The sequence below is a fragment of the Acidovorax delafieldii genome (assembly GCF_007993815.1).
Classification (GTDB): domain Bacteria; phylum Pseudomonadota; class Gammaproteobacteria; order Burkholderiales; family Burkholderiaceae_C; genus Acidovorax; species Acidovorax delafieldii.
Map to the genome: position 1 here is coordinate 55,970 of NZ_VJWE01000019.1, position 184,510 is coordinate 240,479.

155 protein-coding genes, 2 tRNA genes, 1 other RNA gene and 1 pseudogene (1 of these 159 only partly in view) are annotated in these 184,510 nt (G+C 64.8%); 85 read left to right on the forward strand and 74 right to left on the reverse strand.

What is annotated here, in order from left to right; genetic code table 11:
- Both ATF69_RS22280 and ATF69_RS22285 read right to left on the reverse strand, forming a co-directional pair.
- Positions 1 to 1,179, reverse strand: the 5' portion of a protein-coding gene (locus tag ATF69_RS22280; RefSeq protein WP_146872331.1) for an FAD-dependent oxidoreductase. Its footprint begins 54 nt before the window's first position; only the first 1,179 of its 1,233 coding nucleotides appear in the window; it begins with the start codon at positions 1,177 to 1,179; the stop codon falls past the left edge of the window.
- Positions 1,180 to 1,231: 52 nt separating this feature from the next.
- Complete coding sequence (locus tag ATF69_RS22285; protein WP_146872332.1) at positions 1,232 to 2,587, reverse strand: amidase; 1,356 nt, start codon at positions 2,585 to 2,587, stop codon at positions 1,232 to 1,234.
- Between the two features lie 187 nt (positions 2,588 to 2,774).
- On the opposite strand from ATF69_RS22285, the gene rpsB reads away from it, so the two are divergent.
- From rpsB to ATF69_RS22385, 20 genes are all read left to right on the forward strand, one after another.
- Positions 2,775 to 3,527: a 30S ribosomal protein S2 gene (gene rpsB / locus ATF69_RS22290; protein WP_056067188.1), complete on the forward strand. Its 753-nt coding sequence runs from the start codon at positions 2,775 to 2,777 to the stop codon at positions 3,525 to 3,527.
- A gap of 106 nt (positions 3,528 to 3,633) precedes the next feature.
- Complete coding sequence (tsf, locus tag ATF69_RS22295; protein ID WP_015013552.1) at positions 3,634 to 4,560, forward strand: translation elongation factor Ts; 927 nt, start codon at positions 3,634 to 3,636, stop codon at positions 4,558 to 4,560.
- A gap of 56 nt (positions 4,561 to 4,616) precedes the next feature.
- Positions 4,617 to 5,339 carry a UMP kinase gene (gene pyrH, locus ATF69_RS22300; protein WP_008906712.1) on the forward strand — a complete coding sequence of 241 codons (723 nt, stop codon included), beginning with the start codon at positions 4,617 to 4,619 and terminating at the stop codon, positions 5,337 to 5,339.
- Positions 5,340 to 5,388: 49 nt separating this feature from the next.
- Entirely contained in the window at positions 5,389 to 5,949 is a 561-nt protein-coding gene (gene frr / locus ATF69_RS22305) for a ribosome recycling factor (RefSeq protein WP_056067192.1), read from the forward strand.
- A 23-nt stretch (positions 5,950 to 5,972) separates the two neighbouring features.
- A complete protein-coding gene (gene uppS / locus ATF69_RS22310) occupies positions 5,973 to 6,704 on the forward strand; it encodes a polyprenyl diphosphate synthase (protein WP_056067194.1) in 732 nt (243 codons plus the stop codon).
- 27 nt (positions 6,705 to 6,731) lie between these two features.
- Complete coding sequence (locus ATF69_RS22315) at positions 6,732 to 7,586, forward strand: phosphatidate cytidylyltransferase (RefSeq protein ID WP_146872333.1); 855 nt, start codon at positions 6,732 to 6,734, stop codon at positions 7,584 to 7,586.
- A complete protein-coding gene (ispC, locus tag ATF69_RS22320) occupies positions 7,583 to 8,764 on the forward strand; it encodes a 1-deoxy-D-xylulose-5-phosphate reductoisomerase (RefSeq protein ID WP_146872334.1) in 1,182 nt (393 codons plus the stop codon). Before ATF69_RS22315 ends, ispC begins: the two co-directional genes overlap by 4 nt.
- A gap of 29 nt (positions 8,765 to 8,793) precedes the next feature.
- Positions 8,794 to 10,158, forward strand: coding sequence for an RIP metalloprotease RseP (gene rseP / locus ATF69_RS22325; protein ID WP_146872335.1), 1,365 nt, complete (start codon positions 8,794 to 8,796; stop codon positions 10,156 to 10,158).
- Positions 10,159 to 10,203: 45 nt separating this feature from the next.
- A complete protein-coding gene (gene bamA / locus ATF69_RS22330) occupies positions 10,204 to 12,501 on the forward strand; it encodes an outer membrane protein assembly factor BamA (RefSeq protein WP_146872336.1) in 2,298 nt (765 codons plus the stop codon).
- Positions 12,501 to 13,022 (forward strand): OmpH/Skp family outer membrane protein, encoded by a 522-nt coding sequence (locus ATF69_RS22335; RefSeq protein WP_056067203.1) that lies wholly within the window; start codon positions 12,501 to 12,503, stop codon positions 13,020 to 13,022. Before bamA ends, ATF69_RS22335 begins: the two co-directional genes overlap by 1 nt.
- Positions 13,023 to 13,046: 24 nt before the next feature.
- A complete protein-coding gene (gene lpxD / locus ATF69_RS22340) occupies positions 13,047 to 14,030 on the forward strand; it encodes a UDP-3-O-(3-hydroxymyristoyl)glucosamine N-acyltransferase (RefSeq protein WP_146872337.1) in 984 nt (327 codons plus the stop codon).
- A gap of 16 nt (positions 14,031 to 14,046) precedes the next feature.
- Complete coding sequence (gene fabZ, locus ATF69_RS22345; RefSeq protein ID WP_056067207.1) at positions 14,047 to 14,487, forward strand: 3-hydroxyacyl-ACP dehydratase FabZ; 441 nt, start codon at positions 14,047 to 14,049, stop codon at positions 14,485 to 14,487.
- 21 nt (positions 14,488 to 14,508) lie between these two features.
- Positions 14,509 to 15,297, forward strand: a complete 789-nt coding sequence (lpxA, locus tag ATF69_RS22350; protein WP_146872338.1) for an acyl-ACP--UDP-N-acetylglucosamine O-acyltransferase — start codon at positions 14,509 to 14,511, stop codon at positions 15,295 to 15,297.
- 10 nt (positions 15,298 to 15,307) lie between these two features.
- The gene (lpxB, locus tag ATF69_RS22355) at positions 15,308 to 16,471 is read left to right on the forward strand and encodes a lipid-A-disaccharide synthase (protein WP_146872339.1); all 1,164 of its coding nucleotides are present in this window, start codon (positions 15,308 to 15,310) and stop codon (positions 16,469 to 16,471) included.
- Entirely contained in the window at positions 16,437 to 17,069 is a 633-nt protein-coding gene (gene rnhB / locus ATF69_RS22360; RefSeq protein ID WP_108498900.1) for a ribonuclease HII, read from the forward strand. The genes lpxB and rnhB overlap by 35 nt, the downstream gene beginning before the upstream one ends.
- Positions 17,070 to 17,089: 20 nt before the next feature.
- Positions 17,090 to 17,863, forward strand: coding sequence for a TrmH family RNA methyltransferase (locus ATF69_RS22365; RefSeq protein ID WP_056743611.1), 774 nt, complete (start codon positions 17,090 to 17,092; stop codon positions 17,861 to 17,863).
- Positions 17,864 to 18,128: 265 nt separating this feature from the next.
- Positions 18,129 to 19,292: a glutamine-hydrolyzing carbamoyl-phosphate synthase small subunit gene (gene carA, locus ATF69_RS22370; RefSeq protein WP_056743608.1), complete on the forward strand. Its 1,164-nt coding sequence runs from the start codon at positions 18,129 to 18,131 to the stop codon at positions 19,290 to 19,292.
- Positions 19,292 to 22,537 (forward strand): carbamoyl-phosphate synthase large subunit, encoded by a 3,246-nt coding sequence (carB, locus tag ATF69_RS22375; protein ID WP_116749504.1) that lies wholly within the window; start codon positions 19,292 to 19,294, stop codon positions 22,535 to 22,537. Before carA ends, carB begins: the two co-directional genes overlap by 1 nt.
- 201 nt (positions 22,538 to 22,738) lie before the next feature.
- Positions 22,739 to 23,215 carry a transcription elongation factor GreA gene (gene greA, locus ATF69_RS22380; protein ID WP_056067220.1) on the forward strand — a complete coding sequence of 159 codons (477 nt, stop codon included), beginning with the start codon at positions 22,739 to 22,741 and terminating at the stop codon, positions 23,213 to 23,215.
- A 28-nt stretch (positions 23,216 to 23,243) separates the two neighbouring features.
- Entirely contained in the window at positions 23,244 to 23,690 is a 447-nt protein-coding gene (locus tag ATF69_RS22385) for a DUF4149 domain-containing protein (protein ID WP_146872415.1), read from the forward strand.
- Between the two features lie 79 nt (positions 23,691 to 23,769).
- On the opposite strand, the gene ATF69_RS22390 is transcribed toward ATF69_RS22385, so the two are convergent.
- Both ATF69_RS22390 and ATF69_RS22395 read right to left on the reverse strand, forming a co-directional pair.
- The gene (locus ATF69_RS22390) at positions 23,770 to 24,501 is read right to left on the reverse strand and encodes a glycosyltransferase (RefSeq protein WP_369882150.1); all 732 of its coding nucleotides are present in this window, start codon (positions 24,499 to 24,501) and stop codon (positions 23,770 to 23,772) included.
- Positions 24,502 to 24,545: 44 nt separating this feature from the next.
- Positions 24,546 to 25,019 (reverse strand): YhbY family RNA-binding protein, encoded by a 474-nt coding sequence (locus ATF69_RS22395; RefSeq protein ID WP_056067223.1) that lies wholly within the window; start codon positions 25,017 to 25,019, stop codon positions 24,546 to 24,548.
- A gap of 105 nt (positions 25,020 to 25,124) precedes the next feature.
- Between ATF69_RS22395 and ATF69_RS22400 the strand changes: the two genes are divergently transcribed.
- From ATF69_RS22400 to glmM, 4 genes are all read left to right on the forward strand, one after another.
- A complete protein-coding gene (locus ATF69_RS22400; RefSeq protein WP_146872340.1) occupies positions 25,125 to 25,790 on the forward strand; it encodes an RlmE family RNA methyltransferase in 666 nt (221 codons plus the stop codon).
- A 171-nt stretch (positions 25,791 to 25,961) separates the two neighbouring features.
- A complete protein-coding gene (gene ftsH / locus ATF69_RS22405; protein WP_056067227.1) occupies positions 25,962 to 27,881 on the forward strand; it encodes an ATP-dependent zinc metalloprotease FtsH in 1,920 nt (639 codons plus the stop codon).
- A 125-nt stretch (positions 27,882 to 28,006) separates the two neighbouring features.
- Positions 28,007 to 28,837 carry a dihydropteroate synthase gene (gene folP, locus ATF69_RS22410; RefSeq protein WP_146872341.1) on the forward strand — a complete coding sequence of 277 codons (831 nt, stop codon included), beginning with the start codon at positions 28,007 to 28,009 and terminating at the stop codon, positions 28,835 to 28,837.
- A gap of 90 nt (positions 28,838 to 28,927) precedes the next feature.
- Positions 28,928 to 30,262, forward strand: a complete 1,335-nt coding sequence (gene glmM, locus ATF69_RS22415) for a phosphoglucosamine mutase (RefSeq protein ID WP_146872342.1) — start codon at positions 28,928 to 28,930, stop codon at positions 30,260 to 30,262.
- A gap of 62 nt (positions 30,263 to 30,324) precedes the next feature.
- On the opposite strand, the gene ATF69_RS22420 is transcribed toward glmM, so the two are convergent.
- The 3 genes from ATF69_RS22420 to ATF69_RS22430 form a co-directional block, all read right to left on the reverse strand.
- Entirely contained in the window at positions 30,325 to 32,556 is a 2,232-nt protein-coding gene (locus ATF69_RS22420; RefSeq protein WP_146872343.1) for an EAL domain-containing protein, read from the reverse strand.
- Positions 32,557 to 32,744: 188 nt separating this feature from the next.
- Entirely contained in the window at positions 32,745 to 35,696 is a 2,952-nt protein-coding gene (locus ATF69_RS22425; RefSeq protein WP_146872344.1) for a bifunctional diguanylate cyclase/phosphodiesterase, read from the reverse strand.
- Positions 35,697 to 35,711: 15 nt separating this feature from the next.
- The gene (locus ATF69_RS22430; RefSeq protein WP_143227256.1) at positions 35,712 to 35,894 is read right to left on the reverse strand and encodes a hypothetical protein; all 183 of its coding nucleotides are present in this window, start codon (positions 35,892 to 35,894) and stop codon (positions 35,712 to 35,714) included.
- Between ATF69_RS22430 and ATF69_RS22435 the strand changes: the two genes are divergently transcribed.
- From ATF69_RS22435 to sixA, 5 genes are all read left to right on the forward strand, one after another.
- On the forward strand, positions 35,893 to 36,732 hold the full coding sequence (locus tag ATF69_RS22435) for a GNAT family N-acetyltransferase (protein ID WP_146872345.1): 840 nt from the start codon (positions 35,893 to 35,895) through the stop codon (positions 36,730 to 36,732). The genes ATF69_RS22430 and ATF69_RS22435 overlap by 2 nt on opposite strands.
- A 3-nt stretch (positions 36,733 to 36,735) precedes the next feature.
- A complete protein-coding gene (locus ATF69_RS22440) occupies positions 36,736 to 37,605 on the forward strand; it encodes a UDP-2,3-diacylglucosamine diphosphatase (RefSeq protein ID WP_146872346.1) in 870 nt (289 codons plus the stop codon).
- Positions 37,602 to 38,693: a glycosyltransferase family 4 protein gene (locus ATF69_RS22445; RefSeq protein WP_146872347.1), complete on the forward strand. Its 1,092-nt coding sequence runs from the start codon at positions 37,602 to 37,604 to the stop codon at positions 38,691 to 38,693. The genes ATF69_RS22440 and ATF69_RS22445 overlap by 4 nt, the downstream gene beginning before the upstream one ends.
- Positions 38,694 to 38,867: 174 nt before the next feature.
- Complete coding sequence (gene ppk1, locus ATF69_RS22450; RefSeq protein ID WP_099732066.1) at positions 38,868 to 40,928, forward strand: polyphosphate kinase 1; 2,061 nt, start codon at positions 38,868 to 38,870, stop codon at positions 40,926 to 40,928.
- A complete protein-coding gene (gene sixA, locus ATF69_RS22455; protein ID WP_056067241.1) occupies positions 40,925 to 41,389 on the forward strand; it encodes a phosphohistidine phosphatase SixA in 465 nt (154 codons plus the stop codon). The genes ppk1 and sixA overlap by 4 nt, the downstream gene beginning before the upstream one ends.
- Before the next feature lie 64 nt (positions 41,390 to 41,453).
- On the opposite strand, the gene ATF69_RS22460 is transcribed toward sixA, so the two are convergent.
- Both ATF69_RS22460 and ATF69_RS22465 read right to left on the reverse strand, forming a co-directional pair.
- Complete coding sequence (locus ATF69_RS22460) at positions 41,454 to 41,984, reverse strand: hypothetical protein (protein WP_146872348.1); 531 nt, start codon at positions 41,982 to 41,984, stop codon at positions 41,454 to 41,456.
- A gap of 52 nt (positions 41,985 to 42,036) precedes the next feature.
- Positions 42,037 to 43,515, reverse strand: coding sequence for a Ppx/GppA phosphatase family protein (locus ATF69_RS22465; protein ID WP_146872349.1), 1,479 nt, complete (start codon positions 43,513 to 43,515; stop codon positions 42,037 to 42,039).
- Between the two features lie 261 nt (positions 43,516 to 43,776).
- Between ATF69_RS22465 and pstS the strand changes: the two genes are divergently transcribed.
- From pstS to phoR, 7 genes are all read left to right on the forward strand, one after another.
- Entirely contained in the window at positions 43,777 to 44,799 is a 1,023-nt protein-coding gene (pstS, locus tag ATF69_RS22470; protein ID WP_108499680.1) for a phosphate ABC transporter substrate-binding protein PstS, read from the forward strand.
- 79 nt (positions 44,800 to 44,878) lie between these two features.
- On the forward strand, positions 44,879 to 45,898 hold the full coding sequence (pstC, locus tag ATF69_RS22475; protein ID WP_056067251.1) for a phosphate ABC transporter permease subunit PstC: 1,020 nt from the start codon (positions 44,879 to 44,881) through the stop codon (positions 45,896 to 45,898).
- A gap of 41 nt (positions 45,899 to 45,939) precedes the next feature.
- Positions 45,940 to 46,794 carry a phosphate ABC transporter permease PstA gene (gene pstA / locus ATF69_RS22480; RefSeq protein WP_056067253.1) on the forward strand — a complete coding sequence of 285 codons (855 nt, stop codon included), beginning with the start codon at positions 45,940 to 45,942 and terminating at the stop codon, positions 46,792 to 46,794.
- 73 nt (positions 46,795 to 46,867) lie between these two features.
- Positions 46,868 to 47,650 carry a phosphate ABC transporter ATP-binding protein PstB gene (pstB, locus tag ATF69_RS22485; protein ID WP_056067255.1) on the forward strand — a complete coding sequence of 261 codons (783 nt, stop codon included), beginning with the start codon at positions 46,868 to 46,870 and terminating at the stop codon, positions 47,648 to 47,650.
- A gap of 11 nt (positions 47,651 to 47,661) precedes the next feature.
- Positions 47,662 to 48,363 (forward strand): phosphate signaling complex protein PhoU, encoded by a 702-nt coding sequence (gene phoU / locus ATF69_RS22490; RefSeq protein WP_010457902.1) that lies wholly within the window; start codon positions 47,662 to 47,664, stop codon positions 48,361 to 48,363.
- 21 nt (positions 48,364 to 48,384) lie between these two features.
- Positions 48,385 to 49,092: a phosphate regulon transcriptional regulator PhoB gene (gene phoB / locus ATF69_RS22495; RefSeq protein WP_015013590.1), complete on the forward strand. Its 708-nt coding sequence runs from the start codon at positions 48,385 to 48,387 to the stop codon at positions 49,090 to 49,092.
- Between the two features lie 165 nt (positions 49,093 to 49,257).
- Positions 49,258 to 50,601, forward strand: coding sequence for a phosphate regulon sensor histidine kinase PhoR (gene phoR, locus ATF69_RS22500; protein ID WP_146872350.1), 1,344 nt, complete (start codon positions 49,258 to 49,260; stop codon positions 50,599 to 50,601).
- Here the strand turns inward: phoR and ATF69_RS22505 are convergent.
- From ATF69_RS22505 to trxA, 5 genes are all read right to left on the reverse strand, one after another.
- The gene (locus ATF69_RS22505) at positions 50,555 to 51,922 is read right to left on the reverse strand and encodes an MATE family efflux transporter (RefSeq protein WP_146872351.1); all 1,368 of its coding nucleotides are present in this window, start codon (positions 51,920 to 51,922) and stop codon (positions 50,555 to 50,557) included. The genes phoR and ATF69_RS22505 overlap by 47 nt on opposite strands.
- The gene (locus ATF69_RS22510; RefSeq protein ID WP_146872352.1) at positions 51,922 to 53,622 is read right to left on the reverse strand and encodes a hypothetical protein; all 1,701 of its coding nucleotides are present in this window, start codon (positions 53,620 to 53,622) and stop codon (positions 51,922 to 51,924) included. Before ATF69_RS22510 ends, ATF69_RS22505 begins: the two co-directional genes overlap by 1 nt.
- A 109-nt stretch (positions 53,623 to 53,731) precedes the next feature.
- Positions 53,732 to 53,986, reverse strand: a complete 255-nt coding sequence (locus ATF69_RS22515) for a type B 50S ribosomal protein L31 (protein WP_015013594.1) — start codon at positions 53,984 to 53,986, stop codon at positions 53,732 to 53,734.
- Positions 53,987 to 54,078: 92 nt separating this feature from the next.
- Positions 54,079 to 55,341 (reverse strand): transcription termination factor Rho, encoded by a 1,263-nt coding sequence (gene rho / locus ATF69_RS22520; RefSeq protein WP_056067265.1) that lies wholly within the window; start codon positions 55,339 to 55,341, stop codon positions 54,079 to 54,081.
- 277 nt (positions 55,342 to 55,618) lie between these two features.
- Entirely contained in the window at positions 55,619 to 55,951 is a 333-nt protein-coding gene (gene trxA, locus ATF69_RS22525; RefSeq protein ID WP_008906761.1) for a thioredoxin TrxA, read from the reverse strand.
- A 110-nt stretch (positions 55,952 to 56,061) separates the two neighbouring features.
- Between trxA and ATF69_RS22530 the strand changes: the two genes are divergently transcribed.
- The 3 genes from ATF69_RS22530 (at position 56,062) to ATF69_RS22540 (ending at position 63,608) form a co-directional block, all read left to right on the forward strand.
- Positions 56,062 to 58,680, forward strand: a complete 2,619-nt coding sequence (locus tag ATF69_RS22530; RefSeq protein ID WP_146872353.1) for a PD-(D/E)XK nuclease family protein — start codon at positions 56,062 to 56,064, stop codon at positions 58,678 to 58,680.
- Positions 58,677 to 62,186: a UvrD-helicase domain-containing protein gene (locus ATF69_RS22535; RefSeq protein WP_146872354.1), complete on the forward strand. Its 3,510-nt coding sequence runs from the start codon at positions 58,677 to 58,679 to the stop codon at positions 62,184 to 62,186. Before ATF69_RS22530 ends, ATF69_RS22535 begins: the two co-directional genes overlap by 4 nt.
- Before the next feature lie 105 nt (positions 62,187 to 62,291).
- Positions 62,292 to 63,608 (forward strand): TIGR03862 family flavoprotein, encoded by a 1,317-nt coding sequence (locus ATF69_RS22540; RefSeq protein ID WP_146872416.1) that lies wholly within the window; start codon positions 62,292 to 62,294, stop codon positions 63,606 to 63,608.
- A gap of 82 nt (positions 63,609 to 63,690) precedes the next feature.
- Here the strand turns inward: ATF69_RS22540 and ffs are convergent.
- Positions 63,691 to 63,787: signal recognition particle sRNA small type (ffs, locus tag ATF69_RS22545), an RNA gene on the reverse strand.
- A gap of 102 nt (positions 63,788 to 63,889) precedes the next feature.
- On the opposite strand from ffs, the gene dnaX reads away from it, so the two are divergent.
- The 6 genes from dnaX (at position 63,890) to ATF69_RS22575 (ending at position 69,270) form a co-directional block, all read left to right on the forward strand.
- Complete coding sequence (gene dnaX, locus ATF69_RS22550; protein ID WP_146872355.1) at positions 63,890 to 65,938, forward strand: DNA polymerase III subunit gamma/tau; 2,049 nt, start codon at positions 63,890 to 63,892, stop codon at positions 65,936 to 65,938.
- Positions 65,939 to 65,989: 51 nt separating this feature from the next.
- Positions 65,990 to 66,322 carry a YbaB/EbfC family nucleoid-associated protein gene (locus tag ATF69_RS22555; protein WP_055398201.1) on the forward strand — a complete coding sequence of 111 codons (333 nt, stop codon included), beginning with the start codon at positions 65,990 to 65,992 and terminating at the stop codon, positions 66,320 to 66,322.
- Between the two features lie 243 nt (positions 66,323 to 66,565).
- Positions 66,566 to 67,156, forward strand: a complete 591-nt coding sequence (recR, locus tag ATF69_RS22560; protein WP_121943243.1) for a recombination mediator RecR — start codon at positions 66,566 to 66,568, stop codon at positions 67,154 to 67,156.
- Between the two features lie 114 nt (positions 67,157 to 67,270).
- Positions 67,271 to 67,696, forward strand: a complete 426-nt coding sequence (locus ATF69_RS22565; protein WP_056743563.1) for an MAPEG family protein — start codon at positions 67,271 to 67,273, stop codon at positions 67,694 to 67,696.
- Between the two features lie 154 nt (positions 67,697 to 67,850).
- On the forward strand, positions 67,851 to 68,906 hold the full coding sequence (locus ATF69_RS22570; protein WP_121943242.1) for an ABC transporter substrate-binding protein: 1,056 nt from the start codon (positions 67,851 to 67,853) through the stop codon (positions 68,904 to 68,906).
- 211 nt (positions 68,907 to 69,117) lie between these two features.
- A complete protein-coding gene (locus ATF69_RS22575) occupies positions 69,118 to 69,270 on the forward strand; it encodes a DUF3096 domain-containing protein (protein WP_015013605.1) in 153 nt (50 codons plus the stop codon).
- A gap of 75 nt (positions 69,271 to 69,345) precedes the next feature.
- On the opposite strand, the gene ATF69_RS22580 is transcribed toward ATF69_RS22575, so the two are convergent.
- Positions 69,346 to 70,875: a transglycosylase SLT domain-containing protein gene (locus ATF69_RS22580; protein ID WP_146872356.1), complete on the reverse strand. Its 1,530-nt coding sequence runs from the start codon at positions 70,873 to 70,875 to the stop codon at positions 69,346 to 69,348.
- Entirely contained in the window at positions 70,872 to 71,648 is a 777-nt protein-coding gene (gene gloB / locus ATF69_RS22585) for a hydroxyacylglutathione hydrolase (RefSeq protein ID WP_056743557.1), read from the reverse strand. The genes ATF69_RS22580 and gloB overlap by 4 nt, the downstream gene beginning before the upstream one ends.
- On the opposite strand from gloB, the gene ATF69_RS22590 reads away from it, so the two are divergent.
- The 4 genes from ATF69_RS22590 (at position 71,647) to ATF69_RS22605 (ending at position 77,834) form a co-directional block, all read left to right on the forward strand.
- Entirely contained in the window at positions 71,647 to 72,501 is an 855-nt protein-coding gene (locus ATF69_RS22590; protein WP_235511540.1) for a class I SAM-dependent methyltransferase, read from the forward strand. The genes gloB and ATF69_RS22590 overlap by 2 nt on opposite strands.
- Positions 72,502 to 72,577: 76 nt before the next feature.
- Positions 72,578 to 73,027 (forward strand): ribonuclease HI, encoded by a 450-nt coding sequence (gene rnhA / locus ATF69_RS22595; RefSeq protein WP_015013609.1) that lies wholly within the window; start codon positions 72,578 to 72,580, stop codon positions 73,025 to 73,027.
- 192 nt (positions 73,028 to 73,219) lie between these two features.
- Positions 73,220 to 74,638, forward strand: coding sequence for an efflux RND transporter periplasmic adaptor subunit (locus tag ATF69_RS22600; RefSeq protein WP_056743553.1), 1,419 nt, complete (start codon positions 73,220 to 73,222; stop codon positions 74,636 to 74,638).
- A 40-nt stretch (positions 74,639 to 74,678) separates the two neighbouring features.
- Positions 74,679 to 77,834 carry an efflux RND transporter permease subunit gene (locus ATF69_RS22605; RefSeq protein ID WP_146872357.1) on the forward strand — a complete coding sequence of 1,052 codons (3,156 nt, stop codon included), beginning with the start codon at positions 74,679 to 74,681 and terminating at the stop codon, positions 77,832 to 77,834.
- A gap of 144 nt (positions 77,835 to 77,978) precedes the next feature.
- On the opposite strand, the gene ATF69_RS22610 is transcribed toward ATF69_RS22605, so the two are convergent.
- The 6 genes from ATF69_RS22610 to ATF69_RS22635 all read right to left on the reverse strand — a co-directional run bounded on the left by ATF69_RS22610 (position 77,979) and on the right by ATF69_RS22635 (position 82,683).
- Positions 77,979 to 78,305, reverse strand: coding sequence for a thioredoxin family protein (locus ATF69_RS22610; RefSeq protein ID WP_146872358.1), 327 nt, complete (start codon positions 78,303 to 78,305; stop codon positions 77,979 to 77,981).
- Between the two features lie 93 nt (positions 78,306 to 78,398).
- Positions 78,399 to 79,754 (reverse strand): molybdopterin molybdotransferase MoeA, encoded by a 1,356-nt coding sequence (gene moeA, locus ATF69_RS22615; protein ID WP_146872359.1) that lies wholly within the window; start codon positions 79,752 to 79,754, stop codon positions 78,399 to 78,401.
- Between the two features lie 19 nt (positions 79,755 to 79,773).
- Positions 79,774 to 80,346 carry a GNAT family N-acetyltransferase gene (locus tag ATF69_RS22620; protein WP_208758764.1) on the reverse strand — a complete coding sequence of 191 codons (573 nt, stop codon included), beginning with the start codon at positions 80,344 to 80,346 and terminating at the stop codon, positions 79,774 to 79,776.
- Between the two features lie 16 nt (positions 80,347 to 80,362).
- On the reverse strand, positions 80,363 to 81,001 hold the full coding sequence (mobA, locus tag ATF69_RS22625; protein WP_146872360.1) for a molybdenum cofactor guanylyltransferase MobA: 639 nt from the start codon (positions 80,999 to 81,001) through the stop codon (positions 80,363 to 80,365).
- Between the two features lie 78 nt (positions 81,002 to 81,079).
- Positions 81,080 to 82,216: a GTP 3',8-cyclase MoaA gene (gene moaA, locus ATF69_RS22630; protein WP_146872361.1), complete on the reverse strand. Its 1,137-nt coding sequence runs from the start codon at positions 82,214 to 82,216 to the stop codon at positions 81,080 to 81,082.
- Between the two features lie 47 nt (positions 82,217 to 82,263).
- Positions 82,264 to 82,683, reverse strand: a complete 420-nt coding sequence (locus ATF69_RS22635; RefSeq protein ID WP_015013617.1) for a BLUF domain-containing protein — start codon at positions 82,681 to 82,683, stop codon at positions 82,264 to 82,266.
- Positions 82,684 to 82,873: 190 nt separating this feature from the next.
- Here ATF69_RS22635 and ATF69_RS22640 point away from each other — a divergent pair, with 190 nt between their 5' ends.
- Complete coding sequence (locus tag ATF69_RS22640; RefSeq protein WP_244303794.1) at positions 82,874 to 83,737, forward strand: type IV pili methyl-accepting chemotaxis transducer N-terminal domain-containing protein; 864 nt, start codon at positions 82,874 to 82,876, stop codon at positions 83,735 to 83,737.
- Between the two features lie 28 nt (positions 83,738 to 83,765).
- Here ATF69_RS22640 and ATF69_RS22645 read toward each other — a convergent pair whose 3' ends face one another.
- The 6 genes and pseudogenes from ATF69_RS22645 to ATF69_RS22670 form a co-directional block, all read right to left on the reverse strand.
- Positions 83,766 to 84,449, reverse strand: coding sequence for a hypothetical protein (locus ATF69_RS22645; RefSeq protein WP_146872362.1), 684 nt, complete (start codon positions 84,447 to 84,449; stop codon positions 83,766 to 83,768).
- Positions 84,446 to 85,447, reverse strand: a complete 1,002-nt coding sequence (locus ATF69_RS22650) for a bactofilin family protein (protein WP_146872363.1) — start codon at positions 85,445 to 85,447, stop codon at positions 84,446 to 84,448. The genes ATF69_RS22645 and ATF69_RS22650 overlap by 4 nt, the downstream gene beginning before the upstream one ends.
- Positions 85,448 to 85,821: 374 nt before the next feature.
- The gene (locus ATF69_RS22655; protein WP_146872364.1) at positions 85,822 to 86,583 is read right to left on the reverse strand and encodes an SDR family oxidoreductase; all 762 of its coding nucleotides are present in this window, start codon (positions 86,581 to 86,583) and stop codon (positions 85,822 to 85,824) included.
- Positions 86,584 to 86,639: 56 nt separating this feature from the next.
- Positions 86,640 to 87,276, reverse strand: a pseudogene (locus tag ATF69_RS22660) (DUF2889 domain-containing protein).
- A 90-nt stretch (positions 87,277 to 87,366) separates the two neighbouring features.
- Positions 87,367 to 88,800 (reverse strand): aldehyde dehydrogenase family protein, encoded by a 1,434-nt coding sequence (locus ATF69_RS22665; RefSeq protein ID WP_056067777.1) that lies wholly within the window; start codon positions 88,798 to 88,800, stop codon positions 87,367 to 87,369.
- A 103-nt stretch (positions 88,801 to 88,903) separates the two neighbouring features.
- Positions 88,904 to 89,608 (reverse strand): Crp/Fnr family transcriptional regulator, encoded by a 705-nt coding sequence (locus ATF69_RS22670; protein WP_146872366.1) that lies wholly within the window; start codon positions 89,606 to 89,608, stop codon positions 88,904 to 88,906.
- 116 nt (positions 89,609 to 89,724) lie between these two features.
- Here ATF69_RS22670 and ATF69_RS22675 point away from each other — a divergent pair, with 116 nt between their 5' ends.
- Positions 89,725 to 90,261: an Mpo1 family 2-hydroxy fatty acid dioxygenase gene (locus ATF69_RS22675; protein ID WP_146872367.1), complete on the forward strand. Its 537-nt coding sequence runs from the start codon at positions 89,725 to 89,727 to the stop codon at positions 90,259 to 90,261.
- On the opposite strand, the gene ATF69_RS22680 is transcribed toward ATF69_RS22675, so the two are convergent.
- From ATF69_RS22680 to ATF69_RS22700, 5 genes are all read right to left on the reverse strand, one after another.
- On the reverse strand, positions 90,255 to 91,463 hold the full coding sequence (locus tag ATF69_RS22680) for an ABC transporter permease (protein WP_208758766.1): 1,209 nt from the start codon (positions 91,461 to 91,463) through the stop codon (positions 90,255 to 90,257). The genes ATF69_RS22675 and ATF69_RS22680 overlap by 7 nt on opposite strands.
- Entirely contained in the window at positions 91,463 to 92,635 is a 1,173-nt protein-coding gene (locus ATF69_RS22685; RefSeq protein ID WP_146872368.1) for an ABC transporter permease, read from the reverse strand. The genes ATF69_RS22680 and ATF69_RS22685 overlap by 1 nt, the downstream gene beginning before the upstream one ends.
- Before the next feature lie 216 nt (positions 92,636 to 92,851).
- A complete protein-coding gene (locus tag ATF69_RS22690) occupies positions 92,852 to 93,838 on the reverse strand; it encodes an HlyD family secretion protein (protein WP_146872369.1) in 987 nt (328 codons plus the stop codon).
- A gap of 17 nt (positions 93,839 to 93,855) precedes the next feature.
- Positions 93,856 to 95,289, reverse strand: coding sequence for a TolC family protein (locus ATF69_RS22695; protein ID WP_244303795.1), 1,434 nt, complete (start codon positions 95,287 to 95,289; stop codon positions 93,856 to 93,858).
- Between the two features lie 18 nt (positions 95,290 to 95,307).
- Entirely contained in the window at positions 95,308 to 96,129 is an 822-nt protein-coding gene (locus tag ATF69_RS22700; RefSeq protein ID WP_056743529.1) for a metal-dependent hydrolase, read from the reverse strand.
- 140 nt (positions 96,130 to 96,269) lie between these two features.
- Between ATF69_RS22700 and ATF69_RS22705 the strand changes: the two genes are divergently transcribed.
- Positions 96,270 to 96,893: a TetR/AcrR family transcriptional regulator gene (locus ATF69_RS22705; RefSeq protein ID WP_146872370.1), complete on the forward strand. Its 624-nt coding sequence runs from the start codon at positions 96,270 to 96,272 to the stop codon at positions 96,891 to 96,893.
- 43 nt (positions 96,894 to 96,936) lie between these two features.
- On the opposite strand, the gene ATF69_RS22710 is transcribed toward ATF69_RS22705, so the two are convergent.
- The 6 genes from ATF69_RS22710 to ATF69_RS22735 all read right to left on the reverse strand — a co-directional run bounded on the left by ATF69_RS22710 (position 96,937) and on the right by ATF69_RS22735 (position 101,927).
- Entirely contained in the window at positions 96,937 to 97,323 is a 387-nt protein-coding gene (locus tag ATF69_RS22710) for a VOC family protein (RefSeq protein ID WP_146872371.1), read from the reverse strand.
- A 53-nt stretch (positions 97,324 to 97,376) separates the two neighbouring features.
- The gene (locus ATF69_RS22715) at positions 97,377 to 99,872 is read right to left on the reverse strand and encodes a cation-translocating P-type ATPase (RefSeq protein ID WP_146872421.1); all 2,496 of its coding nucleotides are present in this window, start codon (positions 99,870 to 99,872) and stop codon (positions 97,377 to 97,379) included.
- A 109-nt stretch (positions 99,873 to 99,981) separates the two neighbouring features.
- Positions 99,982 to 100,149: a rubredoxin gene (locus ATF69_RS22720; RefSeq protein WP_099729927.1), complete on the reverse strand. Its 168-nt coding sequence runs from the start codon at positions 100,147 to 100,149 to the stop codon at positions 99,982 to 99,984.
- 30 nt (positions 100,150 to 100,179) lie between these two features.
- Positions 100,180 to 100,947 carry a cytochrome b/b6 domain-containing protein gene (locus ATF69_RS22725; protein ID WP_146872372.1) on the reverse strand — a complete coding sequence of 256 codons (768 nt, stop codon included), beginning with the start codon at positions 100,945 to 100,947 and terminating at the stop codon, positions 100,180 to 100,182.
- A 40-nt stretch (positions 100,948 to 100,987) separates the two neighbouring features.
- Positions 100,988 to 101,512: a diheme cytochrome c gene (locus tag ATF69_RS22730; RefSeq protein WP_146872373.1), complete on the reverse strand. Its 525-nt coding sequence runs from the start codon at positions 101,510 to 101,512 to the stop codon at positions 100,988 to 100,990.
- A gap of 10 nt (positions 101,513 to 101,522) precedes the next feature.
- A complete protein-coding gene (locus tag ATF69_RS22735) occupies positions 101,523 to 101,927 on the reverse strand; it encodes a DUF1924 domain-containing protein (RefSeq protein WP_056067786.1) in 405 nt (134 codons plus the stop codon).
- Positions 101,928 to 102,042: 115 nt separating this feature from the next.
- On the opposite strand from ATF69_RS22735, the gene ATF69_RS22740 reads away from it, so the two are divergent.
- The 3 genes from ATF69_RS22740 to ATF69_RS22750 are packed head-to-tail and all read left to right on the forward strand — an operon-like array spanning position 102,043 to position 104,585.
- The gene (locus ATF69_RS22740; protein ID WP_146872374.1) at positions 102,043 to 102,429 is read left to right on the forward strand and encodes a PepSY domain-containing protein; all 387 of its coding nucleotides are present in this window, start codon (positions 102,043 to 102,045) and stop codon (positions 102,427 to 102,429) included.
- A gap of 24 nt (positions 102,430 to 102,453) precedes the next feature.
- The gene (locus tag ATF69_RS22745) at positions 102,454 to 103,146 is read left to right on the forward strand and encodes a response regulator (RefSeq protein WP_099729929.1); all 693 of its coding nucleotides are present in this window, start codon (positions 102,454 to 102,456) and stop codon (positions 103,144 to 103,146) included.
- The gene (locus tag ATF69_RS22750; protein ID WP_146872375.1) at positions 103,143 to 104,585 is read left to right on the forward strand and encodes a sensor histidine kinase; all 1,443 of its coding nucleotides are present in this window, start codon (positions 103,143 to 103,145) and stop codon (positions 104,583 to 104,585) included. The genes ATF69_RS22745 and ATF69_RS22750 overlap by 4 nt, the downstream gene beginning before the upstream one ends.
- A gap of 212 nt (positions 104,586 to 104,797) precedes the next feature.
- Here ATF69_RS22750 and ATF69_RS22755 read toward each other — a convergent pair whose 3' ends face one another.
- Together ATF69_RS22755 and ATF69_RS22760 are read right to left on the reverse strand one after the other, a co-directional pair.
- A complete protein-coding gene (locus tag ATF69_RS22755; RefSeq protein ID WP_146872376.1) occupies positions 104,798 to 107,167 on the reverse strand; it encodes a DUF1631 family protein in 2,370 nt (789 codons plus the stop codon).
- Between the two features lie 97 nt (positions 107,168 to 107,264).
- Complete coding sequence (locus ATF69_RS22760; protein ID WP_146872377.1) at positions 107,265 to 109,346, reverse strand: sodium-translocating pyrophosphatase; 2,082 nt, start codon at positions 109,344 to 109,346, stop codon at positions 107,265 to 107,267.
- 256 nt (positions 109,347 to 109,602) lie between these two features.
- Between ATF69_RS22760 and ppa the strand changes: the two genes are divergently transcribed.
- Positions 109,603 to 110,139, forward strand: a complete 537-nt coding sequence (gene ppa, locus ATF69_RS22765; protein WP_056067328.1) for an inorganic diphosphatase — start codon at positions 109,603 to 109,605, stop codon at positions 110,137 to 110,139.
- A gap of 213 nt (positions 110,140 to 110,352) precedes the next feature.
- Positions 110,353 to 112,188, forward strand: a complete 1,836-nt coding sequence (locus ATF69_RS22770) for a methyl-accepting chemotaxis protein (protein ID WP_146872378.1) — start codon at positions 110,353 to 110,355, stop codon at positions 112,186 to 112,188.
- A 189-nt stretch (positions 112,189 to 112,377) separates the two neighbouring features.
- On the opposite strand, the gene ATF69_RS22775 is transcribed toward ATF69_RS22770, so the two are convergent.
- The gene (locus tag ATF69_RS22775) at positions 112,378 to 113,187 is read right to left on the reverse strand and encodes an esterase/lipase family protein (RefSeq protein WP_146872379.1); all 810 of its coding nucleotides are present in this window, start codon (positions 113,185 to 113,187) and stop codon (positions 112,378 to 112,380) included.
- Between the two features lie 274 nt (positions 113,188 to 113,461).
- Here ATF69_RS22775 and ATF69_RS22780 point away from each other — a divergent pair, with 274 nt between their 5' ends.
- From ATF69_RS22780 to ATF69_RS22795, 4 genes are all read left to right on the forward strand, one after another.
- Positions 113,462 to 114,001 (forward strand): chemotaxis protein CheW, encoded by a 540-nt coding sequence (locus ATF69_RS22780; RefSeq protein WP_244303797.1) that lies wholly within the window; start codon positions 113,462 to 113,464, stop codon positions 113,999 to 114,001.
- A gap of 43 nt (positions 114,002 to 114,044) precedes the next feature.
- Entirely contained in the window at positions 114,045 to 115,844 is a 1,800-nt protein-coding gene (locus tag ATF69_RS22785) for a methyl-accepting chemotaxis protein (protein ID WP_146872380.1), read from the forward strand.
- 601 nt (positions 115,845 to 116,445) lie between these two features.
- Positions 116,446 to 118,239 (forward strand): methyl-accepting chemotaxis protein, encoded by a 1,794-nt coding sequence (locus ATF69_RS22790; RefSeq protein WP_146872381.1) that lies wholly within the window; start codon positions 116,446 to 116,448, stop codon positions 118,237 to 118,239.
- 400 nt (positions 118,240 to 118,639) lie between these two features.
- A complete protein-coding gene (locus tag ATF69_RS22795) occupies positions 118,640 to 120,391 on the forward strand; it encodes a methyl-accepting chemotaxis protein (RefSeq protein WP_146872382.1) in 1,752 nt (583 codons plus the stop codon).
- Between the two features lie 105 nt (positions 120,392 to 120,496).
- Here ATF69_RS22795 and ATF69_RS22800 read toward each other — a convergent pair whose 3' ends face one another.
- Positions 120,497 to 121,756 (reverse strand): GNAT family N-acetyltransferase, encoded by a 1,260-nt coding sequence (locus ATF69_RS22800; protein ID WP_146872383.1) that lies wholly within the window; start codon positions 121,754 to 121,756, stop codon positions 120,497 to 120,499.
- A gap of 80 nt (positions 121,757 to 121,836) precedes the next feature.
- On the opposite strand from ATF69_RS22800, the gene ATF69_RS22805 reads away from it, so the two are divergent.
- Positions 121,837 to 123,495, forward strand: a complete 1,659-nt coding sequence (locus ATF69_RS22805) for an NAD+ synthase (RefSeq protein ID WP_146872384.1) — start codon at positions 121,837 to 121,839, stop codon at positions 123,493 to 123,495.
- Positions 123,496 to 123,549: 54 nt separating this feature from the next.
- A complete protein-coding gene (locus tag ATF69_RS22810) occupies positions 123,550 to 123,888 on the forward strand; it encodes a P-II family nitrogen regulator (protein ID WP_015013651.1) in 339 nt (112 codons plus the stop codon).
- Positions 123,889 to 124,062: 174 nt separating this feature from the next.
- On the opposite strand, the gene ATF69_RS22815 is transcribed toward ATF69_RS22810, so the two are convergent.
- Genes ATF69_RS22815 through ATF69_RS22840 form a run of 6 tightly spaced genes read right to left on the reverse strand, consistent with a single transcriptional unit; the run spans position 124,063 to position 127,594 of the window.
- Positions 124,063 to 124,656, reverse strand: a complete 594-nt coding sequence (locus ATF69_RS22815) for an LOG family protein (RefSeq protein WP_146872385.1) — start codon at positions 124,654 to 124,656, stop codon at positions 124,063 to 124,065.
- Positions 124,649 to 125,059: a diacylglycerol kinase gene (locus tag ATF69_RS22820; protein WP_056744177.1), complete on the reverse strand. Its 411-nt coding sequence runs from the start codon at positions 125,057 to 125,059 to the stop codon at positions 124,649 to 124,651. Before ATF69_RS22820 ends, ATF69_RS22815 begins: the two co-directional genes overlap by 8 nt.
- Positions 125,060 to 125,063: 4 nt before the next feature.
- Positions 125,064 to 125,615 carry an RDD family protein gene (locus ATF69_RS22825; protein WP_082522553.1) on the reverse strand — a complete coding sequence of 184 codons (552 nt, stop codon included), beginning with the start codon at positions 125,613 to 125,615 and terminating at the stop codon, positions 125,064 to 125,066.
- A 37-nt stretch (positions 125,616 to 125,652) separates the two neighbouring features.
- Positions 125,653 to 126,552, reverse strand: a complete 900-nt coding sequence (locus ATF69_RS22830; protein ID WP_146872386.1) for a DUF3106 domain-containing protein — start codon at positions 126,550 to 126,552, stop codon at positions 125,653 to 125,655.
- 20 nt (positions 126,553 to 126,572) lie between these two features.
- The gene (locus tag ATF69_RS22835) at positions 126,573 to 127,028 is read right to left on the reverse strand and encodes a DUF3619 family protein (RefSeq protein WP_056067352.1); all 456 of its coding nucleotides are present in this window, start codon (positions 127,026 to 127,028) and stop codon (positions 126,573 to 126,575) included.
- Positions 127,025 to 127,594 carry an RNA polymerase sigma factor gene (locus ATF69_RS22840; protein WP_146872387.1) on the reverse strand — a complete coding sequence of 190 codons (570 nt, stop codon included), beginning with the start codon at positions 127,592 to 127,594 and terminating at the stop codon, positions 127,025 to 127,027. Before ATF69_RS22840 ends, ATF69_RS22835 begins: the two co-directional genes overlap by 4 nt.
- A 292-nt stretch (positions 127,595 to 127,886) precedes the next feature.
- Here ATF69_RS22840 and ATF69_RS22845 point away from each other — a divergent pair, with 292 nt between their 5' ends.
- From ATF69_RS22845 to ATF69_RS22870, 6 genes are all read left to right on the forward strand, one after another.
- Positions 127,887 to 129,680 (forward strand): acetolactate synthase 3 catalytic subunit, encoded by a 1,794-nt coding sequence (locus ATF69_RS22845; RefSeq protein WP_146872388.1) that lies wholly within the window; start codon positions 127,887 to 127,889, stop codon positions 129,678 to 129,680.
- Positions 129,681 to 129,824: 144 nt separating this feature from the next.
- Complete coding sequence (ilvN, locus tag ATF69_RS22850) at positions 129,825 to 130,316, forward strand: acetolactate synthase small subunit (RefSeq protein WP_015013659.1); 492 nt, start codon at positions 129,825 to 129,827, stop codon at positions 130,314 to 130,316.
- Between the two features lie 63 nt (positions 130,317 to 130,379).
- Positions 130,380 to 131,396 (forward strand): ketol-acid reductoisomerase, encoded by a 1,017-nt coding sequence (gene ilvC / locus ATF69_RS22855; protein WP_056067358.1) that lies wholly within the window; start codon positions 130,380 to 130,382, stop codon positions 131,394 to 131,396.
- Between the two features lie 192 nt (positions 131,397 to 131,588).
- Entirely contained in the window at positions 131,589 to 132,422 is an 834-nt protein-coding gene (gene pssA / locus ATF69_RS22860; protein WP_056067359.1) for a CDP-diacylglycerol--serine O-phosphatidyltransferase, read from the forward strand.
- Positions 132,423 to 132,627: 205 nt separating this feature from the next.
- Entirely contained in the window at positions 132,628 to 134,166 is a 1,539-nt protein-coding gene (locus ATF69_RS22865) for a 2-isopropylmalate synthase (protein WP_121943206.1), read from the forward strand.
- Between the two features lie 115 nt (positions 134,167 to 134,281).
- Positions 134,282 to 135,358 carry a serine hydrolase gene (locus ATF69_RS22870; RefSeq protein ID WP_146872389.1) on the forward strand — a complete coding sequence of 359 codons (1,077 nt, stop codon included), beginning with the start codon at positions 134,282 to 134,284 and terminating at the stop codon, positions 135,356 to 135,358.
- A 275-nt stretch (positions 135,359 to 135,633) separates the two neighbouring features.
- Here the strand turns inward: ATF69_RS22870 and ATF69_RS22875 are convergent, their stop codons facing one another.
- The 5 genes from ATF69_RS22875 to ATF69_RS22895 form a co-directional block, all read right to left on the reverse strand.
- On the reverse strand, positions 135,634 to 136,461 hold the full coding sequence (locus tag ATF69_RS22875; protein ID WP_116749561.1) for an IclR family transcriptional regulator: 828 nt from the start codon (positions 136,459 to 136,461) through the stop codon (positions 135,634 to 135,636).
- 56 nt (positions 136,462 to 136,517) lie between these two features.
- Positions 136,518 to 137,276: an arginyltransferase gene (locus ATF69_RS22880; protein ID WP_056744184.1), complete on the reverse strand. Its 759-nt coding sequence runs from the start codon at positions 137,274 to 137,276 to the stop codon at positions 136,518 to 136,520.
- Positions 137,273 to 138,028, reverse strand: coding sequence for a leucyl/phenylalanyl-tRNA--protein transferase (gene aat, locus ATF69_RS22885; protein WP_146872390.1), 756 nt, complete (start codon positions 138,026 to 138,028; stop codon positions 137,273 to 137,275). The genes ATF69_RS22880 and aat overlap by 4 nt, the downstream gene beginning before the upstream one ends.
- 112 nt (positions 138,029 to 138,140) lie before the next feature.
- Positions 138,141 to 138,216, reverse strand: a tRNA-Asn gene (locus ATF69_RS22890).
- Positions 138,217 to 138,283: 67 nt separating this feature from the next.
- Positions 138,284 to 138,359: transfer RNA gene (locus ATF69_RS22895), tRNA-Asn, on the reverse strand.
- A gap of 164 nt (positions 138,360 to 138,523) precedes the next feature.
- Here ATF69_RS22895 and def point away from each other — a divergent pair.
- Complete coding sequence (def, locus tag ATF69_RS22900; RefSeq protein WP_056067371.1) at positions 138,524 to 139,063, forward strand: peptide deformylase; 540 nt, start codon at positions 138,524 to 138,526, stop codon at positions 139,061 to 139,063.
- 33 nt (positions 139,064 to 139,096) lie between these two features.
- Here the strand turns inward: def and ATF69_RS22905 are convergent, their stop codons facing one another.
- Both ATF69_RS22905 and map read right to left on the reverse strand, forming a co-directional pair.
- The gene (locus ATF69_RS22905; RefSeq protein ID WP_146872391.1) at positions 139,097 to 141,697 is read right to left on the reverse strand and encodes a [protein-PII] uridylyltransferase; all 2,601 of its coding nucleotides are present in this window, start codon (positions 141,695 to 141,697) and stop codon (positions 139,097 to 139,099) included.
- Between the two features lie 95 nt (positions 141,698 to 141,792).
- Positions 141,793 to 142,608, reverse strand: coding sequence for a type I methionyl aminopeptidase (gene map, locus ATF69_RS22910; RefSeq protein ID WP_146872392.1), 816 nt, complete (start codon positions 142,606 to 142,608; stop codon positions 141,793 to 141,795).
- A gap of 137 nt (positions 142,609 to 142,745) precedes the next feature.
- On the opposite strand from map, the gene purL reads away from it, so the two are divergent.
- A complete protein-coding gene (gene purL / locus ATF69_RS22915) occupies positions 142,746 to 146,765 on the forward strand; it encodes a phosphoribosylformylglycinamidine synthase (RefSeq protein ID WP_146872423.1) in 4,020 nt (1,339 codons plus the stop codon).
- Positions 146,766 to 146,951: 186 nt separating this feature from the next.
- On the opposite strand, the gene ATF69_RS22920 is transcribed toward purL, so the two are convergent.
- Positions 146,952 to 147,641 carry a class I SAM-dependent methyltransferase gene (locus tag ATF69_RS22920; RefSeq protein WP_108499953.1) on the reverse strand — a complete coding sequence of 230 codons (690 nt, stop codon included), beginning with the start codon at positions 147,639 to 147,641 and terminating at the stop codon, positions 146,952 to 146,954.
- Positions 147,642 to 147,875: 234 nt separating this feature from the next.
- On the opposite strand from ATF69_RS22920, the gene ATF69_RS22925 reads away from it, so the two are divergent.
- The 4 genes from ATF69_RS22925 to egtB all read left to right on the forward strand — a co-directional run bounded on the left by ATF69_RS22925 (position 147,876) and on the right by egtB (position 151,958).
- A complete protein-coding gene (locus ATF69_RS22925) occupies positions 147,876 to 148,865 on the forward strand; it encodes a DUF808 domain-containing protein (protein WP_146872393.1) in 990 nt (329 codons plus the stop codon).
- 126 nt (positions 148,866 to 148,991) lie between these two features.
- Positions 148,992 to 149,582 (forward strand): OmpW/AlkL family protein, encoded by a 591-nt coding sequence (locus ATF69_RS22930; protein ID WP_015013729.1) that lies wholly within the window; start codon positions 148,992 to 148,994, stop codon positions 149,580 to 149,582.
- 240 nt (positions 149,583 to 149,822) lie between these two features.
- Entirely contained in the window at positions 149,823 to 150,740 is a 918-nt protein-coding gene (gene egtD, locus ATF69_RS22935; RefSeq protein WP_146872394.1) for an L-histidine N(alpha)-methyltransferase, read from the forward strand.
- 12 nt (positions 150,741 to 150,752) lie between these two features.
- Positions 150,753 to 151,958, forward strand: a complete 1,206-nt coding sequence (gene egtB, locus ATF69_RS22940; RefSeq protein WP_146872395.1) for an ergothioneine biosynthesis protein EgtB — start codon at positions 150,753 to 150,755, stop codon at positions 151,956 to 151,958.
- Between the two features lie 204 nt (positions 151,959 to 152,162).
- On the opposite strand, the gene ATF69_RS22945 is transcribed toward egtB, so the two are convergent.
- The 3 genes from ATF69_RS22945 to ATF69_RS22955 form a co-directional block, all read right to left on the reverse strand.
- Positions 152,163 to 153,446, reverse strand: coding sequence for an O-acetylhomoserine aminocarboxypropyltransferase/cysteine synthase family protein (locus tag ATF69_RS22945; RefSeq protein WP_146872396.1), 1,284 nt, complete (start codon positions 153,444 to 153,446; stop codon positions 152,163 to 152,165).
- 169 nt (positions 153,447 to 153,615) lie between these two features.
- The gene (locus tag ATF69_RS22950) at positions 153,616 to 156,309 is read right to left on the reverse strand and encodes a cation-translocating P-type ATPase (protein WP_146872397.1); all 2,694 of its coding nucleotides are present in this window, start codon (positions 156,307 to 156,309) and stop codon (positions 153,616 to 153,618) included.
- Between the two features lie 55 nt (positions 156,310 to 156,364).
- Complete coding sequence (locus ATF69_RS22955; RefSeq protein WP_146872398.1) at positions 156,365 to 158,368, reverse strand: peptidase U32 family protein; 2,004 nt, start codon at positions 158,366 to 158,368, stop codon at positions 156,365 to 156,367.
- Positions 158,369 to 158,564: 196 nt separating this feature from the next.
- Between ATF69_RS22955 and ATF69_RS22960 the strand changes: the two genes are divergently transcribed.
- From ATF69_RS22960 to ATF69_RS22975, 4 genes are all read left to right on the forward strand, one after another.
- Complete coding sequence (locus ATF69_RS22960; protein ID WP_146872399.1) at positions 158,565 to 159,719, forward strand: branched-chain amino acid ABC transporter substrate-binding protein; 1,155 nt, start codon at positions 158,565 to 158,567, stop codon at positions 159,717 to 159,719.
- A gap of 141 nt (positions 159,720 to 159,860) precedes the next feature.
- A complete protein-coding gene (locus ATF69_RS22965) occupies positions 159,861 to 160,112 on the forward strand; it encodes a hypothetical protein (RefSeq protein WP_146872400.1) in 252 nt (83 codons plus the stop codon).
- A 58-nt stretch (positions 160,113 to 160,170) separates the two neighbouring features.
- The gene (gene tadA / locus ATF69_RS22970; protein WP_146872401.1) at positions 160,171 to 161,562 is read left to right on the forward strand and encodes a tRNA adenosine(34) deaminase TadA; all 1,392 of its coding nucleotides are present in this window, start codon (positions 160,171 to 160,173) and stop codon (positions 161,560 to 161,562) included.
- Positions 161,563 to 161,646: 84 nt separating this feature from the next.
- Positions 161,647 to 162,630, forward strand: a complete 984-nt coding sequence (locus tag ATF69_RS22975) for an LD-carboxypeptidase (RefSeq protein ID WP_056067397.1) — start codon at positions 161,647 to 161,649, stop codon at positions 162,628 to 162,630.
- Between the two features lie 91 nt (positions 162,631 to 162,721).
- Here ATF69_RS22975 and ATF69_RS22980 read toward each other — a convergent pair whose 3' ends face one another.
- On the reverse strand, positions 162,722 to 163,081 hold the full coding sequence (locus ATF69_RS22980) for a hypothetical protein (RefSeq protein ID WP_108498163.1): 360 nt from the start codon (positions 163,079 to 163,081) through the stop codon (positions 162,722 to 162,724).
- A 400-nt stretch (positions 163,082 to 163,481) separates the two neighbouring features.
- On the opposite strand from ATF69_RS22980, the gene ATF69_RS22985 reads away from it, so the two are divergent.
- The 3 genes from ATF69_RS22985 to ATF69_RS22995 all read left to right on the forward strand — a co-directional run bounded on the left by ATF69_RS22985 (position 163,482) and on the right by ATF69_RS22995 (position 168,108).
- On the forward strand, positions 163,482 to 164,411 hold the full coding sequence (locus ATF69_RS22985; RefSeq protein ID WP_208758767.1) for an adenylate/guanylate cyclase domain-containing protein: 930 nt from the start codon (positions 163,482 to 163,484) through the stop codon (positions 164,409 to 164,411).
- Positions 164,412 to 164,524: 113 nt separating this feature from the next.
- On the forward strand, positions 164,525 to 167,077 hold the full coding sequence (locus ATF69_RS22990) for a penicillin acylase family protein (protein WP_146872402.1): 2,553 nt from the start codon (positions 164,525 to 164,527) through the stop codon (positions 167,075 to 167,077).
- A 17-nt stretch (positions 167,078 to 167,094) separates the two neighbouring features.
- The gene (locus tag ATF69_RS22995; RefSeq protein ID WP_146872403.1) at positions 167,095 to 168,108 is read left to right on the forward strand and encodes an asparaginase; all 1,014 of its coding nucleotides are present in this window, start codon (positions 167,095 to 167,097) and stop codon (positions 168,106 to 168,108) included.
- Between the two features lie 97 nt (positions 168,109 to 168,205).
- On the opposite strand, the gene ATF69_RS23000 is transcribed toward ATF69_RS22995, so the two are convergent.
- The gene (locus ATF69_RS23000) at positions 168,206 to 168,823 is read right to left on the reverse strand and encodes a hypothetical protein (RefSeq protein WP_146872404.1); all 618 of its coding nucleotides are present in this window, start codon (positions 168,821 to 168,823) and stop codon (positions 168,206 to 168,208) included.
- 233 nt (positions 168,824 to 169,056) lie between these two features.
- On the opposite strand from ATF69_RS23000, the gene ATF69_RS23450 reads away from it, so the two are divergent.
- Positions 169,057 to 169,785: a hypothetical protein gene (locus tag ATF69_RS23450; RefSeq protein WP_116749577.1), complete on the forward strand. Its 729-nt coding sequence runs from the start codon at positions 169,057 to 169,059 to the stop codon at positions 169,783 to 169,785.
- Positions 169,786 to 169,821: 36 nt separating this feature from the next.
- Here ATF69_RS23450 and ATF69_RS23010 read toward each other — a convergent pair whose 3' ends face one another.
- The 5 genes from ATF69_RS23010 to ATF69_RS23030 form a co-directional block, all read right to left on the reverse strand.
- Complete coding sequence (locus tag ATF69_RS23010) at positions 169,822 to 171,096, reverse strand: acyl-CoA dehydrogenase family protein (RefSeq protein WP_056067410.1); 1,275 nt, start codon at positions 171,094 to 171,096, stop codon at positions 169,822 to 169,824.
- Between the two features lie 52 nt (positions 171,097 to 171,148).
- Positions 171,149 to 172,234, reverse strand: coding sequence for a phosphotransferase (locus ATF69_RS23015; RefSeq protein ID WP_116749578.1), 1,086 nt, complete (start codon positions 172,232 to 172,234; stop codon positions 171,149 to 171,151).
- 44 nt (positions 172,235 to 172,278) lie between these two features.
- A complete protein-coding gene (locus ATF69_RS23020) occupies positions 172,279 to 172,998 on the reverse strand; it encodes a Crp/Fnr family transcriptional regulator (protein WP_015013747.1) in 720 nt (239 codons plus the stop codon).
- Between the two features lie 183 nt (positions 172,999 to 173,181).
- Positions 173,182 to 173,961, reverse strand: coding sequence for an oxepin-CoA hydrolase, alternative type (locus tag ATF69_RS23025; RefSeq protein ID WP_146872405.1), 780 nt, complete (start codon positions 173,959 to 173,961; stop codon positions 173,182 to 173,184).
- A 36-nt stretch (positions 173,962 to 173,997) separates the two neighbouring features.
- On the reverse strand, positions 173,998 to 175,521 hold the full coding sequence (locus ATF69_RS23030) for a 3-hydroxyacyl-CoA dehydrogenase (protein ID WP_146872406.1): 1,524 nt from the start codon (positions 175,519 to 175,521) through the stop codon (positions 173,998 to 174,000).
- Between the two features lie 166 nt (positions 175,522 to 175,687).
- On the opposite strand from ATF69_RS23030, the gene ATF69_RS23035 reads away from it, so the two are divergent.
- A complete protein-coding gene (locus tag ATF69_RS23035; RefSeq protein ID WP_244303798.1) occupies positions 175,688 to 177,805 on the forward strand; it encodes a hypothetical protein in 2,118 nt (705 codons plus the stop codon).
- A 102-nt stretch (positions 177,806 to 177,907) separates the two neighbouring features.
- On the opposite strand, the gene ATF69_RS23040 is transcribed toward ATF69_RS23035, so the two are convergent.
- The 4 genes from ATF69_RS23040 to thiO all read right to left on the reverse strand — a co-directional run bounded on the left by ATF69_RS23040 (position 177,908) and on the right by thiO (position 181,012).
- Positions 177,908 to 178,804, reverse strand: a complete 897-nt coding sequence (locus tag ATF69_RS23040) for a thiamine phosphate synthase (RefSeq protein ID WP_146872408.1) — start codon at positions 178,802 to 178,804, stop codon at positions 177,908 to 177,910.
- Positions 178,797 to 179,606, reverse strand: coding sequence for a thiazole synthase (locus ATF69_RS23045; RefSeq protein ID WP_146872409.1), 810 nt, complete (start codon positions 179,604 to 179,606; stop codon positions 178,797 to 178,799). The genes ATF69_RS23040 and ATF69_RS23045 overlap by 8 nt, the downstream gene beginning before the upstream one ends.
- A 78-nt stretch (positions 179,607 to 179,684) precedes the next feature.
- Positions 179,685 to 179,882, reverse strand: coding sequence for a sulfur carrier protein ThiS (gene thiS / locus ATF69_RS23050; RefSeq protein ID WP_056067422.1), 198 nt, complete (start codon positions 179,880 to 179,882; stop codon positions 179,685 to 179,687).
- Positions 179,879 to 181,012, reverse strand: a complete 1,134-nt coding sequence (gene thiO / locus ATF69_RS23055) for a glycine oxidase ThiO (RefSeq protein WP_146872410.1) — start codon at positions 181,010 to 181,012, stop codon at positions 179,879 to 179,881. Before thiO ends, thiS begins: the two co-directional genes overlap by 4 nt.
- 534 nt (positions 181,013 to 181,546) lie before the next feature.
- On the opposite strand from thiO, the gene thiD reads away from it, so the two are divergent.
- Positions 181,547 to 182,422 (forward strand): bifunctional hydroxymethylpyrimidine kinase/phosphomethylpyrimidine kinase, encoded by an 876-nt coding sequence (gene thiD, locus ATF69_RS23065; RefSeq protein WP_146872411.1) that lies wholly within the window; start codon positions 181,547 to 181,549, stop codon positions 182,420 to 182,422.
- Positions 182,423 to 182,503: 81 nt separating this feature from the next.
- Here the strand turns inward: thiD and ATF69_RS23070 are convergent, their stop codons facing one another.
- Together ATF69_RS23070 and ATF69_RS23125 are read right to left on the reverse strand one after the other, a co-directional pair.
- Positions 182,504 to 183,784, reverse strand: coding sequence for a purine-cytosine permease family protein (locus ATF69_RS23070; protein WP_146872412.1), 1,281 nt, complete (start codon positions 183,782 to 183,784; stop codon positions 182,504 to 182,506).
- 471 nt (positions 183,785 to 184,255) lie between these two features.
- Positions 184,256 to 184,510, reverse strand: a 255-nt coding sequence (locus ATF69_RS23125; protein ID WP_208758768.1) for a hypothetical protein, incomplete at its 5' end; no start/stop codon positions are given.

The window sequence follows — 184,510 nt, forward strand, 5'->3', positions numbered from 1 at the left end:
GATCAGGTCGGCCAGTGCCCGCGCGCTGCCGCAGGCCAGGGCCCAGCCGCCAGCGCCATGGCCGGTGTTGAGCCACAGGCCCGGCACGCCGCTGGCGCCCACCACCGGGGCACCGTCGGGCAGCATGGTGCGGGCACCGCGCCAGATCTGCAGGTTGGATGAAAGCTGCGCCCCCCCGGGGAACCAGTCGTTCAGCGTGCGGTACAGGCGCTGCAGTGTGGGGGTGTGGTGCTCGGCATCGGCCCCGGCCAGTTCAGCGCCACCGGCAATGCGCACGCGCTGGCCCAGGCGGGTGATGGAGATTTGCTGGCCCGCATCCACCACGCTGGCGCGGGGGGCGTGGGTGGATTCGCGCAGCGGGGCGCTCACGGAGTAGCCGTACACCGCCGCCATGGGCAGCCCCAGGCCCAGTGCGGGCAGCAGCGTGGCCGATGCCATGCCGGCGCACAGCACCACGGCATCAAAGCGGTGCAGATCCGTCTCGCCCTGCAGCACCACGCCCGTGGGGCTGGTGCCGACGAGGTCTACGCGGGTGTTGAACACAAACTGCACCCCCGCACCCTGGATGCCCTGGCGCAGCAACTGTGCAAACAGACGGCAGTTGCCCGCGCGCGCATCGGGCAGGTGGATCGCGCCGGCCAGCGGGGCTTCGGGCGAGAGGCCTGGCTCGATCTGGCGCGCCACATCGGCGTCGATCTCACGCAGGGCCACGCCGCTGTCGCGCAGCACTTGCAGCGCGGGCTGCAGGCGGGCGCGGTCTTCTTCGGTGCGCAGCAGCACAAGGCGGCCGTCGCTGGCTTCAAAGTCCAGCTCGTGCTGGTTCGCAATGGCCTGCAGTCGAGCTTGGCTGTATTGCGCCAGGCGTTCGACCGCGGCGGCCGGGGCGCTGTGGCTGCGCGCCATGCTGCGCCAGCGCCGCAGCCAGGCCCAGTTGGCGCGGGTCAGGCCGCCAGCCAGCCGCAGGGTGGCCTGTGTCCCCATCAGTCGCAGCGGCTGGCCGAAGCCCGGCAGCGCCCAGGGGCTGAGCAGGTGGGGCGCCAGCAGCCCGGCGGTGGCAAAGCTGGCCTCTTCGGCGGCCGCGCTGCGTTGTTCAAACACCGTGACTTCGTGGCCGTCGCTGGCCAGTTCGTACGCGGTGGTGACGCCGACAATGCCGGCGCCCACGATAGCAATCTTCATGAATTTGGGTGTTTTTGGCTTGTAGCGCTAGTGAATCATGCGCTGTTAGCTATTATTTTTGTAGTGTTTGCTCGATCTGCAGGCTGATGTTGAGCACCGTGTCGTCCCTGAGCGCCCCGTGCCAGACCATCAGCCCGACCGGGAGTTCCCCTTGCACGTGGCAGGGCAGCGACAGCGCACAGCCGTCCAGCAGATTGACCACACTGGTGTTGCGCAGCAGCAGGTTGTTGACGCGGAAGAACTCGGCATCGCGGGCGGCGTCCCGGGCCTTGTCCGCACCATCCGCAGGAGCGACATCGGACAGCAGTGGCGCCAGGATGGGCACGGTGGGGGACAGCAGGGCGTCGTACGGCTCCATGTCGGCGATCATGCGTGCAATCCATTGCTGGCGCGCCTGCAGCAGGTCGATGTATTCCCAGGCCATCAGCGTGGCGCCTTTTTCAATGCGCATGCGCACCCGGGGGTCGTAGCGGTCGCCTGCGCGCTGCAGCAGCTCGCGGTGCCAGGCGTAGGCTTCGGGGGCGGCAAAGCCGTAGGCGGGCTGTTCCAGCACAGCGGGCAATGCGATGGTGTCGATCTGTGCGCCCGCCTGGCGCAGGGCTTCCACGCTGCGCTCAAAGGCGCGCGCCACGGGGGCGTCGAGCCCGTCCAGGAAGAGGGTGGACGGCACCGCCAGCCGGTACTGGGACAGCGGCGCCAGGCTGCGCGTCACGCGCCGGGCGGCCAGCACCTCGTGCGCCACGATGGCGTCGCGCACGGTGCGCGTCATGGCGCAGGCGGTGTCCAGGGTGGTGGACAGCGGCACGGCGCCGGCGGTAGGCACCAGCCGGGCGGTGTTCTTGAAGCCCACGATGCCGTTGAGCGCTGCAGGAATGCGGATGGAGCCACCGGTGTCCGATCCCAGCCCGATGAACGCCGCGCCAGTGGCTACCGATACCCCGGCGCCGGACGAAGACCCGCCGGGCACGCGGGGCGCGCTGGGCAGGGCGCCAAAGCGGGCATCCCAGGCAGCAGGCGTGCCGTAGTGGGGGTTGACGCCCACGCCAGAGAACGCGAACTCCACCATGTTGGTGCGGCCGATCAGGCTGGCGCCCGCTGCGCGCAGGCGGGCCACGGCCGGGCAGTCCTCGGCTGCTGCGGGAGCGTCTGCGAGCGCGGTAGAGCCCGCCGGGGTGGGTTGGCCGGCCACGTCAAACAGGTCCTTCACCGAAACCGCCAGCCCGGCCAGGGGCAGCTGAGCCACACCCGGCTGCATCGCCGTGGTGCGTGCCTCGTCAAACAGCGTGCGCACAAAGCTGTGGGTGTTGGATGCGGCCTGGGCGGCGTCGATGCAGCGCTCGAGCTCGGCGGGCGCGGTGGTGGCGCCGTCCCGCAGTTGCTCACGGGTGGCGATCAGGTCAGGGAGCATGGGTGTGCTAGAATCTTTGGGTTTTGCTGGGAGCAGTAGCGCAGTGGTGCAAGGTTTGCACAACCGGCGTGGCCGCTGCGGCAAGACCAATCGCAAAGCAGCCCTGTCAAGGTGTTGCAGTGTTCGTGAGGATCACGGCACTGCAAATATTGGGGCTGATTTTAGACCTAACCTTTGGAGTATTTTTATGTCCGTTACCATGCGCGAAATGCTGGAAGCCGGTGTCCACTTCGGTCACCAAACCCGCTTCTGGAACCCCAAGATGGCCCCCTACATCTTCGGCCATCGCAACAAGATTCACATCATCAACCTGGAAAAGTCGCTGCCACTGTTCCAGGAAGCCCAAAAGTTCGCCAAGCAACTGGCTGCCAACCGCGGCACGATCCTGATGGTCGGCACGAAGCGCCAAGCCCGTGAAATCCTGGCCACCGAAGCGCAACGCGCTGGTGTGCCTTTCGTGGACCAGCGCTGGCTGGGCGGCATGCTGACGAACTTCAAGACCGTGAAGACCTCGATCAAGCGCCTCAAGGACATGAAGGCTCAGCAAGAAGCTGGCCTCGAGAACCTGAGCAAGAAGGAGCAACTGACGTTCTCCCGCGAAATCGAAAAGCTCGAAAAGGACATCGGCGGCATCCAGGACATGGCTGCTCTGCCCGACGCCATCTTCATCATCGACGTGGGTTTCCACAAGATCGCCGTGGCCGAAGCCAAGAAGCTGGGCATCCCGCTGATCGGTGTGGTTGATACCAACCACTCGCCCGAAGGCATTGACTACGTGATCCCTGGTAACGACGACTCGGCCAAGGCTGTGACGCTGTACGCCCGTGGCATCGCTGACGCGATCATCGAAGGCCGTGCCAACGCCGTGAATGAAGTCGTGAAGGCTGCAACCGCCGAGAGCACCGACGAATTCGTGGAAGTGCAAGAAGCCGCTGCCTGATAGCCCGGCTGCGCGATCCGTCGCGAACAAAAGCGGGGCCCCTGGTGAGCCCCCTTTTTTTTAGCCCGAATCTGAACTGACTGAACTGAATACTGAAGGAATAAAGATGGCTGCAATTACCGCAAGCATGGTGGCTGAACTGCGTGGCAAGACCGACGCCCCCATGATGGAATGCAAGAAGGCGCTGACCGAAGCCGACGGCGACATGGCCAAGGCGGAAGAGCTGCTGCGCGTCAAGCTGGGTACCAAGGCTGGCAAGGCCGCATCGCGCGTGACTGCTGAAGGCGTGGTCGCCAGCTACATCGACGGCACCACGGGTGCTCTGGTCGAAGTCAACAGCGAAACCGACTTCGTTTCCAAGAACGACAGCTTCATTGCCATGGCCAACGCCGCTGCCAAGCTGGTGGCACTGCACAACCCCGCCACGGTGGAAGCCCTGGGGGCACTGCCCTACGAGCAAGACAGCTTCGGCCCCACGCTGGAAGATGTTCGCAAGGGCCTGATCGGCAAGATCGGCGAAAACATGTCGTTCCGCCGCTTCAAGCGCTTCAGCGGCTCCAACCTGGCAGCCTACCTGCACGGCTCGCGCATCGGTGTGGTCGTCGAGTTCGACGGTGACGCCACCGCCGCCAAGGACGTTGCCATGCACGTGGCCGCCATGAAGCCCGTGGCCCTGACCAGCGCCGACGTGCCTGCCGACCTGATCGCCAAGGAGCGCTCGGTCGCCGAAGGCAAGGCTGACGAAGCCAACAAGGAACTCGTGGCTGCCGGCAAGCCTGCACAAAGCGCTGAAATCACGGCCAAGCGCATCGACGGCGCGGTGCAGAAGTACCTCAAGGAAGTCTCGCTGGCCGACCAGGTCTTCGTGAAGGCTGCCGACGGCAAGCAAACCGTGGCCCAGATGCTCAAGGCTGCCAACACCAACGTGAAGGGCTTCACCCTGTACGTGGTGGGCGAAGGCATCGAGAAGAAGGTGGACGACTTTGCTGCCGAAGTGGCTGCCCAGGTGGCTGCTGCCAAGGCTGCTGCCTGATCGTTCCCTGTAACCACCCCACCAAAGCCTCGTACCACTTACTGGAGAAATTTCCCATGTCCAACGCTGCACCAGCCCACAAGCGCATTTTGCTCAAGCTGTCTGGTGAGGCGTTGATGGGGGATGACGCCTTCGGTATCAACCGCGCCACCATCGTGCGCATGGTCGAGGAGATCGCCGAAGTGACCCGCCTGGGTGTCCAGGTGGCCGTGGTGATCGGTGGGGGCAATATTTTCCGTGGTGTCGCCGGGGGCTCGGTCGGGATGGACCGTGCCACCGCCGACTACATGGGCATGCTGGCCACCGTGATGAACGCCCTGGCCCTGGCCGACGCCATGGACAAGCAGGGCCTGGTGGCCCGTGTGATGTCCGCCATTGCCATTGAGCAGGTGGTCGAGCCCTATGTGCGCCCCAAGGCGCTGCAGTATCTTGAAGAGGGCAAGGTCGTGGTCTTCGCGGCCGGTACGGGCAACCCGTTTTTCACCACCGACACAGCAGCTGCCCTGCGTGGCGCGGAAATTGGCGCCGAACTGGTGCTCAAGGCCACCAAGGTGGACGGCGTTTATACTGCCGACCCCCAGAAGGATCCCACGGCGACGCGCTACACCAAGCTCAGCTTTGACGAGGCCATGTCCCGCAATCTGGGCATCATGGACGCGACTGCCTTCGCCCTGTGCCGTGACCAGAAGCTGCCCGTGAAGGTGTTCTCCATCATCAAACACGGCGCCTTGAAGCGCGTGGTGATGGGCGAAGACGAAGGTACGCTGGTTTACGCTTGATCACGATGGAAAGGCCTGCATTGCATGCAGGTCGGCCCGAGGAGAAAACATGACGATTGCCGACATCAAGAAGACTGCTGAAACCAAGATGGACCAGTCCATCACCGCGTTCAAGAACAACCTGCAGAAGATTCGCACCGGTCGTGCCAATCCGGCCCTGCTCGATACGGTGCAGGTCGAGTATTACGGCTCCCTGGTTCCACTGAGCCAGGTGGCCAACGTGGCGCTGATCGATTCGCGCACCATCAGCGTGCAGCCCTGGGAAAAGGGCATGGGCGCCAAGATTGAAAAGGCCATCCGCGAAAGCGACCTGGGCTTGAACCCGGCTTCCATGGGCGACCTGATCCGCGTGCCCATGCCCCCCATGAGCGAAGAGCGCCGCAAGGAAATGACGAAGCTCGCGCGCAACGAGGGCGAGAGCGCCAAGATCGCCGTGCGCAACCTGCGCCGCGATGCCAACGAATCCGTCAAAAAACTGGTCAAGGACAAGCTGGCGTCCGAAGACGACCAGAAGCGCGCCGAAACGGAAGTGCAAAAATTCACCGACAAGCACATCGCCGAGATCGACGCGCTGGTGGCCGCCAAAGAGCAGGAAATCATGGCGGTTTGAGCCCCCAGGGCTTGAACATTCCCATGTCTGTATCTCCGGTGGTGCCACACCACATTGCCATCGTCATGGATGGCAACGGCCGCTGGGCTACGCGTCGCTTTCTGCCGCGTCTGGCCGGCCACAAGCAAGGGGTTGACTCACTTCGCCGCTGCGCACGCGCTTGCGTGCAGCGCGGCGTTGGTGTGCTCACGGTGTTTGCGTTTTCTTCCGAAAACTGGAACCGCCCCGCCGACGAGGTCTCCGGCCTCATGGAGCTGCTGGCGATGGCGCTGGCGCGCGAGGTGCCCCAGCTCAAGAAAGACGGCGTGCGTCTTCATTTTGTGGGCGAACGTGGCAGCCTTTCGCCCAAGGTGCGAGACGGCCTGGGTCAGGCAGAAGCCGCCACGGCGGACAACACCCGCCTGGTGCTCAACGTCTGCTTCAACTACGGAGGCCGCTGGGACATCGCGCAGGCGGCCGCATCGCTGGCTGCCCGTGGCGAGCCCATCACCGAGGCCAGTCTGCACAATGCGATGGGATTGGCCCACGTGCCCGACCCCGACCTCGTGATCCGCACCGGGGGAGAAATGCGGATCAGCAACTTTTTGCTCTGGCAATCGGCATACTCCGAGTTCTTCTTCAGCGACCGACTGTGGCCCGATTTCGATGAGTCCGCCCTGGACGAGGCCATCGACGCCTTCAGCCGCCGCGAGCGCCGTTTTGGCAAAACCTCTGAACAGATTCTGTCCGCGCATCCTGATCCGATGCCGGGTTGAGAACCTGAACAGGTTCTGAAAGCCCCCATGCTTCAACAGCGCGTCATCACAGCCCTTGTTCTGCTGGCCATCTTGTTGCCCGCGCTTTTCTACGCCAACACCATACCGTTCACGCTGGTCGTGCTGGTTCTGATGGCTGCCGGGGCTTGGGAATGGGGTCGTCTGAGCGGCTTTGGCCAAGCAGGTTCCGTGGCGGTGGGTGTGGCCTGTGTGGCCTTGTGCGCCGGGTCGTGGGCGCTGGGCTGGGTCGATCGCCCGTTGACTGCCCTGTGGGTGGTGGGCGGCGGGCTGTGGGTCCTGGCGGCTGCCTGGCTGCTCAAGGCCGGGGTGCCCGGCTGGCCCCGCATACCGGCCGGTTTGCGCCTGGTCGCTGGGGTGTTGGCCTTGTGGTTGGCATGGCTGGCGGTGGTGCAGGCACGCAATGTAGGCATCAATTTTCTGTTGTCGGTGCTGCTGCTGGTGTGGGTGGCGGATATTTTTGCCTACTTTGCGGGGCGTGCGTTTGGGTTGCGGTTTACCAAGGGCAAGCTGGCACCCTCGATCAGTCCTGGCAAGAGCTGGGAAGGTGTGTGGGGCGGCCTGGCAGGGGTGATGGTGATGGCTTTTGTTTGGGCGGGAGCGGATGCCCACTGGCAGGCGTCGGTGCCCAGTTTTTACAGCCGCATGGCGCAGCAGGGCTGGTGGTTGCTGGTGATTGCGGCGTTGTTCATGGTGGCCATGAGCGTGTCGGGTGACCTGGTGGAGTCGCTCATCAAGCGCAGCGCCGGAGTCAAGGACAGCAGTGGCCTTTTCCCCGGACACGGCGGCGTGCTTGACCGCGTGGATGCCTTGCTGCCCACACTGCCCCTGGCCATGATGCTCACGAGCCTGACAACCCTATGAAGAAACAACGACTCACCGTTCTCGGTTCCACCGGCTCCATCGGGACCAGCACGCTGGATGTGGTGGCGCGCCACCCTGAGCGCTTTGAGGTGTTTGCGCTGAGTGCGGCGACGCAAGTGGATCTCTTGCTGGCGCAGTGCGCGCAGTTTCGCCCGCGTTATGCTGTGATGGCCAGCGCCCCGCACGCTGCTGCCTTGGCTGAAAAATTGCAGGCCAATAGCCTTCCAACGCAAGTCATTCAATCGCAAGATGCTCTTGAAGTGATAGCGTCACACGATGAAGTGGATGCCGTGATGGCTGCCATCGTGGGGGCGGCCGGTCTTGCGCCCTGTCTGGCTGCGGCCCGCGCAGGCAAACGACTGCTGCTGGCCAATAAGGAGGCCCTGGTGGTGGGCGGCGGGTTGTTCATGCAGACCGTGCGCGACGGTGGCGCCACGTTGCTGCCCATTGACAGCGAACACTCGGCCATCTTCCAGTGCTTGCCAGAAGACCCTGCCACTTGGTCTGACCGGGTGGACAGCATCCTGCTCACAGCCTCGGGCGGCCCGTTCCGCCAGCGGGACCCTTCCACGCTGGCGCAGATCACCCCTGACCAGGCCTGCGCGCACCCCAACTTCTCGATGGGACGCAAGATTTCCGTGGATTCGGCCACGATGATGAACAAGGCCCTGGAGGTCATTGAGGCCCGCTGGCTGTTTGATCTGCACCCGGACCAGATCAAGGTGGTCATCCACCCGCAGCAGATCATCCATTCGATGGTTCAGTTCAAGGACGCCTCCATCCTGGCGCAGCTGGGTACGCCCGACATGCGAGTGCCCATTGCCTGCGGCCTGTCCTGGCCCGAGCGCATTACCAGCGGGGCCAGCAAGCTGGATTTCTCGACCCTGAGCGCCCTCGCGTTTGAAGACGCGGACGCCATTCGCTTCCCGGGCCTGCACCTGTCCTGGCAGGCGCTGAAGGCGGCCGAGGGGACCACTGCCGTGCTGAATGCGGCCAACGAGGTGGCGGTGGGCGCCTTTTTGTCGGGTCGGCTGCGTTTTGACCATATTCATGCGGTCAACCTTGCAACTTTGGATGCAGTTTCGCCCTCCAAGCCCGATTCGCTCGCCGCGTTGCTGGATCTGGACACCCAGGCCCGCCATGCGGCTGAACATGTGGCGGGCCGTCTGGCTGCCTGACTGCCGGCCCACTCAGGAACCAACCATCCATGCTGCTTACTATCGCTGCCTTCATCGTCGCCCTCGGTCTTTTGATCGCAGTGCACGAATACGGGCACTACCGCGTGGCGGTGGCCTGTGGGGTCAAGGTATTGCGGTTCTCTGTGGGTTTCGGCAAGCCGCTATTGCGCTGGCAGCCCCAGGGGTCTCCCACGGAGTTTGTGCTGGGAGCCTTCCCATTGGGGGGCTATGTGCGCATGCTGGACGAGCGAGAGGCACCCGTTGCCGCAGAGGAGCGGCATCTGGCCTTCAACACCCAGCCCCTGCGCTCGCGAGCAGCCATCGTTGCGGCTGGGCCCATCGCCAATTTGTTGTTGGCAGTGCTGCTGTATTCGGTGGTGAACTGGAACGGTGTCGAGGAGCCCCGAGCCATTCTGGCAAGCCCGGTCGCAGGCTCTGTCGCACACAGTGCCGGTTTGCGGGGCGGTGAACTGGTAGAGCAAGCCGCTTTGGGGGCAGAAGACCTGGAGCCAGTTCGTTCGTTTGAAGACCTGCGGTGGCTGCTGACCCGCGGTGCGCTTGAGGGGCTGAACGTGCGTCTTGACGTCCAGTCCGCCCATGGTGCGGGCCATCGTGAGGTTGTGCTCGACATGTCCCGGATCGACAGCCGTGAGGCTGATGCCCAGCTGTTTCGCAAGGTCGGCATCCTGGGACCTTGGACCCGCCCTGTGTTGGGCGAGGTCATGGCGCAAAGCGCGGCTGAGCGCTCGGGCCTGCGCCAAGGTGATGTGGTGCTCAAGGTGGGGCAGACCGATGTGGTGGATGGGCAGCAACTGCGCGAGTTGATCCGGCAGTCTGTGCGGGGGAACGAGCCATTGGCGCAGCCTTGGCGCGTTGAGCGCGGTGGTCAGGTGATGACACTGGACGTGTTGCCCGAGGCTGTGACCGAACCGGCTAATACGGTGGGGCGCATTGGCGCCTACGTGGGAGCTGCACCAGAATTTGTCACGGTGGACTACGGGCTGGTCGATGGTCTGTGGGGTGGTGTGGTGAAGACCTGGGATGTGTCGCTGCTGACCCTGCGCATGATGGGCCGCATGGTGATCGGCGAGGCGTCGCTCAAGAACCTCAGTGGCCCCTTGACCATTGCCGACTACGCAGGCCGCTCAGCCAGCATGGGGCTGACGCAGTACCTCATCTTTCTGGCGCTGATCAGTGTGAGCCTGGGGGTGCTGAACCTGCTTCCGCTGCCAGTCTTGGACGGTGGGCACCTGATGTATTATCTTTGGGAGGGTGTCACGGGCAGGGGTGTGTCGGACGCATGGATGGAGCGATTGCAGCGTGGAGGCGTTGCTGTCCTGCTTGTCATGATGTCCATAGCTCTGTTCAACGATATCACCCGGCTCTTTGGCTAACACTTTTGCCGCGCTTGCCCTGCAACTGCGGCTCCCGCTTCATTCATGAAAAAACACATCAATCGCCTGGGCGTGCGTACCGCATCGGCCGTTGCAGCCATGATTTTTGCCGCCAATGCGGCATGGGCTCTGGAGCCATTCAAGGTGCAGGACATTCGCGTGGAGGGCTTGCAGCGTGTGGAGCCGGGTACCGTGTTTGCATCCATGCCCCTGCGGGTGGGTGACGACTACAACGACGAAAAAGGCGCCGCAGCAATTCGTACGCTGTTCGGCCTGGGACTCTTCAAGGATGTGCGCCTGGAGGCCAGCGGCAACGTTCTGGTGGTGGTGGTCGAAGAGCGCCCCACTGTCGCCGACGTGGACTTTGCCGGTGCCCGTGAATTCGACAAAGATGCGCTTAAAAAAGCCATGCGCGAAGTGGGCCTGACGGAAGGGCGTCCTTATGACAAGGCGCTCACCGACCGCGCCGAACAAGAGCTCAAGCGCCAGTACATCAACAAGAGCCTGTATGGCGCCGAGGTGGTGACCACGGTCACGCCCATCGAGCGCAACCGCGTTAACCTGACCTTCACGATCACGGAAGGTGAGCCCGCACGCATCAAGGAAGTGCGCATCGTGGGCAACAAGGCGTTCAGTGAATCGACGCTCAAGGGCCTGTTCGACCAGGACACGGGGGGCTGGCTGAGCTGGTACACCAAGTCCGATCGCTACTCGCGCACCAAGCTCAACGCCGACCTTGAAACCCTGCGCTCGTATTACCTGCAGCGCGGCTACCTGGAGTTCCGTGTGGACTCGACGCAGGTCGCCATCTCGCCGGACAAGCAGGACATCTCCATCACTGTCAATGTGACGGAAGGCGAACGGTATGTGGTGTCGGGCGTGAAACTCGAAGGCAACTATCTGGACCGCGAGGACGAGTTCAAGTCGCTGGTGACCATTCGCCCAGGTGAGCCCTACAACGCCGACCAGGTGACTGAGACCACCAAGGCCTTCTCTGAGTATTTCGCCCGGTTTGGTTTTGCATTTGCCCGTGTGGAGGCTGTGCCCGAAATCGACCGCGAGAACAATCGTGTCAACTTTGTGCTGCAGGCCGAACCGGCACGCCGCGCCTACGTGCGCCGTATCAACGTCAGTGGCAACAACCGCACGCGTGACGAAGTCATTCGCCGTGAGTTCCGCCAATACGAGGCCTCCTGGTACGACGGCGACAAGATCCGCCTGTCCCGCGACCGCGTGGACCGTCTGGGCTTCTTCACGGAAGTGAACGTGGAAACCCAGGAAGTGCCCGGCTCGCCCGACCAGGTCGATCTGGTGATCAACGTGGCAGAAAAGCCCACCGGCTCGTTGCAACTGGGTGTGGGTTTTTCCAGCGCCGAAAAAGCGTCTCTCTCGTTCGGTATCAAGCAGGAAAACATCTTTGGCTCGGGCAACTACCTGGGCATCGACGTCAACACGAGCAAGTACCGGCGCACACTGGTGTTCAGCACCACCAACCCGTACTTCACGCCCGAAGGCATCTCGCGCACGCTCGATGTGTACTACCGCACCGACAAGCCCTATGAAGACCAGGGGGGCAATTACCAGCTGGTAACCACCGGGACCTCCGTGCGTTTTGGCGTGCCTTTCAGTGAGACCGACACGGTGTTCTTTGGCGGTGGGCTGGAGCAGACCCGCATCAAGCCCGGCACGAACATCCCGGCCACCTACCTGTTTTACGCAGACAAGTTCGGCTACAGCAGCACCTCGATTCCATTGACTGTGGGCTGGTCCCGTGACGACCGGGACAGCGCCTTGGCGCCCAACTCCGGCCGGTACCAGCGCCTCAATTCCGAATGGTCTGTGGCAGGCGATGCACGCTACGTGCGGGCCAACTATCAGTACCAGCAGTACATCCCCCTCAACAAGCGCTTCACCATTGCGTTCAACGGCGAGGCCGGTTATGGCAAGGGCTTGAACGGCCGTCCGTTCCCGGTATTCAAGAACTTCTACTCGGGTGGTCTGGGCTCGGTGCGTGGTTTCGACCAGGGCACCCTGGGACCACGTGATGTGACCGGGGCCTCGTTGGGTGGGCCCAAGAAGATCACGCTGAACACCGAGCTGATTGCTCCGTTCCCGGGTGCTGGCAATGACCGGACCCTGCGTGTGTTCACGTTCCTGGACGTGGGCAATGTGTACGGCGAGAACGACAAAGTTACCTTCAGTGACATGCGTGCCTCCGTGGGCCTGGGGCTGAGCTGGATTTCGCCGCTCGGTCCCTTGCGTTTGGCGTTTGCGCAGCCAGTGCGCAAGTTCGCCGGCGATAGAATCCAGAAACTGCAATTCCAGATTGGAACGTCTTTCTAATGAAATCCTTTTCTCGCCATCTCTCTGTGGCCTTGCTGCTCGGCACCGTTGCCATTGCAGCCCCTGCACAAGCGCAAGAGTTCAAAGCCGGTTTCGTCAACACCGATCGCATCTTCCGAGAAGCCACCACAGCCAAGGCTGCGCAGGCCAAGCTGGAGCAGGAGTTCTCCCGTCGCGAGAAAGAACTGGTGGATCTGGGCAACACCCTGAAGACTGCCAGCGACAAGTTTGAGCGTGAAGCACCCACCATGGCGGAGAGCCAGCGCACTGCGCGGCAGCGCCAGCTGGTGGACCAGGACCGCGACTTCCAGCGCAAGCGCCGTGAATTCCAGGAAGACCTGAGCGCCCGCAAGAACGAAGAGCTGTCGCAAGTGCTGGAACGCGCCAACAAGGTGGTCAAGCAGGTGGCCGAGGCCGAAAAATACGACGTGATCCTGCAAGAGGCCGTCTACATCAATCCCAAGCACGACATCACCGACAAGGTGATCAAGGCCCTGAATGCCGCTGCTGCTGCCAAGTAAGCCGCTGCGCAAGACAGGTGGCGCGTGAGCAGCTTGCTTCTCGGGCACATTGTTGATGCGCTCGGTGGTTCGCTGGAAGGGGGCGCGCGGGAAACCGTCATCGCCCGCATTGCGCCACTGGAGGTCGCGGGTCCGGGAGACCTCAGTTTCCTGAGCAATCCCCGCTACCAACAGCAACTGGCCGCCTCCCGGGCGGCCTGTGTCATTGTGGCGCCTGCCATGCGCGACGCCGCATTGGCACGGGGCGCCTGCATCGTGGCCGACAACCCCTACGTGTACTTCGCCCGCGCTACCCAGTTGTGGCGGCAGCGCAATACGCCCGCGCGGTCGTCCGGTGTGCACCCCAGCGCAGTGGTTGATCCCTCGGCGCTGGTCCACCCCTCGGCCACCATCGGTCCGCTGTGCGTGATTGAGCGGGGCGCCTCGGTGGGCGCAGATACCGTGCTCAAGTCGCGCGTCACCGTGGGCGAGGGCTGCAGCATCGGCGCGCGTTGCATCGTCCATGCGGGCGTGGTCATTGGCGCTGATGGTTTCGGTTTTGCGCCTGAGAACGGGCAGTGGGTCAAGATCGAGCAACTGGGTGCCGTGCGCATTGGAGATGACGTCGAGATTGGCGCCAACACCTGCATCGACCGGGGTGCGCTGCAGGACACGGTGATCGAAGACGGCGTGAAGCTCGACAACCTGATCCAGATCGGGCACAACGTGCGTATCGGCAAGCACTCGGCCATGGCTGGGTGTGTAGGCGTGGCGGGCAGTGCCACCATCGGGGCGCATTGCACGGTAGGCGGTGGTGCCATCGTGTTGGGGCACCTGGAGCTGGCTGACAACGTGCACATCTCGGCCGCGACGGTGGTCACCCGCTCTCTCACCCGGCCTGGTCAGTACACCGGCATGTTCCCCATCGACGACAATGCGCGCTGGGAAAAAAACGCTGCCACACTCAAACAATTGCACAGCCTGCGCGAGCGCATCAAGGCGCTGGAGCTGGCCCTCAAGGCAGCATGAACGGAAGAACAACTCGATGATGGATATTCACGCAATTCTCAAACAACTGCCCCACCGCTACCCGTTTTTGCTGGTGGACAAGGTGATCGAGTTAGAGAGCAACACCCGCATCAAGGCCATCAAGAACGTGACGTTCAACGAGCCCTATTTCATGGGGCATTTCCCTGGCCGTCCGGTGATGCCGGGTGTGTTGATCCTGGAAGCACTGGCCCAAGCTGCGGGCTTGCTGGCGTTCGATGCCATGGGCAAGGTGCCCGATGAGAACAACATTTACTACTTTGTCGGTATCGATGGCGCGCGGTTCAAGCGCCCTGTGGAGCCCGGTGACCAGTTGATCCTGACCATCACCATCGACCGCGTGCGCGGTGGCATCTGGAAGTTCAAGGGCGTTGCGAGCGTGGGCGAAGAGGTGGCCTGCGAGGCCGAACTCATGTGCACCATGCGCAACGTCGGTTGACCGGTTCAGGCCTGTTGGATCGTGAGCAATATCCACCCCACAGCCATTGTTGCGGACGGCGCCCGCCTGGACCCTACGGTCACGGTGGGGCCCTACGCGGTCATTGGCGAGCATGTGTCCATCGGCGCGGGCACCACAGTTGGCGCGCACTGCGTGATCGATGGGCGCACCACGATTGGCGCTGACAACCGCATTTTCCAGTTCAACTCCATCGGCGCCATCCCGCAGGACAAGAAGTACGCAGGCGAGCCGACCGAGCTGGTCATCGGTGACCGCAACACCATCCGCGAATTCTGCACGCTGAACCTGGGCGTGCCCCAGGCCGGCGGCATCACCACCGTGGGCCATGACAACTGGATCATGGCGTACACCCACATCGCGCACGATTGCCATGTGGGCAACCACACCACGCTGGCGAACAACACCACGCTGGCAGGGCATGTGCACCTGGGCGACTGGGTGACGGTGGGCGGACTCACGGGCATCCACCAGTTCGTCAAGATTGGTGCGCACGCGATGGTGGGCTTTGCCAGCGCGGTGTCGCAGGACGTGCCGCCTTTCATGCTGGTGGATGGCAATCCCCTGGCCGTGCGCGGCTACAACGTGGTGGGGCTGCGCCGCCGTGGCTTTTCGGTCGAGCGCATTGCTGCGGTCAAGCAGATGCACAAGCTGATTTATCGCCAGGGCCTGACGCTGGAGGCCGCGCGTGCCGCCATTGCAGAGTTGGCGCAGTCCGCACCGCAGGCCGGTGACGATGCGGCGATGATGGAGCGGTTCCTGGCCGACGCCACGCGCGGCATTGCGCGCTGAGGGCTGGGCGATGGCAGATTCCCCCCGCGTCGCCATGGTGGCGGGCGAGACGTCGGGCGACTTGCTGGCGGGCTTGCTCATCGATGGCATGCAGGCGCATTGGCCCGGGCTGCAATCCTGCGGCATTGGCGGGCCGCAGATGGCGCGCCGCGGTTTTACTGCCTGGTGGCCCAGCGACAAGCTGGCAGTGCACGGCTACAGCATGGAGGTGCTGCGCCGGCTGCGCGAGCTGCTGGGTATTCGCAATCAACTGCGCGAGCGCCTGCTCAAGGACCGCCCCGACGTCTTCATCGGTGTGGATGCACCCGATTTCAACCTGGGCCTGGAGGCCGATTTACGCGCTGCGGGCATCAAGACCGTGCATTTCGTGTGCCCGTCCATCTGGGCCTGGCGTGCGGATCGCGTCGACAAGATCCGCCGCAGCGCGGACCATGTGCTGTGCATCTTCCCGTTTGAGCCAGAGCTGCTCGCGCAGCACGGCATTGCCGCCACCTACGTAGGTCACCCGCTGGCGGGCGTGATTCCCATGGTGCCGGACCGTGCAGCCGCGCGTGCGCAATTGGGTCTGAAGGGTGAGGACGAAGTCCTGGCCATCCTGCCAGGGAGCCGCTCCTCCGAGATCCAGTACATTGCCCAGCCATTCTTTGAGGCTGCAGCGCTAATACTTAAAGCGCGACCAGCTATTAAATTGATAGTGCCTGCAGTGCCCGCACTGCGTGATCGCATCGAGCAGTTGGCGCGCGCGTGCGGTCTGGGCGATGCCTTGCAAATCACCACGGGCCAGTCGCACACGGTGCTCGCAGCGTGTGATGCCACGTTGATTGCCAGCGGCACCGCGACGCTGGAGGCCGCGCTCTTCAAGCGGCCCATGGTCATCGGCTACCACATGCACCCGCTCAGCTGGTGGCTCATGCGCCGCAAGCAGTTGCAACCCTGGGTGGGTCTGCCCAACATCCTGTGCCGCGAGTTTGTGGTGCCCGAGCTGATCCAGGACGCCGCCGCGCCCCAGGCGCTTTGCGCAGCCACGCTGGACTGGCTGGATGCAAAGCGCCAAGATCCCCGAAAAATTGCAGCCCTGGAGCAGCGCTTTACGGCGCTGCACGAGAGCCTGCTGCGCAACACCCCCCAACTGGCTGCCGATGCGATCCAGAAAATCCTCGCTCCCGCTGCCTGAGCAGGCCTGCCTGCCCTGGCACCCGCCCGGCCTTGTGGCTGGCGTGGATGAGGCTGGCCGTGGCCCCCTGGCCGGGCCCGTGGTGGCAGCGGCTGTGATCCTGGACGACCTGCATCCGATTGCGGGCTTGGCCGACTCCAAGAAACTCACGGCCGCGCGGCGCGAGAAGCTCTACGACGAGATCCGCGCCAAGGCCCTGTGCTGCAGCATTGCCGAGGCCAGCGTGGAAGAGATTGACCAGCTCAACATCCTGCAGGCCACTCTTCTGGCCATGCGCCGTGCCGTCATGGGGCTGCGGCTCAAACCGGCCATGGTGCTGGTGGACGGCAACCGGCTGCCCGTGCTGGACGTTCCTGCGGAGGCCATCGTCAAGGGCGATGCGCTGGTGCCGGCCATCTCGGCGGCCTCCATCCTCGCCAAGGTGCACCGCGACCGCTGGTGCGCGCAGGTGCATGACGAGTTTCCGCAGTACGGCTTTGCCGGCCACAAGGGGTACGGTACGGCCGTGCACATGGCCGCCTTGCGGGAGCACGGTGCCTGCATTTACCACCGGCGCTCGTTTGCGCCGGTGGCCCAGAACCTGCGCGCCGGATCCTGACCGCGCGCTGAAAATTTGCCATGACCTCCTCGTCCGTGACCTCCATCCATTCCCGCGATAACACCTTCGTCAAGGATTTGCGCCGTTTGGCCCAGGATACGACGGCGTACCGCAAGCAGGGCCGTGTCTGGCTTGAAGGCGATCATTTGTGCCGCGCTGCGCTCGCACGGGGGCTGCGGGCATCGGTGGCGGTGTTTTCGGAGTCTTTTTGGCCGCAAGCGCAGGTGCAATATGCTGGTGCAGCTACAAAATTCATAGTCCTTGCCGATGCACTTTTTGCGGACGTGAGCGGACTGGAGTCGCCCGCCTCGATGGGCTTTGTCCTGGACTTGCCCGCACCGGCTTCACTCCAGCCCAATGCGCCCACCGTGGTGCTGGACAGGGTGCAGGACGCGGGCAATGTGGGTTCCATCCTGCGCAGCGCCTCGGCGTTCGGATTCCGCCAGGTGGCCGCCATCAAGGGAAGTGCCGCGCTGTGGTCGCCCAAGGTCTTGCGGGCTGGCATGGGGGCGCATTTCGCGCTGGACCTGATCGAGGGGCTGGCGCTGGACGACCTCGTTGCCCTGCAGGTGCCGCTGCTGGTCACCAGCTCGCATGCGGGTGACTTCCTGCACCGCGCCGCCTTGCCCTGGCCATGCGCCTGGGTGATGGGCCACGAAGGGCAGGGCGTCAGCCCGGCTCTGGAAGATAGGGCTTCGTTGCGCATCCGCATCGCCCAGCCCGGCGGCGAGGAGTCGCTGAACGTGGCGGCGGCTGCGGCCATCTGCCTGCACGCGAGCGGAGCAGGGCGCTGATCCTGCCCGCGTCGGCCGCAGTGCCATGGGCGCTCGGGGTGAGCCTTGGTCCTGCAGCTCATAGACGTTGGTATCAGGGTTATGCAAGGCGTGCATTGCAGAGGTGTCAGCGACGGAGGGTATAATCGGGAGCTTTTCTCGCAACAGCGTCGCCCGACCGCACCCAAAGCAACAACCCATCTGAGAGCAGCCATTGGCACCATCGCGCTTCGAGTGTGCGAGTGGTCTGCAGGCGCCGGGCGACCGTAACCATCCGGAGAACCCAGTGCTTTTGTCTCTCAAGGGAAACTTCCCGCCCGCCATCCTGGCGCTCGCAGACGGCACGGTCTTTATCGGTAACTCGATCGGTGCCACCGGCACCACGGTCGGTGAAGTGGTGTTCAACACCGCCATCACCGGCTACCAGGAAATCCTCACCGACCCCAGCTACTGCCAGCAGATCGTCACCCTGACGTATCCGCACATCGGCAATTACGGCGTCAATGCGGAAGACATCGAAGCCGACAAGGTCCATGCTGCAGGCCTGATCATCAAAGACCTGCCCCTTCTGGCCAGCAACTTCCGATCCACCGAAACGCTTTCGCAGTACCTCGTGCGCGAAAAGACGGTGGCCATTGCCAACATCGACACCCGCAAACTCACCCGCCTGCTGCGCGACAAGGGTGCGCAGAACGGCGCCATCCTGGGCCTGGCGGCTGGTGAGGCGGTGACGCAGGCGCGCATCGACGAAGCCCTGGCGGCTGCCAAGGCCGCGCCCAGCATGAAGGGCCTGGACCTCGCCCAGGTGGTGACCACCCCTGCGACCTATACCTGGGACCAGACCGAGTGGAAGCTGGGTGCAGGCTATGGCACACAGGCTGCGCCGCGCTTCCACGTGGTGGCGTACGACTTCGGCGTCAAGAAGAACATCCTGCGCATGCTGGCCGAACGTGGCTGCAAGCTCACCGTGGTGCCCGCCAAGACGCCCGCGGCCGACGTGCTGGCCATGAAGCCGGATGGTGTGTTCCTGTCCAACGGCCCTGGCGACCCAGAGCCCTGCGACTACGCCATCGACGCCACCCGCCAGATCGTTGATGCAGGCGTGCCCACCTTCGGCATCTGTCTGGGCCACCAGATCATGGCACTGGCCAGCGGCGCCAAGACCTTCAAGATGGACAACAGCCACCATGGTGCCAACCACCCGGTGAAGGACCTGGACAACGGCCGCGTGAGCATCACCAGCCAGAACCACGGCTTTGCCGTGGACATGGCCTCGCTGCCCGCCACGCTGCGCCCCACGCACATCAGCCTGTTCGACGGCACGCTGCAAGGGCTGGAACGCACCGACAAGCCTGCGTTCTGCTTCCAGGGCCACCCCGAGGCATCGCCCGGCCCGCACGACATCGCCTACCTGTTTGACCGCTTCACCGCGCTGATGGAGAAGAAATAATGCCAAAGCGCACAGACCTCAAATCGATCCTCATCATTGGCGCCGGCCCGATCATCATCGGCCAGGCTTGCGAGTTCGACTACTCCGGCGTGCAGGCCTGCAAGGCCCTGCGCGAAGAAGGCTACAAGGTCATCCTGATCAACAGCAACCCTGCGACGATCATGACCGACCCGGCCACGGCCGACGTCACCTACATCGAGCCCATCACCTGGCAGACGGTCGAGAAGATCATTGCCAAGGAACGCCCCGACGCCATCCTGCCCACCATGGGCGGCCAGACTGCGCTGAACTGCGCGCTGGACCTGTGGCGCAACGGCGTGCTCGACAAGTACAAGGTCGAGTTGATCGGTGCCACACCCGAAGCCATCGACAAGGCCGAAGACCGCCTGAAGTTCAAGGACGCCATGACCAAGATCGGTCTGGGCTCCGCGCGCTCCGGTATCGCCCACAGCATGGACGAAGCCTGGGCCGTGCAAAAGACCGTGGGTTTCCCCACCGTGATCCGCCCCAGTTTCACGCTGGGCGGTACCGGCGGCGGCATTGCCTACAACCCCGAAGAGTTCGAGACCATCTGCAAGCGCGGCCTGGAAGCCTCGCCCACCAACGAGTTGCTGATTGAAGAGTCGCTGCTCGGCTGGAAGGAGTACGAGATGGAAGTGGTCCGCGACAAGGCGGACAACTGCATCATCATCTGCTCCATCGAGAACCTGGACCCCATGGGGGTGCACACAGGGGACTCGATCACGGTGGCCCCTGCGCAGACGCTGACCGACAAGGAATACCAGATCATGCGCAACGCGTCGCTCGCGGTGCTGCGCGAGATCGGCGTGGACACGGGCGGCTCGAACGTGCAGTTCTCGGTCAACCCGAAGGACGGCCGCATGATCGTCATCGAGATGAACCCGCGCGTGTCGCGTTCGTCGGCGCTGGCCTCCAAGGCCACGGGCTTCCCGATTGCCAAGGTCGCGGCCAAGCTGGCCGTGGGCTATACGCTCGATGAGCTCAAGAACGAAATCACCGGCGGCGCCACGCCTGCCTCGTTCGAGCCTTCGATCGACTACGTGGTCACCAAGATCCCACGTTTTGCGTTCGAGAAATTCCCGACGGCCGACAGCCGCCTGACCACCCAGATGAAGTCCGTGGGCGAGGTCATGGCCATGGGCCGTACCTTCCAGGAGTCCTTCCAGAAAGCCCTGCGCGGTCTGGAAGTGGGCGTGGACGGCATGAACGAAAAGACCCAGGACCGCGAAGTGCTCGAAAAGGAACTGGGCGAGCCCGGTCCCGAGCGCATCTGGTACGTGGGCGACGCTTTTGCCATGGGCCTGTCGGTGGATGAGGTGTACGACCTTACCAAGATCGACAAGTGGTTCCTGGTGCAGATCGAAGAGATCGTGAAAATCGAACTCGAACTCGACCAGCTCGCCGCCGACAAGGGTGATGCGGCATTGGCTACGCTGGATGCCGACACGCTGCGCACGCTCAAGAAGAAGGGCTTCTCCGACCGCCGCCTGGCCAAGCTGCTCAAGACCACCGAGAAATCGGTGCGCGAAGCACGCCGCGCGCTGAACGTTCGCCCCGTGTACAAGCGCGTGGACACCTGTGCTGCCGAGTTCGCCACCAACACGGCCTACATGTATTCGACCTACGAGGAAGAGTGCGAAGCTGCGCCGACGGACAAGAAAAAGATCATGGTGCTGGGGGGTGGCCCGAACCGCATCGGCCAGGGCATCGAGTTCGACTACTGCTGCGTGCATGCCGCACTGGCCATGCGCGAGGATGGCTACGAAACCATCATGGTCAACTGCAACCCTGAAACGGTTTCGACCGACTACGACACCTCCGACCGCCTGTACTTCGAGCCGCTGACGCTGGAAGACGTGCTCGAGATCGTGGACAAGGAAAAGCCACACGGTGTGATCGTGCAGTACGGCGGCCAGACGCCGCTCAAGCTGGCATTGGGCCTGGAAGCTGAAGGCGTACCCATCATCGGCACCAGCCCCGACATGATCGACGCGGCCGAAGACCGCGAGCGTTTCCAGAAGCTGCTGGGGGACCTGGGCCTGCGCCAGCCGCCCAATGCCACGGCGCGTACCGAAGCCGAGGCGTTGGAAAAGGCCGCCACGCTGGGTTACCCCCTGGTGGTGCGCCCCAGCTACGTGCTGGGCGGCCGCGCGATGGAAATCGTGCACGAGCAGCGCGACCTGGAGCGCTACATGCGCGAGGCCGTCAAGGTGAGCAACGACTCGCCCGTGCTGCTCGACCGCTTCCTGAACGACGCCATCGAGTGCGATGTGGATTGCCTGCGCGACCCCGAAGGCAAGACCTTCATCGGTGGCGTGATGGAGCACATCGAACAAGCCGGCGTGCATTCGGGCGACTCGGCCTGCTCGCTGCCGCCGTACTACCTCAAGCAAGCCACCGTGGACGAGCTCAAGCGCCAGTCGGCTGCCATGGCCGAAGGCCTGAATGTGGTGGGCCTGATGAACGTGCAGTTCGCCATTCAGGAAGTGGATGGCAAGGACGTGATCTACGTTCTGGAAGTGAACCCCCGCGCCTCGCGCACGGTGCCGTTTGTCTCCAAGGCCACCGGCATCCAGCTGGCCAAGGTCGCAGCGCGCTGCATGGCGGGCCAGTCGCTGGCTTCGCAGGGCATCACCAAGGAAGTGACACCGCCTTACTTCAGCGTGAAGGAAGCCGTGTTCCCCTTCGTCAAATTCCCGGGCGTGGACACCATCCTCGGCCCCGAGATGAAGTCCACCGGCGAGGTGATGGGCGTGGGCAAGACCTTTGGCGAAGCGTTCGTGAAGAGCCAGCTGGGCGCGGGCACCAAGCTGCCGACGTCGGGCAAGGTGTTCCTCACCGTGAAGAACAACGACAAGCCCCGTGCGGTGGACATTGCCCGCCAGCTGGTGGCGCTCGGCTTCGACCTGGTGGCGACCAAGGGCACGGCTGCGGCCATCGCCGAGGCGGGCGTCCCGGTGGTGGTGGTCAACAAGGTCACGGAAGGCCGTCCGCACATCGTGGACATGATCAAGAACAATGAGATTGTCATGGTCATCAACACGGTGGAAGAGCGCCGCAATGCGATTGCAGACTCGCGCGCGATCCGCACCTCGTCGCTGCTGGCCCGCGTGACCACCTTCACCACCATCTTTGGTGCCGAGGCGGCCGTCGAGGGCATGAAGTACCTGGACAAACTCGACGTGTATTCCGTGCAGGAACTGCACGCTCAACTGGCTGCCTGACCGGGTTTTTGCGGTGGCTTTTGCCGCCGCAAACACGGCATAATTGCAGCCGAACTAACACCGCCGCGCGGCAACGTGCGGCGGTTTCCTTTTGTAGATGTGCCATGTGCACCCGCCAGTGTTTTGCGGGGCGTAGCGTGGCGACAGATCGGTGGAAGTGCATTGCACTTTCACCGTTTTGACTTGTGGAGACTCAATCTCATGGCCACCATTCCAATTACCAAACGCGGCGCCGAAATGCTCAAGGAAGAGCTGCACCGACTCAAGACCGTGGAGCGTCCCGCTGTGATCTCGGCCATTGCCGAAGCGCGTGCGCAGGGCGACCTGAGTGAAAACGCCGATTACGACGCCGCCAAGGACCGCCAGGGCTTTATTGAAGGCCGCATTCAGGAGATCGAGGGCAAGCTCTCGGTGGCCCAGGTCATCGACCCCAGTGCGGTCGATGGCGGCGGCAAGGTGGTGTTTGGTGCTACGGTCGAGCTGGAGGACGAAGAGTCGGGCGACACGGTGAAATACCAGATCGTCGGGGAAGACGAGGCGGACCTCAAGCGAGGCCTGATCAATATTTCCAGCCCCATCGCGCGTGCCCTCATTGGCAAGGAGGAGGGCGACACCGCTGAGGTGCAGGCCCCCGGTGGCATCCGCCGTTATGAAGTGGTGGCGGTCAGCTACCAGTGATGGTGTGATGGCTGCCATGTGGCTGGGCATGCGCCCGCGACTTCCCGTTCTGGTGGCGGCCTTGTGGTGGGGCAGTCTTACCACCATCGGCTTTTTGGTGGTGCCGCTGTTGTTCGCCTATCTGCCATCCCCTTCCCTGGCGGGACAGATGGCGGCCCGGCTGTTTGCGGCGCAAACCTGGGTGGCTGTGGTGTGCTGTGTGGTGCTGCTGCTCCTGTCCAGACCTCGGCATGGGGTGACCCAATATCCGTGGGCACGCGTTGCCATGCTGTTCGTTCTGGGCGGTCTGCTGCTGGCGTTGCTCAACCAGTTTGGTGTGGCGCCCCGCATTGTGGCCCGGCAGGACTTGCGTCTGTGGCACAGCGTGGGGACAGTGATGTACGCGGTGCAATGGGGCTGCGCCTTGGCAGTGTTCTGGCAAACGCTTCGGCCAGGAGCGCACACGGCAGTGGAAGAGCGGTCCGCCAGCGATTGACGGTCAGGCAAGCGACTCGCTGACAGACCTACTGCGGCGTGGACTTTTCTCTTGAGGACAAGCCTGCCCGCCGCCGCGCCTATTCGTGCCAGTGTTCCGCCACCCAGGTAGCTGGACGGATGTAGCGGAAGCGGCGGTTGCGCCTCCCCGCCAGCGCATCCGGGGGATTGCATTCCCCGTGAAAAATCACGATGCGTGCGCCGTCGGGCACAAACGGAGCGCGCCAGTAATTGGTGGGCCACGGCGGTATACCGTGGTACTTGAAACTGGGGCACCATGCAGCGGGCCAGTATTGCAGCTTGCCCTGCTTGTGCAAGAAGTCGGACAGGTAGGCCTGTTCGTTGCGAAACTGTGCGCGGATCTCCGCGAAGTGTTCGCGAAAATACGCCAGCACATCAGGATGGGCGCCAAGCTCGAAGCGGTAGACCGACGAGTTTCCCGTGATGCGCCATGGGCGTTTGTAGTCGTGAATGATCAGGAATTCGCCGGGCTGGGTGAAAAAATCATCCAGGCTGCCGGTGACGACCACATCCACGTCCAGAAACAGGGCGGTGCCCCGCAGGCCATGCAAGTCTGCGCTGAAGGTGGCCAGCTTGGTCCAGCCCCGCTCGGGAATGCCGGGCGGTAGATCCAGTGCAGGAATGGGCAGGCATTGCACTTCGCTACGGATTCCGGTGCTGTCATCGGTGAGGCAGACAAAACGGAAGTCTCCGCTCAGATGCCGGCGCACCATGGCGTACAGCCGGTTGACGTATTCGGGGCCGTATTTCGTGCCCCATTTCATGCAGAGGATGTGGCGCGTTGGCGCCATGCCGGCAGGTGCTGCAATGGTTGCAGATGCTGCTTCAGCGGTCATCAGTCAGCCTGGCGCTTTTTGATGGATTTTTGCTTGGGCTTGGCGCGCTTGATTTGGCCGCCTGACGTGAGGCGCTGGTTGCCGAGCACACGCAACTGCTTGATCTCGGGGCGCTGACCACCCCGTTTGCTGTACTTCAGCACCTTGACATCGCGTGGGCCGGGCATCCGGTCTTCGTCGATGGTTCGCTCTTTGACAGGCTGGGGCCGCCACAGCACCAGCAGTTTGCCGATGTGCTGAATGGGTGCAGCGTTGAGTTCGGCGGTCAGCTCCTGGTACATCAGCTCGCGCGCCACGCGGTCGTCGTTGAAAACACGCACCTTGATCAGGCCATGGGCGTTGAGGGCGGCGTCGATTTCCTTCTTCACGGCAGGGGTGAGGCCATCGCCGCCGATCAGGACCACGGGGTCCAGGTGGTGGGCATTGGCGCGTTGTTCCCGGCGCTCGGCAGGAGTCAGTTGAATTTGGGGCATACCCGTATTATGTCTGCGGCCCGTGGTGGGGTGACTCCACCTCCCGAGTGCGGCAAGGCTTTCAAGTCACCAGCTACAGCGATTGTCGAGAGACAATACCGCCATATGAAAGTCAAAACCCAGAGCAAGAAGGTGAACAAGGCGTGGCTCAACGACCACGTGAACGACACCTATGTCAAATTGGCACAGAAGGAGGGTTACCGCGCCCGTGCCGCCTACAAGCTCAAGGAGATTGACGAGCAACTGGGCCTCATCAAGCCTGGTTATACGGTGGTCGACCTGGGCTCCACACCGGGGGCGTGGAGCCAGTATCTGCGCAGGCGCATGTCGCCCGCGGGCGCCGCTGCGGGGCAGCTCAACGGGGTGATCATTGCGTTGGACATTCTGCCCATGGACCCCATTGAAGGCGTTACCTACTTGAACGGAGACTTTCGCGAGCCCGAGGTGCTGGAGCGCCTGGAGCAGGCGCTCGACGGCCGGGTGGTGGACGTGGTGGTGTCTGACATGGCGCCCAACCTGTCGGGCATCGAGTCGGCCGATGCAGCACGGATTGCGCATTTGGTGGAGTTGGCTGTGGATTTTGCGTGCAACCATTTGAAACCGGAAGGCGCCCTGGTGGTCAAGCTGTTCCATGGCAGCGGATACAGCGATCTGGTCACACTGTTCAAGCAGACCTTCAAGGTCGTCAAACCCTTGAAACCCAAGGCGTCGCGCGACAAGTCGTCAGAAACCTTCCTGGTGGGCATGGGGCTGAAAAAGCAGCCTTTCTAGGCTTGCCTCAGGTCAAGAATCCGTGAACTTTGGCTGCAAAGCCCGTGCTGATTCCATGGGCGTGAGGGGGAATAGAGCTGGTCCCGTGGCTTGAAAGACCTAAAATGGGCCGCACATGCGTGCCATGACGGCAGTGTGTCCGTTTTCTGTTCCCTGCAACTGGAGCCCCGCTTGAACAATCAGTGGTTTTCAAAAATTGCCGTATGGCTGGTTATTGCCATGGTGCTGTTCACGGTGTTCAAGCAGTTTGACACTCGCAGCGGCGCCAGTGCAGGCCACGTCGGGTATTCCGAGTTTCTGGACGAAGTCCGCAATAACCGCATTAAAAGCGCCACCATTCCCGAAGGGCTGAGCGGTGGCGAGATTGTTGCGGTCACCACCGATGATCGCAAGATCCGCACAAACGCTTCGGTGCTGGACCGTGGTCTGGTGGGTGACCTGCTGAATCACAACGTCAAGTTCGACGTGAAGCCTCGTGAGGAAGGCTCCTTGCTCATGACCCTCCTTGTCAGTTGGGGCCCCATGTTGCTGCTGATCGGCGTGTGGGTGTACTTCATGCGCCAGATGCAAGGTGGTGGCAAGGGCGGCGCCTTCAGCTTTGGCAAGAGCAAGGCTCGCATGCTGGACGAGAACAACAACCAGGTCACGTTCGCTGACGTGGCCGGCTGCGACGAGGCCAAGGAAGAAGTCAAGGAAGTGGTGGACTTCCTCAAAGACCCGCAAAAGTTCCAGAAGCTCGGCGGCCGTATTCCCCGTGGCCTGCTGCTGGTGGGGCCTCCCGGTACTGGCAAGACCCTGCTGGCCAAGTCCATCGCTGGCGAAGCCAAGGTGCCGTTCTTCAGCATCTCCGGCTCCGATTTCGTGGAAATGTTCGTTGGCGTGGGCGCGGCGCGCGTGCGCGACATGTTCGACAACGCCAAGAAGAACGCTCCCTGCATCATCTTCATCGATGAAATCGACGCGGTGGGCCGCCAGCGTGGCGCTGGCCTGGGCGGTGGTAACGACGAGCGCGAGCAGACCCTGAACCAAATGCTGGTCGAGATGGACGGCTTTGAAACCAACCTGGGCGTGATCGTCGTGGCAGCCACCAACCGCCCTGACATTCTGGACGCCGCCCTGCTGCGTCCAGGACGTTTTGACCGCCAGGTGTATGTGACGCTGCCCGACATCCGTGGCCGCGAGCAGATCCTGAACGTGCACATGCGCAAGATCCCGATTGGTCAGGATGTGGCGCCTGGCATCATCGCCCGTGGTACCCCCGGCATGAGTGGTGCCGACTTGGCCAACCTGTGTAATGAAGCCGCCCTGATGGCTGCCCGCCGCAATGCGCGCACCGTGGAGATGCAGGACTTCGAGAAGGCCAAGGACAAGATCCTCATGGGCCCCGAGCGCAAGAGTATGGTCATGCCCGAGGAAGAACGCCGCAACACGGCTTACCACGAGTCAGGCCATGCGCTGATCGGCAAGTTGCTGCCCAAGTGCGACCCCGTGCACAAGGTCACCATCATTCCCCGCGGCCGTGCTCTGGGCGTGACGATGAGCCTGCCCGCGCAGGACCGTTACAGCTATGACCGCGAATACATGCTCAACCAGATCAGCATGCTGTTCGGTGGCCGCATTGCCGAAGAAGTGTTCATGAACCAGATGACCACCGGCGCCAGCAACGACTTCGAGCGCGCGACCCACATCGCCCGCGACATGGTCACGCGCTACGGCATGACCGATGCCCTGGGGCCGATGGTTTACGCCGAGAACGAAGGCGAAGTGTTCCTGGGCCGCTCGGTCACCAAGACCACCACCATGAGCGAACAGACCATGGAAAAGGTGGACATGGAAGTGCGCCGCATCATCGACGAGCAGTACAACCTCGCCCGCCGCCTGATCGAAGAGAACAGTGACAAGATGCACGCCATGGCCAAGGCCTTGCTCGAATGGGAAACCATCGATACCGAACAGTTGGACGACATCATGGCGGGCAAGGAACCTCGTCCTCCCAAGGACTGGACGCCACGCACCCCTCCCTCTGGTGGTGATAACTCCAGTGGCGGCACTCCAGCTGTAGCCACGGACACTGCACCGACGGCAGCCTGACCGGGCTCGCGGTCCAGCCGTTTGAACGGGGCCTTGTGCCCCGTTTTTCATGGGGGCCATCGGTTTTTTTCTTGCGGAATGCTTTGTCGAGCCGCTATTTCGAAATCTGCACGGGTGTGATCGGCATGATCTGGCAAACCTCTCGCTTCGCAATTGACTTGGTCCGTCCCCAGGTCATGGGCATCGTCAACGTCACTCCTGATTCTTTCTCCGACGGTGGGCGCCATGGCTCCACGGCTGCTGCGCTACGGCATTGCGAACAGCTGTTGAAAGAGGGCGCAGATATTTTGGATATCGGTGGTGAGTCCACTCGCCCGGGCAGCCCTGCTGTGCCGCTGGATGAGGAGCTGTCTCGTGTCGTTCCCTTGGTGCGTGAGGCTGTGGCGCTGGATGTCCCGATTTCGGTGGACACCTACAAGCCGGAGGTCATGCGCGCTGTGCTGGATCTGGGGGCTGACATCGTCAACGACATCTGGGCCCTGCGGCAGCCAGCAGCTGCGGCAGTGGTGGCTGCGTACCCGCAGTGTGGTGTGTGCCTGATGCATATGCACCGCGACCCGCAGACCATGCAACAGGCGCCTATGGGGGGTGATGTGGTACCTCAGGTGCTATCATTTTTGCAGCTGCAGGCGCATAATCTACTAGCGCTTGGGGTCGAAAAGGCTCGTATCCTGCTGGATGCGGGCATTGGTTTCGGCAAAACGGTGGAACAGAACTTTGCGTTGCTGGCACGACAGTCCGAGCTATTGGCAGCTGGCTACCCGCTGCTGGCGGGATGGTCGCGCAAGTCATCGCTGGGCACGATCACAGGGCTGGAGGTGAGCCAACGCATGGTACCCAGTGTGGCCGCCGCTTTGCTCGCGGTGGAGCGGGGCGCGTCGGTAGTGCGTGTGCACGATGTACGCGAGACGGTGGCGGCACTGGCAGTGTGGTCTGCGATGCAGCGATCTGGCTGAGGGGCCAGTGATTCGAGAGCAGGTAGTGGGGCGCCAAGTCCTCGCCTTTGACAACAACATACTGAGATCCGTACGAGGAGACGCCAGAACATGACACGCCAATACTTTGGAACCGACGGCATCCGCGGCACTGTGGGGCAGCCGCCCATCACACCGGATTTTGTGCTGCGCCTTGCCCATGCCGTGGGCCGTGTGTTACGCCGCACGGAAGAGCGACCCACAGTGTTGATCGGCAAGGACACCCGCATCTCGGGCTACATGCTTGAAAGCGCGCTGGAGTCTGGCTTCAACTCGGCAGGGGTGGATGTGGTGCTGCTGGGGCCGTTGCCCACGCCAGGCGTGGCTTACCTGACCCGCGCCCAGCGCGCCAGTCTGGGCGTGGTCATCAGCGCCAGCCATAACGCCTACCCTGACAACGGCATCAAGTTCTTCAGTGCGCAAGGTACCAAGCTGTCGGACGCCTGGGAGCTGGCGGTGGAGGTCGCACTGGCCGAACCACCCGTCTGGGTCGATTCGGCCAGCCTGGGCAAGGCGCGGCGCCTAGATGATGCGGCCGGGCGCTACATCGAGTTTTGCAAGAGCACGTTTCCCCAGGACCTGACGCTCAAGGGCCTGAAGATAGTGGTGGACGCTGCCCACGGAGCCGCCTACCAGGTGGCGCCCAAGGTATTCCACGAGCTGGGTGCGGAAGTGCTGTCGATTGGCTGCGCACCCGACGGCCTCAACATCAACCACGAGGTCGGTGCGACACACCCCGACGCGTTGGTGCGCGCTGTGCGCGCGAACCGTGCCGACTATGGCATTGCCCTGGATGGGGATGCAGACCGGCTGCAGATTGTGGACGCCACTGGGCGGCTGTACAACGGTGACGAGCTGCTGTACCTGATGGCGGCAGACCGCATGGGCCGTGACGAGCACGTGCCTGGCGTGGTGGGCACGCTGATGACCAACATGGCGGTAGAGGTGGCGCTACTGGCCAAGGGAGTGAAGTTTGTACGCGCCAAGGTCGGTGACCGGTACGTACTGGAAGAACTGGCGCGCCACCACTGGGTGTTGGGCGGGGAGGGGTCCGGGCATCTGCTGGCCCTGGACCGACACACCACCGGCGACGGTTTGGTCAGTGCCCTGCAGGTGCTGCAGGCTTGTGTGCGCAGCGGCCGCACGCTGGCGCAGCTGCTGGCAGGCATCACGCTCTACCCGCAGGTCTTGCTCAACGTCCGACTGGCGCCAGGGCAGGACTGGAAGGCCAACCGTTTACTGGCAGAGGCCACGCAGGCGGTGGAGCAGCAGTTGGGCTCCTCGGGCCGCGTGCTGATCCGCGCCAGTGGCACCGAGCCTCTGCTGCGTGTGATGGTGGAGGCGCGCGACGCGCAGTTGGCCAGCTCTTGCGCTCAGCGCCTGGCCGACGCAGCCCGCGCGGGTTGAGGTCTTGGTCTATCGGCGGAGCGCAGCAGCGTCCGTCGCGCTGGAAGGGGTCTTGAGGCCGCTCAGTGTGCTGGTGTGTGTTGCCGCATGAAGCGTTCCAGCTGCTCCGCGGGCAGTGGCGTGCTGAAGTGGTAGCCCTGCGCTTCGTCGCAACCTTGTTCGTGTAAAAAGGCCAGTTGCCCCTCGGTTTCCACACCTTCGGCGGTAGTACGCATGCCCAGCGCCTGCGCCATGCGGATGATGGCGCTGACGATGGCGCGGTCGTTGCTGTCGTTGCCCAAGTCGCGCACAAAGGATTGATCGATCTTGAGCTTGAAGATCTGGAACCGCTTGAGTTGGCTGAGTGACGAATAGCCCGTGCCGAAGTCGTCCATCGACATCCGCACTCCACGCGCATGCAACTGGTCCATGGTGGCCACCGCCGCATGGGGGTCGTCCACTGCCACCCCCTCCGTCAGTTCCAGTTCCAGCGAATCGGGGGGCAGGTCAAACTCCGCGAGCACCCGGCTCACCAGCTCTGGCAGCTGTGGCTGGCGAAATTGAATGGCTGACAGGTTCACTGCCATTGTGAGTTCGGGAAACCCGCAGCTGCGCCATGCCTTGAGCTGGGCCAGCGCTGTGCGCAGCACCCACTCGCCGATCTGCAGAATCTGGCCGCTGTCTTCGGCGATGGGGATGAACTCTCCCGGAGAAATCGCACCGAGCTGGGGGTGTTGCCAGCGCAGCAGGGCTTCCACACTGCGCACAGTACCTGTGGCCAGGTTCATCTGTGGCTGGTAGTGCAGGTGGAACTGTTCGCGCTCCAGCGCACGGCGCAATGCGTTTTCGAGCTGCAGGGCCCGTACCGACTGGGCCTGCATCTCGGGGGTAAAGAAGCGAAAGGTGTTGCGTCCGTCCAGCTTGGCGCGGTACATGGCCACGTCTGCCGACTGGGTCAAAGTATCGAAATCGTGTCCGTCCTGGGGGAACAGCGCAATGCCCATCGACGGGGCCATGGTCAGCTCGTGGTGATCGATCTGGTACGGCTGACGGGATGCCTCCTGCAACTTGCTGGCAACCCGGGCTGCACCCCGTGCATCGGCGCCTGGCAAAAGCAGGATGAACTCATCCCCTCCCAGGCGCGACACCGTGTCCTTGTCGCGCACCACCGCACGCAGGCGCTTGGCAATTTCGACCAGCAGCACATCGCCCACCCGGTGGCCCAGAGAGTCGTTCACATGCTTGAAGTGATCCAGGTCCAGGAAGATGACGGCCAGCGGCGTCTGGTTCTCCTGCGCCACCCGAATGGCCTGCTGCGCACGTTCTGCCAGCAGGGCCCGGTTGGGCAGACCGGTCAACGCATCGTAGTGGGCCAACCAGTAAATGCGCTCTTGGTCGGCCTTGCGGTCATTGATTTCACGGTGCAGGTTTTCCACTGTCTCGCGCAGCTCGCGCGTGCGGTCTTGCACCTGCCGCTCCAGCTCCTCATGGGCCTGGGCCAGCACCGCCTGCGCGCGTTTGCGGTCGGTGATGTCCATGGTGATCCAGATGGTCCCCTGGGCAGGGTCGGCGGGATCGATGCATTTGCTGCGTACTTCGCAAATCACAGGGGTGCCGTCCTTGCGGCATAGCTCCACCTCGCCCTCGTACGACTGTCCGGCCACCAGCGAGGGGTAGCAGCGGTCGCCCACTTCTTGCCAGGCAGCATCGCTGGCGTACCAGCGACGCGACGAGCTGCCAATGAGTTCGCCCGGATCAAAGCCCAGCATCTGCTCAAAATGGTGGTTGCAGCGGGTCAGATGCCGGTCTCGCAGAAAGACGATGCCGACCATCGCGCTGTCAAACAGCAACTGCTTTTCCCGCACAGCAGCATTCAGCGCGGCGTGGGCACGCTTTTGCTCATCGATGTCGTCCACGATCCAGATCGAGCCTTCTCCGGTGTCGTGCGGATTGATCAGGCGCCCCGTGAGACTGCCCCAGAATAGTGTGCCGCCCTGACGACGCAACTGGCGTTCAATCCGGAATGACTGCCCCTGGGCCAGCGCGGGATAAGCCGTGCGCCCGAGGTCGCGGAATGCATCCCGGTCTGGATAGAAGGCTTCGGTGTTGAGCCCTACCAAGTGGGCGGGGCTGGCATAGCCAAAGATTTCGGCATACCGCTGGTTGCAGCGCACCACGCTGCGCTGGCGCAGGAACACGATACCCACTCCCGCGCTGTCCAGGAGGGTTTGTTGTTCACGCAAGGTGCGTTGCAGGGGGGTGTCAGGGGGCACTCCGGCGCGCTGCGAGGGCGGAGTGCTGAACAGCGAATACATAAGACCAGAACAGGCGGCAGGGCCAGACGGCCTCAGAAAATTGTGCCAAAGTGTAGCAGCGGCAGCTTACAAGCCGTTTGAGGGTATGCCTCAGGTACTGCGCTGCAGGTTCTGCCGTACGGCTGATGCAAGTGCAGTCGCCAGGAGCTCTGGCGCGAGAGGGTGCAGAGACGCGTTGCCCGGCGTTTTTAGCGTCCCAAGTGTTCCCGCAGATAGGCCTCAAAGGCATCGGCTGCCAGGGGGCGACTGAACAGGTAACCCTGGCCTTCGTCGCAGCCCTGCGCGCGCAGAAACTCCAGCTGGCCATCGGTCTCCACCCCCTCGGCGGTCGTCTGCATGCCCAAGGCCTGCGCCATGCGGATGATGGCGCTGACAATGGCCCGGTCATTGGCGTCGTCGTCCAGGTCGCGCACAAACGACTGGTCGATCTTGAGCTTGTAGATCTGGAAGCGCTTGAGGTAGCTCAACGACGAATATCCCGTGCCAAAGTCATCCATCGACAGCCGGACGCCCCGGTCATGCAATTGGTCCATCATGGCCAGTGCAGCAGCGGGGTCGTCTACCGCAGCCCCCTCGGTCAGTTCCAGCTCCAGCCGACGCGCAGGCAGTCCGGCTTGTTGCAGGCAGCGTGTCACCATCTCGGGCAACTGAGGGTGACGGAACTGCACCGCCGACAGATTGACTGACACAGCCCGCAGTGGCAATTGAAGGTCCAGCCAGCGCTTGGCGTCATGCACGGCAGTGTTCAGCACCCACTCGCCAATTGCGACGATCATGCCGCTGCTTTCTGCCACAGGGATGAACTCCGCCGGGGACACCATGCCCAGCTCGGGGTGGCTCCAGCGCAGCAGCGCCTCGGCACCGACCACTTGGCGCGTGGTGAGTGACACCTGGGGTTGGTAGTGCAGCTCGAACTGGTTGCGTTCCAGTGCCCGGCGCAGTGCGTTTTCGATCTGCAAGGCTCGGGCGGTCCGTGCCTCCAGGTCGGCGGTGAAAAAGCCAAAGCGGTTGCGTCCGCTTTGCTTGGCACGGTACATGGCGGCATCAGCGCGCTGGTACAGGGTGTCGAACGAGTCTCCGTCCGCCGGATACATGGCAATGCCTACGGACAGGGTGGTGGTGAGTTCGTAAGGCTCCACCTGAAACGGCTGCGCCACGGCCATCAGCAAACGGTTGGCTACGTCGGCCGCCTGCAGGGCCGAGGCAGCGGGTAGCAGCAGCAAAAATTCATCCCCTCCCAGGCGCGATACGGTGTCCTGTGTGCCCAGCAGGGACTCCAGCCGTCGCGCTACTGCCACCAGCAGGATGTCGCCAATGCGGTGCCCCAGCGAGTCGTTGACGTTCTTGAAGTGGTCCAGGTCCAGGAACAGCAAGGCCAGCGTTCCGCCCCGCGCTTGCTCTTGTTCGATGTGGCGTTGGGCGCGCTCTGCCAGGAGCGCACGGTTGGGCAGGTCAGTGAGGGGGTCGAAATGCGCGAGGCGCTGGATGCGGTCCTGAGCCTCGCGTTGCAGGGTGATGTCGCGGAACAGCGTGATGGAGTGGGTGGTGCTGCCATTGCCATCGCGCACGCGGCTGACGGACAGCCACTGGGGGTAGGTCGATCCGTCCTTGCGGCGGCCCCAGGCTTCGCCTTCCCAGTGCCCTTCTTTGGTGAGATGGGTGTACACCAGGTCGGCGTCGAAGTCTCGGGTGGACTCTGCCACCGTGAGCAGGCGCATCGACTGACCTACGGCCTCCGCTTCGGAGTAGCCGGTGATGCGGCTGAATGCCCGGTTGATGCGCACGATGGTCTGGGCCGCATCGGCAATCACGATGGCCTCGCCGCTCTGGTCAAACACCTGGGCCGTCAACTGCAGTTGTTCTTGCGACCGCTTGCGTTCTGAAATGTCGCGGGACAGCACGATGAACCTGGGTTTTCCTCCCGCTGATCCCGCCTTGCGGGCCGCAGAAAGTTCGAACCAGGTGGCCCCCAGGCCAGGCAGGTCCAGCATGATCTGGCGTCCAGTGGACCATCCCTGGGATTGCGCTTCATTGAGCACATCCATCACCGTCAGTGCAGCCAGGGCAGGTAACACCTCGGTGACATTGCGGCCGATCAATTGCTCAGCAGGGCCCATGAGCAACTCGGCACGAGGGCTGTGCACGCTGCAATAGCGGCCGTCCTGGTCGATTTCAAACAACGGATCGGGAATTGCATCGATGGTGGCGCGCAGCTGCTGCTGTGTGGCCTGGATCTCGGAGGTCCGCTGGGCCACCTGTGTCGCCAGACCGCGCTCGTGCACCTTCAATTCGACCAGCAAGCGCGCCAGGTAGCCCATCAGCAACGCAAACAGCAAGCCCAAGGCACAGCGCAGAGCCAGCACACCTGGCGCGCCCCATCCCTTGGCGGGTGTCAGGCTGAGCGTCCACTGGCCATTGGGCAGGGTCAGGGACCGGCCAACAGCGTCACCGGTGGGCGGAGGGTCAGACGTCGCGATGGTCTGCTCCTGGTTGTTATCCGGGCGGACACGCCACAATCGATAGTGAAAACCCCGTTCCTTGAGCTGGGGCAACCGGGCGGTGGCCAGCACCTCGGGCAGACGGATGGTGACGTAAGTAAAACCCCAGAAGCTCCGGCGCCCCAGGTCATCTTCCAGGTACACCGGTTGGCGCCCCACGACGCCCAGGCCGCCCTGGACCAGCTCCATGGGCCCCGCCAGCGTCAACACGCCGGACTCGCGGGCACGCGCGGACTCCGCCCCTTGGCGGGGGTCGTTGAGCTGGTCAAAACCAATCGAATTTTCGTTGCCTGCACGGGGAACAACCTGCTGCACTACCCCTCCCGGGGACAGGCCCATGGCCGCGATGCCCGGGTAGAAAGGCAGCATCTGCACGCCGATTTCTTCGAACTGGGGAACGTTCCCGTGGCCCTGGCGCACCAGCGCCACCAAAGTGTTGTTGGCCGACAGTGCCAACTCGATGGCGCGCTGCAGGGCCTGGACATGATCGCCCGCCACATCGGCGGCTTGGGTGCGCTGCTGCGCACGTTCCTGGCGTTCCAGCGTCCAGATCAAAGCACCAGCGCAGGCGGCTGCCAGCACAAACACAGCCACAAAGGCTGCGATGGGGCTGCGTGTGGGGGGCAGGGCGGGGGACGGCACGGCGGAGTTCCTCAGTCAATTATGCAGGCCATCGGTGAGGGCCCGTGCCAATGGAAAGCGCGCATTGTCATGGCGTTGACACGCCGAAGACATGGGCATGTCATGCGCGGCTTTCACACTCCCGGCCAGGAAAGCGGATTCCCGCTCTGTTTGGAAATTCCAGCTGTGCCCGTTCTTACCGAAGGAGACGTTGTCCATGAACGACCTGCCCACTTTGATGCAGTTGTCCACATCGCCGGAGGCTACAGGTACCGGTATTGTTCAGCCTTCTGGTGTTGTGCCGGGCGCTGTGCATGCTGTCCCGGCGCGTGGTGCTATCGAGGTGACTTGGGCCAGGCATCTGGATGAGGTCCGTGAGGCACAGCGCTTGCGGTTTGAGGTGTTCGCGGCAGAGATGGGCGCTCGATTGACGACCCCCATTCCTGGCCACGACGTGGACCTGTTTGACGACTATTGCGAGCATCTTCTGGTGCGCGACGCTCCGAGCCAGCAAGTCATTGGGACTTACCGGGTGCTGACGCCCGCGCAGGCCAAGCGGGTGGGCGGAACTTACAGCGACACCGAATTCGACTTGACGCGCTTGCGCACGCTGCGCCCGCGCATGGTGGAGCTGGGCCGCAGCTGTGTACATCCCGACCACCGCCACGGCGGCGTGATCATGGCGCTGTGGAGCGCGCTGGCGGACTTCATGGTGCGCAACGAACTCGACACGATGATCGGCTGTGCCAGCATTCCCATGCTTCACAATGGCGTGGTTAGCGGCGACGCTGCGGCCAGCATCTGGCAGCAAGTGCGAAAGACCCATCTGGCACCCATCGAATACCACGTGCTGCCGCGCCTGCCGTTGCCCGTGGAGCATCTGGACGGATCCATTGCCGTGGACCCACCGGCCTTGATCAAAGGCTATCTGCGACTGGGCGCCCGTGTACTGGGTGCACCGGCGTGGGATCCGGACTTCAATACCGCCGACCTGCCCATGCTGATGCGGCTGGCCGACCTGCATCCCCGCTACCGCAAGCATTTTCTGGGGGCCTGACCGGTGCGTGCCGCGTTCGACGCCCTGGGCCCTTGGTTGAACGAGTCCCAGGTGCCGCAGGATGCAGAGCCCGAGGCCCTTGTGGCGTTCGCCGGTCAACGCCGGTTCCGTGCGGTGTTCATTTCGGATTTGCACCTCGGCACACCTGGGTGTCAGGCTGAAGCGCTTCTGGATTTTCTGAAGCACCATCCCAGCGATCATCTGTACCTGGTGGGAGACATCGTCGATGGGTGGCAGTTGCGCCGTCGGTGGTTCTGGCCACAGGCGCACAACGATGTGGTGCAAAAGCTGTTGCGCCGCGCGCGCAAGGGGTGCCGCGTGGTGTTTGTTCCTGGTAACCACGACGAATTTGCCCGAGCCTTTGTGGGGCATTCTTTTGGCGGTATCGAGGTGGTGTCCGATGCTGTGCACACCACTGCAGATGGGCGCAGCCTGTGGGTCACGCATGGTGACCACTTTGATGGTGTGATCCAGTGTGCCAAATGGCTCGCCTACGTGGGTGACAACCTCTATGAATTCACGCTCAAGCTGAACCGCCATCTCAACATCCTTCGGGCGCGGATGGGGCTTCCGTATTGGTCTTTGTCAGCTTACCTGAAAGGCAAGGTAAAAAAGGCGCTCAACTACGTCACCGATTTTGAAGTGGCGGTGGCCGCAGAGGCCCGTCGCCGCGGGCACGATGGAGTGGTCTGCGGACATATCCACCGCGCGGAGATGCGCGAGATTGGTGGCACCTTGTATTGCAACGATGGCGACTGGGTGGAGAGCCACACAGCACTCGTCGAGCACCTTGATGGTCGGCTGGAGCTGTTGCAATGGCCCGCTGTGCCCGCAGCCAATCTGTCCAGCCAGGCCACACGGGTGTCCGCATGAAGATTGCGCTGCTGACTGATGCATGGCTGCCGCAGGTCAATGGCGTGGTGACCACTTTGGTCGAGTTGGTGCGAGAGCTGGAAGATGCCGGGCATGACGTGCAGGTGCTGCATCCTGGTCAGTTTTTTACCCGTCCTTGTCCCGGTTACGCTGGTATTGATCTAGCGGTGCGACCCTACAAGTCACTCGCCCAGAAGTTGGACGCGCTGCAGCCCGATGCCATTCATCTGGCGACCGAGGGGCCTCTGGGCTGGGCGGGGCGTCGTTACTGTCTCAAGCGTGGCCTGGCGTTCACCACAGCCTTTCATACAAGGTTTCCCGAGATTCTTCAGGCAGCCTTGCGCATACCACTGGGTTGGGGTTATGCGCTTTTCAGGCATTTCCATCGCCCTTCGTCGGGGGTGATGGTTCCTACGCAGGGTGTCTTGCAAATGCTGCAGCAGCGGGGCTTTCGCCAACTGCGGTTATGGACGCACGGTGTGGACACCCAGGCGTTTCGCTTTCATGGTGAGGTCTGTCAGAGTCCGCTCACTGGCGTTCTGGCGCATCCTGTGGCGCTTTATGTGGGGCGCATTTCATATGAAAAGAACATCGATGCCTTTTTGCAGATGGACATGCCGGGCACGAAGGTGGTGTGTGGTGTAGGCCCGCTCGAGGCACGGCTGAAAGCCAAGTACCCGCAGGTACGCTGGCTTGGCATTCTGGACCGGGAGGCGCTGGCACAGGTCTACGCCTCGGCCGATGTCTTTGTGTTTCCGAGCCGCTCCGAAACCTTTGGGCTGGTCATGCTGGAGGCAATGGCTTGCGGCACGCCGGTCGCTGCCTTTCCTGAAGATGGTCCGCGGGAGGTCTTGGGTGCAGGGGACGGCAGGGTGCCGATGGGCGGCGTGTTGCACGCGAGCCTTCTGGCGGCCACGCAGCAGGCCTTGTCCATACCCAGGTCCGAAGCACGAAGCCGGGCGCTGGAGTTCACCTGGGCACATGCGGCCAGGCTGTTTCAACAGTACCTGGTGCCAGCCCGCTCCAGCTCGCAGGGAGTTTTCGTGTCTGTCACAAAGTCTGTCACGCAGTTGTCATCTGGGCGTTAAATACTGCAGCGATTCCGCAATTGCTGTACGCGCGTATCCATGCTGCCCCTGCCTCCTGTTGATTCCATCCCTTTGCAGCGCGAGCACCCCGATGCTGTCGCGGACTCCTCGCACGCCGTGTCACATGACAACGATTTTGCGGCTGTGGGGGCTGTCACGGGCGTCGCCCCCCACATGTTTCTGGACCGCGACCACAGCATCCTGGCATTTAACGAACGCGTGTTCGACTGGGCGGTTCGCACAGATGTCCCGCTGCTGGAGCGGCTGCGCTACCTGTGCATCGTGTCATCCAACCTCGACGAGTTTTTTGAAGTACGTGCTGCAGCGCACATCACGGCGGCCAAGAAGGGCGAGACCAAGGGGCTCTACACCGCGGCGTCGTTCGAGGCCCTGTCCGCTCAGGTACACGACCTGGTAGAGCGGCAATACGCGCTGTACAACGAAGCACTGGTTCCCGCATTTGCAAAGCATGGGATACGTATCGTGGCGCATGGTGACCGCTCCGCAGAGCAGAGGCGCTGGGTGCACGAGTATTTTGCGCGCGAGGTCCGTCCCCTGTTGATTCCGGTGGGACTCGACCCGGCCCACCCGTTTCCGCAGGTGGCTAATAAGTCGTTGAACTTCATCGTGCGTCTCAAGGGGCATGATGCCTTCGGCCGCGAGAACGAAATCGCCATCGTCAAGGTGCCGCGTGCACTGCCCCGCCTGATCCGCATGCCAAAGAAGGTCGCGTCCGACGGGGCGTTGTTCGTCAGCTTGTCCAGCATCGTGCGTGCCCATTTGGAAGACCTCTTTCCTGGCCGCGAAGTGACGGAGTTTTCCCAGTTTCGTGTCACACGCCATTCCGATCTGGCACTGGACGAAGAGGATGTGCGTAACCTGCGCACCGCCTTGCGGCAAGGCCTGCAGCACCGCCATTACGGACAGGCTGTGCGCCTGGAAGTCTCTGCGGGTTGCTCTCGCTTCCTGTCCGACTTCTTGTTGCAGCAATTTGATCTGCCCAACGCGGCCTTGTACCGTGTACATGGTCCTGTGAACTTGGTGCGCCTGAATCAGCTGGTCGACTTGGTGAACGATCCCGCGTTGCTGTTCCCGCCATGGAGTTCCGCTTGGCCCCGTCAGCTCCAGCCAGGGGTGTCCATCATGGGCCAACTGCGCGAGCGCGACGTGTTGATCCACCAGCCGTTCGAGAGCTTTGATGGTTTGCTTGCGTTCCTGCGGGAGGCTGTGAACGATCCGGACGTGCTGGTCATCAAACAGACCATTTACCGCACGGGCGCCGACTCCGAACTCATGGACCTGCTCAGCGAGGCGGTACGCCGAGGCAAGGAGGTGATGGCGGTGGTGGAGTTGAAAGCACGCTTTGACGAGGAGGCCAACATCAATTGGGCAGAGGCGCTGGAGTCGATTGGGGCGCAGGTGGTCTATGGCGTCGTGGGCCTCAAGACCCACGCGAAGATGCTGCTCGTCACACGCCGTGAAGGGCGGCAGTTACGCCGGTACGGCCATCTCTCCACGGGCAACTACAACGTGCGCACGGCCAAGCTGTACACCGACCTGAGTTACCTCACGGCAGATGAAGAAACCACTGCCGATATGGACGGTGTTTTCAATCACCTGGCCAGCCAGAACCGGCCTCCCAAGCTGCGCAAGCTCATGCTGGCACCGTTCCATTTGCATCGCCGCATGATCGAGAAAATCGAGCGCGTGGGACTGGCGGCCAGCCGCGGGGAAGACGCACGGATCGTTGCCAAGATGAATGCCCTGACCGACGAGGGATTGATGCGGGCGTTGATCCTCGCTGGGCAGCGCGGCGCACGCATCGATCTGATTGTGCGCGGGGCCTGCATGCTGGCTCCGCAGGTGCCGGGAGTGACGGACAACATCCGGGTGCGCTCGGTGATTGGTCGGTTCCTGGAGCACACGCGTGTTTTCTATTTCCGCGCGGGGGGCGAAGAAGACCTCTATCTGTCGAGTGCCGATTGGATGAACCGCAACATGATGCGCCGCGTCGAGTTGGCGTGGCCAGTGACTGACCCCAAGCTGCGCCAGCAGATCATTGATGAATGTTTGGTGGCCTATCTGTGTGATGACCGCGATGCCTGGACGTTGAATGCCGCAGGCGTCTACGACCGCGCTGTGCACCCGGTGGACGGTAGTGGTGCCCAAAACGCGTTGATGGTGCGCTATGGGCCACGGCCTGCTCTGGGTCGCGAGGAGCCAGGGGTCGCATGATGGATTTGATCCTTTGGCGTCATGCCGAGGCGGAAGAGGCAGAAGACGGTAGCGATGATCTTGCACGCCCGCTCACGGCCCGGGGCGAGAAGCAGGCGGCGCGCATGGCGGCCTGGCTTGATCGTCAACTGCCAGAAGGCCTGAGGGTGGTGGCAAGTCCAGCGCGGCGGACTGAGCAAACTGCCCACGCTTTGGGCCGCAAATTCAAGATGCGCGCCGAGTTGTTGCCTGGCGGTACACCACAGGATTTGCTAGAGCTCGTGCAATGGCCGCGTGCCAAGGGCGCTGTTCTGGTGGTGGGGCACCAGCCCATGCTGGGCCAGACCGTTGCCCAGTTGTTGCAATTACAGGCCCCCGAGTGCCCTGTGCGCAAGGGCTCCGTGTGGTGGTTGCGCCAGCGCCAGCGCTGGGACCACAGCCAGACCGTGCTCATGGCCGTACAGTCACCGGAGTTTCTTTAGCTTGCCCGGCAATGTCCGAGGGCCCGAAGCCGTGCCCCTGGACACGCCGTGTCTCGGGACAGGTTTACTTGCGTCCTGCTTTGCCGCTGGACTTGGTCGTTGCCTTGGCAGGGACAGTTGGCGCGGCTTCAGCTGTGTCGGCCTTTGGGCGACCGGTCTTGATGGAAGGCACAGCTTGCAAAGCGCTGCGCAACGCGCTGTCTGACAGACCTGCCAGCACCTTGAGCCCTGCGCGCAACAGCTCGCTTTTCTTGACGGGGTGGGCCAGTGCTGTGGCACGGTCTTTCAGGGTGTCGAGTACCGCGTACTCGTCTTTGGGGATGGTGAAGCTGTCACGGACCAGCTTGGGCTTTTTGCCCTTGGGCTCGGTGGCCTTGGTGGGTTTCACTGCGGAAGCTGCCTTGGTCGCGGTGGCTGGCTTGGAGGCTGGCGCCTTTTCTGCCACGGCCTTTTTTGCGGGCTTTGCAGCCTTGGATGCCTTTGGAGCCTTGGGTGCTGTTGCCGGCTTGGTTGACGTGGCGGCCTTGGCGGGCTGGGCTGCTGCGGGCGCGGCGGGTGTGGCGGAGGGGCTGGGGGTTGTGGTGGCAGTGGTCATGACAGAAGATTGATAAACGGTATAAACAGTTTATACCGTTTGTTGTTTACCCTCAAGGCATGTCCACAGCCAGCTCCCAGGGGGTTTTTTGCCAGGCTTGAACTTCTTCGCGCAGAAGGTGGGCCGACTGGGGGTATGCGATGGCCCATCCAGGGCGCGCGCTGACCTGAAATTGCTGTCCGTCCGCCTGCAATGACAGCCCTTTGGTATCGGGCTCCCGGCGTGCGTGGCACAGGGCCACAGCCAAGCGCAAGCACAGCAGCTGCAGCACAAAAATCGGATCGTCGAGTTCCACCCCCAGCTTTCGTACCTTGCCCCGCTGCCCCTGCACCAGCACTCCCAGGCGGTGCAGTTCTGGCACCGCAAAACCAGCGGCGTCAGTGTTGTCGAGAATGTAGGCGCCGTGTCGGTGGTAGTCGCTGTGGGAAATGCGGCAGCCAATCTCATGCAGGCGGGCGGCCCAGTCGAGCTTGCGGCTGGCACGTTCGCTCCCGGGCGGGGCAGCCTGGTCAAACAGTGCGCAGGCGGTGCGCGCCACGCGGTCTGCATGCTCCATGTCCACGCCAAACCGCTGCATTAGCCCTTGGACGGTGGTGGTGCGAAGGTCGGTGCCGGGTTGCTCCCGATCCAGAAGGTCATACAAGGCGCCCTGGCGTAGTGCTCCTTGCGCAACCTGCATCTCATGGATGTCCAGCAGGTCAAACACGGCGCGCAGCACGCTGATGCCCCCCCCGATGACTGCACGGCGCTCTTCCTTGAGTCCGTCCATGCGCAGCCGGTCGGCACTCTGGGCGCGGAGCAAACGCTCCCGCAGCCAGTTCAGCCCATCGCGGGTAATCAGGCCCGGCGAACCTCCTGCGGCGGACAGAATGTCCCCCACGGCGCCGGCCGTGCCAGACGACCCATAGGCAACATCCCATGCATCGGGGCGAAAAGTCTCCAGCGCCTCATCGAGTACAGCCTTGGCAGCAATCTCCGCCGCCAGGAAGGCCTGGGCAGAGAACTCTCCCTTGGCAAAGTACCGTTGTGACCAGGCGACGCTGCCAACCCGGAAGGAGGCCACCGCGTGGGGCGTGAACTGCTCGCCGAGGATCAATTCGGTGGACCGACCTCCGATATCCACCACCAGGCGGCGCTCGTCCGACTGAGGCAGCAATCGGGCTACACCCTGGTAAATCAACCGAGCTTCTTCCGGGCCAGACACCACGTCGATAGGGTATCCCAGCACCTCACTGCCGCGTGACAGGAATTCTTCGCGATTGCGTGCTTCACGCAGTGTTTGAGTGGCCACTGCACGGACCTGCGCGCGGGGAAAGCCCGCCAGGCGCTCGCCAAAGCGCGCCAGACAAGCCCAGCCGCGCTCCATGGCGTCGCGAGTCAGGTTCCGATCTTCATCCAGCCCGTTGCCTTGGCGCACGGTTTCCTTGAGGTATTCCACCCGCTGGACGTGTCCGAACTCATAGCGCCCGATTTCCAGGCGAAAACTGTTGGAGCCGAGATCGACTGCGGCGAGGCGTGTGCCGTTCTGCATGTGTGTTTGGTGGGAGCTGCGTGCGGCATCGTACCGCGATGCGCGTGGCCTGATCCGAAGCGGGCCGCCATTGGCTGGGCGGGCAAGTGACCGGGAGGTGGCGGGAGTGTGACGAGGTTGTGTGACGCATTCATGACGTCAGCGATGCTGCGTCATGGGGGTGTTGCAATGGTCTGAGGTTGGTCTTTTGTGTCACTGAATTGTCACGATAGGCCTCTAGAGTTCGCTCTGTTCCTGTTAACCCCTGCCGAAAGGTACCTCATGAAACGCGTATTTCTCAAAACCGTCGCAGTAACTCTGGCAGCCCTGGCAGTGGGCAACGCCTTTGCGGCAGACATCACCGGCGCCGGCGCTACGTTCCCCTTCCCGATGTATGCCAAGTGGGCTGAAGCCTACAAGAAGGAAACCGGCGTGGGTCTGAACTACCAGTCCATCGGTTCCTCGGGTGGTATTCGCCAGATCCGCGCCAAGACCGTGGCTTTTGGCGCTACCGATGCCCCTCTGTCGGGCGCTGAACTGGAAAAAGACGGCATGGTGCAGTTTCCTGCCATCATCGGTGGCACCGTGCCTGTGGTGAATCTGGACGGTTTCAAGCCAGGCGAACTGCGCGTGACCGGCACCGTCCTGGCCGAAATGTATCTGGGCAAGATCACCAAGTGGAACGATGCCAAGCTGGCAGCCCTGAACCCCGGCAAGACGCTGCCCGACCAGAACATCACCATCGTGCACCGCGCCGATGGCTCTGGCACCACATTCAACTGGACCGACTACCTGAGCTCTGTCAGCAAGGAATGGGCGGATACGGTGGGCAAGGGTGCTGCAGTGAAGTGGCCTGCTCAGTCTTCGGTGGGAGGCAAGGGCAATGAAGGTGTTGCAGCCAACGTGACCCGTGTGAAGGGTGCCCTGGGCTACGTGGAGTACGCCTACGTCAAGAAGAACAACATGACTTTCCTGCAACTGCAGAACGCTGATGGCAAGTATGTGGCGCCCGACGATGCCACCTTTGCAGCGGCGGCTGCGAGCGCTGACTGGTTCAGCGTGCCTGGCATGGGTATTTCGATGGTGAACGCCAAGGGTGCCAACAGCTGGCCCGTGAGCACGGCATCCTTCATCCTCATGTACGCCGACCCCGCAGACAAGGCCCAGTCAGCCGAAGTCCTGAAATTCTTTGACTGGGCCTTCAAGAACGGCAAAACCATGGCTGCTGACCTGGACTACGTGCCGCTGCCTGACGCTCTGACGGCGCAGATCCGTTCCAAGGTCTGGTCGCAAATCAAGAAGTAAGCGGTTTGCCCCAGAATAGTGCCCATCGGCCGGCTGGTCTGACCGATGGGCGCTGGTTTGTGGGGTCTCCAGAAGCCAGATGGGAGTCAACATGAGCGTGGGAACCACCATGAGTTCGCAACCCGTGTCCGTCAAGATGACGGACGCCCCCACACCGTCCATGGTGTCGATTGCCAAGCGGCAGCGCCTGCAGGACATCGTTTTCCATCGGCTGACCCAGAGCCTGTCGCTGCTGGTGCTGGTGGCGCTGCTGGGCATCATCGTTTCGCTGTTCATCTACGCGTGGCCAGCTTTTCACAAGTTTGGCATCCAGTTCATCTGGCGCGCTGAGTGGGACATCATCAATGAAGAATTTGGTGCGGCGATTGCCATCGTCGGCACCCTGGCCAGCGCAGGCATTGCACTGCTGATCGCCGTTCCACTGGCATTCGGCATTGCGCTGTTCCTGACCGAAACCTGCCCTGTTTGGCTGCGCCGCCCGCTCGGCACGGCGGTGGAATTGCTGGCGGCCGTCCCGTCCATCATCTACGGCATGTTCGGCCTGTTCGTGTTTGCGCCATTGTTTGCAGACCATTTCCAGGTACCCGTGCAAAAGCTGCTCGGCTCCATGCCGCTGATCGGCTTCCTGTTTGGCGGCAGTACCAACGGATTTGGCATCCTGGCCGCGGGCATCGTGCTGGCCTTCATGGTGTTGCCTTTTGTGGCTGCCGTGATGCGCGATGTGTTCGAGATTGTTCCCCCCATCCTGCGCGAGTCCGCCTATGGCCTGGGTTGCACGACCTGGGAGGTGGTGCGTCGCGTGGTGCTGCCCTACACGCAGAAGGGCGTGATTGGCGGAGTGATGCTGGGCCTGGGCCGGGCCTTGGGCGAGACCATGGCCGTCACTTTTGTGATCGGCAATGCCAACCGCATGCCCACCTCGCTGTTCTCGCCAGGCACTTCCATCGCATCCACGCTGGCCAATGAGTTTGGCGAGGCGGCGGACTTTCATTTGTCCACGCTGTTTGCCCTGGGCTTCCTGCTGTTTGTGATCACGTTTGTGGTGCTGTCGGCCGCCAAGATCATGCTGCTGCGCGCCGAGAAGGCCAAGGGCCTGTAAGCCCTGCAGCCCGCTCCCGACCCTCTTCAGAGACGAGCTCCATGGAATTCAATCAACAACTCTACAAAAAGCGCCAGCGTTCCAACGCCATTGGCCTGACCCTGTCACTGGGCGCCATGGCACTGGGCCTGTTCGTGCTGCTCTGGATCCTGAGCGTGCTCCTGTCCAACGGTTTTGCCGCTTTGGACTGGAACATGTTCACTCAGTCCACCCCGGCGCCCGGCTCCGACGGCGGTGGCCTGGCCAACGCCATCGTGGGCAGCCTGCTGATGGTGGGCTTCACCGTGCTGGTGTCCACGCCCATCGGCGTGCTGGCGGGGGTGTACCTGGCCGAATACGGGGACCAGAGCAAAACCGCCGAACTGACCCGCTTTGTGACGGACATCATGCTGTCGGCCCCTTCCATCGTGCTGGGCCTGTTCGTATATGCCATTGCGGTCGCTACCGTGGGCAACTTCTCGGGCTGGGCGGGCAGCCTGGCGCTCTCGCTCATCGCCGTGCCGGTGGTGGTGCGCACCACCGAGAACATGCTGCGCCTGGTGCCCGGCAGCCTGCGCGAAGCGGCCTTTGCCCTCGGTGCACCGCGCTGGAAGGTCTCGACCATGGTCACCCTGCGTGCTGCTCGCAGCGGCGTGATGACCGGCTTGCTGCTGGCTGTGGCCCGCATCAGTGGCGAGACAGCGCCCCTGCTGTTCACCGCGCTCAACAACCAGTTCTTTAGCACCAACATGAATGCGCCCATGGCCAACCTGCCAGTCGTGATCTTCCAGTTTGCGCTGAGCCCGTACGAGAACTGGGTTCGCCTGGCCTGGGGCGGTGCGCTGCTCATCACGCTGTCGGTGCTGATCCTCAACGTCGTGGCGCGGGTGTTCCTGCGCGAAAAGAACCGCGTGTGATTTCGTTGGCTGATCCGGCCAACGCCAACGCCAACGCCATCGACAAGACTGCCTCCATTTTCAGGAATTGACAATGAACGCCACTGCTACCGCCACTGCCAGCAAGAACGCGCTGGAGCTGCGTAACCTGAGTTTTTTCTACGGCAAGTTCCAGGGCCTGCGCAACGTGAGCCTGGACATCGCCGAGCACAAGGTCACTGCCTTCATCGGCCCCTCGGGCTGTGGCAAGTCCACGCTGCTGCGCACGCTCAACCGCATGTACAGCCTGTATCCCGGCCAGCGCGCCGAGGGCTCCATCAGCTTCTACGGCCAGGACATCCTGGACCCCAAGCAAGACATCAACCTGCTGCGCGCCCGCATCGGCATGGTGTTCCAGAAGCCCACGCCGTTCCCGATGTCCATCTACGACAACATCGCGTTTGGCGTGAAGCTTTACGAGACGCTGAGCAAGAGCGAGATGGACGACCGCGTGGAGTGGGCACTGTCCAAAGCCGCTCTGTGGACTGAGGTGAAAGACAAGCTGCACCAGAGCGGCCTGTCGCTCTCCGGCGGCCAGCAGCAGCGCCTGTGCATTGCGCGCAGCGTGGCGGTGAAGCCTTCGGTGCTGTTGCTCGACGAGCCCACCTCGGCGCTGGACCCGTTGTCCACTGCCAAGATCGAAGAGCTGATCGACGAGCTCAAGCACGACTACACCATTGCGATCGTGACCCACAACATGCAGCAGGCCGCCCGCTGCAGCGACTTCACCGCCTACATGTACCTGGGCGAGATGATCGAGTTCGGTGCGACCGAGCAGATCTTCTTCAAGCCCGAGCGCAAAGAAACCGAAGACTACATCACCGGCCGTTTCGGCTAAGGAGACAGCAGATGCCCGATAAACATCTTTCGTCCCAGTTCGACAGCGAACTCAACAGCGTCTCTGCCCGCGTCATGGAAATGGGCGGCTTGGTGGAGTCGCAGATTCGCCAGGCGGTGTACGCACTGTCGCAATTCAGCCTGGAGGCCGTGGAGACGGTGGCTTCGATGGAGACCCGCATCAATGCGATGGAGGTCGAGATAGACCAGGAGCTGTCCTCCATCATCGCCCGCCGCCAGCCCACCGCGCGTGACCTGCGCCTGCTGCTGGCCTTCTCCAAGGCCACGGCCAATCTGGAGCGTATGGGCGACGAAGCCAACAAGATGGCGCGCATGGTGCGCTCCATCATTGAAGGCGGCGCCCCACGTTCGTTGCCGTCAAGCGACCTGCGGGTGGCGGCTGAGTTGGCCTCGGGCCAGCTGCGCAAGACGCTGGATGCGTTTGCACGGCTGGACGTGAAGGCGGCGGTCGCCATCCTCAAGGAGGACGATCTCATCGACAAGGAGTTCGATGGCTTCGTGCGCAAGCTCATCACCTACATGATGGAAGACCCCCGCACCATCTCGCCCAGCCTGGATTTGCTGTTCCTCGCCAAGGCCATCGAGCGCATTGGCGACCATTCCAAGAACGTGGCCGAGCTCATCATCTATCTGGTCAAGGGCAAGGACGTGCGCCACACAGCCCTCGACGAGATCGAGTCGGCAGTGCTGTAAGTACGGGGCGCTGAAATCACCATGAGAAAGCTTCCCCGTGTCCTCATCGTGGAGGACGAACCCGCGATTGCTGAACTGATTGCAGTCAACCTGCGCCACAACGGTTTCCAGCCCTTCTGGGCGGAAGACGGCGACAGCGCGCAGCGCGAGCTGGATGCCGTGCTGCCCGATGTGATCCTGCTGGACTGGATGCTGCCCGGGCAAAGCGGTCTGTCGCTGGCGCGCAAGTGGCGTGCAGACAGCCGCACCAAGCCCATCCCCATCCTCATGCTCACCGCGCGTGGGGATGAGCCGGATAAGGTGGCCGGGCTGGACGCCGGTGCCGACGACTACATCACCAAGCCCTTTTCCACGCAGGAGCTGTTGGCCCGCATCCGTGCGGTGCTGCGCCGCCGCGCACCCGAGCAGGTGAGCGACAGCGTGAGCATTGGCGAGCTGGTGCTGGATGCTGCGACCTACCGGGTCACCTTCCAGGGCCAGCCCCTGAAGGTCGGCCCCACCGAGTTCAAGCTGCTGCATTTCTTGATGAAACACGCCGAGCGTGTGCACAGCCGGTCGCAGCTGCTCGACAAGGTGTGGGGCGACCATGTCTTCATCGAGGAGCGCACGGTGGACGTGCATGTCAAGCGCCTGCGCGAGGCCCTGGGTGCAGCGTCCGTGATGGTGGAAACGGTGCGCGGCGCGGGCTACCGGCTCACTGCACAACCCCAGGTGCCGCTGTCGGCCTGATGGGTAGGCGGGCTGCCGCCTGTGAGTGATGCGACGCGCTCGATGGCTGCTGTGCAGCGGTCCACTGCGGTCGGCGTGCATCGGTGGTGGCGATGGATGGATGTGATGGATCAATGGGCGCGCGTGTCGCGCCCCTGGCGTTTCTGAGAAGGCTTTGCAATCCGCATGCTGTGGCGTATTTCGTTTTTCCTGCTGTGGCAGTTGGCGGGTGGTGGCCTGGGGTGGTGGCAAGGCGGGCCCTGGGGGGCCGCACTGGGGGCCGCCATTGCTGCCTGGGCGTGGTTCGTGTGGGACCTGCTGCGGGGCGTGCGGGTGCTGCGCTGGTTGCGCACGGGCGATCTGGCATCGGTGCCGTCCATGCGTGGCATCTGGGGCGAGGCGGCGGACCGTGCGCGGCGTCTGCTGCGCAAGCAGGAGGCGCAGATACGCGACAGCCAGGACCGTTTGCAGGAGATCCTGGCCGCCCTGCAGGCCTCCCCCAACGGCGTGGTGCTGCTGGATGCGCAGGGCCGCATCGAATGGTGCAACCAGATGGCAGCCAACCAGTTTGGCTTTGATGCGCAGCGCGACGTCATGCAGTCCATCGGCAATCTGCTGCGCAACCCGGAATTCACGGCTTACTTCGCTGCCAAGGACTTCACCAGCGATGTGGTGCTGGAGGGGCGCCTGAGCACGCCGTCGCGACCCGTACGCATCTCGGTGCACCTGCACCCCTACGGCGATGGCCGCACGCTGCTGCTGTCGCGCGACGTGACGGCGCTGGAGCAGGCCGACGCGATGCGGAGAGACTTTGTGGCCAATGTGTCGCACGAGATCCGCACACCCCTCACGGTGCTCACCGGTTTTGTCGAAACCTTGCAGACCTTGCCGCTGAGCGCCGACGAGCGCTCGCGCTATCTGGGCATGATGGCGCAGCAGGCGCAGCGCATGCAAAGTGTGGTGCAGGACCTGCTCACGCTGTCGCGGCTGGAGGGCAGCCCGCTGCCCGGCATGGCCGAATGGACACCTGTTCAGTCGCTGATGCAGCGCTGCGAGGAAGAGGGCCGCGCCCTGTCGACGCTGCTCACACAGAACCAGCAGCGTCCCCATGCGATGCGCTTTCCGGCGGCCGATCTGCTGCGGGCCGAAGGCGAGATTGCTGGTGTGCCTGCCGAACTGCAAAGTGCCTTGTCCAACCTCGTCAACAACGCGGTGCGCTACACACCCGGCGGTGGTTCCATCGAGGTGCAGTGGCTGCGCAAGGAGGATGGCAGTGCCGTGTTCTCCGTGCATGACACCGGCCCCGGCATTGCGCCCGAGCACATCCCGCGCCTGACAGAGCGCTTTTACCGGGTGGACCGCAGCCGTTCGCGCGAGACCGGGGGCACTGGCCTGGGCCTGGCCATCGTCAAGCATGTGCTGCAGCGCCATGGCGCCACGCTGGACATCGCGAGCACGCTGGGCAAGGGCTCGGTGTTTTCGGTCACTTTCCCGGCCAACCGTTTGCGGGGTTTTTCCTTGCCGGGCTGATGGCTCGCCAGAGCATGGCGACGAACAGCAGTGCGGTGACTGCGAGCGCCGCCGCGCTGGCCGCCCAGAAGGGAGTGGGCGAAGCCACACCCGACCAAGGCCCGATGCCTCCATAAGCCAGCCAATAGCCGCCCGCCAGGCCAGCCCCCCACAGCAGCGCGCAGTACACCACCAGTGGCGCCAGCGTGATGCGGTAGCAGCGCAGCACAAACACGCACAGCGTCTGCACCGCATCGGCAGCGTGGTACGCCGCCACCCAGACCAGCACCGTGCCGGCCACGGCTGCCACGCTGGCGTTGTCGGTGTAGATCTGGCTGATCGAGTGTCTTGCTATCAATAGAATAGCTGCCAAGGCAATACCCACTAGCGCAGCGAGCGAAAAACCCATCAAAACCACCTGACGGGCTCGCTGGGGCTGCTGTGCGCCCAGCCAGTAGCTCACCCGCGCGCTGGTGGCGATGGACAGCGACAGCGGCACCATGTAGAGCACGGCAGCCATGTTGGCGGCGATCTGGTGGGCGGCCGCCGAGGTGGTGCCCTGGCGCGCGATGAACAAGGCCATCAGGGTGAAGGAGGTCACCTCCACCATCACGGCCAGGCCTGCTGGAACGCCGAGCCTGGCAAAGCCTGCAATCGTGGGCCAGTGCGGGGGCTCCATGCGGCGCCACAGCCCCAGGGGGGTGTAGATGTCCTGCGTGCGCAGCAGCCACACAGCCAGCGCCAGCATGCTGCAGTTGACGACCAGCGTTGCCCAGGCGCAGCCCACCACCCCCTGCGCGGGCAGGCCCCCGCCGCCAAAGGTGAACCACACCGACAGCGGCAGCTTGATCAGCAGCGAGCCCACCTGCAGCCAGGTGACCAGACGCGGATGCCCCAGGGCCTGGTTGAGGGTGCTGTAGATCCGGAACAGCAGGGCGGGTGCGAGTGCCAGTGCCAGCACAGCCAGGTAGTTTTCTACCTGCGGGCGAAGCGCAGGGGGTACTTCCGTCCAGCGCAGCAGCGCGCCTGGCGATAGCAGCACCGCCATGCCCACCACTGAAGCAGCAGCGCACAGGTACAAGGCCTGTCGCAGTGATCGGCCTACGGCCTCAGGCTGTTGCGCGCCGCGCTGTTCGGCCCACACGGGGAGGAGTGCCTGCAGCACGCCGATCAGCGCGACGTACACACTGATGAAGATGGCCGACCCTACGGACAGCGCGGCCAGCGACGATTCGCTGTAGCGCCCCGCCACGATGGTGTCCGTCACCCCGAAGGCCATGACCGCCAATTGCCCCGCCAGCACGGTCACGGCGTGCCGGGTGATGGTGGACAGCTCCGACATCAGCGGGCCGGGGCCGCACGGCGGAACAGCAGCAGGTTCTCGTTCTTGTCGGTGGGGCGGGGCAGGGTGGCCCGGGCTTCCCACAGCTCAGCGCGGACCATGCGCTCGGACGCGGGCCAGGAGGCGCTGTCCACCAGCAGCCACTGGCATTCATCCTGCAGGCCCGCGCGCTGCAGCGACAGCTGTCCATGGAACTGCAGAGCCGCCACCTGAGCACGGTTCAGCCCCACGGTCTGAATGCACCCGGGCTCCGGCCCCAGGGCTGCCACCACACTGCGCACCTGCGGACCATAGCTGCGTGCGTAGTCCAGCAGGGGCAGCCACAGGGTCATCAGCAAAAGCCAGCCCAGGGCAGCACCACCTGCGGGCAGCACCAGGCTCTTCCAGATGGGGGCCCGGTTGCGGGACGCACGCCACCACGCCAGACCACACCAACCCACAGTGGCCGCCACGGCCACCAGCAAAGCCAGTGCAGAAAACTGCGGCACGAACCCGGGCGCCAGCTTGGCCACGTTGGCGGCAGGTTTGGCAGGCACCCCGGTCTGCATGGCAATCCAGATCACCCAGATCGCGAGGGCCGATGCGGTGAAGAACAGCAGCGTGAACCAGTCGATCAAGGCCCCCACGCTGCGGCGCAGCGTAGGCAGGGCAAAGGCTGCCAGCGCAGCCAGGGCGGGCAGGCCCAGCAGCAATGCCCGGTCGGCCGGCTGGGTGGTGATGGTGGCGCCAATCGACACCAGAGTGAACCACAGGGGCAGCAGCAGGTGCCGTTGGCCAGGGCGGCTGAAGATCTGCTGGCGCCAGCGCCACAAGGTCCAGAGAGCCAGTGGCCAGGCCGGCCAGCCAAACCACAGCAGCAGGCGCGCCAGGCTCAGCCAGTCCTTGCTACCACCATCGAACCCCACAACACGCCAGCGCCAAAGGTCCAGACCCTGGGCCAGGGCAGCAGCCGCCAGTGTGGCTGCGGCCAGCACGGCGGCCCAGCGCCAGCGGCGGTCGGTGTTGCCAGCGGGCGCAAACAGCGCCAGCAACGCGCCGCCCATGCCCAATAAGCCCGTGAGGGCGGGGGCTCCGGACAGCGTGAGCCCGGCCATGCCCAGCACCAGGGCCACGGCGGGCACCACGGTGCGGTGGGGCATGGCGGCCACCGCAAAAAACAGCAAAGCGGTGCAGCCAAGCTGTGCCAGATAGCTCGTGACCTCATGCGAGAGCTGCGCCAGGCCCAGGCAGGCGATCAGCGCCAGCAAGGCGCCATCGGCAATGGCACGCGCATAGTCCAGTGGGGAAGCCTCGCCGCCAAAAGCAAATGCGACCGGTTGGGCGCCCGGGCTACGGGCCAGGTAGTACACGCCATACCAAGTGGCCATCAGGGTGATGACCAGGAGCGCGATGAACGGTATGCGGGCCGCCATCTCCGGCGACAGCCAGGCCGGTGCCATCTGCACAGCCCAGGCCCCCAGCCAGTAGGGCAGCAGCCCTTCGGTTTCGGGGGGCATGCCACCGAGCAGCGGACTGAGCCAGGGAGTGCTTCCCTGGGCGAGCTCCAGCATGTAGCCAAAAGCGGTGACGTCTGCGTTCTTCCACGGATCCCGGCCCACAAAGCCGGGCACTACGTAGGCAATGCACAGCAGCAGCAGCGCCCAGCGGGGCAGTGGGCTGACGGCGTTCTGGGTAACGATGGCGGGGGTGGGTGGAGTCACGCGGCAGTGGGCGGCTGGGCAAAGGAGCCACCGAGAATAAAGGCAAAACCCATGAAAAAAGGCAGCCCGGTTGCCCGGGCTGCCTTTTTGGCGGGATCGCAGGGGCGAATTACTTCGCTGCGGTCTTGCCGAAACGGTTGCGGAAGCGCTCCACGCGGCCACCCATGTTGTCCACGGACTTTTGCGTGCCGGTGTAGAAGGGGTGCGATTCAGAAGAGGTATCCAGCTTGAACAGCGGGTATTCCTTGCCTTCGTGGGTTTCGGTTTCCTTGGTGTTCACGCACGAGCGGGTCACGAACTTGAAACCGTTGGACAGGTCCACGAACAGAACTTCGCGGTAGTTGGGGTGAATGCCTTCTTTCATGATCTTCCTTTGAGTCAACTGCGGGAGCCGCACCGGCCAGTCCGATGTACTTTCCGCAAGAAAAAGCCCTCTATTATTGCACAGGCTGAGAATTAGCCCCCGCGACGCATCATGTCGAAGAAGTCCACATTGGTCTTGGTGGCCTTCATGTTCTTGATCATGAGCTCCATGGACTCGATCTCGTCCATGTTGTACATGAACTGGCGAAGGATGCGGGTCTTTTGCAGGATCTCGGGGGCCAGCAGCAGTTCTTCGCGGCGTGTGCCGCTCTTGTTGAGCTCGATGGCAGGGAACACGCGCTTTTCGTACAGGCGGCGGTTCAGGTGGATTTCGCAGTTGCCCGTGCCCTTGAATTCTTCAAAGATCACTTCATCCATGCGGCTGCCGGTATCGACCAGCGCAGTGGCGATGATGGTGAGCGAACCACCTTCCTCAACCTTGCGCGCAGCGCCAAAGAAGCGCTTGGGGCGCTGGAGTGCGGCGGCATCCACACCGCCAGACAGCACCTTGCCGCTCGACGGCACGACGTTGTTGTAGGCGCGGGCCAGGCGGGTGATGGAGTCGAGCAGGATCACCACGTCCTTCTTGAGCTCGACCAGGCGCTTGGCGCGCTCGATCACCATCTCGGCCACGTGCACGTGGCGGGCGGCGGGCTCGTCGAAGGTGGAGGCGATGATCTCGCCCTTGACCGTGCGCTGCATTTCGGTCACTTCTTCAGGGCGCTCGTCCACCAGCAGCACCATCAGGTGCACGTCGGGGTTGTTTGCCGTAATGGCGTGGGCGATGTGCTGCATCATCACCGTCTTGCCGCTCTTGGGCGGTGCCACGATCAGCGCACGCTGGCCGCGGCCAATGGGCGCGATGATGTCGATGATGCGGCCGGTGATGTTCTCTTCACTCTTGACGTCGCGCTCCAGTCGCATCTGCTCCTTGGGGAACAGGGGCGTCAGGTTTTCGAACATCACCTTGTGCTTGTTTTGCTCTGGGGGGCCGTCGTTGACCTTGTCGAGCTTGGTCAGTGCAAAGTAGCGCTCGCCGTCCTTGGGCGTACGCACTTCGCCTTCGATCATGTCGCCGGTGTGCAGGTTGAAGCGACGCACCTGGCTGGGGCTGATGTAAATATCGTCCGTGCTGGCGGTGAAGCTGGTGTCCGGGCTGCGCAGAAAGCCGAAGCCATCAGGCAGGATTTCCAGCACGCCGTCTGCAAACACCTGCTCACCCGCCTTGGCGCGCTTCTTGATGATGGCAAACATCAACTCCTGCTTGCGCATGCGGCCCGTGTTTTCGATTTCGAGTTCTTCGGCCTGCTTCAGGACTTCAGACACGTGCAGTGCCTTGAGTTCGTTTAAGTGCATGGATTGACTCCTTGGCGGAGCTGGTATGAATCTTGGGGGAGATGGGCTGATGCCGAATGGGCTGCTGTTTGCAGGTCCGGCTCGCCAGGGATCTTGGTCCGGCTGCCAATGCATGCAGCCCGGTGATCTGTGGGAATTATGACAGGAAAAAATGCGGGGGCCTCAGGGGCGCAAGGTGTGAGGTTGCGCAACTGCCAGCCTGTTGTTTCCCCGCAGGTCTATCGCTTAACAAAAAAGCCCCATCGGCAGTCGTACCGAGGGGGCTTGGGGCAGTGGGTCAGGCCAGTTGTTGGTCGATGAAGGCGGTCAACTGGGCCTTGCTCATCGCGCCGACCTTGGTGGCTGCCAGTTGGCCATCCTTGAACAGCATCAGGGTGGGGATGCCGCGGATGCCGAACTTGGCGGGGATTTCGCGGTTCTCGTCCACGTTCATCTTGGCGATCTGCAGCTTGCCTTGGTAGGTGCCTGCGACTTCGTCCAGGATGGGAGCAATCATCTTGCAGGGGCCGCACCACTCAGCCCAGTAGTCCACCAGCACGGCGGAGCCCGGTTGGAGCACGTCGGCTTCAAAGCTGGCGTCGGAGACATGTTTGATGAGTTCGCTGGCCATGGCGGAATTCCTTGATTTTGGGCGGGTTGCGACCGGTGTACGTTTAAAGTCTGGGCATTGTGACAGAAACCAATCCCACGTTCACCGGTGTGGCCGGGTCTTGCGACGCTATGACAGTCATAGCGAAAAGCGATCAAACCAGTGGATTTGCGGCCGCAAGCACCGCCCTGTGGCAAAGCGCACTGGCCCAGGTGGCCGCGCATGCCCAAGCCCATGGTGCTCACTTGGCGCGCACGGTGGTGCTGGTGCCCTACGCCCAGCTCATGCCCTGGGCGCAGCGCCATTGGGTTCAGCAGTTCCCGCAGAGCTTTGCACCACGTTTTGAAACCACCCGCAACTGGGCCCGCCAGCTGCAAGCGTTTGAGCCCACGGGCGACGACCTGGCGGGCGACGTTGCGCGCGACACGCTCACCGCCCGCACCTTGCTCGATCGCGTGGGGCAGGGCGGGCAGCGCGAAGTGCTGGCCACGCCACTGCAGGAGGCTGCAGCCCAATTGGCCCCGGTGATTGCTGCCGTGTCCCCAGCCCTACGTGCTGCCTGGGGTGACGAGGCTAGGAAGCTGCTGGCCACGCCGGAAGAAGGTACCGCCCTGCATTACGAGGCCCTGGTGGCTCGCCTGGCGCTGGAATGGGCACTGGCATCGCGCTACGCGACCGACGTGCTTTTTGAGCCCGGCGTTCGCGGGGCGGTGGATGCGCTGGTGGTGCTGGAGGGATTTCAGTCTGACACGCTGACCCGGGCTCTGCAGGCGCATTGGGGCGAACAAGGTTTGTGCATTGCACTCCCCGCGTTGGTCGGTGATGCGGGTTCACCACCGCAGTGGGCCCTGCACGCCGCAACGGACGCCGAAGACGAGGCGCACCGTGCTGCGGCCTGTGTGCTGCGTCATGTCGAGCAGGGGCGGGTGCCCGTGGCCCTCGCGGCCACTGACCGCGCACTGATCCGCCGCGTCCTGGCCCACCTGGACAGCAGTGGCGTATTGGTGCGCGACGAAAGCGGCTGGATTCTGTCCACCACGCGCGCCGCTTCACGGGTCATGGCCGTGCTGCAGGCCGCTGCGTGGAATGCCTCTTCCAACGAGGTGCTGGACTGGGTCAAACACACCCCAGCGCTGATGCCTGGCGAGGTCAATCGCCTGGAGCAATGGCTGCGCAAAGGTGTGGTGCAGCACTGGAGCGCCGCCGCCCAGTGGGGTTTGAAGGGCGACGTGGGTGCGCAGCCCCACCTGGCCCGCACCGTGGCCACCGTAGAAGCATGGCGCAACACCCTGCGCGCTGCACGGCCGCTGGCGCAGTGGCTACCCGCTTTGCGCACGGTGCTGGAGCAGGCCGGCCAATGGCAGGGTCTGCAGGCCGACCCTGCTGGCATGCGGGTGCTGGCCGCCCTGCGCCTTCAGGACGGTCAGCAGTCAGAGCTGGACGGCTGGGGCGACAGTGCGGGCCGCCGCATGACATTGGCCGAATTCACCCGTTGGGCCAAAGACGTGCTGGAGGCCGGGCGCTATGTGGCCGCGCAGGCGGCTGGTGCCCCCGTGGTGGTGGTGCCTATGCCGCAACTGCTGGGCCGCCCTTTCGCCGCCGCCGTGTTGCCGGGTTGCGACGAAAAGCGCCTGCAACCTGCTCCCGAACCCGCTGGCGACTGGACACAGGCCCAGCGCGAGGCATGGGGCCTGCCTACGCGCCAGTCGCTGGAGGCTGCCCAGCGTGCCGCCTGGGCCCATGCCCTGCGCACGCCGGTGGTGGATGTGCTGTGGCGCACCGGTGACGAAGGCGGTGAGCCCCTGCTGGCCAGCGCGCTGGTGCTCGCCCTGCAGCTGCATCGTGCCGCCCTGCCGGGAGCCGATGAGCGCGGTGCGCGCGAGGTGGTCGCCACTCCCACGCTACGCCCCTTGCCCGTGGGCCAGGCGCTGCCGGTGACCCACCTGTCATCCACGGCGTATTCCGATTTGCGCCACTGTCCTTACCGCTTCTTTGCCCAGCGCCAACTGGGCCTGCGCGAGGCCGACGAGCTGGATGCCGAAGTGGACAAGCGGGACTTTGGCACCTGGCTGCACGCGGTACTGCAGCATTTTCATGAAGCCTTGCTGGCGGAGCCGACCGATGGTCTGGATGAGCGCCGCGTGCGCATGGACGCCGCCGCCGAGGCCGTCACCCGCGAGCAGCGTTTGCAGGACGGCGACTTTCTGCCCTTTGCCGCGGGCTGGACGCAACTGCGCGACGGCTACCTGCAATGGCTGGCAGGGCATGAGCAACAGGGCGCCACCTTCCGCCAGGCCGAGTTCAAGGCCCGTCAGCCGCTGGGCGATCTGGAACTCATCGGCACCATCGACCGCATCGATGGGGTCTCGTCCACCGGCGAGCCTGCGGTACTGGTGATTGACTACAAGACCGAAAGCGACAGCGTGACCCGCCAGCGCATCAAGTCCGGTGCGGAGGACACCCAACTTGCTTTTTACGCAGCCTTGTTGAGCCACGACACCCTGCGAGCGGCTTATGTCAACGTAGGCGAGCGCGGCGAGACACAGCTGCACGAACAAGACGAGGTGGTGCACCTGCGCGATGTGCTCATCGAAGGCATCCAGCACGACATGGCCCGCATCGCCGCCGGCGCGCCGCTGCCCGCGCTGGGCGAGGGATCGGTGTGCGAGTTCTGCGCCGTGCGCGGCCTGTGCCGCAAGGACTACTGGGCGGACGCTGAACAGGCGTTGCCCGCGCAAGAGACGCCATGACCGAGAGCCATTCCCCACCCGCCCAGGCCGCTTACGAACACAACGGCCGCCCCGTATCGCGCGAGGCCTTCTACGCCATCGCCTGTGACCCCGCGCGCAGCGTGGCGGTGGAGGCCTGCGCCGGTGCGGGCAAGACCTGGATGCTGGTTTCGCGCATGCTGCGGGCGCTGCTCGACGGCTGCGCGCCGCACGAAATCCTGGCCATCACCTTCACCAAGAAGGCGGCCGGGGAGATGCGCCAGCGTTTGCAGGAGTGGCTGGAGCAGTACAGCCACAAGCCGCTCGAAGAACTCACTGCCGAGCTGATTGCAAGGGGAATCAGCCCCCAAGGTGCACTGGAAAAGCGCGAGGCGCTACAAAATCTATACCGCCAGCTGCTCACTGCAGGCCGCCCGGTGCAGATCCGCACCTTCCACAGCTGGTTTGCCGCGCTGCTGGGCACGGCGCCGCTGGCGCTGCTGCAACAACAAGACCTGCCCGCGCACTTTGAGCTGCTCGAAGACGATGCCGAGGCGGTGCGCGAGGTCTGGCCCCCGTTTCTGCAGACCGTGGCCGACAGCGCCAGCCTGCGTGCCGACTACGAAGCCGTGGTGGCCCGCCATGGCCGCTCGCAAACGCACAAGGCCCTGGCAGCGGCGCTGGCCAAGCGGGTGGAGTTCGATCTGGCCGACGAGGCGGGCGTGGTGGATGCCTCGGTGCCGCCGTTCCAGCAGGCCTACCCCGAACTGGCCGCGTTGGCCGAGCCCGCCGATGCTTTGCAGACCGACGCTGCTCTTCAGCGCTGGCGCAGCCGTGCCAGCGCGCTGGGCGCCGAGGCCAACAAGACCCCCCAAAAGGCGGCCGACGCCATCATCGACGCGCTGGGCTGCACCGACCTGAACCAGCGCCTGGACCAATTGCGCCGTGCGATGTTCGTGGCCAAGGAAGACCGCCTCTCCAAGAACCTCGAGAAGTTCCCCGCTGCGCAAGAAGCCGAGCCCGAGCTGCAGCGCCTGCTCACCGCCCGCCGCCAGCACGAGGCCTGGCAGCACCAGCAGCGCATGGCCCGGCTGGCGCGTTGCCTCATCGCGCAGTTTGTGGCCGTCAAGCAGCAGCACGGCTGGGTGGACATGAACGATGTGGAGCGCACGGCCCTGGTCATGCTGGCGGACCCGGTGCTGTCGGGCTGGGTGCAGGAGCGGCTCGATGCCCGCATTCGCCACCTGCTGGTCGACGAGTTTCAGGACACCAACCCGCTGCAGTGGCAGGCGCTGCACGCCTGGCTGTCGGGCTATGCGGGCTCGGGCGGCGGGTCTACCGCGCCCAGCGTGTTCATCGTGGGCGACCCCAAGCAGAGCATCTACCGCTTTCGCCGCGCCGAGCCGCAGGTGTTCATCGCCGCGCAGGCTTTTGTGCGCGATGGGCTCGGTGGGGACCTGCTGAGCTGCGACCACACACGCCGCAACGCGCAGGGCGTGATCGGCGCCGTCAACGCCGTGATGGGCGAGGCCCAGGCGCAGCACGAAACGAGTGGTTTTCGTGATCACACCTCCGAATCCAAACACCCCGGCCAGTTGCTGCGCCTGCCCGCCATCACCGATGCGGACGACGACAGCCAAGGCGCAGCCCGCGACGCCCTGGCCTGGCGCGACAGCCTGACCGAACCCCGGCACGAGGCCGAAGAAACCCAGCGCATGCGCGAATGCACCCAGGCCGCCGCCTGGGTGGCCGCGCAGATCGCCAGCGGCACGCCGCCCAAGGAGGTGCTGGTGCTGGCCCGCAAGCGCGACCGCCTGGCCAGCATGCAAGACGCCCTGCGCGCCCTGCACCTGCCCTGTGTGCAGCCCGAAAAAGCCGACCTGTTTGACGCGCCCGAGGTGCAGGACATGGTGGCGCTGCTCGACGCGCTGGTGTCGCCCACACACGACTTGTCTTTGGCCCGCGCGCTCAAGTCACCCCTGTTTGGCCTGGGCGACGACGCGCTGGTCGCGCTGGCGTTGTTGCGCCGCCAGCCGGAACACGCGGGCTGTAGCTGGTTTGAGTTGCTATTGAAAAGTGAGCTTGTGGCGCATGAATATCAAGCGCTTGGAGCCGTTTTGGCCCAATATCAGACGTGGGTGGGTACTTTGCCGCCCCACGACGCGCTGCACACCATTTACGAACACGGTGACGTGCTGGCCCGCTTCGCTGCCGCAGCACCGGTCACCCAGCGCCAGTCCGTGCAGGCCAATCTGCGCGCACTGCTGGCGGCATCGCTGCAGCACGACGGGGGGCGTTACCTCACGCCCTATGCCTTTGTGCGGGCCATGAAAAAGGGCGGTGTGCGCGCCCCAGGCCGGGCGGATGCGCAGGCCATCCGCTTGCTGACGGTGCACGGTGCCAAGGGGCTGGAGGCCGATTGCGTGCTGCTGCTCGATACCGACACCCGTCCACAAAAGGCCGAGACCATGGGCGTGCTGGTGGACTGGCCTGGCGAGCAGGCCGTGCCGTCTGCCTTCGTCTTTTTGGCCAGCGAATCGACCCCCCCACCCAGCGCAGTGGATGCGCTCGCCGCCGAGCAGCAGGCCCGCAGCCGCGAGGAACTGAACATGCTCTACGTGGCCATGACGCGTGCCAAGCATTGCCTGGCCCTGTCGTCTGTGCAGCCCGGTAACTCGGCCCCCGGCAGTTGGTGGAATCGGCTCGCTCCCTTGGTCACTGAAGTGGACACGCAGGCGTTGGCCCCCGCAGAACATGCCGTGGCGGCCGTAGCGCCCGCCCAGACCTTCACCATCCCCTGCCTGCCCGCGCTGCCCGAGGCGCTGCAAAGTGCGCGCGTGCAAACCGATGCGGGATTGCCGGGCGACAGCCCTGTGGCCATGCCGGGCGACGGAGAGTCCACCCCCTTGTCGCGCCAGGGCGATGCCATGCACCAGCTGCTGGAGCAAGCCGGCGTGGCTGGTGCCCCACTGGCCGACTTGCGCGCCCAGGGTTGGGCTGCCGCGCGCATTGCCCGCCTGGCTCTGGACCACGACATTGCCCCCGCTGCCGCCGAGTTGGCTGCCCGCATGGCGCAGGCCATTCTGGCGGGCGAGGGGGCCTGGGCGTGGGACGCTGCCCTGGTACAGACCGCCATCAACGAAGCCCCGCTGCACTACCAGGGGCAGAGCCTGCGCATCGACCGCTTGGTGCAGCGCCGCGCTGCACACGCTGGCGATGCAGAGGCCGGCTGGTGGGTGCTGGATTACAAAAGCGCCACCCAACCCCAGCGCCAGCAGGCACTGGTGGCCCAGTTGCAGCGTTACCGCGAAGCCGTACAGGCCCTGATGCCGGGCGAGGTGGTGCATGCCGCCTTTCTCACGGGCGATGGGCGGTTGGTAATGGTGGGCGATGCGCAGGGCTCAGCAGGGGCATCGGCGGCCAAGGCCCTTGTGGTGGGGCATACTCGCCCGCCCGTTGCCCCCATTGCGCCGGTTGCCCCAGCACAACCAGAGCGCGCGCCCACCGCGCCAGGCCCTGCGGATTCTCCGCAAGGCTCCCTGTTCTGACGTGCCGCCCCCGCGACGCGCTTCTTTATTCAGCAAGGCCCTCACGTGTCCCACCCCCTTCTTCCTTCCGATACATCCCCTGCACTTGCCCAGTCTGCGGAGGCTTTGCAGTGCGACGTGGCCGTCATCGGCGGTGGCCCTGCGGGGCTCATGGCCGCAGAGGTGTTGGCCCAGGCGGGAGTGGCCGTGCACGTGTTTGACGCCATGCCTTCGGTGGGCCGCAAGTTTTTGCTCGCGGGCAAGGGCGGGCTCAACCTCACGCATTCCGAGCCGCATGCGCCTTTTGTGAGTCGCTATGCCGGGCGCGAACCACAGATTGAGCCCCTGATTCAGGCTTTTGGCGGCCCCGAGATACGCGCTTGGGCGCAGAGGCTGGGAGTGGAGACCTTTGTGGGCACTTCGGGCCGTGTGTTTCCCACCGACATGAAGGCCGCGCCGTTGCTGCGCGCCTGGCTGCAGCGCCTGCGCGGGCAAGGCGTGCTGTTCCACATGCGCCACCGCTGGCTGGGCTGGGCCGAGGATGGCGCTCTGCGCTTGGCTGCACCGGCTGGCGAGGTGCGGGTGGTCGCTAAGGCGGTGGTGCTGGCGCTGGGCGGCGGCAGCTGGGCGCGCCTGGGGTCTGATGGTGCCTGGGTGCCGCTGCTGGCACAGCAGGGTGTGGCCGTGGCTCCGCTGCGCCCGTCCAACTGCGGCTTTGATGTGCTGCGTGCAGACGCACCTGCGGGCGAGACGCGCCGCGCCTTTCTGCAGGAGCTGCTGGGCCGCATGCCTGCGCCCACCGTGGGCTGGACGCCGCATTTTGCCGAGAAGTTTGTGGGCCAGCCCTTCAAGACTGTGGCGCTCAGCTTTACCGACAGCCGGGGCCACAGCTTCAGTCGTCGGGGCGAGTTTGTGGTCACGGCCACAGGGGTGGAGGGCAGCCTGGTCTATGCCGCCTCGCACCTGCTGCGCGACGAGGTGGAGGCCCATGGCCACGCCACGTTCCACCTCGACCTGCTGCCCGACCATGCGCCTGAGCGCGTGCTGGTGGAAGTGCGCCACCCGCGCGGTTCCCGGTCGCTCTCCAGCCACCTCAAGAGCCGCCTGGGCCTGGATGGCATCAAGGCGGGCGTCCTGTATGAACACCTGGGCAAGGACGGCATGAACGACCCCGTGGCCCTGGCCCACGCGATCAAGGCGCTGCCCATCACCGTGGTGGCTGCGCGCCCGCTGGACGAGGCCATCAGCACGGCGGGCGGTGTGGCTTTTGAAGCGATGGACGCACACCTCATGGCGACGGCGTTACCAGGTGTGTTCTGCGCGGGAGAAATGCTGGACTGGGAGGCGCCCACCGGGGGCTATCTGCTGACCGCCAGCATGGCCAGCGGCCGTGTGGCGGGAGAGGGGGCGCTGCGCTGGCTAGGGCAGTCCGCAGGGGCTTGAGCGGCCGCTGAAGCGCACGGCGCGCTGTGGAAATACTGGAGAGAGGGAAGTTTTTGCGCGACCGCGCAAAAAGAAAGAAGAAGTTGACGAGCCTTACCCCCGGCACTGACTCCACAGTTAGGGCTGCTTGGTTCCCCACCTGACCCGGTTGGCCGCTTCACCATGCGAGGAGGCCCGTCACCGCTGATTGTACGTCGGATGGAGGCCCTGATTTTTCAGTGGCTGTTTTGTTTGCCCTGGTGGCGCCAGGGGCGCATGGCCCAGCCCGTAGAATCGACCGCATGTCCTACCTCGTGCTCGCCCGCAAGTACCGTCCCCGCAATTTCACCGAGATGGTGGGGCAGGAACATGTGGTCCAAGCCTTGTCGAATGCGCTGACCCAGCAGCGCCTGCACCACGCCTACCTGTTTACCGGTACGCGCGGCGTGGGCAAGACCACGGTGTCGCGCATCCTGGCCAAGTCGCTCAACTGCCAGGGGGCGGACGGCAATGGCGGCATCACCGCTACGCCCTGCGGCGTGTGCCAGGCCTGCACCGACATCGACAGCGGCCGCTTTGTGGACTACACCGAGCTGGACGCGGCCTCCAACCGGGGCGTGGACGAAGTGCAAAGCCTGCTGGAGCAGGCGGTCTACAAGCCGGTGCAGGGGCGCTTCAAGGTCTTCATGATCGACGAAGTGCACATGCTGACCAACACGGCGTTCAACGCCATGCTCAAGACGCTGGAAGAGCCGCCTGAGTATCTCAAGTTTGTGCTGGCCACGACCGACCCGCAGAAGGTGCCGGTCACGGTGCTGAGCCGCTGCCTGCAGTTCAACCTGCGCCCCATGGCGCCTGAAACCGTCCTCTCGCACCTCACGCAGGTGCTGGCGACCGAGAACGTGCCTGCCGAGCCCCAGGCGCTGCGCTTGCTCTCACGCGCTGCGCGGGGCTCCATGCGCGATGCACTGTCGCTGACCGACCAGGCCATTGCCTTCGGTAGCGGCCAGCTGCAGGAAGCCGGTGTGCGCCAGATGCTGGGTGCGGTGGACCGCTCCTATGTGTTCCGGCTCATCGAAGCGCTCGCCCAGGGTGACGGGAAAACCGTGGTGGAGACCTCGGACACTCTGCGCATGAACGGGCTGTCTGCCGCCTCCACGCTCGAAGAGATGAGTGCCGTACTGCAGCGCATGGCCGTGTTCCAGGCCGTGCCCCAGATGGCAGGTGCCGTGGACGCAGATGACCCCGAGGCTGCTGAAACAGCCCGCCTGTCTGCACTGATGCCCGCCGATGAAACGCAGTTGCTCTACAGCCTGTGCCTGCACGGGCGCGGCGAGTTGGGCCTGGCGCCCGACGAGTACGCGGCACTCACCATGGTGCTGCTGCGTCTGCTGGCCTTCAAGCCTGCCAGCGGCGTCGGCGAATCGGCTGAAAAAAAAACTCTGACGCGGGCTGAAACGCCCCCCTCAGGCGCTGTTGCATCAACTGCAGCAGCCCCTGCTGCAGTGGTGGCCACGCCAGGGCCTGTGGGAGGGGCAGCGGTGAAGCCCCCCCAGGCCCTGCCTGTGCCGTCGGCGCCTGCAGCTCCGGTGCGTGCTGCCCCGCCAGTCCCGTCTGCGGCCCCCGCGCCTGCAGTCCCGGCCCCCGTTCCGGCAGTGGCTGCAGGCACCGCATCTTCTGGCGCCGGAGACCATCCATCAGAGTCGTTCAACGATTCTGAGCCACCTCCATGGCCGGGTTCTGACGAGTCCGGTACGGTGACCACTGCGGCTGCGCCCGCTGCCACGGCGTTGCCGGTACGCACCACCGAGAGGTTTGATCAAAATCCCGGTGTAGCGCAATCATTCAAAGCACAGAATGCTCCTGAATATGTAGCAATCCCAGTGCGTGAGTCCCCGGAGCCCGGCGAACGGTTGCAGCCGCTTCCACTGTCTGCCCCGACCCCGGTATCTGCCCGCTACACCCCCACCGAAGAGGGGGACGTCTGGCATGCCACGGTGCAGCAACTGGTGGCAGCAGAGGCCATCACGGCGCTGGTGCGCGAACTGGCCCTGCAGTCACAGCTGGTGGCGCGCGACGGTGGTCACTGGCTGTTGCGCGTCGAGCGCGAGTCGCTCAACCAGCCCACGGCGCGCGAGCGCCTGCGTGCGGCCCTTGAAGCTGCGGGCCATGCGACCCAGATCAGCGTGGAAGTGGGCGTGGTCATCGACAGCCCCGCCCGTCGCAACGCCGCCGCCGCCGCCGAGCGCCAACGCCGCGCGGAAGAAATCGTGCACAACGATCCCTTCGTGCAATCGCTGATGCGTGACTACGGCGCGAGAATCGTGCCGGGCAGTATCAAACCTGCATGACGGACAACCTCTGATACTCATTTCACTAGAAACTGAAAAGGAAACCACACCATGTTCAACAAAGGACAACTCGCCGGCCTCATGAAGCAAGCCCAGGCGATGCAGGACAACCTCAAGAAGGCCCAGGACGAACTGGCTTTTATCGAGGTGGAGGGTGAATCGGGCGCGGGTCTGGTGAAGGTGGTCATGACCTGCAAGCACGACGTCAAGCGCATCACCATCGACCCGAGCCTGCTGGCCGAAGACAAGGACATGCTGGAAGACCTGGTGGCGGCTGCGTTCAATGCGGCGGTGCGCAAGGCGGAGGAGACATCTTCGGAGAAGATGGGCAAGCTGACGCAAGGTATGCCAGGCCTCCCCGGCGGCATGAAATTCCCTTTCTGAGGGTTGGCTACCGAGCGGGCCATCTGCGTCGTTGGGCGGTGCTCGCCATCCTCACGTACTTCAAGTACGTTCCGGTGGCTGTGCTCCGTCCGCCTAGCAGCTGATCCCGCTCGCTACGCCCTTGAGGGCGGGGTGTGAAGGCAAGGACCACATGCCTGTTGTTTTGCTGGCATCCTTTGGGGCTGAGCTTGTCGAAGCCTTGCCCCGCTCGTTCCTCACATCTTTCCTGCATCGCTCGTTTCCATGTCCACCACCAACTCCCTCGACGTTCTGATCCAGGCGCTGCGCCGGTTGCCGGGAGTGGGGGTGAAGTCTGCGCAGCGCATGGCGTTCCATCTGCTGCAGCATGATCGCGAAGGGGCGCAGGCCCTGTCGCGGGCGCTCTCGGAAGCGGTGGGCACGGTGCACCACTGCGCGCGTTGTCATACGTTCACCGAGGCGGAGGTGTGCAGCACCTGTCTGGACCCTGACCGCGATGCCACGCGGCTGTGCGTGGTGGAGACGCCCGCTGACCAGTCTGCGCTGGAGCGCACGGGGGCCTTCAAGGGGTTGTACTTCGTGTTGATGGGGCGGCTCAGCCCGCTCGATGGTGTCGGTCCCAAGGAGATCGGCCTGCACAAGCTCATGGAGCGCGCCACGGATGGCACCGTTCAGGAGGTGATCCTGGCCACCAACTTCAATGCCGAGGGGGAGGCGACTGCGCATGTGATCAGCGAGGCCCTGAAGAGCCGTGGGTTGCATGTCACGCGGCTCGCGCGCGGCGTGCCTGTCGGCAGTGAGCTGGAGTACGTGGACCTGGGAACGATCGCGCATGCGCTGGTGGATCGCCGGTGACGCCAGGGCGCCTGCCAGCCCGTCGTCCCGACAATGTCTGCGGCTAAAATACTCTCAATTTAATAGCTACCAGCGCTTGTATTTGCTGCGCTGTTGCCCTCAAAAGCCTCGAAAATGAATACCACCTTGCACGTCGCGCGGTTCACCGTGGCCTATTGGTGCGTGCTGTTCGCAGCACTGCTGCCCATCGCTTGTGCCTGGTTGGCCAAAAGTGGCAACTTTGGCAAGTCCCGCAAAGAAGGCGGTTTTGACAACCACGATCCGCGCGGCTGGCTCTCGCGGCAGACCGACTGGCGCGGACGTGCCAACGCAGCGCAGGCCAACAGCTTTGAAGCGCTGCCGTTCTTCATCGGCGCGGTCATCATTGCGCACCTGCTGGGCGCTGGGCAGACGTTGCTGGACCTGCTGGCGTTGTTGTATGTCTTCCTGCGCATCTTCTACGTGATGATGTACGTGGCCGACATGCCGATGGCCCGCAGCGCAGTCTGGGCCGGTGGTTTTCTGGTCAATATTGCCATCCTGTTCATCGGGTACCGTTGAGCGCCCCGGGTGCGCGCCATCCGTCTTGCGGTGTGCTGCGGTTGAAGGCTGTCTATCGCGGTACGTAGTAACCCGCAGGGATTCACCCTGATGCGGTTTCGTCTGTGCTGCGGCACGATTGTTGCAATGCAGCATTGTCTTTTTGCCTGATTCCATGTCCCTGCCTCCACTCACCCGCCGCGCCTTTGGCGCTGTATCTGCCTTGTCGGCGGCTGCGGTGTGGGCGCCTGCCATCCGGGTGCGTGCGCAGACCGATGGTGCTGCTCTCGGGCGAGTGACCGTGGCGGTCGGAGGGCAGGGCGTTCTGTACCACCTGCCGCTGGCGCTGGCCGATGCGCTGGGGTACTTCCGCCTCGAAGGCCTGGACGTGGTGGTGCGGGACTATTCGGCGGGAGCGCATGCTTGGCAGGCGGTACAGGACGGTGCGGCAGATGTCTGTTCCGGTGCCTTCGAGCACGTGTTGCGTGCGCAGGCGCGAGGTCATGCGTACCGCGCGCTGGTGCTGCAGGGGCGGGCCCCGCAGCTGGCGCTGGGTGTGTCACTGCGGTCGGTGCCTGCGTACAAGGACCTGGGTGACCTCGCGGGGCGCAAGGTGGGTGTGTCGTCGGTGGGCTCATCCACTCATCTGGCGGCCAGCCTGATGCTGATGCGTGCGGGCGTGCCGTTGCGCGATGTGGGTTTTGTGGGGGTGGGCTCGGGTACCAATGCCATGAACGCGCTGCGTTCCGGCCAGGTGCATGCACTGTGCCATGCCGATCCCATCATGACCTTGCTGGAGCAGAAGGCGGACACCCGCATCGTGGGCGATCTGCGCTCTCTCAAGGCAGCGCAGGACATGTTCAGTGGCACCATGCCCGCCAGTTGCCTGTATGCCCCGCAGGCCTTCATCCAGAAGCAGCCTGCCCAGGCCCAGGCATTGGTCAATGGCGTTGTGCATGCGCTCAAGTGGCTGCAGACGGCAGCACCGGCAGACCTGGTGAAGGCGGTGCCTCCGGCCTACCTGATGGGCGACCGGGGGCTCTATCTGGCGGCGTTCAGCCGGGTGCGCGAGACCTACTCCACCAACGGACTGATGCCGGACGAAGGTCCGGCTACCGCACTGCGCGTGTTGTCGCGCGTGCTGCCCGAACTGGCCGAGGCCAAGGTCGAACTGGCGCGTACGGCCAGCAACGATCTGGTGCGCAAAGCCCGCCAAAAGTACAGCGTCTGACAAGCCGCTGCGGCGGGAGACCCCAAGAGCCTGCTTACCTCTCCTGCGAGATCGTCAACAGGCTCTGAGGGCCCTGGCATCGACTACAGTGTCAGCCGCCTGCCCACCTGCCACTGCACCGCAATCGCACCGTGCGATACGCATTGCGCAGGCTACACACGCAGCACTTGTGCTGCCCCATTCCCGTGCCATTTTTCAAGGACTATCCACCATGTCGCTGAGCCTCAGCATCGGCCCGCTCGTCTCCCTGATCGCAGGCATCCTCATTCTGGTCATGCCGCGTTTGCTCAGCACCATCGTGGCGCTTTATCTCATCATCATGGGAATCCTGGGGCTGCTGGGCATGCACACGCTCCGGTTCTGATGCATGGGCCCAGCGACCAGCCAAGCAATGCCGGGCTTCGCCGGGCCCAGGTGGCTTTGCTGAGGCGCCTGCGTCTCAGCGGCGCTTGACCTTGGAGGGGGATCCGCCACGCCGCGCAGGCGCTGGAGCCTGGCGTTTGCCCGCGGTGGCGGCCGATGCGCGAGCGCTGCCGCCGCTGCTGCGCGCCTGACTCTGGCGCACCGGCAGGTACACCACAATCTGCTGGCCCACCTTGAATGCAGCATTCGCCCGCACATCGTTCCAGTCCGCCACGTTGGCGGCTGCCAACTTGTAGCGCCGCGCAATGCTGGCCACCGTGTCGCCCTTGCCGGCCCGCACCGTGGTGCGGCGGGTGACGATCTCGGGGGTAAGGCTCAGTTGGCCGTTGTCGGCCAAGTGGGACGACACGTCTTGCCGGGTGGTCGTGGAGCGGGGCACCATCAGCGCCGAGCCTGCTTTGATGAGCATGCGCGGCGGGATGTTGTTCATGCTGCGCAGATCCGCCTCGCTCATGCCGGCACGTTGTGCCGCCTCGGCCACCGTCATGGTGGTGGGTACAGACCACACGGTCCAGCTCGCGTACTGGCCTTCACGCTTGGCCTCCAGGTTGCGCTGGAAGACCTTGGCGTTGTCCCAGGGCAGCAGGATTTGCGGCGTCCCGGCGGCGAGGATCACGGGTCGCTTGTACGACGGGTTGAGGGCACGGAAGTCTTCCTCGCGAATACCCGCCAGTGTGGCCACCAGCGACACATCGATGTCGTGCGTGATGTCCACGGTCTGGAAGTAGGGGTGGTTCTCGATCAGGGGCAACTCTGTGCGGAAGGCATCGGGGTTGGCCACGATGTTCTTGACCGCCTGCAGCTTGGGCACATACATGCGGGTCTCCGCAGGCATGTTCAGGTCGGTGTAAGTGGTGCCCAGTCCCAGCTTCTGGTTGCGGGCAATGGCCCGGCTTACGCTGCCTTCACCCCAGTTATAGGCCGCCAGGGCAAGGTGCCAGTCGCCAAACATGCCGTAGAGTTTTTGCAGGTAGTCGAGTGCCGCCCGGGTGGACGCCAGCACGTCGCGACGGTCGTCGCGGAAGGCGTTCTGCTTGAGGTCGAAATAATTGCCCGTAGCGGGCATGAACTGCCACATGCCTGCGGCCTTGGCGCTCGATACCGCTTGGGGGTTGAACGCGCTTTCAATGTAGGGCAGCAGCGCCAGTTCGGTCGGCATCCCCCGGCGTTCCAGCTCTTCAACAATATGGAACAGGTACTTGCTGGAACGCTCCGTCATGCGCTGCATGTAGTCGGGGCGCGTGGCATACCACTGCTCGCGGTCCTGTACCAGCTCATGCTGCAGGTCGGGCATGGCAAAGCCACGCCGGATGCGGTCCCACAAGTCGGCGGGGGCTGAGAGCGATGCCACCTCGCCACTCGTGGCTTGCGCGGCAGTGATGGGTTTGAGCGGGCCGTTGGGGATGACAGGGGTGTGGGGCGACGCAGGGCCCTTGGTGCTGGTGGTGTTTCCGCTGGCGGACGCCTGGTCGGGCGTCGAGCCCGTAGTGGCGCAGCCTGTCAGCCACAAAAGGCCGGCCAGGCAGGCAATGTGCAAAATTTTCATCGGAACTCGTTTTTCCATTGACGCAGCGCGGCCAGCACCGCTACGGCGTCGTCAAGGGGCACCTGCGCGTCGTAGCCCTGGGCGGCTTGCGCCACCGGGCCCTGCCGCACGCGCAGAAAGGGGTTGATGTCTCGCTCAAGCGCCATGTGCGAAGGCAGTGTGGGCTGGTTCTGCTCCCGCAGGGCTTCGCATTGGCTGCTGTAGTGGAGCAGGGCGGCGTTGCCAGGTTCCACGGCCCGCGCAAACTTCAGGTTAGACAGTGTGTACTCGTGGGTGCAACACACCCGGGTGTTGCCAGGCAGTGCCGCCAGCCGGTCCAGCGAGTCGAGCATTTGCGCAGGTGTGCCTTCAAACAGCCGGCCACAACCGCCTGAGAACAGCGTATCACCACAAAAAAGCAGGGGCGCTCCGTCCATCTCGCGACAGTAGTAGGCAATGTGGCCCGCCGTGTGCCCTGGCACGTCCATGACCTGGAACTGAAACCCCAGCGCGTTGACGGTATCGCCTTGCGCCAGCCGCTCCAGCGGCTCGGGCATGCGCTCCCGCGCTGGGCCATACACCCGTGCACCGGTGGCTTGGCGCAGGGCATCGACTCCGCCGACATGATCGGCATGGTGGTGCGTGACTAGAATGACTTGCAATGACAGGCCCCAGCGGTGCAAGGCCTGCTCCACCGGCGCGGCTTCTCCCGGGTCCACAACGATGGCCTGGCGGCCGTCGTGCAGCATCCAGATGTAGTTGTCGGTAAAGGCGGGCAGCGGTAGCAAGTTCATGAGCGATCAAATTATAGGTTTGCACCACTGGTTCGACTCCCCCCCTGGCCGCTACCTGCTCGCATGGGAGCAGGCACGCTTTGACGAGGCGGTGGCCGATATTTTTGGCTATCACAGTCTCCAGCTCGGCATGCCGCTGCTGGACGGCCTGCGCGCCAACCGCATGCCCCACCAGTGGCTGGCGATGGGGCAGGAGGCCGTGGAGAGCTCCATCGCCTTTGTGGAGACCGGTGATGACGATGGGCCGCTGCAGCGCCGCGCGGTGGACCTGCTCACCGAGCCTGTGGCCTTGCCCTTCCCCGCAGCGAGCCTGGACCTGCTGGTGTTGCCCCACACGCTGGAGTTGAGCATCGACCCCCATGCCGCGCTGCGCGAGGTGGAGCGGGTGCTGGTGCCCGAAGGGCGTGTGGTCATCAGCGGCCTGAACCCCACCAGCCTGTGGGGCCTGCGGCAGCGGCGTGCGCGGCTGTACCAGCGCCTGGGGCGGGGCACGCTGTATCTGCCCGACGTGGGCGAGTTCATCGGCTATCGCCGCCTGCGCGATTGGCTGCGGCTTTTGAACTTCGAGGTCGAATCTGCCCGATTTGGCTGTTATCGTCCAGCGGTGCGCAGCGCGCAGTGGCTGGAGCGTTTTGGCTGGATGGACCCTTTGGGTGAGAAATGGTGGCCCATTCTGGGTGCCGCGTATTTTCTGGTGGCCGTCAAACGGGTGCATGGCATGCGTTTGCTGGAGCCCGCCTGGCGCACCCACCGCCAGCGTGCTGCGGGCACCGTGCCCATCGCCAACCGGGTGTCTCAAAGTGGGGTGAATCCTTCGCGCACTGCGCCCACTGCAGCCCGGCACAAGCCTTGAGCACAGCCTTCCGCGGTTGCCGTGGGCTTCCATGCCCCGTCATGGCAACCATCCACCTCATTGTCAGGAACAGAGTTTGAACCAGGTAGAGATTTACACCGATGGCGCCTGCAAGGGCAATCCGGGCCCCGGCGGGTGGGGCGTGTTGCTGCGCTCCGGTGCGACCGAAAAAGAGCTGTTTGGCGGCGAATTGGGTACCACCAACAACCGCATGGAGCTGATGGCGGTGATCGAGGCGTTGTCGGCCCTCAAGCGCCCCTGTGCCGTGACGCTGTACCTGGACAGCGAGTACGTGCGCAAGGGCATTACCGAGTGGATCCATGGCTGGAAGGCCAAGGGCTGGCGCACGGCCTCCAAGCAGCCGGTCAAGAACGTGGAGCTGTGGCAGCGGCTGGATGCGCTGGTCAGCACCGGCGGCCACCGCATCGAATGGCGCTGGGTGAAAGGGCATTCGGGCGACCCGGGCAATGAGCGGGCCGACGCGCTGGCCAACCGGGGCGTGGACCAGGCCCTGGGCCGCAGGTAGATCCATTGCCAGCTGCTTACCGCATGCAAGCCTCTTCGGAGGCTTTTTTTGTGCCCGCGTCCGAGGCGGCCAGTACGGCCATCACGCCCCAGCGGCGAATGCTCCGGGATATTGCTGCGGGTGGCTGCGGCTGCACACACCCACTGTTACATTGTGTGACTGCGCATCCCACCTCACTGGATTGATTGACCCATGGCGTCCAAGAGCAAGTACAAGTACCTCGTTTTCGCTGTCATCGGCATCGCTGCCGCATCGGGCGCTGCCTGGTGGCTGCAGAAGCCCGTGCAGCCGCAGCAGCGTGCCGAGGTCGGGGCGGGCGGTGCAGGCGCTGGCGCATCGGCTGGTGGCACCGCGCCCGCTGGTGCTGGCCGCCCCGTGGCCGTGGAAACGGTGACCGTGCGGCAGATGGCGCTGCGCGACGATGCCGAAGCCGTGGGAAGCCTGCGGTCGCGCCAGAGCGTGATGCTGCGGCCCGAGGTGGGCGGGCGTATCACCCAGCTCAACTTCCGTGACGGCCAGCGTGTGCGGCGCGGGCAAGTGCTGGTGCAGCTGGATGACCAATTGCCGCGTGCGCAGATCCAGCAAAGCCAGGCCGAGTTGTCGATTGCGCGGGCCAACCACAAGCGCAATCAGGAGCTGGTGGCCCAGGGCTTCATCAGCCAGCGTTCGGTGGACGAGAGTGCGGCCAACCTGGAAGTGGCCCAGGCCAAGCTGGCTTTGGCCCAGGCCACGGCCCAGCGCCTGAAGATCCTGGCCCCGTTCGATGGTATCGCAGGCATTCGGGGCGTGAACGTGGGCGACTACCTCAAGGACGGGGCCGATATCGTCAACATCGAAGACCTTGATGCGGTGTATGTCGATTTCCGCCTGCCCGAGCGGTTGCAGGGCAAGGTGCGCCCGGGGCAGACCGCGCAGGTCACCTTTGATGCACTGCCGGGCGCGCGTTACGCCGCCGTGGTGCAGGCCATCAGCCCACAGATCGATGCGGATGGGCGGGCCATCGCGGTGCGTGGCTGCATCGACAACCGCCGCCTGCAGCTGCGCCCCGGCATGTTCGCGCGGGTGACGACCGTGTTTTCCGAACGCAGCGACGCGCTTGTGGTGCCCGAGGAAGCCATCGTGCCCGACGGCACCAGCCCCTATGTGCTCAAGGTGGTAGAAGGCAAGGAGCCCAGCAGCAAGGTGACGCGCCGCACGCCGGTCAAACTGGGCGTCCGTTCACCTGGGTGGGTGGAGGTGGTGGACGGCTTGAGCGCCGGAGACCTGGTGGTCACGGCGGGCCAGCAGCGCATCCGCAAGGACGGCACCGAGGTGCGCGTGGTGGAGCTGGGCAAGCAGGGCAACGGTGGTGCGGCGGCCGCGGCAACGCGGCCGGCTCCGGGCGCTTCAGGTGCTGCGACTGGGGCGGGCCAAAAGGCATCGCCGGTGGCTGATGCGCCTGCGCAGAGCACCTCTGCGGCATCGGCATCTCCATCTCCTTCTGCCGCCCCCTCGGTGGCCCGCGTGATGGCGGCTCGCAGCGAACCCGATCCGCTGCCCGGCCCCAACCCTTGCCAGCTGGCCGGAACCTCCAGCCGGTCCACGCCCACTGGCAGCCGCCCTCCCGTCTGACGGACTGCCTGTCCTTACCCTCTGATGCCTCTGGACTGCCATGCAACTCGCTGAAATCTCCATCCGCCGGCCGGTATTTGCCACCGTGCTGTCACTGCTGGTGCTGTTGATTGGCGCGGTGAGCTTCACACGCCTGTCCGTGCGCGAATACCCCAAGATCGACGAACCCGTGGTGACCGTCAGCGTGCGGTATGCGGGCGCGTCGGCCGAGGTCATCGAATCGCAGGTGACCAAGCCGCTCGAAGACTCCATCGCCGGTATCGACGCCGTGGATGTGATCACCTCCATCAGCCGGGCCGAGCAAAGCCAGATCAGCGTGCGCTTTCGCCTGGAGAAGGACGCTGACAACGCCGCCGCTGAAGTACGCGACCGCACCGCCCGTGTGCGCAACCGCCTGCCGCTCGCGGTGGATGAGCCCGTGATTGCCAAGGTGGAGGCCGATGCATCGCCCGTGCTGTGGCTCGCCTTCAGCAGCGATACACGCAGCCCGCTGGAGATCAATGACCTGATCAACCGCATCGTCAAGCCCCGGTTGCAGACGGTGACCGGTGTGGCGGATGTGCCGATTTATGGCGAGCGCAAATACGCCATGCGCGTGTGGCTGGACCCCGAGCGCATGGCCGGCTATCGCTTGACCACGCAGGACGTGGAAGACGCCATCCGCCGCAACAATCTGGAGCTGCCAGCAGGCCGCATTGAATCGCAGCAGCGCGAGTTCAGCGTGACGTCCCAGACCGACCTGAAAACCCCGGCGCAGTTTTCCGACATCGTGATCCGCACGGTCAACGGGTTTTCGGTGCGCGTGCGTGATGTGGCCCGGGTTGAAGAAGGCCCTGCCAGCGACCGCAGCCGCGTGCGGCTCAATGGCCGCGATGCGATCTCGGTGGGTGTGATCCGCCAGGCCACGGCCAACCCGCTGGAGCTGTCCAAAGGCGTGCGCGCCATGATCCCCTTGCTCAAGGCCGACCTGCCGCCAGACATCGGCATCGACATTGCCAACGACAACTCGCTGTTCATCGACCGCTCCATCAAGAGCGTGTACTCCACCATCATCGAGGCCGTGGTGCTGGTGGCCCTGGTGATCTTTGTGTTCTTGCGCACGTTCCGTGCGTCCATCATCCCCATCATCACCATCCCGGTCAGCCTGGTGGGCAGTTTTGCGCTGATGTCGCTGGCCGGCTTTTCGATCAACACGCTCACGCTGCTGGCGCTGGTGCTGGCCATTGGCCTGGTGGTGGACGACGCCATCGTGATGCTGGAGAACATCTACCGCCACATCGAAGAGGGGCTCGACCCGTTTTCTGCCGCCATCAAGGGCGCACGCGAAATCGGCTTTGCCATCGTGGCCATGACGCTCACGCTGGTGGCGGTGTATGCGCCACTCGCATTCACACCCGGCCGCACGGGGCGCTTGTTCGTGGAGTTTGCGCTGGCGCTGGCCGGGGCCGTGGTGGTGTCGGGCTTTGTGGCGTTGACGCTCTCGCCCATGATGTGCTCGCTGCTGCTCAAGCACAACCCGAATCCCAATTGGTTTGACCGCTCCATGGAGCGTTGGCTCACCGCACTCTCGGATGCCTATGGCCGCCTGCTGCGCTGGATCGTCACGGCCCGCTGGGGTGGAGCGGGCGCGGGGCGCAGTGGCGTGCGGGGTGCGCTGTTCCAGGCCCGCTGGATCGTGCTGGGCGTCATGGCCCTCAGCGGCGCGGCGCTGGTGCTGGTGTTCCCCAGCATGCGGCAGGAGCTGTCGCCGCTGGAAGACCGGGGCACCATTTTGGCCAGTGTGACCGCGCCCGACGGCGCCACGCTGGACTACACCAACCGCTATGCGCTGGAGCTGGAAAAGATCGGTAACACCTACCCCGAATTCGACCGCGTGTTTGCCAATATTGGCAACCCTACGGTGGCACAGGGCAGCGTGATCTACCGCACGGTGGACTGGGAAAAGCGCGACCGCACCACGCTGGCCCTGGCCAAGGAGCTGCAGCCCAAGGTGGCGGGCCTGCCCGGCGTGAATGCTTTTCTGATCACACCGCCGTCGCTGGGCCAGGGCTTTCGCTCGCGACCCCTCACCTACGTGATCCAGACCTCGGACAGCTACGAGAACCTGAGCAAGGTGGTGGCCGCATTCATGGCCGAGATTGCGCAGAACCCCGGCATCGTGTCCCCCGACGTGGACTTGCGCCTGAACAAGCCCGAGCTGCGCATCGAAGTCAACCGCGAACGTGCCGCCGACCTGGGCGTGAGCGTGGAGGTGGTGGCCAAGGCCATCGAGACCATGCTGGGCGGCCGCACCGTCACGCGCTACAAGCGCGATGCCGAGCAGTACGACGTGATCGTGCAGACCGAGGCGCGGGGCCGCACCACGCCCGAGAACATCGACACGATCTACGTGCGCGGCCGCAACGACGCGATGATTCCGCTGACCAGCTTGGTCAACGTGCGCGAAAGCGTGAGTCCGCGTGAGCTGAACCACTTTGGCCAGCGCCGCTCGGCCACCATCACGGCCAACCTGTCGTCCGACTACTCGCTGGGCCAGGCCATCACCTTCATGAACGAGACGGCCGCCAAGGTGCTCAAGCCCGGCTACACCACCGACCTGAACGACACCTCGCGCGAGTTCAAGAACTCGCAAGGCGCGCTGGGTGTGGTGTTTGTGCTGGCGCTGGTGTTCATCTTCCTGGTGCTGGCCGCGCAGTTCGAGAGCTTCATCGACCCGCTCGTCATCATGGTGTCGGTGCCGCTGTCGATGATCGGTGCGCTGCTGGCGCTCAAGTGGAGCGGCGGCTCGCTCAACGTGTATTCGCAGATCGGGCTGATCACGCTGGTGGGACTGATCACCAAACACGGCATCCTGATCGTGGAGTTCACCAACCAGCTGCGCGAAGAGGGCATGGAAATGGTGGACGCGCTGGTCAAGGCCTCGGCCCAGCGACTGCGCCCCATCCTGATGACTACGGGGGCCATGGTGCTGGGAGCCATCCCGCTGGCACTGGCCACGGGCGCTGGCGCCGAAACGCGCACCCAGATCGGCTGGGTGATTGTGGGCGGCATGTCGCTGGGCACGCTGCTCACCATTTTTGTGGTGCCCACCATGTACACGCTGTTTGCCCGCAAGGCGGTGCCGGGGGCCAACACGGCGGTGGCAGTGGACGCGCCGGCCCACCCGCTGCACCCGCACGACTATGTGGCCAAGTAGCCTTCAGTGGGAGTGCAAAGTGCACTGCCAAAACAGCCAAAGCAAAGCAAGAAAAGAAAGGGCCCGGTAGGGCCCTGCCTGCTTTCTGTTATGCGGTGTCAGCGTGGGTAAGGTCTGGGTCCAGCGGGTTGCAGTGCAGGTGGCTTAGACCAGCACAGCCTGCACCGCGTCCTGCAATTCCTGGCCGCCTTGCGGGCGCACCAGGCGTGCCACCTCCTTGCCGTCCTTCATGAAGACCAGTGTCGGCCAGAGCTTCACGCCGAACGTGCGGCCCAGGCGCTGGCCAGGGCCGTCTTCCACCTTGACGTGGGCAATGTCCGCGCGGTCCTTCAGGGCGGCTTCGATCAGCGGCTGGGCGCGCTGGCAGTGGCCGCACCAGGGCGTGCCGAACTCGACCACTGTGGCGCCGGGCAGGCGGTCCACATCGTCTCGGGATGGGGGTTGTGCAAGGTGTCGTGCGGCGTAGGGCATGGCGTGATTCGTGGTCTGTGAACAGGGCGAGAGGCTGGTTTCAGGTTACCTTGGCGGTCGATGCCATGCGCCGGCTGGCGGCGCATTCCCGTGTCAGATCACGCCCTCAAACACCATCACGTCTACCGCATCGCCCACCGCGACGTTGCCCTGGCCGTGGTGCAGCACGATGAGCCCGTTGGCCTGCACCATGGAGCTGAGCACGCCCGAGCCCTGGTTGCCGGTGGTGCGCACCTGCAGCGTGCCGTCGGCGGCGGTGGTGACCAGGCCGCGCTGGTATTCGGTGCGGCCGGGCTTCTTGCGCATGGGCTCGGTGCTGATGGCGCGTAGCAGCGGGGGCGCCGCGCGGGTGCACCCCATCATGCGCAGCAGGGCGGGGCGCACAAAGGCCAGAAAGGTCACCATCACCGCCACCGGGTTGCCGGGCAGCCCGAACAGCACGGCGCCACCGGTGGGTGTATTGATATCATTTTGATAGCTGTCAGCGCATGATGCACTAGCGCTTGAGGCCGAAATGGCTTGATTTTCTGCGTTGCCGATGCGTCCCACGGCCATGGGGCGGCCCGGGCGCATGGCGATGCGCCAGAAGGCCACGTCGCCCAGCTTTTTCATCATGGTGCGGGTGTGGTCGGCCTCGCCCACGCTCACGCCGCCGCTGGTGATGATGGCGTCGGCCTGCTGCGCTGCCTGGCGAAAGGCGGCTTCAAGCAGCGCGGGCTCGTCGCGCACCACGCCCAGGTCGATCACCTCGACCCCCATGCGCGTGAGCAGGCCGAACACGGTGTAGCGGTTGCTGTCGTACACGGCGCCTTCGCGCGGCGCCTCGCCCAGGCTCAGGATCTCGTCGCCGGTGGAGAAGTACGCTACCCGCAGCCTGCGATACACCGTGACGGTCGGCAGGCCCAGGCTGGCCACCAGGCCCAGGGCGGCAGGCGTCAGCAGCTCGCCACAGGCCAAGGCCACGCGGCCTTCCATGATGTCCTCGCCCTTGAAGCGGCGGTTATCACCGGCGCGCAGCACATCGGCGGCGATGGTGATGTGCCCGTCAGTAGCGGCGGTTGTGAACTCTTGCGGCACCACGGTGTCCAGCCCCGCGGGCATGATGGCGCCGGTCATGATCTTCACGCATTCGCCCGCCGCCACCGTGCCCGCCCACGCCTTGCCGGCCAGCGCGGTGCCCACCACGCGCAGCGTGAGCGGCTGCCCTGCCACCAGTTGCGCACCCGCAAAGGCGTAGCCGTCCATGGCCGAGTTGTCGTGGGGCGGCACGCTGACGGGGGAGATCACGTCCTGCGCCAGCACGCGGCCCAGCGCGCTGAACAGCGGCAGCACTTCGGTGGCGGTGACGGGCTCGATCAGCCGGTCCAGAAACTGGTTCACATCCGCAGCGCTCAGGGCCTGCGGGTCGTAGCCTTGCAGCTCGGCGGCAATCTGGGCAATGGTTTTCATGAATGGGATTCGCTTGAATTCAATGGGAGAGCAGCCGCACCATGTGCAGCTTGTCGTAGCCCACGCCATCCACCACGATGGCGTTGGGCAGCAGGCCCCAGGCGCGGAACCCGGCTTGCTCGTACAGGCGCACCACGTGCGGGTTGGATGCGGTGACGGTAAGCACCAGTTGGGTCAGCCCCGGCACCTGGCGGGCAGCCTGCACGCAGGCCTTCACCAGCATCCGGCCAATGCCCCTGCGCTGCGCTGAAGGCGACACCATCATGCCCACCACCACGGCGCAGTGGCGCTGCTTGGTGCGTTGTTCGCGCTCGCAACCCAGGCAGCCGAGCAGCTGGCCTGCAGCATCGAAGGCGCCCAGAAAGAACTGGCCGGACTCCAGCGCGCCAAACCGCGCCACGTACTCGCTGGCATCGCGGCCCACGGAGGATTCGTAGTCCGAGGTGAAGGCATCCGGCGCCGTGCGCAGTGCCTCGTCGCGCAGGGCCTTGTAGGCCACCGCATCGGCGGCGACCAGGGGGCGGATGTGTACCGCGCCAGCATCCGCTGGTACCACTCGGTCCACTGCGTCCACGGGAGGGCGATGGTTCATGGGGTCGGTGGGCAGCTCAGGCCTGGGGCGCGCTGCTGCTTTCCAGCGCGTGCAGCTCGGCCAGCGTGTTGGCGTTGAAGAAGGCCTGGGGGTCGTCGCCCGGCTGGTCGAACGGCACGATGGCGCAGCGGTGCTGGCCCGTCCACGCGTCGATCTTGCGGCCCCCGGCCTGGGTGAAGGCGACCAGGCTTTCCAGCAGGTCCACGCGCAGCAGGCAGAACACCGGCTGCGGGCGCACGGTGATCTGGCCCTTGCCGTCGTCTTCCGGGGCTGCGGCCATGGCAATGTCGGCGCCCTCGGCGTCTGCCGCTGCCGCCAGGCGCTGGGCGAGGTCCAGCGGAAACAGCGGCGTGTCGCAGGGCACTGTCAGCAGCCAGGGGGTTTCGCAGCGCTCCAGCCCGGTCAGAAAGCCTGCCAGGGGCCCGGCGTAGTCGCTCAGCACGTCCGGCCACACCGGCGTGCCAAAGGCCTCGTAGGCCGCCAGATTGCGGTTGGCATTGACCATGGTGGCGCCGGTCTGCATCTGTAGCCGCATGAGCGTGTGCAAGGCCAGCGGCAGGCCGCGAAAGTTTTGCAGGCCTTTGTCCACCCCGCCCATGCGGGAGCCGCGGCCCCCTGCGAGGACCAGGCCGGTGATGTCTTGCTGATTGATCAATTGAAATCCTGTGGGCAATGGGTAGTTTGCTAGAAAGACGGCGCTGCCCATAAGCACAACGCTTTTTCTACAGAGCTGCTAGCCCCCGATGTAGCTCATCTCAACGCGGCGCGCCCCCTGGCTGGTGTCGGCGGGCAGGCTGCTGCGCAACTCGGAGTAGCGGTCGTTCCGCTGCTGCCAGATGGGGGCGATGGCCGCGGCAATCTCTGCATCGCTCGCGCCCCCGCGTAGCAGGCTGCGCAGGTCGTAGCCCTGGCTGGCAAACAGGCACAGGTAGAGCTTGCCTTCGGTGGACAGGCGTGCGCGGTTGCAGTCGTGGCAGAAGGCCTGGGTCACGCTGCTGATCACTCCGACCTCACCCAGTGCGGGGTCGTGCCGGCCCTGGGCATCGGCATAGCCCCAGCGCTCGGCGGTTTCGCCGGGGCTGCTCGGGTCCAGCTGCACCAGCGGCAGTTCGGCGCGCAGGCGCTCGATGAGTTCGGCAGAGGGCAGCACCTCGTCCATGCGCCAGCCGTTGGTGGCGCCCACGTCCATGTATTCGATGAAGCGCAGCGTGGTGCCGGTGCCCCGAAAGTGCCGCGCCATGGGCAATATCTCGTGGTCGTTGGTGCCGCGCTTGACCACCATGTTGACCTTGATGTGCGACAGGCCCACCGCATGCGCGGCCTCGATGCCGGCCAGCACATCGGCCACCGGAAAGTCCACATCGTTCATGCGGCGAAAGATGGTGTCGTCCAGGCCGTCCAGGCTCACCGTCACGCGGTTCAGGCCCGCGTCCTTCAGGGCCTGGGCCTTGCGCGCGAGCAGTGATCCGTTGGTGGTGAGGGTGAGGTCGGGCGCCAGGCCGTCCACGGTGCGCAGCTGGGCCAGTTGTGCCACCAGGTCTTCGAGGTTCTTGCGCAGCAGGGGCTCGCCGCCCGTCAGGCGGATCTTGCGCACGCCATGCGCCAGAAAAAGCCGCGCCAGCCGAGTGATCTCCTCAAAGCTCAGGAGCGCCCCGTGCGGCAGGTAGGGGTAGTCCTTGTCGAACACTTCCTTGGGCATGCAGTAGTTGCAGCGGAAGTTGCAGCGGTCCGTCACGCTGATGCGCAGGTCGCGCAGCGGGCGGCCTCGGGCATCGGTGAGCAGCCCTGTGGGGCTGACCAGCTGGGCTGGCACTGTGGCCGCCAGCGAGGCCAGGCGTTCATCGACCAGCGGAATCACGCGTTCAGACATGGGTGGGCTCGTTCAGCAGGGCGGGAGGGCACATGGCCCGCATTTTCTCACTCCAGCCAGCGCACGTTCTGCAGGATCTCGTCGAAGAAGCTGCGCAGCATCAAGGTGCTCATGCTGAAAGGGTCGAAATCCGGGGTGCTGGAGTATTTGAGGAACAGCTGCCGGTTGGCGTCCACCGAGCCCAGAAGCCCCATGGACCAGCTGGTGAAGCGGCGGTGCGGGATCTCGCCAAAGTCCAGCACGGCCGTGTCCTTGTGGCGGGTGTCCTTGAGCAGGCGGTGGTACAGCGCGTTGACCGCAGCGCGGTCGCCTTCGAGCTGCTGCAGAAAGATGCCGTTGTTCAGGCACAGCGCGCCGGTGATGCCCGCACGGGCATTGTTGCGCTGCGAGGCGCTCAAGATGTCCTTGATGTCTGCGGGGCCGAGCACGCGGGAGGTGCGGCTAGCATAGGTCAGTTGTATCAACATGTTCGTCTCCTGAGCGGCGCAGTGTGTCAGGTTTGGCGGGGGGGTGTGGGCCCTGCTGCGAATGACCTTGAAGCCGGATTTGTTGCTGCAGCGCAAACGATTGCGGGGGATGGCGGGGCGCTTTGATCTGGCGCAGGGCATGGGAATGCTGCGTCGCAACAATGCGGGCATCCGATTTCAAGGGGTTCCCATGCCAGCTCGCGAGGTATTGAACAGGTTCTCCGCCGACGCCATGCCCTGCCAGCGCCGTGTGGCGGTTCAGTGGGTGGCGGCAGGCATCCTGCTGCCCACCTGGGCGAGTGTGGCCGTTGGGGCCCAGGCACAGATGGGGTTGTCCGGCGCCATCAACTATGCGGGCTGGTTCCGTGCGTTGTCGCAACGCATGGCCAAGGCCTATTGCCAGCAGTACCTGCAGGTGTTGCCCGGCGCAGCGGTGGACGTGATGGGGCTGGCCCGCAAGATGGCGCAGTCGGGCAGCAACGAGCTGGCCCGGGGCACGCAGACCGGGCGCTGGCCCGCCGATGTGGGGCGCCAGCTGGAAGATGTGCAAAAGCAGTTTGCGCTGCTCAACCAGCTGACTGCAGTGCCGGCCACCCAGACCGCCCTGGTCGTTGCGGCCTCCGAGCAGGCTGACCGCACGCTGCTGATTGCCCAGGCTGTGACCGAGTCCATCGAGAAGATGGCGCAGGCGCCCAGCGCCCGCCTGGTCAACCTGGCGGGCCGCCAGCGCATGCTGTCGCAGCGCCTGGCCAAAAACTACTTCTTGAGTGCTGCCAAGGTGGAGTCGAAGGTGGTGCACGCGCAGCTGGCGGCCGATGCGGCCGACTTCCGGCAGGCGCTGCAGACGCTCAAGGCGGCCCCCGTGTCCACGCCTGCCATCCGCAGCGAGCTGGAGCTGGCCGACTCGCAATGGCTGTTCTTCGACGCGGCCTTGCGCCGCCCGGCCGATGACGCTGGGCTCAACGCGGTGGCAACGACCAGCGAACGCCTGCTGGGTGTGATGGACAAGCTCACCGGCCTGTACGAGGCTGCCCTGCGCGAGGTGCTGGGCTGATCGGCTCCGCGCAGTTCGGCCCATCGGGTCACCGGCCATTGCAGGCAGCGGGCTGCGTAAAGTCCGCCAAGCGGCAATCGCGCCCCACCAACACCAGTCGCGTGTCCAGCGCGTCAAAAAATCCCGGCGGCGGGGGCATTTGCAACTGCTGCACACGCTTGTTTGCATCGATGCGCACGGCGGCCAGCTCATAGTCGCGCGCCAGGGCCATCCACAGTCCGTGCGCGCCGGCGGACTGGCGTGCCCCCGTCATGAGACAACGGCCCGAGTCCAGCCACCAGCGGTAGATGGCCGTGGCAATGCCCATGCGCCGGTAACCGTGCGCCACCTTGGTGTGGGGTGCGCGCAGGTGGCGGTCGGTGCGCCGGTCCACCTCCACCAGCCGGTTGAACACGGTGTAGGCCACGATGCGGTTGCGCAGCGGGTCGATGGCATACACAAAATATTCGCCGTCGGCCTCGCGCAGGCGAAACACCAGCCCGCGCAGGTGCAGGGGCAGCGGCCGCATGGCGTCGCGCGTGCGGTGGTTGGTGCGGATGCGGTCGTACAGTGCATCGAACTCGCGCTGGATGTCGCGGCCCGACAGGTCCACGTCGATGCGCAGCTCGGTCAGCCACTGGGCCCAGCGGCCCCGCAGGCTTGGGCTGGCCTGTGCCTTGGTGGTGGCGATGGCAGGGCCCGGCAGGTGCAGGCAAAAGGTGCTGGCCGTCATGGCGTGCTCTCTGTGCCGCCCGCCCAGCAGCCGCTCAGCAGGCGCGCGGGGTGTTCGCGGGCGCTGACCTGGGCGCTGTGGGGCCAGTCGGGCAAGGGCACATCCAGGCCTGCATACACGCCGTAGGCCTCGCCTGCGGCAATCGTGTCGCCCGCCCAGAGGCTTTCGCCCGCGCGGATGGCGCCACCGGCGTGGATATGCCCACCAGCCCGCACCCCCCAGCCCACCTGCAGGTGGCCCTTGCAGTCCACGTCGCCCATCACCCACAGGCCCCGGGCTGCCTGCAGGGCCGCGTCGGCTTGCAGGTGGCCGCCCACCTTGATGCCGCCTTCGCAGCCCAGGTCGCCCGCCACGCGCAAATCCTGGGCTACCCGGCAGTGGCCGCCGATCTGGGCGGCGGCGCCGCAGTCCAGCTCTCCGCCCACGCGCAGGCTGCCCGTGCATTGCAGCCGCTGCGCCACGGTCAGCGACCAGCCCGCGCGCACATCGCCCTGCAGCCGTGCGCTGCCCTCGCAGCGCACCGCGCCCGCCACGCGCAGGTCTTCGCCCACGCGCAGCGCACCGCCCACCCGCAGGCCGCCCAGCACGCTCAGGCTGCGGCCCGTGCGCAGCACCCCCTCCACATCGGCATGGCCCCGGCAGCGCACGCTGCCGGCAAACACCAGCGCGTCGGCCTCCAGGTGGTCCACCTCCAGCACATCGTTGGTGGGGCCGAACTGGTCCAGCATCCAGCACGCGTCCTCCACGCGGCCCTCGCGCACCAGGTCGTCCAGCAACGCCTGGTAGTTGCTGGCGCCCTCCTGGCGGCGCAGGTACCAGCGGTAGCCGTCGGCGCAGGGCTGCTTGGCACGGATGAACTGGCGGGTGATGTCGGCGGTGGCGGCCGCGTGGGCTACGGCCTGATCGACAGAACCCTCGCGCGTGAGCGCAGAGGCTGCGAGTGGGTGCGCGGGCGCGCACGGGGCGAGCGAAATCTCGCCCGAAGGGAACGGGGGCATGGACACTCCTGACGTCCGCGCCCCGGCCGTGGCCAAGGCGCAAGCTGGCGCTGGGCGTGGGGCCCGGCGACAGGAGGTGCGCGAAAAGAATGCGGAGGGGAGGGGTTGTCGCCGGGCTCAGGAATCTGCAGCGAGGGTGCAGAGAGCGCGGTCACCGGCCTGGAGCGTGGCCTGCGAGCGCGCGCCACGGCGCAGCGGCGCCGTAGCGCTGGCGGCTGTGGTGTGGTGCTGGCTCGCAAACATCGACGGCACTATAGGCAGCAGGGCCAGCACGGTCAAATCAATCCGCACTGTCCTAGTGCGGATTGGGGCGCTCAAAAAAGGGACGTATTGGCTGCTTCAGGGCGTGCCAGGACGCCTGTTGGCGTGCTTGCTTAAACGCAGCGCCCGCCGTCGACCTCAATGCACACGCCGCTGATGAACGATGCCTCGTCGCTCGCCAGGTACAGCGCCGCATTGGCCACGTCGAGCGCGGTGGAGAAGCGGCCCAGCGGAATGGTGGCCAGGAACTTGGCGCGGCGCGCATCGTCCACCGGGCCGCCTGCAAACTCGGCAGCCAGGCCCGTGTCGGGGTTGAACACGGGGTTGATGCAGTTCACGCGGATGTTGTCCGGGCCCAGCTCGGCCGCCATGGACTTGCTGGTGATGATGACGGCGCCCTTGGAGCCGTTGTACCAAGTCAGGCCCGGGCGGGGGCGCAGCCCGGCGGTGGAGGCGATGTTGATGATGCTGCCGCCGCCCGCTTGGCGCAGTGCGGGCACGGCGTGGATGGCGCTCAGGTAGATGCTCTTCATGTTGATGGCATAGACCTTGTCGAACTCGTCCTCGCTCACTTCGAGCATGGGGCGGTTGCGGTGCGTCCAGCCCGCGTTGTTCACCACCACGTCCAAGCGGCCGTACAGGCGCACGGCTTCGTCGACCATGGCTTTCACTTCGGCGGACTTCGTCACGTCGGCCTTGAAGAACGCGGCCGTGCCGCCCGCGGCCGTGATCTCGGCCACCACGCGCTGGCCGCCCGCTTCGTTGATGTCATTGACGATGACCTTGCCGCCCTCTGCCGCCAGGCGCTTGGCAATGCCTTCGCCAATGCCGTTGCCGGCGCCGGTGACGATGATGGATTTGTTCTGCACACGCATGGGTGTCTCCGATGGGTTGGGGTGATATATCAAAATTGATAGCTACCAGCGCATATTCAACTAGCGCTAGCGCCCGATGGGGCTGAAATTTCAGTGGCTGTAGCCGTATGGGCCGTATCTGACGTAGGGGCTGCCGGGGCGGGTGCCTTGGGCTGCCGGCCATAGAACTGGGGGAAAAACTCTTTCACGCCTTGGCCGTTGAAGTCCCACCCTGTGCACTGGCCCAGGTGGCGCGGCGGCTCGTCCGGGTTGGCGGACGAAAACACCGCAGGCACCGACTGGAACGCGGCCGTGGCCAGGTTGAACAGCAGCTCGCGCAGGTGCGTGCAGCTTTCCACGCCGCCCAGGTGCTTCTGGATGGCCTGGCGCCAGCCGCGTGCCATGCTGCAGCCCACCATGCGCTGCAGCGCTGCCTGGGCCTCGGTGCAGCCTTTGAGCGGGTGCGAATCCATGGACACATCCACCGCCTGCACCACCAGCTGGCGGTTCACGGTCACACGCAGCCACATGTGGTGGATGGCTTCGCCCGCCAGGCGCGTGCGCGTCGGGTCGCGGTGCGAGGGGGCGTCGTAGGCCTTGCTGTCATGCAGCTCGCCTTCGATGTCCCACAGGCCATCGTCGCGTTCAAAGCCCTGGTACTTCACCCGGCGGACATGCTTCAGGGTGCGGGGGGCGGGGGGGGCTCAGGGGCATGGGGAAGAAAAATCGTCGTACAGAAGCAGCCGAGGTTAGCGGGGCCTGCCAGCACCGTCGCGCGCCAGCGGGACACCCTGCAATGCCTCTTCAACCGTACTTGATGGCAACGGTCTTCAAGGTGGTGAAGCCGTACAGCGCCTCAAAGCCCTTTTCGCGCCCGTAGCCGCTGGATTTGACGCCGCCAAACGGCAGCTCCACACCGCCGGCCGCGCCATAGTTGTTGATGAACACCTGGCCGCTGTGCACGCGCTTGGCCATGCGGAACTGGCGCGCGCCGTCGCGCGTCCAGATGCCCGCGACCAGGCCGAACTGCGTGGCGTTGGCCAGCTCCACCGCGTGGTCTTCGTCCTGGAAGGCCATGGCCGACAGCACGGGGCCGAAGACTTCCTCTTGCGCCAGGCGGTGGCCCACGGGCACATCGCGCAGCAAGGTGGGGGCCTGGTAGTAGCCGGTCTCGGGGGCTTCGTCCACCACCACGCCCTGGGCCACCATGGGGATGCCAGCCACTTGCGCGTCGGAGAGGAAGTCCCACACGCGCTGCTGTTGCGTCTGGCGAATCAGAGGGCCCACGTCCAGGTCCATGGCGGCGGGGCCGACGCGCAGCTTTTCAAACGCCTTGCCCAGGCGCTCCAGCAGCGGTTCATAAATCAGCGAGTCGATCAGCACGCGCGAGCCGGCCGAGCAGGTCTGCCCGGCGTTCTGCACGATAGCGTTGATGACCACTGGGATGGCGGCGTCCAGGTCGGCGTCGGCAAAGATGATCTGCGGGCTCTTGCCGCCCAGCTCCAGCGTCACGGGGCAGTGGCGCTCCGCGGCCACCTGCTGGATCAGCGTGCCGATCTTGGGGCTGCCGGTGAAGCTGATGTGGTCGATGCCGGGGTGGCGCGCCAGTGCGTCGCCCACCTCATGGCCGTAGCCGGTGACGATGTTCAGCGCCCCGGCGGGGAAGCCCACTTCTGCCGCCAGCTGCGCCACGCGGATCAGCGACAGGCACGCGTCTTCGGCGGGCTTAACCACGCACACATTGCCCGCCGCCAGCGCGCCGCCCACGCTGCGGCCGAAGATCTGCATGGGGTAGTTCCAGGGGATCACGTGGCCCGTGACGCCGTGGGGCTCGCGCCAGGTCAGCACGCTGTAGCCGTCGGGGTAGGGAATGGTCTCGCCGTGGAACTTGTCGCACGCACCGGCGTAGAACTCGAAGTAGCGCGCCAGCGCAATCGCGTCGGCCCGCGCCTGCTTGGTGGGCTTGCCGCAGTCGCGCTGCTCCAGCGCCGTCAGCTCGTCCGCATGTTCCAGGATCTTGGCTGAGAGCTTTTGCAGCAGGCGACCGCGTTCCACCGGGGCCAACTTTTGCCACACCGCGTGGTAGCACTGGCGGGCTGCATGCACCGCCGCGTCGATGTCGTCGGCGTTGCTGCGCTGGATCTCGTCGAAGGGCTGGCCGTCAGACGGGTCGATCACGGGGATCGTGCGGCCCGAGGACGAGGGCACCGAGGCGTTGGCGATGTAGTTGAGTTGCATGGCCGCCATTTTGCCCGGAAATGGAATGTGTGCTTAGTATTTGTGTAAAAACCGGCGCATGCGCCAGTGCAACATGCCTTGGATGCTATTGATTTGATAGTAATCAGGCGCAAACGCCCCGCAGGCCGGCCAGGTCCAGAATCTCCACCTCGCCGCGCTGCACGCGCACCAGCTGGCGCGACTCCAGGTCCTTGAGGATTTGGTTGGTGGTCTGGCGCGAGATCGCCAGCATCAGCGACAGCTGCTCTTGCGAGATCTCGATCACGCGGCGCGACTGCCCTTCGGCCGTCCACTGCCCGTAGCCCTCGGCCATCATCACCAGGCGCCGTGCCAGGCGCTGCGGGGCGGGCAAAAGCGCCAGCTCTTCCATCGCCACGAAGGCCGAGCGCAGCTTGTCGGTAATCAGCAAGGCCAGCGCGTGCCAGTGCTGCGGGTGGGCCTGCAGCCAGTGCTGCAGCCGCTCGTGCGGGATGTGCACCAGGGTCGTGGGTTCGGTGGCCTGCGCATCGTGCGTGCGGGCCGAGTTGTCAAACACCGAGATCTCGCCAAACCAGTGCGGCGGCTCCAGACGGATCAGCAGCGCTGCACGCGCCTCGTCGGCCCGCCCCCGGGTGCCCGAGATGCTGACCGCGCCGCGCACCACCGCATACAGGCCACAGGGCGCGTCACCCCGCCGGAACAGCACCTCGCCCGTTGCCAGATGGCGCAGCTGCGCCATGGCAATCAGCGGCTGGGCAAAGTCGGGCGGCAGGTGGGCAAACCAGCGACCTGTCTGGAGGACGGGTAAATAGGCAGAGGGGGTGGACATGGGATGCGAGTGAACGGGGCAGGAGGGCGGCGGGGTTTTTGTCGTCTGCACGACAGACGCTGGCGCAGCCCGAGAGCGAGTATTGATGCTGCGCAAAACACATGCTGGAGACACCCATGAAAACCCTGATCGACCACCTCTCCCAATACGCCGACTACCACCGCGATCCGCGCAACATCCACACCCATTTTGTGGGCGTGCCCATGATCATGTTTGCCGTCGTCATCCTGCTGTCGCGCCCCACCTGGATGGTAGGCGCCTTGCCGCTGAGCCCCGCGTTGTTCGCCGCGCTGGCGGCCAGCGTCTTTTACTTCCGGCTGGACATGCGTTTTGGCCTGGCGATGGCAACCCTGCTGGCCGCCATGCTGGTGGGCGGGCAATGGGTGGCCGCACAGACCTTGGCCGTCTGGCTCGCCACGGGCATTGGCCTGTTTGCCGTGGGCTGGGTGATCCAGTTCGTGGGCCACTACTACGAAGGCCGCAAGCCCGCTTTTGTGGACGACCTGGTGGGCCTGATCGTGGGCCCGCTGTTTGTGGTGGCTGAGTGGGCGTTTGCACTGGGCCTGCGCAAGGAAGTGCAGGCGGCAGTGGAAGAGCGCAGCGGCCCGGTGCGCTTGCGTACCGGGCAACAGGCTGCTGCCCACCCTCAGTAAGCTCTGCGCTCGCGCTCCGCCGCGTTTGCTGCTTGAGCGCCAGGGCTTGACGGCCTCGCAAGGGCCAGCACGGCCCCTGCGCACACCGCACCCAGCGCCACCAGCGCACACAGGTAAGGCAGCGCGGCGGACAGCGGTGCGCCCAGCTGGTTGAGCCGCAGCGACGCCTGCACGCCCGAGGTGCTGGGCAGCAGCCAGCGCAGCCACTGCAGCGGCTCGGGCAGCGCCTCCACCGGCCACGAGAAGCCTGCGACGAACGCGATGGGCAGTGTGGTGAACAGCAGCACCTGCAGCGCGCGTTCACGGTTGCCAAACCACAGCCCCAGCAACACACCCAGCGCAGCGATGGCCGGGATGTAGCAGGCCAGCAGCGCCAGTGCGCCCAGCGGGTTGCCGCCGCGCGGGTAGTCGTGCAGCACAAAGATCCAGCCAAAGTAGAAGAGGCCGCTGGCCCAGCCCAGCGTGCACAGCGCCAGCAGGCGGCCCAGCCAGGTGGTGGCGCGGGCACGGTGCTGGCCGCTTTCCACCCAGGTGCCGGTGAGCATCGCAGCGCCCATCAGCAAGGTCTGCTGCAGGATGAGCAGCGCCACAGCAGGCACCACAAAGCTGCCGTAGCCCTCGGTGGGGTTGAACAGCGCCACCATCTGCAGTTGCACCGGCGCGCGGCTGGCGCGGGCCTGGGGGGCGCTCTGGCCGCTGGCCTGCAGCTTGCGGATCTCGACCCCGGCAGACACGGTGCCGACGGCCTCTGCGAAACCGTATTGCACGGCCTTGTTCAGCAGCGCGTAGGCGCCGTTGGCCTCGATGCTGACCACGGCGTTTTCGCCGCGCACCACGCTGCGCTTGAGCCCGGCAGGGATCACCGCGTAGCCTTCGATCTCTCCGCGCCACAGGGCCTCCTGCGCCTCGCGTTCGCTGGCGGCGACAAAACGCACTTCAATGCGGGGGTTGGCGTCGGCAAACCGAGTGATCTGGCGCGACAGGCTGGTGTGGTCCCTATCCACCACGGCCACAGGCACGCGGGTCAGCACCTCGTCGGCATAGAACCAGGGGTAGAAAAAACCGTAGAGCACGGGCGCTCCTACCAACAGCAGCAGCACGCCCTTGTCGCGCACCACGGTGGCCAGCGCTTGCAACCAGGCGCCCAGCAGGCCCTGGTGGGGTGGCGTTGTCACCGGCATGGGTTGCATCGGTGCGTTCATCAGCGGCCTCCCCAGGTGTCTGGGCGTTTGTGGGCCTCGGTCAGCGCCGTGGCGCCTACCAGCCACAGCCCTGCGGTGGCGATGGTCAGCGCCACCATCGTCGAGACGCTGGTAGCCACCGGTGCGCCCATTTGCAGCTGCTCGATCTGCAGGCGGATGTAGTGGGTGAACGGCATGGCTTCGGCCCACGCGCGTGCGCTGCCGGGCATGCCCGAAAGGGGAAACGCCACGCCGCTGAACGCAAATGCCGGTGCCGCAAAAAAGCCCGCACCCGACAGCGCAGTGCGCAGCGACCGCGTGATGCCTGCCAGCGCAGCGCCTGCGGTGATCGACACCGCTATCAGCAGCGCCAGCGCCGCAGCCACCCACCACAGATTGCCCGGCGGGTGCCAGCCCCGGCCCCAGGTGATGCCCACCAGCGCGAGCAGGCCCACCAGCGTGAGTGTTACCCAGGGCAGGGCGAGCTTGCCGACCAGCGCGCCTGCAGTGCGCACCCAGCCCCCTGCGCCCAGCCACTCGCCCAGCGTGCGGTCGCGCAGCTCGCGGCCCACCGTCCAGGCACCGGCCGTCATGGCCAGGATGTGCAGCAGGGCGGGGATCAGCGCCGCGCCCAGAAACTGCTCGTAGTTGCTGGACACATTGAACAGCGCCACCATCTGCGTGTGGATGGGCTCCATGCTCACGTGCACGGCCTGGGCGCTTTCGCCGCGTTTGTTGCGCGCGGCCATCTCGACACCGGCCGACAAGGTGCCCACGGCCGTGCGCACATCGCGCTGCAGCAGGCCCGAGTGGGTGGACATCTGCGCGTTGTGCAGCAGCGTGACCTGCGCGGCGCGGCCTTCCTTCACGGTGCGCGCAAAGTCGCGCGGGATGGAGACCACGGCGTACACTTCCACCGCGCGCAGCGCGCGTTCGGCCTCGGCCGAGTTGGTGAAGTGCTGGGTGATCTGCACGCCCGGTGTGGCGTCCAGCATGCGCACCAGCTGGCGCGACAGGCTGGAGTGGTCGTCATCCACCACGCCCACCGCCAGGTGGCGCGGCAGGCCGGCCGAGAAGATCCACCACAACAGCGCCACGCCCAGCAGCGGCACCCAGGTGACCATGGCCAGGTCCCACGGATCGGCCGCCAGGCGGCGGGCTTCGCGGCGAAGGCTGTTTGCTATTGAATTCATAGCTTTTTGCGCTTGTAAGATAAACGCTGGAGGCACTTTTTGGGATCGGTTTTCCATCGCGCTCCACTCCCGTCGCGGAATTCGGAACAGGCGCGGCCCGGAGAGGGCAGCCGAGCAAGGGCCGCCCCGCAGCGAGGGCTGCGTCCCCCTGCCCGCAACGCATAGCGTTGCGAGAGCGGGGGGAAGCGCCGAAGGCGCTCAGGGGGGTGTCGCATTTCAGTTCACCAGCACCGTCATGCCGGGGCGTGCGCCTTCGATGGGGGCCGCCGGGCGCGCGCGCACTTCAAACGTGCGGGCGTCAAAGCCCTGGCCTGCGCGTGTGGCGCGCCAGGTGGCAAAGTCGGGCAGCGCAGCCGTGTGGTAGACCTTGAACTTCACGGTTTTGCTGCCCAGCGCGGGCAGCGTGGCGTCAAACTCGTTGCCGATGGCAAAGCGCTGCAGACGGTCTTCGCGCACATTCAGCACCACCCACTGGTCCTTCAGGTCCACCACCGTGACCACGGCCACGCCCTGCGGCGACAGCTCGCCCGTGCGGGCCAGCACCTTGGCCACTTCGCCGGCGACGGGGCTCTTGAGCTCGGTCTCGGCCTGGGCCGCCTGCACCTCCGCCACCACGCCAGCCACCTGGCGCGCCTGGGCGCTGGCGGCGGATCGGTCTTCGGTGCGGGCACCGGCGCGGGCCAGGTCGTACTGGGCCTTGGCTGCCAGCGCCTGGTCGCGCGAGGCCTTGAAGTTGGCCTCGGCCTCGTCGCGTTTTTGCGCCGCCACCAGGCCCTCACGGGCCAGGCCGTCCACGCGCTTGAAGGACGATTCGGCCAGGTCGGCGGCGGCCACGGCACGCTGCCAGTTCAGGCGGGCCATTTCAATCTCTTGCGGGCGCGCGCCGTGCTGTGCCTTGTCGGCCACGGCCTGGGCAGCCTCTTGCGCCGCCGTGGCCTGGGCCAGCTTTGCGGTGACCTCGGGGCTGTCCATGCGGATCAGCGGGGCGCCCACGGCGATCTGGTCGCCTTCCTTCACCAGGATCTGCGCGATGCGCGCAGTGACCTTGGGGGCGATGTCGGCCTCTTGCGCTTCGATCTGGCCCTGGAACACCTCGGGTGCAGGCTGCGAGGCCTTCCACAGACCAAAGCCCACAAAGCCTGCCACGGCCACAAAGGCCACTGAGCCGATCACGGCTGCTTTTTTGCTGTTGTTCTTGCTCATGTTCGTTCCACCTTTACTCATTCCACCCGCACCGCATCAGCGCGCGCCATGTATTTGCCAAAGTCTTCCGACAGGCCGCAGGCCTCCAGCAGATCGGCCAGCGCCTTCACGTAGTCGTGGGCGGCCTGCGCGCGTTCGGTCTGGGCCTTGGCCTGGTTGACCTGGGCGTCGATCAGATCCAGTGTGGTGCTGGTGCCCGCCTTCAGGCCGGAAATGCGCAGGCGCAGCACTTCGTCGGCCAGCTCCAGACCCGGCTGCAGCGCAAAGTAGGCGCGGCGCGCCTGCTCCAGGGCCAGCCAGCGCTTTTCCACCAGCAGGGCAATGTCGTTCTGCGCCTGCGCGCCGGTGCGCTCAGCCTGCTCGATCTGGCGGTTGGATGACTCGGCCAGCGCGTTGCGGTCGATGGAGTCCCACAGCGTCCAGCGCACGCCCACGCCGGCCACCCAGTCGGCATCGCGGCCGGTCTTGAGCTGACGCTGGCCAAACGCGAACACCTGGGGCTTGCGCAGTGCCTCCTGGGCGGCGTGCAGTTGCGTGGCTTGCTCTTTCTTGGCGGCCACCTTGTCCAAGCCTGGGTGGTGGGCCAAAGCGGTGTCGATGAAGTAGGGCAGGGGCTCGACCGGCTGGCTCAGCACAAACAGGGGGCTGGTGGGCGTCACAGGGTCGGACGCCTTCAGGGTGCGGGTCAGCGCCGTGGCGGCCAGCTCGGCATCGTCGCGGGCCTTGCGCGCGTTGCGGCGGGCCTCTTCCAGCGCGGAGCGGGCCTGCAGGCGTTCGACGCGTGCGATCACGCCAGCGTCCAGCATCTTCTGTGCGGCGGCGTCGTGCTGCTCAATGGTGGCCAGGGCCGATTCGCGCAGCAGGGCAGCGCGCTGCGCCAGCTGGGCGCCAAAGTAGCGCTGCACCAGCAGGGTGGTGGCCTCATGGCCGGTTTTGGCGGCGTCGGCCTGGGCTTCTTGCGCCTGGGCATCCAGCAGGCCCCGGGCCGCATTGCTGGCGCCGCCCATGTAGATCGGCCAGATGGCAGAGACCGAGGCTGTGGTGTCGCTCTTGCTGCGGTTGAGCGTGTAGCTGGACGGCAGATGCGGCAACTGGGCCAGCGAGCCCGCCAGCTGGGGTGGCAGCTGCGACAGCACGCCGGGCAGTGCGCGGTTCAGCGGGTTCAGGTCCACGTCCAGGTTGGCGTTGTAGGTGTAGGCGGCGCCGCTCAGGTTGACCACCGGGCCACCCAGGCGCTGCATGGCGTCGCGGCGCAGCTGGGCGCTTTCGACGGCGCTGCGCGATGCGGCCAGCTGGTCGGAGCGCTGCTGCAGCTGCTGCAGCGCTGCGTCAAACGCCAAAGGGGCGGCGTGGGCCTGCAGGGGCAGCAGGGTCAGGGTGGTAGATGCAAGCAGGCAGAGCAAAGCCGCGCCTGCCCGGCCTGTGTGCCGGGGCGTGGTGGGATGGGTCATGGTGTCAGGTCGTGGTTGTCAGCGCGCACCCACCGGGGTGTAGGCGTTGCTGTGCTCCGCCAGCCAGCGTGCCGACAAGTCGGTGCCGTGCTGGCTGGGGTGAAAGTCGGGGCGCAGGTACTCGCGCCAGGGGCGCCAGGTCTCGCGCACCAGGCCGCCCTTGCCGAACAACGTGCGTGCGGCGCTGGTCCACGTGCTCCATTTCCACAGCGAGCCATCGCGGCGCAGGTTCAGCACCGTCTGGCGCAGCACATCGCCGAGGAACACCACCGTGATGCGGCGGAACCAGGTGATGCGCCACTCGTGGTTGCCGCCCAGTGCCTGGTAAAGGTCGAAGGCCGTGTTCTTGTGCTCGGACTCTTCGGCGCAGTGCCATTGCCACATCGTGGCCAGGCGCGGCTCGGCGCCCTGCAGCACCTCGGGGTGGGCAAGCAGCCATTCGGCGAGCAGGGCGGTGAAGTGCTCGTTGGCAGCGGTCACAGCCAGCGGATGGCGTGGGTCGGCGCCCGCAAACAGCTTCATGCGCTCTTGCGCACGCGGGGCCCATTCATTGGCGAGGCCCTGCTGGTCGAGGTGGCCGTTGAACAGCGCGTGGATGCGGCGGTGGGTGGCCTCCTGCCCGATGAAGCCACGCACTTCGTCGGCAAACTGCGCCTGCCTGTCGGGGGGCAGGGCCTTGTGGCCGTCACGCACGGCATCGATAAAGAACTGCTCGCCCACCGGAAAGCTCATCGACAGCGCGTTGAACAGCGCAGAGCGAAACGCGTCGCCACCACACCAGTGGCGCGCAAACGGCGTCTCCAGGTCGATCAGCAGGCGGCGGACAACGAGTTCGGTCATGAAGAAAGCTCCTGGCGCAAGGGGGCCGCGCGGTGGTGCATGGATTTGGTACTTTGCAGTACCGGTGGATTTGTATGATGCAGATCAACTATGGTACTGTCAAGTACCTCGTCGAATTTTCTGCATTGCGATCAGCCTCCATGAGTGACGTCACCGCCCCAATTGCTGCGCCCGTTGCACCCGCTGCGGGCACCGAACACCGCGCCCGCCTGCTGGAGGGCATGGCACGCGCCGTGGCCGCCAAGGGCTATGCCGACACCACCATTGCCGACATCGTGCGCGAAGCCAGCGTGTCGCGCCGCACCTTTTATGAAAATTTTGCCGACAAGGCCGAGTGCCTGACCGCGCTGTACGAGGCGGCCAGTGGCAACGCGATTGCGGTGCTGCGCGCTGCCATCGATCCGCACAGCGACTGGGAGGCCCAGGTGGAGCAGGCCATGGCCGCCTACTTTGGCGTGTTGGCGCGCAACCCAGTGCTGCTGCGCACCTTGTTCATCGACATCCTGGGCCTGGGCCCGACGGGCCTGGCCGCGCGCCGCCGCGCCAACCAGCAACTGGCCGACCTGATGCTGGACGTGGTGAACAACCGCCCGGGTGAGCGCAAACGCAAGACGCCCCTGCAGCCCATGATGGCCATGGCCGTGGTGGGGGGCATCAACGAGATGGTGCTGCACTCTATCGAGCAGGACCGGGCCGGGCAGCTGCAAGAGCTGGTGGAGCCCGCGGCAACTTTGTTGCGGGCGGCGATCTCGGCCGAGTTCTGATCGTTGTGTGGGAGACCGTACTGCGATCGGTGCAGCCAGCGCCTCACACCTCGTTGGCAATCTCGATCAGGTTTTCGTCCGGGTCGTAAATGTAGACCGAGCGCAGCCGGTGGCGGGCGCCCGTTGCGCCCACCGGGCCTTGCACGATGGGGACGCCTTCGGCCTGCAGGTGGGCGATGACGTCGTCGAGCGGCATCTGGGTGAGAAAGCACAGGTCGCCGGAGCCCGCCGTCGCGTGGCGCACATTGGGGTCCACCACCGTGCCCACTTCGTGCAGGTTGATCTTTTGCGCGCCGAAGTGCAGTGCGTACCGCTGGGGCTTGAACTCCCGGGCGGTCATGCCCAGCACACGCTCATAAAACGCAATGGTTTTGTCGATGCTGGCGACGGTGAGCACGACGTGGTCGATGGATTCCAGAACAATGGGCATGGTGTAGGGCGGGGGGATCAGGCGAGAGAAGTATGGCGCGCCATTGTGGCGGGCTACAGCCAGCGCTTGTTGGCCGTAAACACCACCGTGAGCAGCAGCCCGGCCAGCAGGGCCATGAACCAGTGCAGGGGCGATAGCGGCACAAACCTGAAAGCGTTGGCCAGCCACGGCACGGTGGTGATGGCCGTCAGCGCGGCCAGCGTGCCGCCCGCCACCCACAGGCTGACCGGGGTGAGTCCCTTCCACAGGCTGCGCCACACCGTCTGGCTGCTGCGGCTGGGCAGGATGAGCGCGGCGTTGGCGGCCACCAGCACCACAAACGCGGCCGTGCTGGCGGTGGCGGCATGTGCGGGCTGGCGCAGCAGCCAGGCATACAGGCCCACCACGGCAGCGGTCACCACGCTGCCCTGCAGCACGCTCAGCAGGATGTGGCGGGCGGACAGCAGGGGTTCGTCGGCCGCGCGCGGCGGCTGCTGCATGAGGTCGGCAGCGCCTTCTTCGGCCTCGAACACGATGGAGCAGGCCGGGTCGATGACCAGCTCCAGAAACGCGATGTGCAGCGGCGCCAGCACCAGCGGCAGCCCGAACAGCACCGGCAGCAGCGCCAGCCCAATGATGGGCACGTGCACCGCCAGCGTGTAGACCATGGCCTGGCGCAGATTGGCAAAGGTCTGCCGCCCCCGGTGAATCGCCAGCACGATGGCTGCAAAGTCGTCGTGCAGCAGCACCAGGGCGGCAGCCTCGCGCGCCACATCGGTGCCGCGCTGGCCCATGGCGATGCCGATGTGTGCCGCCTTGAGGGCGGGGGCGTCGTTCACACCATCGCCCGTCATGGCCACCACCTCGCCCTGGGCCTTGAGGGCTTCGACCAGCGCCAGCTTCTGGTGTGGCTTGATGCGCGCAAACACGCTGACCTGCCGGACCTGGTCGGCCAGCACCTGCGGCGGCATGTGGACCAACTCGTCGCCGGTGATCACGCGGTCGTTGGCGATGCCTGCCTGGGCGGCAATGGCGCGCGCGGTGCGGGGGTGGTCGCCGGTGATCATCACTACGCGAATGCCCGCCTGGCGGCACTGCGCTACGGCCTGGGGCACCTCGGGGCGCAGCGGGTCGGCCAGGGCCACCAGGCCCAGCCATTCAAAGTCAAAGTCGTGCTGGGCTTCGGGCCAGGTGTCTTGCGTGTGGTGCCGGGCCTTGGCCACGCCCAGCACGCGCAGGCCCCGGTCGGCCAGGCGTGCGGCCTGGGCGCTGACGGCGGCGCGCTCGGCGTCGGGCAGATGGCAAAGGTCGGCCACGGCTTCGGGCGCGCCCTTGGTGGCCACCGTGTCGTGTGCCGAGGTGCCGTCGCGCCACAGGTGGCTCATGGCCAGCAGTTGGGGCGATAGCTCGTACTCGCGCGCCAGTGACCATGCGGGGTGCAGGTGCTCGGTGTCCACCAGGTGGTCGGCCGCCATGCGGTGAAAGGCCTGCTCCATGGGGTCGTGCGGCTCGATCTCGCTGGCCAGCACGGCGTATTCGAGCAGCTCGTGGAAGGCATCGGGCAGCGCGCTGCCATCCGCTGCGGCGGGCAGGTTCTGCACATCCAGCTCCTGCCCCGCAATGCAGAGCGCCGCCACGGCCATGCGGTTCTGCGTCAGGGTGCCGGTCTTGTCCACGCACAGCACGGTGGTTTGCCCCAGCGTCTCAATGGCATTGAGCCGCCGCGTGAGCACCTGTTGCGCCGCCAGCCTCCGCGCGGCCAGAGCCAGGAAGATGATCATGATCACGGGCAGCTCTTGCGGCAGCACCCCCATTGCCAGTGTGATGCCCGCCAGCACGGCCTGCAGCCAGTCGCCCCGCAGCGCCCAGAACAGGGCCACCAGCAGCGCGCACAGCGACAGGCCAATGACCACCAGCTTGCGCGTGAGCCGCGCCATTTCCTCGCGCAGCGGCGAGGCCTGCAGGGCAATGGTGTCGAGCGACTGGCCGATGCGCCCCAGCTCCGTGTGGCGGCCCACGGCGGACACCTGCAGCAGGCCCTGGCCGCTGACCACCAGCGTGCCTGCAAACACCTTGTCTGCCGGTTGTTTGGCCACGGGCTCAGATTCGCCGGTCAGCATCGATTCGTTGGCGGCCAGCTCGTGGGCTTGCAGCAGTGTGCCGTCGGCGGGGATGCGGTCGCCCTCGGCAATCATCAGCAGGTCTTCGCGCACCACGTCGCGGCCTGCAATGCGCACCAGGGTGCCGCCGCGCAACGCCAGCGCGCGGGGGCTGGAGAGGTCGCGCAGGGCGTTCAGCGCGTTGTCGGTGCGGCGCTCCTGCAGCACCGTGATCGCCATGATGATCACCACGAAGCCCAGCAGGATCATTGCCTCGTGCGCGTCGCCCATGGCGAGGTAGATGGCACCTGCGCCCAGCAACAGCAGGAACATGGGCTCGGTGACCACATCCCAGGCCATGTCGCGCAGCGTGCGGCGCTGGCTGATGCCCAGTTCGTTGGGGCCTTCTTCACGCAGGCGTTGGGCGGCCAGTGCCGGGTCGAGGCCAGTGGGGGAGTCGGTAGTGGGCATGTGGGGCGTGACGCTGCGTTGCAAGGAGGGTCGCAGCGGTGTAACAGTTATACCGCGCGCTGGTGTCAGCAGCCCTGAGGGAGCGCAGTGCGCCGCATCCCATCCGCCTTCATGACACCTCGCACATCACAAAGTCGGCCTTGCCGACATTGCATTCGGGGCAGCGCCAGTCGTCGGGCACGTTGGCCCAGAGGGTGCCGGGCGCGATACCGTGGTCGGGCACGCCGGCAGCCTCGTCGTAGATCCAGCCGCAAACGGCACACATGTAGATTTTCATGGCGTGGTTCCTTCTGTTTGGGGCTGTGCGTCAGTCGTCATCGTGGTGCCGTTGGCGTTCGGTCGATGTGCCGTTGGCAACCCAGCCGCTGGGCGACTGCTGCCACTGCCAGGCGCCAAAGGCCAGGGTTGCGATCAGCAGCAGGGCGGCGAGCCAGGTGCGGTTCTTGGGGACCAGGTCGGGTCCCTTGCCCTCCACCCGGCCGGTGAGCATGGGCAGGGCCTGGTTCTTGCGGCGCAGCACGCTCAAGCCTGCAATCAGCGCAATGTGGGCCAGCACCACAAACAGCAGGGCGTTGCCGAAGAACTCATGCACTTCTTCCATCGCTTCTCCCATCCAGTTGCCACCCAGCGCAGCGCCCCAGTCGTTGTACGTGGCATATCCGCTGAGGGTGAGGGGCACCACCAGCGCCAGCAGCAACACGATGGCCAGCGCCACCAGCAGGTTCTGGCCCTGGCGCCAGTTGATTTGCGTGACCGATGGGGCCTGGGGCAGGGAGCGCAGCCATGCGGGCGCCCCCGCCAGCTTGCGCCACAGCAGGCCCAGGCCCGAGGTGCGCGGCCCGAGGATGCCGTACAGCAGCCGAAAGCCCAGCAGCCCCGCCATGGTGTAGCCCAGCGTGACGTGCAGCAGCCGCCAGTGTTCCCCGTCGGCCGTGGCGTAGGCCCCGGCAAAGCACAGTGCAAACAGCCAGTGGAACATGCGCGTGGGCGCATCGGTCACCCGGCGACTGGGAGCCCTGGCGGGGGCGGGTTGCGCCGAGGCATCGGCGGGATGGAGGGTAGGTGTGTTGTTCATCGTGTTTTCCTTGATGGGGCGCAGTTCAGATTCACCGCTCTCAGTCGTTCCAGGCGCGGCGTGAGCGGGCATCCAGCCCCGCCGGCATGCGCAGGTTGTGTTCGTCAAACTGCCCCTTGTCCGCGCCCGTGTGGCAGGCTGCACAGTTGGCAGCGCTTTTCACGCTGGCGAGCTTCCAGGTGGTGGGTTCGATCTTTCGGTGCTTGCGTTCAAACCAGGCCGAGCGGGTGATACGGTCCTCGGGTGGCTCCTCGTTCACCCGCTTGTAGGTGCCTGCGTGGGCCTGCAGCCACTGGTTGAGTTGGCGTACGGTGGCGGCGTCCAGCGATGCGTCGGTGCTGTAGTGCCTGTCCAGGCCCGTCATCACGCGGTTCCAGGATGCTGCGGGCAGCAGGCCGGGCGGGTAGGCGGTGTGGCAAGCGGCGCATTCCTGTGTGTAGGCACTGGGCATGTTGCGGGGCATGGCGCGCCCGCTGTCTGCATGGGCGCTGGAGAGTGACAGCAGGGTCAGTGCGCACACAGCGGCGGCCAGGGCTGCAGGGCGCAACGGGGCTGGTTTTTGCATGGTGTCGGTCTCAGGGCTTGAGGGCGTTGAGGTAGGCCAACACGTCGGCTTTTTCCACCGCTGTGCATTCACGGCTCACCACGTCGTTGCAGTTGCGGCGGAACCACTTGTCCACCTTGGCGGTGTCGGTGAATGCCTTGGGGTTGAAGGCCGGAGCCAGGGGCGCAATCGACTTGCCGGTGCTGGCGTGTTTGCCCTGTGCGGTGGGCGGTGTGCCGTGGCAGGATGCGCAAGACCATTCGCCACCATGGCGTGCGTTGAAGAACACCTTGCCTTTGTCGGCATTGCCTGGGCTGCCGGCCTGTGCGCTCCAGTGGGCGAGCTGCTGGGCAGCGGTGGTGTCAGCGGCGTGGCTGATGCTGGTGGCTGCAAGTGCACAGAGCGCGGCCAGAGTCAGGGTGCGAAGGGAAGTCATGCTGTGGTCCTTGTGGGTTTCATCGCTTGTGCAGCCATTGTTGAAATCCCCGCCTGAACGGCGCGTGAAAGGGCTGTTCATCGGCCGTTCAGATATCGCGCAGGACAATGCGCCCATGCCTTTCTCCTTCCACGCTGCTTGTGCGGGCCGCCATGTCCGGTGCATGTGCTTGGCGGCGTGTGTGCTGTGGGCTGCCGCGCTGGCCGTGCCGTCCGCGTGGGGCAGCGGCAAGGAAGACCACGACCGCGCCCGGCAGGCCGTGCAGGCGGGCCAGGTGCTACCACTGCCCGTCGTGCTCGATCGCCTGCAGCGCGAGGTGCCTGGTCAGGTGCTGGAAGTGGAGCTGGAGCAGGAGCGCGAGCGCTGGATCTACGAGATCAAGCTGCTGACGCCTGCCGGGCAGTTGACCAAGGTCAAGCTCGATGCGCGCACGGCGGAGGTGCTGCGTGTGCGATCCCGAGAATCGCGCGAAGATCAGCAGCGAAGCCGTGACAATCGCTAACACCCTTCCGACCGCGACACCTCCATGCGCATCCTGCTGGTAGAAGACGACACCCTGCTGCGCGCCCAGTTGCGCAATGCCCTGCACGGCGCGGGCTACACGGTGGACGAGGCAGACAACGGGCGCGACGCGCAGTTTCTGGGCGACACCGAGGCAGTGGATGCCGTGGTGCTGGACCTGGGCCTGCCGGTGGTGGACGGGCTCACGGTGCTCAAGCGGTGGCGGGCCGAGGGGCGCAACATGCCGGTGCTGATCCTCACCGCGCGCGACAACTGGCACGAAAAAGTCGCAGGCATCGATGCCGGTGCCGACGACTACCTGACCAAGCCCTTTCACCTTGAAGAACTGCTGGCGCGCCTTCGCGCACTCATCCGCCGCGCCAGCGGGCAAGCGTCGGCCGTGCTGCAGTGTGGAGACTGGTCGCTGGACACACGCAGTGGCCGCGTGACCTGTGCGGGCCAGCCGGTGACGTTGACAGCGCATGAGTACAAGGTGCTCGACTACCTCATGCACCGGCCTGGCGTGCTGGTGTCACGCGCGGAGCTGACCGAACACATCTATGCGCAGGACTTTGATCGGGACTCCAACACCATCGAGGTCTTTGTGGGGCGCTTGCGCAAGAAGATGTTGCCTCCTGCGGCTTCGTCGGCTGCCCTGGCGGATTCGGCACGTATCGAAACCGTGCGTGGCATGGGCTACCGCCTGGTGCCTCCATGAGCGCGCAAGCTGTGCCACCTGCGCCTGCCGTGCACTGGTCCCGGTCGTTGCGGGTGCGGCTGCTGGCCGTCACGCTGGCGGGGGCGGCCGTAGCCATGGCGCTGGCTGGGCTGGTGCTGAGCGGATTGTTCCGCGAGCATGTGCAGCAGCAGTTTCAGGCTGCACTGCAGCTGCAGCTGGACCAGATCACGGCGCGCCTGGAGTTTGACGCCCAAGGGCAGCCGGTGATTGCTGCCGAGGCGCTGTCCGACCCCCGCTGGCTCAAGCCCTACTCCGGCCTGTATTGGCAGGTGGACGCCATGGCGCCCGACGGGCGGGAGCGGGCTGGGGTGTTGCGCTCGCGCTCGTTGTGGGACACCAGCCTGGCGCTACAGGTGGATGCGTTGGCCGATGGCACCGTGCATGTGCACGAGATGACAGGCCCGCAGGGCGCGCCTTTGCTGGTGCTGGAGCGCACGGTGCGCGCCGAGGGCGTGCATGCAGCGCGCTGGCGCTTGATTGTGGCCGCCGACCTGCAGGCCACGCAGGCAGCCACGGCCCGGTTCACTGGCGTGCTGGGGCTGTCGCTGGCGGTGTTGCTATTGCTGCTGGTCGCCGCCGCCTGGGCGCAGGTGGCGGTGGGGCTTAAGCCCCTGCAGGCGCTACAGCGCGCGGTGCAGGATGTGCAAGAAGCGCGGGCTTCGCAATTGCAAGGCAGCTTCCCTGCGGAAGTGCAGCCGCTGGTCGACGACTTTAATGCCGTGCTGCGCCGGCATGGCGAGGTGGTGGAGAGGGCACGCACCCAGGCGGGCAACCTGGCCCATGCGCTCAAGACGCCCCTCACGGTGCTGGAGAACGCGGCCTGCACACGACCGCCCACTGATCACCCGCAGCTGGCGGCGCTGGTGCGAGAGCAGGTGGTGGTGGCCCGCAGGCACATCGACTGGCACCTGGCGCGGTCGCGGGTGTCGGCATCTGCGCGCTTGCCCGGGCAGCGCACGCCGCTGCAGCCGGTAGTGGATGGGCTGGTGCGCGTGATGAACAAGGTGCATGCGGACCGGTTGGTCGATATCAGTGTCGAGCCGTCAGCAGTGCCGCTTTTCTTTGCGGGCGAGGCGCAGGACCTGCAGGAAATGCTGGGCAACCTGCTGGACAACGCCTGCAAGTGGGCGCAGGCTGCGGTGCGGCTGCAGATGCAACTGCTGCCCGCCGGATCGGGCGCTGCGCAGCCCCAACTGGTGGTTGCGGTGGAAGACGACGGCCCCGGCATTGATGCCGCGCAACGTGATCAGGCGCTGGAACGCGGCGTGCGCCTGGATGAAACCGTGCCCGGCACGGGACTGGGCCTGGCCATCGTGCAGGACCTGGCAGCTTTGTATGGGGGGCGGCTGGATCTGGAGCCCGCAGGCCTTGGCGGCTTGCGGGCGACGCTCACCCTGCCTGCTGCGAGCGCTCACTGAGCCACAGTGGCTGCGGCTGTTCGACACGCCAAAAAAGTCCCGCTGGGCGGGGCGCCTAGAGAAAAACCGCCAAAGCGGAAACCCATTAAAAAAGCCCGCCAAAGCGGGCTAAGGCCCTGACAAATTCCCCTGAATTCTGCAAAGCCTTGGAGTGATGGAGACAGGGTATCACCGTCTGCCGTGTTTGACCACTTTTGTTGTGCAAGCGGCCTTCAGTGCCTGCTTTCCACACTGTTTTGCATGGCTGTCTGAGCGACGGCGTCCAGGGCGTTGTCCACCACGGTGTGCTCGGCCAGCACCTGCATCGCTCCCTGTTGCAGCAGCCGGTCTAGCAGCCGCAGGGTCATCGATTGGGTGCGGCCAGCGGCGCTGGTAAAGAGGAACAGGTTGCCGTGCGAGCCGATCCAGGACAGCTGTGTGCGCTCCCACTGGCCCGCCACCTGCAGATTGACCCAGGTGCCCACCGTGATGGTGGCGGCGGGCAGCGGCAGGGGCGCAGCGCTGCTGGGGGCAGCCTCAGGGGCCGTGTCTGCGCCCTCGCTCTCGGGCGATTGCGAGATATCGATGTAGCCGGACTCCCTCGCTTCGGAGGGCGCAACCCAGGGGTCGTCGTCATCAAGGGGCGCCGGTTGTTGCGGCTCTGCCGCGGGCGTTGCAAAAGTCGCTGCGGCTGCAGGGGCTGGCGCAGCCACCCTGGGCCCAGGTTTGAAGGCCTGCTGGTGCAGTTGCATCAGCAGCTCAAAAACAGCCTCCGTGCGGTCTGTTGGGTAGTCGATGGACGCAAGACCTTCGCGCAATTTGGCCAGCAGCTTGGGCAGCAGGCGAGCCAGCTGGCCCGTGTTGGCGCGCGTCAGTTCGGGTTGTACGCTCCAGATCAGCGCGTCCACCAGTTCCTGGTAGCGGCCCGGGTCGGTCGTGCCTGATTTGTCCGACAGACGCGCCTCCGCCATGACCTGGGCCCAAGCGCCCAGCAAAAAGCGCGAGATGGCGTCCGGCACCTTGCCGATGTCGGGCAGCAGCCAGATCTCGCGCGATATCTGTGCGGCCAGCAGATGGCGCTGCTCTGCATGCTGCAGGGCCTCGATGGCGCGCAAGCGCTCCTGCTTGAGCGCCTGGTCCTTCTCGGCCCATTTGGCGTGCAGTTGCTGCAGCACTTTTTCAAAGTCATCAGCGCTGTCGATGGTGGCGGTGGCCAGCGGGCCTGCGATGTGCATGAGCGAGCGCATGAAGCTCTGAAAACCAGGGGCTTCGGGGCTGTTGAAGGCCTGGCTGCGGTCGGTGATGTCCTGCAGCAGGCGGCGCGCGGCATGCTCCTTGTGGCTGAAAAAGCGGGGGTCGGCCAATGCCAGCTGCATCAGCGCAGGCTCCAGCGCGCGGATGAACTGTTGCACCGGCCACAGCAGCCGGGTGTCGCGCGCGATGTTGTCCACCATCAGCGCCACCACCTCCATGCTCAAGGCCTGGCCCAGGCCCTGAGCCTGCGCCCGCTGCGCGGCAGCAGGGCTGCCGTCTGCATCGTTGCCGGCTGGCGCGCGTGGCGTACCCAGGCGCTCCATCATCTGGCCGACCTGGTTCATCTCTTGCAGCGCCTCAAACGCCGCGGGCACCGTCATCGCGAAATCCGTGGCCGGTGGGTCGATCTGCGGCAAACCTTGTGACGGATGTTCAAACTCCCGGTCAAACCGGGCTGCGAAAGATTCCTGGGGGTTGTCGCCGCTGGCGTGCATGTCCGCAGGGGCGGGTGCGTCATTGAACTCGCCCAGCAGCAGGCGGCGCAGGCGGTCCAGCGTCAGCAACGGGTCGCCCGTGCTGGTGGACGACACGTACAAGTCGTTGTCGGCTGCAAAACCGGGGGACGCCCCGGCGTCGGCCGGCGCCACATAGACCACTTCGCCCGTGGCCTGCCGCATGGCGTAGCCCACAGGCTTCACACCACTTTGCTTGAGCTGGTCGATTTGCGCGAGGTACAGGCTGCGCAGCTCGGCGCCCAATGCCTGTGCCATCAGCCCCACCCAGTCGTGGCGCACCTGGGGTGTGACCTGCATTTGCGACACCACGGACTGCAGAGCCTGCAAGAACACGTCGGGGCGCAGCGGGTTGTGCTCCGGCTGCACCCGGGACAGCCCCTGGGCCGCGCACACCAACGCGTCCAGGTCCGCCAGCGGACCTTCCACTGCAGAGATCAGTACCTGACGGGCACGTGCGCGCTCCACGCTGTCGTTGATCTGCGCCTCGTCCATCAGTTCGAGGTCGTCAAAGTGCACGGTGAACAGTGACCGCGTGGGCTTGTCGTCGCCCTGTGCCGTGTCCTGGTCCAGCGCCTTGCGCAGTGCGTCGGGGTAGCGATCTGCCATCACCGATGCCAGCCGCACCAGTTGCTGCCGTGCCTCCTGCATCGCATGGTGCTCGCCGGGGGTACGGGCAGTGTCCAGGCGCGCTTGCAGGGACACGCGCGTGGCCTCAATGACGCGCTCCACCACAGGCCGGGCCTGGGCCAGCGCGATCTGGACGATGCGCTGCTGGGGCGCAGCGGGGCTGTCGGTCGGGGCCGGGGCGGGCAGGGTGGTGTGTGTCAAGGCCATCTTCAGTGGAACGCGATACCAGTGGCTGCTGCAGTGGATGCGATGTTACGCGTCAAAAAGGGGCCAGAGGCCCCTTTTTGACGATGGTGGGGCGGTTTTACCCGCCGTGGAACTTGACCACCAGCGGCACGATGAGCAGTGCCACGATGTTGATGATCTTGATCAGCGGGTTGATGGCCGGGCCGGCCGTGTCCTTGTAGGGGTCACCCACGGTGTCACCGGTCACGGCGGCCTTGTGCGCCTCGCTGCCCTTGCCGCCGTGGTGGCCGTCTTCGATGTACTTCTTGGCGTTGTCCCACGCGCCACCGCCGGTGCACATGCTGATCGCGACAAACAGACCTGTGACGATGGTGCCCATGAGCAAGCCGCCCAGCGCCTTGGGCCCCAGCAGCAGGCCCACCACAATGGGAACCACCACCGGCAGCAGGCTGGGGATCACCATTTCCTTGATGGCGGCGGTGGTCAGCATGTCCACGGCCTTGCCGTATTCGGGCTTGCCCGTGCCGTCCATGATGCCCTTGATGGTGCTGAACTGGCGGCGTACCTCCACCACCACAGCGCCTGCGGCCCGGCCCACAGCCTCCATGGCCATGGCGCCGAACAGGTACGGAATCAGCCCGCCGATGAACAGGCCTACGATGACCAGCGGGTCCGACAGATCAAAGGTGATGGCCTTGCCGTAGCTCTCCAGCTTGTGGGTGTAGTCGGCAAACAGCACCAGTGCAGCCAGGCCGGCGGAGCCGATGGCGTAGCCCTTGGTCACGGCCTTGGTGGTGTTGCCCACGGCGTCCAGCGGGTCGGTGATGTCGCGCACACTGCTGGGCAGCTCGGCCATTTCGGCAATGCCACCCGCGTTGTCGGTGATGGGACCATACGCATCCAGCGCCACCACAATGCCCGCCATGCTCAGCATCGACGTGGCTGCCACCGCAATGCCGTACAGGCCAGCCAGGCCATAGGACACGATGATGGCCGCGCACACAAACACCACGGGCCAGGCCGTGGAACGCATCGAAACGCCCAGGCCCGCAATGATGTTGGTGCCGTGGCCGGTGGTGGACGCCTGGGCAATGTGCTGCACGGGCGAGTACTGCGTGCCGGTGTAGAACTCGGTGATCCAGACCAGCGCGGCCGTCAACACGAGGCCGGTGGCGCAGGCGCCAAACAGCCGCAGCTGGGTGCCCGTGGCCGTGACCGCGTTGTCCGGCATGATCCACAGCGTGACGAAATAGAAGGCGATGAGCGACAGGACGCCCGCTATCGCCAGACCCTTGTACAGCGCGGGCATCACGTTCTTCATGCCGGGCGTTGCCTTGACGAAGAAGCAGCCAATGATGGATGCGACGATGGACACCGCCCCCAGCGCCAGCGGGTACACCACCGCATTGACCTGGGCCGTGGCCACCATCAGGGCGCCCAGCACCATGGTGGCGATCAGTGTCACCGCGTAGGTCTCGAACAGGTCGGCCGCCATGCCCGCGCAGTCGCCCACGTTGTCGCCCACGTTGTCGGCGATCACGGCCGGGTTGCGCGGGTCATCCTCGGGGATGCCAGCCTCCACCTTGCCCACCAGGTCGGCGCCCACGTCCGCGCCCTTGGTGAAGATGCCACCGCCCAGGCGCGCAAAGATCGAGATCAGCGACGAGCCGAACGCAAAGCCAATCAGCGGGTTGAGCAGCGTGGCCAGATGGGTGGTGGGCGTGTGGTTGCCGTTGCCCGCCAGGAACCAGTAAAAGCCCGTGACACCCAGCAGACCCAGCCCCACCACCAGCATGCCGGTGATGGCACCGCCACGGAACGCGACATCCAGCGCGGGGCCAATGCCTTGGGTGGCCGCCTGCGCGGTGCGCACATTGGCGCGCACAGAGACGTTCATGCCGATGAAGCCGCAGGCGCCCGAGAGCACGGCGCCCACCACAAAGCCGACCGCCGTGGTGCCGTCCAGAAACACGCCGATGAGCACCGCCAGCACCACGCCCACGATGGCAATGGTCTTGTACTGGCGGGCCAGGTAGGCGGCGGCACCGGCCTGGATGGCGGCGGCAATCTCCTGCATGCGGGCGTTGCCCGGGTCTTTGGAAAGGATCCAGCCCCGGGCCCAGATGCCGTAGGCCACCGCAATGAGCCCGCAAACGAGGGCGAGGATGAGAGGGGATGTCAGTGCTGAACTTGCAGCCATTCAATTCTCCTTGGTGTGTTGCACGGAGGGGGGCCAACGCATCGGTGGCTTCCCCGCTGCGTTGCTTCCTCGTGCTACCCATGCGTTTCGCGCAGGAGCCGATTGGCCAACAGGCCCAATTTACAGGCAAACGCCGGTTTGCAAGCGGGCAGAAAGGGGCGTGCGCCTAAAATCAGGGTTAATCCCGACGCTTCGTTGCGCTGCATCAGTGCCGAAGGCCTCGCGGGTTATCGTCAACAAACCACTATCCAAAGACATGTCCCTCAACAACGTCCCCCCAGGCAAGAACGTTCCTGACAGCTTCAACGTCGTCATCGAGATTCCGATGAACGCCGATCCGATCAAGTACGAAGTGGACAAGGAATCGGGCGCCATTTTTGTGGACCGTTTCATGACCACCGCCATGCACTACCCCACCAACTACGGGTATGTGCCGCAGACGCTGTCGGGCGACGGCGACCCGGTCGATGTGCTGGTGATCACGCCTTACCCGCTGTTCCCCGGCGTGGTCGTGCCCTGCCGCCCCCTGGGCATCTTGATGATGGAAGACGAGGCCGGTGTGGATGGCAAGGTGATTGCTGTGCCCACGTCCAAGATCCTGCCCATGTATGACCACTGGAAGACCATCGACGATGTGAACGCCATGCGCCGCAACGCCATCGCCCACTTCTTTGAGCACTACAAGGACCTGGAAAAGGGCAAGTGGGTCAAGGTGCTGGGCTGGGAAGGCATCGACGCCGCCAAGAAGGAAATCACCGACGGCATCGACAGCTACAAGAAGTCGCAGGCCTGATAGGTCAGATAGGCCGGTAGCGCTGGTGCCGATTGCGCCAGCTGCTATCAAAATAAAAGCACGCCATCCGCCATGGATGGCGTGCTTTTTTGTGGGCGGTGCCCCGGTGGGGTAGGGAAAAGCCGCGCAATGTGCGGTCAGGCCCGCTGATAGACTGCATTTGGTTACACACCCGGGGTGGTCCCGGTGTCACGAGGTACTTTGAGGTGATTCATGAAAATTTCTGATCTGCGCATCGGCGTGAAGCTGGCAGCGGGTTTCCTGGCGGTGGTGCTGCTGACCGCCTTGCTCGGCGCCATTGCGCTGGTGCAGATGTCCCGCATCCATGCGAACGCTGAGGAGATCGCCACCAACCTGCTGCCCAGCGTCACGCAAACGGGCGAGCTGCGGGTGCTGCTCAACCGCATGCGCCGTGCGGAGGCGGGCATGGTCACGGCGCGCAGCGCTGCCGAGGTCAAGGCGTTTGCCGAGCAGGTCGCGCAGCGCCACAAGGACCTGACCCGAGTTGAGGCGATTTACGAGCCGCTCATCGACATGCCCAAGGAGCGCGAGGTGTTCAACGCCTACAAGGCGCGCAAGGCGGCCTATGTGGCGTTGCAGGACAAGCTGGCGGACATTGCCAAGGGCGTGGACTTCAGCACTGCCGAGACCATGGAACTCACGGCAGATGCGTTGAGCATGCTGTATGCGGGCGAATCGGAGTCAGCCTTTGTGGCTACCGCCGAGACCCTGGGCGAGCTGCAAAAGATCAATGCGGACGCTGCCTTGCGGGCCAACGAGGAGGCGAAGACGGTGTTCAGCGCGGCACGCGCCTGGGTGCTGGGCACCCTCGCGCTGTGCGTGGCGTTGGCGGCCGTATTGGGTGTGGCCATCACCCGCGCCGTTACGCGCCCCGCGCATCATGCGGTGCAGGCTGCCCGCGCGATTGCCGATGGCGACCTGGCGACCGAGGTGCCCCCCGGCGGCAAGGATGAAATGGGCCAGCTGCTGAATGCGCTGGGCGACATGCGGGCCAACCTGGCGCGTGTGGTGTCGGGCGTGCGCAGCAATGCCGAAGGCGTAGCGTCAGCCAGCGCACAGATCGCCTCAGGCAACAACGACCTGAGCGCGCGCACAGAGCAGCAGGCCTCAGCCCTGGAAGAAACCGCCGCCTCGATGGAAGAACTGGGCTCGACCGTGCGCCAGAACGCCGACAACGCGCGAGCCGCCAACCAGCTGGCCGTGAGCGCCAGCACCGTGGCCGTGCAAGGCGGAGACGTGGTGGCCGAAGTGGTCGAGACCATGAAAGGCATCAACGCCAGCAGCAACAAGATCGCAGACATCATCAGCGTCATCGACGGCATCGCCTTCCAGACCAACATCCTGGCGCTCAACGCAGCCGTGGAAGCCGCCCGCGCCGGCGAACAAGGCCGGGGCTTTGCCGTGGTGGCCGGAGAAGTGCGCAACCTGGCAGGACGCAGCGCAGAAGCCGCCAAGGAAATCAAAGCCCTCATCACCGCTAGCGTGGAACGCGTGGAACAAGGCACCGCCCTGGTGGACAAGGCCGGAGCCACCATGACCGAAGTCGTCAGCGCCATCCGGCGAGTGACCGACATCATGGGAGAGATCAGCGCCGCCAGCAGCGAACAAAGCGCAGGTGTCGGCCAGGTGGGAGAAGCCGTCACGCAAATGGACCAGGCCACCCAGCAAAACGCCGCCCTGGTGGAAGAAATGGCCGCTGCTGCCAGCGCGCTGAACGCCCAGGCCGGAGAACTGGTCAACGCCGTGGCCGTGTTCAAGCTCGACGCCAGCAGCACGAACAGCAGCTACAGCCAGAACCGCCAGACGGCAGCCCCCGCCCGCACCCCCATTGCAGCGCCCAGCCACAAAGCCCCGGCCCGCAGCACCAGCCTGGGCAAAAGCACCAAGACCGGCAGCAAACCCGCTGCCAGCCTGGCCGCGCCCAAGGCCAGCAGCCCGGCAGCCTCACCCGCCGCCAAGCCCGCAGCGCCCAGCCCGGCCCCGGCACCCAAGGCCGCGGGAGGCGACGACGACTGGGAGAGCTTCTGACCAGGGCCCCGCAGGCCCCTGAGTGAAGAAATCAGATCAAAATGGTGGCAAGCGCAGGTGGAACACGCGCTGACAGCTATCAAAAACAAAGCAAAAAAGCACGCAGAGGGGGCTACCTTCTGCGTGCTTTTTTGGGTGGGCGCTTCGCGTCGGCGTAGTCGGATGCGCTGCTGCACGTGCACGTGCAGGTCAGCGGTGCGGGTTGGGGTACACCAGATGCAGCCCCGGCAACTGGGGGCGCCGGAACGGCTGCCACACCACGCCTGGCCCGTGCGGCTGGCCCAGACGGTCGGCCACGGCCCACCAGGCACTGGGGTTCAGGCCGATGCCAAAGTGGCTGGCCACCACCTCGATGTTCTCGGTGTGGGGGTTGTGGTCGGCGGGCGCCTGGATGCTGCCACGCCATGCCACCACGCCATCGGTGCGGGAGTAGATGCTGGTGGTGGGCACCGGGGGTGCTTCGGGCAGGTTGTAGTTCTCGGTTTCGCGCTCGATGCTGCGGCCGCTGGCGAACTGGTAGATGCGCCAGGCGTTGGTGGAGGTGTGGGGCCCGGCAAACGGGGTGCCCAGGGTCACCACGCAGCGCACTAGGTCCGGCATTTCCTTGGCCAGCTCGCGGGCGTAGATGCCGCCCAGGCTCCAGCCCACCAGGCTCACCTTGTTGCCGCTGGCATCCACCGCTTGCTGCAGCTGGGCCTTGGCGTTCTCCAGTACGCCATCGCGCGGCCCCAGGTTCAGGCCCTGGCCCCAGCCCAGCGTGTTGTAGTTGCGTGATTCGAGGTAGCGACGCAGGGGCAGCGTGGTGGCGTCGCCAGCTGTCAGGCCCGGAAACACGATGACCGTGTGGCCATCGCCCAGTGGAGCGCGCTGCAGAACGGGCCATGCGGGCAGCACGGCGCCAAATTCCCAGGGGGCCCGCAGCTCCAGCGCCAGCAGGGGGAGGCTGGGCGGTGGCATGTGGTCAGGGGCGGCGGATTTGCGGTCGGAGAAGAGAGGCATTAAGTCGTCGTTCCAAAACGGGCGCCTGCCGGGCAAGGCAGGCGGGTCGTGCGACGGTAGCAGTTTTTGCGCACCAAGGCGGGGCGCGAAATGGAGCAAGCTCTCCAATTGCCCCCGCCCGGGCCGGGGGAGTCCCCTTCGGATTGCGGGGGGGATTGCCCGCGAATGTCACATTTTGCAACCGTGCGCTGCTATGCTTTGGATAGCTTTTGCGTTCGTCGCGTTCTGGCGCTGTTCGCAACCCTCCCGTTCCAACCGCCTGAAAGCCCGCGCCATGACCGCTATTGCCGACGCCGCTGCGCCTGCCGCCACCCACTCTGCGCACCGCGCGCTGGCCCCAAGCCCTACCGCAGCCCCTCGTGAATTCCTGACCTTTCGCCTGGGTGCGGAAGAGTACGGCATTGACATTCTGCGCGTGCAGGAGATTCGCTCATACGAGAGACCCACGCGCCTGGCGCAATCGCCCGACTTCATCAAGGGCGTGATCGATCTGCGCGGCCGCATCGTGCCCATCCTGGATCTGCGGGTGAAGCTGCAGTGCCCTGAAGCCAGCTACACGGACTTCACCGTGGTGATCATTCTGGACATCGGCTCTACCGTGATTGGCGCGGTGGTGGATGCGGTGGCCGATGTGGTCTCGCTCACTCCCGACCTCATCAAGCCCACGCCCCAGTTCGAGCGGCAGGGCCATGTAGACCCGGCCTTTGTCACTGGCGTTGCTAGCCTGGGCGAGCGCATGCTGATCGTGATGGACATCGAGGCACTGCTCAGCAGTGACGAAATAGGACTGGTGAGATCAGCTGTGCACAGGTAATGTGCCACCCAACTGCAAAAGATCAACACAGAGGAGAAAAAGGATGAATCAGCTCAAGATTTCAACCCGGCTGGCTGTGGCATTCGCCGTCATGGTGCTTCTGTTGGTCGCTTTGGGGGCTGTGGGCCTGGTACGGTCAGCCAACCAGCGCGCGGAGCTCAAAGACGTGATCGATGTCCGAATACCCATCGTCAAAGCGCTGGGTGCCCTCAACGACGGCGTGAACGAGCAGGCGATTCAGCTCCGCAACCTGGCGATCTTCACTTCGGATGCGATCGTGAAATCGGCGACAAGTCAGATAGCGGCTGCGGCGACGGATGTGGACGCGCAGTACAAAACACTGAACACGTTGGTCAGCTCTGAAAAGGGCAAGGAACTGATGGCGCGCATGCAGCAGCGGCGCGGTGATTTCTTGAAGCTGAGAGATCAATACCTGGCGGCACTCCAGCAAGGGCAGCGCGACGAAGCCCTGAAGCTGCTGGAAGAGCAACTGCGCCCTGCGCAGCGGGCCTACATGGCCGCCATAGACGAACAGTTTGAATTTCAATCGCAGAGAACTGTGGACGCCGGCGCGCGCGCCGAAGCTGCCGCCGTGTCGCTGCAGCGCGATGTACTCATCGCGGGTGCGCTGGCCATCGCCATCGCCATCTTTCTGGCCATCACCATCATCCGCTCCATCACCCGCCCCCTGGCGCAGGCGGTGGAAGCAGCCGACCGCGTGGCCGGTGGCGACCTGAGCGGCCAGATCGTCGTGCAGTCCAAGGACGAAACCGGCCACCTGCTCAGCGCCCTGCAGCGCATGCAGCAAAGCCTGGTCAACACCGTCAGCTCGGTGCGCCAGAACGCCGAAGGCGTTGCGTCGGCGAGCGCACAGATCGCCTCAGGCAACAACGACCTGAGCGCACGCACAGAGCAGCAAGCCAGCGCGCTGGAAGAAACAGCCGCCTCGATGGAAGAACTGGGCTCCACCGTGCGCCAGAACGCCGACAACGCGCGCGCCGCCAACCAGCTGGCCGTGAGCGCCAGCACCGTGGCCGTGCAAGGCGGAGACGTGGTGGCCGAAGTGGTCGAGACCATGAAAGGCATCAACGCCAGCAGCAACAAGATCGCAGACATCATCAGCGTCATCGACGGCATCGCCTTCCAGACCAACATCCTGGCGCTCAACGCAGCCGTGGAAGCCGCCCGCGCCGGCGAACAAGGCCGGGGCTTTGCCGTGGTGGCCGGAGAAGTGCGCAACCTGGCAGGACGCAGCGCAGAAGCCGCCAAGGAAATCAAAGCCCTCATCACCGCCAGCGTGGAACGCGTGGAACAAGGCACCGCCCTGGTCGACAAGGCCGGAGCCACCATGACCGAAGTCGTCAGCGCCATCCGGCGAGTGACCGACATCATGGGAGAGATCAGCGCCGCCAGCAGCGAACAAAGCGCAGGTGTCGGCCAGGTGGGAGAAGCCGTCACGCAAATGGACCAGGCCACCCAGCAAAACGCCGCCCTGGTGGAAGAAATGGCCGCGGCCGCCAGCGCGCTGAACGCCCAGGCCGGCGAACTGGTCAACGCCGTGGCCGTGTTCAAGCTCGACGCCAGCAGCACGAACAGCAGCTACAGCCAGAGCCGCCACACGGCAGCCCCCGCCCGCACCCCCATTGCAGCACCCAGCTACAAAGCCCCGGCCCGCAGCACCAGCCTGGGCAAAAGCGCCAAGACCGGCAGCAAACCCGCCGCCAGCCTGGCAGCGCCCAAGGCCAGCAGCCCGGCAGCCTCACCCGCCGCCAAGCCCGCAGCGCCCAGCCCGGCCCCGGCACCCAAGGCCGCGGGAGGCGACGACGACTGGGAGAGCTTCTGACCAGGGCTGCGCAGGCCCCTGGGTGAAGAAATCAGATCAAAACGGCTGCAAGCGCAGGTGGAATATGCGCTGACAGCTATCAAAAACAAAGCAAGAAAGCACGCAGAGGGGGCTACCTTCTGCGTGCTTTTTTGTGGTCGGGCGCTTTGTTGGTGATGGCTGAAGGCATGCGTGGGGCGGGTCTGCCACCCGCTGGCGCGATGCTTGCTGCAGGTGCGTGATGGCGAGTTGCCGTTATGGGCAGCGGCGCGCCAATGTTGGCGGGCGATTTGTACGCAAACGTAACGGAAAGCGCTATGCTGAGCGGGCCCGCCACGGCGCGCGGCCCGTCGGTGGGTGGACATTCCTTTTTTGGCGCCGTTCTCCACAGGAGTTCTGCAATGGACCGAGGTTTCAACGCGTCGCGCACGTGCATGGGTGGCCGCCCCATCATCACCAGCGCGAGCTGCTGTGCGCCTGCCGTGTGGTCTGCGACGCCAACCGGGGCGCAGCCCAGGCCACACCTGAGTCTGCCGCGCGCTCTCCGTATGCCCCTTTCCAACCGCTGGTGCGCTGCCAGCCGGGCGCAGCCTGTTTGCTTGTTTCCCTCAGGAGTGTTGTCATGAACCAGTTCAAGATTTCCACCCGCCTGGCGGGTTTGCTTGCGGCCTTGTGTCTGCTGGTGTTGCTGGTGGGCGTGGCGGGGCTGTATGGCATGGGCAATTCCAATGCCGGGCTCAAGTCGGTATACGACGACCGGGTGGTGCCGCTCAAGCAGATCAAGGTGGTGGCGGACATGTATGCGGTCAACGTGGTGGACACGGCCCACAAGGTGCGTGATGGCGCGCTGACACCCGCACAGGGCCTGCAGTCGGTGGCCGATGCGCGCAAGGCCATCGAGGCCAACTGGAAGGCCTATCTGGCCACCCAGCTGGTGCCGGAGGAAACGCAGTTGGTCGAGCGCTTCAAGCCGCTGCAGGCCAAGGCAGATGCGGCCACCGATGTACTGGCGGGGCACTTCAAGTCGGGCGATGTGGCGGCCCTGACCGCGTTTGCGGCCAAGGAGATGTACCCCGCCATCGACCCATTGCAGGAGGTGCTGGGCCAGCTGATGCAGGTGCAGCTGGACCGTGCCAAGGCCGAGTACGACAGTGCGGCCGCCAGCTACCAGACCATCCGCGCACTGGCGGTCACGGCCGTGGTGGCGGGCATCGTGCTGGCGGTGCTGATGGGCGGCGCCATGATCCGGCAGATTTCGCGCGCGCTGGGCGATGCGGTGCAGATCACCGACGCGGTGGCGCAGGGCGACCTGACCGTGGCGATCCACGCGCGGGGCAAGGACGAGATCGCCCAGTTGCTCAGCGGCCTCACCGCCATGCGGGACAACCTGGCGCATGTGGTGTCGGGCGTGCGTGGCAATGCCCAGGGCGTGGCGTCGGCCAGTGCCGAGATCGCATCGGGCAACAACGACCTGTCCATCCGCACCGAGCAGCAGGCCAGCGCGCTGCAGGAAACCGCTGCGTCGATGGAGGAGCTGAGTTCCACCGTCAAGCAAAACGCCGACAACGCGCGCCAGGCCAACCAGCTGGCGATGAGCGCATCCACCGTGGCGGGGCAGGGCGGCGATGTGGTGGCCGAGGTGGTGACCACGATGAAGGGCATCAACGACAGCAGCAAAAAGATCGCCGACATCATCAGCGTGATTGACGGCATTGCGTTCCAGACCAACATCCTGGCGCTGAACGCGGCCGTGGAGGCCGCCCGCGCGGGCGAGCAGGGCCGGGGCTTTGCGGTGGTGGCGGGCGAGGTGCGCAATCTGGCCCAGCGCAGCGCCGAGGCGGCCAAAGAGATCAAATCGCTCATCACTGCCAGCGGGGAGCGGGTCGAGCAGGGCACCCAGCTGGTGGACAAGGCGGGCATCACCATGACCGAGGTGGTGGGCGCCATTCGCCGCGTGACGGACATCATGGGCGAGATCAGCGCGGCCAGCAGCGAGCAGAGCACGGGCGTGTCGCAGGTGGGCGAGGCCGTCACGCAGATGGACCAGGTCACCCAGCAGAACGCGGCACTGGTCGAGGAAATGGCGGCTGCTGCCAGCAGCCTGAGCCACCAGGCCCAGGCCTTGGTGGGGGCGGTGGCGGTGTTCAAGCTCACGGCCGACCAGGCACGGGCATCGCAGCCTGGCGGCGCTGTGGACCCGGTGCCGCGCCCTGCGCCCGCCGCGGACACGCGCAAGGCGGCGATGGGTGGCCATGCGGCGGGCAGCAAGGCAACCCTTGCTTTGCGCTCTCCCTCTGCTCCTGCCGCCAAAAAGGCACCTGCTGCCAGTGCCACCCCCAAGGCCGCGGGCGCCGCACCCAAAGCAGCCCCACAAGCAGTGGCTGCCGGTGCCGAGGACGACTGGGAGAGCTTTTGACCGACGGCAGGCCATGCCTGCACCGTTTGTAAGCGTGACGCCCCGTTTTGGGGCGTAGACTTCCCCAAGTTGGTTCGGTGCTTGGCACTGCGCCGACAGCTCCCGCGATGTAGCACCCCAGCCCGAGCGTGCGCTGCACGCGCGGGGCCTTGTGCGCTGTTTTGATATCCCCACGGCTCACACAGGGGGCCGCACCCATGCCCCCACCGGCGCAGCGCTTGCGCAGTGGGCCGTCGACTCTCTTGTGATGATTTAAATTGATAAAATCATATTTATCATAAATATGATATAATTATCACATTCCAGCCGCTGATTCCTTGTTGTCCCGCGCAGGTGCGTGGCACCACATCGGCGCACCCATGGCTGGCAAAAGCCCCCATAAAAACCACGAAAGATTCCCATGAGCAACCTGAAAATCGGAGCGCGCCTGAGCCTGGCCTTTGGCCTTGTGCTGTTGATCACCGCCACCATCGCCGCCACCGGCGTCTGGCGACTGGCGGTACTCAAGGAGGCCAGCAGTCGCATTGCCACTGTCGAAATGGAACGCAACGCCCTGGCGCAGGAGTGGAAGGCGGCCATCGACCTGAACTGGGTGCGGGCGTCGGCGTCGCTCAAGGCCACGGATGCGGGCTACATCCAGTCGCTCACGGCCGACATGGCCACCACGTCCCAACGGGCCAGCGAGGCGCAAAAGAAGCTGGAGGCGCTGGTGGACGACCCCACCGAAAAGGCGCTGATGGAACGTGTGGCGGTGACCCGCAAGGCCTATGTGGACGCGCGCGCCAAATTGCTGGAGCGCAAGAAGGCTGGGGAAGACGTGTTTGCGCTGGTGGACAGCGACCTCAAGCCCTTGGCCACCGCTTACCTGCAGTCGCTGGCCGATGTGGCGGACAACACGCACAAGCAGCTCGATGAATTTGAGGGCGCCATCATCCAGGCTGCAGGCACCAGCCAGTGGGTGCTGGCGCTGGGGGCGGTGGTGTCGGTGGTGCTGGGCGCACTGTTTGCGCTGTGGACCACGCGTTCCATTGTGGGGCCGGTGCAGCGTGCGGTGCGGGCGGCCGATGAGATCAGCCACGGCAATCTGTCGGTGCAGATTCCCGACGTGGGCGACGGCCGCAATGAGATGGCCCAGCTGCTGCGCTCGCTGGACGAAATGCAGGAAAACCTGTCGCGCATCGTGGGGCATGTGCGCTCCGGCTCCGAGAACGTGGCCACGGCGTCGTCGGAGATCGCTCAGGGCAACAACGACCTGAGCGCACGCACCGAGCAGCAGGCCAGCGCCCTGCAGGAGACGGCGGCATCCATGGAGCAGCTCAATTCGACCGTGCGCCAGAACGCCGACAACGCCCGCCAGGCCAACCAGCTTGCGCAGAGCGCATCGACGGTGGCCGTGCATGGCGGAGAGGTGGTGAGTCAGGTGGTGGACACCATGAAGGGCATCCACGACAGCAGCAGCAAGATCGCCGACATCATCGGTGTGATCGATGGCATTGCCTTTCAGACCAACATCCTTGCGCTGAACGCGGCCGTCGAAGCAGCGCGTGCGGGCGAGCAGGGCCGGGGCTTTGCGGTGGTGGCGTCCGAGGTGCGCAGCCTGGCGGGCCGTTCGGCCGACGCGGCCAAGCAGATCAAGACCCTGATCAACGACAGCGTGGAACGCGTGGCCGCAGGCACCACGCTGGTCGATCAGGCGGGTGCAACCATGACCGAGGTGGTGGGCTCCATCAAACGTGTCACGGATTTGATGGGCGAGATCAGTGCCGCCAGCTCTGAACAAAGCCAGGGTGTGGCCCAGGTGGGCGAGGCTGTGACACAGATGGACCAGGTCACCCAGCAAAACGCTGCCCTGGTGGAAGAAATGGCCGCCGCCGCCGCCAGCCTCAACAACCAGGCGCAGGACCTGGTGAGCACGGTGGCGTTCTTCAAGCTGTCGCCAGCGCAGGCTGCGCAGCCGGCTGCGTCTGCCTTTGCGTATGTGCCCAAGGCTGCAGGCCCATCTAAGGCCTTGGCCGGTTCCAGCCGACCAGCCCCTGTGGCCCAGTCCAAGGTGCCGCCCCTGCGTGCGGCCGCCAAGCCCGCACCGGCTCTTGCGTCAACGGCGCCTGCTCGTTCGGGCAGCGGCAATGATGCTGACTGGGAGAGTTTTTGACAGTGACTCGCCGCCCTCGGCAGGCGTGACTGACCCTGCCTTCGCCGTGTGTTTGTTCAAGCCTGGCTTTGATCTCGTCCGCGCGTCCTGCCGGACCGTTGCAGGTCAGGCGGCCTTGAAGGGGCTTCGCGCTTGCAGGTCGCCGAGGTAGCTTTCCACGCCAGCGCCTTCGCGGTCCAGAAAGCGCTGCACCGCCTCAGCAAATGCCGGGTGCGCCAGCCAGTGCGCGCTGGTGGCCTGCACGGGCAGCAGCGCGCGGGCCATCTTGTGCTCGCCCTGGGCTCCCCCCTCAAACCGCACGGCACCGTGGGCGATGCACCACTGCAGCGGCTGGTAGTAGCAGGCCTCGAAGTGCAGGCAGTCCACGCGCTCCAGCGCGCCCCAGTAGCGGCCATAGGCCACCAGCTCGGAGCGTGATTCGGGGCCTGATTCAGCGTCTTTTTGGGCCGATGCGCTAGGTGCATATGCGCCGATAGCTATCAAACTGCTAGCAATAGGCCGTCCATCCCGCTCCCCCACAAACAGCAGCCAGGCCTCGGGCATGTCCGCTGCCATGCGGGCAAAGAAGTCGCGCGTGAGGTAGGGCGGGTTGCCGTGCTCCAGATAGGTGCGCTCGTAGCAGCGGTAGAAAAAATCCCAGTCTGCAGCGCTGATGTCCGCCCCGCGTGACCAGCGGAAGGTGACTCCGGCATCGGCAACGCGGCGGCGCTCCTGGCGGATCTTCTTGCGTTTGTCTTGCGACAGGCTGGCGAGGAACTGGTCAAAGTCCTGGTAGCGCGGGGTTTCGCCGTCGGTGGCGGCTACCCCCTGGGCCGCAGGGAGCGTGGACCGTTCATTCTTCCAGTGAAACTGCACGGTGTGCCGCAGCATCAGGTCTTGTTGTGCGCTGGTCAGCACATCGTCATCGCTGGCAAACAGCACATGCACGGACGACACGTCTTCTTGCTCGCACCACTGGCACACCGCCTGCACCAGCAGGGCGCGCGTGGCGGCATCGCGGGCCAGCAGTCGGCTGCCCGGCACGGGCGTAAAGGGCACGGCAATGACGGCCTTGGGGTAGTAGGGCACACGGTGCTGCTCGTAAGCGCTGGCCCAGGCCCAGTCAAACACATATTCGCCGTACGAATGGCTCTTGAGGTACAGGGGGCAGGCGGCCACCAGGGTGTCGCCGTCCCACAGCGTCATGAAGCGGGGCGTCCAGCCAGTGCGCGGCGTGGCGCTGCCGCTGCTTTCCAGCGCGGCCAGGTATTCATGCCGCATGAAGGGCGTGGGGTGGCTTTGCTGCGCCAGCAGGTGGTTCCAGGCGGTAGTGTCCACGTCCAGCACGGAGGGGAGCACGCGGGCGATAATGGCAGCTTCAGCCATTCAGGCCCCTGTGATGCACCTTTGATTGCGGGCCTGCAACGGCGGTATTCAACCTGGCCGCAGGGGCCGATTCCAGTTCCATGACGCTCTCCATTTGCACTGCGCAGCTCAACTTTGTTGTGGGCGACATGCCCGGCAACGCCCAAAAGATCATTGCGGCAGCCCGCGAGGCCTATGCCCAGGGTGCTCGCCTGTTGCTGACACCGGAGCTGGCCATCTGCGGCTACGCGGCCGAAGACCTGTTCCTGCGCCCTGCCTTCATTGCGGCCTGCGATGATGCCGTGAAAACCGTGGCCCGCGAGACTGCGGGGTTGAAAGGCCTGGCCATCGTGCTGGGCCACCCGCAGGCCATGGCCCCTGGCGCCCAGGCCTTCAGCGTCTGCTTCAACGCCGCCAGCGTGGTGCGCGACGGCAACATCGAGCAGACCTACGCCAAGCGCGAGCTGCCCAACTACCAGGTGTTTGACGAGCGGCGCTACTTCGTGCCCGGCAGCAAGCCCTGTGTGTTCGAGGTGGAAGGCGTGAAGGTGGGTGTGCTGGTGTGCGAAGACGCCTGGTTTGCCACCCCCGCGCGCGATACTGCTGCCGCCGGTGCGCAGTTGCTGGCGGTGATCAATGCATCGCCTTTCCACCTGGGCAAGGGCACGGAGCGCGAGGCCACCATGCGCTCCCGTGTGGTCGAGACGGGCCTGCCGCTGGTCTACGCCCACCTGGTGGGCGGGCAGGACGAGGTGGTGTTCGAAGGCCGCTCGTTTGCACTGGCGGCTGACGGCTCTGTGGCGGCGCGGGCGCCTGCTTTTGTGGAAAAACTGGTCTATGCGCTAGTCGAATCTGCCCAGGGTGCTATCAAAATTACAGCAGAGGTTGCCCCAGAGCGCACGCTGGAGGCCGACCTGTGGGATGCCCTGGTGCTGGGTGTGCGCGACTATGTGGGCAAGAACGGCTTCCCGGGCGCTCTGCTGGGGTTGTCGGGCGGCATCGACTCGGCGCTGGTACTGGCGATTGCGGTGGACGCGCTCGGTGCCGACAAGGTCCGCACGGTGATGATGCCATCGCCCTACACCGCCGACATCAGCTGGATCGACGCGCGCGACATGGCCACACGCATGGGCGTGCGCTATGACGAGATTTCGATCAAGCCGCAGTTCGAGGCCTTCAAGGCCGCGCTGGCCACCGAATTCGCCGGGCTGCCCGAAGACACCACCGAAGAAAACCTGCAGGCGCGCATCCGGGGCACGCTGCTGATGGCGCTGTCCAACAAGTTCGGCGCCATCGTGCTGACCACCGGCAACAAGAGCGAGATGTCCACCGGCTACTGCACGCTGTACGGCGACATGGCCGGCGGCTTTGCCGTGATCAAGGACGTGGCCAAGACCCGGGTGTTTGACCTGGCCCGCTGGCGCAATGCCAACGACCCGTATGGCACCTGCGCCAGCCCCATCCCTGAGCGCATCATCACCCGGCCGCCCAGTGCCGAGCTGCGGCCCGACCAGAAGGACCAGGACAGCCTGCCGCCGTATGAGGTGCTGGACGCCATCGTGGCCCGCTACATGGAAAACGATGAGCCCATCGAGTCCATCATCGCCAGCGGCTTCGCCCGGGCCGATGTCGAGCGCGTGACGCGCCTGATCAAGCTCAACGAGTACAAACGCCGCCAGGCGCCGGTAGGGATTCGTGTCACGCGCCGCAGCTTTGGCAAGGACTGGCGTTACCCTATCACCAGCAAATTCAGGGCGTGACGCTTCGGCGCCGTGCCCCCAGCCCGATTTTTTACATCCTCCAGGAGACCCGCCATGAAAATGATCACCGCCGTCATCAAGCCCTTCAAGCTCGAAGAAGTCCGCGAAGCCCTGGCCGAATGCGGCGTGACCGGCCTCACGGTGACCGAAGTGAAGGGTTTTGGCCGCCAGAAAGGCCATACCGAGCTGTACCGCGGCGCGGAATACGTGGTGGACTTTCTGCCCAAGGTGAAGGTCGAGGTCGTCGTCAAGTCCGAGGATGTGGACCGCTGCGTGGACGCGATCGTGAACGTGGCGCGCACTGGCAAGATCGGTGACGGCAAGATTTTTGTGACCGCCGTGGAGCGCACGGTGCGCATTCGCACGGGCGATCTGGACGACGCAGCGGTGTGAGGTGACAACCCCCTGAGCCGTTTCTTACCTTGCCCTTTCTCTTGAACGGCTGCGCCATTCGAGAAAAGGGAGCCAACGCCAGCGCAAGCAAGTGAAGCGCCGCATGCGCAGCCTGGTGGCCCTTGCGCGGCGATCCCGGCTTGTGGGCCGCTCCAGTTTCGGAGTGCGGGGGAGTCAGATCACCGAGCGCAGCGGGACGGGCGCTTGGTCGGGCCCTGCGTCTTGCACCAGCGTGCGCAGCAGGCCCTCTGCATCGGTGGATGCGTGCAACAGGCCCATCTGCCATTCACCCATGAAGCCACTGGCCACGCTGCCCTGCAAGAAACCCAGCAGGCCGTCGTAGTAGCCCGCAACATTCAGCAAGCCCAAGGGCTTGTCGTGGTAGCCCAGCTGGCGCCAAGTCCACACTTCAAACAGTTCTTCAAAGGTGCCGATGCCGCCGGGCAAGGCGAGGAAGGCATCGCTGCGCTCTGCCATCATGGCCTTGCGTTCGTGCATGGTCTGCACGATGTGCAGCTCGTCACATTGGCGGTTGGCCAGCTCCTTGTCCACCAACGCCTGCGGTATCACCCCCACCACCCGACCGCCCGCCAGACGCGTTGCCTCGGCCACCGTGCCCATCAGGCCACTGCGGCCACCGCCGTATACCAGTTGTCCGTTGTGGGCGCCGATCCATTGGCCCACTGCCTGCGCTGCCTGGGCATAGGCGGCGTTGTCGCCAGGGCGCGATCCGCAATATACGCACACAGAAAAAGTGGGTTCAGCCATGGAAAAACCTCTGAAACAATGCGGCGGCCCAGATGCCAATGCACAGCAGCAAGGCCAGCAGAACCGCTGCGCTGCCCATGTCCTTGGCGCGTTTGGACAGGTCATGCCACTCGGGCCCGATGCGGTCGATGGCGGTCTCGATGCCCGTGTTGAGCAACTCCACAATCATCACGATGACCACGGAGCCCGCCAACAAGGCGACTTCGACCCAACTGCGGCCCAACCAGAGCGACAGCGGCAGCAGCACCATGGCGGCGATGGCCTCCTGGCGAAAGGCCTTCTCGTTCCAGCCGGCCCGCAGCCCTTCCATGGAATAGCCGGCGGCATGCCAGATGCGATTGAGGCCCGAGCGCGCCTTTTGGGGGTTGGCCGGAGCGTCCGGAGAAGGGGAGGAGGGTTGCATGCGCTTATTTTTTGGGAATTTCGTAGTGCACCAGCCGGGTGCCGGCCAACGCGTCGTGCCAGAACTGCCGCGTGGGGTGGAACCGGCTGAGCAGCGCCCAGATGGCCACCCAGCCCAGCACGATCACGGCCGACTCACCCCCCGACAGGGAAAATGGTGCGATTGCCGCCAGCGGCGGCAAAAACCACAGCCAGCTCAATACATACCGCAACAAGGCGCGCGGCTGGCTGATGGGTTGCCCTGCAGTGCCCACCACGCGGATGTGCCAGGTTTTCTGTGCGAGGGTCTGGCCTTTGGCCCAGAACCAGGTGAAATAAATACCGAACACCACAAAGAGAAAGGCCTGCAGCGCATGGCGGTTGTCCATCGCATTGCGCGTCTGGCTCAGCGTGCCAAACAGGTACCCGGCGATAAAGACCACGCCGAACATCAGCATGCCTTCATATAGCCAGCAGGCCATGCGCCGCCACAGGTTGGGCGTGGGGCCGCCCGCGAGGACACCGCTTGAGGCGTTGGCCGCAGGCTGGGGCGTGGTGGGAGAGGGAGAAACGGACATTCCAGGTCAGGCCCGTCGGGCCAGGGCAGGTTGAAACCTACTGAGGATACAGGCCGGAGGTGTCAGGTGTTACTGCGGGGGTGCCGGGCGAGCCCGTGCTGTCGGCTCCGCCAGAGCCCAGGGGCGGAAGTACAGCAGGCACCGCACTGGGGATCGCCACGGGCGCTGTTTCCACGCCACCCGTCAAGGTTGCCGGCGCTGCGGATGCGGGGGCGGATGGCATCGCAGGCGCCGTCGGCTGAGGCACTGGGGCCGCAACGCGGGGCGAGTGGTCTACCACCGGTGGAATCTTGGGAGCGTTGGGGCGATCGGGGCTGGCTTGCGTTGCTGCGGGCACCTGGGCCAGCTTTTTGGGCGAGACAGGGCGCAGGGCCGTGGCAGCCCCGTGGGGATTGGGGGTCGCCTTGGAGGCCAACGCCTTGCGCTCTTCGTCAGACAGTGCCTGGTAGGCCTCCCACTGCGCCCGTTTGTCGTCCCCAGCCAGGCGCTTGGTGACCGCGTAGTTCAAGCGTGCCTGGTTGCGCTGCTGGGCACTCAGATTGGCCCAGTCGGTGATGCGGTCATGGAACTTGCGTTGTTCCTCTTCCGAAAGACTGGGGTAGTTGATGGCCAAGTCCAGCCAACGGCGTTTCTGGGCTTCGCTGATCAGCGCCCAGCGTTCCGACAGCGGATACAGCGCTAGTTTTTGCGCCGTGGTGAGCGTGCCCCAGCCTGGTCCTGATTCCGTGGCAGGGGGCATGTTCACGGAAGACAGGTCTGTGCGGGCGTTATTGGGGCGGGCCACTGCGGCCTCAGCGCCCGCCTGGAGCACTGTGCTGGGGGCCATGCGCATCTGCACCAACGCCTGCCAGCCACCAGCGGTAAGCGCACCCAGAAGCGCCAATGCCAGCACGAAGGCTGGCAGCGTGGAGGGAGCTTCAGAGGGGCTTGGGTGCATGCAGTCCAGAGTCAGGCAGGTCAGTTTGACTGCGCGGAGGTCTTGAGGAATTGTACGAAGCCTGGGTCCGAATAAGCGGCGGGAGGCAGGTCATCGGTCAGCAGAGCGGCATCCACCTCGGCCACATCGTTGGCACTGCGTTCGTCCTGCGCGATGTTGATGACCACCAGTCCCACGACCAGCGCCAGCAGAGGCACGGCGGACACCAGGGCATTCCACCAGCCACCGCCTTCGCCGCCACGGCCCAGTGTGGCGGTGCTGCCTGCGTTGACCACCACTGCTGCGGGGGCGGTGCGATGCACCGGCGCGGTGACTTTGCGTTTGGCCAACGCCTGCATGCGCGAGGCGCGCAGCCGCTCGGAGATGTCATAGGGCAGGGCGTCGGTGCCGCTGGACAGGCGCGCCGTGACGCGCAGCGCAAAGCGCTCGGCAGCAGCTTCAGCTTGGGTCGGTGGGGTCTGTACAGTGTTCTTCATGGCTCGATTCCTTTGGCCTTCAGTGCCTTGCTGAGGGTTTGTATGGCGCGAAAGCAGTGTGTTTTGACACTGCCTTCAGAGCAGCCCATGGCGGCAGCCGTCTCTGCGACGTCCATTTCCTCCCAATAACGCATCAGGAACGCTTCCCGTTGACGTGGTGGCAACTCTGCAATTTCTTCTTCAATGCCCTGGAATATCTGGGCCCGGCGGGTCAGGTCTTCCGCGCTTTCGGCTTTGTCGCCGTCTTCTGTCCCTGAGTACGCTTCGAGCAGATCAAAATCCGTGCCATCTTCACCTAGGCCTTCGAAGTCGCTCATGCTCGAAAACAGTGCATTGCGCGTCTTCTGGCGGCGAAACCAGTCCAGGGTGCAGTTGGAAAGAATCCGCTGGAACAGCATGGGCAGTTCGCCCGCCGGTTTGTCCCCGTAATGCTCGGCCAACTTGAGCATGCTGTCTTGCACGATGTCGAGCGCCGCTTCCTCGTTGCGAACGTGGTAGACCGAGCGCTTGAACGCGCGCTTTTCTACGCTTTTGAGGAAATCGGAAAGTTCTTGTTCGGTTGCCAAGACGGGTCAGCCCGGGAGGAGATCGGCGCAGATATCTGCAGTTTCGCAACTCAACGGCGCCGTAAAACCGCAGATTATCGCACCCGCCGGAGTTTTTTTCGGCTGCGGAGCGTTTTGTGAGTGTTGCAGTGCGATAATCGGACTGCAATTCAAAAGGCAAACGGGTCACGGTCCGGCGCGGCAATCATCCCGCCCATGTCCTTGGCCTCAAGTTCCAAGCTGGCTTCACAAGAGCGCGTGCGAGGGGCACCCAAGGTTTTTCGTCAGAGAAATTCACAAAGGTTGATCGATCATGGAAATCTCCAAGGCTGAAATCTCTTCAGCAGCCGCTGCTTCGCAGGGCAACACTTCTCCCGCTTCCGGTTCGCAGGACCTCATGGGTTCTGAGATCCTCATCAAGGCCCTCCAGGCAGAGAACGTCCAGTACATCTGGGGCTACCCTGGCGGCGCGGTTCTTTACATATATGACGCGCTCTACAAGCAAGACACCATCCAGCACGTGCTGGTGCGGCACGAACAGGCCGCCGTGCACGCAGCCGACGGCTACGCTCGCGCCACGGGTGAAGTCGGCGTAGCCTTGGTCACTTCGGGCCCCGGCTTGACCAACGCCGTGACCGGCATCGCCACCGCGTACATGGACTCGATCCCCATGGTGATCATTTCTGGTCAGGTGCCTACGCCCGCCATCGGGCTTGATGCCTTCCAGGAATGCGATACGGTCGGTATCACCCGCCCCATTGTTAAGCACAATTTTCTCGTCAAGGACCCGCGCGACCTGGCCGCGACGATGAAGAAGGCCTTCCATATTGCCCGTACCGGCCGCCCGGGCCCTGTGGTGGTGGATGTGCCCAAAGATGTTTCCTTCAAGAAGGTGCCTTACACCGGCTATCCGCAAACGGTAGAAATGCGCTCGTACAACCCCGTGCGCAAGGGCCATGGCGGACAGATCCGCAAGGCCCTGCAGTTGCTGCTGACGGCCAAGCGCCCTTATATCTACACGGGCGGCGGCGTGCTGTTGGGCAACGCCACCAACGAGCTGCGCACGCTGGTGGACATGCTGGGCTACCCGGTCACCAACACGCTGATGGGCCTCGGGGCCTACCCCGCATCGGACCGCAAGTTCCTGGGCATGCTGGGCATGCACGGCACCATCGAAGCCAACAACGCCATGCAGAACTGCGACGTGCTGCTGGCAGTGGGTGCGCGATTTGACGACCGGGTGATCGGCAACCCCAAGCACTTCGCACAGAACGACCGCAAGATCATCCACGTCGATATCGACCCGTCGAGCATCTCCAAACGCGTGAAGGTCGACATACCGATCGTCGGTGACGTGAAGGACGTGCTCACCGAGCTGATTTCCATGATCCGCGAGAGCAGCACCCGCCCTGACGCCGGTGCCCTGGCTGCCTGGTGGGACACCATTGAAGGCTGGCGCAAGCGCGAGTGCCTGAAGTACAGCATGGGCAGCGGCGATGTGATCAAGCCACAGTACGTGGTAGAGACGCTGTGGAACATGACGAAGGATGGTGATACATACATCACATCCGACGTGGGGCAGCACCAGATGTGGGCGGCGCAGTACTACCGCTTCGACGAGCCGCGCCGCTGGATCAATTCCGGTGGTCTGGGCACGATGGGTGTGGGCATTCCCTATGCCATGGGGATCAAGCTGGCCAAGCCACAGTCCGAAGTGTTTTGTATTACGGGCGAAGGCTCGGTGCAGATGAACATCCAGGAACTGTCCACCTGCCTGCAGTACAACACGCCGATCAAGATCTGCTCGTTGAATAACCGTTATCTGGGCATGGTGCGCCAGTGGCAGGAGATCGAATATTCCGGTCGGTACAGCCACAGCTACATGGACGCGCTGCCCAACTTCGTGAAGCTGGCTGAGGCCTATGGCCACGTAGGGATGCTGATCGAGCACCCCAAGGACGTGGAGCCCGCATTGCGCGAAGCCCGCAAGCTCAAGGACCGCACGGTGTTCATGGACTTCCGTACCGACCCCACCGAGAACGTGTTCCCGATGGTGCAGGCCGGCAAGGGCATCACCGAAATGCTGCTGGGGTCGGAAGACCTTTAAGCCAAATCGGCCTCAGGCGCATGTTTTTCATGTGCTACCAGCTATCGAATAGATAGCATCTAAATTTTTGACGAATCTATTGCCTGCCAAGCCCATGCATTACCGTGCATGGGGGAGGGCAGCAAAAAGAGGAATCTCTTCATCATGAAACACATCATTGCTGTCTTGCTGGAAAACGAGCCTGGTGCTCTTTCCCGCGTCGTGGGTCTGTTCTCGGCCCGTGGCTACAACATCGAGTCGCTCACCGTGGCGCCCACCGAGGATGCATCGCTGTCGCGCATGACCATCCAGACCACGGGCTCCGATGACGTGATCGAGCAGATCACCAAGCATCTGAACCGCCTCATTGAAGTGGTCAAGGTGGTTGACCTCACCGAAGGTGCCTACACCGAGCGTGAGCTCATGATGGTGAAGGTGCGCGCGGTGGGCAAAGAGCGCGAGGAGATGAAGCGCATGGCGGATATCTTCCGTGGTCGCATCATCGACGTGACCGAGAAGAGCTACACCATCGAGCTGACGGGCGATCAGTCCAAAAACGACGCGTTCCTGCAAGCCATCGACCGCACGGCCATCCTGGAAACCGTGCGCACGGGCGCCAGCGGCATCGGCCGGGGCGAGCGAATTTTGCGTGTGTAAGACAATTCACCCCGTTTTTCCCATTTCAATCCCCCCAACAACGCATTTCAACCGGAGTGACCCATGAAAGTTTTCTACGACAAAGACACCGACCTGAGCCTGATCAAGGGCAAGACCGTGGCCATCATCGGCTACGGCTCGCAGGGCCATGCCCACGCACAAAACCTGAACGACAGCGGCGTGAAGGTGGTGGTCGGCCTGCGCAAGGGCGGTGCCTCGTGGGACAAGGTTGGCAAGGCCGGCCTGAACGTGCTGGAAGTCAACGACGCTGTGAAGGCCGCTGACGTGGTCATGATCCTGCTGCCCGATGAAGACATCGCAGCCGTGTACAAGAACAACGTCGAACCCAACATCAAGCAAGGCGCTTCGCTGGCCTTTGCCCACGGTTTCAACGTGCACTACAACCAAGTCGTGCCCCGCGCCGACCTGGACGTGTGGATGGTTGCCCCCAAGGCCCCAGGCCACACTGTGCGCAACACTTACACCCAAGGCGGCGGCGTGCCCCACCTGGTCGCAGTGCACCAAGACAAGTCCGGCAAGGCCCGTGACCTGGCCTTGAGCTACGCTGCTGCCAACGGCGGTGGCAAGGCTGGCATCATCGAGACCAACTTCAAGGAAGAAACCGAGACCGACCTGTTCGGCGAACAGGCCGTGCTGTGCGGCGGTGCCGTCGAGCTGATCAAGATGGGTTACGAAACCCTGGTCGAAGCCGGTTATGCGCCCGAAATGGCCTACTTCGAATGCCTGCACGAGCTCAAGCTCATCGTGGACCTGATCTACGAAGGTGGCATCGCCAACATGAACTACTCGATCTCGAACAACGCCGAATACGGCGAGTACGTGACCGGCCCTGAAGTGATCAATGAGCAGTCGCGCGCTGCCATGCGCAATGCCCTCAAGCGCATCCAGAACGGTGACTACGCCAAGATGTTCATCCAGGAAGGCCGCCTGAACTACCCATCGATGACGGCCCGCCGCCGCAACACGGCCGACCACAGCATCGAAAAGGTGGGCGGCCAGCTGCGCGCCATGATGCCCTGGATCGCCAAGAACAAGCTGGTCGACCAGACCCGCAACTGATGTTTCGTTTCTGAAGCGTCAAAAGGCCACTTCGGTGGCCTTTTTCATTGGCGGGCGGCACGGTGTGCAGGCGCTACACTGCGGCCTTCGCCTTTTGCGCGCTTGGCAGTCGGCATTCCTGCGGGAAATGGTTCAATACTATAAATTTAATAGCTGCTTGTGCAATATTTGCAAGCGCTGGAGGTCTGTTTGATGCATGACGGCAATGAGTCCACCGAGAACCCCGGTGTGATGGTGCGCAAAAGGCGCAAAGGCATCTACATCCTGCCCAATCTGTTCACGCTGGCGGCGCTGTTTGGGGGCTTTTACTCCATCGTCATGGCCATGAATGGCCGGTTTGATCAGGCGGCGGTGGGCGTCTTCTGCGCGATGGTGCTCGACAGCCTGGACGGGCGCGTGGCCCGCATGACCAATACCCAGAGTGCGTTTGGCGAGCAGATGGACTCGTTGTCCGACATGGTGTCCTTTGGTGCTGCGCCTGCCCTGATTGCCTATGAGTGGTCCCTGCAGGGTCTGGGCCGCTGGGGCTGGATTGCTGCGTTTGTGTACTGTGCCTGTGCGGCGCTTCGCCTGGCGCGCTTTAACGTGAATACGGGCGTTGTGGACAAGCGCTATTTCCAGGGGCTGCCTTCACCAGCCGCTGCGGCCTTGGTGGCAGGATTTATCTGGTTGATGACCGAGCTGGGCGTGCGTCCCGGCGAAGACCACTGGCTGACATGGAGCCAGGTGACCTGGATCATGTTCTCCTTCACGCTGTATGCAGGGCTCACCATGGTGACCAATGTGCCGTTCTACAGCTTCAAGGATGTGCAGATGAAAAAGAGCGTGCCTTTTGCTGCCATCGTGCTCATCGCGCTGGGCATCGCTGTCATCAACATCCACCCCCCTATCGTGCTGTTTGGTGTGTTCGTGTTCTATGGCCTGAGTGGTTATGGTGTGTACGCCTGGCGCAAGGCCAAAGGGCAGCACAGCAGCGTGATCAGCACCTCTACCGACGAACCTGACGAGCGCGGTCTGCACAAGTGATGACCGTGATATCCGGCCAGTTGTGCTACATTGCGCCATATGAATTTGTTTGCTCTGGCGCTACTGCTACCTCCCCACGGGCGGAGACAGTAGGCGCACGCGCACACTTTCCACAAAGGCCCGTTTGCACCCGCGACGGGCCTTTTGTTTTGGGCGCCAGATTTCTACGTTGCGGGGCCCCACCCACTGATACCAGGAGAACAACATGGCTGACAAACTGATCATTTTCGATACCACCTTGCGCGATGGGGAGCAGTCTCCCGGCGCCTCGATGACCAAGGACGAGAAGCTGCGCATTGCCCGCCAGCTCGAGCGTCTGAAGGTGGATGTGATCGAGGCCGGTTTTGCAGCCAGCTCCAATGGCGACTTTGAAGCCGTTCAGGCGATTGCCAACGCCATCAAGGAGTCCACCATCTGTTCCCTGTCTCGGGCCAATGATCGTGATATTTCACGCGCTGCCGAGGCCCTCAAGGGCGCGGCGAGTGCCCGTATTCACACCTTCATTGCCACTTCGGCGTTGCACATGGAGAAAAAGCTGCGGATGACGCCTGACCAGGTGCTGGAGCAGGCCAAACAGTCGGTCCGTTTCGCCCGCAACCTGGTGGGTGACATCGAGTTCAGCCCTGAGGACGGCTACCGCAGCGACCCCGACTTTTTGTGCCGCGTGCTGGAAGCCGTGATTGCAGAAGGTGCCACCACCATCAACGTGCCCGATACCGTGGGCTATGCCGTTCCGGAGTTGTACGGCAACTTCATCAAGACACTGCGCGAGCGCATCCCCAATAGCGACAAGGCGATCTGGTCGGTGCATTGCCACAATGATCTGGGCATGGCAGTGGCCAACTCGCTCGCCGGTGTGAAGATTGGTGGTGCGCGGCAGGTCGAATGCACCATCAACGGTCTGGGTGAGCGCGCCGGTAATTGCTCCCTCGAAGAGGTCGTGATGGCAGTCAAGACCCGCCGTGACTACTTTGGCCTTGAACTGGGGATTGATACCCAGCACATTGTCGCAGCCAGCCGCATGGTCAGCCAGACCACTGGTTTTGTGGTGCAGCCCAACAAGGCCGTGGTGGGTGCCAACGCATTTGCTCATGCCAGCGGTATCCACCAGGATGGCGTGCTCAAGGCACGCGATACCTACGAGATCATGCGGGCGGAAGATGTGGGCTGGAGCGCCAACAAGATCGTGCTGGGCAAGCTCAGTGGTCGTAACGCCTTCAAACAGCGCCTGCAGGAACTGGGTGTCAGCCTGGACAGCGAAACTGAAGTCAACACCGCTTTCACGCGCTTCAAGGAATTGGCCGATCGCAAGAGCGAGATCTTTGACGAAGATATCTTGGCACTGGTGAGCGACGAGAGCGTGACTGCTGAAAAAGAGCAATACGGGTTCGTATCCTTGTTCCAGCAAAGCGAAACCGGTGAGCAGCCCCGTGCGCGCATCGTGTTCACCGTGGATGGGCATGAGGTGCGCGGCGAGGCCGAGGGCAACGGTCCTGTCGACGCCTCGCTCAAGGCCATCGAATCGCATGTGAAGAGTGGCGCCGAAATGGTGTTGTATTCCGTCAATGCCATCAGTGGCTCTACCGAGAGCCAGGGCGAGGTCACAGTGCGGTTGCAGAACAGCGGGCGTGTGGTGAATGGTGTGGGCGCGGACCCAGACATCGTCGTGGCGTCGGCGAAGGCCTACCTTAGCGCTTTGAACAAGTTACAAAGTAAAGCCGATCGGGTGGCCGCACAAGGCTGAGTGATCAATTTATAATTCACTCACTTTCTCGGAAAGTCGCGCAAGGTATTGATCTTGCGCGACTTTTTTTGATTCTGTACACTGCTCAATAATTCTTACCGTTTGGAGCACTTTGATGCACCATCGCCGCAACGCTGCAGTGAATCGATTTTTCCAGTGGATGGGTTTCGCGCTCGTGAGCGCTGCCCTCATTTCCCCCTCTGTGCATGCGGCAGATGTCAAAAAGCCAGGGGTCAAAAAACAGCAGGTCAGCGCAAGCAACGCGAAGCGTGCCGTGGCACCACGCAAGGTGGCCGCCAGCATCAAGCCCACGCGCGTCGCTGCCCGGACTGCCAAAGCACCTACCAAGGTGGCGTTTGTTCCAGCCAAGCCCTCTTTCGGCCAGATGGCGGGCTTGCACGAGGTCAATGATCCGCTGGACCTCAAGTCCAGCGTAGCGCTGGTGGTGGACCAAGACACCCATGAGGTGTTGCTCCGCAAGAACGATCAGGCTGTGCTTCCCATCGCCTCGCTGACCAAGCTCATGACGGGCATGCTGATTTCGCAGGCCAAGTTGCCCATGGACGAGCCTGTCACCATTACGCAGGACGATGTAGACACCGAAAAGGGGAGTCGGTCGCGTCTGACCGTGGGTACCACGCTAACGCGTGGCGAGATGCTGCACTTGGCGCTGATGTCCAGCGAGAACCGGGCAGCCCATGCACTGGGTCGTACTTACCCGGGTGGGTTGGAGGTCTTTGTGACGCAAATGAACTCCAAGGCCAAGTCGCTGGGCATGAACGATACTCACTATGTGGAGCCCACTGGTCTGTCCAGCCGTAACCAGTCCAGTGCCCGCGATCTTGCAACGCTGGTGGGTGTGGCGCATGGAGATCCTTTGTTGCGCGAGCTGTCCACTTCCCCCGGCTATGAAGTGGCGGTGGGGCATAAGACGCTTCAGTACAACAACACCAACGGTCTCGTGAAAAATCCTACCTGGGACATCGGTCTGCAGAAGACCGGTTATATCTCCGAGGCAGGGCGTTGCTTGGTGATGCAAGCCCAGGTGGCCGGGCGCAAATTGATCATGGTGTTCCTGGACTCTGCAGGTAAATTCAGTCGATTGGGCGATGCCGAGCGGGTGCGCCGCTGGGTGGAGTCGAATCCTTCGCTGGCCGCACCTTTACAGGCGGTACGGAGCAACAACGGCTGATAGGCAGACATCTCCCCACATGCGCCTGACAGGCTGGTCCTGTCAGGCGTTTTTGTTTGTAGTGCGAGTCCGTACTCGCAAATGGTCTTGGGTGAATCGGGTCAGCGGTCATCTCTTGCCTTGAATGGGTTGGGACGCGATGAGCTGGCAAGACCGTGCCGGAGGCCTGCCGCGCGTGTCCCATCCACACCGTGCAGCGCCAGCCTCGATGCCTCAATGCGCCACTGCGGCCCCGTCCATGGCGCCTTTGGCAAATGGGGTGTGGATGTAGAACGTCAACGCAATTCGGTGCGTTGGTTGGTGATTGGGTTGTGACTGGCGTCGGTACTTGGTGTATGACCCAGGGCCAGTGAAATTTCGTTCGCCGTTGCTTGCAGCTTGGGGAGCCAGCCTTCATCCAGTCTGTCAGCGGGGGCTGAAATGGACAGGCCTGCTACCAGTTTTCCCTGGTCGTCATACACACCGGCTGCCATACAGCGCACGCCCAACTCAAGCTCTTCGTTATCGCGGGCAATGCCGTATTGCCGGGCCTTTGCCAGTTCTCGCTCCAGCACGGGCAGCTGGGTGATGCTGTTGCGGGTATGGCCTGCAAGACCGGTGCGGGTGGCGTAGGCACGAACGCGCTGGGGGTCATCCAGTGCGAGGAAGAGCTTTCCTGTAGAGGTCAGGTGCAGTGGTGCCCTGCCGCCGATGGCTCGCACCACCTGCATACCCGACCGCTCACTGTAGGCGCGCTCCACATACACAATCTCATCGCCCTGGCGCATGCTCAGGTTCACGGGCTGCTGGATCAGCTTGTGCAGACTGCGCATGGGGGTCAGCGCCGCATCACGAACGCTCAGGCGTGCCTTCACCAGGTTGCCCAGCTCCAGCAGACGCATGCCGAGCCGGTAGCTGCCAGATTCGGGGCGGTCCACAAACCGTCCGATGGTCAGGTCATTCAGGATGCGGTGAGTCGTAGAGGGGTGCAGCCCTGTCTTTTCGCTGATTTCCTTGAGGGAAATCGCCTCTTCACGAGAAGCCAGAACATCGATCAGAGTGAACATGCGCTCAAGCACCTGAACGCTGGGTTTGAGAGGGATGCTGGAATCGGTTTTTTTCATGAGCGGCTATGGTGCGAAGGCCGCTACATTTTATCTTGTGAAATGTTAACGCGTATTCAGGTGCTCGCGTGGCCGGTGTCTGCTACCCGGTGCCATAGCCCATCGGTACGGATTTCATGGGGCACAAAGCGTGCCTTGTAGTTCATCTTGGGGCTGGTTTCTATCCAGTACCCCAGGTAGACATGGGGCAGGCCAAGTGCATGGGCTTGCGCAATTTGCCACATAACGTTGTAGGTGCCGTAGCTGCAATGGGGCTCGGGTTCGTAAAACGTATACACGGCAGACAGGCCGTCATCGAGCACGTCAAGAATGGAGACCATCTTGAGCGCACCGGGTTCGCCTGATGCGTCGGTCTCGCGGAACTCCACCAGTCTTGAGTTCACCCTGCTTTGCAGCAGAAACTGTGTGTACTGGTCGATGCTGTCATGGTCCATGCCACCGCCTGCATGGCGGCCGTTCTGGTAGCGCAGGTACAGCTGGTAATGTTCGGGCACAAAACACAGCCGTAGCACCCGGGCCTGCAGTTGGCCGTGGCGTGTTGCCGCGCGTCTTTGACTGCGATCAGGCTTGAATTCGTTGACCAGGACCCGCAGCGGTGTACACGCCTGGCATCCGTCGCAATAGGGGCGGTAGGTGAACATGCCACTGCGGCGAAACCCTTTGGTTACGAGGTCGGAATAGAGATCGCTCTGGATCAGATGGCTGGGGGTGGCGACCTGCGATCGTGCCTGACGGTCCGGCAGGTAACTGCAGGGGTAGGGGGCTGTCGCGTAAAACTGCAGGGTCTGCAGTGGAAGGTCATTGAGTTGCGTCATGCCGGATCGATCTTGGGTGGCAGCAGCTCGTTCCAGTATACGGGCTCAAATCTCCAGGGGATGGCAGGCTGTTGTCGCGCTTTGTCCACATGTACCAGGAAATCGGCGCGGGGTATTTCCCGGCCGCCCAGGGAGGTCAGGTGCCGCGTATTCTGCTGGCAGTCAATCAAGGTGATGCCATGACGGCGGCACAGGCAGACCAAGGCTGCAAGAGCGATCTTGGAGGCGTCGGTCGCATGGGCAAACATGGATTCTCCGAACACCGCACGACCCAGCGCCACGCAGTACAGGCCCCCTATGAGTTGGTCGTCCACCCAGGTTTCCACGCTGTGGGCATGGCCTGCTCGGTGTAAATCAGTGTAGGCGTTCACCATCTCCGGCACGATCCAGGTTCCAGCCTGGCCCTCGCGTTCCTTGGTGGCACAAGCCGTGATGACGTCATGGAATGCGCTATCGACGCGTATTTCGCAATGCGCCTGTCTGCGAAACGCCTGCAGCCGTTTGTTCAGTGATCGATGCAGCCGAAATTCCGACACTGGCAGCACCATGCGCGGATCGGGTGCCCACCACAGGATGGGTTGCCCAGGGCCATACCAGGGAAAAGTACCCTGCGCATACGCGGCACGGAGGCTGTCCACATCCAGTGCACCACCTGCCGCCAGCAGTCCCGGCGCAGGGTCGCCCTCTCCCCACGCAAGGGTCGGGGCTGGAAGGGGGGCGTCAGGTTCGAGCCAGGGGAGTTGCGCGGGCATGCGGGCGTGTGTCGCAAAGGCACTATTGTCTGGCAAGCACTGGCGCGCTGCGTGATGGGGTTTCGGCCAACAAAAAAGCCCCACACTCAGAAAGTGTGGGGCTTTTTCAGATTGGCTCCTCGACCTGGGCTCGAACCAGGGACCTACGGATTAACAGTCCGGCGCTCTACCGACTGAGCTATCGAGGAATGATCGGTATCTATCAACTGACTAATTAAAAGGCCCCGCTTTTTTCATGCAGGGCCTGCAAATTCTTGGCTCCTCGACCTGGGCTCGAACCAGGGACCTACGGATTAACAGTCCGGCGCTCTACCGACTGAGCTATCGAGGAACAAGACTTAGATTATATACACAAAAATTGTCCCGAATCCACAAAACTGACTGCATCGGTTCGCAAACCCACGCGCCAACCTGAAGCCGCATGGCGCGATATGCTGGGCACCCTGCTGCCAATTTGGCGGTCTGTGCCTTGTCTCCAAGCCTGTCTCATATTTCATGACCATCCACACCATTTTGAAAATGGGCGACCCCCGCCTGCTGCGCGTGGCGCAGCCTGTCACTGCGTTCGACACTGACGAGTTGCATCAGCTGGTGCGGGATATGTTCGAGACCATGGCCTCCGTGAACGGAGCCGGCCTTGCCGCGCCGCAGATTGGGGTAGATCTGCAACTGGTGATCTTTGGTTCCAACGACCGCAATCCGCGCTATCCGGATCGGCCGCTTGTGCCGCCCACCGTACTGCTCAACCCGGTGATCACGCCCCTGGGGGTGGAAGAAGAGGAAGACTGGGAGGGTTGCCTCTCCGTGCCCGGTTTGCGCGGCAAGGTGCCCCGCTGGTCGCGCATCCGCTACACAGGCTTCGATTTGTACGGCGACCCCATTGACCGCACGGTAGATGGCTTCCATGCGCGTGTCGTACAGCACGAATGCGACCACCTGATCGGCAAGCTGTATCCCATGCGGGTGCGTGATTTCACGCAGTTCGGTTTTACCGAGGTGCTGTTCCCTGAGATCAGTGCCACCGAAGACGACTGATAGGGATCCTCTCCTGGGCCTATCCCTGCGCGGTCAGGACGACAGTTCCTGCAGCAGCTCGGTCTCGATCTGGATCTGGCGGGCGTTGTTCTGCAGCTCTGGGCCCTGGATGAGAAAGGTGTCTTCCACCCGCTCGCCCAGGGTACTGACCTTGGCCAGTTGCACGCTCAGGTGGTGCTGCGCCAGGATGCGTGCCACGAGATAGAGCAGACCGGCACGGTCGCTGGCCGAGATCGCCAGCAGCCAGCGCTGCGCCTTTTCGTCGGGGCGCAAGGTCACCCGGGGCGCTACGGGAAAGCTCTTGACCCGGCGTGACACCCGCTTGCGGGTGGGTTCTGGCAAAGGGCCGCCTTCCTCGATCACGCGCATCAGGTCGCTCTCCACCATGTGGGTCAGCTCGCGGTAGTGTCCGGGCTGCTCCGATGCCGAAGAGGCCACAACCTGAAAGGTGTCCAGCGCATAGCCGTTGTTGGCGGTGTGCACCCGCGCATCGAGGATGCTGAAACCCACACGGTCGAAGTAGCCGCAGATGCGTGCAAACAGGTCGGCCTGGTCGGCGGCGTAGACCATCACCTGCAGCCCATCACCCGCCAGCGACTGGCGGGCGCGCACCACCGGCTTGGCCGTGCCCACATGGCGCGACAGGTGGCGTGTGTGCCAGGCAATGTCGGCAGCGTCGTGGCGCATGAAATAGCTCACATCCAGCGTGGCCCACAGCGCCTTGTGCGCTTCAAAGGGCAGGGCGTTGAGCGCCAGCAGTACCAGCGCGTCGCGCTTGCGGGCTTCGATTTCGGCCGCAGCATCGGGTGCGCGGCCACCCAGGGTGCGCAGCGTGGCGCGGTACAGGTCTTCCAGCAGCTTGCCTTTCCAGGCATTCCAGACCTTGGGGCTGGTGCCGCGGATGTCCGCTACCGTGAGCAGGTACATGGCCGTGAGGTTGCGTTCGTTGCCCACGCGGCGTGCAAAGGCAGCAATCACATCGGGGTCGCTCAGGTCCTGCTTTTGCGCCACAGTGCTCATGGTCAGGTGCTCACGCACCAGAAACTCGATGAGCCGGCCATCTTCGCGGTCCACGCCGTGCTGGCGGCAAAAGCGCCGTACTTCTTCTGCGCCGATTTGCGAGTGGTCGCCACCGCGTCCCTTGCCAATGTCATGGAAAAGCGCCGCCACATACAAAATCCAGGGCTTGTCCCAGCCGCCCGCCAGCTGCGAGCAAAAGGGGTATTCGTGCGCATGCTCGGCCATGAAGAAGCGGCGCACGTTGCGCAGCACCATCAGAATGTGCTGGTCCACCGTGTAGACGTGGAACAGGTCATGCTGCATCTGCCCCACGATGCGACGGAACGGCCACAGGTAGCGGCCTAGCACCGAGGTCTGGTTCATCAACCGCATGGCGTGCGTGATGCCCGAGGGCTGCTGCAGGATGCGCATGAAGGCATCGCGGTTGACCGGGTCTCGACGGAAGGCGCTGTCCATCACGCCGCGTGCGTTGTACAGCGCACGCAAGGTGCGCGCCGACAGGTCCTTGAGCCCGACCGTGGTCTGGTAGAGCAGGAAGGTCTCCAGGATCGCGTGCGGGTCGCGGGTGTAAAGGTCGTCGCTGGCCACCTCGATAAGACCCGCCTTCTCAAAGAACCGTTCGTTGATCGGACGCGGCTCATGGGTCGATGGGTTCAGGCGCTCTTCAATGTTGAGCAGCAGGATCTGGCTGAGTTGCGACACGGCCTTCGCTGCCCAGTAGTACCGCCGCATCAGACTTTCGCTGGCCCGCATGGGCAGGCGCGAGCCATCGGGTGCTTGCGAGCGGTAGCCGAACGACTCGGCCACGGCGGTCTGCAAGTCGAACACCAGCCGGTCTTCGTGCCGCCCGGCCGCTGCATGCAGGCGGGCACGGATCAGGCACAGCAGCGCCTCGTTGCGCTCGATCTGGCGCACTTCGAAGGCCGTGGCCAGGCCACTGGTGGCCAGTTCCTTCCAGTTGCTGCCCAGCCCGGCAGCCTGCGACACCCACAGGATCATCTGCAGGTCCCGCAGCCCGCCGGGCGACTCCTTGCAATTGGGCTCCAGCGAATAGGGCGTGTTCTCGTACTTGGTGTGGCGCTGGCGCATCTCCAGGGTCTTGGCGACCAGAAACGCCTGGGGGTTCATCTGCGCGCGGTACTGGCGCTGGAATTCTGCAAACAGCGCGGCGCTGCCGCACACCAGCCGCGATTCGAGCAGCGAGGTCTGCACGGTGACATCGCCCGCGCTTTCGGCAAGGCATTCGGCCACCGTGCGCACGCTCGATCCGATCTCCAGGCCCGTGTCCCAGCAGCTACCGATGAAGCCTTCCAGTTTCGTGCGCAAGGCACTGCCGGCCTCGGGCGCCGTGCCGTCGGGCAGCAGCAGCAGGACATCGACATCGGAATAGGGGAACAACTGGTCGCGCCCAAATCCGCCGACGGCCACCAGGGCCATATCGTCGGGCAGCTCAGCACGCTGCCACAGGGTCTGCAGCAGGTTGCCCGCCAGCGACGACAGCTTGCGCAGCAGCACACGGATGCCGCGTGTCGATGCGCCGGTGGATTGCATGGCCGCCAGCAGCGCGGCCTTGTCGCTGCGGTAGGCGTCGCGCAGGGCATGGAGTTCAGTCATGGTCGGTAAGTATCGTGGGAGGCCATGAAAAAGCCATGCAAGAGTTGTGCAAGCGGCTGCCCTTTTGCGCGGGAACCGGTGGCCCGGCGCTCACCTCAGGTCTTGGTGGCGGTCACAAAGGACGGCAGCGGGGGCGAACCCGCTGACAACGTCATTACCTCGTAGCCCGTGGGCGTGACCAGTACCGTGTGCTCCCACTGGGCCGACAGGCTGTGGTCCTTGGTCACGATGGTCCAGCCGTCGTTGCCAAATTCCTTCACTTCGCGGCGGCCGGCATTGATCATGGGCTCGATGGTGAACACCATGCCGGGTACCAGTTCTTCGAGCGTGCCGGGCTTGCCATAGTGCAACACCTGGGGTTCTTCGTGGAACTTTTGGCCAATGCCGTGGCCGCAGAACTCGCGCACCACCGAGAAGCCGTGCCCTTCGGCAAACTTCTGGATCGCGTGGCCGATATCCCCCAGCCGCGCGCCTGGCTTGACCTGCACGATGCCATGCCACATGGCTTCAAACGTCAGCGCTGACAGGCGCTTGGCGGCGATCGAGCATTCGCCGATCAGGAACATACGGCTGTTGTCGCCGTACCAGCCGTCCTTGGTGATCACGGTCACGTCCACATTGACGATGTCGCCCTTCTTGAGCGGCTTGTCGTTGGGGATGCCGTGGCACACCACATGGTTGACCGACGTGCACAGCGACGCCGGGTAGGGCGGGTAGCCCGGTGGCTGGTAGCCCACGGTGGCCGAGATGGTGCCCTGCTGGGCCATGCATTCGGCGCCCAGGCGGTCGATCTCTTTGGTGGTGATGCCGGGCTTGATGTGCGGCGTGATGTAGTCCAGCACTTCGGAGGCCAGGCGGCAGGCCACGCGCATGCCCTCGATGTCCTCGGCGCTTTTGATGGTGATGCTCATGCCGCAATTATCCCATCGGCCCCCCAGCCGCGCAGGCGGCCTGGGCTTGCCCGGTAAAATGGAGGGCTCCGGTGCTGGTTGCACGCTGGCACCCGGAGCCACCCTCTACCCCTGACACCCCCCAACAGGCCGCTACCGTGACCTTGCACATGACCACGCTGGCGGGCGGCAACGCCCTCAGCTCCTTCCGCGCTCAGCAACTTCAACCCGCCCTGGAGGCGATCCACCCCAAGATCAGCGGCATTGCAGCGCGTTTCGTGCATCTGGTCGCCACCGATGCGGCCCCCACGCCCGCCGAACAAGAACGTCTGGCTGCGCTGCTGACCTACGGCGACCCCTACGCAGGCCCCGAAGATGGCGCCGTGCTCATCGTCACGCCTCGCCTGGGTACCCTGTCGCCCTGGGCCTCCAAGGCCACCGACATTGCGCGCAACTGCGGCATCGCCATCCGCCGCGTCGAGCGAATCACCGAATACCGCATCAGCCTGAAATCGGGCCTGCTGGGCAAGACACCGGAGTTGACCGCTGAGCAACTGAGCCAGATTGCCGCACTGCTGCACGACCGCATGACCGAATCGGTTGTGGCCGACCGCAGCGCCGCCGCCGCGCTGTTCACCGAACTGCAGCCCGCCCCCATGGAGCATGTGGATGTGCTGACCGGTGGCCCCGAACAAGGACGAAAGGCGCTCGAAGCCGCCAACACCCGCTTCGGCCTGGCGCTGGCCGACGATGAAATCGACTACCTCGTGACCGCCTTCACGGGCCTGAAGCGCAACCCCACTGATGTGGAGTTGATGATGTTCGCGCAGGCCAACAGCGAGCACTGCCGTCATAAGATCTTCAACGCCCAGTTCACCATCGACGGCGTGGCGCAGGACAAGAGCCTGTTCGGCATGATCCGCAATACGCACCAGCTGGCGCCCCAGCACACGGTGATTGCGTATTCGGACAACGCCTCGGTCATGGAAGGCCATCAGGTCGAGCGTTTTGTAGCCAAAATGGCCGCAAGCGCTAGTGAATCATGCGCTAATAGCTATCAAAAAAGTAGCGTCACCCAGCATGTGCTGATGAAGGTGGAAACGCACAACCACCCCACGGCCATTTCGCCCTTCCCGGGCGCATCGACCGGCGCGGGCGGCGAGATCCGTGACGAAGGCGCCACCGGCCGGGGCTCCAAGCCCAAGGCGGGCCTCACAGGCTTCACCGTGTCCAAGCTCTGGGGCAGCACCGTGGGCAAGCCCGAGCACATTGCCAGCCCGCTGCAGATCATGGTCGAAGGGCCCCTGGGCGGCGCCGCTTTCAACAACGAGTTCGGCCGCCCCAACCTGAACGGCTACTTCCGCGAATACGAGCAGAACGTGGGTGGTGTGCAGCGCGGCTACCACAAGCCCATCATGATCGCGGGCGGTGTGGGCGTGATCGATGCCGAGCTGACCAAGAAAATCGAATTCCCCGCCGGCTCGCTGCTCATCCAGCTGGGCGGCCCCGGCATGCGCATCGGCATGGGTGGCAGTGCCGCCAGCTCCATGGCCACCGGCACCAATGCGGCCGAGCTGGACTTTGACTCGGTGCAGCGCGGCAACCCCGAGATCGAGCGCCGTGCGCAAGAGGTCATCAACCACTGCTGGGCGCAGGGCAGCAACAATCCCATCCTCGCCATCCACGACGTGGGCGCGGGCGGTTTGTCCAACGCCTTCCCCGAGCTGACCAACGACGCTGGCCGTGGCGCCCGCTTTGACCTGCGCGCGGTGCAGCTCGAAGAGTCCGGCATGAGCCCGAAGGAAATCTGGAGCAACGAAAGCCAGGAACGCTATGTGCTGGCGATTGCGCCAGAATCGCTGGAGCAGTTCAAAGCCTTTTGTGAGCGCGAGCGCTGCCCGTTTGCCGTGATCGGCACGGCCACCGAAGAGCGCCAGCTGGTGCTGCACGACCCTGCTGCTACGGCCGACGACCAGAAGCTGCCCGTGGACATGCCCATGAACGTGCTGTTGGGCAAGCCGCCCAAGATGCACCGTGACGTGAAGACCGTGGTGCGTGAATTCGCGCCCATGGACCTGACCGGCGTGCCGCTGCAAAAGGCCGTGATCGACGTGCTGGCCCACCCCACGGTAGCCTCCAAGCGCTTCCTCATCACCATCGGAGACCGCACTGTGGGTGGCCTGAGCCACCGCGACCAGATGGTCGGTCCCTGGCAGGTGCCCGTGGCCGATTGCGCCGTGACCCTGGCCGACTACAAGGGCTTTGCGGGCGAGGCCATGAGCATGGGCGAGCGCACGCCGCTGGCCGCCATCAACGCGCCGGCTTCAGGCCGCATGGCCGTGGCCGAGGCCATCACCAACCTGCTGGCCGCCCCCATCGAGCTGCCGCGCGTGAAGCTGTCGGCCAACTGGATGGCCGCGTGTGGCGAGCCCGGCGAAGACGCTGCGCTCTACGAAACCGTGAAGGCCGTGGGCATGGAACTGTGCCCCGCGCTGGGCGTGTCCATTCCCGTGGGCAAGGACAGTCTGTCCATGCGCACGCAGTGGTCGGAAGGCAGCGACAAGAAGAAGGTCACGTCGCCCGTCAGCCTGATCGTGAGCGCCTTTGCTTCGCTGTCCGACGTGCGCGGCACGCTCACTCCCCAGCTCAACGCCACCGAGGCCGATACCACGCTGGTGCTGATCGACCTGGGCAAGGGCCAGAACCGCATGGGCGGCAGCATCCTGGGCCAGACGCTGGACCAAAGCGGCGATGTGGTGCCCGATGTAGACGACCCCAAAGACTTGGTTAACCTCGTCAACGCCGTGAACGCGCTGCGCGCCAAGGGCCAGATACTGGCCTATCACGACCGCAGCGATGGCGGCCTGCTGGCCGCTGCTGCCGAGATGGCGTTTGCGGGCCATGTGGGTGTGGCGCTGAATGTGGACTTGCTGGTCACCGAGGGTGATGGCATCAACGATAGCCGCATGGACACGGGCGATGCCAAGAACTGGGCGGGCCAAGTGGGCGCGCGCCGTGATGAGCTGACCCTCAAGGCCCTGTTCAACGAAGAGCTGGGCGTGCTGCTGCAGGTGCGCACCGCCGAGCGCAACGATGTGATGCAAACCTTGCGTGAGCATGGCCTGTCCAAGTTCAGCCACTTTGTGGGCAAGACACGCCCGGCATCGTCTGAGATCGACGCTGGCAAGGGCGAGCTGCAGGTCTGGCGCGATGCCAAGGCCGTGTTCAGTGCGCCGCTGGCCGACCTGCACCAAGTGTGGGACGCCGTGAGCTGGAAGATTTGCCAGCAGCGCGACAACCCCGCCAACGCCGATGCCGAACACGCCGCAGCGGGCGAGCCCACCGACCCCGGCATGCATGTACACCTCACATTCGATGCCAAGGACAACGTGGCAGCGCCGTACTTGAACCTTGCCAAACCCAAGGTCGCCATCCTGCGCGAGCAGGGCGTGAACTCGCACATCGAGATGGCCTATGCCTTCACCGAGGCGGGCTTTGAGGCCTACGACGTGCACATGACCGACCTGCAGACCGGCCGCGTCCAACTCCAAGACTTCAAGGGCGTGGTGGCCTGCGGCGGCTTCAGCTATGGCGACACGCTGGGCGCTGGCATTGGCTGGGCGCGGTCCATCACCTTCAACCCGGTGCTGGCCGCACAGTTCCAGGGCTTCTTCGGTCGCACCGACACGTTCGGCCTGGGCGTTTGCAACGGCTGCCAGATGTTTGCCGAGCTGGCCGACATCATCCCCGGCGCACAAGACTGGCCACGCTTCACCACCAACCAGAGCGAGCGCTTCGAGGCCCGCCTGTCGCTGGTGGAAGTGCTCGAATCTCCCAGCCTGTTCCTGCAAGGCATGGCAGGCAGCCGCCTGCCGATTGCGGTGGCACACGGCGAGGGCTATGCCAACTTCAAGTACCGGGGCAACGCCGGCAAGGCCATTGCTGCGATGCGCTACGTGGACAACCATGGCCGCGCGACGGAGCAGTACCCGTTCAACCCCAACGGCAGCGCGGGTGGCCTGACGGCAGTGACCACGGCCGACGGCCGCTTCACGGCCATGATGCCGCACCCCGAGCGCGTGTTCCGCAACGTGCAGATGAGCTGGACCAGCGAAGACAAGGCGCAGTGCAGCGGCTGGATGCGCATCTGGCGCAACGCGCGCAAGTGGGTGGGGTAGCAGGGGGCATCCCCCTGAGCGGCTGCGCCGCTTCCCCCTTCTCTCGATTCGCTGCGCGAATCGGGAAGAGGGACGCAGCCCTCGCTGCGGGGCGGCCCTTGCTCGGCTGCCCTGGCGCTTAGGGTGCGCGGGCTCGGCGGTCTGATGGTGGCGCTATCGCGCCGGGCCAACCCTTCAAAGTCGTGTTCAGGCCGCTGTTAAGGTGCGCTGGTACACCAGCAGTCGCCCTTTGTACGCCGGCACATCGGCCAGGGCGGGGTGGTCCAGTCGCTCTTCGATCACATCGAAACGGTGCACAGCCATCTGCTTATGGAAGGTGGAGCGGTTGCCCCTGTTCGGGTCCACGATCCAGATCTGCGCGCCGTCGCCTGCGTGGTGGTCCAGAAAGGTGGCCAGGGACGCACGAGCGTCGCGTTCGTACAGCACATCGCTGCCGATGATGAGGTCGAACTGGCCTTGCACCGCGTTGGCCGGTGCTGGCGCGTCCGAGCCCCACTGACCCGTGCGGTACTTCACGGGTGACAGGCCGTTCAAGCGCGCGTTTTCCTGCAGAAATTGTTGGGCCAGAGGATGGCAGTCGCTGGCAGTGACATCGATACCGCGCCGGTGGCACACCAGGCTGGCCAGACCCAGTCCGCAGCCGATCTCCAGCACACGTTCGCCCGCCAGCAGGGGGCGGCTGGCCATGCGCTGAGCCAGCTGCGCGCCCGATGGCCACAACAGGCCGAAGAGGGGCCAGGCGGCCGATGAGATGCCCAGCGCCTCGGCGGCGCCCAGCGGGTCGGCAAACTGCTGCTTGTCCAGCAGCGACTGGATGATCAGGTCTGCCGCGCCGGTGATGGCGATGTCTTCTTGCTTGGTCAGGTAGCCGGGCATGGCGTGGCGGTGAAGCCCGCAGAAGGCCCCATAGCGGGTAGTGGTTGAGCGCGCGAGTATGCGCCTTGTGGCTGGGCAGGCATGCCCGCAGGCAATGTGGGGCTATCTGCGAATGGCGTGGCCGCTGCACGACGATGGGGGCTTGCGCGGCGGTTGCCTGTGCGTTGCTATAGTGCGGCGCACACCGGCGGCTTGTTCGCCGCATTTTTTTGCGACTCATCCCAAGGACTTCCCATGGCCGCTGGCAGCCTGCTTGCTTTGCTCGACGATATCGCCACCATCCTCGACGATGTGGCCTTGATGACCAAGGTGGCGGCCAAAAAGAGCGCTGCCATGGCCGACGATGTGTCGGTGATGACCAAGGTGGCTGCACAGAAGACGGCGGGCGTGCTGGGGGACGACCTGGCGCTCAACGCCCAGCAGGTGACCGGGGTGCGCGCTGAGCGCGAGATTCCGGTGGTGTGGGCGGTGGCCAAGGGCTCGTTCATCAACAAGGTCATCCTGGTGCCCGCTGCGCTGCTGATCAGCGCCTTTGCGCCGTGGGCCGTGACGCCGCTGCTGATGGTGGGGGGCGCCTTCTTGTGCTTTGAGGGCTTTGAGAAGGTAGCGCACAAGCTGCTGCACGCCCAGCATGAGGATGAGGCCGAGCATGAGAGCCACGCCAAGGCCAATGCCAATCCGGCGGTGGATCTGGTGGCCTTTGAAAAGGACAAGATCAAGGGCGCCGTGCGCACGGACTTCATCCTGTCGGCCGAAATCATTGCGATCACGCTGGGCACGGTGGCCGCTGCGCCCTTCGTGCAGCAGCTCACGGTGCTGTCGGGCATCGCCGTCATCATGACCATCGGTGTCTATGGGTTGGTGGCGGGTATCGTCAAGCTGGACGACCTGGGCCTGTGGCTCAACAACAAGGCCAGCAGCGCCGCGCGCGCCCTGGGATCGGGCATCCTGCGCGCAGCACCCTGGCTGATGAAGGGGCTGTCCATTGCGGGCACTGCGGCGATGTTTCTGGTGGGCGGTGGCATTCTGGTGCACGGCGTGCCTGCGTTGCACCATGCGGTTGAGGCTGCAGGTACGGCAGCGGCGCAATGGCCCGTGGGTGGGCTGTGGGCGGTGCTGGTGCCCAACCTGCTGAACGCCGTGGTGGGCATCGTGGCGGGTGGCCTGGTGCTGGCCGGGTGGACGCTGGTTCAGCGCCTGCGGGGCAAGTCCACAGCTCGATAGTGGGTATTCCTTGATCTAGGTCTAAGGGTTACTACCGAGGGCTTGAGGTAAGGCAAGGCCGGGTCGTGGCCGCAGCGGTTCAATGCATGCACGGGGGTCGTCCCCGTCCAACCGATGCGAAATACCATGAAAAAGAACCTGCTGGCTGTCGCCGTTCTCTGTGCCCTCTCTTCTGGCGCTGCCCTGGCGCAACAGGCTGAAGGCCCCTGGATGGTCCGTGCACGTGCGGTGCACCTGGACAGCGCCAACAAGGACAGCACACCGCTGGGCCTGTCGGTCAACAATAAGACCATCCCTGAAGTGGATGTCACCTACTTCTTCAACAAGAACATCGCGGCCGAGCTGATCCTGACCGTGCCCCAGAAGCACACGCTCAGCGCTGGCGGCGCAGCCATTGGCACGCTCAAGCACCTGCCCCCCACACTGCTGGCGCAGTACCACTTTGATGCCCCCGGCTTCAAGCCCTACGTGGGCGCGGGCCTGAACTACACGCGTTTCTCGAGCGTGAACCTGCCCGCAGGCGTGAGCATTGACCGCAACAGCTTCGGCCCCGCGCTGCAAGTGGGTGTGGACATCCCGCTGGCCAAGAACCTGTACCTCAACTTCGACGTGAAGAAGGTTTTCATCAAGACCGACGTGAGCGCAGGCGGTGCCAAGCTGGGCACCTTCAAGGTGGACCCCGTTCTGGTGGGCGTGGGTCTGGGCTGGCGCTTCTAAGGGCACAGGGCCCCAGGCGGGCCCTGCGTTCCTGACAATAAAAGTTCTCCAAGGGTCTGAAGGGCTGGCGCATGCGCCAGCCCTTTTTTTGTGGGTGCGGAAATGGCCTACACACGGCAGTCAGCGAGGCAACGCACAATGGGGCAGGGGAGCGTGTGGGGCGTGCCGCAATGTGGGCGCTCCAGGTGCCTCTGCTTTTGACCACCCGGCGGCGCTGCCGCCCCAACGTCCTGACGACCCATGCTCCTGCCTCGCTATTCCGACATCACCCACGGACTGACCCAGCGGCCCGCACGCATCTCCCCCAAGTATTTCTACGACCAGCATGGCTCGCAGCTGTTTGAAGCCATCACACGCCTGCCGGAGTACTACCCCACACGCACCGAAATGGCGCTGATGCAGACACATGCAGACAGCATCGCGGGCGCCGTGGGCGCAGGCCGCACCCTGATCGAACTGGGCGCGGGCAACTGCCAGAAGGCCCGCACCCTGTGCCATCTGGTGCAGCCGGCCTGTTTTGTGGGCGTGGACATTTCGGCGGATTTTCTGGAGCAGGCGGTGCAAGGGCTGCGCGACGACTTCCCGGCGCTGGATGCCCGCGCGCTGGCGGGCGACATGACCCTGGGGGTGTCACTGCCTGACGACATTCCCCGCACCGGGCGCCTCGTGTTCTACCCGGGCTCGTCCATCGGCAACTTTGACCCGCCGCACGCGCTGGAGCTGCTGGCCCACATGCGCGAGCTGATCGACGACGATGGCGGCCTGCTCATTGGCATCGATTTGCCCAAGGATGTGGCGGTGCTCGAAGCCGCCTACGACGATGCAGCGGGGGTCACCGCCGAGTTCAACCGCAATGTGCTGCGGCATGTGAACCGCCTGATCGGCAGCGACTTTGACGTGGCGCAGTGGCAGCACCGTGCGTTCTTCAACCCCGAGGCGTCGCGCATCGAAATGCACCTGGAGGCCGCCTCTGACACCGAGGTGTGCTGGCCCGGCGGCGGTCGCAGGTTCGACCAGGGCGAGCGCATCCACACCGAGAACAGCTACAAGTACCCGTTGCCCGTGTTCACCGACATGCTTGCGCGCGCCGGTTTTGCGCAGGCGCAGGCGTGGACAGACGAGCGGGGCTGGTTCGCGGTCGTCCACGCCCGTCCTTGACCGGTGGCTGCCATGACCGTGACATCCACCGCATTTGACACGCTGCTGGCGCGCTACACCGCCGTGCGCGGTCGCTCGCTGGCCCTGGCGGCTCCGCTGTCGCCCGAGGACTGCGCCGCGCAGTCCATGCCCGACGCCAGTCCCACCAAATGGCACCTGGCCCACACCACCTGGTTCTTTGAGACCTTTGTGCTCGAAGCCCACGAGCCCGGTTTTCAGCCGTTTGCACCGGCGTTCCGGGTGCTGTTCAACTCCTACTACAACGGTGTGGGCGCCAAGCACCCGCGTCCGCAGCGCGGGCTGCTCACGCGGCCATCGCTGGACGAGGTGCTCGCCTACCGGGCCGACGTGGACGCCCGCATGGCGCGCCTGTGGCCCACTGTGGCGCACGACGCTGCGCTGCGTGGCCTGATCGAGCTGGGCCTGCAGCATGAGCAACAGCACCAGGAGCTGATGCTCACCGACATCCTGCACCTGCTGTCCTGCAACCCCTTGTTCCCTACCTACGCCAAGCCTTCAGAGGCTGTGGCGCCCGAGGCTGACCAAACACTGGCGTGGCATTCCTTTGACGGGGGGCTGGCCGATATCGGCCACGCTGGCAGCGGCTTTGCCTTTGACAACGAGGGCCCGCGCCATCGTGTGTATCTGCATCCCTACGCGCTGGCCTCGCGGTTGGTGACGCAGGCCGAGTATCTGGCGTTTGTGGAAGGTGGCGGCTACCACAACCCACTGCTCTGGCTGGCCGAAGGCTGGGACTGGCGGGCGGCGCAGGGTCTGGAGCAGCCGCTGTACTGGCATCGCATCGACGGGGCCTGGCACCAGTTCACGCTGGCCGGCCTGCAGCCGCTGCAGGGCAACCAGCCGGTGGTGCATCTGTCGTACTACGAGGCCGATGCCTACGCGCGCTGGGTGGGCGCGCGCCTGCCCACGGAGGCTGAATGGGAGCATGCGGCCGCGCAGGGTGCCGCTGGCATGGCGCAGTGGCACGGCGCTGCGTGGCAGTGGACGCAGTCGAGCTACGCGCCGTACCCAGGCTTCCGGGTGGCTGAAGGCGCCGTGGGTGAGTACAACGGCAAGTTCATGGTCAACCAGTACGTGCTGCGGGGCTCGTCCAACGCCACGCCGCCAGGGCACGAGCGACGGACCTACCGCAACTTCTTTCCGGCCACGGCGCGCTGGCAGTTCACCGGCATTCGGCTGGCACGCGACCTCGGCTGAAGGCGGCCAGCGCCCGGCGCTGGCCGTCATCGACACGCCGCGTTGGGGCCGGCATGACGGTGTCGCTACGTGTCGTGGTCTTGTTTGCTATCAAATGTGTAGCTGTTGGCGCATATTCCACTAGCGCTTGGACGCAAAAATCCTCAAAAGTACGGTGTCAGGTGCCTGGCCATGCGCTTTTGGGGGCGCATGGCCATTCGCACATCACACCTTGTCGAGTGCCTGCGCCAGGTCCGCCCGCAGGTCGTCGATGTGCTCGATGCCGACCGACAGGCGCACCATGCCTTCGCTCACGCCCGCCTTGGCCAGCTCTTCGGGATTGAGCTGGCGGTGGGTGGTGGACGCGGGGTGGGTGGCCAGCGACTTTGCATCGCCAATGTTCACGAGGCGCGTGAAGAGCTGCAGCGCGTCGAGGAAACTGGCACCTGCCGCACGTGGATCGGCGTCGCTGTTCTTCACGCCAAAGCTCAGGATGCCCGATGCCTTGCCGCCTGACTGGCGTTGCACCAGCGCGTGGTCCGGGTGGTCGGGCAGACCGGCGTAGCGCACCCATTCGACCTTGGGGTGGCTTTGCAGGTACTGGGCAATGGCCAGCGTGTTGTCGCAGATACGGTCCATGCGCAGCGCCAGGGTTTCAATGCCTTGCAGGATCAGGAAGGCATTGAGCGGCGCCAGCGCCGCACCCGTGTTGCGCAGTGGCACCACGCGTGCACGGCCGATGAAGGCGGCGGGGCCCAGCGCCTCGGTGTAGACCACGCCGTGGTAGCTCACGTCGGGCTCGTTCAGGCGCGGGAAGCGTGCCTTGTGCTCCGCCCACGGGAATTTGCCGCTGTCCACAATCGCGCCGCCCACGCTGTTGCCGTGGCCGCCCAGGTACTTGGTGAGCGAGTGCACCACGATATCGGCGCCATGCTCGATGGGGCGCAGCAGGTAGGGGCTGGGTACCGTGTTGTCCACGATCAGCGGCACGCCATGGTCATGCGCCACCTTGGCCAGCGCGGCGATGTCGGTCACGTTGCCCAGCGGGTTGCCGATGGACTCGATGAAGATGGCCTTGGTGCGCGCATCGATGTGCTGCGCAAAGCTGGCCGGGTCGCGCGGGTCGGCAAAGCGGGTGGTGATGCCCTGCTGCGGCAGCGTGTGGGCAAACAGGTTGTAGGTGCCGCCGTAGAGCGTGCTGGCCGAGACGATGTTGTCGCCCGCCTCGGCAATGGTCTGGATGGCGTAGGTGATGGCGGCCATGCCCGAGGCCACGGCCAGCGCGGCAATGCCGCCTTCAAGGGCCGCGACGCGCTTTTCGAGCACGTCGGTGGTGGGGTTCATGATGCGGGTGTAGATGTTGCCCGGCACCTTCAAGTCAAACAGGTCGGCGCCATGCTGGGCGCTGTCAAACGCGTAGGCCACCGTCTGGTAGATGGGCACGGCCACCGCCTTGGTGGTGGGGTCGGGGCTGTAGCCAGCGTGGACGGCCAGGGTTTCGATCTGCATGGGTGCTGTCTCTTTCATTGAAGGGATGGGAGTGGAACAACCGGGCTCGGCCCATTGCTGGACGAGGCCCGATGTGCCGATGGCGCGGGCCATTCTGGCACCCTGGACCCCTGGCGTCATCGAATCGTTGGCTATGTGCTTATGACGTTCATGTTCGCCCTGGACTCTTTCAGGCCGAGGGCTCGTCCATGGCGCTGTCCATGGGCTCTGGGGTGGCGCGCCGCGCCTGCTGGCTACGGCGCCAGGCCTTCTCGACTTCCACGACCACCAGCACCACCAGCGCTGCGCCAATGCACAGGGCCAGCTCGCCCAGGCTCAGCGGCTCGGTGCGGAAGATGGGGTTGAGCCAGGGCACATAGATGGTGGCCATCTGCAGCGCAAAGGTGAGCAGCACGGCACCCAGCAGCGGGCGGTTGCTCAGCAGGCCCAGGCGCCAGATGGGTTCGGATTCGGAGCGAATGGCGATCACATGCGCCATCTGCGCCAGCGTGAGCACGGTGAACACCATGGTCTGCCAGTGCGTGTGGCCGGTGTGCAGGGCCCAGGCCTGCACCGCCAGGCACAGCCCGCCGATGAGCAGGCCCACACCCAGGATGTGCTGCCACATGCCGTGGGCAAACAGGCTTTCGCGCGGCGCGCGGGGCGGGCGCTGCATGATGCCGCGCTCGGCCGGTTCGGCGGCCAGCGCTAGGCCGGGCAGGCCGTCTGTGACGAGGTTGACCCACAGGATGTGGATGGGCAGCAAAGGGATGGGCAGCAGCAACAGCGGCGCGAGGAAGATGGTCCAGATCTCGCCCGAGTTGCCCGTCATCGCGTAGCGCACAAACTTGCGGATGTTGTCGTAGATGCGGCGGCCTTCGCGCACCGCCGCGACGATGGTGGCGAAGTTGTCGTCCAGCAGCACCAGGCTCGATGCCTCGCGTGCCACGTCGGTGCCGCCCTGGCCCATGGCCACGCCGATGTCGGCACGCTTGAGCGCCGGGGCATCGTTCACGCCGTCCCCTGTCATGGCCACAAAGTGGCCCTGGGCCTGCAGCGCCTCGACGATGCGGATCTTCTGCGCCGGGTCCACGCGGGCGTAGACCTGCACCTGCTCCACGCGGGCGCGCAGGGCAGCATCGTCCAGTGTGGCCAGGTCGGCGCCAGTGAGCACCGGGGCATCGCTGCTCTTCACAATGCCCAGGCGGTGCGCAATCGCGCGTGCAGTCGCAGGATGGTCGCCCGTGATCATTACGGGCGTGATGCCCGCACTGATGCAGTCGCGCACTGCGGCCTGGGCCTCGGCGCGGGGTGGGTCGATGAGGGCGATCAGGCCCAGCAGCTCCAGCTGGTTTTCTACTGCGTCGATGTCGTTGGTGTCGGGCAGGCGGGCGTGGCTGCGGCGGGCGAGGGCCAGCACGCGCAACCCCTGTGCAGCGAGCTGCTGGGCAGTGGCGAGGACCTTGGCGGTGTCTAGTGCGGCAGCGCCTTCAGGCGTCCAGTGGGCGGCGCAGCGGGGCAGCACGGATTCGGGCGCGCCTTTGGTGTAGGCCACAATGCCTGCGGCCGCGCGGTGGAAGGTCGTCATGCGCTTGCGGTCGGAGTCAAACGGTTGCTCCTGCACGCGGGGGCTGGCAGCGTCGAGCTGGGCCTTGTCCAGCCCGCCCGCATGGGCGGCGAGCACCAACGCGGTCTCGGTGGGGTCGCCCAGCCAGTGGATGCCCGACTGGCCCTCTTCGTTGTGAACCTGCAGCTTGGCGTCGTTGCACAGCGCGGCGGCGCACAGGGCTTCGGCGTGGGCCGCACCGGGCAAGGGGTCGCCGGGCACCCAGCGCACACCGTGTGCCAGCAGCAGCTCGGCATGCATGCGGTTCTGGGTCAGGGTGCCGGTCTTGTCTGAGCAGATGGTGGTGACCGAGCCCAGGGTCTCCACCGAGGGCAGGCGCCGCACCAGGGCATGCACTGCCACCATGCGGCGCGCCCCCAGGGCCAGCAGCACCGTGACCACGGCGGGCAGGGCCTCGGGGATGGCGGCCACCGCCAGGCTGATGGCGGTGAGGGCCATCAGCAGCGGCGCCTCGCCGCGCAGCACGCCCACCACAAAGATCACCGCGCAGATGCCCAGCACCGCTATCGCCAGGCGCTTGCCAAACGCCGCGAGGCGCAGTTGCAGCGGCGTGCTGCGGTCGCCGGTGTCGAGCAGCGTGGCCACCTTGCCCAGCTCGGTGCGCATGCCGGTGGCCACCACCAGGCCGCGTGCGCGGCCGTGGGTGGCGGTGGTGCCCTTGAAGGCCATGTTGGTGCGGTCGCCGAGCGCGCCCACGTCTTCGGCTGCCAGGGCTTCGGTCTGCTTGGCCACCGTGACGGACTCGCCCGTGAGGGCCGATTCATCCACCTGCAACTGCGCGATCTCGATGAGCCGCAGGTCGGCCGGGATCTGGTTGCCCGCCTCCAGCAGCACGATGTCGCCAGGCACGAGCACGGTGGCAGGAACCACCTGCACCGCACCGCTGCGCAGCACGGTGGCGTGCGCCGCGGCCAGCTGGCGCAGTGCCGCCATGGCCTGGTCGGCGCGCCAGGCCTGCACAAAGCCGATGACGGCATTGAGCACCACGATGACGAGGATCACCAGCGTGTCGGTGACCTCGCCCACCAGCCCCGAGATGACGGCCGCACCCAGCAGCACCAGCACCATGAAGTCCTTGAACTGGTCGGCCAGCAGGCGCCACCAGGGGCGGTCCTGCGATGCGGCCAACTCGTTGGCGCCATGGGTGGCGCTGCGGCGCAGCGCTTCGTCGGCGTGCAGGCCTGCGTCAGGGTTGACGCCATGGGCCTGGGCCACGGCGTCGGTGGGGTGCAGGTGCGGCGCGGTGGATGGGGACATGCGGCGATCGGTGAAACGGGCCGCACGCCCGCACAAGGACTTCTTCGGCGTTGCCTTAGTGCGCGACTTGCGGCCGGGCTTTGTAGAACTGGAGCGGGGCTTCTGGCACCTGGTTCAGCACCTGGCGCTTGATCTTGCCCACCACATGCATTTCACAGGGCTTGCAGTCAAAGCGCAAGGTCAGCTTTTCCTTGCCATTGATCAACATCAAGGGTTCGGCCTTGATGGTGCCCTGGACACCCGTCACGCCCTTGGCCTGTTTGGGGCAAAGGCTCATGGAAAAGCGCACGCAGTGCTTGGTGATCATGAGGCTGACCTCGCCTTCCTCTTCGTGCGCCTCGTAAGCCGCAGCGATCACCTTCACACCGTGGCGCACGTAGAAGTCGTGGGCCTTGTGGTTGAACACATTGCCCAGGAAAGAAAGCGTGTCCTCTGGGTAGGGCGCAGGCGGCTCCACCGGCGTGGCGCGCGGCAGGCGGGCAAAGTTGCGGGCGCGGTTGGCTTCCAGGTCGGCCACGGCATCGCGGCGCAGAGCGTTGAGCACCGAGGCGGGCACAAACCACGGCTGCGAGAGCTGCAGCGCAATGTCATGCACCGCAAACACCGTGGCTCCAAAGCGGCCGAGCTGCTCGCGCAGGCTTACCTCGGCCTTGGCCGTGTCAGTGGCTGGCTGGTGGGTCTGCTGCACGGATGCGCAGCCCACGTTGCCGTCCTCGTCGGTCAGCATCAGGCTGAAGCCGGTGGGCGTTTCGCTCAGGTGCGCCCACAGGCCGATGCGGCGGTCGCTGGACTTTTTCTCCAGCGTACGCACCCAGTCCATGTCGCGGTTGCGGTTGACCTCGGTGCCCTTGCGCAGGTCCTTGAAGCCGTCCATCGGGTCCTTGGGGTACACGCGCCATTGGCCCACGCTGCGGGCCGACACCGGTTCGGCCACATTGATGGCCATGCCCACCAGTTCCTTGTGCAGGTCGTAGTAGCACAGGCCGTCGCCGTTGTGCAGCACGGTGGCCAGGTCACTCAGTTCCAGCTCCACAAAGTCTGGGCCCAGCTTGGTCACCCAGCCGATGGCCTGGCCGGGGTTCTTGGGGGTGTCGAACGCGCCGATGTCTTCCTTGCGGCCCGTCACGAAGTAATCGGTGAACTCGCGGTTGAAGTTCTGCAGTGGGTCGGGTGTGAAGGTGAAGGTGGTGCGACCGCTGGACGAGCGCGACAGCGGCCGGCCTTGGGCCTCGCGCTCTTCGATGATCTCGTCGAGCAAGGTGCGGTAGTGGGCGGTGATGTTCTTCACGTAGCCCATGTCCTTGTAGCGCCCTTCGATCTTGAAGCTGCGCACGCCCGCATCGATGAGGGCGCGCAGGTTGTCGCTCTGATTGTTGTCCTTCATGCTCAGCACATGCTTGTCGTGCGCAATGAAGCGGCCCTGCGCGTCGGTCACCTGGTAGGGCAGGCGGCAGGCCTGGCTGCAGTCGCCGCGGTTGGCGCTGCGGCCCGTTTGCGCATGGCTGATGTTGCACTGGCCACTGTAGGCCACGCACAACGCGCCGTGGATGAAGAACTCGATGTTGGCGCGCCCCGGCGCATCCACGGGCCCCAGCGCCTTGTGCACTGCGGCGATCTGCTGCACCGTCAGCTCGCGTGCCAGCACGATCTGAGAGAGGCCCGCGTCCTGCAAGAAGCGTGCTTTTTCGGGCGTGCGGATATCGGTCTGGGTGCTGGCGTGTAGCTGGATGGGCGGCAGGTCGATTTCGAGCAGGCCCATGTCCTGGATGATGAGGGCGTCGGCACCGGCTTCGTACACCTGCCAGGCCATCTGGCGCGCGGCTTCGAGCTCGTCGTCGCGCAGGATGGTGTTGAGCGTGATGAAGATGCGGCTGTTGAAGCGGTGCGCGTGCCTGACCAGGCGCTCGATGTCCCGAATGTCGTTGCCCGCACTGGCCCGCGCGCCAAAGGCCGGGCCGCCGATGTAGACGGCATCGGCGCCGTGGTTGATGGCTTCGATGCCAATGTCTGCGTCGCGCGCGGGCGAGAGCAGTTCGAGCTGGTGGGGCAGGAGGGACATGGGGCGTGATTATCCCAGCCTGCCTGGCCGGGCGGTGCGCGCCGGACGTATTAGCCCGGTTAATGCCGGAGCAAATTACTAAGTTTGCTTAGTAATTTTGCGAAAACGAGGGTTGAGGTGGCTACGATGCGGGGTTTGTTGTGTACAAGTTCGGTGCACAACAGGATGCTTTGACCGACCCAGGAGACTTTGTACCGTGCTGCGCCCCGTTTTTGCTTCTTCGCCCCTGTTCCGAATTTCTGCGCTGACCGCCCTTGCGCTGGCGGCCCATCTGGCCTCTGCCCAGGACGTACAGACCGTCAAGATCGCCCATGCGGGCCCGGTGTCGGGCGGCATTGCCCACATCGGTAAAGACACGGAAAACGGTGTGCGTCTGGCCATTGACGACCTGAACGCCCAGAACCTCGTCATCGGCGGCAAGAAGATCAAGTTTGAAATCGCGGCCGAAGACGACGCGGGCGACCCACGCCAGGCCACCGCCGTGGCCCAGAAGCTGTGTGACCAGAAGGTGGCGGGCGTGGTGGGGCACCTGCAATCGGGCACCTCCATTCCCGCCTCGGCGGTCTACGCCAAGTGCGACCTGCCACACATCACGGCCTCGGCCTCCAACCCCGACCTGACCAAGCCCGGCCACAAGACCACCTTCCGCCTGATCGCCAACGACAACGCGCTGGGTGCTGCCCTGGCCTTGTTTGGTGCGGACCACCTCAAGCTCAAGAGCGTGGCCATCATCGACGACCGCACGGCCTATGGCCAGGGCGTGGCCTCGGTTTTCAAGGCGACGGCGCAACAAAAGGGCCTGAAAGTGGTGGCCGAGGAGTTCACCAACGATAAGGCCACCGACTTCATGGCCATCCTCACCGCCATCAAGAACAAGAAGCCCGACGCGATCTTCTACGGCGGCCTGGACGCCCAAGCCGGCCCCATGCTGCGCCAGATGGAGCAGCTGGGCTTGGGCAACGTGAAGTTCTTCGGCGGTGATGCGCTGTGCACCGAGAAGCTGCCCGAACTGTCGGGCAAGACCCCCGCGCTGAAGAATGTGACCTGCGCGACGGGCGGCGCGTCGGTGGACAAGATGCAAGGCGGCTCGGACTGGAAGAGGCGCTACGACGCCAAGTTCCCCGGCCAGTTCCAGATCTACAGCCCCTACGCCTATGACGCCGCCATGGTGCTGGCCGACGCGATGAAGCGCGCCAACTCGGTGGACCCCAAGGTGTTCGCGCCGTTCCTCGCCAAGACTGAATACAAGGGCGTGACCGCCAACATCGCTTTCACCGCCAAGGGCGAGTTGACCACGCCCGCCGTGACCTTGTACACGTTCAAGGACGGTAGCCGCGTGGCATTGAACTGAGGTCACTCTCCGGCGTTGCTTCAGCGACTCCTGACCCAACGGCCGCTCCCTGCGGCCGTTTTTACGTGCGGTGTTTGGCTTTACAGTCAGATCCCATCGCAAGAACGCGCGGGCCGCCGGTGCCCGCCAAGGAGCTCAGGTATGCGCGCAATGTTTGGATTGGTCGGACTGGTGGTGGTGCTGGCCATCGTGGGACTGCTGGCCAAGAAGCAACTGGCGGCCACGCGTGCCCCCGTGCCAGCATTGCAAACCGCCACAGGCGCGGCGGGGCCTGCGTCGGCGCCGACCGGCACGGTGCGTGAACAGAGCCAGCAGATGCAGCAGCAGGTCAAGCAGCAGTTAGAAGGCCTGATGCAACAGGCACGCCCCATGCCCGAAGACGAGAAAAAATGAGCCAGATCGGCTTCAAGCGCTGATATTTCATGCCTTGGATGCTATTGAAAATATAGTGATGAAAATCGCCGACGATGCGCACTGGATGCGACTGGCCCTGGCCGAGGCGCAAGCCGCAGCCAGCGCGGGCGAGGTGCCCGTGGGCGCCATCGTGGTCAAGGACGGCCAGGTCATCGCCACTGGCCGCAATGCCCCGGTGGAAGGCCACGACCCGACGGCCCATGCCGAGATCGTGGCCCTGCGTGCCGCGGCGCTGCGCCTGGGCAACTACCGGCTGGACGGCTGCAGCCTGTATGTGACGCTGGAGCCTTGCGCCATGTGCAGTGGCGCCATGCTGCATGCTCGCCTGGCACGGGTGGTGTTTGGCGCGATGGAGCCGAAGACGGGTGCGGCAGGCTCGGTGCTCAACCTGTTTGGGCATGCCGAGATCAACCACCAGACCGAGGTGCAGGGCGGGGTGCTGGCCGAGGAGTGCGGCGGCCTGCTGAGCCGCTTTTTTGCGCAGCGGCGCCTTCAGCGGCGCGCCGAGGCATTGGCCCGCCACCCCCTGCGTGACGATGCCTTGCGCACACCCGATGCGGCTTTCGCGAACCTGCCCGGCTACCCCTGGGCTCCCCACTACGTCAGCGACCTGCCGAGTCTGGCGGGCCTGCGCCTGCACTACCTGGACGAAGGCCCGCGCGACGCATCGCGCACCTGGCTGTGTCTGCATGGCAACCCGGCCTGGAGCTACCTCTATCGCCGCATGCTGCCCACCTTTCTGGCTGCAGGCGACCGCGTGGTGGCGCCCGACCTGATCGGCTTTGGCAAAAGCGACAAGCCCAAGAAGGAAGGTGCGCACCAGTTCGAATGGCACCGCCAGGTGCTACTGGAGCTGATCGAGCGGCTGGACCTGCGCAGTGTCGTGCTGGTGGTGCAGGACTGGGGCGGCATCCTGGGCCTCACGCTGCCCATGGCGATGCCCGAGCGGTTTGGCGGCCTGCTGGTGATGAACACGCTGCTGGCCACAGGCGATGCACCGTTGCCCCAGGGCTTTGTGGACTGGCGTGCGATGTGCCGGGACAAGCCGCTGTACGGGGTAGGGCGCCTGTTGGCACGCGGCAACCCGCACCTGAGCGCTGCGGAACTCGCAGCCTACGATGCCCCCTTTCCGGACAAAGGTTACCGGGCTGCGCTGCGTGCGTTCCCTGAACGTGTCCCTGCCGCCCTGGATGACGCCGGTGCGGCGCTGTCGCGTGAAGCCCGCGATTTCTGGCAGCACCGGTGGCCAGGCCGCAGCCTGATGGTGGTGGGGGCGCAAGACCCCGTGCTGGGACTGCCCACCATGCGGGCGCTGCAACACAACATCCGTGGAGGCCCCGAGCCGGTGGTGCTGCCACATGCGGGCCACTTTGTTCAGGAGCATGGCGAGGCCATTGCTGCACAGGCTGTGGAATACTTCGCGCACTGATGTGCCCGCTGGCGCCCCTTGACTGCATGGGGCAGCGGGCATCCCCCCTGTTTACGGAGCAGGCCCCACCCGGGCCTGAGCGCTTTGCACGACCACCATCACGATCCCTCGCAGTGCGACCACGACCACGGTCCCAAGCACATCTACATCTACTCGCCTTCCAGTGCAGTGCGCGACAAGGCCGCCTTCAAGCGGGGCATCGCCCGTCTCAAGGCCCAGGGCCATGAGGTGGAGGTAGATGTGGACGCGCTGGCCACACACACACGCTTTGCGGGCGACGACGCCACCCGGCTGGCCGCCATCCACCGTGCGGCGGCAAGTGGTGCCGATGTGGCGCTGATCTCGCGCGGGGGCTATGGCCTCACGCGCATCCTGCCGGGCATCCGCTACAAGGCGGTGGCCAAGGCCATCGAAAAGGGCACCCACTTCGTGGGCGTGAGCGACTTCACCGCCTTTCAGCTTGCCGTGCTGGCCAAAACCGGGGCCACCACCTGGGCGGGGCCGTCGCTGGGGGCCGACTTTGGCGTGGAGGGCGCGCCCGACGACATCATGGAAGCCTGCTTTGACGACCTGCTGACCGGCCACGGCGAGGGCACGGGCTGGCGCATGCACAAGGAAAAGCCCCATGCCACTACCGGCAAGCCTGCTGTGCCCAACGTCTATGTGAAAAGCGCCACCCTGTGGGGCGGCAACCTGGCGGTGCTGGCTTCGCTGGTCGGCACGCCGTACTTCCCGCAGGTCAAGGGTGGGGTGCTGTTTGTGGAGGATGTGCACGAACATCCCTACCGCGTTGAGCGCATGCTGACCCAGCTGCTGCACGCCGGTGTGCTGGCCCAGCAGAAAGCCGTGGTACTGGGGCAGTTCACCAACTTCAAGCTGGCGCCGCACGACAAGGGCTACAAGCTGCAGTCGGTGGTGGACTGGCTGCGCACCCAGATCAAGGCGCCCGTGCTGACCAACCTGCCGTTTGGGCATGTCGAGACCAAGGTGCTGCTGCCCGTGGGTGCAACGGTGTCGTTGTCGGTGGAAGAGCGTGATGCGCTGATCTATTGGGGCCACCAGCACTGAACAGGCGGCGCTAACCCGGGGCCGCTGCGTGGCACGCTGCCGGCGCAGCGCATTGACCGGCCCCGGCCGTCAAGGCTGCAATCTCAGGGTTTCAGAGGTGCGCGCGGGGTGCGTTGGGCATTTGTGGCACCCGCAGCGACAGCGGCAACTGCCCCTGGAACATCGGCGTCACCCGGTCCAGCACCGTCTGCGCGATGGCCTCGCCGCGCAGCAGGGTGAGCGTGTCGAGCAAATCGCTGCGCAGGTACCACAGCGCTTCAATGTCGCCCGCATAGCGCAGGCGCATGTTCATGCGCGCCACTTCGCAGCCGGTCAACCCCATCAGGCTGTGCAGCATGGCACGCCGCACCTCTTCCAGACCCTGGTCGCGCACCCAGGCCGTCGATGACGGCTTGTCACGACCGAGCAGGTCGTGCAGGTTGTTGCGGAGATTGGGCTTGTTCCAGCGCATGGACGGTGGGCTGTGCGATTTTTGTAACAGAGTCGATCAAAGTAAGCGGGAGTGAGGATTGACGCAAGGGTGACGCTCCTGTTTTTGCATAAAGACAACACGACGCCCCCGTTTGTTGCGAACTTTTACGCAATTCATCGCGAAGGCTTGCGGCGGCCTGACGCGAGGCAACCGGGTGAACAGGTGCGCTGCTCGGCGTGGGCTTTGCCGGGTCTTCAGGCACCCAACATGCGCGCCCTCTACGCCTACTGCCACCACCAGCGCCTGCAGTGAGGCCGCAAGTACTGGCGTGCGTGGCCCGCAAAGACCTTGGCGAAGGATTGTTGACGCTTTGATAGATGCGTCTTCGTTGAGCTTGCACTAAACTGGTTCACATGATGTTACTAATCGGCCATCGTTCATGAGTGTGTTGTCGACGGTGGTCTTCGCCGACATTTCGGGCAGCACCTCGTTGTATGAAACGCTGGGCAACGAGCGCGCCACCGAGGCGGTGACGCAGGTCACGCAGTGGATCAGTGACACCATCGAGGCGCATGCAGGCCGCGTGGTGAAGAAGCTGGGCGACGGGGTGTTGTGTGTGTTTGGTGATGCGGCCAGTGCCGTGACTGCCACCACCCACATGCTGCGCCAGCACCAGGCGCGTCTGGACCGGTGGCCGCAGCCGCTGCGCATGGACATCCGCGTGGGAGTGGCCAGTGGCGAGGTGGTCGATGTGGATGGCGACTGTTACGGCGATGCCGTCAATGTGGCCTCCCGCCTGTGCGAGCGCGCGGGCCCCGCCGAAATCTGGGCCACCGAGACGACTGTGCTGCTGGCGGGGGCCGCTGCCGATGTGTGGTACCGCAAGCTGGGCCTGATGGAAATCCGCGGCAAGGCCGAGCTGCAGATGCTCTACCAGGTGGAGTGGCGCGAGAACGAAGAGCCCGATTCGCTCACCATGCAGGCGGCGCTGGTCAGCAGTTTTGCTCCTGCCGATTCCATCCTGGGGCAGATCCAGTTTTCCTGGCATGGGGTGGACATGTCGTTCACTTCGTCGGATGCGCCCGTGCATGTGGGGCGCGCCAACCATGCCCAGCTGTGCATCAATGACCCCCGCGTTTCACGGCTGCATGCGCGCATCGACTGGCGCAACAGCGGCTTTGTGCTGACCGACATGAGCAGCTTCGGCACCTGGGTGCGGTTTGACGGCAGCAACTCGCCCGTGCGGCTGCGCCGCGATGCCTGCATCCTGCATGGCACGGGGCAGATTGCGCTGGGGGTTCCCTTTACCGAGTCCAGTGCTCCGATCATGAACTTTCAGGTCGCCGGCACCAGCGTTCATCTGGGCTGAGGCCGTCGGCTGCCGCCGACAGCTGTCACAGCGCGGCGGGCTCCCGGTCAGCGCGCAGCCCTTTCACTTCCGAACCCACACAAACAACCCAGAACAATCAGGAGACACGAGACATGGCGTGGATGAAGCGAACGGCCGTCGGGCTGGTGGTGGCGGCCTTGGTGGCTGGCACGGGGGCCGCCGTGTATGTACAGCGCAGCTTTGCGACACTGGATGGCAAGTTGGTCGTGAAGGGCCTGCGGCAGGCCGTGCAGGTGCAGCGCGATGGCGCAGACGTCACCCACATCCGCGCGCAGAGCCCGCAAGACGCCTGGTTTGCGATGGGCTACGTGCATGCGCAGGAGCGCACCTGGCAGCTGGAGTTCAACCGCCGCGTGATGCACGGCGAGCTGTCCGAAGTGTTTGGGCCGGCCACGCTGGAGACCGACAAGCTCATGCGCACGCTGGACATCATGGGCACGGCCAGGCGGCAGTACGCAGGCCTGCCGTTGTATGCCCAGGAGGCCCTGCAGGCGTACAGCCAGGGCATTCACGCCTTCCACCAGAACCGCCCCCAGGCGCTGCCGCCGGAGTTCCATATCCTGGGCGTTCAGCCGGGTGGGGCCACGGGCGCCATGTGGGAGCCCGAGGACAGCGTGGGCTGGGCGCTGATGATGGCGCTGGACCTGGGAGGCAACTGGGGCAACGAGTTTGCGCGGCTGTCCATTGCGAAAACGCTGGACACCGAGCGTTTGTGGCAACTGATGCCACCGTACCCGGGCGAGCGCCCCGCAGCCTCGGCTGACCTGGCCGCGTTGTACCGGCAGCTGGGGGTGTACCGGGCCACCGATGCCAGCGCTTCTGCTGCACCGGCGGCCGCCGCTGAACCGGTCGACCGGGGGGCTGCATCTGCCGCGCTGGGTGACGGGCCTTTGTCCCGCCAGATCAGTGCCGGCATGCTGGCCTGGGCTGACGAACTGACCCGCAACGCAGGTACCAACGAGGGCAAGGGCAGCAACAACTGGGTGCTGGCGGGCACCCGCACCGTCAGTGGCAAACCGCTGCTGGCCAACGACCCGCACCTGGGCCTGTCGGCACCCGCCATCTGGTACTTTGCGGGCTTGCAGGCTCCCGCAGGCCAGGCGTCTGACGGCACCCCCATGGGTGCTATCGACGCGGTGGGTGCCACCTTGCCCGGCATGCCCTTTGTGGTGCTGGGCCGTACGGACAAAGTGGCCTGGGGCTTCACCAACACGGGTCCCGATGTTCAGGACCTGTACCTGGAGCAGATCAACCCCGCTGATGCCTCGCAGTACCGCACGCCCGAAGGCTGGGCACCCTTCACGGTGCGCAACGAAACCATCCGTGTGAAAGGGCAGGCCGATGTCGCCCTGAAAGTGCGCAGCACCCGGCATGGCCCTGTGTTGAGCGACGCGCAGAAGTCGCATGCGGACGTGCTGGACCTCGGCAAATACGTGCTGGCGCTGCGCTGGAGCGCGCTCGATGCCGACAACCAGACGGTGCTGGCGGGCCTCCAGACCAACCAGGCGAAATCGGTGGACGCGTTGTTCGCGGCCCTGTCGCACTACCACTCGCCGATGCAGAACGTGGTGGCGGCCGATGACCAGGGCGATATCCGTTTCAAGGCCGCAGGCCGCGCACCCGTGCGAGACCCGGCCAACGACATCCGGGGCGTGGCGCCCTCACCGGGCTGGGATGCGCGGTACGACTGGAAGGGCTGGCTGCCGTATGACCAGACGCCCGAGGACAACGGCGCCCGGGGCTGGATTGCCACCGCCAACCAGCGGGTGACCGCGCCGGACTACCCCCACTACCTCACCCAAGACTGGGCCTTGCCCTACCGCTACGAACGCATTGCGCAGTTGATCGAGGCGACCGACAAGCACGATGCCGCGAGCATGCAGGCCATCCACCGCGATGTGACCTCGCTGGCCACGCGCAGGCTGCTGCCCTACCTGCAGCAGGCCAAGTCATCACACCCCCTGGCCGCAGCTGCGCAACAGCAGCTCCAAGGCTTTGACGGTGTGATGGATGCGGGCAAGGCTGCGCCCCTGGTGTTTGCCGCATGGACCGACGAGCTGGCGCGTGGCCTGATCGTGCCGCGCATCGGTGACGCGCGGTTTACCGCCACCTACGGCAAACGCGACTACCGGGCCGCGCTGGAGGGCATCCTGGAGCGCAACGACCCCTGGTGGTGCCAGCCGGCATCGTGTGCAGAGCAGTCGGCCGCAGCCCTGGGACGAGCGCTCGACCGGCTGCAGGCGGCCTACGGCGCAGACCCCGCGCAATGGCGCTGGGGTGCGGCGCACCCGGCACTCAGCGTGCACCGGCCATTTGGCAATGTGCCTGCACTGGCCCGCTTTTTTGACGTGAGCGAGCCATCGCATGGCGACGCCTACACCGTCAACGTGGGGCAGTACAACGCGGGCGAAGCCAAGGGGCCGTTTGTGAACCGCCACGCCGCATCGCTGCGCGCGGTGTACGACCTGGCCGACCTGGAGCAGTCGCGCTTCATCTACCAGACCGGACAAAGCGGCCTGGTGTTTTCGCCGCGTTACCGCGACATGAGCAGCACCTGGGCGCAGACGGGCTACCGCGCCCTGCAGCGCCAGCCCGCAAGCTGGGCCCATGAGCTGACGCTGGCCCCCGCACCGGCGGCGCAGTAGTCACGCTGGAGATCACCATGGGTTTTGTTCCGCTGATCGAGGTGACCCGGGGCGACCTCGCCGAATGCCAGCACTGGGGCGCCGTGGCGGTGGCCGACCGCCATGGCCGTGTGCTGGCACAGGTGGGCGACCCGTACACGGTCACGTTCACGCGCTCCACCATCAAGGCATTTCAGGCCCTGCCGTTCATGCAGTCTGGCGGCGCCCAGGCGCTGGGCTGGGGCGCGGGCGAACTGGCCCTGCTGTGCGCCAGCCACAACGGTGAGGCCATGCATGTCGAGCAGGTTGAGCACATGCTGGGCAGTGTGGGGCAGAGCTACCACGCCCTGCGCTGCGGCTGTCACCGGCCGCTGTTTGCCGAGCTGGAGCTGGGTTCGCTGCCAGAGGGTCTTGTGCCCGACGAACGCCACAACAACTGCAGCGGCAAACACGCGGGTTTTGTCGCCCATTGTGTGCGGCAGGGCTGGCCGCTTGACAACCATCTGGACCCTGCACACCCGTTGCAGCGGGCGATTCGTGAGCGGGTGGCGCAGGCAGTGGGGCTGGGGCCTGAGCAACTGGTCATGGGCATCGACGGCTGCTCCGCCCCCAACTACGCCATGCCGCTCGCGCACCTGGCCCGGGGCTATGCGCGCCTGGCGGGTGGGGCGCCCGACACGGATCTGGACCAGAGCCTGACCGCACTGGCCGATGCCATGGTGCAACGCCCGGAGCTGGGCTCCGGCACCGGTCGGCACGACCTGGATTTCATGCGGGCAGGGCGGGGCGACTGGGTCTCAAAGACCGGGGCCGACGGGGTGCAGGTGGTGGGCAGCCGCAGCCGTGGCGAGGCCTTTGCCCTCAAGATCATGGACGGCAACATGGTGGCGCAGGTGGCGGCTGCCGTGGAGGTTATGGACCAGCTGGGATGGCTGGATGCAGCCCAGCAGGAGGCCCTGGCGCCGCGCAGAAACGCTGTCATCCGCAACTCCAAGGGGCTGGTGGTGGGCGGCCGCCGGCCTGTGTTTCGCCTGCAGCGCGCAACGGCTTGAGTCTGGTTGGCGTGTGCGTGGCTACTGCCGGAAGCGGCAGCGCGTGAGCCCCAGCCGTACGGGGCAAGAAAATTGAATCAAATGGGCCGGTAGCGCACTATTCATATGCGCTGGCTGCTTCAAAAAATGTAGCAAAAGGCTCGGTGTCCGGCAGCACGTAGATCACCCCTGGTGCTCGCCCGAACCAAGGTGCGATGAACTGGTCGTAGAACGCGGCAGGTGCGTTAACGCAGCCGTAGCTGATGCGTTTGTCCCGCGCGCCGGGGCTTGCAAGACGCTGCAGGCGGTGCTCTGCGGCGCTCACGCTGCGCACCCGGTGCAGTGAGACGGCAGCGTCGTAGTCGATCCACACAATGTCATCACCCTGCAGGTTGCGGCCGGGCTCGGTCACAAAGCGGCCAGCAGGGGTGGTGCGTTCGTGCGGGCGGATGTGGGACAGAGGCTTGGCCCCGATGCCCGGGGCTGAGCGGTCACCCGCAGCGGCCCCCAGCAGCACGGGCGCGCTGCCGAGCCACTGGGCCTGTGCCGAAAATACGTGGATGCGCGCGGCAGGCTTGTCGATCACGGCAAACGGCAAGCCCTGGTGGTCGGCCGTCGCGGTGGACCAGCGCACCAGCTGGCGCACCCGGGCCGATGCATCGTCGGGCAGCGCCAGGGCGGTCCCCGGAGCGGCCAGCGCACCAGCCACGGTGATGAGGGCAAGTCTGCGGTCCATAGAGAAGAGCATGTGGGCTGTTCAGATCGCCAAAAGTGAATGCGGCGGGGTTGCTCCGGCGCGGTGCAGTGCCCATGCGCGTGGGCAGTGGCCGCACCAGCCGTTTGCCGCTTTGCCCTTCCGGCATGGTGAACCAGGTCACAGAAGGCGTTCCGCCGGTTTGCCGCAGCGGCCGATGCCCCCAATAATGCCTGCATCCGTGACTTCCGCGAAGCCTTGGGCTTCGAATCGCCATGTTTGACCGTCTTCGCAAAGCGCTGCATCTGCCCGGTGGCCCGAATGCCGCACGGCCCGTGTCCAACCAGGAGGTGGTGCGTTGGGCGGCCACCCAGCGCCTGGCGGTGGTGCCGCAGGCGGTGGACGGGCATTTTGACCTGGGGGGCGACCTGAATGGCCACCCGTGGCGGCTGGAATGCGGCAACCCCACGCGTGACTATGTGCGCGGCCTGGAGTTGCGGGGGCGCGCCGACCTGGGGGTGGACCCGGACGCGGCGGTGATGGTGCTCAACCGCCCCTTGCAGGAGTCCCTGGAGGGCAATGCCTACAACGCCATCACCGACACCCTGCAGACCACGGTGAATGCCAGCCTGCCCGAGGAAATGCGCTGGCTGGCGATGTTTGAAGAGGTGACCTGGCCGGGCCTGCCCGCCTCGTTTCGCCAGCACTTTGCGGTGGTGGCGGAGCGCATGGAGACCGCGCAGCGCTGGATCCATGCGCCGGTGGTGTCCCAGTTGCTCAACGTCGTGGAAGGTGAGGGCGGGGAGGTACGGGCGCAGTCGCCGCTGCTGTTGATGCTGGTACGCGGCAAGGTGTATCTGCGCATGGAGCACACGCAGCGCAGCCTGACGGAGATCGCCCAGGCCACGCAATTGCTGCTGGCGGCTGCCCAAGGGGCATTGCACAACCTGCCGCCCCCTGCGGCCGCAGGCGGGGCGACGGGAGACGCTGAAGACCCGCAGTAGAGCGTCTGCGGGTCCTGTGTCCTGTGCCGTGGAGCGTCAGCTACCGCGGGTCACCGGCACGGCGGCGTCCCGGCCATAGGTGCCGTACTTGCCCAGCTCCCACTTGGCAATGGCGTTGCGGTGCACTTCGTCCGGGCCGTCAGCAAAGCGCAGGGTGCGCGCACCGGCGTAGGCATAGGCGAGCGGGAAGTCGTCAGACATGCCGCCACCGCCGTGCACCTGCATGGCCCAGTCGATGACCTGGCAGGCCATGCTGGGGGCCACCACCTTGATCATGGCGATCTCGGTCTTGGCGACCTTGTTGCCAGCCACGTCCATCAGCCAGGCAGCCTTCAGGGTGAGCAGGCGGGCCATGTCGATCTTGCAGCGGGCCTCGGCAATGCGCTCCTGTGTCACGGTCTGCTGGGCCACGGTCTTGCCAAAGGCCACGCGTGACGATGCACGCTTGCACATCAGCTCCAGCGCACGTTCGGCCAGGCCAATGAGGCGCATGCAGTGGTGAATGCGTCCAGGGCCCAGGCGGCCCTGGGCGATCTCGAAGCCACGGCCTTCGCCCAGCAGGATGTTGGAGACGGGCACACGCACGTTTTCGAAGGTCATCTCGACGTGGCCGTGTGGGGCGTCGTCGTAGCCCAGAACATTGAGCGGACGAATGATCTTGATGCCAGGGGCGTCGGCGGGCACCAGCACCATGCTCTGCTGCGAATGGCGCGGGGCTTCGGGGTCGGTCTTGCCCATGGTGATGAACACGGCGCAGCGCGGGTCGGCGGCACCAGAGATCCACCACTTGCGGCCGTTGATCACGTACTCATCGCCCTGGCGCTCGATGCGGGTCTCGATGTTGGTGGCGTCGCTCGATGCCACATCGGGCTCGGTCATGGCGAAGGCCGAGCGGATCTTGCCTTCGAGCAGGGGCTTGAGCCAGCGGGCCTTGTTGGCTTCGTCGCCGTAGCGGGCAATGGTTTCCATGTTGCCGGTGTCGGGCGCGGAGCAGTTGAACACCTCGCTGGCCCATGGCACGCGGCCCATGATTTCGGCCAGCGGTGCGTATTCCTGGTTGGTCAGCCCGGCACCTGCATAGCCGGATGCTGCGGCGCTGTCGACCGGCAGGAACAGGTTCCACAACCCGGCGGCCTGGGCCTTGGGCTTGAGGTTTTCGATGGTGTTCAGCGCGCTCCAGCGCTTGCCTGCGACGGTGTTGGCGGCCAACTCATCCTTGTAGGCAGACTCGTTCGGATAGATGTGGTCATCCATGAACTGGAGCAGCTTAGCCTGCAGTTCCTTGGTTTTGGGCGAGTAGTCAAAGTCCATGGGTTTCTTCTCCGTTGGTAATCGTGGGCGGCGCTGGTGTTGCGTCGTGTGTTCAGCCGCGTTGCGCGAAGGACCAGGCCAGCTGGGCCATGGGTCGCGCGGTGTCGCCCGAGGCCTTGGCCTGGGCGCTGGAGGCCGTGCCAGCCTCTACCCGCTTGGCAATGCCCTGCAAAATGGCGGCGATGCGGAACATGTTGTAGGCGAGGTAGAAGTTCCAGTCGGCACGCAGCGCATCGGGGGTGGTGATGCCGGTGCGCTCGCAGTACAGGCGGATGTAGGTGTCTTCGTCGGGAATGCCCAGTGCGCCCAGGTCCAACCCCGCAATGCCACGACCCAGCGAGGCAGGAATGTGCCAGCTCATGCAGTGGTAGCTGAAGTCCGCCAGCGGATGGCCCAGTGTGGACAGCTCCCAGTCGAGCACGGCGATCACGCGGGGCTCGGTGGGATGGAACATCAGGTTGTCCAGGCGGTAGTCGCCGTGCACGATGGACACATGGCCCTCGTCCCGTGCGCTGGCGGGCATGTTGGCGGGCAACCATTCCATGAGGCGGTCCATCTCTTCGATGGGCTGCGTGATGGAGGCCACGTATTGCTTGCTCCAGCGGCCGATCTGGCGGTCAAAGTAGTTGCCGGGCTTGCCATAGTTGGCCAGGCCTCGGTCTGCAAATTTCACCGTGTGCAGCGCCGCGATCACCCGGTTCATCTCGTTGTAGATGTCACCGCGTTCAGCTGGCGTCATGCCGGGCAGGGACTGGTCCCACAGCACGCGGCCCTGCATGCACTCCATTACGTAGAAGGCACGCCCAATCACCGACTCGTCCTCGCACAGCACAAACATGCGCGGCACGGGAACGTCGGTGCCGTACAGGCCGCTCATCACCGCAAACTCGCGCTCGATGGCGTGTGCTGAAGGCAGCAGCTTGGCCACGGGCCCGGGCTTGGCTCGCATCACGTAGCTGGCGCCGGGGGTGATGAGCTTGTAGGTGGGGTTGGACTGCCCGCCCTTGAACATCTCTACCGTCAGCGGGCCCGCAAAGCCCTCCATGTTCCTGGAGAGCCATGCAGTCAGCGTTTCGAGGTCAAAGGCGTGCTGATCGGAAACAGGGCGGGTGCCGACGAAATGGTCAAAGTTGCTCATGGAGGCGGATGAAGGTTCTGGCTGTCAGTGATGGGGTAAGTGAGTCAGTTGTCGGCTTCAGCGATGCGCATCAGGGCTTCGCGGTCCCGCACCACCAGGCCGCCCGGCTCGATGCGGATGGCGTCTTCGCGTTCCATGGCCTTGAGTTCCTGGTTCACGCGTTGGCGCGAGGCACCCAGCAGTTGTGCCAGTTCTTCCTGCGCCAATTGCAGGCTGATCCGCATTTCGCTGCCGTCCGACAGGCTGGGCACGCCATAGCTGCGCACCAGATGCACCAGCTGCTTGGCCAGGCGCGATCGCAGGGGCAGCGTGTTGAGGTCTTCCACCAGCCCGAACAGCTGGCGAATCCGCCGCGCATGCAGGCGCAGCATCGCTTCGTACAGCTCGGTGTGCACGGCCAGGATCTTGCGAAAATCGGCCTTGGCCACACACAGGATCGTGGTGTCGCCGTGCGCGTAGGCGTCGTGTGTGCGCCGGTCCCCATCGAAGATCGCCACATCGCCGAACCAGATGCCCGGCTCCACATAGGTCAGCGTGATCTGCTTGCCCGAGATGGATGTGGAGCTCACCCGCACTGCACCGCGCGCGCAGGCAATCCACTCCTCGGGCGGGTCGCCGCGTGCGGCGATGAGGCCGCCGTCCTTGAAGCGTTTGACGTATGCACATCGCAGGATGTCGTGGCGTAGCGAAGGTGAGAGTGATGAAAACCAGCGACCGGAGTTGATCGCTTCACGTTCTTCGATAGTAAGAATCGGGTCGTCCATGGCCTGTCTTTTGGGTGACTAGAAACAGGCCCATTGTCGCGTCAGGGACCTGCGCAATGCGTCAGGGTTGTCACCTGCGTGTCTGCGCGTAGGCCAAAAGAAAACCCCCGGCGCTGGGTGGCAGCGTACCGGGGGTTGATGGGTCTGCGACGGTGGATGCGTCGAGGCGTTTGTGGTGCAGCGCTACTCGTAGCGGGGCACGCGCTTTTCCAGAAATGCGGAGATGCCTGCGCCGCCATTGGCGTGGTGCAGGTTCTTCACGAAGTGGTCGCGCTCATGGCCCAGGTGGTGTGTGAGCTGGGCATGGGGAGCTTCGTTCAGCAGCTCCTTGATACTGGCCAGTGCATTGGGTGCACGGGTATTGAGCTGCTCGGCCAGCGCCAGGGCGGTGTCGAGTGCATTGCCTGTTTCGGCAAGGCGGTTGACCAGGCCCAATGTGTGCAGGCGTTCTGCGCCGATGCGGTCCCCGCACATGAGGATCTCGGTGGCTATCTGGCGGGGCAGCGCGTGGGCCAGGCTCCAGCTGGCGCCGCCATCGGGCGACAGGGCCACGTTGCTGTAGGCCATCACAAACACGGCATTGCGGGCCGCCACGATGAAATCGCAGGCCAGTGCCAGCGAAAACCCTGCACCGGCTGCCGCGCCCTCCACGGCGGCGATCACCGGCTTAGGGTAGGTGCGGATGGTCTCGATCCAGTTGTGAAGGCCTTCAATGCTTTGTGCCTGCACCTGCGGCGCTTCCTGGCGGTTGGCCAGCAGGCGCTGCAGATTGCCGCCCGAGCAGAACATGCCATCGGCGCCCGTGATGACTACGCTGCGGATGTCAGGGCTGCTTTCGGCCACGCCCAGTGCTTCCACGCCCGCGGCATACATCACCGGGTCGATGGCATTGCGCCGCTCGGGGTTGCGAAGGGTCAGGATCAGGGTCTGGCCCTGGCTGGTGCTCTGGAGTTCTGCGGGCATGGTGGTCTTCAGTGAGGCGGCCGTGGTGCTTGGCAATCAGTCTTCTTCGACATGGCTCAGGCTCAGGCCAATCGCACCCCTTCGGCGCAGCCATGGGCTGGGGCGGTAGCGCGTGTCGCCATACACAGTCTGCATGTTGAACAACACTTCCAGGATGTTGGTGGGGCCCCAGCGGTCGCCCATGGCCAGGGGGCCCAGCGGGTAGCCCAGGCCCAGGGTCACGGCGGTCTCAAGATCCTTGGGGGTGCAAATGCCTTGCTGGCAGATATCGCTGGCGATGTTCACGATGGTGGCCACCACGCGCTGCGTGACGAAACCACCGCTGTCACGGATCACACTGACAGCCTTGCCGTCGCGCGCAAACAGCGCATGCGCCGCGTTGCGGATGTCAACGCGCGTGGCGGGGTTGGTGGCCAGCACGCGGCGCTTGGTCGCGGCGTCATCGATGAGCATGTCGATGCCGATCGTGCGGGCTGGGTCCAGCCGCTCCACCACGGCGACGGTGGTCACGTCAAAGCCCAGCGGGGCAACCAGCGTGATGGCCTGGGGGGAGGGGGATTGGCCGGTCTCGATGGTGGCCCCCAGGTCCTTGAGCAATTGGTACAGCTCGGCCCGGCGTGAAGCGCGCGGGGACACCCACACGGGCGGAATGTCGTTGACCACGGGGGCAGGCGCCTCGGCAGGCACCTGCGCTGTGCCCTCCACGTAGCGATAGAAGCCTTCGCCCACCTTCTTGCCCACCACGCCCCCCGCCAGACGCTGCGCGGTGATCACGCTGGGGCGGAAACGTGGTTCATCGTAGTACTGGCGGTAGATGGACTCCATGACCGGGTGCGACACGTCCAGCGCCGTCAGGTCCATCAACTCGAAGGGCCCCAGCTTGAAGCCGACCTGGTCGCGCAGGATGCGGTCGATGGTGGCGAAATCGGCCACGCCTTCGCCCACGATGCGCAGGGCCTCCGTACCGAAGCCGCGCCCCGCGTGGTTCACGATGAAGCCAGGGGTGTCCTGCGCCTGTACAGGGGTATGGCCCATTTCCTTGGCATACGCGGCCAGCGCAGTGCAGATCGCTGGATCTGTCTTGAGGCCCGCGATCACCTCCACCACCTTCATCAAAGGGACGGGGTTGAAGAAGTGGAACCCGGCCAGGCGTTCGGGGCGCTTGAGGACTGCGCCAATGGCCGTCACGGACAGAGAGGACGTGTTGGTGGCCAGCACCGCATCGGCGCGCACCACCCCTTCCAGTTCGACGAAGAGGGCCTGTTTGGCATCCAGCCGCTCCACGATGGCTTCCACCACCAGATCGCAGGCCGCCAGGTCTGCCGCTGTTTTGACGGGGTGCAGCCGCGCGGTCAGCGCTGTGGCTTGGTCCGCTTCGATCCGGCCCTTGGCGACCAGCTTGTTCCATTGCTCCTGCAGGGCGGCCCGTGCGGCGTCGGCGGCTCCGGGGCTGGCGTCCAGCAGAAAAACCTGACTGCCAGCCTGGGCAGCAATTTGTGCGATGCCTCGGCCCATGGCACCGGTACCCACGATGGCGATGTTGGGAAACTGAATTTTCATAGCGGCATTATGGCTCTGGCCTTATCTGGGTCTTATGTGCAAGAATCCTCCGGACCGAAAAACAGAATTGATTGTGAAAATCCGTAACACCGTTTTTGGACCAGGATTGTGGGCGCTTGCAGCCGGTGCTTCGGCGCTGTCCCTGGGCAATGGTAGTGGTACGGTCGTGTTGGGTGCCCCGGTCGATCTCTCGTTCGAGTTACAGCCCGACCCGGGCACGGATGTCGCATCGTCCTGCGTTACGGCCAAGCTGGTGGCAGGCGACAACGCCATCAGTGACAACAAGGTGCGCGTGGTCCCATTGCCCGAGGTGCGTGGGCGTCCTTCAGGGGTCCGCGTGCTGGCCTCGGTATCGCTGGATGAACCGGTTCTCACCGTGACCCTGACCGCAGGGTGCAACGGAAAAACCACGCGCAGCTACACCTTCCTCTCGGATTTGCCGACCACCGTCACCCGGTCCGCCTCTGCATCCCCGGTGGACTTGGCGCGGCTTCCTGCAGCAACCCCCAGCGCAGCTTCAGAGTCACAGCGTTCGCCTTCACAGGGCAGTGGCAGTGCATCTGCGGCTGCCGCCGGTGCGATGCAGGCCACCAGGCCCCGTGACAAGGCGCCTGCACTGGCAAGGGCCTCGGGCTCGCCCTCCGCTGAGAGCCGCCCTCCCGGCTCTCCAGCTGCCGCACGGCCTTCCGCGCGTGTGGGCACGGCAGCACCTGGCAAGTCGGTGGTGGCCGCTGCACCTGCAGCGCGCTCGCGTTTGGTGGTTGAGCCCCTGGATACCTGGCTGGACAGTCCTGTGGCGTTGCGCTCTACCGCGCAGCTACCCACGGCGCCTTCTGAAGAGATGTCGGCCCTGCGCACCCAGGCCGCCGCGTTGTGGAGGTCGTTGAACGCGCAGCCGGAAGAATTGCAAAAAGACGGCGAACGGTTGAAGGCGCTGGAATCAGACACCGCCGCATTGCGAGCACAGGCCGCCAAGGACCGTGCAGCCGCTGGCCAGTTGCAGCAGCAGCTGGAGGCGATGGAACAGGAGCGTTTTCCTGCGACGGTGGTATATGCCTTGGGCGGTCTGCTGGCCTTGGCCTTGGCGGGGGTGGCATGGATGTGGTCGCGGATGCGCAGCGCCTCTGACAAGGCAGTGCGTTCGTGGCGCGATTCTGTGGCCTTGGGCGCACGTGGCGATGCAGCATCGGCGCATGAAGAAGCGGTCAGTCTTACCCCCCATCCCGGCGACACGTGGCTGCCGTCGGAAACCCAGCCTCATGCCGTCGCGGCGAATCCCGAGTCCGGTGCCATGCCCCTGCGCAAGGCAGCCCCTGCGGCCGTGGAGCCACGCTTCGTAGCGACCAGCCCGGCGGCGAGTGCTCCCGCTCCCTTGCAGGCGAAGTCGGTTTCCGCGCCGGCCGCCGCCTCGGTAGCGCCCCACATCGTCAACCCTGAAGAGCTGTTTGACATCCAGCAGCAGGCTGAATTTTTTGTCTCGGTGGGCGAGCACCAGCAGGCCATCGAGGTGCTGAAGAATCACATTGCCGAGCACCGCCAGACCTCGCCCTTGGCCTACCTGGAGCTATTGCGGCTGTACCACACGCTCAGTCGTGTGGATGAGTTTGCGCAGCTGCGAACGCAGTTCATGCAGTCCTTCAACGCGCAAGTGCCGGAGTTTGCGGGCTTTCACCGCACGGGCCGCATGCTGTACCACTACACCGACGCACTCGCCGAGATCGAGGCCGAGTGGACAACGCCTGCGGTGCTGGGCTTGTTGGAGAAATTCCTGTTCCGCCGCACGGGCGCTGAAGCGGTGGAGCCGTTTGATCTGGCGGCCTATGACGATCTTTTGCTGCTGCTGGCGATTGCACAGACCACGCCCGCCAGCGCGCGTGGTGCAGCGCCCCCGCGCAAGCGGACGACGCCCCTGGCACCGCCCCGGTCCGAGACCCTGGTGGCACCTGCAGCTCCTGCACCGGTGGCGCTGCACGACGACCAGCCGCTTGATTCACTGGCCGCCAGCCTGGAGTTCGAGTTCGCGATGAAGGCCCAGCAGGAGCCCGAGCCCGTGCGCTCTGCAGCCACTCCCTCCAGGCCCGCAGCGGCAGTAGGCGAGGATTCGCGTGGCATTCCGCTCGACCTGGATCTGTCGGACCCACCCCACCTCACGCTCAGCGATCTGCCCCCGGTGCCCGTGACGGCGCCGCCGCCAGCGGGCCAGCCGGTCGGCTTTGGCATGGAGAACGATCTCATGGAGCTCCGCCTTGAGCTGGAGCAGATGAAGAAGCCCGACAACAAGTAGCGAGCAGGCGACCAATCGGCCACCCGGCGACTATCCAGGGGGCGCTGCGATGGTCGTGAGGGATGCGCGATAGCCGCCGTGGCCGCTATCGCCACCCGGCCGTCACCGCATCAGCGCCATCAGCTCTGCGGCCGATGCTTCAGGGTCCGGTGCGTTGACCAAGGCCCGCACCACGGCCACGGAACCCACGCCAGTGGCCAGTACCGTGGGGAACTGCTCGGCGCTGATCCCCCCAATCGCCACCTGTGGGTAGTCCCGCATCAGCCGCGCATACACGCCCAGCCTGCCCACGCCCTGGGGAGCGGTGGCCATTTTTTTCAAGGTCGTGGGGAACACGGCACCCATAGCGATATAGCTGGGCCCCACGGCGTCGGCACGCACCATTTCGGCATACCCATGGGTGCTCACGCCCAGGCGCAGGCCCGAGCGATGAAGCGTTTGCAGTTCCTCGGCGGTGAGTGCGTCCAGGTCTTCCTGGCCCAGATGAATACCGTAGGCGCCAGCTTCGATGGCGTCCCGCCAGTGGTCGTTGATGAACAACAGCGCGCCCGTGCCTTGCACCGCCTGGACGGCGGCCTGAACTTCGGTCCGGATGGCCTGGGCGTCGTCCGACTTGAAGCGCAATTGCACCGTGGGCAGCCCGGCACGTGCCATGCGGCCCACCCACTGGGCGTCGGGCAGTACGGCATACAAGCCCAAATGCTCCGGGCACGCTGCGAACTGATGGGCGCGTGGAAGGCGCTGCAGGCCAAAGTCCTGGGGCTCGTCCGGCCATTGCTCGGGCTGTGCACTGCCAGTGCGCAGCGCGCGCGCCTGCCAGGCGCGGGCCAGGCATTCGGCGTCATGGGCGATGAAGCCCAACTGACTGCAGGCCTGTAGCGCGGCGAGGTAGACAGGGTCCTGCAACGTGGGGGTTGGCACGGGCTCGGGCGCAAACCCCGCAAAGGTGGCCGCGTGGTGGCTCAGGATGGCCTGCGCCAGGGTGGTGGTGTCATGCATGGGCGTGGTGCCAGAAAGGGGTGCCCAGCACGGGGGTGCTGGGCTGGGCGGCGTCTTGTGCGTCCATGGCACCGGCCAGGCGGGCTGCGCGCCCGGCGCTGACGGCATCGGCAAATGCACCGGCCATGGCCACGGGGTCTTGTGCCAGGGCCACGGCGGTGTTCAGCAGCACGCCGTCATAGCCCCATTCCATGACCTGGCAGGCGTGCGAGGGCAGGCCCAACCCGGCATCCACCAGCATGGGCACGTTCAGGCGCTCGCGCAGCGTTTGCAGCGCATAAGGGTTGACCGGGCCGCGCCCGGTGCCGATGGGCGCGGCCCAGGGCATCACGGCCTGGCAGCCCACGTCCACCAGGCGCTGACACAGCACCAGGTCTTCGGTGCAGTAGGGCAGCACCTGAAAGCCTTCCTTGATGAGGTGTTCGGCCACGCCCACCAGGTTCAGCGTGTCCGGCTGCAGGGTGTAGTCATCGCCGATCAGCTCCAGTTTGATCCAGGGGGTGTTGAACACCTCACGCGCCATCTGGGCGGTGGTGATGGCCTCTTGCGCGCTGTGGCAGCCGGCAGTATTGGGCAGCACGGGCACGTTGAGCTTGCGCAGCAGATCCCAGAAGCTGCTGCCGCTTTCGGCCGGGTTGCTGCCCTGGCGGCGCAGTGAGGCAGTGACCATGGCGGGCTTGGCGCGTTGCACAGCGGCTTCGAGCACGGCGGGCGATGGGTAGCGCGACGTGCCCAGCAGCAGGCGGCTGGCGAACGTCTGGCCGTACAGCACCAGCGGGTCTTGGGGCGTCGGAGTGGTCATTGGTTTACTATGGTTTTTGTAGCTGCTGGTGCATGATTTATAAGCGCTTGCAGCTCTTTTGATTGAATTTTGGCTGGCTCAGCCGCCCGTGACCGGCGAGATGATCTCCACACGGTCGCCAGGCTGCAGCGCATGGGCGGCGTAGCGGGTGTTGGGCACAAAAGTGGTGTTGACCGCCACGGCAAACGGGGGGCGCGCTTCGATGGCGGCCACGGCATCGGCCACGGTGGCGCCTTCGGGCAGTTCGTGCGGGATTTGGTTGATCGAGATGTTCATGCAAATGCGGGGGCTGCAACGCCGGTCGGGGCGGGTGCGGCTGGCTCCAGTTCCAGCCGGAGGTCAAAACGTTCGGACAGGGTCGATTGTCCCGTGTTCAGCACCTCCAGGGTCACATCCAGCATGGCGGGCGAGATCATGAAGCCGTGGCGGTACAGACCGTTGATCTCCAGCACGCCCGGGCGGGTCTGGCGGATGGCGGGCAGGTTGTCGGGCAGCGTGGGGCGGCACTGCGTGGCCAGCTCGATGATGCGGCCTTCGCCAAAGCCGGGGTGCACCGCATAGGCGGCGCTCAGTAGTTCCAGGGTGGAGCGAACACTGGCCGGGGAGCGGTCGTCGGACTCGATCTCGGTCGCGCCAATGACAAACAGATGGTCTTCCTTGGGCGCAATGTAGATGGGGTAGCGCGGGTGCACCAGCCGGGTGGGGCGCTGCAGCGTGACGTCGGGCGCATGGATGCGCACCACTTCGCCACGCACGCCGCGCAAGGTACTCCACTGGCCCTTGGCGCCCAGGCCCCGGCAGTCCAGCACCCGGTCAGGCTGGCCGGGTGCGCCGGGCGTAAAGGCTTCGGGCGACTGGGGCGTGTGCCAGTGCATGCGTACTCCCAGGCGCTCCATTTCCACCACCAGGGCGGCCAGCAACTGGCGATTGTCCAGCTGGCCCTCGCCGGGCAGGTACAGGCCCTGGTTGAAGCGGTGCGCAAGGGCGGGCTCCACCTGCTCCAGGGCGCCACTGTCGAGCTTTTGCAGGGTGGGCAGCTCGGGCAGGCCGCGCTGGTTGTTTTCGAGCTGGCGGGTGAAACGCTGGGCTTCGGCCGCGTCCTGGCGGTGCCACACGATCAACGTGCCGGCCTGCTGGAAAAACACAGGCTCTGACAAGGTTGCCAGCAACTCGGGCCAACGGGTCAACGCGTGGTGGCCCATGCGCACCACGCCGGGTTCGGTGATCGCAGACTCTGCCAGCGGGGCCAGCATGGCCGCAGCCACGGTGGCGGCCGAGTTTTCGGCGGCGGGGCTGCCCGCGTCGTAGATGTCTACACGGTGCCCAAGGCGCGCAAGCTCCACAGCCAGCAGACGACCCATGAGCCCTGCGCCCAGGATGGCAAAGGAAGAAGGTTGAAGTGACATAGCTCCGTCAGTGTGTCCATGTAGTGGCAAGCAGCCATGGACAAAACGGGGTCACCGTTGATGGAAACTCCCCACGCCAGCATGACCTGGATCGGGTAGCGGGGCTGCTGCGTGTGCCGCAGTGCACAGGGTTCTGTGCGTGCCCCAGGGTATTTCTCAGTCGCGTGCCAAGAGCCGGTTCCAAGTCTTTTTGGAGTTGCACAAGTACCTTGCCGGGAAGGGGTGCTAGGCGCGGTGCGCAGTTGATAGCTCGGCTATCAACAAGCGCCGCAACGCCGCAGACCTCCCGGCAAGGCACTTGCCCGAAGGGTTGGAGTGAAATCGGGCGATTGGACGCCCCGGCTGCTTGCATGGGCATGAGCCCATGCAGCGCACCCGAAGCATTCACTCATCCCGATTGCACTCCAATGCAGTCTCCAAAAAGACTTGGAACCGGCTCTAGGGTGGGACACCCCTGTTTCGTCCGGAAAATGAATTACAGCACATCCCCCATGCGCCCCGTTTTGACGTGGCGCATAGGCCATAATTTTTGCCATGATTTCACCGACGATCTCCTTGCCCTCCACGGGCCACCGCTACGCACGCGTGCTCTCCATTGCCGGGTCTGACAGCGGCGGCGGCGCGGGCATCCAAGCCGATCTCAAAACCTTCAGTGCCCTGGGCTGCTATGGCATGACAGCCATCACCGCCATCACGGCCCAGAACACCTGTGGGGTGACAGGCATCCACGGCATTCCGCCCGAGATGCTCAAGGCCCAGATCGATGCGGTGGTGCAGGACATTGGCGTGGACGCCGTCAAGATCGGCATGCTGCACTCACCGGACGTGGTACACGTGGTGGCAGAAGCCATTCGGACCTATCAGCTGCCGCACGTGGTGCTGGACCCGGTGATGGTGGCCACCAGTGGCGATCGGCTGATTGCCCAGGAGACGGTGGCCGTGCTGGTCCAGGAGCTGTTTCCGCTGGCCGAAGTGGTCACGCCCAACCTGGACGAGGCCGGATGGCTGCTGGGGCGCAGCATCGAGGGCGTGGAGGCGCTGGAGCTGGCCGCGCAAGACCTGCTGCGACTGGGCGCCCGCGCCGCGCTGCTCAAGGGCGGGCACCTTCCGGGCGATTGGGTGGTGGATGTGCTGGCCGTGCAAGGCGGGGAACACGCACAAGGACAGGGCCACCGGTTGCAGTCACAACGCATTGCCACCCACAACGGGCATGGCACCGGGTGCACCCTGTCGTCAGCGATTGCCGCGCAGCTGGCACTGGGCCAGCCGCTGCAGCAGGCCGTGGAGCAGGCACGGGCCTACATCCTGGGGGCCATTGCTGCCGGCGCGGATGTCACCACCGGCCACGGCCATGGTCCCCTGAACCACGGCTACGCGCCCTTGGCGCAGCGGGTGTTTCAGGCACTGTAGAGCGATTTTTTGGGTGTTTTGAGGCTCAGGCGCTAGTCAATCATGCGCTGAGCGCTCATCTTTTGATAGTGACTGGTTAATTCAGTGCGCCTTGGGCCTCGTGGCCCAGGCGAGCACAAAGCTGAACACCAGTGCGGGCAGGGCAGAGCCCGCATCGGGCAGCGCCTTGGGTGCCAGGTGGTACACCGCGATGCCCGCCAGCCAGATGGCCACGGGCACCGCATTCACCTTGCGCGCAACCGCCAGCAGGGCGGGCGCATCGGTGCCGAAGGCCAGGCGCCCCAGAATCACGCCAAACAGCGGCACAAACACCGAGCTGAGCAGCAGCAAGAACGGCTCCAGGCTGTGCATGGGTAGCACCAGTGCCAGCCCGGTGCACAGCGCGGCCACCAGCAGGCCCCAGGCGCGCACGCCCCAGCGCGGCAGCAGGCTGTGGGCCGACACGGCGCCCGAATAGGCGTCACCATAGGCGTTGTCCACCTCGTCGATCAGGATCAGCGACAGCGCAATCAGCCCGCCCTGGGCCAGCAGCAGCGCCTGCACCAAGTCCTGGCTGGGCAAGGTCAGCGCCACCAGCACCCCCAGGCTGTAGCACCAGATATTGGCCAGCGCATAGCCCAGCCAGGTGCCGCGCAGTGCCGAGCCGCCGTTCTTGCCATGGCGTGCGTAGTCGGCCACCAGCGGCAGCCACGAGATGGGCATGGCGATCACCAGGTCCAGCGCGGGCAGCACGCCCATGCCTCCGTCGCCCTTGCGTGTCCACAGCACTTCAAAACCTTGGGTTTGCGCCAGCGACAGAAACTGCCACGACAGCCACAGCAGCGACAACACCACCAGCGGCAGGGCAATGCGCGCAATCAGCTTGCGCACCAGCTGCACCATCGATCCGCTGATCAGCAGCATCACCACGCCGCCCCACAGCAGCGTCGCCAGCACCGGCCAGTGGGCACCGGCCATGGTGCCCGACTGCTGGCCGATGGCCACGGTGGCATCGCACATCACCACCAGCTCGAATGTGCCCCAGCCCACCAGCTGCACGATGTTCAGGATGATGGGCAGGCTGGCAAACGTGCGGCCGTACACGGCGTGCATCAGGCCGGCGCTGGCCAGGCCGCTGTCGCAGCCCAGCTTGGCCACCCAGCCCAGCAGGCCCGCGCCCACGATGGAACCGGCGACGATGGCGACGAGTGCCTCTTTGGTGCCCAGCGCAGGCATCAGGTAGGCGCCCACCTGCATGACCAGCAGGCCCACGCCCAGGCTGAACCAGAGCGAGGCGTGGTCATGCCACTGGAAGACGCGGCGATCGGGGGAGACGGGAGCCAGCGCTTCGTTGGTGGCGTGCGTGGCAGGCGATGAGGACATGGAATGGCTCCGTAAGCAGATACAGAGCAGGGGCCGCCCACCAGTGCGCCCTGACGTGTTCAGGGCCGTGCCATGGCGGACTTGCTTCCCTGCGCGAGGATGATCTCAAGCCTGCAAAGTAGAACAATGCAGGCAACAGGTTCGAAGGGTTTGATCTCAGCCCAGCAACGAATTTATTGCGGGACACCCCCAGCGATATGGTTGGATTCTAGTTAAACAGGGTTGAGTGAGGTCAACGAGCTGTTTCACAAGTGGCGCAGTTCATTTCCTTCATGGGTGCGAATGGCGCCTTGAGGCAGCGGTGACTGTCTAGAGCGGGCCCGCTCGCGTCCCCCGCCGTGGGGCAGAATCCGGCCAGGAGCAGTCGGTCACCGCAAATGAAAGCAGACACTCAACATCAAGGCGACCGGCGGGTGGGAAGCCAGCGCGCAATGCAAATGGGAGTACTGGCACTTTGAGTCGAACAACTTGTTAGCGCTCATCGCCCCGCTCAACCTTGACTGCTGACATCAGCAGATATACCGATGAAGTTGCGATGATGAAAGGTGGGGCAACGAAACCGATGAAGAGGAATGCAGCAGGAACACACAGCAGCAGCGAAATACCTGTCTTCATCAAGTTCTTCTGAGTTGCCATCCCGTAAGCGATCACTCCGGGATCCTTCGAGTTTCGGCACACCCAAGCAAGTACCAGTAGTAGCAGCAAGTAAAGTGGGCCACTGAACAT

Bases quoted from the DNA above. Each gene is read 5' to 3' on its own strand.
- ATF69_RS22930 (WP_015013729.1), top strand. From the start codon at position 148,992: ATGAAAAAGAACCTGCTGGCTGTCGCCGTTCTCTGTGCCCTCTCTTCT.
- ATF69_RS22780 (WP_244303797.1), top strand. From the start codon at position 113,462: ATGACCGCTATTGCCGACGCCGCTGCGCCTGCCGCCACCCACTCTGCG.
- ATF69_RS22950 (WP_146872397.1), bottom strand. From the start codon at position 156,309: ATGTCCCCATCCACCGCGCCGCACCTGCACCCCACCGACGCCGTGGCC.
- ATF69_RS22845 (WP_146872388.1), top strand. From the start codon at position 127,887: ATGGAAATCTCCAAGGCTGAAATCTCTTCAGCAGCCGCTGCTTCGCAG.
- ATF69_RS22460 (WP_146872348.1), bottom strand. From the start codon at position 41,984: ATGACCACTGCCACCACAACCCCCAGCCCCTCCGCCACACCCGCCGCG.
- gloB (WP_056743557.1), bottom strand. From the start codon at position 71,648: ATGAACTTGCTACCGCTGCCCGCCTTTACCGACAACTACATCTGGATG.
- uppS (WP_056067194.1), top strand. From the start codon at position 5,973: ATGTCTGTATCTCCGGTGGTGCCACACCACATTGCCATCGTCATGGAT.
- ATF69_RS22445 (WP_146872347.1), top strand. From the start codon at position 37,602: ATGAAGATTGCGCTGCTGACTGATGCATGGCTGCCGCAGGTCAATGGC.
- ATF69_RS22905 (WP_146872391.1), bottom strand. From the start codon at position 141,697: ATGACTGAACTCCATGCCCTGCGCGACGCCTACCGCAGCGACAAGGCC.
- ATF69_RS22955 (WP_146872398.1), bottom strand. From the start codon at position 158,368: ATGTCCCTCCTGCCCCACCAGCTCGAACTGCTCTCGCCCGCGCGCGAC.
- ppk1 (WP_099732066.1), top strand. From the start codon at position 38,868: ATGTTTCTGGACCGCGACCACAGCATCCTGGCATTTAACGAACGCGTG.
- ATF69_RS22740 (WP_146872374.1), top strand. From the start codon at position 102,043: ATGCCTTTCTCCTTCCACGCTGCTTGTGCGGGCCGCCATGTCCGGTGC.
- ATF69_RS22390 (WP_369882150.1), bottom strand. From the start codon at position 24,501: ATGGCGCCAACGCGCCACATCCTCTGCATGAAATGGGGCACGAAATAC.
- ATF69_RS22805 (WP_146872384.1), top strand. From the start codon at position 121,837: ATGACGCTCTCCATTTGCACTGCGCAGCTCAACTTTGTTGTGGGCGAC.
- pstB (WP_056067255.1), top strand. From the start codon at position 46,868: ATGAACGCCACTGCTACCGCCACTGCCAGCAAGAACGCGCTGGAGCTG.
- ATF69_RS22825 (WP_082522553.1), bottom strand. From the start codon at position 125,615: ATGTCCGTTTCTCCCTCTCCCACCACGCCCCAGCCTGCGGCCAACGCC.
- bamA (WP_146872336.1), top strand. From the start codon at position 10,204: ATGAAAAAACACATCAATCGCCTGGGCGTGCGTACCGCATCGGCCGTT.
- ATF69_RS22670 (WP_146872366.1), bottom strand. From the start codon at position 89,608: ATGTCCACCCCCTCTGCCTATTTACCCGTCCTCCAGACAGGTCGCTGG.
- lpxB (WP_146872339.1), top strand. From the start codon at position 15,308: ATGGCAGATTCCCCCCGCGTCGCCATGGTGGCGGGCGAGACGTCGGGC.
- rnhB (WP_108498900.1), top strand. From the start codon at position 16,437: ATGCGATCCAGAAAATCCTCGCTCCCGCTGCCTGAGCAGGCCTGCCTG.
- ATF69_RS22735 (WP_056067786.1), bottom strand. From the start codon at position 101,927: ATGACTTCCCTTCGCACCCTGACTCTGGCCGCGCTCTGTGCACTTGCA.
- carB (WP_116749504.1), top strand. From the start codon at position 19,292: ATGCCAAAGCGCACAGACCTCAAATCGATCCTCATCATTGGCGCCGGC.
- ATF69_RS23030 (WP_146872406.1), bottom strand. From the start codon at position 175,521: ATGAAAATTCAGTTTCCCAACATCGCCATCGTGGGTACCGGTGCCATG.
- ATF69_RS23070 (WP_146872412.1), bottom strand. From the start codon at position 183,784: ATGTCCTCATCGCCTGCCACGCACGCCACCAACGAAGCGCTGGCTCCC.
- ppa (WP_056067328.1), top strand. From the start codon at position 109,603: ATGTCCCTCAACAACGTCCCCCCAGGCAAGAACGTTCCTGACAGCTTC.
- ATF69_RS22730 (WP_146872373.1), bottom strand. From the start codon at position 101,512: ATGCAAAAACCAGCCCCGTTGCGCCCTGCAGCCCTGGCCGCCGCTGTG.
- ATF69_RS22820 (WP_056744177.1), bottom strand. From the start codon at position 125,059: ATGCAACCCTCCTCCCCTTCTCCGGACGCTCCGGCCAACCCCCAAAAG.
- ATF69_RS22875 (WP_116749561.1), bottom strand. From the start codon at position 136,461: ATGAAAAAAACCGATTCCAGCATCCCTCTCAAACCCAGCGTTCAGGTG.
- ATF69_RS22685 (WP_146872368.1), bottom strand. From the start codon at position 92,635: ATGAATTCAATAGCAAACAGCCTTCGCCGCGAAGCCCGCCGCCTGGCG.
- ATF69_RS22515 (WP_015013594.1), bottom strand. From the start codon at position 53,986: ATGAAAGAAGGCATTCACCCCAACTACCGCGAAGTTCTGTTCGTGGAC.
- recR (WP_121943243.1), top strand. From the start codon at position 66,566: ATGTCCACCACCAACTCCCTCGACGTTCTGATCCAGGCGCTGCGCCGG.
- ATF69_RS22430 (WP_143227256.1), bottom strand. From the start codon at position 35,894: ATGGACAACGTCTCCTTCGGTAAGAACGGGCACAGCTGGAATTTCCAA.
- frr (WP_056067192.1), top strand. From the start codon at position 5,389: ATGACGATTGCCGACATCAAGAAGACTGCTGAAACCAAGATGGACCAG.
- ATF69_RS22745 (WP_099729929.1), top strand. From the start codon at position 102,454: ATGCGCATCCTGCTGGTAGAAGACGACACCCTGCTGCGCGCCCAGTTG.
- ATF69_RS22920 (WP_108499953.1), bottom strand. From the start codon at position 147,641: ATGCCCGGCTACCTGACCAAGCAAGAAGACATCGCCATCACCGGCGCG.
- trxA (WP_008906761.1), bottom strand. From the start codon at position 55,951: ATGGCCAGCGAACTCATCAAACATGTCTCCGACGCCAGCTTTGAAGCC.
- ATF69_RS22775 (WP_146872379.1), bottom strand. From the start codon at position 113,187: ATGCCTCTCTTCTCCGACCGCAAATCCGCCGCCCCTGACCACATGCCA.
- ATF69_RS23015 (WP_116749578.1), bottom strand. From the start codon at position 172,234: ATGAGCAACTTTGACCATTTCGTCGGCACCCGCCCTGTTTCCGATCAG.
- ATF69_RS22665 (WP_056067777.1), bottom strand. From the start codon at position 88,800: ATGCAACTCAACTACATCGCCAACGCCTCGGTGCCCTCGTCCTCGGGC.
- ATF69_RS22385 (WP_146872415.1), top strand. From the start codon at position 23,244: ATGCGCCCGCGACTTCCCGTTCTGGTGGCGGCCTTGTGGTGGGGCAGT.
- tsf (WP_015013552.1), top strand. From the start codon at position 3,634: ATGGCTGCAATTACCGCAAGCATGGTGGCTGAACTGCGTGGCAAGACC.
- thiD (WP_146872411.1), top strand. From the start codon at position 181,547: ATGATTTCACCGACGATCTCCTTGCCCTCCACGGGCCACCGCTACGCA.
- ATF69_RS22335 (WP_056067203.1), top strand. From the start codon at position 12,501: ATGAAATCCTTTTCTCGCCATCTCTCTGTGGCCTTGCTGCTCGGCACC.
- glmM (WP_146872342.1), top strand. From the start codon at position 28,928: ATGACACGCCAATACTTTGGAACCGACGGCATCCGCGGCACTGTGGGG.
- ATF69_RS22680 (WP_208758766.1), bottom strand. From the start codon at position 91,463: ATGAACGCACCGATGCAACCCATGCCGGTGACAACGCCACCCCACCAG.
- pstC (WP_056067251.1), top strand. From the start codon at position 44,879: ATGGGAGTCAACATGAGCGTGGGAACCACCATGAGTTCGCAACCCGTG.
- ATF69_RS23045 (WP_146872409.1), bottom strand. From the start codon at position 179,606: ATGACCACTCCGACGCCCCAAGACCCGCTGGTGCTGTACGGCCAGACG.
- ATF69_RS22580 (WP_146872356.1), bottom strand. From the start codon at position 70,875: ATGAAAATTTTGCACATTGCCTGCCTGGCCGGCCTTTTGTGGCTGACA.
- ATF69_RS22675 (WP_146872367.1), top strand. From the start codon at position 89,725: ATGAAAACCCTGATCGACCACCTCTCCCAATACGCCGACTACCACCGC.
- ATF69_RS22605 (WP_146872357.1), top strand. From the start codon at position 74,679: ATGCAACTCGCTGAAATCTCCATCCGCCGGCCGGTATTTGCCACCGTG.
- ATF69_RS22720 (WP_099729927.1), bottom strand. From the start codon at position 100,149: ATGAAAATCTACATGTGTGCCGTTTGCGGCTGGATCTACGACGAGGCT.
- ATF69_RS22715 (WP_146872421.1), bottom strand. From the start codon at position 99,872: ATGCCCACTACCGACTCCCCCACTGGCCTCGACCCGGCACTGGCCGCC.
- egtB (WP_146872395.1), top strand. From the start codon at position 150,753: ATGACCGTGACATCCACCGCATTTGACACGCTGCTGGCGCGCTACACC.
- fabZ (WP_056067207.1), top strand. From the start codon at position 14,047: ATGATGGATATTCACGCAATTCTCAAACAACTGCCCCACCGCTACCCG.
- tadA (WP_146872401.1), top strand. From the start codon at position 160,171: ATGAAAATCGCCGACGATGCGCACTGGATGCGACTGGCCCTGGCCGAG.
- egtD (WP_146872394.1), top strand. From the start codon at position 149,823: ATGCTCCTGCCTCGCTATTCCGACATCACCCACGGACTGACCCAGCGG.
- ATF69_RS22555 (WP_055398201.1), top strand. From the start codon at position 65,990: ATGTTCAACAAAGGACAACTCGCCGGCCTCATGAAGCAAGCCCAGGCG.
- greA (WP_056067220.1), top strand. From the start codon at position 22,739: ATGGCCACCATTCCAATTACCAAACGCGGCGCCGAAATGCTCAAGGAA.
- ATF69_RS23010 (WP_056067410.1), bottom strand. From the start codon at position 171,096: ATGGACTTTGACTACTCGCCCAAAACCAAGGAACTGCAGGCTAAGCTG.
- ATF69_RS23040 (WP_146872408.1), bottom strand. From the start codon at position 178,804: ATGCATGACACCACCACCCTGGCGCAGGCCATCCTGAGCCACCACGCG.
- map (WP_146872392.1), bottom strand. From the start codon at position 142,608: ATGAGCATCACCATCAAAAGCGCCGAGGACATCGAGGGCATGCGCGTG.
- ATF69_RS22865 (WP_121943206.1), top strand. From the start codon at position 132,628: ATGGCTGACAAACTGATCATTTTCGATACCACCTTGCGCGATGGGGAG.
- ATF69_RS22965 (WP_146872400.1), top strand. From the start codon at position 159,861: ATGCGCGCAATGTTTGGATTGGTCGGACTGGTGGTGGTGCTGGCCATC.
- ATF69_RS22530 (WP_146872353.1), top strand. From the start codon at position 56,062: ATGACAGTCATAGCGAAAAGCGATCAAACCAGTGGATTTGCGGCCGCA.
- ATF69_RS22985 (WP_208758767.1), top strand. From the start codon at position 163,482: ATGAGTGTGTTGTCGACGGTGGTCTTCGCCGACATTTCGGGCAGCACC.
- ATF69_RS22945 (WP_146872396.1), bottom strand. From the start codon at position 153,446: ATGCAGATCGAAACCCTGGCCGTCCACGCTGGCTACAGCCCCGACCCC.
- thiS (WP_056067422.1), bottom strand. From the start codon at position 179,882: ATGAACATCTCGATCAACCAAATCCCGCACGAACTGCCCGAAGGCGCC.
- ATF69_RS22800 (WP_146872383.1), bottom strand. From the start codon at position 121,756: ATGGCTGAAGCTGCCATTATCGCCCGCGTGCTCCCCTCCGTGCTGGAC.
- ATF69_RS22575 (WP_015013605.1), top strand. From the start codon at position 69,118: ATGTCGCTGAGCCTCAGCATCGGCCCGCTCGTCTCCCTGATCGCAGGC.
- ATF69_RS23000 (WP_146872404.1), bottom strand. From the start codon at position 168,823: ATGGACCGCAGACTTGCCCTCATCACCGTGGCTGGTGCGCTGGCCGCT.
- ATF69_RS23025 (WP_146872405.1), bottom strand. From the start codon at position 173,961: ATGCCCGCAGAACTCCAGAGCACCAGCCAGGGCCAGACCCTGATCCTG.
- ATF69_RS22505 (WP_146872351.1), bottom strand. From the start codon at position 51,922: ATGTCGGAGCTGTCCACCATCACCCGGCACGCCGTGACCGTGCTGGCG.
- ATF69_RS22690 (WP_146872369.1), bottom strand. From the start codon at position 93,838: ATGAGCAAGAACAACAGCAAAAAAGCAGCCGTGATCGGCTCAGTGGCC.
- ATF69_RS22590 (WP_235511540.1), top strand. From the start codon at position 71,647: ATGAGCGATCAAATTATAGGTTTGCACCACTGGTTCGACTCCCCCCCT.
- aat (WP_146872390.1), bottom strand. From the start codon at position 138,028: ATGCCCGCGCAACTCCCCTGGCTCGAACCTGACGCCCCCCTTCCAGCC.
- ATF69_RS22880 (WP_056744184.1), bottom strand. From the start codon at position 137,276: ATGACGCAACTCAATGACCTTCCACTGCAGACCCTGCAGTTTTACGCG.
- ATF69_RS22995 (WP_146872403.1), top strand. From the start codon at position 167,095: ATGGGTTTTGTTCCGCTGATCGAGGTGACCCGGGGCGACCTCGCCGAA.
- ATF69_RS22535 (WP_146872354.1), top strand. From the start codon at position 58,677: ATGACCGAGAGCCATTCCCCACCCGCCCAGGCCGCTTACGAACACAAC.
- ATF69_RS22655 (WP_146872364.1), bottom strand. From the start codon at position 86,583: ATGCGTGTGCAGAACAAATCCATCATCGTCACCGGCGCCGGCAACGGC.
- ATF69_RS22420 (WP_146872343.1), bottom strand. From the start codon at position 32,556: ATGTATTCGCTGTTCAGCACTCCGCCCTCGCAGCGCGCCGGAGTGCCC.
- ATF69_RS22565 (WP_056743563.1), top strand. From the start codon at position 67,271: ATGAATACCACCTTGCACGTCGCGCGGTTCACCGTGGCCTATTGGTGC.
- ispC (WP_146872334.1), top strand. From the start codon at position 7,583: ATGAAGAAACAACGACTCACCGTTCTCGGTTCCACCGGCTCCATCGGG.
- ATF69_RS22395 (WP_056067223.1), bottom strand. From the start codon at position 25,019: ATGCCCCAAATTCAACTGACTCCTGCCGAGCGCCGGGAACAACGCGCC.
- ATF69_RS23450 (WP_116749577.1), top strand. From the start codon at position 169,057: ATGTTTGACCGTCTTCGCAAAGCGCTGCATCTGCCCGGTGGCCCGAAT.
- ATF69_RS22640 (WP_244303794.1), top strand. From the start codon at position 82,874: ATGCCAGCTCGCGAGGTATTGAACAGGTTCTCCGCCGACGCCATGCCC.
- thiO (WP_146872410.1), bottom strand. From the start codon at position 181,012: ATGTCACTTCAACCTTCTTCCTTTGCCATCCTGGGCGCAGGGCTCATG.
- ATF69_RS22400 (WP_146872340.1), top strand. From the start codon at position 25,125: ATGAAAGTCAAAACCCAGAGCAAGAAGGTGAACAAGGCGTGGCTCAAC.
- ATF69_RS22710 (WP_146872371.1), bottom strand. From the start codon at position 97,323: ATGCCCATTGTTCTGGAATCCATCGACCACGTCGTGCTCACCGTCGCC.
- ATF69_RS22790 (WP_146872381.1), top strand. From the start codon at position 116,446: ATGAACCAGTTCAAGATTTCCACCCGCCTGGCGGGTTTGCTTGCGGCC.
- dnaX (WP_146872355.1), top strand. From the start codon at position 63,890: ATGTCCTACCTCGTGCTCGCCCGCAAGTACCGTCCCCGCAATTTCACC.
- ATF69_RS22365 (WP_056743611.1), top strand. From the start codon at position 17,090: ATGACCTCCTCGTCCGTGACCTCCATCCATTCCCGCGATAACACCTTC.
- ATF69_RS22770 (WP_146872378.1), top strand. From the start codon at position 110,353: ATGAAAATTTCTGATCTGCGCATCGGCGTGAAGCTGGCAGCGGGTTTC.
- ATF69_RS22435 (WP_146872345.1), top strand. From the start codon at position 35,893: ATGAACGACCTGCCCACTTTGATGCAGTTGTCCACATCGCCGGAGGCT.
- phoB (WP_015013590.1), top strand. From the start codon at position 48,385: ATGAGAAAGCTTCCCCGTGTCCTCATCGTGGAGGACGAACCCGCGATT.
- ATF69_RS22695 (WP_244303795.1), bottom strand. From the start codon at position 95,289: ATGACCCATCCCACCACGCCCCGGCACACAGGCCGGGCAGGCGCGGCT.
- ATF69_RS22755 (WP_146872376.1), bottom strand. From the start codon at position 107,167: ATGGCCTTGACACACACCACCCTGCCCGCCCCGGCCCCGACCGACAGC.
- ATF69_RS22750 (WP_146872375.1), top strand. From the start codon at position 103,143: ATGAGCGCGCAAGCTGTGCCACCTGCGCCTGCCGTGCACTGGTCCCGG.
- sixA (WP_056067241.1), top strand. From the start codon at position 40,925: ATGATGGATTTGATCCTTTGGCGTCATGCCGAGGCGGAAGAGGCAGAA.
- ATF69_RS22700 (WP_056743529.1), bottom strand. From the start codon at position 96,129: ATGACCGAACTCGTTGTCCGCCGCCTGCTGATCGACCTGGAGACGCCG.
- ATF69_RS22760 (WP_146872377.1), bottom strand. From the start codon at position 109,346: ATGGCTGCAAGTTCAGCACTGACATCCCCTCTCATCCTCGCCCTCGTT.
- ATF69_RS22810 (WP_015013651.1), top strand. From the start codon at position 123,550: ATGAAAATGATCACCGCCGTCATCAAGCCCTTCAAGCTCGAAGAAGTC.
- rpsB (WP_056067188.1), top strand. From the start codon at position 2,775: ATGTCCGTTACCATGCGCGAAATGCTGGAAGCCGGTGTCCACTTCGGT.
- pstS (WP_108499680.1), top strand. From the start codon at position 43,777: ATGAAACGCGTATTTCTCAAAACCGTCGCAGTAACTCTGGCAGCCCTG.
- ATF69_RS22620 (WP_208758764.1), bottom strand. From the start codon at position 80,346: ATGAACCATCGCCCTCCCGTGGACGCAGTGGACCGAGTGGTACCAGCG.
- ATF69_RS22650 (WP_146872363.1), bottom strand. From the start codon at position 85,447: ATGCCCCCGTTCCCTTCGGGCGAGATTTCGCTCGCCCCGTGCGCGCCC.
- ATF69_RS22785 (WP_146872380.1), top strand. From the start codon at position 114,045: ATGAATCAGCTCAAGATTTCAACCCGGCTGGCTGTGGCATTCGCCGTC.
- ATF69_RS22815 (WP_146872385.1), bottom strand. From the start codon at position 124,656: ATGGCTGAACCCACTTTTTCTGTGTGCGTATATTGCGGATCGCGCCCT.
- folP (WP_146872341.1), top strand. From the start codon at position 28,007: ATGATCTGGCAAACCTCTCGCTTCGCAATTGACTTGGTCCGTCCCCAG.
- ATF69_RS22795 (WP_146872382.1), top strand. From the start codon at position 118,640: ATGAGCAACCTGAAAATCGGAGCGCGCCTGAGCCTGGCCTTTGGCCTT.
- ATF69_RS22870 (WP_146872389.1), top strand. From the start codon at position 134,282: ATGCACCATCGCCGCAACGCTGCAGTGAATCGATTTTTCCAGTGGATG.
- ATF69_RS22465 (WP_146872349.1), bottom strand. From the start codon at position 43,515: ATGCAGAACGGCACACGCCTCGCCGCAGTCGATCTCGGCTCCAACAGT.
- ATF69_RS22285 (WP_146872332.1), bottom strand. From the start codon at position 2,587: ATGCTCCCTGACCTGATCGCCACCCGTGAGCAACTGCGGGACGGCGCC.
- pssA (WP_056067359.1), top strand. From the start codon at position 131,589: ATGCATGACGGCAATGAGTCCACCGAGAACCCCGGTGTGATGGTGCGC.
- rseP (WP_146872335.1), top strand. From the start codon at position 8,794: ATGCTGCTTACTATCGCTGCCTTCATCGTCGCCCTCGGTCTTTTGATC.
- ilvN (WP_015013659.1), top strand. From the start codon at position 129,825: ATGAAACACATCATTGCTGTCTTGCTGGAAAACGAGCCTGGTGCTCTT.
- moaA (WP_146872361.1), bottom strand. From the start codon at position 82,216: ATGTCTGAACGCGTGATTCCGCTGGTCGATGAACGCCTGGCCTCGCTG.
- ATF69_RS22570 (WP_121943242.1), top strand. From the start codon at position 67,851: ATGTCCCTGCCTCCACTCACCCGCCGCGCCTTTGGCGCTGTATCTGCC.
- ATF69_RS22610 (WP_146872358.1), bottom strand. From the start codon at position 78,305: ATGCCCTACGCCGCACGACACCTTGCACAACCCCCATCCCGAGACGAT.
- ilvC (WP_056067358.1), top strand. From the start codon at position 130,380: ATGAAAGTTTTCTACGACAAAGACACCGACCTGAGCCTGATCAAGGGC.
- ATF69_RS23020 (WP_015013747.1), bottom strand. From the start codon at position 172,998: ATGGACGACCCGATTCTTACTATCGAAGAACGTGAAGCGATCAACTCC.
- ATF69_RS22645 (WP_146872362.1), bottom strand. From the start codon at position 84,449: ATGACGGCCAGCACCTTTTGCCTGCACCTGCCGGGCCCTGCCATCGCC.
- ATF69_RS22990 (WP_146872402.1), top strand. From the start codon at position 164,525: ATGGCGTGGATGAAGCGAACGGCCGTCGGGCTGGTGGTGGCGGCCTTG.
- ATF69_RS22925 (WP_146872393.1), top strand. From the start codon at position 147,876: ATGGCCGCTGGCAGCCTGCTTGCTTTGCTCGACGATATCGCCACCATC.
- ATF69_RS22635 (WP_015013617.1), bottom strand. From the start codon at position 82,683: ATGTTGATACAACTGACCTATGCTAGCCGCACCTCCCGCGTGCTCGGC.
- phoR (WP_146872350.1), top strand. From the start codon at position 49,258: ATGCTGTGGCGTATTTCGTTTTTCCTGCTGTGGCAGTTGGCGGGTGGT.
- ATF69_RS22835 (WP_056067352.1), bottom strand. From the start codon at position 127,028: ATGAAGAACACTGTACAGACCCCACCGACCCAAGCTGAAGCTGCTGCC.
- pstA (WP_056067253.1), top strand. From the start codon at position 45,940: ATGGAATTCAATCAACAACTCTACAAAAAGCGCCAGCGTTCCAACGCC.
- pyrH (WP_008906712.1), top strand. From the start codon at position 4,617: ATGTCCAACGCTGCACCAGCCCACAAGCGCATTTTGCTCAAGCTGTCT.
- moeA (WP_146872359.1), bottom strand. From the start codon at position 79,754: ATGAAAACCATTGCCCAGATTGCCGCCGAGCTGCAAGGCTACGACCCG.
- ATF69_RS22315 (WP_146872333.1), top strand. From the start codon at position 6,732: ATGCTTCAACAGCGCGTCATCACAGCCCTTGTTCTGCTGGCCATCTTG.
- ATF69_RS22600 (WP_056743553.1), top strand. From the start codon at position 73,220: ATGGCGTCCAAGAGCAAGTACAAGTACCTCGTTTTCGCTGTCATCGGC.
- ATF69_RS22725 (WP_146872372.1), bottom strand. From the start codon at position 100,947: ATGAACAACACACCTACCCTCCATCCCGCCGATGCCTCGGCGCAACCC.
- rho (WP_056067265.1), bottom strand. From the start codon at position 55,341: ATGCACTTAAACGAACTCAAGGCACTGCACGTGTCTGAAGTCCTGAAG.
- ATF69_RS22705 (WP_146872370.1), top strand. From the start codon at position 96,270: ATGAGTGACGTCACCGCCCCAATTGCTGCGCCCGTTGCACCCGCTGCG.
- phoU (WP_010457902.1), top strand. From the start codon at position 47,662: ATGCCCGATAAACATCTTTCGTCCCAGTTCGACAGCGAACTCAACAGC.
- ATF69_RS22830 (WP_146872386.1), bottom strand. From the start codon at position 126,552: ATGCACCCAAGCCCCTCTGAAGCTCCCTCCACGCTGCCAGCCTTCGTG.
- def (WP_056067371.1), top strand. From the start codon at position 138,524: ATGACCATCCACACCATTTTGAAAATGGGCGACCCCCGCCTGCTGCGC.
- ATF69_RS22980 (WP_108498163.1), bottom strand. From the start codon at position 163,081: ATGCGCTGGAACAAGCCCAATCTCCGCAACAACCTGCACGACCTGCTC.